The 223425-nt window shown below is 67.1% G+C and carries 215 protein-coding genes, 4 tRNA genes and 3 pseudogenes (2 of these 222 only partly in view); 120 read left to right on the top strand and 102 right to left on the bottom strand.

From position 1 onward, the window contains the following. The 16 genes from AC3WSN_RS17070 to AC3WSN_RS16995 form a co-directional block, all read left to right on the top strand. Window positions 1-31: the end of a PhnA-like protein gene (locus AC3WSN_RS17070; RefSeq protein WP_492539525.1), read on the top strand. 956 nt of this gene lie to the left of the window's left edge; only the last 31 of its 987 coding nucleotides appear in the window; its start codon lies beyond the left edge, outside the window; the stop codon is at window positions 29-31. Then, the gene (locus AC3WSN_RS17065; protein WP_492539524.1) at window positions 28-534 is read left to right on the top strand and encodes a YsnF/AvaK domain-containing protein; all 507 of its coding nucleotides are present in this window, start codon (window positions 28-30) and stop codon (window positions 532-534) included. Before AC3WSN_RS17070 ends, AC3WSN_RS17065 begins: the two co-directional genes overlap by 4 nt. Then, on the top strand, window positions 531-1463 hold the full coding sequence (locus AC3WSN_RS17060; protein WP_492539522.1) for a YsnF/AvaK domain-containing protein: 933 nt from the start codon (window positions 531-533) through the stop codon (window positions 1461-1463). Before AC3WSN_RS17065 ends, AC3WSN_RS17060 begins: the two co-directional genes overlap by 4 nt. A 51-nt stretch (window positions 1464-1514) precedes the next feature. Beyond that, a complete protein-coding gene (locus AC3WSN_RS17055; RefSeq protein ID WP_492539520.1) occupies window positions 1515-1817 on the top strand; it encodes a hypothetical protein in 303 nt (100 codons plus the stop codon). A gap of 51 nt (window positions 1818-1868) precedes the next feature. Further along, window positions 1869-2168, top strand: coding sequence for a hypothetical protein (locus AC3WSN_RS17050; protein WP_492539518.1), 300 nt, complete (start codon window positions 1869-1871; stop codon window positions 2166-2168). 62 nt (window positions 2169-2230) lie between these two features. Beyond that, window positions 2231-2710: a YidB family protein gene (locus AC3WSN_RS17045; RefSeq protein ID WP_492539517.1), complete on the top strand. Its 480-nt coding sequence runs from the start codon at window positions 2231-2233 to the stop codon at window positions 2708-2710. Between the two features lie 97 nt (window positions 2711-2807). After that, window positions 2808-3005 carry a hypothetical protein gene (locus AC3WSN_RS17040; RefSeq protein WP_492539515.1) on the top strand — a complete coding sequence of 66 codons (198 nt, stop codon included), beginning with the start codon at window positions 2808-2810 and terminating at the stop codon, window positions 3003-3005. Window positions 3006-3079: 74 nt separating this feature from the next. Then, the gene (locus tag AC3WSN_RS17035; RefSeq protein ID WP_492539513.1) at window positions 3080-3442 is read left to right on the top strand and encodes a CsbD family protein; all 363 of its coding nucleotides are present in this window, start codon (window positions 3080-3082) and stop codon (window positions 3440-3442) included. A gap of 82 nt (window positions 3443-3524) precedes the next feature. Beyond that, complete coding sequence (locus tag AC3WSN_RS17030; RefSeq protein WP_243987712.1) at window positions 3525-3827, top strand: hypothetical protein; 303 nt, start codon at window positions 3525-3527, stop codon at window positions 3825-3827. Window positions 3828-3857: 30 nt separating this feature from the next. Further along, the gene (locus AC3WSN_RS17025; RefSeq protein ID WP_492539511.1) at window positions 3858-5030 is read left to right on the top strand and encodes a chromosome partitioning protein ParA; all 1173 of its coding nucleotides are present in this window, start codon (window positions 3858-3860) and stop codon (window positions 5028-5030) included. A gap of 370 nt (window positions 5031-5400) precedes the next feature. After that, the gene (locus tag AC3WSN_RS17020; protein ID WP_492539509.1) at window positions 5401-5700 is read left to right on the top strand and encodes a hypothetical protein; all 300 of its coding nucleotides are present in this window, start codon (window positions 5401-5403) and stop codon (window positions 5698-5700) included. A 97-nt stretch (window positions 5701-5797) separates the two neighbouring features. After that, complete coding sequence (gene tal, locus AC3WSN_RS17015) at window positions 5798-7012, top strand: transaldolase (RefSeq protein WP_492539508.1); 1215 nt, start codon at window positions 5798-5800, stop codon at window positions 7010-7012. 61 nt (window positions 7013-7073) lie between these two features. Continuing rightward, on the top strand, window positions 7074-7451 hold the full coding sequence (locus AC3WSN_RS17010; protein ID WP_243907806.1) for an acyl-CoA thioesterase: 378 nt from the start codon (window positions 7074-7076) through the stop codon (window positions 7449-7451). A gap of 153 nt (window positions 7452-7604) precedes the next feature. Continuing rightward, a complete protein-coding gene (locus AC3WSN_RS17005) occupies window positions 7605-8888 on the top strand; it encodes a cation:proton antiporter (protein ID WP_492539505.1) in 1284 nt (427 codons plus the stop codon). A 300-nt stretch (window positions 8889-9188) separates the two neighbouring features. Next, window positions 9189-9542 carry a hypothetical protein gene (locus AC3WSN_RS17000; RefSeq protein WP_492539503.1) on the top strand — a complete coding sequence of 118 codons (354 nt, stop codon included), beginning with the start codon at window positions 9189-9191 and terminating at the stop codon, window positions 9540-9542. Window positions 9543-9594: 52 nt separating this feature from the next. Further along, a complete protein-coding gene (locus tag AC3WSN_RS16995; protein WP_192710956.1) occupies window positions 9595-9879 on the top strand; it encodes a hypothetical protein in 285 nt (94 codons plus the stop codon). 485 nt (window positions 9880-10364) lie between these two features. Here AC3WSN_RS16995 and AC3WSN_RS16990 read toward each other — a convergent pair whose 3' ends face one another. After that, entirely contained in the window at window positions 10365-10835 is a 471-nt protein-coding gene (locus tag AC3WSN_RS16990; protein ID WP_492539501.1) for a cupin domain-containing protein, read from the bottom strand. A gap of 76 nt (window positions 10836-10911) precedes the next feature. Next, window positions 10912-12090 (bottom strand): annotated as a pseudogene (locus AC3WSN_RS16985) (zinc-dependent alcohol dehydrogenase). Between the two features lie 813 nt (window positions 12091-12903). Between AC3WSN_RS16985 and AC3WSN_RS16980 the strand changes: the two are divergent. Next, window positions 12904-13716 carry an alpha/beta hydrolase gene (locus tag AC3WSN_RS16980; RefSeq protein ID WP_492539499.1) on the top strand — a complete coding sequence of 271 codons (813 nt, stop codon included), beginning with the start codon at window positions 12904-12906 and terminating at the stop codon, window positions 13714-13716. Between the two features lie 386 nt (window positions 13717-14102). Here the strand turns inward: AC3WSN_RS16980 and AC3WSN_RS16975 are convergent, their stop codons facing one another. After that, window positions 14103-15293, bottom strand: coding sequence for an IS701 family transposase (locus AC3WSN_RS16975; RefSeq protein WP_492539497.1), 1191 nt, complete (start codon window positions 15291-15293; stop codon window positions 14103-14105). A gap of 324 nt (window positions 15294-15617) precedes the next feature. Continuing rightward, window positions 15618-16514, bottom strand: coding sequence for a LysR family transcriptional regulator (locus AC3WSN_RS16970; RefSeq protein ID WP_492539495.1), 897 nt, complete (start codon window positions 16512-16514; stop codon window positions 15618-15620). 98 nt (window positions 16515-16612) lie between these two features. Between AC3WSN_RS16970 and AC3WSN_RS16965 the strand changes: the two genes are divergently transcribed. The 3 genes from AC3WSN_RS16965 (at window position 16613) to AC3WSN_RS16955 (ending at window position 19411) form a co-directional block, all read left to right on the top strand. Continuing rightward, a complete protein-coding gene (locus AC3WSN_RS16965) occupies window positions 16613-17377 on the top strand; it encodes an SDR family oxidoreductase (RefSeq protein WP_492539493.1) in 765 nt (254 codons plus the stop codon). A 47-nt stretch (window positions 17378-17424) separates the two neighbouring features. Continuing rightward, window positions 17425-18465 (top strand): SDR family oxidoreductase, encoded by a 1041-nt coding sequence (locus tag AC3WSN_RS16960; RefSeq protein ID WP_492539491.1) that lies wholly within the window; start codon window positions 17425-17427, stop codon window positions 18463-18465. A 541-nt stretch (window positions 18466-19006) separates the two neighbouring features. Beyond that, window positions 19007-19411 (top strand): helix-turn-helix domain-containing protein, encoded by a 405-nt coding sequence (locus AC3WSN_RS16955; protein ID WP_492539489.1) that lies wholly within the window; start codon window positions 19007-19009, stop codon window positions 19409-19411. Window positions 19412-19457: 46 nt separating this feature from the next. Here the strand turns inward: AC3WSN_RS16955 and AC3WSN_RS16950 are convergent, their stop codons facing one another. After that, entirely contained in the window at window positions 19458-19697 is a 240-nt protein-coding gene (locus tag AC3WSN_RS16950) for a DUF6894 family protein (RefSeq protein WP_492539487.1), read from the bottom strand. A 264-nt stretch (window positions 19698-19961) separates the two neighbouring features. On the opposite strand from AC3WSN_RS16950, the gene AC3WSN_RS16945 reads away from it, so the two are divergent. Continuing rightward, window positions 19962-20144 carry a hypothetical protein gene (locus tag AC3WSN_RS16945; RefSeq protein WP_492539486.1) on the top strand — a complete coding sequence of 61 codons (183 nt, stop codon included), beginning with the start codon at window positions 19962-19964 and terminating at the stop codon, window positions 20142-20144. Window positions 20145-20667: 523 nt separating this feature from the next. Here the strand turns inward: AC3WSN_RS16945 and AC3WSN_RS16940 are convergent. Next, window positions 20668-20868 (bottom strand): hypothetical protein, encoded by a 201-nt coding sequence (locus tag AC3WSN_RS16940; protein ID WP_192711645.1) that lies wholly within the window; start codon window positions 20866-20868, stop codon window positions 20668-20670. A 451-nt stretch (window positions 20869-21319) separates the two neighbouring features. Beyond that, window positions 21320-21580 carry a DUF6894 family protein gene (locus tag AC3WSN_RS16935; protein ID WP_192711646.1) on the bottom strand — a complete coding sequence of 87 codons (261 nt, stop codon included), beginning with the start codon at window positions 21578-21580 and terminating at the stop codon, window positions 21320-21322. Window positions 21581-21926: 346 nt separating this feature from the next. Between AC3WSN_RS16935 and AC3WSN_RS16930 the strand changes: the two genes are divergently transcribed. Further along, window positions 21927-22673 (top strand): Crp/Fnr family transcriptional regulator, encoded by a 747-nt coding sequence (locus AC3WSN_RS16930; RefSeq protein WP_492539483.1) that lies wholly within the window; start codon window positions 21927-21929, stop codon window positions 22671-22673. A 551-nt stretch (window positions 22674-23224) separates the two neighbouring features. After that, complete coding sequence (locus AC3WSN_RS16925) at window positions 23225-23470, top strand: DUF6894 family protein (RefSeq protein ID WP_492539481.1); 246 nt, start codon at window positions 23225-23227, stop codon at window positions 23468-23470. Between the two features lie 149 nt (window positions 23471-23619). Here the strand turns inward: AC3WSN_RS16925 and AC3WSN_RS16920 are convergent, their stop codons facing one another. The 4 genes from AC3WSN_RS16920 to AC3WSN_RS16905 form a co-directional block, all read right to left on the bottom strand. Continuing rightward, window positions 23620-23877 (bottom strand): DUF6894 family protein, encoded by a 258-nt coding sequence (locus tag AC3WSN_RS16920; protein WP_492539479.1) that lies wholly within the window; start codon window positions 23875-23877, stop codon window positions 23620-23622. Window positions 23878-24345: 468 nt separating this feature from the next. Next, entirely contained in the window at window positions 24346-24909 is a 564-nt protein-coding gene (locus AC3WSN_RS16915; RefSeq protein ID WP_492539478.1) for a Ros/MucR family transcriptional regulator, read from the bottom strand. Between the two features lie 141 nt (window positions 24910-25050). Further along, the gene (locus AC3WSN_RS16910) at window positions 25051-25215 is read right to left on the bottom strand and encodes a hypothetical protein (protein ID WP_492539476.1); all 165 of its coding nucleotides are present in this window, start codon (window positions 25213-25215) and stop codon (window positions 25051-25053) included. A 206-nt stretch (window positions 25216-25421) separates the two neighbouring features. Beyond that, a complete protein-coding gene (locus AC3WSN_RS16905) occupies window positions 25422-25760 on the bottom strand; it encodes a hypothetical protein (protein WP_492539474.1) in 339 nt (112 codons plus the stop codon). A 375-nt stretch (window positions 25761-26135) separates the two neighbouring features. On the opposite strand from AC3WSN_RS16905, the gene AC3WSN_RS16900 reads away from it, so the two are divergent. Further along, window positions 26136-26693 carry a YqaJ viral recombinase family protein gene (locus AC3WSN_RS16900; protein WP_492539472.1) on the top strand — a complete coding sequence of 186 codons (558 nt, stop codon included), beginning with the start codon at window positions 26136-26138 and terminating at the stop codon, window positions 26691-26693. Between the two features lie 5 nt (window positions 26694-26698). On the opposite strand, the gene AC3WSN_RS16895 is transcribed toward AC3WSN_RS16900, so the two are convergent. The 3 genes from AC3WSN_RS16895 to AC3WSN_RS16885 all read right to left on the bottom strand — a co-directional run bounded on the left by AC3WSN_RS16895 (window position 26699) and on the right by AC3WSN_RS16885 (window position 27631). Next, entirely contained in the window at window positions 26699-26866 is a 168-nt protein-coding gene (locus AC3WSN_RS16895; protein ID WP_492538546.1) for a hypothetical protein, read from the bottom strand. A 135-nt stretch (window positions 26867-27001) separates the two neighbouring features. Continuing rightward, window positions 27002-27289, bottom strand: a complete 288-nt coding sequence (locus AC3WSN_RS16890; RefSeq protein WP_492539470.1) for a hypothetical protein — start codon at window positions 27287-27289, stop codon at window positions 27002-27004. A 120-nt stretch (window positions 27290-27409) separates the two neighbouring features. Continuing rightward, a complete protein-coding gene (locus tag AC3WSN_RS16885) occupies window positions 27410-27631 on the bottom strand; it encodes a hypothetical protein (protein WP_492539468.1) in 222 nt (73 codons plus the stop codon). 467 nt (window positions 27632-28098) lie between these two features. Between AC3WSN_RS16885 and AC3WSN_RS16880 the strand changes: the two genes are divergently transcribed. Continuing rightward, window positions 28099-28491 carry a hypothetical protein gene (locus AC3WSN_RS16880; RefSeq protein WP_492539466.1) on the top strand — a complete coding sequence of 131 codons (393 nt, stop codon included), beginning with the start codon at window positions 28099-28101 and terminating at the stop codon, window positions 28489-28491. 844 nt (window positions 28492-29335) lie between these two features. Here the strand turns inward: AC3WSN_RS16880 and AC3WSN_RS16875 are convergent. Continuing rightward, window positions 29336-29605 (bottom strand): DUF1488 family protein, encoded by a 270-nt coding sequence (locus tag AC3WSN_RS16875; RefSeq protein ID WP_492539464.1) that lies wholly within the window; start codon window positions 29603-29605, stop codon window positions 29336-29338. 828 nt (window positions 29606-30433) lie between these two features. Here AC3WSN_RS16875 and AC3WSN_RS16870 point away from each other — a divergent pair. The 3 genes from AC3WSN_RS16870 (at window position 30434) to AC3WSN_RS16860 (ending at window position 32604) form a co-directional block, all read left to right on the top strand. Then, the gene (locus AC3WSN_RS16870) at window positions 30434-31027 is read left to right on the top strand and encodes a hypothetical protein (RefSeq protein ID WP_492539462.1); all 594 of its coding nucleotides are present in this window, start codon (window positions 30434-30436) and stop codon (window positions 31025-31027) included. Between the two features lie 374 nt (window positions 31028-31401). Beyond that, the gene (locus AC3WSN_RS16865; protein WP_492539460.1) at window positions 31402-31728 is read left to right on the top strand and encodes a hypothetical protein; all 327 of its coding nucleotides are present in this window, start codon (window positions 31402-31404) and stop codon (window positions 31726-31728) included. Between the two features lie 174 nt (window positions 31729-31902). Further along, window positions 31903-32604: a site-specific integrase gene (locus AC3WSN_RS16860; protein WP_492539458.1), complete on the top strand. Its 702-nt coding sequence runs from the start codon at window positions 31903-31905 to the stop codon at window positions 32602-32604. Window positions 32605-33793: 1189 nt separating this feature from the next. Here the strand turns inward: AC3WSN_RS16860 and AC3WSN_RS16855 are convergent. Continuing rightward, window positions 33794-34585: a GntR family transcriptional regulator gene (locus AC3WSN_RS16855; RefSeq protein WP_492539456.1), complete on the bottom strand. Its 792-nt coding sequence runs from the start codon at window positions 34583-34585 to the stop codon at window positions 33794-33796. A gap of 71 nt (window positions 34586-34656) precedes the next feature. Here AC3WSN_RS16855 and AC3WSN_RS16850 point away from each other — a divergent pair, with 71 nt between their 5' ends. Continuing rightward, window positions 34657-35592: a ribokinase gene (locus tag AC3WSN_RS16850; protein WP_492539454.1), complete on the top strand. Its 936-nt coding sequence runs from the start codon at window positions 34657-34659 to the stop codon at window positions 35590-35592. Window positions 35593-35614: 22 nt separating this feature from the next. Here the strand turns inward: AC3WSN_RS16850 and AC3WSN_RS16845 are convergent, their stop codons facing one another. The 6 genes from AC3WSN_RS16845 to bcsA all read right to left on the bottom strand — a co-directional run bounded on the left by AC3WSN_RS16845 (window position 35615) and on the right by bcsA (window position 46310). Beyond that, complete coding sequence (locus AC3WSN_RS16845) at window positions 35615-36694, bottom strand: helix-turn-helix transcriptional regulator (RefSeq protein ID WP_492539453.1); 1080 nt, start codon at window positions 36692-36694, stop codon at window positions 35615-35617. A 542-nt stretch (window positions 36695-37236) separates the two neighbouring features. Then, a complete protein-coding gene (bcsN, locus tag AC3WSN_RS16840; protein ID WP_492539452.1) occupies window positions 37237-38196 on the bottom strand; it encodes a cellulose biosynthesis protein BcsN in 960 nt (319 codons plus the stop codon). Beyond that, window positions 38193-40196 carry a hypothetical protein gene (locus AC3WSN_RS16835; protein WP_492539450.1) on the bottom strand — a complete coding sequence of 668 codons (2004 nt, stop codon included), beginning with the start codon at window positions 40194-40196 and terminating at the stop codon, window positions 38193-38195. The genes bcsN and AC3WSN_RS16835 overlap by 4 nt, the downstream gene beginning before the upstream one ends. Then, window positions 40181-41332, bottom strand: coding sequence for a family 8 glycosyl hydrolase (locus AC3WSN_RS16830; RefSeq protein WP_492539448.1), 1152 nt, complete (start codon window positions 41330-41332; stop codon window positions 40181-40183). The genes AC3WSN_RS16835 and AC3WSN_RS16830 overlap by 16 nt, the downstream gene beginning before the upstream one ends. Next, the gene (locus tag AC3WSN_RS16825) at window positions 41329-43920 is read right to left on the bottom strand and encodes a cellulose biosynthesis cyclic di-GMP-binding regulatory protein BcsB (protein WP_492543139.1); all 2592 of its coding nucleotides are present in this window, start codon (window positions 43918-43920) and stop codon (window positions 41329-41331) included. The genes AC3WSN_RS16830 and AC3WSN_RS16825 overlap by 4 nt, the downstream gene beginning before the upstream one ends. Window positions 43921-43925: 5 nt before the next feature. Continuing rightward, window positions 43926-46310 (bottom strand): UDP-forming cellulose synthase catalytic subunit, encoded by a 2385-nt coding sequence (gene bcsA / locus AC3WSN_RS16820; RefSeq protein ID WP_492539446.1) that lies wholly within the window; start codon window positions 46308-46310, stop codon window positions 43926-43928. 436 nt (window positions 46311-46746) lie between these two features. On the opposite strand from bcsA, the gene AC3WSN_RS16815 reads away from it, so the two are divergent. The 5 genes from AC3WSN_RS16815 to AC3WSN_RS16795 all read left to right on the top strand — a co-directional run bounded on the left by AC3WSN_RS16815 (window position 46747) and on the right by AC3WSN_RS16795 (window position 54186). Further along, window positions 46747-49161 (top strand): response regulator, encoded by a 2415-nt coding sequence (locus AC3WSN_RS16815; RefSeq protein WP_492539445.1) that lies wholly within the window; start codon window positions 46747-46749, stop codon window positions 49159-49161. Window positions 49162-49324: 163 nt separating this feature from the next. Next, window positions 49325-50140: a cellulose biosynthesis protein BcsS gene (gene bcsS, locus AC3WSN_RS16810; RefSeq protein ID WP_492539443.1), complete on the top strand. Its 816-nt coding sequence runs from the start codon at window positions 49325-49327 to the stop codon at window positions 50138-50140. Window positions 50141-50376: 236 nt separating this feature from the next. After that, window positions 50377-51030, top strand: coding sequence for a DUF938 domain-containing protein (locus AC3WSN_RS16805; RefSeq protein ID WP_492539441.1), 654 nt, complete (start codon window positions 50377-50379; stop codon window positions 51028-51030). Window positions 51031-51374: 344 nt separating this feature from the next. Continuing rightward, window positions 51375-53168: an adenylate/guanylate cyclase domain-containing protein gene (locus AC3WSN_RS16800; protein ID WP_492539439.1), complete on the top strand. Its 1794-nt coding sequence runs from the start codon at window positions 51375-51377 to the stop codon at window positions 53166-53168. Window positions 53169-53196: 28 nt separating this feature from the next. Beyond that, window positions 53197-54186, top strand: a complete 990-nt coding sequence (locus tag AC3WSN_RS16795) for an ABC transporter substrate-binding protein (protein ID WP_492539437.1) — start codon at window positions 53197-53199, stop codon at window positions 54184-54186. Window positions 54187-54222: 36 nt separating this feature from the next. On the opposite strand, the gene mddA is transcribed toward AC3WSN_RS16795, so the two are convergent. After that, a complete protein-coding gene (gene mddA / locus AC3WSN_RS16790) occupies window positions 54223-54957 on the bottom strand; it encodes a methanethiol S-methyltransferase (protein WP_492539435.1) in 735 nt (244 codons plus the stop codon). A 143-nt stretch (window positions 54958-55100) separates the two neighbouring features. Here mddA and AC3WSN_RS16785 point away from each other — a divergent pair, with 143 nt between their 5' ends. Next, on the top strand, window positions 55101-55280 hold the full coding sequence (locus AC3WSN_RS16785) for a DUF1127 domain-containing protein (RefSeq protein WP_192707413.1): 180 nt from the start codon (window positions 55101-55103) through the stop codon (window positions 55278-55280). A 152-nt stretch (window positions 55281-55432) separates the two neighbouring features. Beyond that, entirely contained in the window at window positions 55433-56104 is a 672-nt protein-coding gene (locus tag AC3WSN_RS16780) for a Crp/Fnr family transcriptional regulator (RefSeq protein ID WP_192707414.1), read from the top strand. Window positions 56105-56480: 376 nt separating this feature from the next. Here AC3WSN_RS16780 and AC3WSN_RS16775 read toward each other — a convergent pair whose 3' ends face one another. From AC3WSN_RS16775 to AC3WSN_RS16735, 9 genes are all read right to left on the bottom strand, one after another. Further along, complete coding sequence (locus tag AC3WSN_RS16775; RefSeq protein WP_492539433.1) at window positions 56481-56654, bottom strand: hypothetical protein; 174 nt, start codon at window positions 56652-56654, stop codon at window positions 56481-56483. Between the two features lie 98 nt (window positions 56655-56752). Next, window positions 56753-57658, bottom strand: a complete 906-nt coding sequence (locus AC3WSN_RS16770; protein WP_492539431.1) for a sigma-70 family RNA polymerase sigma factor — start codon at window positions 57656-57658, stop codon at window positions 56753-56755. 94 nt (window positions 57659-57752) lie between these two features. Further along, complete coding sequence (locus AC3WSN_RS16765; RefSeq protein WP_492539429.1) at window positions 57753-58169, bottom strand: cupin domain-containing protein; 417 nt, start codon at window positions 58167-58169, stop codon at window positions 57753-57755. A gap of 40 nt (window positions 58170-58209) precedes the next feature. Beyond that, window positions 58210-58959, bottom strand: coding sequence for an SDR family oxidoreductase (locus tag AC3WSN_RS16760; RefSeq protein ID WP_492539427.1), 750 nt, complete (start codon window positions 58957-58959; stop codon window positions 58210-58212). A 209-nt stretch (window positions 58960-59168) separates the two neighbouring features. Continuing rightward, window positions 59169-59624, bottom strand: a complete 456-nt coding sequence (locus AC3WSN_RS16755; protein WP_492539425.1) for a carboxymuconolactone decarboxylase family protein — start codon at window positions 59622-59624, stop codon at window positions 59169-59171. A gap of 304 nt (window positions 59625-59928) precedes the next feature. After that, complete coding sequence (locus AC3WSN_RS16750; protein WP_492539423.1) at window positions 59929-60531, bottom strand: hypothetical protein; 603 nt, start codon at window positions 60529-60531, stop codon at window positions 59929-59931. A 367-nt stretch (window positions 60532-60898) separates the two neighbouring features. Beyond that, window positions 60899-61237 (bottom strand): hypothetical protein, encoded by a 339-nt coding sequence (locus AC3WSN_RS16745; RefSeq protein ID WP_492539421.1) that lies wholly within the window; start codon window positions 61235-61237, stop codon window positions 60899-60901. Between the two features lie 198 nt (window positions 61238-61435). Then, on the bottom strand, window positions 61436-62932 hold the full coding sequence (locus AC3WSN_RS16740; RefSeq protein ID WP_492539419.1) for an arylsulfatase: 1497 nt from the start codon (window positions 62930-62932) through the stop codon (window positions 61436-61438). A 69-nt stretch (window positions 62933-63001) separates the two neighbouring features. Beyond that, window positions 63002-63445: a YidH family protein gene (locus AC3WSN_RS16735; protein ID WP_192707422.1), complete on the bottom strand. Its 444-nt coding sequence runs from the start codon at window positions 63443-63445 to the stop codon at window positions 63002-63004. Between the two features lie 605 nt (window positions 63446-64050). Here AC3WSN_RS16735 and AC3WSN_RS16730 point away from each other — a divergent pair. After that, window positions 64051-64386 carry a hypothetical protein gene (locus AC3WSN_RS16730; RefSeq protein ID WP_492539417.1) on the top strand — a complete coding sequence of 112 codons (336 nt, stop codon included), beginning with the start codon at window positions 64051-64053 and terminating at the stop codon, window positions 64384-64386. A gap of 140 nt (window positions 64387-64526) precedes the next feature. Here the strand turns inward: AC3WSN_RS16730 and AC3WSN_RS16725 are convergent. The 3 genes and pseudogenes from AC3WSN_RS16725 to AC3WSN_RS16715 all read right to left on the bottom strand — a co-directional run. Then, window positions 64527-65555 (bottom strand): annotated as a pseudogene (locus AC3WSN_RS16725) (IS3 family transposase); the annotation flags it as partial. 32 nt (window positions 65556-65587) lie between these two features. Continuing rightward, a protein-coding gene (locus tag AC3WSN_RS16720) for an IS3 family transposase (RefSeq protein ID WP_492539415.1) occupies window positions 65588-66771 on the bottom strand; the annotation gives its coding sequence in 2 pieces (ribosomal slippage) (window positions 65588-66474 and window positions 66474-66771; 1185 coding nt in all). Between the two features lie 61 nt (window positions 66772-66832). After that, window positions 66833-67084 (bottom strand): annotated as a pseudogene (locus AC3WSN_RS16715) (transposase); the annotation flags it as partial. Window positions 67085-67543: 459 nt separating this feature from the next. Between AC3WSN_RS16715 and AC3WSN_RS16710 the strand changes: the two are divergent. Further along, window positions 67544-68875: a hypothetical protein gene (locus tag AC3WSN_RS16710; RefSeq protein ID WP_492539413.1), complete on the top strand. Its 1332-nt coding sequence runs from the start codon at window positions 67544-67546 to the stop codon at window positions 68873-68875. Window positions 68876-69159: 284 nt separating this feature from the next. Here the strand turns inward: AC3WSN_RS16710 and AC3WSN_RS16705 are convergent, their stop codons facing one another. Beyond that, window positions 69160-69453: a hypothetical protein gene (locus tag AC3WSN_RS16705; protein ID WP_492539411.1), complete on the bottom strand. Its 294-nt coding sequence runs from the start codon at window positions 69451-69453 to the stop codon at window positions 69160-69162. 1093 nt (window positions 69454-70546) lie between these two features. After that, window positions 70547-71365 carry a Crp/Fnr family transcriptional regulator gene (locus tag AC3WSN_RS16700; RefSeq protein WP_373622737.1) on the bottom strand — a complete coding sequence of 273 codons (819 nt, stop codon included), beginning with the start codon at window positions 71363-71365 and terminating at the stop codon, window positions 70547-70549. Between the two features lie 974 nt (window positions 71366-72339). Between AC3WSN_RS16700 and rnhA the strand changes: the two genes are divergently transcribed. Both rnhA and AC3WSN_RS16690 read left to right on the top strand, forming a co-directional pair. Continuing rightward, window positions 72340-73002, top strand: coding sequence for a ribonuclease HI (gene rnhA, locus AC3WSN_RS16695; RefSeq protein ID WP_492539409.1), 663 nt, complete (start codon window positions 72340-72342; stop codon window positions 73000-73002). 335 nt (window positions 73003-73337) lie between these two features. Further along, window positions 73338-73628, top strand: a complete 291-nt coding sequence (locus tag AC3WSN_RS16690) for a hypothetical protein (RefSeq protein ID WP_192707428.1) — start codon at window positions 73338-73340, stop codon at window positions 73626-73628. Window positions 73629-73730: 102 nt separating this feature from the next. On the opposite strand, the gene AC3WSN_RS16685 is transcribed toward AC3WSN_RS16690, so the two are convergent. Continuing rightward, a complete protein-coding gene (locus AC3WSN_RS16685; protein ID WP_192707429.1) occupies window positions 73731-74687 on the bottom strand; it encodes an alginate O-acetyltransferase AlgX-related protein in 957 nt (318 codons plus the stop codon). A 231-nt stretch (window positions 74688-74918) separates the two neighbouring features. Between AC3WSN_RS16685 and AC3WSN_RS16680 the strand changes: the two genes are divergently transcribed. Next, window positions 74919-75098, top strand: coding sequence for a hypothetical protein (locus tag AC3WSN_RS16680; protein ID WP_238199212.1), 180 nt, complete (start codon window positions 74919-74921; stop codon window positions 75096-75098). Window positions 75099-75131: 33 nt separating this feature from the next. Here AC3WSN_RS16680 and AC3WSN_RS16675 read toward each other — a convergent pair whose 3' ends face one another. Continuing rightward, window positions 75132-75407, bottom strand: coding sequence for a PilZ domain-containing protein (locus tag AC3WSN_RS16675; protein WP_492539406.1), 276 nt, complete (start codon window positions 75405-75407; stop codon window positions 75132-75134). A gap of 273 nt (window positions 75408-75680) precedes the next feature. On the opposite strand from AC3WSN_RS16675, the gene AC3WSN_RS16670 reads away from it, so the two are divergent. Then, window positions 75681-76715 carry a hypothetical protein gene (locus AC3WSN_RS16670; RefSeq protein ID WP_492539404.1) on the top strand — a complete coding sequence of 345 codons (1035 nt, stop codon included), beginning with the start codon at window positions 75681-75683 and terminating at the stop codon, window positions 76713-76715. A gap of 13 nt (window positions 76716-76728) precedes the next feature. Here the strand turns inward: AC3WSN_RS16670 and AC3WSN_RS16665 are convergent, their stop codons facing one another. After that, window positions 76729-77070: a hypothetical protein gene (locus AC3WSN_RS16665; RefSeq protein ID WP_192707433.1), complete on the bottom strand. Its 342-nt coding sequence runs from the start codon at window positions 77068-77070 to the stop codon at window positions 76729-76731. A 71-nt stretch (window positions 77071-77141) separates the two neighbouring features. Further along, the gene (locus AC3WSN_RS16660) at window positions 77142-78005 is read right to left on the bottom strand and encodes a formyltransferase family protein (RefSeq protein ID WP_492539402.1); all 864 of its coding nucleotides are present in this window, start codon (window positions 78003-78005) and stop codon (window positions 77142-77144) included. A 111-nt stretch (window positions 78006-78116) separates the two neighbouring features. On the opposite strand from AC3WSN_RS16660, the gene AC3WSN_RS16655 reads away from it, so the two are divergent. Both AC3WSN_RS16655 and AC3WSN_RS16650 read left to right on the top strand, forming a co-directional pair. Further along, a complete protein-coding gene (locus AC3WSN_RS16655; protein WP_492539400.1) occupies window positions 78117-78278 on the top strand; it encodes a hypothetical protein in 162 nt (53 codons plus the stop codon). Between the two features lie 4 nt (window positions 78279-78282). After that, a complete protein-coding gene (locus AC3WSN_RS16650) occupies window positions 78283-79887 on the top strand; it encodes a cryptochrome/photolyase family protein (protein ID WP_492539398.1) in 1605 nt (534 codons plus the stop codon). Here AC3WSN_RS16650 and bcsS (AC3WSN_RS16645) read toward each other — a convergent pair. Beyond that, window positions 79854-80573, bottom strand: a complete 720-nt coding sequence (gene bcsS / locus AC3WSN_RS16645) for a cellulose biosynthesis protein BcsS (RefSeq protein ID WP_492539396.1) — start codon at window positions 80571-80573, stop codon at window positions 79854-79856. The genes AC3WSN_RS16650 and bcsS (AC3WSN_RS16645) overlap by 34 nt on opposite strands. A gap of 302 nt (window positions 80574-80875) precedes the next feature. Between bcsS (AC3WSN_RS16645) and AC3WSN_RS16640 the strand changes: the two genes are divergently transcribed. Next, window positions 80876-81478 (top strand): exopolysaccharide biosynthesis protein, encoded by a 603-nt coding sequence (locus AC3WSN_RS16640; protein WP_210331655.1) that lies wholly within the window; start codon window positions 80876-80878, stop codon window positions 81476-81478. A gap of 7 nt (window positions 81479-81485) precedes the next feature. On the opposite strand, the gene ldtR is transcribed toward AC3WSN_RS16640, so the two are convergent. After that, window positions 81486-81998 (bottom strand): transcriptional regulator LdtR, encoded by a 513-nt coding sequence (gene ldtR / locus AC3WSN_RS16635; RefSeq protein WP_192707437.1) that lies wholly within the window; start codon window positions 81996-81998, stop codon window positions 81486-81488. A gap of 160 nt (window positions 81999-82158) precedes the next feature. Beyond that, window positions 82159-82617, bottom strand: coding sequence for a DUF6163 family protein (locus tag AC3WSN_RS16630; protein ID WP_192707438.1), 459 nt, complete (start codon window positions 82615-82617; stop codon window positions 82159-82161). 210 nt (window positions 82618-82827) lie between these two features. Between AC3WSN_RS16630 and hemB the strand changes: the two genes are divergently transcribed. The 9 genes from hemB (at window position 82828) to AC3WSN_RS16585 (ending at window position 91628) form a co-directional block, all read left to right on the top strand. Next, a complete protein-coding gene (gene hemB, locus AC3WSN_RS16625; protein ID WP_192707439.1) occupies window positions 82828-83886 on the top strand; it encodes a porphobilinogen synthase in 1059 nt (352 codons plus the stop codon). Then, window positions 83883-84251, top strand: a complete 369-nt coding sequence (locus AC3WSN_RS16620) for a hypothetical protein (RefSeq protein WP_492539393.1) — start codon at window positions 83883-83885, stop codon at window positions 84249-84251. The genes hemB and AC3WSN_RS16620 overlap by 4 nt, the downstream gene beginning before the upstream one ends. Window positions 84252-84331: 80 nt before the next feature. Then, window positions 84332-84820, top strand: a complete 489-nt coding sequence (locus AC3WSN_RS16615; protein ID WP_492539391.1) for an RDD family protein — start codon at window positions 84332-84334, stop codon at window positions 84818-84820. 125 nt (window positions 84821-84945) lie between these two features. Further along, a complete protein-coding gene (locus AC3WSN_RS16610) occupies window positions 84946-85692 on the top strand; it encodes an arginyltransferase (RefSeq protein WP_492539389.1) in 747 nt (248 codons plus the stop codon). 107 nt (window positions 85693-85799) lie between these two features. Further along, complete coding sequence (gene purB / locus AC3WSN_RS16605; protein ID WP_492539387.1) at window positions 85800-87107, top strand: adenylosuccinate lyase; 1308 nt, start codon at window positions 85800-85802, stop codon at window positions 87105-87107. 50 nt (window positions 87108-87157) lie between these two features. Next, window positions 87158-88015: a D-amino-acid transaminase gene (locus AC3WSN_RS16600; RefSeq protein WP_192707444.1), complete on the top strand. Its 858-nt coding sequence runs from the start codon at window positions 87158-87160 to the stop codon at window positions 88013-88015. A 134-nt stretch (window positions 88016-88149) separates the two neighbouring features. Next, window positions 88150-88482, top strand: a complete 333-nt coding sequence (locus AC3WSN_RS16595) for a hypothetical protein (protein WP_492539385.1) — start codon at window positions 88150-88152, stop codon at window positions 88480-88482. Between the two features lie 143 nt (window positions 88483-88625). Further along, window positions 88626-89918 (top strand): adenylosuccinate synthase, encoded by a 1293-nt coding sequence (locus AC3WSN_RS16590; RefSeq protein WP_192707446.1) that lies wholly within the window; start codon window positions 88626-88628, stop codon window positions 89916-89918. Window positions 89919-90200: 282 nt separating this feature from the next. Next, window positions 90201-91628 (top strand): histidine kinase, encoded by a 1428-nt coding sequence (locus AC3WSN_RS16585; protein ID WP_492539382.1) that lies wholly within the window; start codon window positions 90201-90203, stop codon window positions 91626-91628. Between the two features lie 50 nt (window positions 91629-91678). On the opposite strand, the gene rpoH is transcribed toward AC3WSN_RS16585, so the two are convergent. After that, entirely contained in the window at window positions 91679-92572 is an 894-nt protein-coding gene (gene rpoH, locus AC3WSN_RS16580; protein ID WP_192707448.1) for an RNA polymerase sigma factor RpoH, read from the bottom strand. Between the two features lie 236 nt (window positions 92573-92808). Then, window positions 92809-93780: an RluA family pseudouridine synthase gene (locus AC3WSN_RS16575; RefSeq protein ID WP_492543137.1), complete on the bottom strand. Its 972-nt coding sequence runs from the start codon at window positions 93778-93780 to the stop codon at window positions 92809-92811. Window positions 93781-93914: 134 nt separating this feature from the next. On the opposite strand from AC3WSN_RS16575, the gene AC3WSN_RS16570 reads away from it, so the two are divergent. The 3 genes from AC3WSN_RS16570 to AC3WSN_RS16560 all read left to right on the top strand — a co-directional run bounded on the left by AC3WSN_RS16570 (window position 93915) and on the right by AC3WSN_RS16560 (window position 95842). Next, a tRNA-Glu gene (locus tag AC3WSN_RS16570) sits at window positions 93915-93990 on the top strand. Between the two features lie 70 nt (window positions 93991-94060). Further along, on the top strand, window positions 94061-95281 hold the full coding sequence (locus AC3WSN_RS16565) for a dienelactone hydrolase family protein (protein ID WP_492539380.1): 1221 nt from the start codon (window positions 94061-94063) through the stop codon (window positions 95279-95281). 195 nt (window positions 95282-95476) lie between these two features. Beyond that, window positions 95477-95842, top strand: coding sequence for a c-type cytochrome (locus AC3WSN_RS16560; RefSeq protein WP_492539378.1), 366 nt, complete (start codon window positions 95477-95479; stop codon window positions 95840-95842). A gap of 256 nt (window positions 95843-96098) precedes the next feature. Here AC3WSN_RS16560 and AC3WSN_RS16555 read toward each other — a convergent pair whose 3' ends face one another. Then, on the bottom strand, window positions 96099-96773 hold the full coding sequence (locus tag AC3WSN_RS16555; protein WP_492539376.1) for a sigma-70 family RNA polymerase sigma factor: 675 nt from the start codon (window positions 96771-96773) through the stop codon (window positions 96099-96101). 212 nt (window positions 96774-96985) lie between these two features. Between AC3WSN_RS16555 and AC3WSN_RS16550 the strand changes: the two genes are divergently transcribed. The 7 genes from AC3WSN_RS16550 (at window position 96986) to AC3WSN_RS16520 (ending at window position 103171) form a co-directional block, all read left to right on the top strand. Then, window positions 96986-98545, top strand: a complete 1560-nt coding sequence (locus AC3WSN_RS16550; protein ID WP_492539374.1) for a PAS domain S-box protein — start codon at window positions 96986-96988, stop codon at window positions 98543-98545. A gap of 252 nt (window positions 98546-98797) precedes the next feature. Beyond that, window positions 98798-99304 (top strand): CsbD family protein, encoded by a 507-nt coding sequence (locus tag AC3WSN_RS16545; RefSeq protein ID WP_492539372.1) that lies wholly within the window; start codon window positions 98798-98800, stop codon window positions 99302-99304. Window positions 99305-99353: 49 nt separating this feature from the next. After that, window positions 99354-100277 carry a PhnA-like protein gene (locus AC3WSN_RS16540; protein ID WP_492539370.1) on the top strand — a complete coding sequence of 308 codons (924 nt, stop codon included), beginning with the start codon at window positions 99354-99356 and terminating at the stop codon, window positions 100275-100277. Window positions 100278-100357: 80 nt separating this feature from the next. Beyond that, entirely contained in the window at window positions 100358-100561 is a 204-nt protein-coding gene (locus AC3WSN_RS16535; protein WP_192707486.1) for a CsbD family protein, read from the top strand. Between the two features lie 91 nt (window positions 100562-100652). Next, window positions 100653-101048 (top strand): CsbD family protein, encoded by a 396-nt coding sequence (locus AC3WSN_RS16530; RefSeq protein WP_492539368.1) that lies wholly within the window; start codon window positions 100653-100655, stop codon window positions 101046-101048. Window positions 101049-101205: 157 nt separating this feature from the next. Continuing rightward, on the top strand, window positions 101206-102618 hold the full coding sequence (locus AC3WSN_RS16525; protein ID WP_492543136.1) for a TAXI family TRAP transporter solute-binding subunit: 1413 nt from the start codon (window positions 101206-101208) through the stop codon (window positions 102616-102618). A 67-nt stretch (window positions 102619-102685) separates the two neighbouring features. After that, complete coding sequence (locus AC3WSN_RS16520) at window positions 102686-103171, top strand: YidB family protein (RefSeq protein ID WP_492539366.1); 486 nt, start codon at window positions 102686-102688, stop codon at window positions 103169-103171. Between the two features lie 105 nt (window positions 103172-103276). Here AC3WSN_RS16520 and AC3WSN_RS16515 read toward each other — a convergent pair whose 3' ends face one another. The 9 genes from AC3WSN_RS16515 to AC3WSN_RS16475 all read right to left on the bottom strand — a co-directional run bounded on the left by AC3WSN_RS16515 (window position 103277) and on the right by AC3WSN_RS16475 (window position 113555). Continuing rightward, window positions 103277-104263, bottom strand: a complete 987-nt coding sequence (locus AC3WSN_RS16515) for an ABC transporter substrate-binding protein (RefSeq protein ID WP_492539364.1) — start codon at window positions 104261-104263, stop codon at window positions 103277-103279. Between the two features lie 48 nt (window positions 104264-104311). Then, window positions 104312-105577, bottom strand: a complete 1266-nt coding sequence (locus AC3WSN_RS16510) for an adenylate/guanylate cyclase domain-containing protein (RefSeq protein ID WP_492539362.1) — start codon at window positions 105575-105577, stop codon at window positions 104312-104314. Then, window positions 105574-105972, bottom strand: a complete 399-nt coding sequence (locus tag AC3WSN_RS16505; RefSeq protein WP_492539360.1) for a response regulator — start codon at window positions 105970-105972, stop codon at window positions 105574-105576. Before AC3WSN_RS16505 ends, AC3WSN_RS16510 begins: the two co-directional genes overlap by 4 nt. Next, a complete protein-coding gene (locus AC3WSN_RS16500) occupies window positions 105969-108011 on the bottom strand; it encodes a sensor histidine kinase (RefSeq protein ID WP_492539358.1) in 2043 nt (680 codons plus the stop codon). The genes AC3WSN_RS16505 and AC3WSN_RS16500 overlap by 4 nt, the downstream gene beginning before the upstream one ends. Then, a complete protein-coding gene (locus tag AC3WSN_RS16495; protein WP_492539356.1) occupies window positions 108008-109051 on the bottom strand; it encodes an ABC transporter substrate-binding protein in 1044 nt (347 codons plus the stop codon). Before AC3WSN_RS16495 ends, AC3WSN_RS16500 begins: the two co-directional genes overlap by 4 nt. 78 nt (window positions 109052-109129) lie before the next feature. Continuing rightward, window positions 109130-111436 carry a TonB-dependent receptor family protein gene (locus AC3WSN_RS16490; RefSeq protein WP_492539354.1) on the bottom strand — a complete coding sequence of 769 codons (2307 nt, stop codon included), beginning with the start codon at window positions 111434-111436 and terminating at the stop codon, window positions 109130-109132. Between the two features lie 56 nt (window positions 111437-111492). Continuing rightward, window positions 111493-112872 (bottom strand): PepSY-associated TM helix domain-containing protein, encoded by a 1380-nt coding sequence (locus tag AC3WSN_RS16485; RefSeq protein ID WP_492539352.1) that lies wholly within the window; start codon window positions 112870-112872, stop codon window positions 111493-111495. Window positions 112873-112914: 42 nt separating this feature from the next. Then, on the bottom strand, window positions 112915-113280 hold the full coding sequence (locus tag AC3WSN_RS16480) for a hypothetical protein (RefSeq protein WP_192707496.1): 366 nt from the start codon (window positions 113278-113280) through the stop codon (window positions 112915-112917). 201 nt (window positions 113281-113481) lie between these two features. Beyond that, window positions 113482-113555: transfer RNA gene (locus AC3WSN_RS16475), tRNA-Gln, on the bottom strand. Window positions 113556-113732: 177 nt separating this feature from the next. Between AC3WSN_RS16475 and AC3WSN_RS16470 the strand changes: the two genes are divergently transcribed. Next, window positions 113733-113822: transfer RNA gene (locus tag AC3WSN_RS16470), tRNA-Ser, on the top strand. 98 nt (window positions 113823-113920) lie between these two features. Next, window positions 113921-115672 carry a DUF6538 domain-containing protein gene (locus AC3WSN_RS16465; RefSeq protein ID WP_492539350.1) on the top strand — a complete coding sequence of 584 codons (1752 nt, stop codon included), beginning with the start codon at window positions 113921-113923 and terminating at the stop codon, window positions 115670-115672. Between the two features lie 680 nt (window positions 115673-116352). Here the strand turns inward: AC3WSN_RS16465 and AC3WSN_RS16460 are convergent. The 3 genes from AC3WSN_RS16460 to AC3WSN_RS16450 all read right to left on the bottom strand — a co-directional run bounded on the left by AC3WSN_RS16460 (window position 116353) and on the right by AC3WSN_RS16450 (window position 118771). Next, on the bottom strand, window positions 116353-117177 hold the full coding sequence (locus AC3WSN_RS16460; protein ID WP_492539349.1) for a hypothetical protein: 825 nt from the start codon (window positions 117175-117177) through the stop codon (window positions 116353-116355). Between the two features lie 4 nt (window positions 117178-117181). Next, on the bottom strand, window positions 117182-117490 hold the full coding sequence (locus AC3WSN_RS16455) for a hypothetical protein (RefSeq protein WP_492539347.1): 309 nt from the start codon (window positions 117488-117490) through the stop codon (window positions 117182-117184). Between the two features lie 576 nt (window positions 117491-118066). Continuing rightward, window positions 118067-118771, bottom strand: a complete 705-nt coding sequence (locus AC3WSN_RS16450) for a recombinase family protein (protein WP_492539345.1) — start codon at window positions 118769-118771, stop codon at window positions 118067-118069. Window positions 118772-119564: 793 nt separating this feature from the next. Here AC3WSN_RS16450 and AC3WSN_RS16445 point away from each other — a divergent pair. From AC3WSN_RS16445 to AC3WSN_RS16425, 5 genes are all read left to right on the top strand, one after another. After that, window positions 119565-119774, top strand: coding sequence for a hypothetical protein (locus AC3WSN_RS16445; protein WP_492539343.1), 210 nt, complete (start codon window positions 119565-119567; stop codon window positions 119772-119774). A gap of 71 nt (window positions 119775-119845) precedes the next feature. After that, window positions 119846-120235: a hypothetical protein gene (locus AC3WSN_RS16440; RefSeq protein WP_492539341.1), complete on the top strand. Its 390-nt coding sequence runs from the start codon at window positions 119846-119848 to the stop codon at window positions 120233-120235. A 102-nt stretch (window positions 120236-120337) separates the two neighbouring features. Further along, complete coding sequence (locus AC3WSN_RS16435; protein ID WP_492539339.1) at window positions 120338-121891, top strand: HNH endonuclease family protein; 1554 nt, start codon at window positions 120338-120340, stop codon at window positions 121889-121891. Between the two features lie 445 nt (window positions 121892-122336). Further along, window positions 122337-122825 carry an NUDIX domain-containing protein gene (locus AC3WSN_RS16430; protein WP_492539337.1) on the top strand — a complete coding sequence of 163 codons (489 nt, stop codon included), beginning with the start codon at window positions 122337-122339 and terminating at the stop codon, window positions 122823-122825. 158 nt (window positions 122826-122983) lie between these two features. After that, window positions 122984-124147, top strand: a complete 1164-nt coding sequence (locus AC3WSN_RS16425; protein ID WP_492539335.1) for an acyltransferase family protein — start codon at window positions 122984-122986, stop codon at window positions 124145-124147. A 142-nt stretch (window positions 124148-124289) separates the two neighbouring features. Here AC3WSN_RS16425 and AC3WSN_RS16420 read toward each other — a convergent pair whose 3' ends face one another. Next, the gene (locus tag AC3WSN_RS16420) at window positions 124290-125627 is read right to left on the bottom strand and encodes an MFS transporter (RefSeq protein WP_492543134.1); all 1338 of its coding nucleotides are present in this window, start codon (window positions 125625-125627) and stop codon (window positions 124290-124292) included. A 305-nt stretch (window positions 125628-125932) separates the two neighbouring features. Then, complete coding sequence (locus AC3WSN_RS16415; RefSeq protein WP_492539333.1) at window positions 125933-126850, bottom strand: LysR family transcriptional regulator; 918 nt, start codon at window positions 126848-126850, stop codon at window positions 125933-125935. A gap of 114 nt (window positions 126851-126964) precedes the next feature. Between AC3WSN_RS16415 and kdgD the strand changes: the two genes are divergently transcribed. The 4 genes from kdgD (at window position 126965) to AC3WSN_RS16395 (ending at window position 132529) form a co-directional block, all read left to right on the top strand. Then, entirely contained in the window at window positions 126965-127879 is a 915-nt protein-coding gene (gene kdgD, locus AC3WSN_RS16410) for a 5-dehydro-4-deoxyglucarate dehydratase (RefSeq protein ID WP_192707500.1), read from the top strand. Window positions 127880-127974: 95 nt separating this feature from the next. After that, entirely contained in the window at window positions 127975-129315 is a 1341-nt protein-coding gene (locus tag AC3WSN_RS16405) for an MFS transporter (RefSeq protein ID WP_492539331.1), read from the top strand. Between the two features lie 95 nt (window positions 129316-129410). Further along, window positions 129411-130769, top strand: a complete 1359-nt coding sequence (gudD, locus tag AC3WSN_RS16400) for a glucarate dehydratase (protein ID WP_492539329.1) — start codon at window positions 129411-129413, stop codon at window positions 130767-130769. Window positions 130770-131062: 293 nt separating this feature from the next. Next, window positions 131063-132529 carry a short-chain fatty acid transporter gene (locus tag AC3WSN_RS16395; RefSeq protein ID WP_492539327.1) on the top strand — a complete coding sequence of 489 codons (1467 nt, stop codon included), beginning with the start codon at window positions 131063-131065 and terminating at the stop codon, window positions 132527-132529. 13 nt (window positions 132530-132542) lie between these two features. Here AC3WSN_RS16395 and AC3WSN_RS16390 read toward each other — a convergent pair whose 3' ends face one another. Further along, window positions 132543-133958, bottom strand: a complete 1416-nt coding sequence (locus AC3WSN_RS16390; protein WP_492539325.1) for a hypothetical protein — start codon at window positions 133956-133958, stop codon at window positions 132543-132545. 478 nt (window positions 133959-134436) lie between these two features. Between AC3WSN_RS16390 and AC3WSN_RS16385 the strand changes: the two genes are divergently transcribed. After that, a complete protein-coding gene (locus AC3WSN_RS16385) occupies window positions 134437-134724 on the top strand; it encodes a hypothetical protein (RefSeq protein ID WP_192707504.1) in 288 nt (95 codons plus the stop codon). Window positions 134725-134830: 106 nt separating this feature from the next. On the opposite strand, the gene AC3WSN_RS16380 is transcribed toward AC3WSN_RS16385, so the two are convergent. Next, complete coding sequence (locus AC3WSN_RS16380) at window positions 134831-135076, bottom strand: hypothetical protein (RefSeq protein ID WP_492539323.1); 246 nt, start codon at window positions 135074-135076, stop codon at window positions 134831-134833. A gap of 523 nt (window positions 135077-135599) precedes the next feature. Here AC3WSN_RS16380 and AC3WSN_RS16375 point away from each other — a divergent pair. The 3 genes from AC3WSN_RS16375 (at window position 135600) to AC3WSN_RS16365 (ending at window position 139814) form a co-directional block, all read left to right on the top strand. Beyond that, window positions 135600-135827, top strand: a complete 228-nt coding sequence (locus tag AC3WSN_RS16375; RefSeq protein WP_492539321.1) for a hypothetical protein — start codon at window positions 135600-135602, stop codon at window positions 135825-135827. A 303-nt stretch (window positions 135828-136130) separates the two neighbouring features. Further along, window positions 136131-138272, top strand: a complete 2142-nt coding sequence (locus AC3WSN_RS16370) for a tetratricopeptide repeat protein (protein ID WP_492539319.1) — start codon at window positions 136131-136133, stop codon at window positions 138270-138272. 357 nt (window positions 138273-138629) lie between these two features. Then, window positions 138630-139814, top strand: coding sequence for a flagellin N-terminal helical domain-containing protein (locus AC3WSN_RS16365; protein WP_492539317.1), 1185 nt, complete (start codon window positions 138630-138632; stop codon window positions 139812-139814). Between the two features lie 75 nt (window positions 139815-139889). Here the strand turns inward: AC3WSN_RS16365 and AC3WSN_RS16360 are convergent, their stop codons facing one another. Next, on the bottom strand, window positions 139890-142211 hold the full coding sequence (locus AC3WSN_RS16360) for a Tex family protein (RefSeq protein ID WP_492539315.1): 2322 nt from the start codon (window positions 142209-142211) through the stop codon (window positions 139890-139892). 402 nt (window positions 142212-142613) lie between these two features. Between AC3WSN_RS16360 and AC3WSN_RS16355 the strand changes: the two genes are divergently transcribed. Then, window positions 142614-142814 carry a hypothetical protein gene (locus AC3WSN_RS16355; RefSeq protein ID WP_238195092.1) on the top strand — a complete coding sequence of 67 codons (201 nt, stop codon included), beginning with the start codon at window positions 142614-142616 and terminating at the stop codon, window positions 142812-142814. A gap of 29 nt (window positions 142815-142843) precedes the next feature. On the opposite strand, the gene AC3WSN_RS16350 is transcribed toward AC3WSN_RS16355, so the two are convergent. From AC3WSN_RS16350 to AC3WSN_RS16340, 3 genes are all read right to left on the bottom strand, one after another. Beyond that, window positions 142844-143002 (bottom strand): hypothetical protein, encoded by a 159-nt coding sequence (locus AC3WSN_RS16350; RefSeq protein WP_492539313.1) that lies wholly within the window; start codon window positions 143000-143002, stop codon window positions 142844-142846. Window positions 143003-143288: 286 nt separating this feature from the next. After that, window positions 143289-145457 (bottom strand): glucans biosynthesis glucosyltransferase MdoH, encoded by a 2169-nt coding sequence (gene mdoH / locus AC3WSN_RS16345; protein ID WP_492539311.1) that lies wholly within the window; start codon window positions 145455-145457, stop codon window positions 143289-143291. Window positions 145458-145494: 37 nt separating this feature from the next. Further along, window positions 145495-147063, bottom strand: coding sequence for a glucan biosynthesis protein D (locus AC3WSN_RS16340; RefSeq protein ID WP_492539309.1), 1569 nt, complete (start codon window positions 147061-147063; stop codon window positions 145495-145497). A 153-nt stretch (window positions 147064-147216) separates the two neighbouring features. On the opposite strand from AC3WSN_RS16340, the gene AC3WSN_RS16335 reads away from it, so the two are divergent. The 3 genes from AC3WSN_RS16335 to AC3WSN_RS16325 all read left to right on the top strand — a co-directional run bounded on the left by AC3WSN_RS16335 (window position 147217) and on the right by AC3WSN_RS16325 (window position 148746). Then, window positions 147217-147810: a ribosome hibernation promotion factor gene (locus AC3WSN_RS16335; RefSeq protein ID WP_192707513.1), complete on the top strand. Its 594-nt coding sequence runs from the start codon at window positions 147217-147219 to the stop codon at window positions 147808-147810. A gap of 142 nt (window positions 147811-147952) precedes the next feature. Further along, complete coding sequence (gene ptsN / locus AC3WSN_RS16330; RefSeq protein WP_192707514.1) at window positions 147953-148420, top strand: PTS IIA-like nitrogen regulatory protein PtsN; 468 nt, start codon at window positions 147953-147955, stop codon at window positions 148418-148420. Continuing rightward, on the top strand, window positions 148420-148746 hold the full coding sequence (locus AC3WSN_RS16325) for a hypothetical protein (RefSeq protein WP_192707515.1): 327 nt from the start codon (window positions 148420-148422) through the stop codon (window positions 148744-148746). Before ptsN ends, AC3WSN_RS16325 begins: the two co-directional genes overlap by 1 nt. Window positions 148747-148893: 147 nt before the next feature. Here AC3WSN_RS16325 and AC3WSN_RS16320 read toward each other — a convergent pair whose 3' ends face one another. The 3 genes from AC3WSN_RS16320 to ftsE form a co-directional block, all read right to left on the bottom strand. Next, window positions 148894-149676, bottom strand: coding sequence for a YdcF family protein (locus tag AC3WSN_RS16320; RefSeq protein ID WP_192707516.1), 783 nt, complete (start codon window positions 149674-149676; stop codon window positions 148894-148896). A gap of 151 nt (window positions 149677-149827) precedes the next feature. Next, window positions 149828-150793: a cell division protein FtsX gene (locus AC3WSN_RS16315; RefSeq protein WP_492539307.1), complete on the bottom strand. Its 966-nt coding sequence runs from the start codon at window positions 150791-150793 to the stop codon at window positions 149828-149830. Beyond that, entirely contained in the window at window positions 150790-151482 is a 693-nt protein-coding gene (gene ftsE / locus AC3WSN_RS16310; RefSeq protein WP_192707518.1) for a cell division ATP-binding protein FtsE, read from the bottom strand. Before ftsE ends, AC3WSN_RS16315 begins: the two co-directional genes overlap by 4 nt. Window positions 151483-151662: 180 nt before the next feature. On the opposite strand from ftsE, the gene AC3WSN_RS16305 reads away from it, so the two are divergent. Next, the gene (locus tag AC3WSN_RS16305) at window positions 151663-152436 is read left to right on the top strand and encodes a zinc-ribbon domain-containing protein (protein ID WP_192707519.1); all 774 of its coding nucleotides are present in this window, start codon (window positions 151663-151665) and stop codon (window positions 152434-152436) included. Window positions 152437-152658: 222 nt separating this feature from the next. Here the strand turns inward: AC3WSN_RS16305 and AC3WSN_RS16300 are convergent, their stop codons facing one another. The 3 genes from AC3WSN_RS16300 to AC3WSN_RS16290 all read right to left on the bottom strand — a co-directional run bounded on the left by AC3WSN_RS16300 (window position 152659) and on the right by AC3WSN_RS16290 (window position 154738). Beyond that, complete coding sequence (locus AC3WSN_RS16300) at window positions 152659-153831, bottom strand: glycosyltransferase family 2 protein (RefSeq protein ID WP_492539304.1); 1173 nt, start codon at window positions 153829-153831, stop codon at window positions 152659-152661. 91 nt (window positions 153832-153922) lie between these two features. Further along, window positions 153923-154315 carry a thioredoxin family protein gene (locus AC3WSN_RS16295; RefSeq protein WP_192707521.1) on the bottom strand — a complete coding sequence of 131 codons (393 nt, stop codon included), beginning with the start codon at window positions 154313-154315 and terminating at the stop codon, window positions 153923-153925. Between the two features lie 126 nt (window positions 154316-154441). Then, on the bottom strand, window positions 154442-154738 hold the full coding sequence (locus tag AC3WSN_RS16290; RefSeq protein ID WP_492539301.1) for a hypothetical protein: 297 nt from the start codon (window positions 154736-154738) through the stop codon (window positions 154442-154444). A gap of 260 nt (window positions 154739-154998) precedes the next feature. On the opposite strand from AC3WSN_RS16290, the gene AC3WSN_RS16285 reads away from it, so the two are divergent. Next, window positions 154999-155667, top strand: coding sequence for a TetR/AcrR family transcriptional regulator (locus tag AC3WSN_RS16285; protein WP_492539299.1), 669 nt, complete (start codon window positions 154999-155001; stop codon window positions 155665-155667). A 66-nt stretch (window positions 155668-155733) separates the two neighbouring features. Then, window positions 155734-156198, top strand: coding sequence for a DUF2852 domain-containing protein (locus tag AC3WSN_RS16280; RefSeq protein ID WP_192707524.1), 465 nt, complete (start codon window positions 155734-155736; stop codon window positions 156196-156198). A gap of 156 nt (window positions 156199-156354) precedes the next feature. On the opposite strand, the gene AC3WSN_RS16275 is transcribed toward AC3WSN_RS16280, so the two are convergent. After that, window positions 156355-158046, bottom strand: a complete 1692-nt coding sequence (locus AC3WSN_RS16275; RefSeq protein WP_492539297.1) for a methyl-accepting chemotaxis protein — start codon at window positions 158044-158046, stop codon at window positions 156355-156357. A gap of 577 nt (window positions 158047-158623) precedes the next feature. Here AC3WSN_RS16275 and upp point away from each other — a divergent pair. Then, entirely contained in the window at window positions 158624-159259 is a 636-nt protein-coding gene (gene upp, locus AC3WSN_RS16270; RefSeq protein WP_192707526.1) for a uracil phosphoribosyltransferase, read from the top strand. A 46-nt stretch (window positions 159260-159305) separates the two neighbouring features. Here upp and AC3WSN_RS16265 read toward each other — a convergent pair whose 3' ends face one another. The 4 genes from AC3WSN_RS16265 to kaiC are packed head-to-tail and all read right to left on the bottom strand — an operon-like array spanning window position 159306 to window position 163388. Then, a complete protein-coding gene (locus AC3WSN_RS16265; protein WP_492539295.1) occupies window positions 159306-161063 on the bottom strand; it encodes an ATP-binding protein in 1758 nt (585 codons plus the stop codon). Further along, window positions 161063-161380 (bottom strand): circadian clock KaiB family protein, encoded by a 318-nt coding sequence (locus tag AC3WSN_RS16260; protein ID WP_373622714.1) that lies wholly within the window; start codon window positions 161378-161380, stop codon window positions 161063-161065. The genes AC3WSN_RS16265 and AC3WSN_RS16260 overlap by 1 nt, the downstream gene beginning before the upstream one ends. Next, window positions 161377-161718: a circadian clock KaiB family protein gene (locus tag AC3WSN_RS16255; RefSeq protein WP_192707528.1), complete on the bottom strand. Its 342-nt coding sequence runs from the start codon at window positions 161716-161718 to the stop codon at window positions 161377-161379. Before AC3WSN_RS16255 ends, AC3WSN_RS16260 begins: the two co-directional genes overlap by 4 nt. After that, window positions 161715-163388, bottom strand: coding sequence for a circadian clock protein KaiC (gene kaiC, locus AC3WSN_RS16250; protein WP_492543131.1), 1674 nt, complete (start codon window positions 163386-163388; stop codon window positions 161715-161717). The genes AC3WSN_RS16255 and kaiC overlap by 4 nt, the downstream gene beginning before the upstream one ends. A 529-nt stretch (window positions 163389-163917) precedes the next feature. On the opposite strand from kaiC, the gene AC3WSN_RS16245 reads away from it, so the two are divergent. From AC3WSN_RS16245 to AC3WSN_RS16235, 3 genes are all read left to right on the top strand, one after another. Continuing rightward, window positions 163918-165159 carry an ABC transporter substrate-binding protein gene (locus tag AC3WSN_RS16245; RefSeq protein ID WP_492539292.1) on the top strand — a complete coding sequence of 414 codons (1242 nt, stop codon included), beginning with the start codon at window positions 163918-163920 and terminating at the stop codon, window positions 165157-165159. A gap of 141 nt (window positions 165160-165300) precedes the next feature. Continuing rightward, the gene (locus AC3WSN_RS16240; RefSeq protein WP_192707530.1) at window positions 165301-166314 is read left to right on the top strand and encodes an NAD(P)H-quinone oxidoreductase; all 1014 of its coding nucleotides are present in this window, start codon (window positions 165301-165303) and stop codon (window positions 166312-166314) included. Between the two features lie 110 nt (window positions 166315-166424). Continuing rightward, window positions 166425-166730 carry a flagellar basal body-associated FliL family protein gene (locus AC3WSN_RS16235; protein ID WP_192707531.1) on the top strand — a complete coding sequence of 102 codons (306 nt, stop codon included), beginning with the start codon at window positions 166425-166427 and terminating at the stop codon, window positions 166728-166730. Between the two features lie 43 nt (window positions 166731-166773). Here AC3WSN_RS16235 and AC3WSN_RS16230 read toward each other — a convergent pair whose 3' ends face one another. The 10 genes from AC3WSN_RS16230 to AC3WSN_RS16185 all read right to left on the bottom strand — a co-directional run bounded on the left by AC3WSN_RS16230 (window position 166774) and on the right by AC3WSN_RS16185 (window position 176772). Further along, window positions 166774-167655: a 3-hydroxybutyryl-CoA dehydrogenase gene (locus tag AC3WSN_RS16230; protein WP_192707532.1), complete on the bottom strand. Its 882-nt coding sequence runs from the start codon at window positions 167653-167655 to the stop codon at window positions 166774-166776. Between the two features lie 183 nt (window positions 167656-167838). Then, entirely contained in the window at window positions 167839-168792 is a 954-nt protein-coding gene (locus tag AC3WSN_RS16225; protein WP_492539289.1) for an electron transfer flavoprotein subunit alpha/FixB family protein, read from the bottom strand. 69 nt (window positions 168793-168861) lie between these two features. Beyond that, window positions 168862-169611, bottom strand: coding sequence for an electron transfer flavoprotein subunit beta/FixA family protein (locus AC3WSN_RS16220; RefSeq protein ID WP_192707810.1), 750 nt, complete (start codon window positions 169609-169611; stop codon window positions 168862-168864). A 605-nt stretch (window positions 169612-170216) separates the two neighbouring features. After that, complete coding sequence (locus AC3WSN_RS16215; RefSeq protein ID WP_492539287.1) at window positions 170217-170789, bottom strand: cob(I)yrinic acid a,c-diamide adenosyltransferase; 573 nt, start codon at window positions 170787-170789, stop codon at window positions 170217-170219. A gap of 13 nt (window positions 170790-170802) precedes the next feature. Next, a complete protein-coding gene (locus AC3WSN_RS16210) occupies window positions 170803-171432 on the bottom strand; it encodes an acyloxyacyl hydrolase (RefSeq protein WP_192707535.1) in 630 nt (209 codons plus the stop codon). 227 nt (window positions 171433-171659) lie between these two features. Then, the gene (locus AC3WSN_RS16205; RefSeq protein ID WP_192707536.1) at window positions 171660-171845 is read right to left on the bottom strand and encodes a twin transmembrane helix small protein; all 186 of its coding nucleotides are present in this window, start codon (window positions 171843-171845) and stop codon (window positions 171660-171662) included. A gap of 68 nt (window positions 171846-171913) precedes the next feature. Continuing rightward, the gene (locus tag AC3WSN_RS16200) at window positions 171914-174544 is read right to left on the bottom strand and encodes a TIGR02302 family protein (RefSeq protein WP_492539284.1); all 2631 of its coding nucleotides are present in this window, start codon (window positions 174542-174544) and stop codon (window positions 171914-171916) included. 134 nt (window positions 174545-174678) lie between these two features. Next, on the bottom strand, window positions 174679-175887 hold the full coding sequence (locus AC3WSN_RS16195; protein WP_492543130.1) for a polyhydroxyalkanoate depolymerase: 1209 nt from the start codon (window positions 175885-175887) through the stop codon (window positions 174679-174681). Window positions 175888-176174: 287 nt separating this feature from the next. Next, window positions 176175-176420: a hypothetical protein gene (locus tag AC3WSN_RS16190; RefSeq protein WP_192707538.1), complete on the bottom strand. Its 246-nt coding sequence runs from the start codon at window positions 176418-176420 to the stop codon at window positions 176175-176177. A 142-nt stretch (window positions 176421-176562) separates the two neighbouring features. Further along, window positions 176563-176772: a hypothetical protein gene (locus AC3WSN_RS16185; protein ID WP_492539282.1), complete on the bottom strand. Its 210-nt coding sequence runs from the start codon at window positions 176770-176772 to the stop codon at window positions 176563-176565. 367 nt (window positions 176773-177139) lie between these two features. On the opposite strand from AC3WSN_RS16185, the gene AC3WSN_RS16180 reads away from it, so the two are divergent. The 4 genes from AC3WSN_RS16180 to AC3WSN_RS16165 all read left to right on the top strand — a co-directional run bounded on the left by AC3WSN_RS16180 (window position 177140) and on the right by AC3WSN_RS16165 (window position 179367). Then, complete coding sequence (locus AC3WSN_RS16180) at window positions 177140-177793, top strand: Maf-like protein (RefSeq protein WP_492539280.1); 654 nt, start codon at window positions 177140-177142, stop codon at window positions 177791-177793. Beyond that, on the top strand, window positions 177790-177972 hold the full coding sequence (locus tag AC3WSN_RS16175) for a DNA gyrase inhibitor YacG (RefSeq protein WP_192707541.1): 183 nt from the start codon (window positions 177790-177792) through the stop codon (window positions 177970-177972). Before AC3WSN_RS16180 ends, AC3WSN_RS16175 begins: the two co-directional genes overlap by 4 nt. A 107-nt stretch (window positions 177973-178079) precedes the next feature. After that, window positions 178080-178155 (top strand) — tRNA-Phe (locus AC3WSN_RS16170). 645 nt (window positions 178156-178800) lie between these two features. Continuing rightward, window positions 178801-179367, top strand: a complete 567-nt coding sequence (locus AC3WSN_RS16165; protein ID WP_492539277.1) for a PAS domain-containing protein — start codon at window positions 178801-178803, stop codon at window positions 179365-179367. Window positions 179368-179403: 36 nt separating this feature from the next. Here AC3WSN_RS16165 and AC3WSN_RS16160 read toward each other — a convergent pair whose 3' ends face one another. Then, entirely contained in the window at window positions 179404-180144 is a 741-nt protein-coding gene (locus AC3WSN_RS16160; protein ID WP_492539275.1) for a Crp/Fnr family transcriptional regulator, read from the bottom strand. A gap of 371 nt (window positions 180145-180515) precedes the next feature. Between AC3WSN_RS16160 and AC3WSN_RS16155 the strand changes: the two genes are divergently transcribed. Beyond that, window positions 180516-181499, top strand: a complete 984-nt coding sequence (locus AC3WSN_RS16155; RefSeq protein WP_492539273.1) for a phosphoribosylaminoimidazolesuccinocarboxamide synthase — start codon at window positions 180516-180518, stop codon at window positions 181497-181499. Window positions 181500-181545: 46 nt separating this feature from the next. On the opposite strand, the gene AC3WSN_RS16150 is transcribed toward AC3WSN_RS16155, so the two are convergent. The 3 genes from AC3WSN_RS16150 to AC3WSN_RS16140 all read right to left on the bottom strand — a co-directional run bounded on the left by AC3WSN_RS16150 (window position 181546) and on the right by AC3WSN_RS16140 (window position 184507). Beyond that, window positions 181546-181827: a DUF2312 domain-containing protein gene (locus AC3WSN_RS16150; protein ID WP_010681866.1), complete on the bottom strand. Its 282-nt coding sequence runs from the start codon at window positions 181825-181827 to the stop codon at window positions 181546-181548. Window positions 181828-181882: 55 nt separating this feature from the next. Further along, on the bottom strand, window positions 181883-183055 hold the full coding sequence (locus AC3WSN_RS16145; protein WP_492539271.1) for an alpha/beta hydrolase: 1173 nt from the start codon (window positions 183053-183055) through the stop codon (window positions 181883-181885). 87 nt (window positions 183056-183142) lie between these two features. After that, window positions 183143-184507 (bottom strand): MFS family transporter, encoded by a 1365-nt coding sequence (locus tag AC3WSN_RS16140; RefSeq protein ID WP_192707546.1) that lies wholly within the window; start codon window positions 184505-184507, stop codon window positions 183143-183145. 365 nt (window positions 184508-184872) lie between these two features. Here AC3WSN_RS16140 and AC3WSN_RS16135 point away from each other — a divergent pair, with 365 nt between their 5' ends. After that, window positions 184873-185694, top strand: coding sequence for a DUF1236 domain-containing protein (locus AC3WSN_RS16135; RefSeq protein WP_492539269.1), 822 nt, complete (start codon window positions 184873-184875; stop codon window positions 185692-185694). Between the two features lie 57 nt (window positions 185695-185751). Here the strand turns inward: AC3WSN_RS16135 and hrcA are convergent, their stop codons facing one another. Next, window positions 185752-186807, bottom strand: a complete 1056-nt coding sequence (gene hrcA / locus AC3WSN_RS16130; protein ID WP_192707812.1) for a heat-inducible transcriptional repressor HrcA — start codon at window positions 186805-186807, stop codon at window positions 185752-185754. 168 nt (window positions 186808-186975) lie between these two features. On the opposite strand from hrcA, the gene rph reads away from it, so the two are divergent. Genes rph through hemW form a run of 3 tightly spaced genes read left to right on the top strand, consistent with a single transcriptional unit; the run spans window position 186976 to window position 189529 of the window. Then, on the top strand, window positions 186976-187689 hold the full coding sequence (gene rph, locus AC3WSN_RS16125; RefSeq protein WP_192707548.1) for a ribonuclease PH: 714 nt from the start codon (window positions 186976-186978) through the stop codon (window positions 187687-187689). Then, window positions 187686-188315 carry an RdgB/HAM1 family non-canonical purine NTP pyrophosphatase gene (rdgB, locus tag AC3WSN_RS16120; RefSeq protein WP_192707549.1) on the top strand — a complete coding sequence of 210 codons (630 nt, stop codon included), beginning with the start codon at window positions 187686-187688 and terminating at the stop codon, window positions 188313-188315. Before rph ends, rdgB begins: the two co-directional genes overlap by 4 nt. Window positions 188316-188353: 38 nt before the next feature. Beyond that, the gene (gene hemW, locus AC3WSN_RS16115) at window positions 188354-189529 is read left to right on the top strand and encodes a radical SAM family heme chaperone HemW (RefSeq protein WP_492539266.1); all 1176 of its coding nucleotides are present in this window, start codon (window positions 188354-188356) and stop codon (window positions 189527-189529) included. Here the strand turns inward: hemW and AC3WSN_RS16110 are convergent, their stop codons facing one another. Further along, entirely contained in the window at window positions 189530-190789 is a 1260-nt protein-coding gene (locus tag AC3WSN_RS16110; RefSeq protein ID WP_492539263.1) for a penicillin-binding protein activator, read from the bottom strand. 135 nt (window positions 190790-190924) lie between these two features. Between AC3WSN_RS16110 and rsmI the strand changes: the two genes are divergently transcribed. Together rsmI and AC3WSN_RS16100 are read left to right on the top strand one after the other, a co-directional pair. Then, window positions 190925-191896 carry a 16S rRNA (cytidine(1402)-2'-O)-methyltransferase gene (gene rsmI / locus AC3WSN_RS16105; protein WP_492543128.1) on the top strand — a complete coding sequence of 324 codons (972 nt, stop codon included), beginning with the start codon at window positions 190925-190927 and terminating at the stop codon, window positions 191894-191896. Further along, window positions 191893-192282 carry a YraN family protein gene (locus AC3WSN_RS16100; protein WP_492539261.1) on the top strand — a complete coding sequence of 130 codons (390 nt, stop codon included), beginning with the start codon at window positions 191893-191895 and terminating at the stop codon, window positions 192280-192282. The genes rsmI and AC3WSN_RS16100 overlap by 4 nt, the downstream gene beginning before the upstream one ends. Before the next feature lie 133 nt (window positions 192283-192415). Here the strand turns inward: AC3WSN_RS16100 and AC3WSN_RS16095 are convergent, their stop codons facing one another. The 3 genes from AC3WSN_RS16095 to AC3WSN_RS16085 form a co-directional block, all read right to left on the bottom strand. Further along, on the bottom strand, window positions 192416-192805 hold the full coding sequence (locus AC3WSN_RS16095; protein ID WP_238195057.1) for a response regulator: 390 nt from the start codon (window positions 192803-192805) through the stop codon (window positions 192416-192418). 271 nt (window positions 192806-193076) lie between these two features. Beyond that, a complete protein-coding gene (locus AC3WSN_RS16090) occupies window positions 193077-194198 on the bottom strand; it encodes a L,D-transpeptidase family protein (RefSeq protein ID WP_492539259.1) in 1122 nt (373 codons plus the stop codon). Window positions 194199-194273: 75 nt separating this feature from the next. Next, window positions 194274-195224, bottom strand: coding sequence for an extensin family protein (locus AC3WSN_RS16085; RefSeq protein ID WP_492539257.1), 951 nt, complete (start codon window positions 195222-195224; stop codon window positions 194274-194276). A 177-nt stretch (window positions 195225-195401) separates the two neighbouring features. Between AC3WSN_RS16085 and AC3WSN_RS16080 the strand changes: the two genes are divergently transcribed. Further along, entirely contained in the window at window positions 195402-197471 is a 2070-nt protein-coding gene (locus AC3WSN_RS16080; RefSeq protein WP_492539255.1) for a M3 family metallopeptidase, read from the top strand. 84 nt (window positions 197472-197555) lie between these two features. Continuing rightward, the gene (locus AC3WSN_RS16075) at window positions 197556-198473 is read left to right on the top strand and encodes a hypothetical protein (RefSeq protein ID WP_192707558.1); all 918 of its coding nucleotides are present in this window, start codon (window positions 197556-197558) and stop codon (window positions 198471-198473) included. Window positions 198474-198498: 25 nt separating this feature from the next. On the opposite strand, the gene AC3WSN_RS16070 is transcribed toward AC3WSN_RS16075, so the two are convergent. Both AC3WSN_RS16070 and AC3WSN_RS16065 read right to left on the bottom strand, forming a co-directional pair. Further along, window positions 198499-198717 carry a hypothetical protein gene (locus AC3WSN_RS16070; RefSeq protein ID WP_192707559.1) on the bottom strand — a complete coding sequence of 73 codons (219 nt, stop codon included), beginning with the start codon at window positions 198715-198717 and terminating at the stop codon, window positions 198499-198501. Window positions 198718-198892: 175 nt separating this feature from the next. Then, window positions 198893-199285 (bottom strand): DUF2267 domain-containing protein, encoded by a 393-nt coding sequence (locus AC3WSN_RS16065; protein ID WP_192707560.1) that lies wholly within the window; start codon window positions 199283-199285, stop codon window positions 198893-198895. A gap of 146 nt (window positions 199286-199431) precedes the next feature. Here AC3WSN_RS16065 and AC3WSN_RS16060 point away from each other — a divergent pair, with 146 nt between their 5' ends. From AC3WSN_RS16060 to AC3WSN_RS16015, 10 genes are all read left to right on the top strand, one after another. After that, a complete protein-coding gene (locus AC3WSN_RS16060) occupies window positions 199432-200958 on the top strand; it encodes a helicase HerA-like domain-containing protein (RefSeq protein WP_492539253.1) in 1527 nt (508 codons plus the stop codon). A 196-nt stretch (window positions 200959-201154) separates the two neighbouring features. Further along, window positions 201155-202885 carry a ubiquinone-dependent pyruvate dehydrogenase gene (gene poxB / locus AC3WSN_RS16055; RefSeq protein WP_492539251.1) on the top strand — a complete coding sequence of 577 codons (1731 nt, stop codon included), beginning with the start codon at window positions 201155-201157 and terminating at the stop codon, window positions 202883-202885. Window positions 202886-202950: 65 nt separating this feature from the next. After that, window positions 202951-203694: a (Fe-S)-binding protein gene (locus AC3WSN_RS16050; RefSeq protein WP_492539249.1), complete on the top strand. Its 744-nt coding sequence runs from the start codon at window positions 202951-202953 to the stop codon at window positions 203692-203694. Next, a complete protein-coding gene (locus tag AC3WSN_RS16045) occupies window positions 203691-205262 on the top strand; it encodes a lactate utilization protein B (RefSeq protein WP_192707564.1) in 1572 nt (523 codons plus the stop codon). The genes AC3WSN_RS16050 and AC3WSN_RS16045 overlap by 4 nt, the downstream gene beginning before the upstream one ends. Continuing rightward, entirely contained in the window at window positions 205259-205864 is a 606-nt protein-coding gene (locus tag AC3WSN_RS16040) for a LutC/YkgG family protein (protein ID WP_492539247.1), read from the top strand. The genes AC3WSN_RS16045 and AC3WSN_RS16040 overlap by 4 nt, the downstream gene beginning before the upstream one ends. A gap of 250 nt (window positions 205865-206114) precedes the next feature. Beyond that, complete coding sequence (locus AC3WSN_RS16035) at window positions 206115-206975, top strand: transglutaminase-like domain-containing protein (RefSeq protein ID WP_192707566.1); 861 nt, start codon at window positions 206115-206117, stop codon at window positions 206973-206975. A gap of 62 nt (window positions 206976-207037) precedes the next feature. Further along, the gene (locus AC3WSN_RS16030) at window positions 207038-208417 is read left to right on the top strand and encodes an ethanolamine ammonia-lyase subunit EutB (RefSeq protein ID WP_492539245.1); all 1380 of its coding nucleotides are present in this window, start codon (window positions 207038-207040) and stop codon (window positions 208415-208417) included. Further along, window positions 208414-209199 carry an ethanolamine ammonia-lyase subunit EutC gene (gene eutC / locus AC3WSN_RS16025; protein WP_492539243.1) on the top strand — a complete coding sequence of 262 codons (786 nt, stop codon included), beginning with the start codon at window positions 208414-208416 and terminating at the stop codon, window positions 209197-209199. Before AC3WSN_RS16030 ends, eutC begins: the two co-directional genes overlap by 4 nt. Window positions 209200-210018: 819 nt before the next feature. After that, on the top strand, window positions 210019-211749 hold the full coding sequence (gene ilvD, locus AC3WSN_RS16020) for a dihydroxy-acid dehydratase (RefSeq protein ID WP_492539241.1): 1731 nt from the start codon (window positions 210019-210021) through the stop codon (window positions 211747-211749). After that, window positions 211736-212638, top strand: a complete 903-nt coding sequence (locus tag AC3WSN_RS16015) for a tetratricopeptide repeat protein (RefSeq protein ID WP_492539239.1) — start codon at window positions 211736-211738, stop codon at window positions 212636-212638. Before ilvD ends, AC3WSN_RS16015 begins: the two co-directional genes overlap by 14 nt. A 23-nt stretch (window positions 212639-212661) precedes the next feature. On the opposite strand, the gene AC3WSN_RS16010 is transcribed toward AC3WSN_RS16015, so the two are convergent. Continuing rightward, window positions 212662-213285 (bottom strand): glutathione S-transferase family protein, encoded by a 624-nt coding sequence (locus tag AC3WSN_RS16010; protein ID WP_492539237.1) that lies wholly within the window; start codon window positions 213283-213285, stop codon window positions 212662-212664. Window positions 213286-213354: 69 nt separating this feature from the next. Further along, window positions 213355-214155, bottom strand: coding sequence for an exodeoxyribonuclease III (gene xth / locus AC3WSN_RS16005; RefSeq protein WP_492539235.1), 801 nt, complete (start codon window positions 214153-214155; stop codon window positions 213355-213357). A gap of 95 nt (window positions 214156-214250) precedes the next feature. Between xth and AC3WSN_RS16000 the strand changes: the two genes are divergently transcribed. The 3 genes from AC3WSN_RS16000 (at window position 214251) to glpX (ending at window position 217505) form a co-directional block, all read left to right on the top strand. Beyond that, window positions 214251-214937, top strand: coding sequence for a ceramidase domain-containing protein (locus AC3WSN_RS16000; protein WP_492539233.1), 687 nt, complete (start codon window positions 214251-214253; stop codon window positions 214935-214937). A 109-nt stretch (window positions 214938-215046) separates the two neighbouring features. Beyond that, window positions 215047-216363, top strand: a complete 1317-nt coding sequence (locus tag AC3WSN_RS15995) for a homoserine dehydrogenase (RefSeq protein WP_492539231.1) — start codon at window positions 215047-215049, stop codon at window positions 216361-216363. A 158-nt stretch (window positions 216364-216521) separates the two neighbouring features. Further along, on the top strand, window positions 216522-217505 hold the full coding sequence (gene glpX / locus AC3WSN_RS15990; RefSeq protein ID WP_492539229.1) for a class II fructose-bisphosphatase: 984 nt from the start codon (window positions 216522-216524) through the stop codon (window positions 217503-217505). A 34-nt stretch (window positions 217506-217539) separates the two neighbouring features. On the opposite strand, the gene AC3WSN_RS15985 is transcribed toward glpX, so the two are convergent. Next, window positions 217540-218496, bottom strand: a complete 957-nt coding sequence (locus tag AC3WSN_RS15985; protein WP_192707575.1) for a L,D-transpeptidase — start codon at window positions 218494-218496, stop codon at window positions 217540-217542. A 499-nt stretch (window positions 218497-218995) separates the two neighbouring features. Between AC3WSN_RS15985 and AC3WSN_RS15980 the strand changes: the two genes are divergently transcribed. From AC3WSN_RS15980 to AC3WSN_RS15965, 4 genes are all read left to right on the top strand, one after another. After that, window positions 218996-220246 (top strand): nitrate/nitrite transporter, encoded by a 1251-nt coding sequence (locus tag AC3WSN_RS15980; protein ID WP_192707576.1) that lies wholly within the window; start codon window positions 218996-218998, stop codon window positions 220244-220246. Window positions 220247-220471: 225 nt separating this feature from the next. Beyond that, window positions 220472-221764, top strand: a complete 1293-nt coding sequence (locus tag AC3WSN_RS15975; protein WP_492539227.1) for an MFS transporter — start codon at window positions 220472-220474, stop codon at window positions 221762-221764. 6 nt (window positions 221765-221770) lie between these two features. Continuing rightward, a complete protein-coding gene (locus AC3WSN_RS15970; protein ID WP_492539225.1) occupies window positions 221771-222991 on the top strand; it encodes a CaiB/BaiF CoA transferase family protein in 1221 nt (406 codons plus the stop codon). A 23-nt stretch (window positions 222992-223014) separates the two neighbouring features. After that, on the top strand, window positions 223015-223425 hold the 5' portion of the coding sequence (locus AC3WSN_RS15965) for an enoyl-CoA hydratase/isomerase family protein (RefSeq protein WP_492539223.1). 402 nt of this gene lie beyond the right edge of the window; the window shows 411 of its 813 coding nt (coding positions 1-411); its start codon is at window positions 223015-223017; its stop codon lies beyond the right edge, outside the window.

Here is a 223425-nt window from a genome sequence, read left to right as displayed (position 1 = left end):
CCCGAACACCCTGACGCCGCGCCGGGCATGAGCTTCGGCGACCGCGCCGCGACCGAGCCCCACGGGCTCGGGACGCCCTTCGGTACCGCGGCGGAGGTCGCCATCGGCGAGGAGGCGGTCCTCTCGCTGATCGAGGAGACCGCGCGCATCGAGAAGTGTGCGGTGGAGACCGAACGGGTCCGTGTCAGCACGCGAACCGACGCCGTCGACCAGGTCCTGCGCGAGACCCTGCGCAGCGACATGGTCGGGGTGACCCGGGTGCCCATCAACCGGACCCTCGCCGAGGGCGAGGCACCCCCGGTGGTCAGGACGGAGGCTGGGGTGACCATCATCCCGGTGCTGGAAGAGATCCTCGTCGTCGAGAAGCGCCTCGTCCTGAAGGAGGAGGTGCACATCCGCCGGACCACGGCGGGCGAGGACGTCGAGATGCCGGTGACGCTGCGCAGGCAGCACGCCGTGATCGAACGCGTGTCCCCCGAGGGGCACGTCACGGAACAGGCCGCCACGCACCCATCACAGGAGCCGACAACATGACCCAGACCATCACCGCCATGTACGACACTCATCCCGAGGCGGTCGCCGCCCAGGGCAAGCTCGTCGGCCTCGGCATTCCCGCCGTTGCCATCAAGCTCATCTCCGGCACCCAGGCCGGCGCGGCCGGAACCGCGACCAAGGCCGACGAAGGCATGTGGGGCTCGATCAAGGACTTCTTCATGCCGGAGGAGGACCGTCACGCCTACGGCGAGGGCCTGCACCGCGGCGGCACGATGCTGAGCGCCGAGGTTGAAGACGCGCACGTCCACGCCGCCTCCGATATCCTGGAGGAGCAGGGTTCGGTCGATCTCGACGAGCGCGAGGCCGCCTGGCGCAAGGAAGGCTGGGACGGTCGTGCGACCGGTTCCACCACCGGGACCGCGCCGGTTGCCGCCGCAGCGCTAGGTGAGGGTGCGATGTCGTCCGACCACGCCGCCACGACCCGCGACACCGGCCTGCACGCCGCCGCACCGTCCGAGGCCGTCGCCGCCCACGGTACCGCCACGAGCACCGATTACATCCCCGTGGTCGAGGAGCGCCTCAACGTCGGCAAGCGCATGGTCGATGCCGGCCGGGTCCGGGTTCGGTCCTACGCCGTCGAGAAGGATGTCAGCGAGAACGTCACCCTCCACGACGAGACGGTGAACGTCGACCGTCGCGTCGTCGACCGCGCCGTCACCCCGGGCGACATGGCGCTGTTCGAGGACAAGGTCATCGAGGCGACGGAGATGCGCGAGCAGGCGGTGGTGTCGAAGAACGCCCGCGTCGTTGGTGAGGTCGGCATCCGCAAGGATGCGGCCCAGCGGGTGGAGACCGTGACCGACAAGGTCCGCCACACCGAGGTCGAGGTCGAGGACGGTCGCGGGACGGTCAGCCGTACCGGCACCACCGGCACCTCCACGGAAACCACCCCGCGCAAGCCGCTCTGAAGCGCTCAAGTCCGGGACCGGTTCGAGCCGGTCCCGGCTCCGTACGATTCCATGTCCACCTATCGCGAAAGCTCCGTCGCCGTGACCAAGCTCCGCCACCTCGTCGTATTCGCGGCCCTCGCATCGTCATGCGTCCCGCTCGGCGCGCAGGCTCTTGAGAAGACCGGTTCAAGGGCATCGCTGAAGCCGTTCTGTTCGGCCGACTACGCCCGTTTCTGCAACGGCCTCGACCTGAACGGACCCGAGGTCGTCGCCTGCTTCCGCAAGAACGCCCGGGAGGTCTCGCCTGGCTGCCGGGCGGCCATTGCCGACTACGTCGTGACGGCCTCCGAACAGTCCGCCCCCTCGCGGTAGCGGTCGCTCGCCTGCCCGGTCCGCATCCCATCCCGACCCGAAGGAAACCCCATGAAGATCCTCAACACCATGTCCGTAGCGGCGGCGATAACGCTCCTTGCCGCCGGCATCGCCTCGGCCAAGCCATGTGCGGTCGGAACGACCACGAACAGCACCGGCCAGGTGGGCTCGGCCGACGCTTCCTCGAAGGTCGACGGTGACACGACCGCGAAGGTCTCGCCCGGTGCCAAGGCAGAATCCCCCGGGACGGTCGGCGCGATGAACAACGTCGGCTCGAACGCGACGCCCGCCACCAACGAGGCCAAGCCGCCCAAGGGCAAGGTCGTGAAGCCCGGCGACGACGATTGCTGATCGGCCCAAAGGCTTCATCGAAACGGAACGGAGACACCCAATGAGTGACGGCTTTCCCCTCGATGACTGCGCTGCTCGGCCTGTTGGCCGTGGCGGGCTTCCAGAACCGGGACAAGATCCAAGAGATGCTCGGCGGATCTGGCCACGGTGGTCCCGCAACCGCAGGTACGCCCGCCGGACAGGGCGGGATCGCGGGACAGGATGGTCTCGGCGGCCTGCTCGGTAATCTCGGAGGCGCCCTTGGGGGTGCTGGTGCCGGTGGCCTGCTCAGCGGCGGCCTTGGCCAACTCGTTGACCGCTTTCGCGAGAACGGCCACGGCGAGGCGGCCGACTCCTGGGTCAACCACGGGCCGAACGCCGAGATGAAGCCCGATCACTTGAGATCGGCCATTGGTCCTGACGTCCTCGATACGCTGTCGAGGCAGACCGGCCTCTCGCACGACGACCTTCTGTCCAGGCTCTCGCGCGAACTGCCGTCCGCGGTGGACCGCTACACCCCCGACGGCAGGCTTCCGTCCGCGGTCGCTGGCATGCCCGCCTGAGAAGCCACCCGGTCGATCCCGCTGGTATCGAAGCCGCAGAACCGACCGGCCACACGTTTGCACCGGGGCACGTAAATCCCCGTCACGGGAGGGACAGATGTCCGGAAGCGCGCACGCCAAGGCTGCCGAACACCACGAGGCAGCGGCCAAGTCACACCAGAAGGCCGCTCGCCACCTCGACGACGGCAACGAGAAGAAGGCCGTCAAGCACGCTTCGAAGGCCGACGTCCGGGCGAAGAAGGCCAACCAAAGCTCGATCAAGGCGCGACCCAGGAAGGCCGCGTCGAAGAATTAGTCAGCGCCTCGCATCGGCTCGAAGCGTGTTTTGCTTCGGGCCGGTTCAACTTTGAACCAAACGGAGATTGACCAGTGGACGAGAACCGCATCACCGGCGCCGAGAAGGAACTCGGCGGCAAGGTTCAAGGCGCCGTCGGCGACGTCACGGGCGACCGGGAGACCCAGGCCAAGGGTACGGCTAACGAGGTCAAGGGTGCCGCCGAGAACCTCGTCGGACAGGCCAAGGACGCCGTGCGCGACGTTGTCGGACAGGCGAGCGACCTCGCCGACAAGGCGATCAACCGGAGCCGCGACGCCTTCCCCGAGGCCGAGCGTGCCTACCGGCAGGGTGGCGATGCCGTCGCACAGTATGCGAAGGAGTCCCCGCTGGTGCTGGCGGCCATGGCCGGAGCCATCGGATACCTGCTCGCGATGGTCGTTCACGGCCGTCGCTGAACGGTCGTCGCCCACGGCTACGCTTCCGACGAGAGCGGTCCTCGGACGGGGACGAGACATGGCGGACCCTCCGATGCCACCCATGCGCACGCTGATCCATGACGGGTCGAACGACGACCGCTGGTACCTATGCCGCGGCGGCGACCCTGCCGACGTGTACGTCTTCCATGAACCGAACGGGCCATCCGGCGGGAGGCCGTCACGCATCGAGATCGCGGATTTCCTCGCCTCGGCGAACGGATCCCCCGAGCACCGCGCTCTCCTCGTCATGATCGGCTCCCTGGTCGGGGCGGGTCATGGCGGTCTCGCATCGAGTGTTTCCACCCCCGAGCCGGGGGCCGCCGGTGCCGAACCGACGCCTGGCGAGGCTGCCTCGTCGATCTGATCCGTTCCCTCCAACGCCCGCGAGAACGCCATGGCCATCGACTACCGTTCCGAACTTCGCAGGCCCCTTCCGTTCAGCCTCGCCGTCGTGGCGGTGGTGCTCCTGGTCTGGCTCGTCGTTGCCTCCATTGCGGGCGCACGGCAGAGGACCGCCCGGGACCATCGCATCCAGGACCTGGAGACGCGGCAGGTCTCCCTGCAATCGGACCTCGATCAGCAGCGGGCGGCGGCGGGTACCCTCGACGGGCTCCAGGCGAAGATCGCATCGGCCCAGCAGCAGGAGCGGGATATCACTCAGGCCGGCGAACAGGCCAAGACGAAGGCGGCGAGCCTGGCGACGGAACAGCAGGAGGCCGAGCGCAAGGCCGGCGAGGCCAAGGCCACCGCCGAGGCCGAGACGACCAAGCTCACCGGGCTGCAGGCCCAGGTCACCCAGGCTGAGCAGAAGCTCGCCCCTATGAAGGAGGCCACCACGGCAGCCGAGCAGGCGGCGACCGCCAGGACCAAGGAACTGTCCGACGTCGGGCGCCGGCTGGAGGAGACGCGCCAGCAGGAGGCAAAGCTGCGGTCCGATATCGCCGCCATGTCCCAGGAGGCGACCGCCAAGACTGCCGACCTCGCCAAGGCCGAGGAGAGCCAGCAGAAGGCGCGCGAAGGCTCGGCTGCCGCTCAGAAGGAGCTGGCCGATGCCCGCGCCGCGACTGAGCAGGCGACGAGGCAGAAGGCCGAACTGGAGCGGGCCGTCGACGGTCTGACCGCCAATCGTGAAAAGCTGGCGAGCGACGTCTCGCAGGCTGGCCAGCAGGTGCAGCAAGCCAAGGATGGGTTGGCTTCGACGCAGAAGGAACTCGCCAAGGCGCAGTCCGAGCGGGACAGTGTGATCTCGGAACGGAGCCAGGCTGAGCAGGCTGTCCAGAAGCTGGCTTCCGACCGCGACGGCGCGGCCTCGGCGGTGGAGGCGCTGCAGAAGCGGCAGGCCGACGCCCAGGCGCAGTTGGCGACCCTGACCGAGACGCTGGCCTCCCGCAACAAGGAGCTGGCTGCCCTTGAGGACCGACTAGGAACGACCCGTCAGGAGCTTGCCGCGACCCAGGCTAAGCTCGCCGAGGCACGTCAGCAGCTATCGGACCAGCCTCCTGCCATGACGGTGCATCCCGGCCCATCCCAGCCGCCAGCGCCTGCCATCGCTCCCAAGTCCGAATGAATCCCGCGGGACGGGGGTCGAAGGGGGCTGAACCAGGATGAGCCCAGCCTCATCTGAGGCTGGGACCGTTTTTTCACCGGGCAGGGAACGGACAGGGGGCTGCAGATCGGCGGGATAGGGAGGAAGCGCTCTGACCGGCGGACTTCCGGACGGGGCGTCACAGACGCCCAGGGTGGGTGCTTGCTGCGATCTGAACCGCGGTGGTCAATGCAGCTTCGGATTGCATTGTGAATTCCACCCTCGCGTCCGTATTCACGGTTCGCCACCGGAACGGTCCCGCGCGCCGGCCCTTTGCCCAAGACGATGGAAGTCGATCCCGAATGTTCTTTCGAGGTCCTTCCGGACCCATCGGCAATAAACCGGAGGCGACATGTCCAAGACGATCTCAGCTGATTTCAAATCCCGCCGGGATGCGGAGATGGCCGTCGAGCACATCGTGCAGGATCACGGCCTTGATCGGAATGCGGTCCAGGTCGGCCCTGCCTCGGACGAGAACACGGCTGGGACCGAGGTGGCGCGGGCGGATGTCGAGGACGGGCACCTGAAGGCCGGGAATGAGGGCGAACCCGCGCTGGCCGGCAAGGTCAGGGTTTCCGTCGTGCTCGACGACGCCATCGCCGAGAAGGTGCTGTCGTCCTTCGCGACCTTCCACGGTGACGTCGGCGGCTGAACCGGCACCCGACGGTCACCCACGGAGGTTCGTCGGCACGGCCGACGCCGGCCCACGGGGGACGGCTCCCACCCATCCGCCCTGACGGATAGAACTGATGACCGATCCCCTCCATGACCTCGCAGCGGCCGGCGTCGCCATTTGGTTGGATGACCTCAGCCGGCCGATGATCGAGTCCGGCGCCCTTGCGGAAGCGGTCGAGCGCGATGGTGTCATCGGCATCACCACCAACCCGACCATTTTCGCCAAGGCCATCGGGGCCGGCGAGGGCTACGACGGCCACGTGCGCGACCTGGCGCTGCGTGGGACCGCCATCGGCGAGACGGTTCGGCTGCTGACCGCCTGGGACGTCCGGACCGCCTGCGACGTCCTCCGTCCGGTCTACGACCGTACCGGCGGCCGCGACGGCCGGGTATCCATCGAGGTCGATCCGCTCATCTCGGGCGATACCGAGCGCACTGTGGCTGAGGCGCGCGGCCTGTGGTGGCTGGTCGACAGACCGAACCTCTACATCAAGATCCCCGCGACAGATGCCGGGCTGCCCGCCATCTCGACCTGCCTGGCGGAGGGCATCTCGGTCAACGTGACCCTGATTTTCTCGGTGGCCCGCTACGAGGCGGTGCTCGACGCGTTCCTCACTGGACTCGAACGTCGGGCTGCCGCCGGCGAAAGCCTCGCTGGGGTGGAGAGCGTCGCCTCGTTCTTCCTCAGCCGCGTCGACATCGAGGTGGACCGCCGGCTGGCGGAGGGGGCAGGCAATGCGGTCGAACGCGACCGCGTCCGTGGCCAGGCGGCCACCGCCAACGCCCGCCTCGCGTACGGGGTGTGGGAGGAAAGCGTCGCCTCCGCGCGCTGGCACGCCCTGAAGGGAGCACTGCCCCAACGCCTTTTGTGGGCATCCACCGGGGTGAAGGACAAGGCCCTCGACGACACCCGTTACGTCGTCGAGCTCGCCGGGCCCGAGACGGTCAACACCATGGCGCAGCCGACGCTTCGTGCTGTGGCGGACCATGGCCGTATCCGGCTGGACACGATCCATGCGCCCGCCGGCGCGGCCCAGGCCATCCTCGACGAACTGGAGCGGCTCGGCATCGACATGGCGGACGTCGCCACCACCCTGGAGGCCAAGGCCGTAGCCTCGTTCGAGGCGAGCTCGGACGAGCTCATCGCCTCGGTCACCGGACAACTCGAACGGGCCGGCGCCTGCGTCATGCCGGCGGGGGCGGTCTGCCCCCCATCCGGCCAGGACGCTCCGAAGGGTGCCCCGGCCGCGGCGGCCCCGGTGCGATCAGGGAACGGCGCTCGGACATGAACTTTTCCACGCCGATTGTCCGTTTTTCGACCCGACCGAAACTAGGGGCGAGGCATACGATATGAGCGACACGGTCCCGAACGTCTCCGATGGCCCACACCTGCGCACCATCGCCATGCCACGCGACACCAACGCGGCCGGCGCCATCTTCGGCGGCTGGACGGTTTCCCAGATGGACCTGGCGGGCGGAACCTTCGCCGCCCAGCGCACCAGGGGACGCGTCGCGACCGTCAGCATCGACGCGATGCGCTTCCTACGGCCGATTGCGGTCGGCGACGAGGTGAGTTGCTACTGCGCCCTGCAGCAGGTCGGCGAGACGTCGTTGGGCGTGAAGGTCGAGGTCTGGGTCAGGGATAGGACAGGCGGCGATCCTGAGAAGGTCACCGAAGGGGTCTTCACCTACGTCGCCCTGGACGACGATGGAAAGCCACGGAAGTAGGAGGGGGACCGGTGGAACTGGACATGGCGACATCCACGGTCCGTGGGCATTCCATCGGACTTGTCCGACCGGCTCGGCCGGCACGGACCCGTCGCCATCGTCGCGGATGTTTCGATTCATTGAACCGAGGTTTCCGAAATCGCTTGAGTCCACATGGAAACCTATGTCGTCGTCGTCGCCGGGTTCGGTGTCCTGGTGCTTCTGACGGCTTGGTTGCCGATGGTGCTTCGGGCTCTGCCCCTGTCGCTTCCCATCTGTTGCGTCGGGATCGGCGCAGCCCTGTCGGTCATCCCCGCCATCGGTGAGCTCACGCCCCATCCCGGCTCCCATGCCAAGCTCATCGAGCATGCCACCGAGGCCGTGGTCGTGATCTCGCTGATGGGGGCCGGCCTCAAGATCGACCGCCTCTTTGGTTGGCGGAGCTGGTCGGTGACGTGGCGCCTCCTCGGCATCGGCATGCCCCTGACCATTCTCGCGCTGACCGCGCTGGGGTCGGCCCTTCTCGGGCTCGGTCTTGCCTCGGCCCTTCTCCTAGGGTCGTCCCTGGCCCCGACGGACCCGGTTCTGGCATCCGATGTCCAGGTCGGCCACCCCGACGAGGACCACGAGGACGAGCCGCGGTTCGCCCTGACCTCCGAGGCGGGTCTCAATGACGGTCTCGCCTTCCCGTTCGTGAACTTCGCCATCGCTCTGGCTGGTACCGGCGGCCTGACCGGTCTTTCGTGGTCTCACTGGCTTGCCGTCGACGTGGTCTGGAAGATCGCCGTCGGCGCCATCCTCGGGGCGGCGATAGGGCGGGCGCTGGGATGGCTGATGTTCCACCTGCCCAACCTGTCGAAGCTCTCCCGCACCGGCGACGGCTTCGTGGCGCTCGGCGTGACCTGCATCGCCTACGGATGCGTCCAGGTCGTCGACGGCTACGGCTTCGTTGGCGTGTTCGCGTCGGCCGTCGCGCTGCGCTCTTCCAGCCGCGGGCATGACTACCATCGCAAGATGCATGACTACGCCGAGGAGCTCGAACGTCTCCTGATGATGGTTCTGCTCGTCGGGTTCGGGGCGGTGCTCATCGGCGGAGGACTGCTATACGACCTGACTTGGCCCGCCGTCGCCTTCGCGCTGGTCGCCCTCCTGATCGTCCGGCCCCTTAGCTGCTGGATCGGCCTGATCGGTAGCGGTCGGTCCTCGGAGGACCGTGCCGTCGTCAGCTTCTTCGGCATCCGCGGGCTGGGGACGGTCTACTACTTGGCGTTCGCGACGGGTCACGCGTCCTTCGAGGGAACGGATCTTCTGTGGTCGACGGCCGGCCTCACCGTCCTGATCTCCATCCTCCTACACGGCGTCACGGTTACGCCGGTGCTGCGCGCCCTCGACCGCAGGATGGGACGGGACACGGAAAGCGCCCAGCTGGACCTGACCCTTCCCCGTCCCACGGCCTGACCGCGCGTGGCAAAAGGCCGTTTCCTCGTGCCCCCCTCATTAATGGTCGATCAACGGCATACTGCCGAATGCCGATGGACCGGGTGAACCAGTCGACAGCGAACCGGGCTCGCCGACGGGTCGTCCGGCTCGGCGCCACGCCAAAACGCAATCTAGTCCCGCGTCTGATATTGCAGTGCAACAACACGCGTTCTTCGCCGTTGTACCGACGCTACCCTCGCAGTGCCGCGTGAGGGACGGCATCGAGTTAATCGCTCGTCGAGCGCAACTGCGATGCTGCCACCCACCGAAAGCACCCCGATGCGCTTCGCACCCCTCCTGGCAACCCTCGGCCTCACAATCTCGCCGCTTCCGGCCCTGGCGTCCTCCTGCGCCGAGCAGATCGGCACCATCGAGCGCCGCCTCGACAGTGCAGGTGCGGTGCAGGTCGCTGGCCTGCAGGCCGGGCACTCGTTGCGGACGGGCTCGCCGCGCGGGGTGACCGCCGCCCGCAAAGACACGCCCAGCGACCCCGCTACGGTCTCGACGGCCGACCATGTCGTCGGCGCGCGGACCCTGATCCTGCGGGCGGGCGAGAAGGACCGGCGTGGAGACCAGCGCGCCTGCGAGAACACGATGACCGAGGCCAAGGGCATGATCGGCGCCCTGCCATAGGCACGCGTTCAGACGCATGGACCTGCCGACACCAGCATAGGGAAGCCCGGACATGATCGGACCTGCCGAGATCGATGACATGCGGCTGGATCTTCTAGCCATGAACGAGCGGGCACGGCTTTACGATGCCGCCCTGATCCCCCTGAACCGGCACTGGGCCGAGCGCGGCGCCGCCTCGGTCGGCAGCGTCAGCCAGATCTGCGAGCGCGTCTTCGCCCGGGCGGAAGACCGCCCGCTCTCGGACTGGAAGGCGGTCGCCACCGAGGCCGTCGCGGATGCCGGGTTCGGCATCGTCTGGAACGGCGACGCGGTGGCCTCGCTTGAAGCCCACAGGTGATCCGCCAGGCTTCCGTGGCGGTCTTGATCCCGACGCACCGCCGTCAAGCCGGCGCCGTGCACTCTGAACCGGACGGGCAGATCCAGCCAGGTCCGACATCGGGATCTCGGCGACGGCGGACCTACGACCTGAGGGCCTCCAGGCGTAACGGCCGCCGGGGGTCGGCAGGAAGCCTCGGGAGCATCCGTATGGCCGCAGGCACCGGAAGATCCGAGGCTGACCTCCGACGCTCTCGGACACCATCGCGCGAGGAGCGCGTTGAACACGCTCTTACTTTGGAAATCGGTGCGACAGGGCAGCCCTAAGACCGACGCCTCCGATCCGCGTCTCAGGATGCAGACCCCGTCCACGCAGTACGTGCAGCCGCCGTTCAACGACCAACGCAGGCAGGCGTAGGGCCTCGCCTGCAGTTGGCCTTCCTATAAGCTCAGCGCGATAGGAGTCTCGCACGTGCGATCCAGCGCCCGGAGAGCGGTTTTAGTCGCTCAGGCCGGTCTTCCCTCGACCCTGGCATAGGTCCCGGAGGATACCTGCTCGGCGAGCTGTGCCTTGAAGTCCACGATGCCGAGGACCTGCACCGGGTTTCCGCTGTCGTCGAGGAACTCGTAGAGCGCGTCCTCGATGTTGCGGTTGCTAAAAAACACGATGGCGTCCTCATCGCCGCCGCCCTCCATGTGAGGCTCGCCGTTGGCAGCACCGGAGACGTAGCTTCCGGTCGGACGGACCTCCTTCATCTCCCCGTTCTCGCAGTAGAACCGAAGCTCGCCCTGCATCACCAGGGTGACGTAGGGGCACTTGTGCCGATGGAGCATCACCTTCTGGTTGGCCGCGAACTTGAACACGACGTCGACGATGCGGTTCTCCTCGTCGACCTTGTAGACGAAGAACGCGATGTGCGGGAGCCAGTCCAGCGTCCGCCAGGTGATGTTTCCCTCATCGAAAGCATAGTTCGGCATCGGCTGTCTCCCATTTATTATTGTTGTCTGGGGCCGGATGTGCTTGGCGCACGTGCTCCGGCCCCGTCGGGGGTGTTCAGCCGTGCGGCTTGAACACGACCTTGGTGCAGTTGTCCTTCTTGTCCCGGAACATGTCGTACAGCGCCGGGCCATCCTCCAGGTTGGTGGAGCGGTGGCTGATGATGAAGGACGGGTCGATGTCGCCGTTCTGGATGCGCTCCATCAGCGGCTTCATGTGTCGGACCATGTGGGTCTGGCCGGTCTTCAGGGTCAGGCCCTTGTTCATCAGGACGCCGAGGGCGACGGGACCGACCGGCCCCGCGAAGACGCCCGGCATCGAGACGTTTCCGCCCGGACGGCAGGCCAGGATTGCCTGGTTCAGGGCGAAGGGACGCTCCAGGCTGACGGTGTGCTCCATGATGGCGGAGGACACCTTCTGGAGGGTGGTGTCGGCCCCGTGCGACTCCATGCCGACCGCCTCGATGACCGAATCCGGACCCAGGCCATGGGTCATCTCCATCAGCGTGTCTTGGACGTTCTCGGTCGACAGGTCGATGGTCTCGGCGCCGGCCTCGCGGGCCAGGGCGAGGCGCTCGGGGACGCTGTCGATGGCGATGACGCGCTTTGCGCCCAGCATCAGGCAGCACTTCACCGCTAGCACGCCGACCGGGCCGCAACCTCAGATGGCGACGGTGTCCTCCGGGCCGATGTCGCAGTGCTCGGCGGCCTGGTAGGCCGTCGGGAAGATGTCGCTGAGGAACAGAACCTGCTCGTCACTGAGACCCTCGGGGACCACGATGGGGCCGACGTCGGCGTAGGGCACCCGCAGGTACTCGGCCTGGCCGCCGGCGAACCCCCCGGTGATGTGCGAGAAGCCGAACAGGCCGGCCAGGGGGTAGCCGTAGGTCTCGGCCTGGAGCTTGCCGTTCGGGTTGGTGCGCTCGCAGCAACTCCAGTTGCCCCACTTGCACTGCCGGCACTCGCCGCAGCAGATGGTGAAGGGCACCACGATGCGGTCGCCGACCTTGAGCTTCCGGTTGTCGCGCCCGACCTCGATGACCTCGCCCATCGTCTCGTGCCCAAGGACGTCGCCACACTCCATCGTCGGCATGAACCCGCCCATGAGGTGGAGGTCGGATCCGCAGATCGCGCAGGCAGTCACCTTGATGATGACGTCACGGCCATGTTCGACCTTCGGGTCGGGAACGGTCTCGCAGGAGATCTTGCCCCTGCTTTGCCAAGTCAGCGCCTTCATGCGTGTCATTTTCTCCAGTGGCGCCGAACCACTGGATGGAAGAGCCTTCCACCGGTCGACGCCAGTCCAGGATCAATCGCTTCGGAAGCGCGGATGATCCTCCGCCCCCGGAATTAGGTTGCCTCGAACGGGGAGTGATGCCGCAGCAAGTAGGCCGGCGTGGAGGCTTTGCTCGGTCCACGCCCGGTCACCCACCAGCCACCACTACGACGAGTAGCAGTGGGGCGATGATGTTGGTGATCTTGATCGCCGGGTTCACGGCGAGTTCGGCGTTGCCATAAGCAAGGTAGCTTGACCGATCGGAGAGGTGCCGTTTGCGTCTAACCGAACGCTCAAAGCCGCGGGGTCGAGGTCCGGTTACCTACCGCCTAAACTCCGAAGCAGCCATTCCGCTTACGGCCAGCATCTGCCGCGACGCCCCGCTCGTCCGAATGTCCCAGATGGGTGGTTTTGTGACGGTCTGCTTCTGAGCGCGAAATGTAAAAAGCAGACGCCGCCCTTGAGGCCACTTGCCACTCATTTTGAACTTCGAAAGCTTGCGAGTTGGTGGTTGGGCTACCCGCCACGTACTGCAGTCGAGCGAGAGTGCTTGAAGATTGGCAAGACGGAGAAGCCCGATGGCGCGAGCGACGGTCCGAGACCGATCCGCAAAACAGCGAGGAGGCCCCTCTCTCGAACGACGAATGTTGTAGTTGGTAACATCACTGTAAATTGATGCCCTCAACCATTCTGTTCAGACAACTTGCAGGAATGCAGGTGCAGTCTTTATGCATCGATCAGGGCATTCCTGTCGGTCTGTCTAGGGGATCTGTGATGCTGGGTAGATTCATCCTCTCGCTCCTCGCCATCAACCTGCTCGGCGCCCCAGCCATCGCCCAGACCGGACCGGCTAGGCAGGCCCTCGTTGCGGGCGAACGTGTGGTGGATCTCCCGTTCGGGGACGGCGTGGACCAGCGCGTCCTCTACGACGCGCCGCCTCACCCTCGGGCAACGCTCGTCATGCTGCCAGGCGGCTCCGGCGACATCGGCGTTCGGCGCGACGGCGACCTGCGCCGCGAGGACAATTTCGTCGTCCGCACGCGAGCGAACTGGGTAGCGAGGGGTTACGCCGTACTCATCCCCGACACGGTCGATCAGGCGAACCTGCGGGGCGTGCGAAGCTCCCCGGCCTACGGTCGGCTAGTGAACGATCTGGCGGCCTACGCCCGAGATCAGGCCCCTGCGCCCGTCTTCTTGGTTGGCACTAGCCAGGGGACCATAGCGGCAATGAACGGGGCTGCGCACGCCCGGTCGGGCCTCATCGCGGGCTTGGTGTTGACCGAGTCCGTGTCCGTGCCCGGACGACGGAGCGCCGAGACGATCTTCGACGCTGATCCGGGGGGCGTGCGCGTTCCGGTGTTGGTCGTGGTCAACCGCGACGATGCCTGCGACGTGGCTCCGCCCGAGATGGCCCCACGCATCGCCGCGACCATGACGCGTTCGCCGAGCGTTCGCGTTCTCGCTGTCAGCGGCGGCATGCAGCGTTCGGACAGAGCCTGCGGTTCACTCTCGCCTCACGGCTACTACGGCATTGAACAGGAGGTGGTGGGCGAGATCGCAGGGTGGCTCCAAACGCACGGTGGCTGACCCCGGCTGAGCGCCGAAGAGGGCGCTGAGTGGCTGCGCGGGTACTGGCTCCTACCGCGTGGGCTGGCCACGCGCGTGGTGGACACGAAGACAACGGACAGGTGAGCAGCGGGTGACGAGGGCTGCGGGTCGTTTTAATGACGCGTTTCGGGGATGCGCACCGACTGAATAAGCGCCTATCGTGGGTCGGTTGCGGAATGGCCGCTTAGCTCGACTTTGGCCACTCATGCGGCTTGGCAGAGGGCATAGGCCCAGGGCGCTGGCAAACGGAAGCGGGGTTTTGTTCGGGCGCGTCGGCGCGGTGATGTTGCCAAAGTCCGCTCGCGCCAGATCGCATAGCGCACGGCGGCCAGTGCGTCGGCGAAGGTCGGGCGCGGTTTGGGGTACTACGCGGCGGCCGCGACGCGTCGCTGTTGGCGGGCCGAGAGGCGTGCGGCCAGCAGCGTGACGATCGAGAACAGGGCGAGCAGGCAGGGCGTGGTGCGGGCGATGGCCTTGTCCGACCACTGCCGCTGTGTCTCGACACCGAGATGGGCGCGCGCTTCCTGGAAGGTGACCTCGACGGTCCAGCGCCGCACGAACCACCCCACGATCTGCGCGGGCTCGCGCATCGGTTCGGTGCAGAGCAGGGCCTGCGGTGCAAAGCGGCTCTCGGGATCGCGCACCAGCACCCATCGGATCGGCACGACCGGCAGACCGCCGTGCCGCCACACGGCGGTCCCGGAGGCGATCTCAAGGGTGCGCTCGCCCGCCCCGTACCAGCCGGGCACCACGACCGCGTGCCAGCGCGTGTCCTTGGCCGCGAGGATCGCGGCGAGCGTCGGTAGTCGAGCGCCCTTGGTCCGCGGGCGTCCGATCGTGCCCGGCGGCTGTGGCGGGGCCGGCTCGTAGAGAGCAGCATCCAGCCGCAGGCGGGTGATCGCCGTGATGCGGGCGCGGCGCATCGCGTCGAGAAACAGCAAGGCCGAGAAGCCGCTGTCGCCCACCACCACGAGGTCGCGCCCCGGCAGCCAGCGTCGGGTCTGAAGGGCGAGTTGGCGCCCGACGTCGAGCAACGGCTTGTGCCGACGACCTCGTTCGCGGCAGGCGCGCTCGGACGGCACCAGCGCGGTCAGAAACGGCAGCGCCCAGACGCGCCCCGCCCAGGGGATCGGGGCGAGCACCATCAGGCTCATCCAGCGCAGCCCGCTCGCCTTGACGAAATGGCTGTCGGAGGAGCGGACCGGGTCGCGGTAGATGCCCTTGGCCGCGATCCGCTTGCCGCGGCGGCGCTCGATCGTATCGTCCAGTCCCAGGACCACCGGGCCACGTTGCGCGAACGCATCGACGAGGAGCCCGAGCAGGATACGGCTGCCGAAGCGCGGGCACCACGCAGCCCGGTTGAGGATGCAGTGGACGTTCACGAACCGCCGCTCCTGCGCGCGGCCGATGATGCGCCGGACGCTCGTCACCGTGCGCCGCCCCGGCGTGAGGATCGCGCCGATCAGCAACAGCTGAGCATGGCGCCAGGAGCGGTGGACGAACAGCGGCGCGAACGCCAGGATGATCCCGGCGAAGCGGGCAGGCAGGGGCAGCATGGCGGTGTCTCTTGGCGGGGACGCCACCAGCCTATCCGTCACGCCCGCTTCGTCACCTCCGCCCACCCAACCCGCCGCAAATGCCCAAAGTCGAGCTAAGGGTGGATTTCCGCCGGCCCGCTTCGGGGCGCCGAAGCATGGAAGCGGACGTCATTTTCGCTCCCGCTCATGACCTGACGCAGCCATTCTTGAACGCCTCCCGAAGTGACGGCTCCGCTTTTACAGATGCCGAGAGGTAGCGTAGCGAGATCGGCAACCCTGGCGGATCGTCTACCTGCATAGAATTAGAGTACGGATTTAGTCAGAACCGCGACGACATTATCTTCAGCTATGTCTTCGGTTTTTAAGGCGACTTGCCAGGAAATCGATCAGCGCAGCGACACGACGCGAAGGGCGGCGGCCGGCAGGGTGTACCGCATAGAGGTTCACGTCGCCGTGTCTGAAGCCGTCGAGCACGGTTTCTAGCCGGCCGGCTGCCAGATCCCCTTCGATGTCCAGGTCGGATTTCAGGACGACGCCTGCACCTGCAATGGCCCAGTGGCGCAGCGTACTGCCATCGTTCGCCGTGCGGTCGCCCTGGACGCGGACACCGAATACGCGGCCATCCTGCTGGAATTGCCAAGTGCTCTGCGGCGCACCCGGTCGAGCGAGGACCATGCAGTTGTGATCCGCAAGGTCGCGCGGGTGTCCGGGATTGCCATGCCGGCGCCAATAGGAAGGGGCGGCACAAACTCTGCGGGAGCCGCGCATCAGGAGCCGAGCGGTCAGACCCGAGTCGGGGAGCTGCCCCATTCTCAGCGCGAGGTCATAGCTGTCGTCCACGAGGTCGATGACCCCGTCGCTCAGCATCAACGTGACCTGCACGCCCGAGTTTGCCTCCATGAAGTCGTGGAGGAGGGGTGCGAGGGTGTTGCGACCCAGATCGTTGGTCGCGGTCACGCGGATGTCGCCCCGTAGCGGTCCCTGGTCGGCAACGGCGGCCATCGCCTCGTCCAGGTCGGCAAGGATGCGGCGGCAGTCCAAGAGAAAGCGTTCCCCTTCCGGTGTGAGCGACAGCCGCCGCGTCGTCCGCGTGACGAGGCGGGCGCCTACCCGTTCCTCAAGCCGCTGTAGGGAAAGCGTCACAGTCGAGGGCGAGAGCGTCTGCGCGCGCGCAACCGCCGACAGGCTGCCGGACTCGGCGACGGCCACATAGAGGCGGAGCGCATTGAACTGATCCATCATTCGATCCAGTCGAAAGATGCCTTATCGCATGTACTAATTATTCAAGCCCTAGCAATGGCTATGTTCCGATCAGAGCGAAGGTTGGAGCAGGACCCATGGCGAACACGACTTCTCAGGCTACCCGCGGCGGCGACGGGCTCGGGGCCCTCATCAACGCGAAGGTTTTCATCGTCGGCGGGGGATCGGGTGTCGGGCGGGCGATAGCGACGATGGCAGCCGCACGCGGCGCCAAGATCGCGCTCGCCGGACGCAGCCAGGGAAAGCTGAACGCGACCGCCGCGACGTTGGGCGGTGCGGTGCTAGGCTGCTACGTCCTCGACGTCACGGACAGGGCACAGGTCGAGGCGGCGCTCGCGGAGCATGGCCCATATGACCACATCGTGACGACGGCGGCGGACCTCGCCTTCGGTCCGTTCAACGGCCTGACCGATGCGCAGATCGAGGGGATGCTGGCCTCGAAGTTCTGGGGGCCGATCAACCTGGGCCGGGCCGCGGAGACCCATCTCGCCCCGCAAGGCAGCCTTCTCTTCTTCTCGGGCCTCGCGGCCTACCGCCAGGGTCCGGGCTCGTCCATCGTCGGCGCGGTGAACATGGCGCTGGAAAGCCTCGCAGCCGCGCTCGCCATCGAGATGAAGCCCAAGCGCGTGAACGTCATCTCACCCGGCGTCGTGAACTCGGCAACTTGGTCGGGCATGAGCGAGGACGACCGCGCCGGCTTCTTCGAACAGATCGCCGCCGGCCTTCCGGTCGGCCGCGTCGGCGAAGTGGAAGACGAGGCCCATGCCGCGCTCGCCGTCCTGGAGAACGGCTTCATCAACGGCACGGTGGTGAACGTCGACGGCGGCGGCCGGGTCGCCTGATCATCCGTTCTCGCGAAAATCTTCGATCATCACAGGAGTGAAACTTCATGGCCGATAAGCATGTCTTGGTCGCGGGCGGCGCCGGCGTCGTAGGACGTACCGCCATCGACGCGTTCGAGGGGGCGGGCTGGAACGTCACCACGCTCAACCGCGACGGTACCGCGCTGGCGAAGGGGCGCCACATTCAGGCGGACCTGCTCGATCCGGCGAGCCTCGAATCCGCAGCGGACGCGCTCAGAGGCGTCACGCACCTGTTCTACGCGGCGCTCAAGCCTAACGCCGATCCCGGCGTGGAGGCCGACGAGAACGCCGCGATGCTGGAGAACCTCGTTGCCGCGCTGCGCGGCTCGGGGGCGCCCCTGGAGCGGATCACCTTCATCCAGGGCGGCAAGGTCTACGGCGCGCAGCTCGGGGTCTACAGGACGCCGGCGCGGGAGGACGACAGCCGCCATTTCCCGCCCAACCTCTATTTCCGGCACGAAGACTTCGCCCGGTCCCTGGAGAAGGACGGCATCCGCTGGACGGCGCTGCGCCCGGACATCGTCATCGGCCACTCGCTCGGATCGGCGATGAACCTCGGCAACCTCATCGGCGTCTACGGCACGCTTTGCCGTGCGACGGGGACGGCGTTCCAGTTCCCCGGGACCGAAACCGCCTATCGCGACACGCTGGTAAACGTCACCGGCGCGGACGTGCTGCGCCGCGCAGCGCTCTGGTCGGTCGAGACGGAAGCGGACGGCGCCTTCAACATCACCAACGGCGACATCTTCCGCTGGTCGCATGTCTGGCCGAGGCTCGCGGCATGGTTCGGGATGGAGGTGGGCGAGCCACAGCCGATCTCGCTGGAACAGCGGCTGCACGCGATGCGGCCGGTGTGGCGCGATCTCGCCGAGAAGAACAATCTGGCGGAAGCGGACATCGACCGCCTCGCCCCGGGCGCGTTCGGCGACTTCATCTTCAACGTCGAGGCGGACGCGATCTTCGACGTGACCAAGGCCCGACGCGCGGGTCTCGCGATGGACGAACGGTCGGACGACGTGCTGCTGGCGCATTTGGACGACATGCGCCGGCGCAAGCTGATCCTCTGACGCCCGGCACCGCGTGACGGTCAGCGGGAAGATCTGGCGGAGGCGGCGCTCGCGCTGATGACGAACCCGTAAATCACTGGGACCGTACTGCGCGGCGACGGCGGCGACCATCTTTCCTGAGTCATCCAGCCGGCCCCGCGCTGGTCGCATCCCCTTCCCATCGAGCTGAGGACGGCCCCGTGACATACGTCCGCTTTCGGGAGCCGCACGGCCGCGCGTGAACGACTGCTGTGGGTCGGAAGCGGCCGCTCGCTGCGGGTACCAAGCCTCTGATTTGAACCACTAGATCAAGGTGCCAGCCGGTCAACCGGTGACCGACCGAACAGCGCGGCTGACAAGCCTCGCGAACCCTTCGGCGTGGCCGAGATCAGACTGCGTAGGTGCGAAGTCGTCTGTGATGCTGTCGAACCGGTCGATTGACACACGTCAAAATTGCACGTCTGTGCGCAACTAAATTGCGCATCATCGTGTTTGAAGAGCGCCGACGCTTCGAACGCCCCAGCCATACCGATCTGAAAGCCAACGTCGAGTGACCGCACCCGTGACCGCCCAAATTGCGCCCAAACTCGCGACCGACGCCGATCGAACGGTCGGCAGCCGTATCGCCGCGCTTCGAGCAGCCCAGGGCTTGAGCCAGACCGCTCTCGGAAACGCCCTAGGCATTAGCTTTCAGCAGGTTCAGAAATATGAGAAGGGCCGCAACCGCGTCGGTGCCGGCCGACTCCAGGCGATAGCCGACGTCCTGAAAGTCCCGGTCGAAACGTTCTTCGCCCGTCAGCCGCAGTCGGACGGGCCCGGCTCTGGAGCGACACCCTTCCTCGACGATCCGGAGGTGATGGAACTCGTGATGGCCTTCACGAGCATCACGGACAGTACCACCCGGACCGGAATCCTGGCTGTCGTGAAGGCAACAGCTAGCCTCCAGCCGAAGTTGGACCAGGCCTAGCCGCGCCCCTTCGCCGCGATGGCCCTCGACGGGCGGCTCCCTGATCTCAACCGACCGCGATTGGAACGCTGACGCTCACATCGACCCGGCAAACGACCCCGTCTGCGCCATCCAGAACATCTAGATGCCACGTATCACCGAGCATCTGGCGATGCCCCTCGTCCTTCAGGATCTCGCCAGCGAGCTGGACACCCATAAGTCGCGCGGCGTTCTGATCGGCCAGTTCTGTGCCCTCGGTGTCAATCTCGCAGCGACCATCGTGGACGTTGAAGAAGTAACGCGGCACCCGCGCCTCCATCCTGGCTCCATCATCGGCAAACCCACGCCCAAGACGATAGTTCGGTCCAGTTTCAGACAGAGTTAAGCGTCGCCGAGCGAAACACGTGCCACCGGCGCCTCAGCGCGCTCGGGCTGCGAACTCCCAGACCGGCGGCCCGCAGGTCTGACCCGGCTTCGTCCGGTAGCCGCTGAGCGGTCTCAAGCGCTATGCGACGAGCCCATGCCTCTATACGACAGTGAACAAGCATCCGCAGGCGTGGGACTGCCAGAGATGAGCAATCCAGAATCCGACGCCTGCTTCCGAGAGCGGCTACTGCGGGTCGTGGCCGACAAGGATCGCGCCGCCGCTAAGGTAATGGCGGGCGCCTACCTCGATGCCCTTGGCCGCAAGTACAATCGTTTCAGGACCGGCGTTCCGCTGAAGGGCTTTGATGCCGGGCGGACCCGTTCGTGATGTTCCGCGCCAGGGCCGGAGGTGTCTAACGGCATCGCTCGCTAGGCGATGGCTCATCTCGCCGCCTCAACGATCGCACGGTGCATCGCTGCGTCCTGCTTGGCCCTCGCCAGGATAATCCGCGCCGCTGTCCGAGCGTTAGCTGCTCGCTTCTTGGCTCCGGGCTTCCCGTCCCGCAGGGCTCGATTGGACATATTCCGAAACCAGTGCGCGTCGGCGATCGCTATCGAGCAGCGTTCGGCTAGCGTGCTGTACTCGGCCGGGTCCCGGCTCGTAGTGGCTGGCACAGCGGCATCCTCTTCGAGAGGCGATCGAGCCGCAGTGGCAACAACCATACCATCGGCGTCCGGAATGCGAGCGAAGCCGCCGGTTGCGGCCACGGGGACGGATTGGGGTCACCCCCAGATGCCAAGACCCCCAGGGTGTGCAGGAGAGCCGCTGCAGGCGACAGCACCGAGGAGCGGACAGCATCATTATGGCCGCTCGGCCCCGCCCCGATCTGCTCACGGGGCGGGGGAAGGCGTCACCGATCCGAGCCGCTCAGCAGCTTCTCGACCGTGGTCATGCCGGCGGCCCGAGCCTTCTCCGCGGTCGGGTAGCTGCGGTCCGAACGCTGGGCGAGCTTGTCGTGCTTGCGGATCGCCCAGTTGTAGGCCCCGCCTTCTTCCTTCGGAGGGATGACCTCCACCGAGTAGGGATGGATGTTCGTCTCGCTCTGGCTCATGGCCGCGTCATGCCACGGGTGCTCAATGGCGCCAAGGCCGAGCCGCCTCCTTGCTCTGCTCACAGGGCGGGCGAGCGTCCGACGTCGCCGAGTTAATCATCATTTCATGCCGACACCGACGGCGAATTTTGGTCGTGAGACCGCGTTGTCGCCGCCCGCCACGCTTATGGATCAGCTCGTTCGCGCTCGTACCAACCGCGCCCGCAAGAAGCATCATCTGGCCCGTGTCATAGCGTCCGTGATCCTGGCTGTGGGGCTCTGGCTCGTCATCTACGCGGTGTCCGGTCGCGTCATCTGGATCTGGTAAGCCGCACAAGGAAGCCCACCGTGGTTAGGTCAGGCGGGGGAGCGTCCGATCTCACCAGCGAGTGAGCCGAGCCGATACGCAACTCGGCTCGGCGGCTGCTTGCGACCCATTGCGGAGGTCGGAAACCTTCGCTGAGAAACGGTGCTACTCGATCGCCTCGTTGGCTTTCCTCTCCGGCGCCTTCTCAATGACGATGAGCACAGAGCCGCTCAGGATGCTCTTACCGGCTGCGTCGCGAACTTCAGCCCGGTACTGGGCAGCGGGCCGCCCCTTGTGCTCGAACCTGAGCATGTCGGCCAAAGTCTTGCGGACAACCGCCCACACGGCAGCCTCGTCCGGCAATTCGTGGCCGACGTCATCTATGGCGACGATGCTGTCGAACGTGTCGATGAAAAAGCGAGGCATTAGGCCCTCCGCGCCGCAGGCGGGAGCACGCGCCTCTCCCAGCCGCCAGCGCCTACGATCAATCGGCCGACAGTTCCTTCCTGTGCCACATGCAACCGAAGAGCGCTATAACGCACGTTTAAATTGCACGTTACGTGGCTGCGAGAGCTGAAGTAATTGAAGCCGCGCGCCACAACTGCTGATAGAAGCTTAAACGCCTCACATATGTAACAAAGCGGAACTTGTTTTGGATTGGGGTTTTGCCCCGCGCGCACAGAAGAGCGGTATCGGAGCGACGATCGGCTGATGGCGGGAGGAAGCCTCACGGTTCCTCGGTTTCAGCATGGCCGAGCCGCGAGGGGAGCGAATGTCCAATCCGCTGATCATGAAGCTGGAATACGGGGCGCGTCTGACAGACAACGACCGTGCCGTCCTCCAGGACCTCACCAGAAAGACCCGCCGTGTCCCACGGCGTTCGGACATCAGCACCGAAGGCGAGCGGCCCGAGAACGTGCACCTCGTCATGGAAGGCTTCGCCTGCCGCTACAAGACCCTTGCCGATGGACGGCGCCAGATCATGGCTTTCCTGGTGCCGGGCGATTTCTGCGACCTGCACGTCGCCATCCTCGGCGAGATGGACCACAGCATCGGCACCGGTTGGGGCTGCACCATCGTGGACCTCCCGCGCTCCGCGATCGAGGATCTCACAGCCCACCATCCCCGAATCACGCGCGCGCTGTGGTGGGCCACCCTGGTCGACGAGGGCACGTTGCGTGCGTGGCTCGTCAACATGGGGCAACGCGATGCCGACCGGCAGATGGCGCATCTCGTCTGCGAGTTGCTCGTGCGCCTGCGAATGGTTGGCCTCGTAAGCGACGGTCGCTTCGCATTCCCGATCACCCAGGATGATCTCGCAGACACACTGGGTATAAGCGGCGTGCACGTGAACCGGGTTCTCCAAGACCTGCGTTCCCAGGGACTGTTGGAATGGAAGAGCAGGCGCCTTTACATCCCGAACGTAGAGCGGCTGATGGCCTTTGCGGAGTTCAATCCGAAGTACCTCCACCTCAAGCGACGCAAGACTGACGAACATTCGCTCTCGGGCACGTCGTAGACCGGCTTCTGCGGGAACGTCCGCGTTGAGAATGCCACGGCCTGTTCGCCCATTTTTCCAGGCCGAGCGCGAAAGTACCAAGCGACAGATCTGATGGGCCGACATGAACCGACCCGAGACGCAATGCGGCTCGGGAGCAGGATAGTCGGCGACGGCTATCTGAGGCCACGCGAGCGATGCGTGCGACCTTCTCCGGACATTTCATCGATGCGCCAGAAGGATCTCCGAAGCGCCCAGTCAGGCGGCTAATCGGAAGAAGCTCGAGCGCTCACTCGTTCGTCCTTAGTCTTCAAAAACTCATTTTGTGCTCGCAATAGCATGACGCGGATATGCGCTCGTATCTTGAGCCTATTCGAAAGTTCGTAATTAACTTTTCCTTCATCTTCAGCGACGACCGTCATTACGGAATCCTTCGGAAACTAGGGATGATCTGCAATACTTATGATCGCAATCTATGGACGTTCGTAGCTCTATTTCCATCCCCATCCCTATGCGGCTTCCCACGATTGATCTATGTTTGCCAGAGGGGAGAGCGCTAGTCGGGGGCAGAAATGCTCAGACGGTTCTATTTCGACGTTGGCAACGGCCAGGAGGCAATCCGCGACGAGGAAGGCGTCCAGGCCGAGGACCTGAAGCAAGCGCTGGCCGACGCATATGACGTCATCAGCGAGATGGCGGACGATCTGGGCGCCGCCGATCTCAATAACTCGTGGACGCCGATCGTGCGGGATGAGACGGGATTGACGGTCGCGCACGTGCCAATCGGACTGTTCTCCATCTCGCACCGGATGCCCTAGCGAGGCTGAGCAGCTGTTTGCATTAATTCAGACCGCCGCAAAGAAATGCCCGGGCCGGCAAACCGGTTGGGCTTTCTAGATCCAGGCATCGACTATCGCAGAGGTGGGATCCCTACGGATCATGCGGTGCAGCGAACGGTTGAATTTGGCTACGTCGGCCTGTCCAGCGAGCTAACAGCTGGAGAGAGCGTCACGAAGAAATCGAGCCTGAACAGTATCAGTTCTGTCCCATCTGTGACTTCCATTCGCCATTCCTGGCCAAGGCTCTCCAGTCTCGCACCTTCTTCAAGAAGCACGCCCGCATACCGGATAGCTTCTCGTCGCGCGAATATGGTGTCCGGCAACTCGACGCCCTTTTTGTCCAGAAGGACGACGCCGTCATAGACATTGAAGTGGTAGCGCGGCACGTGGTTCTCCCGCCGTTGAAAGGCGGGGGCGGCGCCCTCACTCGTGCACATGCCTAGGTTAGGGTGCGCGATTGCCAGCAGGTTGGCATGGCAAGGCAGGACGCGATACTAACAATGTTAGAAAGGGTCGAAACCTCGGGCTTGGCGCCCTTCGTAGGTCGGCGACCGTAAGCACTGAACTGACCGCGAGGCGGGCGCACGAAAAAGGCCGCCTGGCGGACCGGGCGGGCTGAGGTTGTGAGATAGCCCGCCTCGCCAAAGCACGAGCAACCCGGAGAAGGTCCTAGCAGAACGTCCGACAAAAAGAAGCCCGCCGCGGCGCTATGCCGAGCGGGCTCCCGCAGATCCAGCCCCGAGGGGGGTATAGAGGCTGGATCCGAATAGCTCGTACTGCACGACACCAGAACGGAAAAGCCCCGCGCGGCGGTGCCGGCGGGGCTGGTGGGGCTGGTGGGTTTCAGCAGCTTACTAAGCCGCGGCCTTCTTCGACTTACGAGCCCTAGCGGGCTTCTCAGCCGGCGCAGCTGCGGGTTCAGCAGCCTTCTTCCGGCCGCGGGCCTTCGGAGCCTCAGCGATAGTCTCGTCGGCAGCTGTAGCTTTCGCCGAAGCTTTTCTATTCTGGTTACCGAGGCCGAGCGCCAGCGCAAGCTTGGAGCGCTGCTCGGAGTAGCTAGCCGCTACAGTCGGGTAGTCGCGCGGCAGGCCGTAGCGCTGGCGGTACTCCTCGATTGTCAGCCCGTTGCCGCTGAGGTGCCGCTTCAGCGTCTTGTACGGCTTGCCGTCGATGAAGCTGATCAGCGCGTCCGGCGTGATCGACTTCCGGATCTGCGCAGCCGTCAGCTTCTCCGCTTTCGGCTCGGCGGAAGCAGGGGCGCTATTGAGCCCAGCGACCGCAGCGTGAACTTCGGTCAGAAGAGCCGGGAGGTCGGCAGGCCGCACCGAGTTGTTCGAGACATAGGCGGCGGCGATGTCGGCGGTGAGTTGGACGAAATCGAGCTGATCCGGTCCTGAAACTTGCGTGTTCTCGTCCATTTGCATCTCCTTGGGTGCGCGCAAAACGAACGAAGCCGATTCGAGCGTTAGTCAAGTGATGTCTGCGAATTTTCGGCCGAACGCGCCAGATATCGATCTTTACTAGGCTAACTTCTGGTTTTCAAAACCCGCAATGGCCCTTCAACTCCAGTCGGAAAGATCCTCCTCCACTCCGGGCTCAGTCACGCCCTGTTCGGCGATCCCGCCGTGGCCGCGGATCTTCAGCGACGTGGCCCGTAGTCCAGCCCTGCGGAGCCCCATCACCTCGATCTGTCCGTACAAGCCCATGTCGGCGAGCCGGCCCACGTCGAGATCGAACTCCTCGGCGTGCTGGCCGCTCGGTCCCGCCCCGATCTGCGCCGGACTATCCGAGCTGATTCGACTTTGGGAATATCGAGATCCGAATTTTGCCGCAGACGGCTCCGCGATTCCGTTCAGCCAAACAATGCAACGGGGCGCGGCCGAGCCGGTTGCAGGGTACCCTCTGACTTATCTCGGCTTCGAACACCCGCTCACCGTCCCGCCAGCCCGACCTTCGCCAGCACGATCGCTCCGAAGGCCAGCAGCGCCGCCGAGGCCAGTCCCCAGCCGATCTTGCGTAGGTCCAGCACCTGTCCGGCCACTTCGGCGAGCCCCTTCGCGGCTTCCGCCTTCGCGCCGTCCACCGCCTTGTCGATCCGGCGCTCGATCTCGTTGCGGGCCACGAACAGCTCGATGTCGCGCCGGTAGGCCACGCCCTCGAGCTTCTCGTCCATCCGGTCGAGCTTGCCGCTCAGCGCATCCATCTGACGGCCGGTCGCCTCGACCCGCTCGATCAGGCGCCCGATCCATTCGGGCAGATGGTTCGCCATGGCTCCGGTCTTTCGCTCGCCGTGGCCCGGACGCGCTGTTGGGGCCCGCGACGGTGTCGAGCGGCGTCCGCGCCAGGGTGGCGTTTCGGCGCTCGATGACCTCCAGCTGCTTCTCCAGCGCCTCGGTGACCCGGTTCGCCTCGTCCACCTGCCCGCGCAGGCGCGAGGCGAACAGGCCTGCTGCGGTTCTTCGGTGTCGAGAGCGTGCCGGATCTACCGGCGGCCCGATTCAACGAGGTGCTCGCCTCGATAAAGACCACAGTGGCCAACCGCGCTCGCCAGCAGGAGGGCCGCTGACATGGCCGATATGGTCCAGGGCACCCCGAATGGCTGGACGCGCGCTGCGGCAAGGCCACGGCCTCGCGCATCGCCGACGTGCTGGCGGTGAAGCGCGACGGCAAGCCGACCGCGGAGCGCGAGCGATACCTGATGGAGCTCGTGGGCGAGCGCCTGACAGGCCGCACGACGCAGCACTACCTCACCGCCACGATGCTGGAGGGTTCGGAACGGGAGCCGCAGGCCTGCGACGCCTACGAGTTCCTGTACGGCCTCGACACCGTGAAGGTCGGGTTCGTCGAGCACCCGAGCATCGCCATGGCCGGGGCCAGTCCGGACCGACTCGTCGGCGCGGATGGCATGGTCGAGATCAAGTGCCCGACGTTGCGCACGCACCTCGACACGCTGCTCTCGGGCGAGATCCCGGAGGATCACCGGCCGCAGATGCGATGGCAGCTCGCCTGCACCGGCCGGGCGTGGTGCGACTTCGCCACCTGGCACCCGGGCGTCCCGGCCCACCTCCGCTTGTGGGTGAAGCGCCTGCACCGGGATGACGCGCAGATCGCGCGGGACGAGGCCGCGGTAAGCGCCTTCCTCGACGAGATCGAGGCGCGCGTGTCGCGCCTTCTGACGGTCGGCACGGCAGAGGCGGCATGAACGCCTCAGCCCCTATCGATAACGCCGATTGGCAGATCCTCGCCGGACGTCTTCCCATCCGGAAGCTGCTGCTGAGGGCCACCATCCTCGATGAACTTCTCCCTGCTGGCTTTTTCAGCTGCCGTAACGTCTTCGAGGGACGGAGCAACGCCGTTCTTTTCGCCGTCAGTCATCGCGCTCTCCCATTTTCTCCTGGGGGCGGACGATCGAAACCTTGTCGTGGCGACCGGCCGTCAGCGGACGGCTGCAGCGCCGCCCGATCCATTGAGAATCAAGCGATTGATAGTGCTGCTCGTTCCCTGAACACTTCACTGAGCTGTGCCGCCACCCGTCTTTCGCACGGGCCGCGCAGGATCAGCACGCTCCACAAGCGAACGTGCCTCGATCCGGTGGGGCATCCTGCTGACGCCCATCATGGATCGCAGCTTCGCGGTCACGCCGATCAGCACCAGCAGCCCGATCACCAGAGCGAAGACGGTCAGCGTGTGCCGGATCGCGTCGTCATACTGCCGTCCGGCATGGAAAATCAGCCAACCGACGCCGACGAACGTGGCGGCCGAGATCAGCGGCAGCGTCGGGTCCGACATCACCATCATCGGCTGCACTCGACACGGACGACGAATCTCCGCGCCGATGAGGTCGACGGAACGCCTTTCAGCGGTCTGCGGGCGTCGATCATGCCTCGATGCGCCAGCGCTCGCTCACCGCGCACGATTTCAGGCCGAGACGCTGCCCGCCGTCAACTGGATGATCTCGCTCGCGGCGCTGCTGGGGCAGAGCGTCACCAACCCGACGCCAGCCGACACGACGGCGAGTATCAGCAGCAGGAGCAAGGCTTCGCGCAGTTCCGCAGCGTGCCCCTCAGTATGACGGAGTGTGAATGCCCCCAACGCGAGCACCGCGAGCAGCGCGACCGGGACGACGAGAATGACGGGCATCGGGCGCTCCTGGCGAGCACACAACGCCCACATCCACCACAAGTTGCCGCGGAGGCCCGCAGCAAGCAGGAGCAGCCCGCCGTGGATCAGGCGGTCAGACCTTCCTCGGCCAGCATCTGTTCGAGCGCACGACGAACCGCAGCGAGCCCGACAGCCGCTGCAATCTCGCTAGGCGGAAGCCTAGGGAGCCGAAGCGCAGGCTCGGCAAAAGTCGCCGGACTCACTCCATTCTGCCGCTTCACGCGGACCGCCACGGCAAATGGAAGCCCATTGACGCTGCCGCTCATTACCGCTCGTCTCCCTCTTAGGTACCAAGTACTGGCTCCCGATAGGTCGCAGGATGTTCTGCTGACCTGCGGAAAGAATACGGCGTGTCGAGCCTTCAGTTTTGATCTTTGTCAGATCGATGATCATGCGCTCTTGAGGTGGCGAGCTGACCTCGAAAGCGGCATGACGGAGGTGCGGTCATGAGCCCCGTCAACCAGAACACCGCGCGCACAAACCGCGAAGGGTGTCCAATACAGGTTACCTCCGCTCCGGATGCGCCGAACGGAGGCAGAACGGCACCGTTCCGCACCGGCGACGGTATCTTGCACAGGCCGTCCGGCGAGACCTGGGCCTGCGCCTTGACCGCCCCGGAGACCGGCTACCTGTCCTGGCTCGGCTGGCCGCCGGTCGGGCAAGCCCTCATCGCCGACTGCGAGTTGGTGGCAGCGGCAAGGGACGAGACACACCGCGAGTGGCTGCGCGAGCTGAAGAAATCCCGGCGACGCGACGCTGCTCGGGCGCTGCGCCTCTGCGGCGATCCGAAGGAAGCCACCGTGCTGCGGGAGCCGGGATCTGATGAGGTGCGCCGATGATCGGCCGCACCTACCTCGAAACAGGCTCGCCTGTCCGCATCCTGATCCGCTGAGGCCGGACCGGCGCCGCACCCAACGCGCCGATCGGCAAGCTAGCCGGCTTTTACTGAGGCCGTCGCCACGCGCCGCATAACGTCCTGATCGAGCGCGAGAACGGGAGCCGGGTCGTCCGGCCGTTCCGCGAACGGCGCAAGCTGCCGGAGGTGCGCCATGGGTGAGTACATCCAAGCTGACACAACCGCCGTCGAGCCTCGCTCGGCCCGCAATCGCTCACGGGCCATCCGGCCACGTCATCATGGAGCCTATGACTGTGATACACAGCGTTACAGCAGTGATGACCAGGGCTACTGTGACGGTATTTTGATGCTTGCGCGTTGCGAACAGCACATAACAACCCGCAAGAAACAAAATTGTCAGAGCAGCAGGCGAGGCGAAGATCTGCATAGGTTGGTAAACCGTCGGGTAAACACCCGCTCCTGTCTCCGTTTGTTTCAGCGTGTCATTGATGGCGGCGGAATGATCCGAGCGCGACGGAGCTTCCTGTACGTCTCAGAAAGGCTCCTTCGGTGCTACGGCTGCGGGCGGCGTCCCCGGCTTGTCTGCGAGGTCGCTGCGCACGCGAACGCCATCCCAAGATTTGGCATCCGGCGTTCTAACGCGGTCAGGGATCGTAGCAGTCGCTTTCGGCATATTCGACGTACCATCCTGCGAGCCGATCGGCGGATCAGCTACAGTTTGGGCGGCTGCAGGCATGCTTATGGCCAGGGCAGCCAAAGTTGTGAATCTATAAAGAGAGTACATTTGGAGTTCCTCCGCGAGGGGGGGGCGACGACGATCTCATCGATCAGGCAAAGTCCTGATCACCAAGATTTATAACTCCGTTAGCGATGCCATCTCGGGCATACCTTCGACCGGCCGCATCCTCGATTTCACCCTGGTAATCTTCAAAGAGATCGATCGGATCGGAGTCTTCTTCTCCAAACCAGTCCCGCAGGGTATTAATCGGAATTCGACACGGGAGAAGCCGACGACCGTCCGACATCGCAAAACGAACATGCTCTCGCGTGTTCGCATCGATGACTGGCGGCCAGCCTGGGTAACCGACGATCGACATGGCAATCCTCAGCGAGTTCTAGCCCCATCCCAAAACAATCCGTTTCCTAGACAACGAGTGTGCGAGGCAGAACGAACCCCAAATTGTAAAATTTATTTTGCTGGCACCGATATTCGCCAAAGAAAAATATGGACCTCTGCGCGCCATATCGAACCTATGCGAGCGGCCGACGCCTCAATCCGCGAATTCTGCAACCTCATTCGTTGGCAACCGCTCGCCCCGGCCGACGCGCTCGACATCGCGGGGGCGGCATGAGCGCGGTCAGCCGCAGGGCCTTTCTCTCGGCTGCCAGTGCAGTCGCTGTCGTTGCTGGGCTGCCGGCGGGAGCAAGCGCTCCCGCCGCGCCCGTGCCGGCAATCCCGCGTCGGTTGCCGACGCTGGCTGATCTGAAGGCCTGGTCGGAGCGTGCGTTGGCCGTCCTGCAGAAGCACTGGCCCGAGAACATCTACGGTGAGGTGTTCCTGTCCGAGGGCGACAGCCCACATGGCCTGCGGATTTGGTGCGACTGCCCGGGTCGGTCAGAGGAGTGGTGCTTGCGCTGCTCAAGCGTTCTGCCCGGCACACCGATGATCGGCGCCATGTCTGGCTATTACGAGCCCGAGTGGGACGAGCGGACCACCGCCGGCATCCTTCAGGACGTCGTGTGGTGGAGCGAGAGGCCGGTCGGAATCAGCGACTCTGAGTGGGTCGAAGCGCTGGCCGTCGTCGGCATGACGCCGGAGGCGCACGTCGAGCGAATGGCGGATCTTGCCCGGCAGATAGGCGAGGACGGCGCCGTCTGGGACCGCATGGCTGCGGAGTGGAACCGGGAGCATGAGGAGGCTGCGCATGGCCGAAGGCCCCGATCCCGGCCGCACGGCCTACGAAGCCCGCTTCGCCGACCATGGCCCGCGCGAGTTCGACCCGTGGAACAGCCTGACGCCGGTGGTGAAGGCGATCTGGGCGCGGGTGGAAGCGGCGAGCCGCGTCGGCGGCGCGGTCTACACTGGCGACACCCGGCAGTTGCACGCCGACCTGCTGATGGTCGCCGACGAGTTCGCCCGCATGGCGGCCCACGCCAAGACGCTCGGGCCGAAGGGCGCCGTCTGGGTCGAGAGCGCGGATCTGCTCATTGCCCTCTACCGGAACGCCGCGGTCGCGCTGGCCACGGCCGAAAGGGACAGCAGCGAATACGCCGATGCCATGGACGCGCGCATGGCCGACGCGATCACCATGGAGCGCATCGGCTCAGCCCTGGCCGCCTTCGCCCGCATGCACGCGATGGCTCCGCCGGAAGGCGTGCGGCTGAGCGGATGGCACCCGGCCATCACAGCCGCCCGGACGGCGCTGAAGGATGCTGGGCTTCAGCGGCTGCTTGACCGATCACCCGGGAGTGCCCGCGACGCCGGGCTGAAGGAGCAGGGAGGGGGCAGTGCCGCGTAGTGTACCTCGCGCGCCCACCGTGCGGTTCTCAATCGACCCTGCCGACATCCCGGCAGAGAAGGTGGGCCGCCGTCTGCATCTCACGCTCTCACAATTCGAGGCCTGCAAGACGCGCCTTTTCATGCGCGGCTTTCCGCGGCCGGATCCCGACACCGGCATGTACTGCCTGGAGGCGATCGACCGCTGGCGCCTGCACCGGCATCCAAGCCAGTTTCCAGAATTGGCGGGCGCCGATTCGGCGGTGTCATCTCCGGCTCCGGAGAAGGATCTCGGAGCGATGGCCCGTGAAGCCTACAGGCGGCAGGCCCCGGAGTGGCGCCGGAATGGTCGATCTACCGCGCCACGTGCGCGGCCGGCCGAACCCGTCGGGCCGGATGTACTTCAGCTTCGAGCGTTATCGCGGCACGCCGCGCGCATGGCCGGTCGTGCCGCTTCTCGACGCGCCGCAGGACGATGCTTTCTGGCGCCGTTGCCGGCAGTGCGAAGCCTTGATCGCCGAGCCGACCGGCGCAGACTGGGCCTGGGCTTGGACGGGCTCTTCGGAGCGGGCATATCCGCTGCCGCAGCCGCGAGGGGAGGGTGGTCCGGTGGCCTTCTGGGCGGCCGTGGACGCCGCCGAGATCCGCGACCGAACCGATGACGGCCAGACCCGGAAGACGTTCGACGCACTGATCAACGCCTACAAGTCGCATCCCGCCTAGAAGAAGCACGCCGCGCTCACCAAGCGCGACTACGACCGGCACCTGAAGGCCATCAGCGAGGCCTGGGACAGCGAGCCTGTGGCCGCGCTCACATCGCCGGCTGCCCAAGCGGCGATCGACCTCCGGTCCGGTACGCCGTCGGGCGCCCGCTACTTCCGGGCCGTCCTATCCAAATTGCTCTCGGTCGGCGGGGCGCGTGGCTCCTGCACAGCTAACGTCGCGCGCATAACCGAGAAGGTCGAGCACGAGGTCGAGCCACATAAGCCGTGGTCAGACCGGGCCTTTAAGGCGTTCTTCGAGCACGCGCGGCCTGGGCTGCATTTGCCCGTCTACTCCACCCTCTACACCGGCCAGCGCTCGGTCGACGTGGTGCCGATGCTGCGGCCGGCACCTGGCGCCAATGCCATCGAGCTGATCGCGAGGAAGACCGGCGCTCAGGTCTTTGTGCCGATCCACTCGGAGTACCGCGAGATCCTCACCCGCACGCACATCGACCATCCCGCGCTGCATTTGCGGGAAGATGGCCAGCCCTGGACGCTCGCCGCCTACCGGACCGCGTGGCAGCGCGAGGTCACGTCGAAGACCAGCAAGGGCACGGCGGCGCCCGTGACGGCGGCGAAGGCCGCGGCGATGAAGACGCTGCGCGACGGCGCCTTCGTGTTCCACGGCCCGCGCGAGAACGCCGTGAACATGCTTCTGGAGGCCGGAAACACGGAGGCCGAGGTGTCGGCCATCGTCGAGATGTCGGAGCAGATGGTGCGCCACTACAGCCGTGACGTGAACAAGCGCCGGCTCGCGATCAACGGAATGCGCAAGCTCGAGGAATGCTGGAAGGAGACGCGGGCCAACTTGTTTGGAGGTGGGGGTGCGCACTGATAAGCGGCCGCTGAGGTGTGTCCAAACTTATCCGAGTCAGTCCGCGATTTCGCTCATTGTGACCTTGAGGCTTGGACACAGCACTCGCTGACATAACTGGGTTTTTCGAGCCGAACAAATAACTTTTAATCTGTAGGTCCTGGGTTCGAGTCCCAGCGCGCTCACCATAACCTACAGGTACTTATCCGGCGCGGCCGCGGCGAGCGTGGCCGCTCAGGGTAACAATAGCTTCGCCTCCGACCCAGAAGACAGCTGCTGTGATGGTGCGCTCCTGTTGCCACCGTCGACCCTCGAAGCAAATTATCTCCGTTCCCGACCGCTGATTGACGAGAGCGCTTAGGTCCGAACTGCCAAGCCATATCCGTAGGTGATGGGAGACGAAGGCGGAGTGAGACGCCGCGCCCCAAAAACTGCGGATAAACTTCGGGCGCAGTTCGGGCCGGACCGGCGCGGCTTTGTCGAACTGATGCGCCGATATTACACCTCCAGGTAATCCTTCATCTCACCAGGGGTCGCTGCTGCGGCGCCGAGGCGCTCGTCGGCTCGGGTGATCAGATCCTCGTTCTCGATGGGTTCGCGTGCAGGCGCGCTATGACCTGCGCGCTGAGGTTTTTGGGGCGTCGAAGGCGACATGGATGCTGCCGATGCCGCAGGCGAGAAAGCCGCGGATCAGAATGTGTCCTCATCTGCGGAAACCATAAGGGCCAGCGGCCGATGGCCACGCATTCAGACCGAACACAAGACTTCGCCCGATCGAAACGCCCGCCCATCGCAACTCCCCTTGCAACGCGGGAGCCATCTACACAGGACGTTTTGTCTCCGAATCTTGTCGGGCATGCCGAAGATCGCCGTTGCCTCCCAAAATCGGTCACATATCGCACGCCGTTAAAGATGAGATGGGGTAATAAGCTACATTGAGCAGTCGCCGGAAGCCGACATTTTGCTTTGCGTCCTCCTCGGTCATTCAACGCCGCTGGATAAAGTTCCCAAAGACGACGTCTACCATTCTTCGTCGGCTGTAACCCTTTCTCGTGAGGCTGCGAACTACCAGAGCTCTGCCGGATTTTATTGTGTCCTTAGCTCCCGATGATTTAATTGTTTGATGAATGCTATTGTTTTTGAATGAATAACATTCAATAATTATTTATTATATAAAGAGGCTGGATCGTTGACGAGGCTGTAGGAAAACCTAAACAGCCAGATTCAGTCTATATCGATAGACATCACCTCGAAATAGACCTTCAACATATTCAATCATCACCGAATGCTGATTGTAGCTGTGCCGCTTTATCAACAAGCACGGCATCGGCGAGCCGAAGCCAAAAATCTCGCATTCCTCAGCCGTCGGCATTGTTGCCTCAACCGTCTGCTCGCAGCGCAGGAGGCGGCCCCCCTCATGTTGCGCGAGAAACGCGTACACTGAACCGGACAAGTCGCCGCTCTCAAGGTCAGGCACCGCCCTGATGTTGTACCAAGCAATCTCGCGTGACATCGGTACTCCGTCGCCAGAACGCACCCGGATGAGTCGCAAAAACGGCGATGTCGAAGGCAGCCCAAAAATCGAAGCGATCGACCGATCTTCAGTGACCACTCGCTCAAGGATGCGGGAGGACGGGATTTTTCCCAGCTCGCGCATTTCCTCTGTGAAGCCCTTGAGACGATCCATCCCGGGACGGACGGGCTCCGGCCGACGCCGGACGAGAAAGCCCGAGCGTCCACGTGGGACGAGAAGCTCGTCGTCGCGCAGTTCGGCATAGGCGCGCTGAACCGTGACCCGGCTGACGCCGAGGCTATCGGCAAACTGACGCTCGGCCGGCAAGATGACGCCGGGCGGCAACGAGCCCGACAGGATCAAATCACGCAGCTGCTCTTCGATCTGCCGATAAAGCGGCATGGCCGTGTCATCGCGCAGTCGCACGAGGGACAGCACCGAGGGGCGATCACCGATTGCGGCTTGAGGCCTCACATCGCCATCTGTCATCTGATTTCCGAATCGCACTTCCTGCCGCGCTCCGGTACTATAACCTACGCTGACCTGGATCCGAGCGCGACATGAAGATCTTCGTCGTTGGTAGCGTCGTCGTCGCCTGCTCCGTCAAAGTAACACGGCTGCCGCTCGCAGGTGAGTCTCTCAGTGGATCAACCTTCTTGGCGGAGCCCGGCGGCAAGGGGTTCAACCTCGCGCTCGCGGTGGGCCGGCTCGGCATCGGAGTCGACGGCATCTTCTCCGTGGGAGAAGATATGTTTTCATCCGTTATATCGTCCACCTTCGCGCAACTCGGTTTTTCATCTGAGATGCTCGTGTGTCGCGAGGGCTCGACAGGCGCAGGCGTCGCCTTCGTTGATCCGGCCGGAGAAAATTGTCTCGCCGTGTGCCTCGGAGCCAATCTCGCGCTTACGGCCGACGATATCCGCAGCTTCGCTCCGCGCCTGCTTCGATCGAACCTCGTCGCTGCAACGTTCGAAACGCCCGACGCGCCCATCGATGAAGCGTTCGCGCTCGCCCGAGCGCGTGGTATAACAACACTGCTTAATCCATCGCCCTTTCGCCCGATCGCGCCATCCATTCTGGCCAATACATCAATTCTCGTCGTCAACGCGGTGGAAGCGGCGGCACTTGGCATCAGCATTCCTGGCCTCAGCGCTGAGGCATTACAGCTAACACCCGCAATCGACAGGCTCCTCGCTGACGGCGTGGATCTTCTCATCGTCACCCTGGGGCATCGCGGTGCGGTCGCGTTCCGATCGCATGGTCCACCCCTTCATCAACCGGCCTTCGAAGTGGCAGCGGTCGACACCGTCGGAGCAGGTGACGCGTTCGCAGCCGGCCTGATCTCAGGACTGCTCGCAGGCAAGCCGCTCAACGAGGCGCTACGCAGCGCTGCAGCGTGCGGCGCACTCACCACGCTACAATTCGGCGCTTTCAACAGTTTCCCGACAGAGCTCTCGCTCGCAGCATTCATTGACCAGAATACCTCTGAGCAATGACGCGACATGTTTCGGCCGTCTGTCAACGGCTCGCCGAAGAGCCAGCGAACGTCGAGATCGATGCAACGATGCTCAACAGTTCTGACTGGCGATTGGTCCCCGTCTTGACGAAAATCGATCTGAGCTGGCTTCGCACGGTGCTGGCCTGAACGCCGGTATTCTCAGCATAGATCTGCAACCGTAATCCACCGGCGAGTGCTCGGAGCAGCCGCGCTTCAGCGGGGGTCAGATCGAACAGGACATGCAGCAGATCGTTATCCGGCGCCGGCGGTGCGCCGATCTTTTTCAAGATCAACTGCATCGCGGATGCATCAAAGACGTCGTCATCCGGCTTGGCGATGCGATGGACGTGGGCGACGAAGGCGCGATGATCGGAGATCGCGCGCACCGGTAACGTACATGCGACGCTGCGGCCATCGGCGACCCCGCTAATCGCTTCGTGCAGCAATTTGCTGTTTGAGAAATCCCTGAATAGCGATTCGGTGTTCTGACCAGACGCAATCCTTCCGTGGCTCGCCTGCAGGCATTCGTTGGTGATCAGGATTCGGCCAGATGCCGTCAAAATGGCGGCTGGAAGTCCGATATGGTCCAGCGTCGTCGTGGCGACCCGCGCGCGCTCGTAGCCATATTGTGCGCTCAGGTGACAGGCGCGAACCAGATGCGGCCTTAGGGCGTCCAGTCGGGAGAGAAGGCCTGTTCCGTAGGGGCCGCGTTCAGCTCGGCGTTCCGCGGTGACGATCGCGAGATCGCCATTGGGAACTTGAATGGCCGTGCCGGCCCGCCACGGGTGTTCGTTGCTGCTGCACATATCGCTGCCGCAGCAAATGAACGCGCTATCGACGTCTTGTATGAATTTCGTATGCGCGAGCATATGCAAGCGCGGATTGCGCCCTGAATTACGAAGGGCAGGCGAAGCAAGAGCGAAGTTGGGATGGCATGTTGGGGCCGTTGAAGCGACCCAACGAGCCGTGCCGACTTGCGGGAGCACGATCAGTGAGCTTCGATCGGACTCGGCATAATTGCAGAGCCATTGAATGGCATCGACCCAGAGCCTTGGTGAGCCCGCAGCCTCATAGATTCGGTCGATGAGCGATTCGAGCACCGTTCTGCCTCGTCTTTAAAGTGGTGGCTTCTCCCGATTAGGACCAATATCAGTCCAAAATTTGTAACGGCATCATCCGAATGAGGGATATGGATCCTCGGGCGAGCCATGCCGACCCGATCGGTCGGCTTCGAACCGCCCTGAAGCGAAGGATCAGCCAGGGCAAAAGGATCTGGTGATGAGGAGAGAAAAGGGGCCGAGTACAGGGCAGGTGACGCTAACGCCGCGTCAATCTAAGCCCTGAACCAGTCGGAGCCACGCGCGTGCAAATTGGCCGTCATGAGGCTTCGCAATGCCATGATCTTCTATGACCAGAATGCGTCCCAGGCATTCGTCCAGCTGCCTGTGACGACACCCCTAAGCTGCCGCGACTGGCTGAAGCCGACCGGTCGTCTGATGTGTTCTTAGATTCGCGCCACCGAAGAGGCCGCATGACCGGCCCGATAAAGGGCACGCTGGCCTTTAACCTGCTCGTGTCCCGATCAGCGGCACATATTGGAGGCAGCGCGCGATAGGTCCGAAGAGGCGGCCGCTGCCGCGCATCAATTGGGTGGCCGATAGGCTTCGGGAGGCAAGTCGCGGAAGAAGGTTTCGCCGGGCGCCTGACCTGGGGCCGGCTTGGGCGCGGTCCCGCTACCGCTCCCTTCCGTGATGTAGCGTTGGCTCCCCGGCTCTGGCAGGACGGGCGCAGGGGCCTGCGGGGTCGGCGTTACGATGTAGCGCTTCTGATCGGTCGCCACGCTCGGGGCACTTGGCGGAGGCGCGACAGGCGGCGCGACAGGCGTCTGCGGTCGTTCCACGACGGGCGTCTGTGGCGGCGGATTCTTGGCTTTCTGCGCCTCGGCGGCAGCCGGCCGGCTCGGGCGGCGGGCGGCCGTCTTGGGCGTGGTCCGAGGCGGTCGCCCGCGCACGACAGCCGGCGGGGGGCGAGTGCCTGGCAGGGTGATCCGGAGGCCCTCCACGGCGCGCATGAGGTCACCGAGGCTCGCCTCGGCGGTGCGGCACAGCCTGATCCGCAGGGAGATCGCACGACGCGCCAGCGGCTGCGCCTGGAACAGCGCGGGTGGCTGCGCGCCGGCGACGTCGCTGCGGCCGCCCTCAATCCATTGCCAGGCGTAGAGGCAGTCGGCACCCAGCGCGATTCCCACCGGACCGTAGGCGTTTCGAAGCGGTGGCCGCACGGTCATCGCCTGTCCCGGAAACCGGACGGCAATCTCCCCCGAGATCCCGAACGCGCTGGGCTTGGCCAGTCGCGGCGGGAAGGCGAGGAGCAGGTCGGCGGTCTCCTGGCGCAAGGCGATCTCGGCATGGTTGCGACCGTCGCCGCCGGCATAGCGCAGCCGCTGGTCGAAACCGTCGCGCTCCCGCGTCTCGATCACCGCGGTTAGGGCCCCGGCGCCCGGCATCGACAAGACCGGGACCGTCTGCGCATGCACTGCGGCGGGCAGGAGGAGCCCCGCCAGGGCGCAGTACCGGGCCACGTAGGTCGCCGCGCGCCTCACGGCGTGGTCCGCTCGGTCGAGGCGGAGGTGTCGTAGGCCGAGCGCGCCGGCAACTGGAACCGCTTGGCCTCCGAATTCTCGGGCCGTTGACGCTCCGCCTGCTGGTCCTGCCATAGGGTTCCGACAGCGGGCGGCGTCAGGAGTTCCGGCTTATCCACGCCGCGATAATCCGGCAGCAGGGCGTAGCCGAACCGCTCGTAGGGCATCGGACCCGCGCCGGGCACGCGTCGCGCCACCAGGGGCGGCGCCTGGGTCGCGGGCTCCTTGGTATAGGTCCCCGTGGGAACGGGCTCGGCCAGCGCCCGCGCGAGCCCCGGCGGGGGGTAGCGCAGCGCGTTCTCCATGGAAACCGCCAGAGGGAACTCGTTGCGCTGGACGGCGAGGGGTTTCGCATCCGCGGCGGCCGGCGGCAGGTCCGGCCGGGGCACCCGGTTGGCCGGAGGAGTCTCGGCCCGCGCCGCGGGAGCCCCAGGGCGCCCGGGCCCAGGCGTGGGGGGCGCGGGGTCGCAGGGCAGCGGCGATCCGACGGTCGTCTCGCGGAACACCAGGTCGACCACCTTGGGGAAGAGTCCGTCGTAACGGTTCACAACCTCCAGGAACGGCCGCTGCCGCTTCAGCCGCTGGAGCGTGAGGGCGTAGCCGAAGACGGTGCCCTCACTCGGCATCCAGGCGACGGCCCGTTGAAACCATTCCAGGGCCGTGTCGAACTGGCAGGAATTGTAGGCGTACCACGCGAGCCCCTGGGCGCCTTCGCCCGAGGTGGAGGCCGTCACGACTTGGGCATAGCGGGCGATGCGCGCGGGCTCGATCGCGGGCGGACGGGGCAGCGTCAACTTCTGCTCGAGGATGTCGATGTAGAGCAACTCGTTGCCGACGAACCGGTCGCGCCACGCGTAGGCGACCTCCTCGGCCTCGCGCGCCATGTCGAGCTGGCGCAGGGTCAGGGCGAGCCCGTGGGCGACCATGGCGTCACCGTTCCGGGCGATTGCCTGCTTGAACCATTCGAGCGCTTCGCGGAATTGGCGGCGCTTGTAGGCGTACCAGCCGAGCAGGCTGGTCTGGCTGGGATCGCCGCTCTTGCGGGCAACGGTCTGGAACGCCGCGAAATCGGCGGGGGTCGGGGTCTCGGCGCTCTCCTCATGCAGGAACGCGGCGATCCGCGCGCGCGTGATGTCGAGGCGGATCGCGTCGAACTCCGAGGTCCCGTTCGCGCTGCGGTGACCCATCTCGATCAGGCGCTCCGCCTGTGCCATGCGCAGATGCGCCATTGCCTTCTGGATGGTGGCGAGGCGCACGCCGGCATCGGCGCTGCCGTCGAGGATCGACTTGTAGAGCTCGAACGCCTCGTCGCCCGAACCGGAATCGCCCAGGGCGTCGGCGACCGTCCAGATGCTCTGCACGTCGAGCGGATCGAGGGCGCCGGGGTCGGTCCGGTAGAGATCGATGACTGCGGCGGCATCCTTGCCGGTGAGCGCCGTGATCCGGGACCTGAACTCGGCTCGGCGGAGCTTGCGGGCCAACTCCTCGGAGGGCTGCCACGCAGGATCGATCGAACGCCGCGCGGCGATCGCCGCGCGCAGGTCGTCGAAGCGTCCCGCGGTGAAGAGGTCCCAGAGGGGCGCCTCCTCGGGCGGGCTCGGCTGCAGCGCGTCAAGATCCGGCGGCTCGTTCCAGCCCGGATAGAGCCGCTTGAGACGGGCGATCTCGGCCTTCATCCGCGCCGTCTGCTTCTGGGCCGCGTAGTAGCGCAGAGCGCTCTCGTCGACCATGTCGTTCGTGCGGGACGTGGCCGGGTCGGCCAGGATCGCCGGCGCGCGCGGGCCGTCGCCGTAGACGATGCGCGGCTCGGCCCGCGTCGGCGCAGCGGAACTCTGCGGCGGGAGGCCGGATCGCGCGTCGACCTGCGCGGCGGCGGGCGAGGCGGCGAGCGCCAGCACCAGGAGACAGGGGGCGGCCGGTCGGAGTCGAGCCGGCGGAAGACCAGTCAGGACTTCAGGCATGACGGGTAGCGCATGCGGGCCGCAGTCAGGGCAAGGAGGCTCAGGGTCGCCGGATAATAGTTCTGGTTGCCGATATCGCCCCGCGCATCTTCCGGAAAGGGCGTGCCGTCGAGGGCACAGGCCACCAGGGCCGAAAGCCCCAAGTAGCCGGCCTCGGTGAGCCATTCGACCTTCCGCCCGTCGCCGGTGTCGACGATCGGCAGCCGTTCCCGGTCGGCGCCCGACCAAAGGGCCTGGAACGGTGCGAGGTCGTCGGGACGCACCAGTCCCGCCCAGACGAGGTAGAGCGGGATGCGGATGGCATTGTAGGAGAACAGAGGCGGGAAGCCGGTCGCAGGATGCGGAGCGTCCTTCGCGGAGATCCACTCGGTGGGCAGGTTGCTCGGACCGAAGCGGGACTGCCGCAGCAGGGCGAGGCCGCTGCGCGTCAGGGCCGCCCAGTCGTATTCCGGCGCCACGAGGGCGAGGCGCGGGAAGGCGGGGAAGATCCAGTAGGAGAGATTGATCAGCGGACCGTCCGGGCGCTCCCGGGCCGAGAAGCCCGAGACCGCGGGGAGCAACAGTGCCCCGTGCGGATCCCGGAACAGGATGGTCTTGCGCCCGAACTCGATGGCGATCCGGCGGGCTGCGGTGCGGTAGCTCGGCTCGTTCCAAGCCTCGGCCGCCTCGGTGAGCGCCCAGGCGACGAGGATGTCGCCGTCGGTGGCGTTGTTCATGTCGCCCACCGCCGGCCGCTTGTCGGGAGACCAGCGCCACGCCAGCAATTCGTCGCCGCGGACCATCAGGTTGGCCCGGGTCCAGCCCCAGATCCGCTCGAAGCTGATTCTGTCGCCCGCCGCCACGGCGAGCAGCATACCGTATCCTTGGCCTTCGCTGTGGCTGATCTGACCGTTGGCCGTGTCCACCACACGGCCCTGATCGGTGATGAACCGGGAGCGGTAGGCCCGCCACGCGGTATCGTTGCCGAGCTTGCCGACGAGGCCAGGGCTAGCCGCCTTGCCGGCCTGAGCGGGCTGCGTGCCGGGTTGCGCCGTGCTCGGTGGTACGACGGGCTCGTCCTGGGCGGAGGCCGCCGCGGGCAGCATCGTCGCGACAACGAGGGCGGCGGCGAGGGAAGCGCGGTCGCGGCGGCTCATGAGTTCCTCCTGCCGACGTTGCGCACGAGGCTCGTGGTGGCGAGGCCGAGGCAGAGGGCCATCGCGAGGGTCATGCCGACGTAGTACTCCGTGTTGACCGACAGCCACGCCGCGGACACGAGGCGCAGGTTCGCCAGGGATCGCGGCTGCGTCTCGACGATCTCGATCCGCTCGGGCCGGGACGTCATGAGCGTCCCGTTCGACGCGTCGAGGAAGGCGGCGCTGCCGCCGAGCTTCGCCCAGACCACGGGATCGACGAGGCAGGAGACGGACGCCTTCAGCAGCGACGTGTTCGGCGCGGTGACGATCACGGTGTTGCTCGACTGAACCGGCTGCCCCTCGGCGATCAGCAGCGAGGCCGTGGCGGGGACCTCGACCGTCGCGTCCGACTTCACCTGCGCCGACACTGTCTGGCGCAGGGATCGCATCGTGTTGGTAATCTCGTTCCAGACGGAGTCCAGGGCGGCCCAGATCTGGCGTGAGCCGCGAGTCGATGCCTCCCAGCGGTCGATGAGCTCACGGTCCGACGAGGAACCCGGAGCGGTGGCCGGGGCCGATGGCGGGGAGGGCGCGGCGCTCGCCTCGTTCTGGGACGCCTGCGCCTGCTGGGGCTGGACGGGCTGCGCCGGGCGCACCTGCGGGACCAGGGTCGGCAGGGCGCAGCGCATCGGCAGGTTGCGTCTCAGGCGATCGAGGGTGAGCACGCCCTCGGGGCCGAACTGGCCCGGGGTGGCGACCATGTCGGCGCGGCCCTCCCAGACCCGCTGGATCTGCTGCGGATCGAAGCCGACCGATTCCAGGAGCGCCGGATCGAGGGCGCGGGCGGGCGCGACCACGAGTTGGCTCGTATCGGAAGCCACCTGTTGCTGGGTCACCACCTCGAAATCTATGACCCGCTCGGATGCCATCGCCAGACGGGCAGCCAGGGTCGCGGCAGCATCGGCGCTGTCGCGGTCCGGAGTCGGCAGCACGAGACGCGGACGCTGCGCCGGGACGACAAACGGGACGGCGCCGCCTTTGATCGCCGCGAGGTCGGGACTGCGCGCCGCCCGAGCGAAATGCGGGATCTCGATCCGCGAGCGGTCGAGGAACAGGAAGCGCGCCTGCTTGGCCGCCGGGCTCAGCGTGTCGCAGGTCTGGTCGGCGGCGTTCGGCAACTGCGCCGAGATCTCGACGTGATTCACCCCCGGGCGCCACAGGCTGAAGGGCAGGGGGATCGCGCTGTCGTCGAACACCTCACCGCGCCCGTCTGGGAGCGGGACGCTCGCCGCATTGCGTCCGTTGATATCGATGACGATGCGGGCGTCCGGCGAGAGTCCGGCGACGTAAGCCCCGGCCAGGTGCAGCATGACCTTGCCGTAATCGGCCGGGACGAAATCCCCGGGGAAGCGGAGGTCGAAGCCGACATGGAGCAGGCGGCCCGAGAATTCGCGGGACGCCGCGCCGAGGCGGTCGAGCGTCAGGCTCTCGCCGCCATGCACCATGTAACCGCGGAAGAGCTGAACAGCCTTGAGTCCGTCCGGCGTCCCCGTGTCGGCCGGAACGGCGAGGTTGATGATCGCCTGACGGACGTCCTCATCGCGGGCTCCCGTGACCACCAGGGTCGGCGGCGTGTTCGGCCGCGTCGGCAGCATGGCGAGGCGGGGCCCAGTGGTCGGGCCGAGCTCGGAGACCCCTTCGAAACCTGCGATCTCGGAGGCGGTGCCGACGACGAGGTTGATGCCGTTGCGGCCCTGCAGGAGGGGCCCGAACGTCACGGTCGGCCGGGCGACCCGCCCCACGAGTGAGAGGGCCTGCACGGCTCCGATCATCCGTTCCAGCCGCGCCAGGTTCGGGCGCTCGTTCAGGATGACCTGGATCGGCAGGGCGCCGCTCTCGTCGGGCTCCGCGGCAGCGAGGGACCGGACGTCCATGTCGGTGGCCGTTCCGACCACGAGACCGGATCGCGACGGGTCGATCTGCGTCCACAATTCGTAGGTCGCGCTGACCGAGCAGTCGACGCGGTGGCGTTGGCTGGCGGTGAAGGTCACGGCATTGTAGCCGGGCTTCAGCACACCGTCGGCAATGGCGAACTCCACCACCTTCACGGCGCCGGGCGCCTGGATACGGGTCCAGCCGACCTTCGTGCCGTTCACGAAGGCGTCGAGTTCGGAAGTCTCCGGCGCCACCGAGATTGCCGACAGATACGAGAGGCGCAGCCGTGCCGGTCCCCGCGTCTGCGCCTCGGTGAGGTAGACCGGGTAGCGCAGGGAATCCTCTTCCCCGGTCAGGCGGAAGCCGCGCGGGCCGGACGGAAGCCGGCGCGCCGGCGCGATGGTCGACTGGATCACCGCGCGTGGCACCGTCTGCGGCGCGGCGGCCCGCGGCGGCTCGGGCGGTCGCGGCGTCGATCTCTGCTCCGCCGCCGCCGCGTCCGGCCGGCGCGCGGGTCTTGCCCCATCCTCGGACGGCGCACGCAGGGCATTGCCGCTGGGCGGGACCGTCAGCCGCTCCGCCGGGCCCGAGCCCAGGAAGCTCTGGGCCAGCGCCGGGACGCTCGCGAGACCGAGCAACAGCCCCAGCACGGGGAGGTGCAGCCGGGCGCCCATCGCCGTCACGCCGCGCTCGTGCGCCGGCCGCGAAGCTCGGCCAGGGTGCGCTCGTTTTCGTAGTCCATCATCAGGCGGACCCAGTCGTCCCCGCTCTCCGCGTCGGAGGGTTTGGATGCCATGGAAAGGGATGGCACCGCACCGGTCGTCGCCGGGCCCGGGACAGACGGCGCCGGGGCGAACACCCCGATCGGCGCGTCGTAGACCGGTGCCTCCTCGATCTCGACGGGCCGCGGCTGTCGGCTGGCGAGGAGGTAGCGCAGGGCGCGGAACGGCTCGACCAGGCCCCACCACGCGAATTGCAGCGTGCCGGTTGGGATGTCCTTGTGCCGCCGCCGCCGCAGCTGGAATCGCCGCATCGCCTCGGCGTCGCCGTACATGAGGCCTGCGAGCGCCGTGTAGTCGTGGATGGCCAGCGTGCCGAAGTTCACCCGCATGACGAGTTCCCGGCCGTCGCGCGTCGCCTGGTCCAGATGGACCGGCAGCGGCGCGGTCCGGCGTGCGCCGGCCGTCGGCTCGACGCTGAGCGTTCCCTGCAGGGACGGGCGGGTGAGTCCCTGATCGAGGGCGCCGCTGAGGAGGCGCAGGGTGCAGCCCTCGGCGGAGACACGCTCGATCGAGACGTCGACGCTGTGCCCGGAGAGAGTGAGGACGCCGCGGCGGTCGATCACCAGCGATGGCGTGCGTTCGAGCTGGCGCCGCTCGGCGCAGACCCCGAGGGAGGCGCCTGCGGTCAGCAGATTGAAGAAGTTCCACAGCCCGACGACCAGCATCAGGTTGGTCACGCCGGGCTCATACAGGTAGCGCCACGCCGCGACGGCACAGCCGAGCATCAGGAGCAGATAAATCAGGAAGAACGGCAGGGCGAGCGACGAGATATGATCGTGGTCGAGAGTCGCGCCCTTGTTGGTGACGTTGAAGGTCGGCTTGCGCGGCGAAGCGATGACGGAGACGATCGCCTTAACCAAGTAGACGCCCTGGATGTACTCGTAGAGTTCCGACACGAACGGCCAGCGGAACTTGCCGTAGACGTAGTTCTGGATCATCAGATTGATGATGATGTAGGTCAGCGTATAGGCGATCGACTCATCCACGCTGGCCACGAAGATCTTCAGGTCGAAGAAGATGTGCAGCAGCGGCGCGAACATGAAGATCAGCCGCGGAACCGGGAAGAACCAGAAGGCCATGCTGGAGAGGTAGGCGATCTTCTGGATCGGCTTGAGGCCCCTCTGGAAGATCGGGTTCTTCAGGAGCAGGATCTGGAACATCCCCTGGCACCAGCGGGAACGCTGGCCGATGAAGTCCGTCAGCGTGTCCGGCTGCAGGCCGGCGATCAGCGGCTTGTCGACGTAGGCGCTGGTCCAGTTGCGCGAGTGCAGCTCGAAGGCGGTCTCGCAATCCTCCGTGATGGTGATGCCCGAGAAGCCGCCGGCCTCGTCGAGGGCGGTGCGGCGCAGCAGGGCCGCCGAGCCGCAGAAGAACGAGCCGTTCCACTTGTCGAGGCCGCGCTGCGTCACCGCATAGAACATCTCGTTCTCGGAGGGCATGCGCTCGAAGGTTCGCAGGTTGCGCTCGACCGGGTCTGGGTTGAGGAACGCGTGCGGCGTCTGCACGAGGAACAGGCGCGGGTCCTGCGCGAAATAGCCGACGGTCTCGGTCAGGAACGAGCGGAACGGGACGTGGTCGGCGTCGAGCACCGCCACGAGGTCGCCCCGGGCATGGGCGAGGCCGTTGTTCAGGTTGCCTGCCTTCGCGTGCTCGTTGCGGGCGCGGGTGAGATAGCGGGCGCCGAGCTCGTCGCACAGCGCCTTCAGCTCGCTCCGGCGGGCGCGCGCCGCCGCGGCCTTGGCGGAGTCGGCATCGCTGCATTTCTGGTCGGTGCCGCCGTCGTCGAGCAACCACACAGTGAGCTTGTCGGGCGGGTAGTTCAGCTGCCGCGCCGCCGCCAGGGTCATGGCGAGGATCGTGGCGTCCTCGTTGTAGCTCGGCACGAACACGTCGACTGCGGGCAGGTCGGCGGCCGGGGCGGCCGGTGGCGGGTCACGCCGCAGCGGGTCCGCGTTGATGATCAGGCTGACGAACAGGATGAAGACGCAGTAGAGCTCCGCCACCAGCAGGATCAGGCCGAACCCGAAGCTGACCGGATCGCCCGGCGAGGGCAGGGTGTTGGTGAGCCGCCACAGGATGTAGCGCAGCACCACGAGGCTGCCGAGCGCCATGAAGACGAACCGCGTCCGGGGCCCGTCGAACACGGCCCACAGCACGATCATCACCGCCATGGCGGCGAGGCTCATGGCGAGCTGGGCCTGCGTCCCGACCGGCTGGCTGAGCAGGGCGAGGCTGGCAACTGTCGCCCCAACCCAGGCCAGCCAACGCAACGCCTGCCTCACGCTACAGCCTCCCGGGCCAAAAATCCCTCGGATCGAGGTGCAACGGCTCTACGACCGGGTTTGTACAGCGATGATGGTCAATGAACAAATCCCTTCGTAATATCCGAGCCGTTTCACTTGATCGGAAATTACGGTTAACTTAGGAATGTGGGCTGCCCAGACGACGGACGGCGCCGTGAAGTCGATCTGTCTGCAAGAGCAGAACTGAGACGCGCAGTCGCGTTGAATACATTAACCATTCGTTCCAGAGCGTCGTGATGATCGGCGACGGCGCGGCGGATGCGACGAAGAGCGCCACGGATAGTCATGATGAAATGCGCGGCGCACCCGGCGGACCGCGTCCGGAACAGGTGCCGCCGCCTGGATGCGCCGCGGGCCTTAATCGACCCTTAACGAAAATCGAGCCTCGCTCGGTACCGACCCCTCGGGCGTACGGATGACCGCGAAGCCGCTGCAGATATCCCTCGGATTGCTGAACGCACTGCAGGTGGCGATCGCCGCCGCGGCGGGGTTCGCGGCCGCCGTGCTGATCGTCGCTCCGGCCGCTCAGCGCGGCACTGCGTCGTCCCCGCAGGAGATGGTCGGCTCGGCCTCGCGCGCCTACGTCGCCGCCATCGCGGCGCGGCTGCGGCAGACCGTTGGTGATGCGCGCAACGCCGCCCTGACGCTCCGCGACGATGAGCGCCTGCTCTCTCCCGACCAGCGCGCCGCACGCCTGCGCGCGTGGCTCGACCTGAACCCGGTCTACCGGGACGCCGCGCTCATCGCGCCGGACGGCACCGTGCTGGCAGCCCAGGACGAGCGCCGCATCGGCAGCAGCGTCGCGCGGCAGTCCTGGTTCCTGCGCAGCCGTGCGGCCGGCGTGATCGTCGTCACCGACGGGGCGGAGGCCGACTCGCCGTTCGGGGCCGCCGTCGCGCTGGGTGAGCGTGGGCAGGACGGCCTGCTGCGCCTCGACGCCAACCCAAGCTACTTCACCAAGGTCGAGGAGGACGTGCGCCGCGCCGCGGCGCTGCCCGAGACACTTGGGTTCCTCGTCGCCACCCCGGACAGCCGGGTCCTCGCCGGGACCCCGGACGCCTTCCGGACGATAAGCGTCTCGGCCACGACGCCGATGCGTGTCGCGGCCGAGATCGGTTCCCCGGGATGGCTGGTGACGGCGCAGGCCGTTCCCACCGGCGAGTCGCTCGCTGCGGCGCCGGACTGGCGGATGCTCGGCATCGGCCTCGCCCTCGTGGCCTGCGCGGCCGCCCTCGGCTTCGTCGCGGGAGAGCGGCTGACGCGACCGCTGCGCCGCCTCCTGAAGGGGGAGGGCGAGACCAATGCCGAATCCACTGCGCCCCACATGTGGATCGGCGAGTTCGCGGCGCTCTCGGACGTCTTCGCGGGCCATCGCCGCAGCGCCGGGCTGATGATGGCCGGCGCCGGGTCCGATTTCGCGCGGCTCAAGGCGCGACTGACCACTTACGAGTCGATTTCCGGCTGGGCCTGTTGCGAAATCGATCCCGACACCGGCCGCACCTTACTGGATTCCCGAACTGCGGGCGGAACCGACGGCGCCCCGTTCGCCGCCTGCTTCGTCGCCGACGACCGGCCCGTTCTCGACCGGGCACGCTCCGCCGCCCTCGCGGCCGACGGTCCGACCGACGTGGTCCTGCACCTGCACGACTGGCCGGAGCAGCAGGTTCAGGTGAGGCTGCATTGCCTCGCCGACGCCAGTGGCGACCGGCGGCTCTTCGCCCTGATGCGGAAGCTGCCGGGCGGCGAGGCCGCGACCCTGCCGCCGCAGGTCGAGCCGCGCCGCAACCTCGTCCTGCGACGGGTGACCGACGGCATCGTCCACGAGTTCAACGACGTCCTCACCGTCGTGCTGACAAATCTCACGCTGCTCACGCGTCGGCACGCCCTCGGGGACGACCAGGAACGGTTGGTCGGGCGGGCCACGGCCGGCGCGCGCCGGGGGGCGGCGCTCACGCGCCGGATGCTGCACCTCGTGCGCGGCGACGAGACCGGCATCACCCTGGCCGAGACCGACCTTGCCACCACCTTCGAGGGTTACCTGCCGTTCCTGGCCGCGAATGCCCTTGGAGAGATGCCGGTCCTCAATCGCATCCCCGCGGGGTTGCCGCCCATCCTGTGCAGCGAGCGCGTGCTGGAACTGCTGCTCCTCAACCTGGCCTTCCATATCCGCGACGCCGGCCTCGCCGGCTTCGCCATCGCGGCCGTCGAGGGGATTCCCGAGGATGCGCTCACCGCGGCAGCGTCGTCGGCCTACGTCCGGGTGCTTGTCAGCAGCGGTCGCCGCCCCGCGGCCGCGCCGCTGCCGGCCGGTACTGGACCGACCCTGGCGACGGTCGCCGCGCTGGTCACCGAGAGCGGCGGCTTCTGGCGCCTCATCCGCGACGGGATCGGCGCCGAGCCCTTCCTGGCCGAATTCTGGCTGCCCGCCGCACCCCGGATCACCGCCAAGCTGCCGCCAGCCCGCTTGGCTGGCCTGAAGATCCTACTCGTGGAGAGCGACGGCCTCGTCCGAGCGAGTGTCGCCGAGGTGCTTGCGGATCTCGGCCACGCCGTGGTGCAGGCCGCCTCCGGGGCACACGCCCTCGAGGTTCTTGCCCGCGACGCTGACTTCGACGCGATGATCGTCGATCAATCCATGCCGGTGATGGCCGGCCTCCAACTCGCCGCCACGGTGGTCGAGCGGTATCCGGAGATTCGGATCATCCTCGCCAGCCCGCACGGCCAGTTGCCGCAATCCGCCGACGCCTTCCTGCGCATCGACAAGCCCTTCCGCAACGAGGACCTGCAGGTCGTTCTCGACATCGCGGTGAAGCGCGCCCGCGCCGCCTGATTGGGTCTTGTTCCGACCCCCCGTGCAGCCGCCATGAGCGCCCAGCGGCCCGATCTTGGCGCCTACATCCTGGTCGAACGCCAGTCCATACAAAATCGAATGTTAATCATTGTCGTTGAGTGTTGATTAAAGCGTAAATCGTACCTTAACGGAGCCGTTGAATATGGGCGGGACCGCAGAACCGACTGCCCGACGTCCTTTCGCTCCGTTCACGACTGCTCTGGCCCTCTCGTGCGCCTGCGCCGCGGCGTCCGCCACAAGCGCTGCAGCCGCCGACCTTTCGACCAGGGCCGCGGGCGTGGACTGGTACACCGGCGCCTCGCAGCAGGCGGTCGATGACAGCTGGGCCGTGGCCGTCGACGGCTCGACCAGTGTCACGTCGAACAGCTCGGCCTTCGGCGCCGTGACGGTGACGGCCGCGCCCAACGGTTCGCCCACGCAGGACGGACTGCGCGTGCGCGTCGACGCCATCGGTGGAACCTACTCGTATCCCGGCCGGTCCGTTGCGACGCGGGTGACCGGCTACCAGCAAGAGGGCGCCTTGCAGGCGGGTTATGAGTGGGTCTGGAAGGACGCCGCCCTCGCCGGTTTCATCGGATTCAATGTCCGCAGCAATCAGCTGTCCGTCCCCGATCCAGGTAACCCGGTGGTGGGCACGGGCGTCGGACTGAAGGTCGCGGGCAACTTCTACGCGACGCCGACCGACCGGACCATGGTCTCCGCCTACGGCTCATACTCGACCAAATTCAATGCTTACTATTCCCGCCTGCGGGTCGGCTACATGCTCGCTGACGGCGTCTATGTCGGGCCGGAAGTGTTGTTCCTGGGCGACGATTTCTTCCGGCAATATCGCATCGGTGCGCATCTGACCGGCGTGCGGTTCGGACCAGTCCAGATGTCCGTCGCCGCCGGCTACGTCCAAGATCGGGTTCAGGGTTCCGGCTACTACTCCAGCATCGAGGCCCGCTCGACGTTCTAACACCACCTGGGCGTGAGATCGGACGGCAACGGGAAGCAGCATCCGCCGCGCGGGCATCGCACGGGCAGGATGACCCCACGAGCAATCCGCCGATGACGGCCCGACGTACGGCGGGCAGGCTTGCAGACGGTGGCGGTCCCGGTAGGCCGACCGGGCTTCCATGCTGCCGGTCGGCGCAGGCCACGGTTCGGGGACGCTTCACCTCGTGAGAGCTCATGCTCATCGTGAGGTCAGTCATGCTGAAATGGGACGCAGTCTTGAGCCAAGGCATCTCAGCGGGCGACGCCTTGTTTGCGCCAGCCGTCCTCAGGAACAGAGAGGCGATCCTCGCTGTCCTGCGCCACCTGCTCCCGGCCTCCGGCTTGGTCTTGGAGGTGGCCAGTGGGTCGGGCGAGCACATCATTCATTTCGCGTCCGCGTTGCCCAGCTTGTCCTGGCAACCCAGTGATGCCGATCCAAAAGCCCTGAGAAGCATCGCGGCGCATACGCAAAGCGCTGGCTTGGCCAATATCCTCGCCCCCCGGCCGCTTGATGTGCGGGCACAGCCCTGGTCCGTGCCGCGCGCCGATGCGGTGCTTGCGATCAACATGATCCACATCGCACCGTGGTCGGCGACGGAGGGATTGATGGCAGGCGCTGGCCGCCTCCTTCCTGACGGCGGCCTGCTCTACCTGTACGGACCGTTCACGGTAGCCGGTGCGCACACGGCTGAGAGCAACGCGAGCTTCGATGTGAACTTGCGTGCGCGGGACCCCGCTTGGGGCGTCCGGGATGTCGAGGCGATTTCCGAAGTTGGCTTGGTTCAGGGTTTGAGCCTTGTCGAGCGCATTCCGATGCCGGCCAACAACTTCAGCTTGGTTTATCGAAAGGGACGTCATAGCAGTCCATGAGCGAGACATACCGGATCCGGTTTGCTCCACTCGGTGACGCGCGACCAGAGACGCTGCTGTCCGCCATTTCCAGGCTTCGGCTCGACGGCCGGTAGGGACTTTCGGTTTCGCGCGCATTTCGGTTGCTCAGCCGATTCGGGCTGCCTCTCCGAAGCAGACGTCGCCGCAACGCGGCTTCTCTCGATCTGTGTCCGAACCCCGCCCCGGTCGGCGACGCGCCCGGAAGACTGGCGTTGAAGTCAGGTCCGGAACATAATCGCGCGCTGATCGGCGAGCTCGGGCAATCCCCGGTGCGTTTCGAGGGCACTTCAGGGGGTATGTCCGGGTAATCCCGGAGCAGATCGATGCGCCTTGGAATAAATCCGGCGATGGCTCGCTTCCCGATCCCCGCGCGGGGATCGCTGTTCCGGCAATATTTCTTTGTCCTGTTCGCCGCCGTGGTCGTTCCGTTGCTCGCCGCCGGCATCAGTCAGGCATGGTTCGGGTACAAGGACCAGAGGGCGCACCTGAACGACCTTCTCGGGGCCGAGGCCCGGACTGCGGCTGCGCGGATCGCAATTTTCACTGAAGGGATCGGAAACCAGCTCGCCTGGATGGTCCACTTGCCCTGGACGGAGGGAGCCGACGAGCGGCGGCGCATCGATGCCCTGCGGCTCCTGCGCCACGCCCCCGCCGTGACGACTCTCAGGCTGATCGACGGCGCCGCGAAGGAGCGGCTCTCTATATCGCGAATCGGCCTCAACCGCATCGAGAGCGGCGAGGACGCGTCGGGGGATCCAGCAGTGTTGGGGGCCCGGACCGGGCAAGCTTGGTTCGGCCCCGTCACCTATTACCGCAACTCCGAACCGTACATGACCGTGGCCGTGGCGGGAAATCGAGCCGCAGCGGGCATTGCGATCGCCGAGATCAATCTCAAGCTGATCCTCGACGTCATCGTGGGGATCCGGATCGGCGAGACCGGTCAAGCCTTCGTGCTCGACCGGCCGGGCCGGCTCATCGCGCATCCCGACATCAGCCTCGTCCTACGCGGCGCCGCGGACCGGACGGCCGAGAACCTCCAAGCGCTGCGGGCTGCAATCCTCGCGCAAGATGGTCGCGCGGTCGCCGGTTCGGACCCGGCGGGACGCGCCGTCGTCGCCGCCCTGGCGCCGGTCCAGGGACCGGATTGGAGCGTGATCGTCCACCAGCCGGCCGCCGAAGCGTTCGGACCGATCCGCGCCGCCTTCTGGCGCCTGCTCGGTCTGCTGCTCGCCGGCACAGGCTTCGCCGCCGCGCTCGCCTATTGGCTCGCCGGCCGAATGACCGGGCCGATCCGCTTGCTCGAGGACGGCGCGGCTCGGATCGGGGCCGGCCAGTTCGATCACCGCATCGACATCGCGCGGAGCGACGAGCTCGGACGGCTCGCGACCCGCTTCAATCAGATGGCACGCGAGGTCGCGATCTCACGGGAGCGCTCGGAGCGCATCGACCGGCTCAAACGCTTCCTCGCACCGCAGGTCGCCGAGCTCGTGGACCGGGCCGGCGATGGCAGCGTCCTCGATGGACAGCGCGTTGAAGTCGTCGTCGTCTTCGGCGACCTGCGCGGCTTCACACCGTTCTCCGCCCGATCCGAGCCGACCGTGATCATGGATGTCCTGAGCGAATACCATGCAGTGATCGGTGCGACTGTGGACCGGCACGGCGCGACACTCGTGAGCCTCGCCGGCGACGGCGTCATGATCCTGGTGAACGCGCCCGTGGCCTGCCCCGAGCCGGCGTTGCGGGCCGCTCGCATGGTCATCGAGATGCAGGCGACGGTGCAGGCCCTGGCCGCGACCTGGCGGGCGCGCGGCCATGCGCTCGGCTTCGGGATCGGCCTGGCGATGGGACCCGCCACGGTCGGGCGCATCGGCTCCGACAGCCGGATGGACTACACGGCCATCGGCACGGTGACGAACCTCGCATCGCGCCTGTGCGCCTCGGCCCAGAACGGCCAGATCCTCGTCGATCGCACGGCGGCCGAGGCGATCGGGAGCGGCGTTCCCCTCGTTTCGCTCGGGACGCGGCGCCTGAAGGGCTTCGACGATCCGGTTGCCGTCTTTGCCATGGCCGCTTGTCAGGCGACCGACGCCCGGCCAACGCCGGGTGCGGCGGCGTGAGGCTTTGCGCTTGGCGAGGGGCGACGGGATGAGGCGACGCGCCATTCTCATCGGGCCGGTCACTGCTCTGATCGGCGGCGTCTTACCCCGCGCGGTGCGGGCGCGAGCGCCGACGCTTCCGGTGATCGGATATCTCGGCTCTGAGACGCCCGAGCGTGCTGCCAGCCGGCTGGAGGCTTTTCGCGGGGGGCTCGCCGATGCTGGTTTTGTCGAGGGTCGCGACGTCGCGATCGCCTTTCGCTGGGCAGACGGTCGCTATGAGCGGCTGCCCGCGCTCGCGAAGGAGCTGGTCGGTAGCGGGATCACAGTCCTGGTTGCCCCCGGTGGAGCGCCCGTGGTGCTTGCGGCGCGGGCGGCGACCGAGACGATCCCGATCGTCTTCGAGATGGGCGGCGATCCGGTCGTCCTCGGCGTGGTGGACGATCTCGCGCGGCCGCGCGGCAATCTGACGGGCGTGTCGAGCCTGAGCGTCGAGGTCTCGAACAAGCGGCTCGAGTTGATGCGGGAGCTGTTTCCGACAACCGCTGCCCTCGCCGTCGCGGTCAATCCGACCAGTCCCACGGCCAGCTCGCAGGTGGCCGGACTCGAGGCGACGGCAGGCAGCCTTGGCCTGCAACTCCATGTGCTCAAGGCCAGCCGCGAGGATGAGTTCGAGACGCTTTCCACGGCGCCGCGCCGGCTCGGGGTGCCCGGCCTCGTCTTCACCTCCGACCCCTTCTTCGCCTATCGCAGTGCGCTTCTTGCGATCCTCGCAAGCCGCCACGGCCTTCCCGCGATCACCCAATCCCGCGACTTTCCCGAGGCCGGCGGGCTGCTGAGCTACGGAGGCGACTTCACGCAGACGCATCGCCAAGCCGGCCTCTATGCCGGCCGCCTTCTCCGGGGCGAGAAGCCCCGCGACCTGCCGGTACAGCTCGTCACGAAGGTTGAACTGTTCGCCAATGTCGGGGCGGCCACACGTCTTGGCGTGATCTTGCCGCCCTCGATCTTGAGCAGCGCGGACGTGGTGATCGAGTAGCGATCCGACATCCGTGGGCAGTTGGCGACAACGCCATCAGCGTGCACCGCGAAGGCGCGGCAGGAGCATGCCTACCTCGCGCCGATAGCGACGATAGCGATCACCGAAGAAAGCAACGAGGTCGCGCTCCTCCAATTGGATGCCGACGAGGATGTAGGCGGTCGCGACTGCCGCGAACAGCAGGTGGCCGGCCGTCATCGTCGGCGTCGCCCAGAACGCGATGACGAAGCCGAGATAAATCGGGTGCCGGACGTACCTGTAGAGGAGGGGTGTCGTGAACGCGGCCTCACCCTGCTTGGTCGAGCGCCAGCCCTGGATGGCCTGTTTGAGCCCGAAGAGGTCGAGATGGCTGATCATGAAGGTGCTGGCGAGAACCACGAGCCAGCCGATCCAAAAGAGGCCCATCAGAAGGCCCGCCGCGACCGGTTCCGAGACCGACCAAACGATCGCCGGGAGTGGACGCCATTGCCAGAACAGCAGCAGCAGCGCGAGGCTCGCCAGGAGGACGTAGGTGCTGCGCTCGATGGGCTGCGGGACGACGCGGGTCCACCAGACTTTGAAGCGCGGGCGTGCCATCACGCTGTGCTGGAGCGCGAAGAGGGTGAGCAGGGAGACGTCAACGGCGACGGCGAGTCCCGGATCGACGATCAACCCGTCGTCGACAGTCTTCGGAACGACAACGTGTCCGAGGAAGCCGACTGCGTAGAGGAAGGTCAGCAGGAAGACCGCGTAGCAGCTCAACGCGTAGGTCAAGCGGGCAGCGTGCGACATGGAAGATCTCCAGTGGCAAGAGCGTGATCGGCCGTGCTCCGAGGTTCGGTCACGACCCGGTCCCTCGCGGCCCGAACCTTCATCGGCCAACCGCCCACCTGCGTCCGTGATCGCCGTCACGGACGCGGAGCGGCGCCCGGGGCATGCCGGCCTCCTCAGCCGAGGAGGATCAGGTGGCCGCTGCGTTCTCTGTTTTCAGACTGTGGCTCGACTGCCGCCGTACACAGCGCGAACTCGCCTTGTTCAGCGAGCGCGACCTCGCTGATCTCGGCCTCGTCAGGTCCGATGTGACGCGTGCCGCCGCCTTCAGGGCCGCACGATAGCCGCCGCGGCCGGCCGCGGTGCAGCCAGCACGTCTCCGGCACTGCGCCGCCCTTCCGGGCGGATGGCGGGTTCGCGAGCACTCTGGTATGAATAGACCGCCGTCCGGCCTCATGGTCCGCTCGGGTCCGCAGCTCCAACAGGAGCCATTTCTGTGGGCGATCCGGCGCAGTTCGAGCGTTTGCTGTCCGCCAGCCCTTTCTTCGGCCGCCTTGAATCCGACACGCGGCGGGCCGTCGCCGACCTCTGCGTCACACACAGCCTCGCCCGCGGCGAGACCCTGTTCCTGAAGGACGACCCAGCGGACGCGTTCTACGCGATCCGCCGCGGCGAGATCCGGATCACGGCCGGCACCGGCGCGGGCCGGCGCATGACGCTCAACGTGCTCGGTCCGGGCGACATTTTCGGCGAGGTCGCGCTCTTCGATGGTCGGTCGCGGAGCGCGGACGCCGTCGCGGCCGAGCCGTCGGAGTTGTTCGCGGTCCGCCGCCGCGACATGCTGAACCTCGTCGGCCGGCACGCCGACTTGTCGATGCGGGTCATCGAACTCCTGTGCGAGCGCCTGCGCTTCGCCACCGCGCGACTCGAAGAGACGGTGCTGATGCCTTTGCCCGCGCGGATCGCGCGACGCCTGCTAGGCTTGGCGGAGGATTTCGGCAGCGAAATCCATATCTCGCAGGACGACATCGCTGACTTCGCGGGCACGACCCGCGAGACGGTCAACAGGCAACTCCAGTGTTGGCGTCGCCAAGGCATGATCGACCTCCACCGCAATCGCGTTGTCGTACGCGATCCTGCCGCCCTTGCCTCGGCTGCCTTGTCATGAACTCGCACGATGATTGGCGCTGATATTCCGCATCCTTCATTCTTGCGGTGCCCATCAGCATCATTCCTATAATCGTGCAGAAAGCGGACTATAGATGAAGCTGATAAGATGCAGATTTTGCTAGTAATATCGAGACATTCTTAAATTATCTGGAAGTTGCCGGCAGCGTTTGCTGAGTTTTGAGACTGGATTTCCGATATGTTGATCTCTCCGGGGCCTGTTTGGAGTACCTTCCAGGCCCTCAGCTCAGCCGCGGCGAATGTCCGCTTGTCCGCTCCCCCAACCTCAAAGCAGACGGGCCGCAAGCGGCCCACCCGGGTCACCGCTCAGCGCCCACGTGAACGTCTCAGATGGGTGAAAAGGAGATCGTCCGCTTTCACGAGGCGCAGACATGAAGGCGGTCATCCACGGTCATGACATGACTAAACACGTAGTTGTTTTCTTCCGCGGGAGTGATGGCGAGCTTTCGCGAGAGATCGATCCCGGAGACGACCTCCAAAGCGGTGCTGGCAGCGCCGAAGCCGGGGCCGATGGGCGTTTGCTGTGTCATGCTGATGAGCTCCGTGAGCCGGCGCGCCGTGTGGAAGCATCAAGCGCTTTGCGAGGCTCAACGTCGGGTGAAGCGATTCAGGGATGCGCGCTGCCTGATCACTGCGTTTGCGAAGTTGGGTTCGGTCCCAGCGCGAGAGCCTGCGCGACATGGCGGAGCTTGTCGGGATTGCGGGTGATGTAGATCGCAGTGATCCGGCCGTCCTCAATGGCGAGCGCAGTGGTTTGGAGAACGTCGCCGCGTTCGCGGCTGACATAGCCGGGCAAGCCGTCGATCCAGACGAGTTCAAGCATCTGCGCCCAGCCTTGCCCCCATTTGCGCCGCACACCCTCAAACATGCGCAGGAGGCGGTCCAATCCGGTGATCGGATTGATGAAGGCCAGAACCTTGCCGCCGCCATCCGAGTGCAGCACCGCGTTTCTGGCGAGAATGGTTCGCAGCGCTACGGTGTCGCCGCTGTTGGACGCCGCGAAGAAGGCCCGTGCGATCCGCTCGCCCTCTTCGCGCTCTACGGGGAAGCGAGGACGCGCAGCCTGCACGTTCCGCCGTGCCCGGACGGCGAGTTGGCGCACGGCCGCCGCCTTCCGGTCGAGCGTGTCCGCTACCTCGCCGAGCGGCATGCCGAAGACGTCGTGGAGGAGGAATGCCGCCCGCTCAAGCGGCGACAGGCGCTCCAGCGCCATCATCAGCGTGAGCGTCAGGTCATCTTCGTCCACCCCATCATCCTCGTCTTCGACGCGTGGCTCGGGCAGCCAAGCGCCGACGTAGGTCTCCCGGCGAGCACGGGCCGACTTCATCTCGTCGAGGCAGAGGCGCGTGACGATGCGCGCGAGAAACGGATAGGGCGCAGCGACCTTCGTCTGGTCAACCGCCACCCAGCGCAGCCAGGCATTCTGCACGACATCCTCCGCTTCGCTGCGCGAGCCAAGCATGCGGTAGGCGATGCGCAGAAGTCGCGCGCGATGGGTCTCGAAGGTCGCCGTGGCGATTTCGGCCTGCGACATGGGCCTCTCCTCGAAAACAATGTCGCTTGAGCGAATGTGGACGACCATGGGTATCCGTGCCGCCTTGAACAGATGCGTTCCCGCGCCGCCGCTGCTACGGCCGGTCCGGCGTCGTCAATATTCGGTCGGCCGTGTCCACGACGAAGATGGCGAGGAGCTTCGAGGGCTCGACGTCGCTGGCATTGGCGCTGACTCTGTGGTGGTCACCGGGCATTTCGACGAAGCTCTCGCCGACGCGGAAGACCTTCTCCGGACCATCGTTGATCCGACTCCGCACCGCGCCCTCGATCACGGTTGCCGTGATGAAGGCAGATGCGGCGTGGGTGTGGGACGGTGAGGAGCCGCTCGGACCGTACTCGACGAGGACTCCGCGCAGGCTCTTGCCGGGAACTGAAGGCAGCGGATGGTCGAAGATCGTCGTGACGCGGGCCTCGCCCCTCGCAACATCGGCCGCCACCGCAGGGACGGCGAAGACGGCAAAGAGGGCTCCCAGCAAGAATGTTCTGAACATGGAAGGGGTCTTTCTTGGTGGATGGGAGGAGCGCAGCGGTTCAGGCGGCAGCGAGCCAGCTCTCGAACCGCGTCGGTCCGAGCCGCGCCGCTTCCGCATGCTCGGGAACAAGCGACCCGGTTTCGAGCTCGGCGCCGAAGTAGCGCGCCGCCTTGTCGATCCGCACCTCCCGACGGTCGCCGATGGCTGCGATCCAGCGGGCGACGACGTCGCGGAACGGAAGGCGGTCTGGCCCGGCGATCTCGATCGTCCCGTTGCGCGGCGGAGCGAGCGCGACATCGGCGAGCGCTGCGGCGACATCGGCGGCGGCGATGGGCTGAAAGTCCGCGTCAGGCACGACGAGGCGGGCGCCGTCGACCGATCCTTCGGCGATGGTGGCGACGAACTCGAAGAATTGGGTCGCCCGCACGATGGTGAAGGGGATGTCGGAGGCTTTGACGAGCCGTTCCTGCACCACCTTAGCCCGAAAGTAGCCGTTCCCCTCCAGGCGGTCCGTGCCGACGATGGATAGGGCGACGTGATGCTTCACACCCGCCTCGCGCTCTGCGGCGAGAAGGTTGCGGCCGGAGCGCTCGAAGAAGTCGAGCACCGCCGCGTCATCGAAGGACGGAGAGTTCGAAACGTCGACGACGATGTCGGCTCCGACAAGAACCCCGGCCAAGCCTTCGCCCGTCAGCGCGTTCACTCCGCTCCTCGGCGAGGCAGCGATAGCCTCATGTCCCTGTCGCGACAGTCCGGCCGTCAGGTGACGCCCGATGAGGCCGCTTCCGCCAATCACCACGATCTTCATGGTAGCCGTTTCCTTGTTCGAGAACGGACGGGGCAGCTCCTTGCCGCTTTCAGGCGCCCGTCGAACAAGGGACGAGACGCGTGGGCTCGATGTGACATGCCCCAGGAAAAATCAGCGCGGTGAGACGCGGAACTGCGGTCAGGGATCGATCGGACATCGGCGATAATGGGACGGCGCTGGTGCCGCCCCGGACGGAGCGGCAGAGCCGACTAGGCCTTCGCCTGGACCGGGAGGCGGAAGGGTGCGCCGAGGCGGTTGAACGCGTTCATCGCCGCGATGGCGATCGTCAGGTCGACGAGATCCTTGGCTGTAAAGACAGCGCTCGCGGCGGCATAGGCCCCATCGGAGGCGCGCGTCTCGCTGATCAGCGTGACTTCCTCCGCCCAGGCGAGAGCGGCGCGGTACTGTTCGGAAAACAGGTGGGGCACCTCGGCCCAGACAGAAACCAGGACGACCTTCTCGAGTGGCATCGTCTTGAGGAGGTCTCTGGTGTGTAGGTCGATGCAGTGCGCGCAGCCATTGATCTGAGACACCCGCAGGAAGATGAGGTGGATCAGCTCAGGAGGTAGATCGGTGCCAGTGTTGATGTAGTGGTGGATGCCATAAAGCGCCTTGGCACCCTGCGGGGCCACCTCGTTCCAGACCAGTCGCTTGTTCTCGCTCATGTCTTTTCCTTGTGCTCGGAGCGCCAGAAATCGACGTTCAAAGCCATGACGAGCCGAGCGATCCGGGTGTGACATGCGATGCTGCGTTCTCGCTCGAAGCGGATCATCTTTCAGCCGAGCGCATCGACGTCCGCTTCCAAGCGGGCTGAGCAGGTCGATTGACGACCGACATGGGTCAGTAGAAGGCCGTCCGCTTTTGTGGCAGATCTACTCCAAAGCGGCCATCGTGAGAGGCAGCGGAAGAGCCGCTTATCCATCGACTTTCGACCTCTATGGTCAATGCTGCGCATCAGCGCCCAGGCGCTTAGGTCTCCACAGGCGTGCCTAGCAGCAGAGCCCGCAATTTCGCCTCGCCCAGAGCGCGCTCGATCGCGCGGAGCGAGAAATAGGGGATCAGTGCTACGACCATCACCCATGCGAAGGTGACCAATCCGCGAGGGCCACCGGCAACGTCGGGCAAGACTTCGCCTACGCTTCGCCCATGCCAGACGCCCACCAGCACCTCTTCCGACACGTACGCCGCCGTCAGAACGGCTGCGAACAGCACGGCGCGGTACAGGATCTCGTACACGAGCGGCCCCTGTTGCAGACGACGGCCGAAGGAGAGGGAGCCCAATCTGGTTGCCTCGATAACCAGCATGAATTTGGCCAGCACGAGGGCGTTGATGAGGCCCAGCGCATAGAAATGGTAGCTTGAGTAGTGCTGCGTCTCTTGGTCCAGGCGGGTGTAGATATTGAGGCTGAACAATATGAGCGTCCCGAAGACGACCACGAGATAGGCAGCGAAGGCGAGATAGCGCCGCGCTTCATCGACCACACGGTGTGCGAGCGGACGCTTCGGTGCACCGGGACCTTTCTGCGCCGGTGCTGACTGGGACGTGGTGTGTGAGGCTGCTGCATCGGACATGGTGATCCTCACAGTTTAACCCGCCCCCCGGGACGGGTACGGACACTATCCGCCTACGCCAGCGCTGTCTTGCACTCCCTCTCGAGCGACTCAGGTCGGGGCGGCGTTCGCGCTTCAAGTCCATCCTGTCTTTGGCCTGAAGATGTGGCGGACGCTGAGTGTTATCGGCGGGCTGTGAGCAAGGCGCTCGCTATCGAACCTTGGACCGCAACGTAAATTCAGCCGCGCAACCTCATAGCAACGTCATACAGATGCTGTGACTTTCGACTCCGCGTCCAAAACATTCAGTCTATCCGGACGGTCAGCTGCAGTCCGTACCTACGAATGGTTTCCGCCGTTTCGTCGCCCCGCCGTGCGGCCCCAAACATCATCGTCGTGACAGGCAGTAAACATTCGTCGAGGTAATCTCGTTGCCGCCGTGCTCCTGTGAATTCCAAATGCCGGGAGATATCATGGAGTACCGCGGGATAGAAAAGAAGTAGTTTTTCAGATCGAAGCCCTGCGAGCCATCCCGCTTGTAGTAGGTCCGGAAGAGCTGAAGCGCGCATCTGTGGTGCGGCTTGTCATCCGGATTTATCACGAGAAGCGGGAAGAGCGGCGTCGGCGACGGCAGATACCAAGCAAAGTAGGGTGCCGCCTGCGCCGTCACGCAAAACGCAGACAGCTGGAGAGTCGCCACGAAGGAGCGCACGAACCTGAGCAGCATACGGCTCTCCTGTTCCACTGAAAGTGCAGATACCTGCGACATGTTTGCAGGAAGCAGGTCGTAAATGTTCAGGCCATCCTGACTTGAGGCCGTGGGGTTCCCGCTGATGTCGGACCTTCTGCGAGGCTACGGCTGTGCCGAGCTGAGGGTGTTGGTTGTGACAGCGCCCGCCTATCATCTGGACTGTACGACAGCGAGTTAATGATGGCTGCTACTGGACGCTTCTTCCAGCTGACGAAGTACAGCGTCGAGGTTGAAGGCTGCCGGTTTCTGACGCGGTGGAAATCGCTCGAATGCAGCGAGCTGTTGCGCCACAACAGCCTGCATCCCATAAATCAGATAAGCGTGAGATATTACCCAGTCCCAATAAGTGTTCGAATTTTCATCGGCGCGTTCGAACGGATCACGGCGCAAGTTGAAAATCTTCGGTGCCCTCAATTTCACGAACGGCTCGAACCAGCACATAAGCTGTTTGGCGCGCTGTTCCATCAGGACCAACTTCCAATCCTTTAGGCGGATCGCTAATATGTCACCATCGTCGCTGATATAAAAAAAGAAATTTCGAGGACTTTCGTTTGCCTCGCCTGTCAAGTACGGCAGCAGATTGTAGCCGTCGATGTGGACTTTGTACGTCCGCGCACCAACCTTGTAACCTTCAAGGAGTTTTTCATTGATATTGGTCTCTCCGGCGGCAGCGAGAAACGTCGAAAGCCAGTCCTGATGACTCACAATGTCATTCAAAACCGAGCCCGCCTTTATCTTGCCGGGCCAGCGTACGAAGACAGGTACACGCCAGCCGCCGTCCCAATTGGTATTCTTCTCGCTGCGGAACGGAGTGATCCCGGCATCAGGCCAGCTGTTGTAATGTGGACCGTTGTCCGTCGAGTACATGACGATAGTGTGGTCGGCGATGCCCAGTTCATCGAGCTTGGCGAGCATGAGGCCAATGTTTTCGTCATGGGCCACCATCACATCGTTGTAGTCGCCCTGGCCTCCGCTCTTGCCCTTATGCTTCTCGGCGCAGTGGGTCCGAAAATGCATGGCGGTCGTGTTGTACCAAACAAAGAAGGGCTTGCCTTCCTTGTGGCATTCATCAATGAACCTGAGCGCATGCGAGGTGGTCTCCTCATCGATCGTTTCCATGCGCTTCTTGTTGAGCGGGCCCGTGTCCTCGATCTTCTGTCCACCACGACCGTCTGACCAGCAGTGCAGGACTCCTCTGGGCCCAAATCGCTGCTTGAATGCTGGATCTTTCGGATAGTCCGAGTCTTCCGGTTCCTCTTCGGCATTGAGATGGTAGAGATTGCCGAAGAACTCGTCGAAACCATGCATCGTTGGGAGGCACTCGTCCTTGTCCCCAAGATGGTTCTTGCCGAACTGGCCAGTGGCATATCCCAACGGTTTCAGCAGGGCTGCGATGGTAGGATCTTCCGCCCTGATACCAACATCCGCTCCTGGCATGCCGACCTTGGTCAAGCCGGTGCGGATTGGATTTTGGCCCGTGATGAAAGCTGCACGGCCGGCTGTGCAGCTCTGCTGGCCGTAATAATCGGTAAAAGCGACGCCTTCGTTGCCGATCCGATCAATATTGGGGGTTCGGTAACCCATCTGTCCTCGGCTGTTATAGCTGATGTTCCACCAGCCGATGTCGTCGCCCCAGAGGATGAGGATGTTCGGCTTGCCTGCTTTGGCCATCGCGATCTCCTTGTATTGGTCCGGCGACTTGGGAGCGTCACGTCATTTCCTGCCGCGCGACACGAGGGCTTAGGCGAGGCGCAGCAGCACGGCAAAGAACGCGAACACGCCGATGCAGATCAGGAGGGCGGCAATCGCGAGAACTGGCGATCGCATACCGTCTCGGGTCATCCCAGCGAGTTTGGTGAATGCTCCGTCCCACAGGTAGTGGACGGTCCACCAATATTGCCACATAGAGACAACAAGGGCCAGTACGCCGCATATGATTAGCGCAAGACCCAAATATAGCGCTTCTTCTGGTCGATTAGCGGGTCGAACTCCCGGCATCTGCTGCAGATGCTCGAAAAACTGAACGATTGCGAAGCCGAAGCCGATCAGCGAAACTGCCGTTCGGAGCCATGACATCATCGTGCGTTCAAGGCTTAGGCGGGTGCGGAGCCAAGCAAAATGGCTGTCCGCCGTGACTTTCACCTCGAACCTGTCCGCACTCGGGATTTTGCCTGAATTTGCCATGCTGCGGTCGCCGTCCGATAGCGGTTCATCTCGGCTGGGTCGCGAGTTTCCATTCGGGCGCGCGTCAGACCAAAGGCAGGGGACGCGTGCAGACTGCGCGCTGGCGATCACGTGCAGAAAGGATCCCGAGAGCACCGCGGTGATTGCCGGCCAGAAAGATGGACCGACGACTTTGACGATGCCGAATCAACATTCGGTCGCAGAATGTCCGCTTGCGGACAAGAATGCTTGACTGAATGGGACATATCGTTCGCTGAGCGCGACTGGCCTACATAGATGTCAAGATACCTCTCGGCGCGAGATCAGATTGCGATCGCGTCTTCACAATTTAGCTTTTCAGCTCCTTGCGGCGTCGTTCTTATTAAGAATTCTAAGTGCATAGTTCTGGATGGCGCTGGAACATTAAATCATCGCCAAACATGGATGAGCCGGGTGGGCGGCAAATGTTTCCTGCAACACTCAACTAAGAGCAGCTCAATAAGCTCCTTCTTTGCCGTCCCATGCAAAGGGAGAATGCCGTGAGCGGAGGCATTCCATGGAAGGCTCTGTTCTGAGACCTCCCGCTCTTGTCCCATCCGATCAAGCCGAGCAGCCGAGCCTGGTTCATGCTGGCAACGGCGTTGGTGCGTATCGTTCGGGAGCCGTCGATGAAGATCCCACGCATGCTGCTCGTCACGATGACACTCGCGCTGTCGTTCGGGACTTTCGGAGGACCCGTCCTGGCAGACCCGCCCGCCCGTATCGCGCAGAGCGAGGTCACCATCCCCACAAACGCCGAGATCAACCGCCTGGAACAGCAGGCGATCACGACGCCTCCGCTCGACGTAAGCGAGGGCGCACTCCCGGGAAATCAGGCCGCCCAGATCGGACAGATGGATCTGCGTGCCCACCGCATCGACGAGAAGCTGCTGAACGATGACGGGGTCTGTAACGGGTGCTGAGCGCGGGCGGCGAGGTCCGATACTCACCTGGCGCTGGATTGGACAGGGTCCGACTACGTCATGGCACGCAGCCATTGGACTTAACCGGGTCATGGACGTTGGTAGATCTTCGGACACGCTCGGGAGCCGACAATGCCCTCTTATGATCGGGGTCGTGGATACACGCACGCGAGCGGTGCAAGGATCGGTGAAGCGCACGCGCAGCCGCGAGACATCCTGACCTGACCGGTATCTTGGACCGGGCTGAGTGAGAGGCTACTGCATGGCCGCTGCCAGGGTAGCCGGAAGGCCAGATCCGGGTCGCTGACGGGCCCGGGCGGTCGATAGCCCAGCGACGAATGCGGTCGGACGCGGTTGTATGTGTTCTGCCATAGACCGATCACGATCGGCGCCTCTTTGAGCGAGTAGAAGATCTCCTGGCGCAGGCACTCGTTGCGCAGTTTTCCGTTGAAGCTCTCACAGTACCCGTTCTCCCACGGAGAGCCGGGTGCGATGGACTGGATCTGCGCCCCCGTCTTGGCGACCCATTGGCGCAGTGCCTTCGAGACCATCTCGCTGCGCGGTCCTTCGGTTCAGGGCCGTTGTCGCAGCGGATGTGCGCCGGGATACCGTGCAGGCACATCGCGTCGGCCAGCGCTTCGATCACGCCGACGCTGTTGATGCGCCGCGCCACCTTCAAGGAGAGGCAGGCCCGGCTGTGCTCGTCGATCAGCGTCAGGATGCGCAGGCTCCGACTATCGTGGGTCTGGGCCTGCACGAAGTCGAAGCTCCAGACGTGATTGCGGTAGACTGGGCGCAGCCGAACGCACGAACCGTCGTTCAGCCAAAGCCGGCTGCGTGGTCGATGCCTTTGCGGGACCTTGAGCCCCTCGCGACGCCAGATGGGCTGAACCCGGTCCTTGCCCACCTGCCAGCCGTCTGCCTGCAGCAGCGCGGTGACGCGGCGGTAGCCATAACGCCCGTACTCGGACGCCAGGGCGATGATGGCCTGGGTCAGTGCATCCTCATCGGCCGGCACGGTCGGCACGGTGCGTTGCGTGCCGCGGTGCTGACCGACGATCCGGCAGGCGTGACGTTCCGAGAGACCGTACGTCCCCCGGATGCCGACCACTGCCTGCCGGCGTCGCTCGGGGGCTATAAGGTTCCCGAGCGACGTCCGCCAACACCTTGATCCTCCCCTGATTTCGCAGACACGGGGAGATTAGCTCGCGGTCCTCTCGGCTTGCTCGGGCGTGAGATAGCCGAGTGCCGAATGGATGCGTTGCCGATTGTAGTAGCCCTCGATGTAAGCGAACAGGTCGCGTCGGGCGTCGTCCCGGGTTGCCCATCGTCGCTGATGGACGAGTTCGACCTTGAGCGTGTGGAAGAAGCTCTCCATCGGGGCGTTATCGTAGCAGCAAGCCGTGCGGCTCATCGACGGCCTCGCCCCCATGGCGGCGAGCTGCTTCCGGTAGGCCTCGGCTGCGTACTGGCTGCCGCGATCCGAGTGGCAGATGAGCCCGGCGGCCGGTCGCTGCCGCTGGGCGGCCATCATCAGTGCAGCCACGCTCAGCTCGGTGCGCATATGATCGCGCATCGACCAGCCGACGATCTTGCGCGTGGCCAGATCGAGGACGGCGGCCAGGTACAGCCAGCCCTCGCCGGTTGGCAGGTAGGTGATGTCGGCTAGCCAGACCTTGTTTGGCCGCGCGGCCGAGAAGTTCTGCTTCAGGAGGTTCGGGGCGATCGGGAGATCGTGACGGCTGTCGGTCGTGCAGGGCCGGAACCGACGCTCCGCCAGAGCGCGGATGCCGTGCTGGCGCATCAGGCGCTCCACCCGCCCGCGGCTGACGGACCGGCCCTCGGCCCGTAGGGCGGCATGCACGCGCGGCGCACCATAGCGCCGATGATGGGCGGCATGGATACGCCGGACGTCGTCCAGGAGCTGGCGGTTGGAGGCCGAGCGGGCGCTCTCTGGCCGTGTCCGCCAACCGTAAAAGCCGCTGGGTGAGACTCCGAGCACGCGGCACATGAGACGCACCGGCCAGGTCCGCGCATGCTGCTCGATGAAGGCGAAGGTCACTTGGGCATCTCCGCGAAGATGCCGATGGCTTTTTTTAGCACGTCGCGCTCCATGCGCGTGCGGTCGAGCTCTCGCCGCAGCCGGGCGATCTCGGCGGCCTGATCGGACGGCGATGCGATCGGGCTTGGTGGCGAGGCGCCCGTCGATCCTGCCGGCCGCGGCGGGGGTGAGGCCCCGTTCAGCATGGCCCGCCAGTGCCGCAACATCGAGGGCTGGATCCCGAGCTCGGCCGCGACCTGCATCTGCGGCCGGCCGCTGCTCTCCAGAAGGGCGACCGCTTCGCGTTTGAACTCGGGCGTGAACTCTCGTCTCGTCTTTGCCATCCGACACCTTCCCCGCTCAGCATGAGCGTATCAGAGGTGTCCGCGAAGCCGAGGGAGGATCAACCTGACCCACCAAGGACAGGTCAGCTACGAGCCGGCGTAGCCGCGCGTTCTCGCGCTCCAGGTCTTCCATCCTACGCGCCTGATTGACCTGCCGGCCGCCGTACTCCCTGCGCCAGCGTGAGTCACTCTGCTCGGAGATCTCCGCCTCATTGCACGCCAGTGCTAAGCGGCTGCCCTGGGCCGTCGGCACCTCGATCCGGCGCAGCTTCAGCACGACCTGCTCCGCGCTCGTCTTCTGACCTCGCCGCATGTCCGACGCCTCTGGTCCTGGCTGATCCGCTCAATCAGCCCGGTCCAAAGCCAGCCGGTCAGGTCAGTCCTGACGGGCGACACGGTGGGCGCAACTTCACCCTATGCAACTTCTCGCCTTGGTCGGCGTTGAAACAGGCTCAGACGAAATTTTAATCTGTAAGTCCTCGGTTCGAGCCTAGCGCGCTGTCGATCGACGTCACCCGCCCGGTCGAGGACTCGGCGGGTTTTTCCATTGTCCAGATCCGTCCCAACGAGCTTCTCGCCGGATCATCAGCCAGCCTTTGGGGGCACGCAGCGCGCCATGCCCACGCCGCCCGCCGATGCGAACGGGCTGACCCTGCCCTCGTCGCCCTGGTGTCGGAGTACCCGCGCTTTGGCGACCGCCGCGTCACCCCGCTGCTGGAAGCAGCCGGGTCGCAGGTTGGCATGGCGGCGGACGACCGCGATACAACGGCCTATGAGTACCGATTCGACACGCCGGCAATTGCTCCTCGCGTCAGCTTGCGCCGCTGGGGGTATGCTCGGCGGCGCGTTCGCGAGCCGGATCGTTGCAAGCGGCAGCGGTGCCGCGCTGGGGGCGCCCGCGATCGCAACGCTTCCCGAGCAGATCCGCCTGGGCGGCTATCACGCCCACATGTTCGGCGTTGTCGGCGACGGGCAGAAGGACGATACCGTCGCGCTTCAGAACGCCTGCTCGACGATCAAGGCGCTGGCGCAGGCGCCGGATGGATCGAGCCGGTCATGGCTGTTTCCCGCCCTGCAGTTGAGCGGCAACATCAAAGTCACGGCGCCGATCCTGCCGACCCACTGCATGCGCGGAGCCGGGCGCGCTCGGATCTGGACCCCGGATAAGGCAATCGTGCTGCTCGACGGCCGCCCGTCCAGCGATCCCGGGCGCTTCGGCTTCACGCGCTTGATCCTCGAAGATCTGACCTTGCAAGGTGGCCTTCACGCGCTTGCCGTCGGAAACGCCAACATCGACGACGGCCTGATCGAGCTCAATCGTCTCTCGATCGGCGACACCGCCGACTACGCCGTCGATGTCACCGGTGCCTACTCCACGGTCCTCGACGTGGTCCGCTGCCACTTCGTCCGCTGCAACGGCGACATCCGCACCGAGACCGACGTTACCAATGTTATGGGTGGATGGTCCGAACCACACTTCGATAATTTCTCACCCGACCGCGCCGTGTTCTGCATGAACCACGCTGTGCGCTACTTCCAGATACTCAATCTCGGAGCCGGCTGGTGTGGCGTACCCGTGCTTTGGCGGGAATCAGGCGGCCCGAACGCTTTCGTGGCCGGCTCGCGCTGGGCCGATGTCCGCGGCACGTTCAGTGCCCAGAGCGTGCGCTTCGGCGGGGAGGGTGGCGGCATCCCGATTGCCTATCACTTCACTGCCGCAAACTCGAACACGACCGGGCAGGTCGATACGGGCGGCTACGCCCGTGGCGGCGGCATCACCATCCGGGACTCGTGGTGTTACGCCGGCCCGACCGCGCGCCCCGATTCCGGAGTTGTTGTGCTGCGGGGTCAGGCGCCCGCCAGCCTTGTCTACGACGGCAACCTCGGCCCTCTGGCCACCCCCATTGTGGTGAACCCGGCGAGTGGCGGCATACCCGACCCTGCGGCCTATTTCGCGGCTTGGCGGGCCGCGACCGGCAAGCCGGACGAGCGCCCGTACTTTGACTGGCGCATCATGGATAGCAGTATCCGCACCTCTGCCGTGGTGCCGCCAGGCTTTGCGCATCTGGTGCGGTCGACGCCGGTCGTGCCTCGACGGAACTGAGGCCGCGGCGAGCAATGCGTCGCCACACGCGCTTTTCCGAGCCAGGGAACCTCCACCGATGACGCGAGTGCCATGTCGGCGCCAATCGTCTGGGCAATCGAAGCGCTGCGGTTGCTTACCAATTCCTCTTGCGTGAGCGCTTTTATCTAAGTGCCGCTCACCTTGTTGCAGACCGGACAGCTTCGACGCTCGGTCGCGATCGGTCTCAAGCGCGCATGCCCTGTAAGCCTCGTTGTCCACACTGCAAGCCGCGCCGAAGCGCTCGGTCAAGCTGATTTGATGCGCTAGCGCTCAAATACGGTTCGAATGACCGATCTTGCCACCAGATTTTCCAAATCATCTCCGCTGTTGACCGTAGATTTCGCTGGCGGAAGCGAGCGAAGCGCCCAAAATTTGATTTGATTGATTATCTTAGACTCCTCTATGGCAGTTTCAGGCTCATAGATGGCGATCACAGATGAGAGAAGAGCCTTTAGTATGGCTTCATTTCCGAGCTGAACGCCTTCGACGTAACTTCGGTGTTCCTTCGCGTGCTTGCGGTCGGCGCGCTCGTTGATCTCATCTGCCGATCTCGTCATGCAACGACCCCCAGAACATCTTGGTGACGACTCGATCGCCGCCCGCGGTCCACTGAGCCGATTTTTTCCGATTTCGGCAACCATTCAGCCCTAGCTCGCTGGGCGTGCCGTCGGCGCAACCTGCGATGTCCTTCCTGCCGCTGTCACCACTTGGCGCGATCAGATCGAACGCCTTTCGGAGCACGCCTCGCCCTGCCAGCGAAATGGTCGGCGCGGCGGGCGAGCGCGCTCGCCTTCATCAACCCGTCCGGCGCCGAGGCGCGCCGGCTCGACCGGACGGTGCCACAGCCGTTCTGGACTCACTCGCAGCGCGGCTTCCTGCGTGTGGACTATGCCGGCGCTCTGAGGATGATCGCCGTCGAGCTGCGCCGGATCGAGTTGGACTGCTTCTCCGGTTGCCGGACGAAGCTAGATCCAATCCGGTGCGTGCCGAGATGGGCGTCCGCCGCCACGGCCCGCGGACGCTCGGCCGCGTGCTGCTTCCTCGTCGCGATGGGATGGTCGAGGTCGGCGATGGGCGTCTTGTGGATCTCCCGCGTGTGGACGCCCCCGCTCTGCCAGAGTTGCCAGGAGCAGAGGTTTAGGCGCGCCCGCAGGGGGCGCCCGTCTGCCGAACGGCTCCGAGGGAGCTTCAAAAGGACGCTCCATCATCTTTCATCGCTAACAATGCCGACATTCTGCTGTAACTAGGATGAAGAATGGTTTGCAAATTGCAGGACGCGGCCTAGCTGCTGGGCCAGGCGTCGTCCGGAACAGTGATCCGGCTCGCGCAATATCGGTGCTGAAGGCCCGTCGGGTATCCAATGCTTATTGCGATATTGCTGTTTATCTCTGGATTATATATCGCTTATACGCTGCGGGCAAAGCACCTCGTGGTTTCTTCGGTTTCTATCTTGATGTTATGTGTTGTAATATTCTCGTTGACGCATGGCATGGGTGTGGAGCAAGCTCTGATTACGGTGGCGTACTTGTCAGCTCACCAATCCGGATATCTTGTGGGCTCGTATTTGACCAATCCTGACAACTGAGATTGCGCCGGCACTCTACAATGTCCTCGGATGGTATCGGAGATGGTCGCCGCGCTTTATCGGGTTCATCGCCTGACCTGGCCCGTCATGTCCGGCAGTTTTCCAACCGGTGCGGGGTTTTCATCCGGGCCAGAAAGAAGAAGGTAGCTGGCATCAAACCTAGCGAAGTTCTCCAATCGCTTGACGTCCGGAACGCTTATATATCGTCGGCCGCTCTCGATTAAGCCGTCTTTCCGAAGGTCCGCGAGAACGCGGTAGATGTGAACGTTCGAGAGCCCGGCTGTATCCGCCAGTTCAGGCTGTGTCAGAGGCAGATGATAATTCGGCTCGAAACCGAGCCCTACCGCACGCAACCGGGCGAGAAGTTCGCAGATGATGTGGGCAACCTGCTTGTCGGCGGACCGGCGCCCAATCCCAACAAGCCATTCTTGTAAAACCGCTTCATCGACAAGGATCGAACGCCACAGGGCGCGATAGATATTCGGCCGCGTGGCGGCAAGTTCTTTGATCTTCTGGTAAGGCAGTGTGGCGATCGAGCAGGGAGTCAGCGTAGCGACCGAGTGGATCGCACGATTGAGAATCGAAGCGTGCAGATCGCAGCCGTCCCCGGGTACCAGGTAAGCCACGATCGAACGGCCGCCGTCAGGCACGAGTTTGTAGCGGCAGGCGAACCCGTCGAGAATGACGTAGGCGGCGTCCGGACACTCGCCTTCCAGGATTAGATCCTGACCGGCTTCCACCTGAGAGACGCTGCATAAGGCCTGTCGCAGAGCCGACACGTCGTCGACATCGAGATGCGCTCGCGATGCCAATTTCCGGATGAAAGGATTTGACATCTGCCTGTTGCGCACCCGGGCTTCGCGCGTGCCGATGGAGCAATCCATGCACGACGATTGGTCGTTGCCCGTGCGTGTAGCAGATTTTCAGCGCAGGCCTGAAACGGCGCGGTAGCCGGCAATCGGTGCCAGGCCGAAGGCAAAAGGTGCTCCAACAAATGGTACGCCGCCGACGCTGCACTCGTTTCACCTTCCGAGGGCTGTCCGATCCAGACCGAAGCGAGCCTCGCACATGATCGCGGCTCTTCTTTTCGCTACCAGAGCCAAATCACTCGGCCGCTAATCTTATAAATGACAAACCAAATCCCTACCGCAACGACAATCGATCCTAAGACAATGGCCAAGTGCGGCCGCTTGCGGATCTCCAGGTGACTGCTGGAGACAAGTTGATCCATCCCGATCCTCTTTCCATCCTGCCGGTACGCCCCGGCTCAGACGCGCACTGACTGAGGCCGCCGACTCCTGAGAGCTGCGGATTGGCGCTGGCGAGGCGACTTAACAACAGCCCGCTTGGCCGCTGTCCTCATCAAATGGAGGGTTGGCTCAGGGGTATTCGGCGCCGAGGCGCGCTGAGGAGTGCTACCGCTTACCAAAGACTCCGGACTCGGCATGCCGCGCGCTGGTGCGAAGATCCGCGCTCGAAGCGCCCTTCGGAAAACTCCCTGACCCACCGTCGCAAAATCATCCGCACCGGGCATCCGCTGTCACTTGATCGACCGAGCTGAAAGCGGACACCTCCACGGTCCGGGGGGAGGGGAGACAGCGCCACGCATTGCCTCGCCGTCCGGGTTTCGACCCAAGCCCTGCGGGGAGCCGCACGGTCAGGAGCAGCAGATTGGCGACACCCGCGATTTCGCCGACCCGCCCCATGCCTGCTGCGTGTCATCGGCGATCGATAGGCTGCGCGGCGCGCCGCCCTCCAGCGGCACCGCGCCGCGGTTAGGGATACCATCTGTCAGCCAATTTCGGGCATCGATGGCGGCCTCCCATCGACCACCCCACACGGAAGGGCCGACGCCACGATGCGAACGATCGTTTATGCCGATGGAGGTTGCGACCCGAACCCCGGTCCAGGCGGTTGGGGGGTCGTCATTGCGGCCCCGGATGGCACGGTCGAACTGTGCGGCGGGGAGCCCGGCACCACGACCAACAACCGCATGGAGCTGACGGCCGCGATCAAGGGCCTCGAGCATTTCCCGGCCGGGGCCGCCATCGAGATGCGGTGCGACAGCCAGTACGTCGTCAAATCGGTGACCGAATGGATGCGCGGCTGGAAGGCGAAAGGCTGGCGCACGACGACGGGTGAGGTGAAGAACATCGACCTCATGAAGCGCCTCGACGAACTCAATGCTGCGCGCGACGTGAAATGGACCTGGGTCCGGGGGCATGCCGGCGACCGTCTGAATGAGCGCGCCGACGCTCTCGTCCACCGTGGCCGTCGCGAGGCCAAGCTCGGCAAGTTCGAGTCGCGCAACAGTGCCGCGCCCCTCCCTGCGCCTGTCCCGGCGCCAGCGTCGCCGAGCCAGAAAGCCGACCTGCGCATCGATCTTGCGCTCGGCCTTCAGGTCGCGCGGGCCGCGAAGGCGGCGGGTGTCACTCCCGACGCCCTCGTCGAGGATGCGATCCGCCTCTACCTGGAGATCGGGCCGAGCGAGGTTGCACGCCTGCGGTCGAGCCGAGGATAGTGGACGCGGTCGGGTGCGGTGACGCCTGGTCGCCGGCTCGAGCCCAATCTTGCGCCATGCGTTCGCCGCGCGGACACCGGACGGTCCGCCCTTTTGGCAAGCCGCGGCCAATTCGGGCGGTTTCCCTGACGAGCTGCTCCGGATGGGAAGCGGTCGTCCCGTATGTGGTCGCAAGCGGACCGTGGCGACCACATACGGCCGGCGGATGCAGCCCTGATCGGATCCGTTGACGCGAGCGCGCCAATTGGCGCAGGCGCCGGAGCCATCCCCGAAAGATCGGAACCCATCAACACGTTTGGCATTGGTCGTCCAACGCAACAGCGAAGGAGACATCGATGCGGAAGCTCGCTCTCATCTCCGCCCTGGCTCTGTCGGTCGGAGCGATCGGCGCCACCGGCGCCCAGGCGCAGGGTTATGGATACGGCGGCTACGGCGGCCATCATGGTGGATACGGCCGGGGCTACGACCGCGGCTATGGCGGCCATCGCGACTACGGCTACCGGCGTCACCGCGGCCTTTCGACGGGTGCCGCGATCGGCCTCGGTATCGCGGGCGCGGCGGCTGGTGCGGCCGCCGCAGGAGCCTACGACCGCGGCGGTCCGGGCTATTACGGCCGGGGCTACTGAGGAGCCTCACGGCTGCGGAATTTCCGGACCCCTGCCGCGCCTGCGCGGCGGGGGTCCTTCGTTTCGCGGGCAGCCCCACGCGGTCTCGACGGGACGGATGGCCTAGCGCAACCAGCCTCGGATCCGCGCGCGCAGGGTCGGCCGCACCGCCCGGCGCGCGCGTGCCGCCGCGAAGGCATCGATGCGGATCCGATCCGTCGGGACCTGCCGCAGGAACCGCTCCGCGATCTCGAAGATCAGCACGTCCGGCCGGACCGCCTCGACATAGGCCCAGTCGATATTGGCCGACCAGATCGCGTGGACCTCCGCGAAGGTCTCCGCCAGCATCGCGGTCAGGCGCGCGCCCGGGCTGTAGATGTACGAGTCGCCGAACAGGACGACGCGACGCGGATCGGGCGCTTGAGGGTTGGTCAGCACCACGCGTGATCCGACGAACAAGCCGCGCAGCCGGACAGCCTGACCCGTCTCGCGGACCCGGACCAGTGCGTTCGCTTCGGTCCGTTCCGCGCGGCGCGGGAAGTCGTAGGCGACGTAATCCTCGGCGACCGGCGGCGTCAGCTTCTCGCCGAGATCGAACGTGAAGCGCTCCTGCTGGCTCGAACCCGCGAACACGTGCTCGGCGACCGGTGCGTCGAGCGCCTCGCAGAGAGCGCGATAGGCGGTGAGATAGCCGCGGTAGGTCCAGTGCGTATCCGTCCGAAGATAGACCGGCTCCTCGGCGCGCGCCGCGGACAAGGGGGTCAGCAGGTCTACCATCGTGGCCGCACTGTCTCGCGCAACTAGGCGGCCGAGGCGGACGCTCGGTGGATCGCCGAGACCGGGAAACGGGCGGCCGAGCCGGTCGGGATAGACGGCGAGCTTGTCAGGCACGACCGTGTGCACGTGGCGGATGCCGAGCTCGTCCAGACGGCGTGCGCGCCGGGCGATGAGGCGTGCCCAGCGCCCGAGGATCCGACGCGACGCCGCTGTGTCGCCGTAGAAGGTCTCGACCTCACGAGCGCGCCCGACCCAGTACAGCCAGCCCTCATGCCCGACGGCGACGCCGTTGCCGCTCTTCATGAAAGGTCCGCCCCTCCTGTCGTGCCGGCAATGCCCCCGCCGGACAATTCGCGCACCCGCCTCGACGGAACCGGGCCGGATTGCAAGCCCGCCGGTGCCGGAGGCCGGGCAGAGACTGCCCGCGATGTTTTTCGCCCGCGCCGCCGCCGTTCGGTGAAACCTTATGGGCTGCTTCGGGGTACTTCGATCAGGCGCAACGTTCTGCGCGGCGTTTGGAAGAGGCGGCGGCCGATGTCCGCGCTTGTGACCTTTGTCGGCTGCAGCCTCGTGCTCGCGGGTTTCGCGGCGGAGAAATTCGCCGAGCATCGCTGGCTCGCCGCCAGCCATCCCGCGCCCCTCGACACCTTCGCGGTTCTCGCCCTTACGCTGCCTGCCGCCGGGCTCACGCTGATGGCCGCCTTGGCAGCCTGAGGTCGGCTGCATCGTCCGTCAGACCTGTCCGAGTCAGAACCGGACGCCCGCGCTCTGTCCTTCGCGCCAGACCAACGTGACCGCGTAGCGCATCTCGGCGACAGTCAGCACGAGATCGAAGGTGGGCGCCAGCACGACGGCCTGCGCGCCCAGGAACTCAAGCATCGCGCCGTCGTCCGAGATGTTCTTGACCTGGCAGGCGGATCGCGAACCGTCGGGATGCTGGACGAAGGCCAGCAGGGCGGTCGGCTTCCGCTCGGTCGCGCGCCGCTCCACGTAATTTTGGCTCGGCTTTGCAGTCCGGTACATCGGCGATGTCCCTGCGCAGGTGGGCCGAGATGGCAATATCCGGAATATTCTTCTGATTTCGCTAAGAAATCATTGACGATCAATCTGGATCGAGATCCGCAGACCTTCCGGACTTCGTTCCGCGCGGATGACCGGGCACCAACGGGACAGGCTTCGAGATCCGGCGATGTCCCTGGCCTTGGCCATGGCCGAGGGCAGGACGCTGCCTATCTGGACGCGGGCACCTTCGCCGGTTCGATCCAGAGGGGCGCCAAACGAAGATCGGATCCGATCATGCGCAATTGCTCCGGTGCTGCTCTCCTGTCGCTGGTTCTGGCCGGCACCCTGATGGCTCCGCAGGGCTCGGCGGTCGCCGAGATGCCCGGTCAGCCGCTGACACCGGCTGCAGCGCCGGCGTGGCCGCCGAACTTCTCCCGCAACGTCCAGGGGACCGGTCTGCCCGGGATCGACGGTGGCCACGTCTTCCTGTGGAATCGGCCGCAGGGCTTCGATCCGGTCTCCACCCTGCGGGTCGACCGGCACGTGCCGGAGGGCTCCGGTGAGGCAACCCACACCTACAAGGCGGTCTGGGCGCTCGGCTCGTCAGGTCCCAACAATGCCGGCTACGAGTGGACGATCACAGGAGAGCTGCACAATCGCGCCCTCGCCAGTACGGGCGCGCAGAACGTCGCGGTGAACGGGACGATCTTCAAGGAGGCGAACGGGCTGGGGCCGGTGGGGCCATCCTGGGCCGGCAACTTCAACTGCGTGGACATGACCGACGAGCCTGATCCGGTTGCCTCCTGCATCGGCGCCGAGGTCGACGTCTCGGCACAGTCGCCGACCACCGACCGCAATCGCCAGCGCGTCGGTCTGCAGATCTCGACCGGCGGGGTGCCGGGTGCCCATACCGGGTACGGGATCTTGATGGGCAATCTCACCGGCTCGGTGACCGACCGGGGCTTCTCGTTCCAGGGCGAGGGCACCTACGGCATCGGCATCGACGCCGCCGCGGGTCGTTTCACCGGCCCGGCGATTCTGCTCGGCTCCGGCCAGTCGATCGGCCTCGACGGGAACCGTGACGGTGGCTTCTCGCGCAGCCTCGGCTTCGACGGCCGCGATCTCGTCTACGGCCTGGGCGGCGCGCCGGTGTTCCGGGTCAGCGACACCGGACAGGTCGAGGCGGCCAACGTCCGCGAGGCGATGCCGCGGCCGCCGCAGAGCAGCAGCGCGCCCTGCAACCCCGGCGAACACGCCTGGGACGCGGCCTACGAATATCGCTGCGTCGCCCCGAACCGCTGGAAGCGGGCGACGCTCAGCGACTGGTAGGGGCGCGGGGACGTCAGCGGTCGAGGATGCGCACCACGGCGCGGGTGGCGGGATCGACCACCACGATCTTGTCGCCCGGCGCCACGAAGTAGCCGAAGCGGCGCAGGCGCGGATTCGGAGCGTCCGTGAAGGGTGCGAGTTCGACATCGGCCGGCACGATGCTACCGGGTCGCAGCGGAATCGAGCCGACGATCGGCCCGGGCCCGACCGGGCGGCGCACGATGTAATCGCGGACGATGACGTCGTCGTCCGGCCCGAAATCGTCGGGTGCCACGATCACGGCCTGGGCGAAGGCCGAGCCGGTGAACAGGGCGGCGAAGCCGAGGGACGCGGCGAGGCTTGCACGTGTGGACATGGCGGTCTCCGTGACCTTCGAGGCAGCCGGAAACCCGCGCGGCCACCGATCGGTTCCCGGAACTGTCCCGGTCAGCGGCCGATCTGGCCGGCCTCCGCCAGGGGGACCGGCGACCAGCGGGTGATCTGCACGTAGCCGTCGAGTGCCGCCACAACCACGTGCCGGCGATGGCGGTGGACGACCGAGCCGGGCGTATGCCCGTGACGCTCGCGCCAGCCATGGGCTTCGGCGACGAACACGCGCGCATCGCCGAGGCGCGCTATGGTCTCGACGGTGCCGAACGCGCGCACGCGCCGAAGGACGGCATCCACCTCCTGGCGGAAATCGAGCGTGCGGTCGGCATCCGTGGCACGGGGCCAGTAGGAACCATCGCCCTGCGGCTCGGCCCGGCGCCAGCGATTGGGGAGATCGCGTCCGAGAGGTCCGGCGGCGAGGCGCCGGGCCGCCATCTGGCATTTCGCCAGCAAGGTCTCGTGGTTCTCCTGCCGGCTCAACGGGAAGATCTCCTGAGCCAGGATATCGCCGGTGTCGAAACCGTCGGCGAGCACATGCGCCGTGACGCCCCAGGTCTCGTACTGGTCGAGCACGGCCCGGAAGAGCGGGTAGGGACCGCGCCCGGTCGGCAAGGGCGAGGGATGGAAGTTTAGGCCGTAGCCGAGGCGGCCGCGCCAACCCCGCACCAGCCAGGGATAGCCGGCGACGACGAGCGCGCAATCCTTGCCGTGCTCGGCCTGAAGCGCCGCGATGTCGGTCTCGCGGATGCGCGAGAGCTGGATCGGCAGGCGCAGCGATCGGGCGCGGGCGACGATCACCTCGTTGTGGTCGTAGATTCCGTCGCAGGGCCGCGTGAACAGCTTCACGGGCGTCCAGCCGGCATCCAGGAAGCCCTCGAAGACGCCGCCCAGGAAGTCGATACCGGCAAACGCGAACTTCATGCTTCCCGCCTGCGACCTTGTGCACGTGGAGGGCGCGGTCCCGGCCGCCTGCCCGAGGGCGCCATCGGCCTTACCTTGATCGCGACGGAATGGGTAGCAGGAGGGCTCCGCGTGCGGCGGGTGATGATCTACGGCGGGACGGGCGGTACCGGCCTCGCCGCAGGGCGGGTTCTGCGGGCTCGCGGGTACGCCCTGCATCTGATCGCCCGAGATCCCGGCCGCCAGTCCAACGCCGCTGAACGCGGCGACACGCCGTTCAGCGCGAAGGTCTGAGGCGATGCCGGTAAGAGCGGCCCCGCCGCGCCTGGCCCGGTCGACGCTGCGCCTCGTCCTCGGCGACCAGCTCACCCGGCGCGTGTCCAGTCTCGTGGATATCGACCCCGAGCACGACGTCGTCCTGATGGTCGAGGTGCGGGACGAGGCGACCTACGTCCGCCATCACAAGCAGAAGATCGCCTTCCTGTTCGCCGCCATGCGCCACTTCGCGGCCGAACTCGAGGCCGAGGGGATCACGGTCGATTACGTGCGGCTGACCGAGGCCGGCAATTCCGGCAGCTTCACCGGCGAGCTCGAGCGCGCCGTCCCGCGGCATCGCCCGCAGCGGGTCGTGGTCACCGAGCCCGGCGAGTGGCGCGTCTGGGAGATGATGCAGGACTGGCGCGAAACCCTGCCGGTGCCGCTGGAGATCCGGCCCGACAACCGCTTCCTGTGCCCGCGCGAGGATTTCGCCCGCTGGGCCGAGGACCGGCACCACCTGCGCATGGAGACCTTCTACCGCGGCATGCGGCGCCGGACCGGCCTGCTCATGGATGGTGCCGAACCCGCCGGCGGCCGCTGGAACTTCGATCCCGACAACCGGAAGCGCCTGCCGAAGACGCATCGTCCGCCGGACCGGATCGGCTTTCAGCCGGATTCGCTGACGCGCGACGTCATCGCTCTCGTGGAGCAGGAGTTCGGCGACCATTTCGGCGACCTGGACGGCTTCTCCTGGCCGGTCACGCGAACCGACGCGCTCGCCGCGCTCAGGCATTTCATCGCCGCGTGCCTGCCGACCTTCGGCGACTACCAGGACGCGATGAAGACCGGCGCACCCTTCCTCTATCACGCGCTGCTGTCGCCGGCCCTCAATGCCGGTCTGCTCACCGCGGAGGAGATCTGCTGGGCCGCCGAGCGGGCCTATCGCGAGGGGGTCGCACCGTTGAACTGCGTCGAGGGCTTCATCCGGCAGATCCTCGGCTGGCGCGAATATGTGCGCGGCGTCTACTGGGCGCGGATGCCCGGTTACCGTGAGACCAACGCGCTTCGGGCCGGCCGCGCCCTGCCGTGGTTCTACTGGTCGGGCGAGACCAAGCTCAACTGCATCGCGCAGGTCGTCTCGGACACCCGCGCCCACGCCTACGCTCACCATATCCAGCGCCTCATGGTCACCGGCAACTTCGCCCTGATCGCCGGGCTTGATCCGGCGCAGGTTGAGGCGTGGTACCTGATCGTCTTCGCCGACGCCTATGAATGGGTCGAGCTTCCCAACGTGCACGGCATGGTGCTCTGGGCCGACGGCGGCGTGATGGGCTCGAAGCCCTACGCGGCTTCGGGCGCCTATATCGACCGGATGTCGGACTATTGTGCGGCCTGCGCGTACGACGTGAAGGTCAAGTCCGGGCCGGACGCCTGCCCGTTCAACTATCTGTACTGGAACTTCCTGATCGAGAACGAGGAGCGGTTGGCCGGCAATCAGCGGATGACCATGCCGTATCGAACCCTGCGCGGTCTGGGCGACAAGCGCCGCGCGGAGATCCGGCGCGACGCGGCCTCTTTCCTGAAGGCCTTGAGCAGCGAGCCCGCCGCGCTTCACCAGGGCGACCACACGGCGAGTGCCACATAAGGACCGGGTCCGCGCCGGCCGGTCTCGGATTGCAGGCCCGCCGAAACCCGGAAGCTGTAGCGGCCCAGCGTGAAATCCGTGCCGTGCAGGCCGAGATTCCATTTGCGATAGCCCGTGGCGTCCGTATAGGCGGCCACCTCCGGGCCAAGATACGTGTCCCAGAGCCGGTAGCCCCAGGCGAGGCGGGCCCACACGCTGTCGCGTGCCGAGCCAACCACCGCATTCGCCTGCACGAGCGTGGCCGCCGTCGGCCGTGCCCAGATCTCGCCCTGCAGGCGAAGACCAAGATGCGGTTCCAGCGCGGAGAGGCCGCGACCATCGAGCAGCATCTCCCGAATGCCCTCAGGACCGGCGTAGGCAGCAACGACGCCCCAATCGAAGAACCACTGGTAGCCGACGACCAAGGCGGCGCTCGCCGTATAGCGCTGGCGTGCCTCGGTGGATCCGCGCTCGTCGCGATGCCCGCCGCCGAGACTTGCGAGCGCGACGAAACCGTCCTGATCGCGCGCGCCCCACGCCGCCTTTGCCCCGAGGGTCAGGAAGGTCGCCGCGCTCGCATCGAGGCTGCCGAACAGGAGGGTGTCGATCTCCCCAGCGGAAGTCGCGCGTGGATGCGCAGCAAAACCCAGAGCAACCATGACGGTAATGCCGGCAAACTTACGTCCTATGGTCGGATTGCGCGGCATCGAACGATTCTGCCCCAGGCTTCGAGGCAGAAAGCTAAGATGATGCCACGATCATCTGCAGGCCTTGTTTCGAGAGATCCCCTGCAAACATCGCGCGTCTGCACGGGATCTGAGGCAAACGTTGCAGATGCCGGACGCGGTGCTTGAGATTACTTGTGATTTACATAGAGGTATATCGGCATCCTGAGGTGGGTCGTCGCCGTCCAGGCGAGAGCCGGCGCGCTGTCGCGAATCTGCCGTGCTTGGCGTGCCAGATGTTCTCGGCTAGAGCCCCCGGCTGGAAAGCGAAGGTTGGCGGATCCTTGACCTCCGGTGCACGCACGTCGGACGTTCTCACGGTGCTGGCAAGCCAGGAGGGCGAGCGCCTCACCGTGGGCGACATCGTTGCGGTCCTGCGGGATCGCGCCTTCGCGCTGCTGGTCGTGCTGCTCGGCCTGCCGAACTGCCTGCCGATGCCGCCGCCGATCCCGCTGATCTGCGGCCTGCTTCTGCTACTCGTGGCGATTCAGATCGCGGCCGGCATGTCGGCGCCCTGGCTGCCGCGCATGCTGCTCGGCCGCTCCATCGCCCTCGCCGACGTGCGGCGCGCGGTCACCCGGGCGGTGCCGATCCTGCGGCGGCTGGAGCGCTGGTCGCGGCCGCGCGTGAGCGTCTTCGAGACCGCGCTCGGCATGCGCGGCATGGGGATCGTCCTGCTGGCCCTGGCGCTGGCGCTGATCGTGGCCGCGCCCATCGTGGGACAGATCCCGCTGGGTCTCGCCGTCTGCCTCGTGGGTCTCGGCCTCGTCGAGCGCGACGGGGTCGTGGTCATGGGCGGCCTCGTGATCGGCCTGTTCGGAGTCGCCATCAACGCCGGGTTCGCCTACGCGGTGATCGCAGGGATCCTCGGTCTCCTCAACCTCTGACGGTCCGTCAGAGGCGGTAGCGGATCTGGTCGGTCCAGAAGCGCTCGAGGCGGCCCAGCGCCTGGTTCAGCCGGCCGAAATCGTCGTCCGAGATGCCGCCGATCGGCGCGATCGTGCGGGCATGCTTGTCGTAGAGCCCCTGGATGATTTCGTGGACCTGACGACCCTTGTCGGTCAGGCTGATCCGGACCGAGCGGCGATCGGTCTTCGAGCGGGCGTGGTGCAGGTAGCCCGCCTCGACGAGCTTCTTGACGTTGTAGGAGACGTTGGAGCCCAGATAGTAGCCCTTGGTCCGCAGCTCGCTCGCGGTCAGCTCCTTGTCGCCGATGTTGTAGAGGAGCAGCGCCTGGACGCTGTTGACGTCCTCGCGGCCACGGCGCTCGAACTCGTCCTTGATCACGTCGAGCAGCCGACGGTGAAGCCGCTCCACGAGGTGGAGTGCCTCCAGGTAGGAGCCTTTCGCGGACGACGCCTCTTCGGGGGCCTCGATCTTCGCGACTCGGGCGCTCTGGGTCTTCATCTCTGCCTCGCCATCTGATGCTGCCACTCCGTACAATGCGGGGCGGCTGATGTTGGTGAAGCTAGGGCCCGGGAATGAAAGGCGATTTAAGCGACAGGATGAATTCGCGATTTACTCTTCGAGGTAAAGACAAACTGAAGCGAAGATCAGAACATTTCGTTCACCGTGCTTCCTGGGCGGCGAGCCAGGAGAGCAGGAAGTACAACGTCACCACGCTGGCCCCGAATACGAGCAGGGGAACCGGTAGCGGCAGAAGTTGCGGTGTTAGAACCGCCAGCGTCATGGCCGACGTCACGGCGAGCAGCCAGATCACGCCGCCCCAGGCGCTGGTGAGCCACAGCCCGATCGCCGCCGCGGCGTCGACCACCGCGAAATAGACGATCGCCGCCTGCCGGCCGAAGGGCTCGACCTCGAACGGCCGCGCGCCGGGAAGCACGTCGAGGATCGTTGCCCAGGCCAGGATGCTTTTCAGAAGCCATGCGAGAGCCGTGATGCGCATGAACCAGATGAGCACGGTGTCCCACGTGCCGGGCGCCGGCCCCTGAGCGCGCTCGATCCGGTCGGTCGGGATCTCGCCGGGCCGGGGCGCCTTGCGCCGGATCGGAAGGTAGCCGGGCACTAGGACGCGCTCGCGGGTGCGGAGAGCCGGTTCATGTTCTGGGACAAGATCCTGGTCGGTCGGTGAGGGATGCGCCGGGTTGAAGCGGTTCCGTCGCGCTGCGTCAACGGTCGGGTTTCGCCCTGTCCGCCCCCTATGCTAGTCCCACGCCTTCGGCGCCGGTGCGCCGGCCGTCCGCGGCATTGCCCGCGCGAACCGTAGCGAAGCCGCATGTCAGACACATTGCCAGAGCCGCGTCCCATCGCCGTGGAGGCCGCCCGCGAGGGTGCCCGTGTCGAGGGCCTGAAGATCACCCAGCGGCCACGCCGCAACCGCAAGGCGGATTGGTCGCGCCGTCTGGTCCGCGAGCACACGCTCACGGTCGATGACCTGATCTGGCCGATGTTCGTCATCGAGGGCGAGGGGCGGCGCGAGCCGATCGCCTCCATGCCGGGTGTCGAGCGGCTCTCGGTGGATGAGATCGTCCGTGAAGCGGAACGCGCGGCGCGGCTCGGCATCCCGGCGGTGGCCTTCTTCCCGTTCACCGAGGTCGAACTGCGTGATCCGACGGGCTCGGAGGCGCTCAACGCCAATAACCTCGTCTGCCGGGCGGTGCGCGCCGTGAAGCGCGCCGTCCCGGAAGTCGGGATCATGACCGACGTCGCCCTGGACCCCTACACCAGCCACGGTCACGACGGGTTGATGAAGGACGGCGCGATCCTGAACGACGAAACCGTGGCGATCTTGGTGGAACAGAGCCTGATCCAGGCCGAGGCCGGTACCGACATCATCGCGCCCTCCGACATGATGGACGGGCGCGTCGGCGCGATCCGGGCCGGCCTCGACAAGGCCGGGTTCCTCGACGTGCAGATCATGGCCTACGCGGCCAAGTATGCCAGCGCCTTCTACGGACCGTTCCGCGACGCGATCGGCACTAAGGCGGCGCTGATTGGCGACAAGCGCACCTACCAGATGGATCCGGGCAACTCGGCCGAGGCCCTGCGCGAGGTCCGGCTGGACCTCGACGAAGGGGCCGACTCGGTGATGGTGAAGCCGGGCCTGCCCTACCTCGACATCATCCGCCGCGTCCGGGACGAGTTCCAGGTGCCCACCTTCGCCTATCAGGTATCCGGCGAGTACGCGATGATCGAGGCCGCCGCCCGGAACGGCTGGCTCGACGGCGATCGCGCGATGGTCGAGGCGCTGCTCGCCTTCAAGCGGGCCGGGGCCGACGGGGTCCTCACCTATCACGCCCCCCGCGTCGCCGAACGTCTGCGCAGCCAGCCGTGAGGCGCCTGCACCGCTGGCTCCTCGGGGCCGCGGTGGTGGCGGGCTTTCTCGGAGGGCTCGCCGCCTGTCAGGACACCCTGCGGCGCGAGCGGGTCGCCACCTGCCGCCGCGCCCTTCCGGCGATCGCGCCCCAGGCCGGGATCCGCCTGCTGCGGGCCGCCACCGGCCCGGCCGCCAACACGGTGCGGGTCGATTACGCCGACGGCAACCGGCAGCACTGGCTCACCTGCCGCTTCGACGCCGGGTCGACCCTCGTGGCTGTCGCCACCGAGAGCACGAGCCTGTCGGGCCCCTCGCTCTACATGCTCAAGCGCTTCTATCTCGACACGCCCGACGCCGAGGCCGGCGACCCGGCCGAACGGTGACGCAGAAACCTGTGCCCTTGCGGCTTCTGCGGAGCGCACCCACCTCTCCGGCTGCAGCCTCGTTTGCAGGACGCGACACCATGCAGAACCCTCAACCCGGCTACGCGCAGCGTTTCGATGCACCCGGCTACGCGACCTCGCTGCCCGTGCCCTTCGTGCGGGCCAGCCTCGGCGGTCGGACGGTGGCGTATCTCCTCGATATCCTGTTCATCTTCGGGTTCACGGTCCTGCTGACGCTGCTGATCACCGTCGTCGGTGTCGTGACCTTCGGCCTGGGCTGGACGCTCTTTGCCGTCCTGCCGGCGAGCGGGATCATCTACAGCGCGATCACGGTGGGCGGCGCGAAGCAGAGCACGATCGGCCAGCGGCTGATGGGTTTGCGGACGATCGCGCCCGAGAGCGGAGCGCGGGTCGACATCATCACGGCGGCCGTCCACGCGCTGCTCTTCTACGTGGCGATCTCGACCTTCCTGCTGTGGTGCGTCGACATCGCCTTCGGTTTGATGCGGTCCGACCGGCGGCTCGCCCACGATCTGCTGCTCGGCCTCGCGGTCGTCCACGCGCGCTGAGGACGTTCTGACGCGACGAAAAACCCGCGGGCCGGCTGGCCGGGGGCATTGAGCCCGGCCACGCCACCTGTAAACTGGTATGCCGGCGCCGAGAGGATGCATCCGGCGCAGGGTCCAGAAGAAGCGTGACCAGCCATCCCCGCGATACGCCGCAATTTTATCTCACCGCGCCTTCGCCGTGCCCCTACCTGCCGGGCCAGGAGGAGCGGAAGGTGTTCACCCATTTGGTCGGGCGCCGAGCCCGCGACCTCAACGAGATCCTGACCCAGGGCGGGTTTCGCCGCTCGCAGACAATCGCCTATCGCCCGGCCTGCGAGACCTGCCGTGCCTGCGTCTCCGTGCGCGTCGTCGTGGACGAGTTCGTGCCGAGCGCCAGCCAGCGACGCATCCTGGCCCGCAACACCGATTGGGTCGGCACCCCGGAGCCGAACCGGCCGGCCTCGGAGCAGTACGCCCTGTTCCGCCGCTACCTCGACGCGCGCCACGGCGATGGCGGCATGGTCGACATGACCGTCCTCGACTACGCCATGATGGTCGAGGACAGCCACGTCGACACGCACTTGGTGTCATACCGACGGCGCGTCCCCGACACGGCGATCACCGGCCGCAGCTCGGGCCCGCCGCTGGCGTTCTGCCTGACGGATGTCCTCGCCGACGGGCTGTCGATGGTCTACTCGTTCTACGATCCCACGGAGGCCGGGCGCTCGCCGGGGACCTTCATGATCCTCGACCACATCCGCCGGGCCCGCCAGCTCGGCCTGCCGTATCTGTATCTCGGTTACTGGGTCGAGGGCTCGCGCAAGATGGACTACAAGTCGCGCTTCCGGCCCCAGGAGCGGCTGATGGGACAGGGCTGGGTGCGGACCGAGTGAGGTCTCTCCACATCCCGTGTCCCACGGGCATGATCCGTATGCATTGAGCGGCCGGCCCGCCGCATGCTACCGGCCTCGCACGCAATCCGGACCGTGCCGAGGCCTCCATGATCCCCCGCTATAGCCGCCCCGCGATGACCGCGATCTGGTCGCCCGAGAGCCGGTTCCGGATCTGGTTCGAGATCGAGGCTCACGCCACGACGGCGCTGGCCGAGATCGGCGTGGTGCCGAAGGAGGCTGCCGAGACCGTCTGGGCGAAGGGCAAGGACGCCGTCTTCGACGTGGCCCGGATCGACGCGATCGAGGCGGTGACGAAGCACGACGTGATCGCGTTCCTCACGCATCTCGCCGAGATCGTCGGTCCCGAGGCACGCTTCGTCCACCAGGGCATGACCTCCTCGGACGTGCTCGACACCTGCCTCAACGTGCAGCTCGTGCGCGCGGCCGACATCCTCATCGCCGACGTGGACGCGCTGCTGTCCGCCCTGAAGGCGCGGGCCGTCGAGCACAAGCTCACGCCGACCATCGGGCGCTCGCACGGCATCCATGCCGAGCCGGTGACCTTCGGGCTGAAGCTCGCCCAGGCCTATGCCGAGTTCGAGCGCAACCGGAGCCGGCTCGTGGCGGCCCGCGAGGAGGTCGCCACCTGCGCGATCTCCGGAGCGGTCGGCACCTTCGCCAACATCGATCCGCGCGTTGAGCAGTACGTCGCCGAGAAGATGGGCCTGACTGCCGAACCGGTCTCGACCCAGGTCATCCCGCGCGACCGGCACGCGATGTTCTTCGCCACGCTGGGCGTCGTCGCCTCGTCGCTGGAGCGCCTGGCCATCGAGATCCGCCACCTCCAGCGCACCGAGGTACTGGAGGCCGAGGAGTTCTTTTCCGAGGGTCAGAAAGGATCCTCGGCCATGCCGCACAAGCGCAACCCGGTGCTCACCGAGAACATCACCGGCCTCGCCCGCATGGTCCGCGGCTACGTCACGCCCGCGCTCGAGAACGTGGCGCTCTGGCACGAGCGCGACATCTCGCACTCGTCGGTCGAGCGGATGATCGGCCCCGACGCGACCGTGACCTTGGACTTCGCGCTCGCCCGCATGACCGGCGTGATCGAGAAGCTGCTGATCTACCCGGCCAACATGCAGAAGAACCTCGACCGGCTCGGCGGCCTCGTCCACTCGCAGCGGGTCCTGCTGGCGCTCACGCAGGCCGGCGTGTCGCGCGAGGATGCCTACCGCTTGGTCCAGCGCAATGCGATGCCGGTCTGGCGCGGGGAGGGCGACTTCCTGGCGCTCCTCAAGGCCGATCCCGAAGTCACCGCGGCGCTCTCGCCGGAGCAGATCGAGGAGTGCTTCGATCTCGGCTACCACTTCAAGCACGTGGACACGATCTTTGCGCGGGTGTTCGGCGCGGCCTGAGCGCCGCACGATTCCTGCTTGGGCCCGTGACGAACACAGGAAGGCAATCCGTGACCTCACCCCGCATCGTCTACCTCAACGGCGCATTCCTCCCCTTCGAGGAGGCCCGTGTGCCGATCATGGACCGCGGCTTCCTGTTCGCGGACGGCATCTACGAGGTCTCCGCGATCATCGACGGCAAGCTCGTCGACAACGCCGCGCATCTCGCGCGCCTCGATCGCTCCCTGGGTGAGATCGGCATCCGCAACCCGCACGACGCCGCGGGCTGGGAGCGCCTGCAGACCGAGCTGGTCGCCCGCAACGGCGTCACCGAAGGGCTGGTCTACATGCAGGTGACGCGCGGCGTCGCCGAGCGCGACTTCGCCTTCCCGAAAGGCGATGTCGCGCCGACCGTGATGATGTTCACGCAGGCCAAGACCGTGCTGGCCAACCCGCTCGCCGAAAGCGGCGCCCGGGTCATCACCGTCGAGGACCTGCGCTGGAAGCGTCGGGACATCAAGTCCGTGGCCCTGCTGGCGCAGGTGCTCGCCAAGCAGCAGGCGGCCGAGGCCGGCGTCGCCGAGGCCTGGATGGTCGAGGACGGGGCGGTAACGGAGGGCTCGTCCTCCACAGCCTTCATCGTCAGCCGCGATCGGGTTCTCGTGACACGGCCGCTGTCCACGGCCCTGCTGCCCGGCATCACACGGGCTTCGGTGCTGCGGCTCGCTCAGGAGGCCGACCTGCGGATCGAGGAGCGCCTGATCCCGGTCGCCGAGGCCTACGAGGCTCAGGAGGCGTTTTACACCAGCGCCTCGGCTTTCGTGATGCCGGTGGTCGAGATCGACGGGAAGCGGATCGGCGAGGGTCGGCCCGGCCCGCTGACCCGGCGCCTGCGCGAGCTGTACATCGAGACGGCGCGCCAGGGCTGAGCCGGAGCGTCCACTCACGGGCGGCGCCGGTCCGGATCCGGGCCGCGAGGCGATCCGCTTCGGCAGGGGGCAGGAACGGATGCCGCCCCCGACTGTTCCTCCCCGAATTCGTGTCCTGAGAGGGGAGGCCGATCGTGCCGAAGACGTTCCTGCTCGCAGCGATGGCGGCGACCCTGGTCGCGCTGCCTGCCTATGCCCAGAACCCCGATGCGCCGCTGAAGGGGCGCGATTCGGATCCGGCCGTCCCGTCCGGGACGCAGACGCCGCCGGATCGCGTCCGTCCGAGCGCGGACGCGCCGCCCAAGGACCAGTCGCTCAGCGACAAGCTTCAGCAGAACGACGGCGTCATCAAGCCGCCGGAGGCGGGGACGACCGGAACCGTGGTCAAGCCCGACCAGTCCGGCTCGATGCCGGTGATCAAGCCCAATGAACTGCCCGGCCGCGCTCCCGGGACCGAGGCGAAGTAGGCATCCGCACGGCAGCTATACCGGCTGCCATGCGGCGACTTGCTTGATTTCGCTGCCCGGATCGCGGAAACGGCTCACGACGTACGGCGCCCGCACCCGCGGGCGGCGGCGTCCCGGTTTCCGTCGCGGGTAAGCAGGCAGGCATGGCCAACGTCGTCGTTGTGGGCGCCCAGTGGGGCGACGAGGGCAAGGGCAAGATCGTCGACTGGCTCTCCGAGCAGGCCGACATCGTCGTCCGGTTCCAGGGCGGGCATAATGCCGGCCATACGCTCGTCATTGACGGCGTGACGTACAAGCTGGCGCTGCTGCCCTCGGGCGTGGTCCGCGGCGGCAAGCTTTCGGTGATCGGCAACGGCGTCGTGGTCGATCCCTGGCACCTCGTCGACGAAATCGAGCGGATCAAGGCGCAAGGGGTGGAGGTCTCGCCTACCTCCCTGCGGATCGCTGACAACGCCACGCTGATCCTGCCGCTCCACCGCGAGCTGGACCATTTCCGCGAGACCGCGAATGCCGGTTTGAAGATCGGCACAACCAAGCGCGGCATCGGGCCGGCCTACGAGGACAAGGTCGGGCGCCGGGCGATCCGCGTCGTCGACCTCGCCGACCCCGACGCGCTCCCGGCCAAGATCGAGCGCGTGCTGACCCATCACAACGCCCTGCGACGCGGCCTCGGCATTGACGAGGTCAATGCCGAGGCGCTGCTCGCCGAACTGAAGGCCATCGCCCCAAAGATTCTGCCCTTCGCCGACACTGTCTGGGCGCTGCTCGACGAGGAGCGCCGGGCCGGCAAGCGCATCCTGTTCGAGGGCGCGCAGGGCGCTTTGCTCGACGTCGATCACGGCACCTATCCCTTCGTCACCTCCTCCAACATCGTGGCCGCGCAGGCGGCGACGGGTTCGGGCCTCGGCCCAGGCGCGATCGGTTACGTGCTGGGCATCGCCAAGGCCTACACCACCCGCGTGGGCGAGGGGCCTTTCCCGACCGAGCTGTTCGACGAGATCGGCGAAACCATCGGCAGCCGTGGCCGCGAGTTCGGCGTAAATACCGGGCGCAAGCGCCGCTGCGGCTGGTTCGATGCCGTGCTGGTTCGCCAGACGGTGCGGACCTCCGGAATCCACGGCATCGCGCTGACCAAGCTCGACATCCTCGACGGCTTCGAGGAGATCCGCGTCTGCACCGGCTACATGCTGGACGGTCAGCCGATCGACCACCTGCCCGCGAGCCAGGCTGCGCAAGCGCGGGTCGAGCCGGTCTACGAGGTGATCCCCGGCTGGTCCGAGACCACGGCAGGTGCCCGCTCCTGGGCGGATCTGCCGGCGCAGGCGATCAAGTATGTCCGCCGCATCGAGGAACTGATCGGCGCGCCGGTGGCCCTGCTGTCGACCTCGCCGGAGCGCGACGACACGATCCTGATGCACAACCCGTTCGAGGATTGACGCATCGCGCGCTATCCCGTTGACGACGCAAGTTTTTGAACACCCCGACTGTATCCAGCCCGTGCCCGCTTGATCTAGAACGGGCGCGCGGGCGGGCGGCCTTCCTGATGGCCGCCCTGCCACCATCTCGGTAACCGAGGCGCGGACGCGGTTCCGCGCGGCGGATCACGACATAACCGGCCGACGGGCCGTGACCGACCCTGACGGGCGGGAGCGGCCCTCGGTCCCCGGCCCTCGACCGGTGCTGCCGGACGGTGGCCGAAGGGGGCGGACCAGGGCACCATGGCCGATTACTATCCGCTTCTGGCGCGCGCCCTCGACGCGCTGCCGGATCGAACACCCGCCTTGCGTAAGGCGGTCTACGACCGCGCGCGCAACGCCCTGATCAGTCAGCTCCGCTCGCTCGATCCGCCCCTGTCCGAGAGCGACATCGACCTCGAGCGCCGGGCCCTCGATGCCGCGATCGAGCGGCTCGAGATCGACCACGGTGGTCTGCCCGCTCCGGCCAACGACGCCGCGCAGGTATCGGGACAGGCTCAGCCGGCCATCGCGGAGCCGGCTGACCGGAAGCCCGACATCCCGGAGCCGTCGCCGCCGCCACTGGCGATCACGCCGTCGGAGCCCGCTCTGCCGCCGGCCGCGCCGGTCGCCTTCGCGGCGCCGGTACTCGCCCCTGAGCCCAAGACGGAGCCCGAGCAGCCCCGCGAAGCTCCGATCCCGATCGCGCCGCCACGCCCCGGCTCCGTCCAACCCGCCGCGCCCGAGACGCCGCAGCCGCCGGAGCCGCCGGCTTCAGCGATCCCGACGGGCGCGGAGGAACCCGACCTGTCCACCGCTGGCGATGGCGGAAGCGGGCGTCAGCGGCCGCGTATCGAGGTGGTGCCGCCGCGCGCCGGTCGTTCCCGGGTGCTGCGCAACGTCTTCGTCGGCTCCGTGCTGGCGGTGGTGATCGGGCTCATCGCCGTGGCGGCGTTCCTCCTGCGCGACCGTCCGCAGACACTCCGGCCGAACGGCGCCGAGACGGCGGATACGCAGCAGCCCGAGGGCGAGACCAAGTTCGGCGATCGTGTCGGCGGCGACGCGGCGCCAGCGCCGAAGATCGCTGCCCGCCCGGAGGGCGGCGCGGCGCCGCGCCCGGCCACGGCTCCGACCGAGGCGACCGTCGCGGTGGCGCAGCGGGCCGAGCTGATCGAGGAAGCGTCCGGAGCCGAGAACGCGCAGCCGACATCCACATCCGGCCGGGTGACGTGGCGGCTCGACACGGTCAACGGTGAGCAGGGGCAGCCGCTTCAGAATGCGGTCGTGGCCACGGTCACGATCCCCGATGCGGGGCTGACCTTGGTGATGACGATCCAGCGCAATCTCGATACGACCTTGCCGGCCTCGCACACGGTCAGCTTGTCCTTCAGCCAGTCCGGGAACGGGCCGGCCCGCACCGTGCAGGATGTCGGCCTCCTGCAGGCCAAGGACGAGCAGAATGCCCGCGGATCGCCGGTCTCCGGCCTGCCGGTGCGTGTCCGTGACAACCTGTTCCTGATCGGCCTGTCGTCGCTGCCGAACGACGTCGAGCGCAACACCGATCTGCTGCTTCACCGCAACTGGTTCGATTTGGCTCTGCGCTACACCTCCGGCAAGCGCGCGGTCCTGACATTCGAGAAGGGATCGGCCGGCGCGCAGGTGATGCAGAGCGCCTTCGAGTCCTGGCAGTGAATCACTGGTAGCAGATGCCGGCGCGCGCAGCCGCGCGCCGGGCCGGTCGGTCAGTGCGCCTCGATGCCGGCCCGGGGCGATTCGCGGCTAGCGATGTTGCGCTTGACCGCTTCCTGAACCTTCTCGAAGGCGCGCACCTCGATCTGACGGACCCGCTCGCGCGACACGCCGAACTCGCCCGAGAGATCCTCCAGGGTGATCGGGTCCTCGGCGAGCCGCCGGGCCTCGAAGATGCGGCGCTCGCGCGGGTTGAGGACGCTGAGCGCATCGCGCAGAGCCGAGAGGCGGTTTTGCCCCTCCTGCTCGCGGGCCAGGACGGTCTCCTGGCTGGGCGCGTTGTCGACGAGCCAGTCCTGCCACTCGCCCTCGCCCTCCTCGCGCAGGGGTGCGTTGAGCGACGTGTCACCGGACAGGCGCCGGTTCATGTCGATCACGTCCTGCTCGGGAACGCCGAGGCGGGTGGCGATCTGCTTCACCTGGTCGGGCTTGAGGTCGCCCTCGTCCAGCGCCGAGATCTTGCCCTTCGCCTTGCGCAGGTTGAAGAACAGCTTCTTCTGGTTCGCCGTGGTGCCCATCTTCACGAGCGACCAGGACCGAAGGATGTATTCCTGGATCGCCGCCTTGATCCACCACATGGCGTAGGTGGCCAGCCGGAAGCCCTTGTCGGGGTCGAACCGCTTGACGGCCTGCATGAGACCGACATTCCCCTCGGAGACCACCTCGCCGATCGGCAGCCCATAGCCGCGATAGCCCATGGCGATCTTCGCGACGAGACGCAGATGCGAGGTCACGAGCCTGTGCGCAGCCTCACGGTCGCCGGCATCGCGCCAGCTCTTGGCCAGCGTGAACTCCTCCGTCGGCTCCAGCATCGGGAACTTGCGGATCTCATCGAGGTAGCGCGACAGGCCACCTTCGTTGGCGAGCACGGGTAGCGTACCGGCCATGGCATTCTCCTGAACCTATGTCCCCCTTGAGGGCGGACGCGACGGGCAACAGTGCCGTCTACTCGGGCCGCTCTTGAGCCGACCCTGCCGGCCACCCATCTCATACGGGCTGCCGGGGAGCCGGTCGCGGTTGAAGACACTCACGTCGTCATCAACGCGCCATCGGCCGAATGGGTCGTACCATGTCACGAAGTGACGCGGTACGGGGTGACCTTTCGCACGTTGCCCGGCTCCGGTTACAGGCGCGCAGGACCCTCGGATTCCGCCCGCAGCGCCGTCACGAGCGCGGTGAGATCCGGCGGCAGCCGGCTCTCGAAACGGAGGGTCTGACCCGTGCGCGGATGGCTGAATCCGAGCAACTCCGCGTGAAGTGCCTGCCGACCCAGGGCCGCAAGGGCGTCGCGCGCGTCCGGCCGCAGACGCGCGGCCTTCGTGCGGAAGGCGCCGCCGTAGACACCGTCCCCGAGGAGCGGGTGGCCGCGATGGGCGAGGTGCACGCGGATCTGATGCGTCCGCCCGGTCTCGAGCTGGCAGCGGACGAGGGCGGCCTCCGCGTAGGCTTCGGCCACCGTGTAATGCGTCACCGCGTGGCGGCCGGCCTCATCGGAGACGACCGCGATCTTCTCGCGCTGGTAGCGGGAGCGCGCCAGACTCGCCCGGATGGTGCCGGTGCGCGGTTGCGGAAGCCCCCAGACCACGGCCGCGTAGGCCCGTTCCAGGGGGCCGGTCCGGCCATGATCGGCAAATTGGCTGGTCAGCCCCTGGTGGGCGGCATCGTTCTTCGCGACCACGATCAGGCCGCTCGTATCCTTGTCGAGCCGATGGACGATGCCGGGCCGGCGCACGCCGCCGATTCCCGAGAGGCTCGCGCCGCAATGGGCGATCAGGGCGTTGACCAGTGTCCCGCTTTCGTGACCCGGTGCCGGATGAACGACGAGCCCGGCTGGCTTGTCGATCACGATCAGGTCGTCGTCCTCGTACACGATCGGCAGGTCGACGGCCTCGGCCACCGGCTCGGCGGCCTTGGGCTTCGGCACCGTCAGCGCGAGCTGCGCGCCGGCACCGACTTTCGCGGCGGGATCGCGCACCGGGGTGCCATCCCGACGCACCTGACCCTCCCGGATGAGGTCCTGCAACCGGGCCCGCGACAAGTCCGGGAACAGGGCCACCAATGCCCGGTCGAGCCGTACACCGCCCTCCGCAACCATGCCGACCCGTTCTTCAACGACGTTGTCCACCACGATCCGTCCGCACCCGATTCGATCCGCCGACGCGGATTTCCTGAGGAAGGCTCTTGCTCCCTCGGCGGGTCGTGGCTATAGCACCCCCGCGCCGCCGGAAAGCTCCCATCGTCTAGCGGTCTAGGACGTCGCCCTCTCACGGCGAAAACAGGGGTTCGATTCCCCTTGGGAGCGCCACCGGCGCAGTTCTGCAAATCCGACAACGACATCGCGGAAGTGCGATCAATATCGCTTCTGCGGTGGGGCCATGCTGCCCCTTTGCGAAGCGTTCCCGGGCGCGGTCGTTCCCCGCGCGCTGCGCTTCCCGAATGTCGTGTTCGACTTTCTCCGGCATCGGATAATCCGTCACGGCCGTGAGCGCGCGGCATCTGGCGGCGCGCTTGTCGAGACGGACCCGGCTGACTTGCGCAGGTCAGGGCTTGAGCGATGCGGCGGCCGGGGGCAGGCCACGCCCCAGATCGATTTCGAAGCCGACCCTCGACAAGGCTTGCCGTCTCCAGCGATCCGGGAGACCAGATGCTCCGCAAGGAAGCCGCTGGCGTATGGACGGCCGGTTGCCGGCCTGAAGGTCATGTCCGGGACCGGTGGGGCTCTGGTCTCGGGCGCAGAGAGGGGCAGGGCGACCATGAGAGCGGCGACGAGCCTGTTGCGTTGGTTGGCCAGCTTCCTTGGGATGTGGGCGCTGCTGTCCAGCAGCGCCTGGGCGCAGACCACCGACGTCACATTTCATGGGACGCAGGGCGTGGAGCTGCACGGCGTCCAATACCGGCCCGGTGGCGCAGGACCATTCCCTGCCGTCGTCGCCCTGCATGGCTGCGGCGGGCTCTACGATCGCAGCGGCGTTTTCAACGCCCGGCACGCGGATTGGGGCGAACGTCTCGCCGCACAGGGATTTCTCGTCCTCTTCCCCGACAGCTTCGGGTCACGGGGGCTCGGCTCCCAGTGCAGCACGATCGGGCGGGCGATCCGGCCCGGCCGCGAGCGCGCCGCGGATGCCGAGGCAGCCAAGGCCTATCTGCAGGCTCGGCCCGACGTGAGGCCCACGGCCGTTTCGCTGCTCGGATGGTCGAACGGAGGGTCGACCGTGCTCTATGCCGCCGGTGCACGTGTTGCCGACGGTCGGCCGCCGTTCGCCCGGGCTGTGGCGTTCTATCCTGGATGTCGCGCACTGGCCGAGCGCGGCTGGCACGATCGCGTGCCGTTGCAGATCCTGGTTGGCGGTGCGGATGACTGGACGGGCGCCGCCGCCTGTCAGAATCTTGCCGCAGCCGCCCAAGCCCGCGGAGAGCCGGTCGCGATCACGGTGTACCCCGGCGCCTACCACGACTTCGATCATCCGGCCCTGCCGATCCGCGAGCGGCGGGGCTTGGCCCACACGGTGGCCGGCGACGGGGTGGCACATGTCGGCACCGATCCGGCCGCGCGCGAGGATGCCCTGATCCGCGTGCCCGCGTTCTTGGCGCGTTAGGATTCCTTGAAGCCTTTCGGATGCGCTTCGGCGAAGCGTGCTCGTCGCTTCGCTTCTGCCGGTCCCGCCGGCCCCGCGCGAAAAAAGGCCGTCGCGCCGGCAGCGGGCCGGATTAAGCCGGAACAACGGACGTCTACCTCTCGCAACGCCAGGGTTCTCATCGCGATCGGACCCGCTTGGCTCAAGAGGAAGTTCATGCGTTCACTCGTTTTCGGCGCCGTCCTTGCCGCCCTGATCCCGCTTTCGGCTCAGGCCCAGGAGGCCGGCGACGCGGCCGCCGGCGAGAAGGCGTTTGCCCCGTGCAAGGCGTGCCACAACTTCCAGAAGAACGGCGTAGGTCCGGATCTGAAGGGCGTCGTTGGCCGCAAGGCGGGCACCTATGAGGGCTACAACTACTCCGCCGCGCTGAAGAATTCCGGCCTGACCTGGGACGAGGCCACGCTTCACGAGTGGCTGAAGAACCCGAAGGCGAAGGTGCCGGGTAACAAGATGATCTTCCAGGGTTACCCCGACGACAAGAAGATCAACGACGTGATCGCCTACCTCAAGACGCAGTCCTGAGCCAAGCGCAGGCGAAATATCGGCACGGGCGGATGTGCTCGTGTCGGCTATCGCATCGCGCAAACTGCTCGATCTCGATTTCGGAAGTACTGAGCGCGAACGAATTTACGCTGACGTAATAGATTCGAGAGTTTGTCACCGCGGGCGCTTCTCATGGCGCGCGGCTTTGTTAGACTTCCGGGAGGTGCTCGGCGTAACGCACCGAGCGCCCTCTTCCTTCAGCCCCGCCGGCCTCGCCGCGCGGGGCCTTTTTGGGTCAGGCCTCGCCCAGTGCGCGGGTCAGCCGATCGCGCGCCCGGCTCACGCGGCTCTTGACGGTGCCGGGCGGGCAGCCGAGCACGGCCGCGGCGGCCTCGTAGGGTAGGCCCTCGATCGCGACCAGCATCAGCGCCTCGCGATGCGGCGGCTCGAGGCCGTCGAGAGCGGCCTGCACCTCCTGCAGGCGCAGCGCGTGATCCTGTCCGGCTGGCTCCGTCATGGCCGCGGCGTGAAGGCCGTTGGGATCCGGCACCTCATACCGACGCTTGCGCCGCCCGTTGATGAAGCCGTTGCGCAGGATCGTGAACAGCCAGGCAACGAGGCTGGTGCCCGCCTGGAACCGCTCGCGATGCTCCCAGGCCTTGAGCAGGGTGAGCTGCACGAGGTCGTCGGCCTCGCTGCTGTCGGAGGCCAGCGACATGGCATACCGGCGCAGGCGCGGCACCATGCCGATCAGGTCGTCCTTGAAGGCGCTCGGAACCTGCCGGTCGGACTCGGCGGCGTCGAGCGCCGCCGAGAGGCGTTCCAGGACCCCACCCAGGCGAGAGCCTGGATCGATCTCTACAACTTCTGAATAGTATTGCCGCAGCCGGTCGCCGAGCTGGGCAGGCAGTTGGGAAATGACGGAGCCGGACGCATCGGCCGGTTCCCGCTGTTCGTCGGCGGGCTGCACGGGGAGCACTCGTGTCGATTGGGAGAGGTCGCCTGGTCGGCGGGTGATGAGGCCCGCATGAGGGCCTCTTATTTATCCCTAACTGAAATCGTCCACGTCAATGATGCGTGTATACCAAGAAAATAACATGGGTGACGGAACCGGCTTGCGCACAACCCGTTTGTGCCCCGCTGCCAACTGGGCAGTGGCAGACATGACGGGTGAAACGAGCTGTGACGGTTGGTGTCGACAGGCATGAACTCCGGCAGATCATCGCCGGCCTCAGCGAGGGCGTGATCCTGGTCGAGCCCGACCAGACCATCGCGTACGCCAACGAGGCCGCGCTCGCGATGCACGGCGCCGAGAGCCTCGATGAGCTCGGATCGACCATCGACGCATACCGGCAGCGCTTCGCCCTGCGCTACCGCAACAATCTCACGCCGAACCATTACCCGATCGAGCGCGTGGTCGCGGGGGAGCGCTTCCACGATGTGATCGTCGAGGTGAAGCGCGCGGACAAGCCCGACATGGACTTCGTCCATTCACTGCGCAGCCTTGTCGCCACCGACCGCGACGGCAATCCGAGCTGCCTGGCGCTGATTCTGAAGGACGTGTCGGACCAGTTCGAGGCCGAGGCGCGCTTCGAGGCGGCCTTCAACGCCAATCCGGCGCCCGCGGTGATCACGCGCTTGTCGGACCTGCGCCACGTCAAGGTCAATCACGGCTTCCTCGAGATGACCGGCCACACCCGCGACGCCGTGATCGGCCGCAGCGTCTACGAGGTCGACGTGTTGGCGGGCTCGCGGAACCGGGACCTCGCCGTCGCGCGCCTGAACGAGGGCGCCACCATCCCGCAGATGGAGGCCTGCCTGGACTTGCCCGACGGCGGCTCGCGCTTCGTCATCGTCGCGGGTCAGCCGATCGAAATGGGCGACGAGCCCTGCATGCTGTTCACCTTCGCGGATCTCGATCTGCGCCGGAAGGCCGAGGCCGCCCTGCGGCAGAGCGAAGAGCGCTTCGCCAAGGCATTCCGGCTGACCCCCGTACCTACGGTCCTTGCGCGCGCTGAGGATTTCCAGGTCACCGGCGTCAACGAAGCCTTCGGGCGCGTCTTCGGCTTGGGCGAGGACCGGATCGTCGGCCGCAGCCTGACCGAGGCCGGTCTGTGGGTGAGCGAGGCTCAGCGCCTACAGGTTGAGGCGTCGCTGGATCGTCACGGCTCCGTGCGCGGCGCCGAGGTGTGCCTGAAGCACGAGAGCGGCACCAATCTCGACTGTCTCGTCTCCGCCGAGCGCGTCGCCATCAACGAGGCCGGATTCGTGCTCCTGGTCGTCCAGGACATCACGGAGCGCAAGCACACCGAGCGTGAGCTGTTCGACGCGATCGAGACCGTGATGGCCGATACCTCGTGGTTCAGCCGAGGGCTGATCGAGAAGCTGGCCAACCTGCGCCGGCCCGACCGTGAAGGCGCGGATGGCTCGGCTCCTAACCTCACGGTGCGGGAACGCCAGATCCTGAACCTGATCTGTTCCGGGCTCGACGACGACGCGATCGCCCGAAAGCTCAGCCTGTCGCGCAACACCGTCCGCAATCACGGCGCTGCGCTGTACCGCAAGCTCGGGATCCACAAGCGCAGCGAAGCGGTCGTCTGGGGACGAGAGAACGGTTTTCCGCTGAGCATACCGGCAGATGAAGATCACGCTACCGGTACATCTGCATCATTGATCGATACGGGTAGGCGCACATCTTCCGGTCGAGCCCCGGTAGTCTCGCGGACGACGAAGCGCCCATGACCCAAGACAGGAATTCGACTTCCGCCGATCACCTCAAGGCGTCCGTCACGGAAGCCATTGGCAAGCTGACCGACGAGAGCCGGGTCGAAGCCGACGGTCGGCGCAGGAAGCGCGGCGTTCGCACGGCCGACGCCGACGGAGCCGCGCCCGGACGATCTAAGCCCACCGGCTCGGATCAACGCTAGGGCGAAGCCATCCGGCGCCCCGTGGCAGGGCGCCGCCCAACCGAACACCACCAGAGAAGAGAACGACATGGTCGACACGGATCGAATCACAGGCGCAGCCCGGGAGCTTGGCGGCAAAGTACAGGGCGCCGTCGGCGACCTGACCGGCTCGAAGCGGGACTCCCTTGAGGGCCGCTCCCGCGAGGCAGCGGGCCAAGCCGAGGGGGTCTACGGTCAGGCGAAGGACACGATCCGCGGCGCTGCCGAGCACGTCGCCGACACCGCCCGCGACCTCGGTGGCAAGCTTCGCGATGCCGTCGATGACCGCCTGGGATCGGACGATGTTGAGACCCGCGTTCGCCGTGCCCAGGGCGCCGTCGAGGATCAGTACGTTCGGGCCGAGCGGGGCGTGCGCAGCGCCGCCGACGAGGCCTACGACTATGCCGAGGACGCTTATGAGCGCGGCGGCCATTACCTGCGCCGCGGCAGCCGTGAGGTCAGCCATGAGGTGGCTGAGTACCCGCTGGCCTCCCTGTTGATCGCCGGCTTGGCCGGTTTCGGCCTCGGCCTCCTCGTCAGCGCATCCCGCGACTGAGCCGCCAGCTTCTCTCAACCTTCAACGACCCAAGACCCGGAGTAAGAGCGTGACCACCATACAGACCGTTGCAACGCCCCTCGGCACCGAGGCACACGCTGATACGCGTGCCGTCCTGCTGAACCAGGTCTCCTGGGGCGCCATTTTCGCCGGCGCCGTGACCGCGCTGGTGACCCAGGTCGTCGTCAATCTCGTCGGCGTCGGCGTCGGGCTGGCCTCGGTAGGCACCAACAGCGCCGACAACCCGGCTGCCTCCAGCGTCTCGCTGGGCGCGGGCATCTGGTTCGTCGCCTCCGGCATCGTCGCCTCGCTGGCCGGCGGCGCCATTGCGGGCCGGCTCTCGGGCAAGCCGCTGCCGGGCGCGGCCGCTCTGCACGGTCTGGTGTCCTGGGCGGTGACGACCCTGGTGGTGCTCTATTTGCTGACTTCGGCGGCCAGCGGCCTGATCGGCGGCACGCTCAGCACGGTGTCTGGCGCGCTGGGCGGTGCGGGCAACCTCGTGGGCGGCACCGTGCAGACCGCCGCGCAGGCTGCGGCCCCGTCGCTGTCCAAGATCTCGAACCCGCTGGACGGCATCGAGCAGAAGGTCCGCGAGCAGGCCTCCGGTCAGGATCCTCAGGCGGCCCGCGACGCGGCGGTCGCAGCCATCAAGGCGCTGTTCACCGGCGACGCGAACCAGAAGCAGCAGGCTGAGACCCGCGCGGCCGACGCCCTGGCGAAGGCGCAGAACATCCCGGTCGATCAGGCCCGCCAGCAGGTGCAGGATTACGAGAAGCAGTACGACCAGGCGGTGGCCACGGCCAAGGAGAAGGCCGAAGCGGCGGCCGTGACGGCGAAGTCGGCGGCCACGCAGGGCGCGTTCTACGCCGCGCTGGCGCTGGTCCTCGGGGCGCTCGCCGCCTTCTTCGGCGGCCGCCTTGGCGTCCCGAAGCCCGCGACCCTGCTCGGCGGCTACGAGACCCGCCGCCTCTGATCCCCATCGGCTCCCGCAGGAGCGCGGGAGCCGCTCATACCGGCGCGAGGCCGGCCAACCTACCTGAAGGAGAGCACGCGATGAGCAGCACCACCGACAAGATCAAGGGCCTGGCCAACGAGGCCGTCGGCAACGTCAAGCAGGCGGCCGGCAAGGCCACCGGCAACGACAAGCTCGTGGCCGAGGGCAAGGCTCAAGAGCTGAAGGGCGAGGCGCAGAAGACGGTCGGCGACGTCAAGGACGGCGCCAAGAACCTCGCCGACAAGGTCACCGGCAAGCGGTGATCTCAAGGATGGCGCCGGCAGGTCCGGCGTCATCCATACCGGCGAGGCAGACGACTTAATTCGACACTCGGTCCAGAGACAGGAGTTCCGCATGAACCGCGACCAGATCCGTGGCGCGTCCCGTCACCTCAAGGGTCGCGCCCAGACGGCCATCGGCGGCATCACCGGCGATCCGGCCCGGCAGGTCCGCGGCGCCGTGAACCAAGTTGCCGGCGGCGCGCAGTATGCCTACGGGCGTGCTCGAGACCGGGCTGAGGATCTCGCCGAAGACGGGCGCCACCTTGCCGAGGTCGCGCGCGCGCGGGCCGATCGCCTGATCGACGACGGTCGCCAGCGGGCTCGGGAGACCGCGCGGGACCTCAGCCGTCGCGGCGAGATCTACGGCCGCCGCGCCGTGGACACGATCGGCCGGAACCGCACCAACACGCTTCTTGGGCTGGGCGCGCTGGCCTTCGCGGCCGGCTGGCTCGCTCGCCGCACCCGCTGATCAAGGAGTCCTGAACCATGCTGCGCAAAATCCTGACCGCGTTCATCGTGCCGAAGATCATCGCCTATCTCGGCCGTCGCTACGGTGGCCGCGCCGGGCGCCGCGGCGGACCCGGACGGACCTTCTAGCGACATCCCGGAGACGGCATTTGCCGCGGATGAGAGGGCTCGCGACGATCTTCCTGCGCCGGGAATTCATCTTCCTGGCGCTGGCGGTCCTTCTGGGCGCGGCCGCGGTCGCAGCCTACTGGGCGTCGCGCGCCACGGTGCTGACCGTGGCAGTCGCGCCCAGCGACGGAACCGAGCCGGCCCTGATCCAGGCCTACGCGGATGCCTTGGCCAAGCAGCGTAAGGAGATTCGCCTCAGAATCTTGGCTTTTGATGATGTGCGTGACAGCGCCGAGGCTCTGCGTGACGGCCGCGCCGACCTGGCGGTCGTCCGGCCGGACGTCGATCTGCCCGACAACGGCCTAACCATCGCGACCCTGCGGGATCAGGCCATGATCATCGCGGCGCCGGAGGGCTCCGGGATCTCCCGGTTTCCCGATCTCGACCGCAAGCGTCTCGCCATCCTGGCCCACCGCGACGCCGACGAGGCGCTGATCCGCGCTCTGCTCGGCCATTACGGCCTGACGCTGATCACGACCGAACCGCAGGGCGCCGTGCCGCCGCGCCATGTCGCCCTGGTGGAAATTGCCGAGGCGGACCTGGCCGACGCCATCGCCCGCAAGCGCGCCGATGCGGTCATCTCGGTGATCGCGCCGACCGCGCCGACCGCGCAGCGCATCGTCGACATCGTTCAGAGGGCGAGCCGGACACAGAAGGTGTCGTTCGTCGATGTCGAGAACGCCGATGCGCTCGTCGCGCGCATGCCGCGACTTCAGGTCGTGACAATGCCGGCCGAGACCTTCGGCGGTAGCCCCAAGGTGCCGGCCGAAGACGTCCACACGGTCGGAGCTTCCTACCGCCTCATGGCCCGGTCGAGCCTCCCGCGCTCGGTGGCGGCGGACGTGACCCAGCACCTCTTCGAGCTGCGCAGCGGCATGGCGAATGTCACGCCGGCTGCCGATTACGTCCAGGCGCCCGCCTACGACAGCACGGTGGGCGCGACGAGCGCGCGTCTGCCGATCCATCCGGGGGCGGTCGATTATTTCGAGCGCGAGCAGCAGAGCTTCATCGAGCGCTACGAGACCTGGATCTACCTGATCGCGTTCCTGAGCGGCGGCATCGGCTCTGCCGCCGCCTGGGTCGGGCAACGCTTGTCTCGGTTGCGCCGCGAGCGCGTCGAGGAGGCGACCGATCGCCTCCTCGAGATCCGGCGGGAGGCACAGGACACCTCCGACGCGGCGCGTCTCCAGGCCCTTGCGCGGGAGATCGACGACCTCGCCGGCGAGATCGCCAAGCATGCTCTCGAGCGTCCGACCGAGGCCAGAACCCTTTCCGCCGCGTTGATCGCGATCGACGCGGCCCGCTCCACGATCAAGCGCGCGATCGCGACGGGTCGGACAGGAAACGCGACCGCTGCTCTGTCCGAGGACATGGCTGGGCCAACCTCCGCCGCGGCGGAGTGAACCAATTGCAGCGGCTGACCGCTGCAACATCCGGGCCGATGAGCCTGATCGAAGGAAGGACGACGCGATGAGCAAGGGATACCCCTCCATGACCGCGCTGCTGGGTCTTCTGGCGGTGGCCGGCTTTCAGAACCGAGACAAGATTTCCGAATGGCTCGGCGGCCACGGCAAGGAAACCGGCCGCTCCCCGGTCCCGCCGGTTCCGGGCTCGACCGCCGGGTCCAGCTCGACGATCCCGGCGAACCTGGAGCGCGTGCTTGGCGGCGTCGGCTCCGCCGGTGTCGGCGGCCTGATCGCGAGCGGCCTGGGCGAACTGATCGAGCACTTCACCAAGGGTGGTCACGCGGACACCGCACAATCCTGGATCAATCAAGGACCCAACCGCGACATCCCGGCCGCCGACCTCGAGCGCGCCATCGGCCCGGAGACCCTGGCGGCCCTGGAGCAGCAGACCGGCCTCAGCAAGAGCGAGGTGCTGGCCCGTCTCTCGCGGGACCTGCCCTCGGCGATTGACCGCTACTCGCCGGACGGGCGCCTGCCGGCGCTCGGCTGAGCCGCACCGCAGCGGCCGTCGTGGTGACGAATGTTGCCGCGACGGCTCCGGCTGCGCGCCTCGTTCTCACGCCGGGACGGCGCACGGCTTCGTCTGGAGACGCCGCTACTCGATCAGCTCGTCGGCCTTCGCCATCAGCGAGGGCGCGATCGTCAGACCGAGGGCGGCGGCCGTCCGGAGATTGATCACGGTCAGGAAGCGCTCGCTGGCCTGAACGGGCAGGTCGCCGACGACGGCGCCGCGCAGGATCCGGTCGATGTAGCCGGCCGCCCGCTGCACGTCTTGCACGACGCTGGTCGTATAGGCCGCGAGACCGCCCATCCGCACCTGCGCCGCGTAGGCGTAGACCGCGGGGAGGCGATAGGCTGCCGCCAGATCGATGATCCGCTGACCGTAGACCCCGGTCACCGCGTCGGGCAGCGCGATCAGCCCACCCCCGGGCTCCCCGGCGAAGGGGGGGATCGCCTGTGCGATCTCTTCGGCATTGTGGATGCCGGCAATCCGCGCCTCGATGCCCAGCCCGGGGCCGACCCGCGCGAGTTCGGCCGTATAGGCCGCCAGGCGGGCGGGATAATCGGGGTTGACCAGAGCGAGCGCGCGGGTGACGTCCGGGTCGAGTTCCTTAAGGAGCTGCAGCCACTTGCCCACCAGGGTGAAGTCGAAGTTCGTGAAGCCCGTGAGATTTCCGCCGGGCCGCGACAGGCTGGTCACGAAGCCGGCTCCGATCGGATCCTGCAGCATCATGAACACGACCGGGACGGTCGTCGTCGCCCGCTGTAGCGCGGTCGCCCCGACGACGCCCTGCGCCAGGACGACATCGGGTTTCTGCGTGAGGATCTCGTTCGTCTGCCGGCGCAGCGTCTCGGCATCGCCGTTGCCATAGCGGAGATCGACCGCGAGGTTCTGGCCCCAGATCCATCCGGCCCGCTGCAGGGATTCCTTCAGCGTACCGACGATCACCGGACTGTCGGGATGGGTCTCTCCGTAGACGAGGAGGATCCCCAGCCGGCGCTGCCCTCCGGACTGGGCCAGGCCGGATGCGGGCCAGGCCGCAGCACTGCCCAGGCCCAGGATCAGGTCACGCCGTCTCATGCCGGCACTCCGGCCGGCACCGGTTCGCGGGCGCGCCCCGCCGCGCCGTCAGCGGATCTCGATGCGGGTTCCATTCGATCCGTTGAGCAGGCGCTTCAGGTGGTAGGCGGCCACGCCGTCGTCGGGGCGCAGCCCGACCAGGGCCGCGAAAGCGGGGAGCGCCGCGGCTTCGCCGGCCTCCAGCTTGGCGAAGGCTTCCTGGTAGCGGGTCAACGAGGCCGCGTCGTAGACGATTTCGGTGAGGGGTTCGAAGGCACGCAGAGCCTCCTGCTTGCCGCGCAGGAGCAGGTCGCCGAGCGGACGGCCGCGGAACTGGCCGGCGCGGATGACCACGCTCTCGCTCACGCAGATCCGCGTCCCGAACGCCTTGTTGGCATTCTCCAGGCGGGCCGCCGTGTTGATGGTGTCGCCGTAGGCCGTGTAGTCGAAATAGCGGCCGCCACCGAAATTCCCCACGATGGCCGGCCCGGCATGGACGCCGATCCGCGTCACGCCGATCTCGATGCCGCGCTCGCGCCAGCGGGCCCGGAAGCCTTCGGCGGCCTCATCGAGGGCCAGCGCGCAGCCGACCGCGCGGGCCGCGTGGTCCGGCTGGTCTCCCGGCGCCCCGAACAGGACGTGGAGCGCGTCGCCGACGATCTTGGCCACGGTCCCCTCGTGGGCGAAGACGAGGTCGGTCAGCTCGGCGAAGTAGCCGTTGAGGATCTCGGCCAGCTGGGTCGGGTCGAGACTCTCGACCAGGCTGGTGAAGCCCGCGATGTCCGTGAACAGCGACGCCACGTCCCGACGGTGGCCGCCAAGTTCCAGGCCCGACGCGTCCCCGGCGAGCTGCTCGGCGAGATTCGGCGAGAAGTAGCGCGCGAGCGACGCGTGCGCGCGCTCGGCGAGCGATTGCCGCCGCCGTCCCTCGCGCAAAGCCTCGACGTGTCGCAGCGTCCGCTCGATCGTTGTCTCCAGATCCGTGAAGTCGATCGGCTTCGTCAGGAAGTCGAAGGCGCCCCGGTTCATCGCGGTGCGGATATTCGCCATATCCCCATAGGCCGAGACGATGATGGTCGTCGGCCGGTCGGCGAGCTCCTCTAGCTTGGCGAGCAGCGTCAGCCCGTCCATGCGCGGCATGTTGATGTCCGACACCACGAGGTCGATGTCGCGGTTCTCGGACAGGCTCTCCAGCGCCTCCTGCCCATCGTGTGCGAACAGGAACGTGACCAAACCCTGCCGGATCTGACGGCGGAACTTCTGGGTGATCAGCGCCTCGAGGTCCGGCTCGTCGTCGACCACCAGGATCTTGGCGCTGGGCAGGCCCGAACTCATTCCGTCTCCCCGATCGTGGCGAGCCTGCGGTCGACCTCCGCCTTCAGCAGCGCGAAGTCGATGGGCTTGGTGATCAGCCCGACCGCGCCGGCGGCCTCGACGGCCTCGCGCGTCGCGGCGTCGCCGTAGGCGGTGATCATGATCACCGGCACGTCGGGCCGCGCGGCCCGCACCAGCGGGAGGAGTTCCAGCCCGGTCATTCCCGGCATGTTGATGTCGGAGAACATCAGGATCAGGCTCGGGCCGTCCGAGGCGGTGATGCGCGACAGCGCCTCCGGTGCCGAATGGGCGAACGCCATCTCGAAACGCCCGGCCCGGAGCTCGCGGCGAAACTGCTGGCGGAACAGGTCGGTCACGTCGGGTTCGTCATCGACCACGAGGATCAGGACGTTCATGGCTGGCTCTTGGGCTCGACCGCGAAGGCGGGTGTGGGTGCGGTCACGGGCTCAGCCACATCCGCCCCCTGCCGGGGCAGCACGATCGTGAACTCGGTGAATGCGCCGGGCTCCGTCGCGACGTCGACCGTGCCACCATGCTGCTTCACCACGATGTCGTGGCTCAAGGACAGGCCGAGCCCGGTGCCCTCACCGGCCGGCTTGGTGGTGAAGAACGGGTCGAACATCTTGGCCTTGACGCTCTCGGGTATCCCGGTGCCGTTGTCGCGCACACGGATCTCGACGCTGTCGCCGCGATCCCGTGTGACGACCGACAGGGTCGGCGCATAGCCCGGCACGACACCCTCGGCTCTCTTTTCGGTGGCGTAGAAGCCGTTCGACATCAGGTTCAACAGGACGCGCGTGATCTCCTGCGGATAGATGTCGGCAATACCGGCCGCCGGGTCGTAATCGCGGGCGAGGGTCACGTTGAAGCTGGGTTTGGCTGCGCGGGCGCCGTGATAGGCCAAGTTCAGGCTTTCCTCCACGAGGGCGTTGATCTCGACCGGGCGGTGCTCGCCGGAACCCGTGCGCGAGTGCAGCAGCATGTTCTTGACGATCGAGTCGGCGCGCCGGCCGTGCTGGACCACCTTATCGAGGTTGCCCTTCAGAAGTCCGGCGATCTCGTCGACCTCGTCTCGGATGTCGGGGTCGAGTGCTGCGGGCTTGAGCGCGTCCCGAAGCTCGTCCACCAGCTCTTTCGAGAGCGACGCGAAGTTGTTCACGAAGTTCAAAGGGTTCTTGATCTCGTGGGCGATTCCCGCGGTGAGCTGCCCTAGCGAAGCGAGCTTCTCGGACTGCACGAGGCGGCTCTGCGCCCTCTGCAGGTCGTCGAGGGATTGGTTCAGGTCGCGGGTCCGCTCCTCGACCTTGGCTTCCAGGGTCTCGTAGGATTCCTGGACGCGGCGGGCCATGGAGTTGAACCGGTGGGCGAGGGTCTCGATCTCGTCGCCGGTGCGGATCACGATGCGCTCGGACAGGTCACCGGCGCCGAAGCGCTCCGCACCGTCCTCGAGCTGACGGATCGGGATCACCATGCGTCGGGCCAGGAAGGTTCCGGCCACACCCGCCATGAGGACGCCCAGCCCCATCAGCGACACGGTCTGGATGATCGATTCGGTGAGTGGTTCCATCGCCTCCCGCAGCGACAGCTGTACGAACACGATCCAGTCGACGCGCGGGACCACGGCGTGCGCGGCGAGCACGAGCCCGCCGCCGAGCCCGCTGGTGATCTCGTAATCCTTCGCGCCCGCCTTTCCGGACAACGCTCCGGCGACCTCCGGCAGGCCGGACAGGTCGGTGTCGCGCAGGACGAGGCTCAGGTCCGGATGGGCGATCAGGCGTCCGGTCGCGGTGGTCACGAAGGCGTAGCCGCTCGTGCCATTGCGGATCGCGCTGACCACGTCCCAGATCAGCTTCAGGTTGACCTCCGCGACGGTCACGCCCGGATCGCGCCCAGCATGCGCGACCGAAACCGTCATGTACGGCTCGGATCCGCGCCGAAAGTAGACCGGCCCGAACCAGGTCTTGTCCTTGAGCGCCTGGGTGAAGCGCGGCGCGGTGGAGAAATCCTTGCCGCTGGCGACGACGTCCGGCTCAAGGCGCGAGACCCGCAGCTGTTCCTTGCCGCTGGGATCGAGATAGGCGACCTCGGTGATGGCGGGAGCCTGACGCAGCAGCCGGATGAAGTCGTAGCGCTGTTGCTCCAGGGGAACCCGGCGCCACTCCGCCCGTGTCGTCCAGCCGATCTGGCTCTCGATCTCGGAGAGGAAGGCTTCGACGCGTTCCGCAGCTCCGCGCGCCTTCTCGCGCTGCACCTCGATCGCCGTCCGCTTGGCATCCTCGAAGTTCAGGGACAGGTCGACGACGCCGTTGATGAGCAGCACGAGGGTCACGAGGCCGACGAAGGCCACCGCGAACTTTCCGGAAAGCGGGAGGCGGAACCGCTTCGGTGCGCCGAGTAGATCGGGAGCCGCGCCGAGCGCGCGAAGGCTCGTCATTCGACGATCTCATCAGCCTGAGCGAGCAGCGCCGACGAGACATCCAGACCGAGGCTGCGCGCGGTCTTCAGGTTCACCACGAGATCGAACTTCGTGGGGGCCTGAACCGGCAGGGTCGCGGGATTGTCGCCGTGCAGGATACGGTCGACATAGGCGGCCGCGCGCCGGACCGCCTCGGTGGTGTCGGGACCGTATGACATCAGCCCGCCGCGGTTGGCGAAACGCCGGATGGCGAACACGGTCGGGATCCGGTGATCCGCCGTCAGCGCGACGATGCGGTCGCCGTTCGCTTCGCTGAAGGTGCCGGGAGCCACGATGAGCCCGGCATCGCCCTGCCGTCCGAGGTCGGCGATAACGGGGTCGATGTCGGTGCTTCTCTGGACCATCACAACGTCGGGTTCGATCCCCAGGGCGGTGGCCGCGCTTCTGAAGGGATCCGCGTAGAAGTTGTTGCCCCGTATCTCGCTGCTCGGGTTTGCCAGGAGCGTGACGCGCCGGAGCGTTGGAGCCGCCTCCTTGAGGGCGGCCAGCCATTTCCCGCCGAGCGACGACTCGTACAGGGTGAAGCCCGTGATGTTGCCCCCCGGACGCTGCAGGCTCGCGACGTAGCCGAAGCCGACCGGGTCGGACGCCCCTACGAACACAATCGGGATCTTGCGGGTCAGCGCGGACACGGCCGTGAGCTGGGCGCTCAGATACGTGAAGATGACCTGCGGTTCTTTGGCGACCAGATCGGCTGCGAGCAGGCGCGTGCGCTCGCGGTCGGCCCCGCCCCACTGGTCCTCAACCCGCAAGGTGCCTCGGCCGTGGTCACGAAGGGCCGCGTGAAATGCCGCCGAGAGGGCCAGACCTTCGGCATCGTCGGCTGCGAACGGCCAGAGCGCCGTCACGTGCGCCGGTTGCGATTGCGCGCGCGCGCCGAGGGGCCACGCTGCCAGCGCTAAGGGCAATCCAGCGATTACGCTCCGCCGCCTCATCCGCACACCGCGCCAGCCCCACCAGCATCGGCCCGCGCCGCGCGGGCTCGGCCGCGCGGCCACGGGAGCCGCCCTGGCGATCCAGCGCGGACCTTAGTGCAAGCCCGGACCGCGCACCACGCGCAGGCCCAAGTGCGGTTATCAAAATGCCAGCCGCATGCCGCCCACGATGTTCCGCGGCGCACCCGCGAAGACTGATCCCGTGGTCGTCGCCAGAGTAGCCGCATTGTTCTGCAGACCGGTCGTTCCGCTGATCGTGTTGGCCAGATTCTGGGCCGAGGCGACATAGGTGGTGTCGAAGACGTTGCGGACCTCGAGATAGACGCTCAGCCGCTTTGCGTACCCGCCGGTCAGCTCGGTCGCGTAATGCACGTTGGCGTTGACGACCGCATATCCGGGCGCCTTCAGCAGGTTGGCGTTGTCGAGATAGAAGTCGCCCTGCACCACGGTCTCGACAAAGCCGCCCAACCCGGCGAGCGGGCCGCTCGGCACGTCGTAGCCGAGACGCGCGAGGAGCTGGTGGGCCGGAACGCCGGGGATCTGGTTGCCGGCCCGGTCGAAGCGGCGCGTCAGGCTGCCGGCGCTCAGCTGCTCCGTGTAGCGCGTGTAGATCTGGTCGTCGAAGGTGTAGGCCAGAACCCCACGCCAGCCCGGCGCGAAGGCCCATTCCGCGCCGACCTCCAGCCCCCGATGTTCGGAAGCCGGCGCGTTGAACGTGTAGGCGAGGAGGCCGGCCCCCGGTGACTGAGAGACCAACTCGTTGCGGAAGAACTCGTAGAATCCGGTCACGCTGAGCCGCAGGGTCTCGACGGGGCTCCACTCCGCGCCGAGATCGAAGCCCACGTTCTGCTGCGTCTGGAGCTGCGTGTTGTTGCCGGGAAGGCCGGCCGGCGTGATGAACAGGTTGCTCGCCGCCGGCGTGGTGTAGCCGGTGGCGACCCGGCCGCGCAGGGCCCAGGCTTCGTCCGGCCGGTAGACCAGCGCCAGCTCCGGGGCCACGTTGAGGAAGCTCCGATCGACGTCCGCGAAGCTCCGCGCCGTGCCGCTCGCCGCGTAGCTGAAGGCGAGATTGCGGCCCGTGATCGCCGTGCCCTCGGCGCTGAGGCCGACGATCCCGGTCCACTGGTCCGACAGGGCGAGTTCGAGCCGAGCCCGGCCGCCGAGATTGGACTGCACGGCGCCCTGATCGCCGATCAGCGCCCCGAGGCGGGGCCCGCTATAGGGGGCGCGGTTGAAGGTAGTGATGTGATTGTCGATCGTGTTGTAGGCGAGGGCCACGTAGCCCGTCGCCGGCAGCCCGAAGAGGTCGCCGCGCCGTGTCACATCCGTGAGGAAGTTCCAGGACGGATACGAGCCGCGCGAGGAGGTCGTGTAGAACGGTTGGTTGAAGTTGCGCTCGTCGAAGCCGAGCTGCGTGCGCCACGTGGTGAAGGCGTCGAGATCGTGCTCCCAGCGCGCCGCCACGATGGTCCGGCGGTCGTTGCGCCCAAAGCCGCCCTCGTCAGCGGTGACCGGGACGGTGGCGCCGAAGGCGCCGTTGCTGAGGAGGTTGAAGGTCGCGCAGCCCGGCGCCGCGCTCGCTGTCGCGGCGCAGCCCCGCTGGTAGGGGTTGATCCGGTACTGGGCCAGGGACGCGCGTGCCGGAAGATTGGTGTCGAGGGTGCTGTTGATCACCTTCAGGGTGAAGCGGTTGTCCGGCGTCGGGGTGTAGCTCGCCAGAAGGTTGATGGTCTGCGTGTCGTAGCTCGCGTGGTCCTGATAGCCGTTGGCCCGCACGTCGCTGGCGAACAGGCTGATCTCGAACGGCCCGCTGACGCCGCCGACGATGAAGTAATTGCTCAGATAGCCGAAGCTGCCGGCATCGACGCCGATCTCGTAGCCGTCGATCTCGCGCCCGGTGCGGGTCCGGAACGCGATCGCGCCCCCGGTCGCGTAATTGCCGAAGAGCGGCGATTGCGGCCCACGGAACACGTCGATGCGGCTGTAGGCGCGGGGATCCGTCAGGTCGAACCGGGCCGCGCCGTCCGGCTGCGTGAGAATGAAGCCGTCCTCCAGCACGACGGTGTTCTTGATCACCCCGGTCGAGCGGGCATTGTTGCCCCGGATCGAGATGATCACGTCGCGGCCGCCATTGCCCTGCCGCACCGTGACGCCCGGGCTGTTCGCCAGCACCGCGCCGATGCTGGTCGCCGGGCGGTCCGCGATGGTGTTGGTCTGACCGATGCTGGTGACGATCTCGCCGACCGGATGCTCGATCACCGAGGGCGCCGAGCCCGGAGGCGCGGCCACGCCGAAAGGAGCGGTCGCGTCCCGGCCCTTGGCCGGCGATGCCTCACCCTCGACGGAGAGTTCGTCCAGCGTGATCGAGGTCTGCGCCAGGGCCGCCGGGGTGCCGGCGAGCAGCAGCGCGAGGGGGCCGCCGCACAGGGCAGCGTGTCGGGTGGACATGATTTGGTCTCGTCTGATCGATGGCGCGGCTCTGACGCCGCGGAAGGGCGTCGCGATCAGGCGCGGAGCCGGTTGCGGACCCGCTGCGCGGCGAGGTCGAGTCCGAGCATGGCGAGGATTGCCAGGCCGGTGAGCGGGAACAGGGCTCCGAGAACGGCGACCAGGGCGGTCACGGTAATGGCGACGCGCCGGTCCCGCGGCCAGGGCGGCACGCCGAGGCCGCCGGCAGGGCGGCGCTTCCACCACATCGTCCCGGCGGTCACGGCGAGCAGGATCGTGGCGAGGCAGAACGCCAGCATGGCGAGCTGGTTCGCGCGGCCCCAGTGTTCGCCTTTGTGGATGCCGATCCCGTACTGGATGGCCCGGCCGACCGGGCCCAGATCGGCGAAATGGACGTCGAGCAGCGGTGTGCCGGTATACTGATCGAGCGCGATCACCCGCTGGCGGGTGACGTCGTGTGGATAGACCGACGCCGCGTAGACCCCATCCGCTCCGACCGGCAGCGCCAATTCGTAGCCGCGGGCCATGCCGAGCCGGATGAGGGTCGCGGCGGCTTCATCGATCCCGATGGTGGCGGCCGCCGCGGGCGCGGCTCCCGAGCGCGGCACTGGCGCGTCCTGCAGCGTCCAGCCGGGTTCCGACAGGCGATCGCGCAGCGGCACCGTCGAGACCGGCCGATTCGACCAGAGCGCGGCGGGTTGGCCGAGCCCGGCGGCGTTCGACCACGTGCGCAGCTGCTGGCCCCACCAGATTGACCACGGCAATCCGGTGAGCGCCAGGAACAGCAGGCCCGCGCCGGCCACGAGGCCGGTCACCGCGTGGAGGTCGCGCCACCACACGCGGTGCCGCGGCGTGCCGCGCACGCTGACCATGCCGCCCCCGCCGCGCGGCCACCACAGGTAGGCCCCGGTCACCACCAGGATGACGGCGAAGCCCGCGACCACCTCGATCACGGCGTTCGCGGACGCTCCGAGATAGGCGAGGCTGTGCAGCCCGCGCACCACCGTCATGAACTCCGCATCGCGTGCGACGCGGTCGAGCACGGCGCCGGTATAGGGATCCAAGTAGACCAGGATCCGGCGCGCGCCCGAGGCCAGCGTCACCACCGCGCTGCCATCGGGCGTCGCGGGGTCGCTGTAGGAGACGGGCGCCGCATCCGGCACGGCCTGCAGGGCGTTGAAGATCAGCCGGTCCGGCCCGAGAGCGGGCACCGCCTGCGGGACGACCCGGGTGCGGTAGGCGAACAGGCTGCCGTTAATCTCGTTCTTGAACAGGTAGAGCGCGCCGGTCGCCGACAGGCTGATCAGGAACGGCAGGCACAGCAGGCCGGCATAGAAGTGCCAGCGCCAGACCGCCCGATAGACGGCGTCGCGCGAGAATCGCAATGCGGCGCGCGCCCCGTATGCGGGGGCGCTGCCGTGCAGAAGGATCGACATGGAAAGGGCTATCCGAGCTTGAGCGATCAGCGAACGGGATCGTCAAGCTTCGGGGGGACCTCGTGCGGTGCCGTCGCACTGCGGTGGTCCGGTTTTCGGAAGCTCGGCTTCGGGACGCCAGGCGAGGCGGACCATCGGTGCGGAAGGCCATGCCGACGCGGCCGGTTCGAGGCTCGGCAACGCCAAGGCCCCAGCCTGGACCACGGTGCAACAGGGATGGATGTGTTTGTTAACCGTTCCGCCGCCCGAAGCGTCGGCCGGGTGTTCGGCGCAGATAACCGCACCCGTCCCCACGATGGCTTCGGCGGGCGTGGCGTAACCGAGGAACGCCTGAAGCAGCAGCGCGTAGAGCGCGAGCAATCCTATGGCCGCGCGGCTCCGAACAGTCTGGTGCAGGCGCCAGCGCATGGCTTGATCTAGGCGGCGTCGGCGAGGTGCGTCAACGTGAGGATGGGGTGTTTCCTGCGCGAAATGGGAAGACTCGGCCTCGGCCGGCGGCCCGGGCGCAGACTTGAGCCCGCTTGATCCCTGCAGGGATGCCGAACGGGATCTGGTGAGCCCGGGACAAGAAAAAACCCGCCGGATCGCTGATCGGGCGGGCTGACGTGGTGGCTGGGGGACCTGGATTCGAACCAGGACTAGAGGAGTCAGAGTCCACCGTTCTACCGTTAAACTATCCCCCAATCGGCTTTAGGCCCGGCCCGTCTGGCACGCGGACGGCTGGGCGCCGCCCGTGCTGCATTCAGCGGCTTCAGGCGTGGGCGGTGAGATAGGCGGAATGTTCCGGGAGGTCAACCGCTTGTTCTCCGGTTGACGCACCCTCTGCCGGGGCCGTAACCGTGCAGTTGCGGAAGCCGCCAGGAAGGGTGGCCGAGTGGTTTAAGGCAGCGGTCTTGAAAACCGCCGTGGGGGCAACTCCACCGTGGGTTCGAATCCCACCCCTTCCGCCAGTTCCTCCCTAAGTGGCTGGGGCGCAAAGAAGCGTTGACTTACAGCGGGTTGAGCGGCACGACTGCTACAGCTTATCGCTACAGTCAGCCTCCATCTGATGGCCCTTGATAGCCGCATCGTCCGCCGTCCGAATGGGACCTACGCGTTCCGCGCCTGGGTGCCTGCTGACCTCCGTGAGGTGATTCCCGGGGGCGCCAGCGGTCAGAAATGGATTGCCCTGGGCACCTCTGATCCTGCGGAAGCCAAGCGCCGTGCCCGTCTGAAGTCCGTGGAGTTTGACCGCCAGCTTCAGGAGGCACGGAGGTTCCTGCGCGGCGAAGAAGACACACTCAGCGACGCGGAGATTGCGCGGCTTGGTGCCCTATGGCTGTCTCAGGTTTTGACGGACGATGAGGGTTACCGGCGCTACGGGCGTGACCGCCAGGCTCATGAAGAGAGCGAAATTGAGCTTGAGAGCGCTGACTACTACCTGCGGCAGGCTTTGGCCCTGAACTCAGCCGATGGTCCGTACGGGGATTTTGGGTTCAAGTTCCGTCTGGAGGAGCAGGGCATCAAGCTCAAGCCTGGCTCCGAGGCATGGCGTCGTCTGTTCTTTGAGTACCTAAAGGCAGAGAAGCGTGCCAACGAAATCATGAGGTCTCGCAACGCCGGCGATGTGGTTGAGACGCCTCCGGCCCCCTCAGCGGTATCTAATGCCCGTTCCTACACCATCGAAGAACTAATCACAGACTACCTTGCGGACCCGACTCGGAAGCGTACCCCAGGCACGTTGAAGACCTACCAGACGGTCTTCCGGGCCATGCGTGAGTTGCTAGGTGCTAAAACGCCTGTGGACTCAATCCACCGGACGGACTGCGAGCGCATTCGAAGCGTCATCATGCGGCTCCCGAAGAACGCATCTCAGCGGTTCCGGGGATTGTCGCTGGAAGAGGCTGCCAAGATTGCGGATGCTGAGAAACTCGAGCGCCTGGGTGTGTCCGCAGTCAACAATTACCTCCACAACCTCTCGGCCCTGTTCAAGTGGGGCGTGAAGAACTGGCGGGTCATCCGCAACCCTGCCGAAGGGCTCGCAATCCCTGATGACCGCAACCAGAGGGACCTTAAGGCGCCGTTCTCGGTGGACCAGCTGAAGGCCATCTTCTCGGCTCCGCTCTACACGGGCTGCAAGAACGATGAAGAGGGCTACGGAGTCCCCGGACCCAATGTCATCCGCAGGGGACGCTTCTGGGTGCCTCTGATTGCCCTGTGGACGGGCATGAGGCTCGGAGAGGTATGTCAGCTTCGGACCAAGGACATCACAGCCTACGAGGGCGTTCCGGTCATCCTGATTGATGACGCTGGCGAGCCTGGAGAGGATGAAGGGGACCGGAAGCGGATCAAGACAGCCGCAGGTAAGCGGTTTGTGCCCGTCCATCCTGAATTGGAGCGGATTGGCCTCTTGGTGTTCGCTGAGCACATGAGGAGCAAGGGGGAGGCTCGGCTGTTCCCTGAGCTTGAACCCGACTCGCTGGGCTACCTCTCAGGACCATTCTCGAAATGGTTCAACGACAAGCGCCGCTTCCTGGGTAAAGTCGGGGTGGCCTCGCCTGGGGTGTCATTCCACAGCTTCCGACACAACTACCGCGACGCTCTCCGAGAAGCACAGATCAGCTTGGAGCGGGTCAGGGCACTTGGTGGTTGGAGAAGAGACAGCGAAGGCGAAGAGTCGATCTATGGGCGCGGTCTACAAGCAGCCACGCTCTATGCGGAAATCAAGAAGGTTCGGTATCCTGGGCTCGACCTATCGCACCTCCATATCGGCCCGCCAGTACCAGGTTCGATGACAGGTGATGCCGCTGCTAGAGCCTGACGATTTCCCACCGACGCTCCAGGATCGACTGAAGGCCGCTGGGGCTGGTGTCCTCCTGTTGGCAGTGGGTTCGCTGATGCTTTGGCGTGCTCCAGTCTACGCAGACCCTTCCTGGACGCCATCATTCCACAGAATGCGATACCTGCTGGATTGGCCCCCGTTCTGGCGTGGGGCTCACATGGCAATCCTGGGCTCTTGGTTCGCGGCCTTCTCCCTGGTGGCCTTCTGGAAGGCTCTGAGGCCCTTCACACCACGATCCAAACCGTAGCGATGGAACAGCACCTGCAAGCTTTGATCGCCCTCATGTCGCCTTTGGATGCACTGTGAGGACGGCCACCAGTGACCGCATGGTTCCGCTGGTAGACGAAGCTCGCTGGGCGGCCCGCTTGGCTCTGGAAGCCATTACAAGCGACCCGAAGGCCAGCGGCTGACTATTCCCAGGCTACGTAGCTGACAGGGATGCTCTGAAGGGTCGGTCTGCCGTGTGACGCCGGCCACCCCTGAACCCAATAGTACCCCGTTTGGGGATTGACCCCGGTGCCGCAGACGCATAGCTCGCATTGTATCTGTGCTTCAGAATGCACTGATCGCATAAGCTCTTGGCGCCTGACTTCGTAATTACGAGCCTTAGAGAGTACGAAGGGAGGCCCCGTAGAACCTCCCAGCGTCTCCTCAGATCATCAGAGGTCCAAGGCTTCCTCCTGGCCCATCTCAGTCACCAGCTGCTTGAACGTCTCCCGGTGCTCGTGCGCCCACTGTTCCAATAGGCCTCCAATCATCTGCGGGTTCACCATCTCGATCATTCGAGCGAAGACCTCGGGCTGCTGTAGGACCTTCTTGTTCGGGACCTTGCAGACACGCTCAGCCATCTCCCCAGCTTCACGCTCGATCCACGCACTGAAGTCAAAATCCTCCTGGGTCATGTCGCCTCGCTTGGCCTGCTTCCAGGTGTAGTTCGCAGCGTCATCACCCAAGTCTCTCATGCGCCGCCGCATGTTGCTCACGGTCTTGCCACTGATGGTGGTACTGGCAACGATGACAGCGATGGTGTGCGTCTTCCGAAGAGTGAGCGCCCAGGCCTTCTCCAGCTTGGAGTCTCTGGACATCGGAAGCTTGTCTTTGCTGTTCTCGCCTACGGCCTTGGCCTCAGCCGCATCCACATCCCCTTCAAAGATGTCCACCGGGATTGGCTTGTCCAAACCGTGAGCGATGTACGCCGCAAGGCGGTGGTGTCCGTCGATGACGAACCAGCGGTCCCCGATGGGTGTGACCCAGAGCCGGCCAAGCGGCTGGCCGTGGTCCCTGAGGGGCGTCAGGAGCGTACGGACATGCTCCACATCCACACATTCGCTACCGGTCAAGATACGGGGCTGGAAGACCTCCTCGGCAGTGTGGAGTTCGCCCAGCGGAATGGTCGAGGGCCTGTCCTGACGCCTCTCCGTGGTCCGCTCGATGTCCTTCAGTTCCTCATACGAGTGTCCACTGGACGGGAGCGTGATCGTCAACTTATCAGCCACGCTTAGGCCCCCGACCCAGCCGCAGGTATCCTCCGGGCCTTGGTGTCGTCCTCCGGCTCCTCTGGCTCGTTAAGGCCTGGAACTCGGCCTCTGATTGCTGAGCGGCGTAAGCCGACCTGGCAGACACCTCCTGGTCCCAAGCGGCGTCCTTCCGGGCCTTGGTCTTCCCGAACTCCTCGATCATGGCATCCGTCTCATCCGACTGTGCCTGTCGCTGAGCGTCCTCCCCAGCCGCCTGACGTGCCTTGAAGGCCTTTGCCATGGGGTTCGTCATCAGGAGCCCGTCAGCATTCTCGATCATGTCCGGTGGCCTCGAACCGCCTCCACTGCGGAAGGTAATCAGACCATCGTCCCCCGAAGCCTGACCAGAGAGCCCGGTGTATCCCGGCTGGAACGGGAGGCGCCCCAAGAAGTCCGGTGAGCTTGGTGGTCGCCACGGGGCCTCTGCGGTCTGTGATGGTGGTAATAACGAAGCGGTGGTCTCGGAAGTCTTCCGTCCGATCCCGAGTGTATCGAGGAGCGGCCCGAGGCCTACGCCTTGTAACTTAGCGACCGCCGAAGCGAGGTTGAATGGTGATGATAATAACGGGGGCATTCAGATCCAATGCAAATGGCTTGTGTGTGACCGCAAGTCTGCCCTCCGGCGCATCCGGATGAGCCCGCAGCCACACCCAAGTTTCACACTGGTCCTCCGCTCGCAATGGGGTGAGAGGACTATGTAGACCGCACCAAATCCGCGTCTATCAATGGCTTACGGTCTGTTTCCAGCGTTGCGGGGTGGTTTTGAGGAGTAGAGATATTCTGAAAAAGACAGCCTTGACTTACTACCGGAACCGGCGGATCACCCCACCGCCTCCAATGTAGGCCGCCGAGTCGCCTACGAAGCCCGCACAGCGCCCCCAGGAACCTCCAGCACGCCCAGCACCCTGCTGACCGCCATGGCCGTCCACGCCGCACCTCTGGCTGTTGTGATACCCCGCCCGTTGAGCCCAGCCGCCACATCCCGCAAGGACACCGCGCCCTCCCCACGGATGGCAGCAATGATCGGCCTGAGGTCTTGCGCCCGCTCCGCAGCCTTCTCCTGGCGCACCACAGCCGACTTCGCAGCCCCGAGAGCACTCACTGACCCGATGTGTCCCCGGTCGCCTCCGAGCTTCGTCCCGCGTGCCTTTGCAGCAGCCAAAGCGGCCTTGGTCCGCGCCGAGATGAGCTTCCGTTCCGCCTGGGCCATCACTGCCATCAGGTGGACCACCATCTCGTTCGCCTCAGGCATGTCAGCAGCCACGAACCGTATCCCAGCCCGCTCCAGGCCAGTCAGGAAGTGAACATCACGAGACAGGCGGTCGAGCTTGGCAATAACCAGCGTGGCCTTGTGGATGCGGCACAGCGCCAACGCCTCAGCGAGCTTCGGACGATCATTCCGACTCCCGCTCTCAACCTCCACGAACTCAGCGAGCATCGTGCGTCGCCCACCGTTGAGGAAGTCCGTCACCGCCTTGCGCTGAGCTTCAAGCCCCAGCCCCGAGCGTCCCTGCCGATCCGTGGAGACCCGCAGGTATGTGACCACCTTGCCCTCGATCATCGCTCAACCGCCCTGTGTCAGAAGCCACTACGACCGTTGATGCAAACGATACAGCATCTGGACGAACCGACAAGAGATATTCGACGCAACCACTCAAATAAACCTAACCATACGACTTGCCGATATGCAATCGACTATGGAGCTTCGGAAACCAGAGTGGTAATGTGCTGATGACTAAACCGGGATCGAGACCTATCGCATGCTTTGGTTCTTTGGACTGGCGGCCATCTACATCCTCATGGCCCTAAGTGACAGCAAGGCGGGCAACCCTCTGGCCTTCATAGGCCTTACCTTCGCAGGTTTCTGCTGTGTGCTGTTGGGTGGAGTGATCCTGAAAGCAGTTGGCCTCAGTTAGTACAGAGCCAATGTCCCCCAATGTTCTGCCCAATCCTATGGGATGCAAGGGATAGACGTTGCTCGCCTCGCTGATACGCTGGGGCTGGCATAGCTGGTTGACTGAGTAGGCCGGGGCGATCCGGCTCACGGACAGACAAGGAAGCGGATCCCTCGCTGGCGGGTCCCTCTGCGCTCTGCAAGTCCAGCGTGAGGGCCTACCACCCAGTTTCAAATTCCCGGTAAAGGGTCGAGTTGTTGTTGGGCCTTGCCGTGCAGTGATCCTCTGGGACTTCGGTGGGTCCCATGATGAGCCTCCGGTCCTTACATACCAATACCTATGCAAAATCTGGAAACTACTGCTTCCATATGATCAAGCCTCATGATAGACACCCCTCGCTGACCGGGGAAACTGGCGGCCATGTGGGGACTAGAAGCAATGGCGTGGATGATCGACGTAATGTTCTACACGTTCCGGGAGGGTGATCCGGACGGGATGCTGGGTGTTGAGGGTGAGACCTACGGCTTCGTAGGCGCGACTTCCCGTGGTCGTGCTGAGTTGGCGGCTTGTCCTACAGGCACACAAATCGGTGACATCTTCTACGCTGCCGATGAGACGACCGTGGGCGCCATCTACGACCATCTGAGCGACAACATCGTTTGCGCTTGAGCCACACTCGGAGGGCCATGCGGCCTTCCTTTGCCATGAAGCAATCGTGTTGGCATGAAGGAGTAACTACGTTGGATTTCCCGGAGATGGTCTCGAACGACGGCCTGCCGCTCCAATCTCTGGGGCGCCTCCGGATCGCAGTGGAAGAGTTCCGCCGTCTCTATCCAGCGATGCCCACGGCCTATTTCGATACCTTCCTGGCGGTAGCTCTCAAGCCAGGTCTCGGGCCCACAGAATACGCGAAAATGCTGGGATCTACACAGCCCATTATGTCTCGACTGCTACTCGAAATCGGAGAGCAAAGCCGAGAACGGGAAGAGCCGCTTCATCTGGTTGTATCCCGTAGGCACCCAGAGAACCGGCGACAGATTTGCTACTTCCTGACCAGCAAGGGTTACGCACTCGCCCTGCGGATCGGCCTCATGATCGAAGGCCGCTGGAACGCCCCCGGTGAACCGTAGGCTGTTGTTGGCCCGAACTATGGGCAAGGCCTGGTCACCTTGCTGCCTAGCTTGTACAACCTTGCGTAAGCGAATTATCGGGCTGCAAGCTGAGCAAATCGAATGGTCAAGCGCGTCAACCTCGATGCAATGATACCGAGAGAAGATTTCAGCCGCGAAGGCAATGAGTTCGACCTTGATCTGTTTCGCGACTTTCCCATTGCCAATTTACAGAGCAGCTCGCAAATTCTTAGACTTCTTCGCAAGCCTGATTTCCAGAGAGAGACTAATCACTGGACCCCAGATCAAATTGCAACTTTTGTAGCAAGTTTTCTGGACAACGAGGTAATTCCTTCGCTGATCCTATGGAAGTCGAACACATTCATTTTTGTTATCGACGGCGGTCACAGACTGAGTGCTCTGCGCGCATGGATGCTAAATGACTACGGCGATGGGGTTCAGTCGACCCGGCTATATAACAACAACATAACCGCCGATCAGAAAAGGGTCGCTGGTCGTGCGCGGACGCTCATTGAAAGTCGAGTGGGGCGATTTCAAGATATAAGCAGCGTCAACGTAGAGAGTGCAGAGGACACTCTCGTTGCCCGGCGAGCCAGAAGGTTATTCACGCGAACAATCTCGGTGCAGTGGATTCAAGGAAACGCCTCGGCAGCGGAGACCTCATTCTACAAAATCAACAGTCAGGGAACTCCTCTTGACGATACCGAGGAACGCCTCATAAGGCATCGGAGAAAAGCAATAGCTATCGCTGCGAGGGCAATCCTCCGTTCCGGATCGGGGCATAAGTACTGGTCTTCTTTCGATGGCCTAGTTCAGGAACAGATCGAAGGCCTGGCTGGGCAATTCTTCAAGACCCTATTTGAACCAGAGGTCGATACGCCACTGAAGACTCTTGACGTGCCTTTTGGGGGCTCGACTTCTCCACTGGACGCACTCTCATTGCTGATCGATTTTATGGAGATAGCTGGATCCAGCAACAATCAGCCCATCAACCTAGACAAGCAGTCCGAGGATCTGACTGGCTCGGAAACGATCCTGGTTTTGGAAAGGTCGCTTAAGGTCCTGAACAGGATCACCGGCAATTCAGCGGCTAGTTTGGGCCTTCACCCTGCCGTCTATTTCTACAATGAGCGTGGAAAATACAGTCGGTTTCTATTCCTGGGCATGAGCCTGCTGATAAAGGAAAAATTGTCAAACAATGATCCCACCTTCTTCCGTAAATTCACTCTGGCTCGCAGGGGGGTCGAAGACTTTTTGATAGCAAATAAATCTTTGCTGGGTATCATTCTGCAAAATTTAGCCAAGGGACAACGCGTCCCGAAGATGCGCGATATGTTCGGTCTTTTAATCGAGCGCCTTTCTCCGGGCGGCACTCTAACTTTAGAAGAAGTTATTGCTTTCCTTGGTCTTCGCGGGCGTATCTTAGATGTAACGATCAAGCCGACCTCGCCGTCATTTTCCGAAGACGCGAAGTCAATGGTATTCTTAAGGAGCGCTTTAGGAAGCGCACTTCGTTGTCCAATTTGTAGCGGCTTACTCGATCCACGGAAATCTGTGTCTTATGATCATGTCCAGCGGGTGCGAGAGGGTGGCGTTGGCGAAGCTGAAAATGGGCAGTTGGTCCACCCTTATTGCAACACAGGATTCAAAAACTGACGCAGATGAACCGTGCAAGTTGTGGCGACAGCGATGGCCCTCATTGCTACAGCGTGTTGCTACAGCGCCATCTCCATTGGTGACTTAAGTGATTGAAGTGATTGAACCCTGGGGGTTGGGTCGGAAGCTCCCACCCCTTCCGCCAGCGGGCATCGCATGCAAACGAACCAGTCCCGCCGGTCGGCGACCTGCCCCACCATCCACGGGAATCGCGGGCGATCAGAGGGATCACCTTCAGTCTTGTTCGCGGCGGGGGAGACGGTGTGGACCGACCGCGCGGCCGGACTGCGTGGGCTCGCGCAGAGGCGAATTCTCGATCTCGCCGCGACCATCGTTGTGCACGAACGGGCGGCTTTGGGCTCGGAGGACCGGCGTAATGGCCTGGATCCGTAACGAAATCGGGATCACGACCGTCCAATGAACAAGGTAAAGGGCTGAACGCCACGTGAGCGACTTCGCCACCTCCTATCTCGGCCGCTTACGCGCATCCGTCGGTTCGCGGCTGCTGCTCGTGCCGGGCGCGCGCGTCGTTGTCGCCGACACTCAGGGTCGCGTGCTCTTGGAACTGCGCGCGGATTTCAATCTCTGGGGGCTGCCGGGCGGCGTGCCGGACGAGCGCGAGGATATCGTCGCCTGCGCGGTGCGCGAGACCTTCGAGGAAACCGGGCTCCGGATTTCAGATCTCGTCCCGTTCGGATTCGCGTCCGGCCCCGAGACCGAGGTGTGGACGTATCCGAACGGACACGTCTGCCACTACTTCAGCATGATGTTCACGACGCAGACGTTCTCGGGCGCCGCGGGGAGCGACGGTGGTGAGAACCTGAGGGTCGCTTGGTTCAGGCCCGACGCGCTGCCGGACGTCTTGCCCAGCGTGGCGCTCACGATCGACGCTTTTCTGCGCTGGAAAGCGACGGGCGCATTCCAGATGATCTAGCGCGGTTTGCCGTTCCTCGATCGAGGCGGCACCGTCGCGTCGGCGGCCAGTCCCGCGGTCAGCCTCGTGCCCGACGCCGCATCGGGGTCGGCAGCGCATTTTGGCAAGGTCTCGCGTGCTAGGGCTGCGCGGCAACAGCACAGGGGCCGGACGCGCGGATGCAAACCGTCGGATCTGTTCTCGACCGCCGCGGCGGCCTTGCCCCCGGCTTCGACTTGTTGCGGATCGTCTTGGCTGTATCCGTCGTGGTCTGGCATGGACGCGCGATCGTGAACAACGAGATCACCCGCGTCGACGGCTTCTTCGAACTCGGCAGCTACGGCATCATCGCAGCCTTCTTCGGGCTCTCGGGCTTCCTGATTACCGGAAGCGCCCTGCGCCTCCGGCTACGCGACTTCCTGCTCAACAGAGCGCTCAGGATCATTCCCGCCCTTGCCGTCGAGATCGTGCTCAGCGCGGTGGTTCTCGGCCCGCTGTTCACCGACCTGCCCTTGTCGCACTACGCCACCGATCCGCAGACCTACCGCTATCTCGCCAATATCCTCGGCCTGATCATCTACACCCTGCCGGGCGTGTTCGCGCACAACCCCACCGATGTCGTCAACGGCTCGCTTTGGACCATCCCGCACGAGATCGTCTGCTACGGGCTGATGTCGGCCTGCGTCTTGACCGGCCTGCTGCGGCGTCCGGGTCTCGTCCTCGGCGCGGCCGGCGCTTTGATCGGGCTCGGCTTCGTCTTTGGTCTCGGCGCCCTGGGTGACCCCGTCACCCTCACGGCTCGACTGGCCGACAAGTTGTTCGTCGATAAGGCGTCGCGCCTCTACGTGGCGTTCCTGCTGGGCATTGCAGCCTACCTGTATCGCTACAGGCTCCCTTACGACCTGCGCTTGATCGGGCTTGCGGCAGCCATCGTGTTCGCCGCCGGCGCCTTCGATTTGACGGCCGTCACCGCGGTGCCGGTCCACCCGTTCCTGAACCTCGTGGTCCTGCCGCCGCTGATCTATCTCACCGTCTGCTTGGGCGTGACGGATCTCTGGGTTCCGGCCCTGCTCAAGCGCGGCGACTATTCCTACGGGATCTACCTGTACGGCTGGCCGATCCAGCAGGCCCTGGTTGCCCTGGTGCCAGTGCGGAATACGGCTCAGCAAGTCCTGTTGGCGCTGCCCTGCATCGTCCTGTTCGCGATGGTGTCCTGGCACCTGATCGAACGGCCGATCCTCGGCTTGCGGCGCCGCTTCTCGTTCGTTGCCGCGCATCGTCTGCAGAGTGAAGCGGACCGGCCGACGGACGCCGCCGCGACGGGGCTGGGCGGCGTCCGATAGAAGCGGCGCACGATCGTGCGGAGCATGGCTGAGGCCTCGAAGCCGGTGCCGGATAGCCGGCAGGCCTCAATCGGACGTACCGCGGCGCCCCACGGTTCTCTCATCCGTGATGCATCGCCTCGGCTCGCGCCCGCGCTCTTCCTCAGCGCGGGACCGCGCCGCGACGAACCGGCAATACGCCAGGACTGACCAGCAGCATCGCGGCCATGCCGATCCCGGTCGCAACCGCCGTCGCGATGAACATCGCCTGATAGCCGTAGGTGCTCGCCAGGATCCCCGCCAGCGTCGGCGCGAGCACCGAGCCGATATTGGCGAAGAAGTGCATGAAGCCGCTCCAGGTCCCGAGGTGCTCGCGGGGGGCGGTGTCGATGACCACAGTCCAGTACACGGTGTTCACGAGCGCGTTGAGGCTGTTGCCCAGGGTCATCAGGGCGATCACCGCGGCAGGGCTCGTAGCTTGTGAGACTCCGAGAAAGACGAGCGTCGTCAGAAGCAGCGTGAGCGCGGCAAACCAGCTGCGCGCAATGCGCAGGTTTCCGGTCCGCTTGAGAAGCCAATCGGAGAAGCGGCCACCCAACAGGACCGTCAGGCAGGGGCCGGTCCACGGGATCATGCCGAGATACCAGAGCGAAGCCAGGTTGAAGTGGAATTGATCCTGCAGGTACTTCGGCGTCCAGGTGAGAAGCATGAAGTTGACGTAGATGAATGCGAAATAGCCAATCGTGTTGAAGACCATCGTGCGACTGGTGAAGAACAGCCACCACGGGACATCAGAATCTTGCCGCCCTGTCGATGTCGACGAGGCATCCGAGGCAGAGGTGCCGCGGCGGATCTCGGCGAGTTCCGCCGCGCTGACCCGCGGGTTTTCCTCCGGCCGATTGGTGAAGATCCGCATGAACGCGAGCAGCGCGACCAGCCCGGTGATGCCGAGGATCCAGAACATGGCGCGCCAGCTGCCGGTCAGCAGGAGCAGGCCGACCGACATCGGTGCCGTCAGCAGCGCGCCGAGGGGCGTGCTGAGCAGCCCGATCGAGACCGCGAAGCCGCGCTCGCGTGGCGTGGCCCAGTTCCCGACCGTCTTGTTGATGATGGAATAGGCGGGTCCTTCCGAGAACCCGAACAGGACGCGCACGACCGCGAAGCCCGCGAGGGCCGAACCACCCAAAGCGGCCACCCCGAAATCGCCCGCGTAAGCCGTCGCGATTTCGAACACCGACCAGGCGACGCCTGCGATCAGCCAGACCAGCTTGGCGCCGAAGCGATCGCCCAGGGCGCCGCCGATCAGGGCGCCGAACATGTAGCCGTATCCGAAATAGCCGAGCACGGCGCCCCAGGCCGCACGATCCAGGTTGTACTCGGCCGTGATGTCGGCCGCCGCGTAGGAGATCGCACCGCGGTCAATGTAGTTGATCATCGCGATCACGACAATCGATGAGAATACGACGAATCGGAACTTAGTTTGTTCTTTTGTGCGATCCATGACGTCTTCGTTTCCAGAAACTCGATTCGGTGGTGAATGAAAATCGATCGCACCGGAAGGTGCGGTTACGCTCCTCTCGGATGCCGCTGTGTTCATGGCAAAGCACCCGGCATTCGTGATGTCCGGACCGAGATCGTGTTTTGCCGGACCGAGAGGTGGTTGCTTGCGCTGCACACCGGCGAGACGCCGGAAAGGATGCCGAGCCGATGCAACCCTCGGTGTAGGCCTGCCTGTCTCTGAGCATGGACGCAAGCGCCGCTTGGCCGATCGGCGTCGGATCGATCCTGCCCGAGAGGCGCAGCCGATCACGGAGTCGCGACGGATGATCGAGCATGGCCGAAGGCCGCGTTGCGGACCGTCGGAAGGCAGGGATTCTCGTTGTCGCGGCGCCACGCGAGCATCAGCTCTGGCTGCGCGGAGGTCGGCAGCCGGATCGGGCGCAGGACCACGCCGGTCATGCGGATGCTGCGGACGCTCTCCGGCAGCAGCGCGACGCCGAGCCCGGCGCCGACCAGCGCCAGCATGGTATGCGCTTGGTTGACCCGCTGCACGATCCGCGGGCGCACCTTCGCCGCCTCGAACAGGCGGTCGAGCAGCTCGACGAAGTAGCGGCCGCCCCGCGGCGACCACGTGACCAGCGCCTGACCGTCGAGGGCCTGGATGCCGAGCTGCCGGGCCGATGCCAGCGGCCGGCCGCTCGGCACCGCCAGGACGAGGCGTTCGCGCAGCAGGAGGGCCGTTGCGATCGGACCGTCCTCACTCAGCAATGCGGGGGAGGGGCGCAGCAATGCGAAGTCGATCCGCTTGCCGTTGAGCGCCTGCATCTGCTCCTCCGAGACCATCTCCTCCAGGACGAGGTCGATGTCCGGCAGGGTCGCGCGGACCTGCGCCACCAGGCGGGGCAGGGCGCGGAAGGCCGAAGCCGCGGTGAAGCCGAGGCGGACCAGCCCGCTCTCGCCCTGGGCGGCCCGACGGGTGATCTGGGCGGCCCCCTCGGCCGCCGCCAGGACTCGATAGGCCTCGGCCAGGAAGGTGCGCCCGACGGGCGTCAGGCGGACGGCGCGCGTCGTCCGCTCCAGAAGGGTGACCCCGAGAGATTGCTCCAGGGCCTGGATTTGCCGGGATAGCGGCGATTGCGAGAGGTTCAGCCGCGCGGCGGCACGGCCGAAATGCATCTCTTCGGCGACGGCGACGAAGCTGCGGACGTGGCCCAGATCGAACATTGTTGCAGGATCCGGGATAAATCAGCCAAAATCAACATTGGACGCACAAATCGGAGGGCCATAGAGACGCCGCCAGCATCAGCAAGGCGCACGCCTGCTCGGGAGGACCGCGCAATGTCCAAGATGACGCCCGCCGAGATGGCGCAGGCCCTGGGTTCCGGCCTTCTGTCCTTTCCCGTCACGCATTTCCGCGACGATCTCGCCTTCGATGAGGGGGGGTATCGCCGGAATCTCGCGCGGCTCGCCGAACACAAGGTCGCCGGCCTGTTCGCCGCGGGCGGCACCGGCGAGTTCTTCTCGCTTACGCCCGCCGAGGTCGACCGCGTGCTCCGCGCTGCAGTCGAGGAGACCGCCGGCCGGGTGCCGGTCATCGCGCCGGCCGGCCACGGCACGGCCATCGCGGTCGAGCTGGCCAAGGCCGCCGAGAGCGCCGGAGCCGACGGCCTGCTGCTGCTGCCACCTTATCTGGTGGGATCGGAACAGGATGGCCTGGCCGCCCATGTCGAGGCCGTCTGCCGCGCCACGAAGCTCGGAATCATCGTCTACAATCGCGCCAATGCGCAGCTCAACGAACAGACCCTGGCACGTCTGTGCGAGCGCTGCCCGAACCTCGTCGGCTTCAAGGACGGTGTCGGCGACGTCGAGCTGATGACGCGGGTCTATGCCGGCCTCGGCGACCGCCTCACCTATATCGGCGGCCTGCCCACCGCCGAGACCTTCGCGCTGCCCTACCTGGAGATGGGTGTCACCACCTACTCCTCGGCGATCTTCAACTTCCTGCCGGACTGGGCACTGTCGTTCTACGAGGCCGTGCGCCGGCGCGACCGCGACGCGGTCTATGCCGAGCTGCGCGCCTTCGTCCTGCCCTACATCGCCCTCCGCAACCGCAAGCGCGGCTACGCGGTCTCGATCGTCAAGGCCGGCATGAATGCGGTCGGCCGGCCGGCCGGCCCGGTCCGGCCGCCGCTCACCGATCTCGACGCCACCGAGCTGGCTGAGCTGACGGCGCTCATCGGCGACCGGCGCTAAGCCCCGCGCCAAAGGTCCCAGACAACAAGCCGAACCAACGGCGGGACCAGCAGCCGTCCGGGCGGACCGGGCGGCGCCTCTCAGGGAGAACGTTCATGACCGGTGCTACGAGCCCTGCGCTCGGCGTCATCGCCGAGAAACGCAGCCGCGTCCGCCTCCTCATCGTCCTGATGCTGTTCATCGCGACGACCATCAACTACGCCGACCGCGCGACCATCTCGATCGCCGGTCCGGACATGGCCAAGGATCTCGGCCTGACGCCGGTCCAGATGGGCTACGTCTTCTCGGCGCTGTCCTGGTCCTACGTGCTGGCGCAGATCCCGGGCGGCTGGCTTCTCGACCGCTTCAGCGTGAAGTGGGTCTATGCCGCGGCGATCTTCCTCTGGTCCGCCTTTACGCTGGTTCAGGGCGGCATCGGCTTCTTCACCGGCCTCACCGCGGTGATCCTGCTGTTCGCCCTGCGCCTCGCGGTCGGCATCACGGAGGCCCCGATCTTCCCGGCCAATGCCCGCATCGTCGCGGCGTGGTTCCCGGCCGCGGAGCGCGGGCTCGCCTCCGCGTTCTTCAACTCGGCGCAGTACTTCGCCACCGTGCTGTTCACGCCGCTGATGGCGTGGATTGTCCACACCTTCGGTTGGCACCACGTGTTCACCGTGATGGGCGCCCTCGGGATCGCCTTCGCGTTCGTCTGGGTGAAGACCATCTACGGCCCGAAGGACCACCCGTCCGTGAACCGGGCCGAGCGCGACTACATCGAGGCCGGGGGGGCGCTCGTCGACATGGACGGCGGCAGCCTGAACGCGACGTCCCACGCGGGCCGCACCATCAGGCAGCTCCTGTCGAACCGCATGCTGGTCGGCATCTACATCGCGCAGTACTGCATCACTGTGCTGACGTACTTCTTCCTCACGTGGTTTCCGGTCTACCTCGTCAAGGAGCGCGGCCTGTCGATCCTCCAGGCCGGCTTCGCCGCCGTGCTTCCAGCGCTCTGCGGCTTCGCCGGCGGTCTCCTCGGCGGCTTCATCTCCGACATGCTCCTGAAGCGCGGCTTCTCCCTGACCGCCGCCCGGAAGATCCCGATCGTCGGCGGCATGCTGCTGTCCATGTCGATCATCGGCTGCAACTACGTCCAGGCCGACGCCGTGGTGGTCGGGCTGATGGCGCTCGCCTTCTTCGGGAAGGGCATCGGCGCCCTCGGCTGGGCGGTGGTGGCCGACACCTCGCCGCGGGAGAGCGGCGGTTTGTCGGGCGGCCTGTTCAACACCTTCGGCAACACAGCCGGCATCACCACGCCGATCGCCATCGGCTACATCGTCCAGCAGACCGGTTCGTTCTCGGGCGCCCTGGTGTTCGTCGGCGCCAACGCGTTGATCGCGGTGCTCTGCTACCTCGTCGTGGTCGGCGAAATTCGCCGGGTCCATCTGGACCCGCATTGACGTTCGGCGGGCCGGCCGCGTCCGGGTCCCGGAACCACCTATCCGGCGCGGCCCGCGCGCGAAGACGGGCCCGCCTCAGACACGCAGGAGGAACCATGCAGACGGATCACGCCGCGACCCCTCACGCCAAGCGGCAGACCCCCGTGGTCACCGAGATGAAGGTGGTCCCGGTCGCCGGGCGCGACAGCATGCTGTTGAACCTCAGCGGCGCGCACGGGCCGTTCTTCACCCGCAACCTCGTCATCCTGACCGACTCGACCGGCGCCACCGGTCTCGGCGAAGTGCCCGGCGGCGAGGGCATCCGCGGGGTGCTCGAGGAGGCGCGCGCCCTCGTGGTCGGCCAGCCGCTCGGCGCCTGGAACGCGGTCCTGAACACGATGCGCGCGACCTTCTCCGACCGCGACGCCGCGGGGCGCGGCCTCCAGACCTTTGACTTGCGCATCACGATCCACGCGGTGACGGCCGTCGAATCGGCGCTGCTCGACCTGCTCGGACAGTTCCTCGACGTGCCGGTTGCGGCGCTGCTCGGCGAAGGCCAGCAGCGGGATGCGGTCGAGATGCTCGGCTACCTGTTCTACGTCGGCGACCGCCGCCGCACCGATCTGCCGTACCGCACGCCGGAGGCCGGCGACGGCTGGCTGCGCCTGCGCGACGAGGAGGCCCTGACCCCGGAGGCAGTGGTCCGGCTCGCCGAGGCGGCCCATGACCGCTACGGCTTCAACGACTTCAAGCTGAAGGGCGGCGTGCTGGCCGGCGAGCAGGAAATCGAGGCCGTCACGGCGATCGCCAAGCGCTTCCCGCAGGCCCGCGTGACCCTCGACCCGAACGGCGCTTGGCGCTTGGCCGAGGCGATCCGTTTGTGCAAGGGCAAGGGCGACGTCCTCGCCTATGCCGAGGACCCGTGCGGTGCCGAGGAGGGCTTCTCCGGCCGCGAGATCATGGCCGAGTTCCGGCGGGCCACGGGTCTGCCGACCGCCACCAACATGATCGCCACCGACTGGCGGCAGATGCGGCACGCGATCCAGTTGGGATCGGTCGACATCCCGCTGGCCGACCCGCATTTCTGGACCCTGGCGGGTGCGGTCCGCGTGGCGCAGCTGTGCCGCGACCACGACCTGACCTGGGGCTCGCACTCGAACAACCACTTCGACGTGTCGCTCGCCATGTTCACTCACGCCGCCGCCGCCGCGCCCGGCCGCGTGACGGCGATCGATACGCACTGGATCTGGCAGGACGGCCAGCGCCTGACCAAGGAGCCGCTCGCGATCCGGGGCGGGCTCGTCCGGGTGCCCGAGCGTCCGGGGCTCGGCATCGAGATCGACTGGCCGCAGGTCGAGGCCGCTCACGCGCTCTACCAGAAGCACGGCCTCGGCGCCCGCGACGACGCGCAGGCCATGCAGGCCCTGATTCCGGGCTGGACCTTCGACAACAAGCGCCCCTGCCTCGTGCGCTAGATGCGGGAGCGCCCGGGTCACCTCCGGAGGCTGAGGAGGGCCTGCAGACGCGCTGTTCGAGGCGTGATGATGTCACCGTCATTCCGGGGCGCCGCTGCGCGGCCCCGGGATGACGACGGTGCGGTGGCGTTCGCCGCATGCACCCCGAGGAACGGCTCGCGCAGCGGTTGTGCTCCTGCCGCCACGCTTCATGTCCTTTGTCATGCTCCGGATGATCCGCCGCCGTGGAGCGACGGAGCCGTGTGCTAACCGGACGGGTCTGCGGCCGAGAGAGCCGAACCCGGAGGATGCCCATGGCCGTCACGCCGATCGATCGAACACGAGCCGCGCGGCCGGCCGGTCCGGACACCGCCCCGGAGACCGGTGCCCTGGAACGGCTCGGCGTCCGTTTCACCAACTGGGCCGAACGGTGGTTCCCGGACGCGTTCATCTTCGTGGCGATCGCCGTGGTGATCGTGGCGCTCGGGGCGCTGGCGAACGGCGCCTCCGCGCCGGCCGTCGCCAAGAGCTTCGGGGACGGTTTCTGGAGCCTGATCCCGTTCACGATGCAGATGGCCTTCGTCACGATCGGCGGCTACGTCGTGGCCGTGTCGCCGCCCGTGCAGGCGCTGATCGAGCGCATGGCCCAAATCCCGCGCACCGGGCGCGGCGCGGTCGGCTTCGTGGCCGGCGCGACCATGATCTCGTCGTTCCTCAGCTGGGGCCTCAGCCTGATCTTCGGCGGATTGCTGGTCCGGGCACTGGCGCGCCGCACCGATCTGCGCATGGATTACCGGGCCGCGGGCGCGGCGGCCTATCTCGGCCTCGGCGCGACCTGGGCGCTGGGTCTCAGCTCCTCGGCGGCGCAGCTCCAGGCCAATCCGGCGAGCCTGACCAAGAACCTGCTCGCCATCTCGGGCGTCATCCCGTTCAGCGAGACGATCTTCCTGTGGCAGTCGATGCTGGTCGCCGCGGTGCTGTTCGTCGTCTCGGTGTTGATCGCCTACGCCTCGGCGCCCCGCCGCGAGACGGCGGTCACCGCCGAGAGCCTCGGCGTCGACGTGGCCCGCGAGACGAACGACCTTCCCCCGGCCCGCCAGCCCGGCGAGTGGCTCGAACATTCGCCGATCCTGACCCTCCTGCTCGTGCTGATCGCCGGCGGCTGGATCGTGCAGGAATTCGCGCGCCAGTCCTGGATCGTCGCGATCTCGAACCTCAACACGTACAACCTCCTGTTCATCACGCTCGGCCTGCTGCTCCATTGGCGGCCGAAGCGCTTCCTCCTGGCGGTCGCGAAGTCGGTGCCCGCCACGGCCGGCATCCTGATCCAGTACCCGCTCTACGCGGCGATCAGCGGCATGCTCACCGGGCCGAAGAACGCCGCCGGAACCTCTGCCTCGGATGCCATCACCCACGCCTTCGTCAGCCTCAACACCACCGGCAGCTTCCCGCTGACCATGGGCGTCTACTCGGCGATCCTCGGCTTCTTCGTGCCCTCGGGCGGCGGCAAGTGGCTCCTGGAGGCGCCCTATGTCCTGCAGGCGGCCAACGAGTTGAAGGTCCATCTCGGCTGGGCGGTGATGATCTACAACGCCGCCGAGGCGCTGCCGAACCTGATCAACCCGTTCTGGATGCTGCCGCTGGTCGGCATCCTCGGCCTGAAGGCGCGCGACATCGTCGGCTTCAGCTTCCTGCAGCTTCTCGTGCACCTGCCGCTGGTGCTATTCCTGCTCTGGGCGCTCGCCTTCACACTGACCTATCACCCGCCGGTGATGCCGTGAGGCGGTCGATGGCCTAGTCGAGGGCGTAGCCCAGCAGGCCCTCATTCGTCTGGCCCTCGCAGCTCTTGTCGCGCGACACGAAGTGATCGTGCGCGCCCGCCCTGCAGCGGAACAGCGCGTGACTGCCCGGCTGCGGCGCCTCGGAGATGTAGCCGGTCTGGCCGAGGGGCGTCTGCCCCTCGCATTGTGCGTCCCGGCTGAGGAAATGATCGGTCCCGGCGACGCAGCTCATGAGCTTGGCGGTCCCGGGCCTCGGGAGGAGGAACAGCGATCCAAGAACGGATTCCAGCGCGAAATCCGGTGCCGCATAGCCGGTGGTGACCCAATGCCCGCCTGGCCCGAGATACCGCTTTAGCGGCGCGCGATCGTTCGCGACCGATTGCGTCGCCGTCGCGATCCGCCACGTGCCGGGATAGGGATCGCCGCCCGCGTAGAAGACCGTGATCGCCGGCAGGAACGGCGTGAGGCTGCCGTGCGGATCGCGCTGAAAACCGGGGCTGTGATTGAGGTAGAAGCCGGTGACGTCCGAGTTCAGGTAGCCGGACGGCGTCCAACGTACGGGCTTCCCGCTCAGCAGCGCCTTGAGCGGCATCTTGAAGAGGCCGAGCTGATAGGTCTCGCGGTCAGGGTTGCGCGCCGGATCCTTGCAGGCCACCTGCGCGCACACCCGCCCCGGCAGGCCGGTGATCACGTAAACCTCGCCCGACGACGCGTCGTATCCGAAATCGGAATTCGGATTGATCGACGCGCCATCGGTGGCGAGGTTCGGCACCCGGGCGGGCGCATCGAAATGCACGCCGTCGGCCGTGTGCCGCACATAGAGGTCGCCGAAGCCCGGCACGCCCTGCGGCCCGGTCAGGTCCGTGACGAAGACATAATGGCCCGGCTGGCCGCCGACGGCGAAGCTCGCCGGCTGCCCGGCCCCGTAATTGGTCTGGGCAACGACCGGGTTGAGAGGCGCGATCACCGGCGACGGGTAGTCGATCCAGGTCACCTTGTCGTTGGAGAACGCCAGGCCCGTCTGGTTGTTGTTGCCCGGCAGATTGTCAGCGCCCGAATAGTACATCGCGTAGGCGTAATGCTGCCCGTCGGCCGGGTTGGTGAAACTCCCCTTGATCACGCTGGGGTCGCAGACGTACTGGCGGTTCCATGAGCCCGGGGTCGGCTGGAACACGACCTGAGCCGGCGAGAAGCCTGTCTGCGCATTGTAGGACCGGTGGTAGATCACGTCGGTCTTGCCCTGGCCGCACCACCAGATGTCGGTGGTCCCGTTCTCCGTGATCAGGCTCGGGGCATAGTTGTAGCCGCGCGAATTCGCCTCGTTGGTGAAGAGCGGACGGCCCTCGGACGCCGTCCAGGCGGCGCGCGCCGACAGGGGACCTGCGAGCGCAAGGGCGGTGCCGAGTGCAACGACGGGTCTGAGCTTCACGGTGCGCCTTCTCGGCTCGCGGTCTCGGGTGCGTTATGCGCGCGATCGTTGGTCGACGGCGCGAGGCCCGGAGGGGCCATCCCTCCGCCGGCCGTCTGTGCCGGTCCGAAGCCTCACCTGCAACCCTCGGAGGTCGACTGAACGGAACCGGGATTCGGTGCTACATCGTGGTGCCGCAACCGAACGGGGCTTCGGCGTGCAGCGCGTTCTCGCGCGCTGCACGGGCCGGCGGACGGTCAATCCGGCGTGTTCCGCAAATGCGCCCGGATCAAGCGTGAGGATGTCCGTCGATGGGTCGTTCACCGGCCATGAGCGAGCAGGAATCGATGGACGCCGCCCGCACAGTCTTTGGTCTTCGCCAGCGGCCGCGGCCTCGGGCGCGTCCTGATGCCGGCAAGCCCTGTCCAGGCCGGCGGGAGGGCCGGAGATGCGACGTGGGGCTCAGCGTCCCGTTCACGATCATGGGACCGGGCAAACCGTGAGCCCCCGCGCCGTCATAGCGGCCGAGCGCCGCCACTGGTTTTACGACAGCAAGGTGTTGGTCTGCGCGTTCTGTCTCTTGGCCTTCGTCGCCATCTTCTGGCAGGTAAGCCAGTTCGAAGGTTTCCAGCCGATCTTCACCTGCGAGTCGAAGCGGGACATCGACCGCCTGTTGCTGACCTCCGGGATGGATGTCTGCATGAAGAGCGCGCGCTCGCAGGGTGATCAGGAGCGCTGCATGCGCACCGTCTATCTACTGGCCTGCACGAAGGAGCGATGGCGGTAGCCGATCGGTCCTGCCGTGTCCGTGAGGAGGCGGATCTCGAGCGTGCGCACCGTCCCGGTGTCTCAGGGGATCGCGTTGTCCGACGCGTTCCAGCACACCACCAGTTTCACCCCGCCTTGACGGCGCTGCGGCGGCTCGATCCGACCCGCGGTGCGGGTGACACGGCCGTCGCTTTCTGGGCGACGTCGCGGAGCGCGAAAACCATCGCGTCGGTCTGCGCATCGAGCTGTAAACGTGTCCCGGTCTCCGCGGTGTTGCGCCACGCGATCAGGAAACAGGCGAGGATTGCAGCGGCACTCGAGACAAGCGGGGCGATGATCAGCGCAGCCAGGAAACTGACGGGCGCCAGCACGGCCGCCGCAAGGAGGCCGCTGCTGATCCCAACGGCTATCAAAACGAACATCGGAGGTGCACCCGACCTGTGCAGCCCATTCGATCGATGGCTGCCCGACTCTCGCTAGGGCGCAGGCGTTAACGAGCGGTTAACAGCCAAATTTGGCGCCAGCTTCAGTGTTAAGATCCGGGCCGAAATAAGACTCCGCTGTGAGTCATTACCTTCGTTCACGCATCACGTGCGCCAGCGGCCAGTCCGGGTGACGTTTCCGTGTGCCGCGATGCTGATCGGCCTCCGCGGCGGGCTGGTGTGATGAGCCACGCCTGCCGCGTTGCGGATCAGGCGATCTTCTGTCGCTCGACGAGATGCGGTGAGTGGACCGAAGCAAGCTAGGAAATGCTTCAATTTCAGCTTCCGACAGCTGGGACGCGTTTGGATTATGATATAAAATGATCATATTTGGTATAAAACGATCACTTGTTTGTGGTGGCCGCCGGATGTTAGTGCCGGCGCCAGCCGTCGAACAGGATTTGATCTGCCTATGGCTGTCGATGATCGCGCTGTCAGACGTCTGAGCGAGATCGCGGCCGTGATGGGCTGCCGCGTCGAAGTGTTCTACTTGCCCGACAGCGAGGCTCACGAAGCCGGCATGACGTGTGAGCTGCTTCGCCTATGGAACACCATCACCGAGCCTCAGGCCCGGCAGCGGATCCTGGCCAGCGCGCGGCTGGAGGCGCGCGGCGCCGCCCGCGTTGAGGCCGTGGAGTAACATTGGTCCGGGTCTGGCAACGGATGTGTCCGCGCTTCTGGTTGGGAAAATGGCGAGGCTCGGGTCATGCGGGCAGTAGATCGCCGCCTTCAATGCCGCGCAGCATCTGCGCGCGACCGCGCGGACGATGGACTGCGTCTCGACCGTCCGACATCACGGATCGACCCCATCGCGGCAATTACAAGCGCTTCGAATGCACGATGGCGGGATCCAAATCGCTCCCTTGGAATGAGAGTTACGGCCATTTTTACGCGGCTTTAACCCTGGTTTTGCGACGGTCCTGTGCACTGGAGGGCTCAGGTCATGCTCGATCATCACAATGGGCGGGCGGTCCGGTCGGCCTCATCCGGTCTAGCCCAGCGTTGTCTCGCGAAAGCCCGCGATCACCGGGCGGCCGGTCGCTCCGAGCGGGCCCAGGCCAGCCTGAGCCGCGTGCTGGGCGCAGAGCCGAACCATCCCGAGGCGCATTACGAGTTGGGCCAGCTCCTCGCCGCCACCGCGCCCGAGAAGGCCATCACGCACTTCGTCACGGCGCTTCGGGGTGCGCCCGAGAAGCCGACTCACTGGATCGCGCTGGCCTCCGCCTTGCTCGCCGCCGAGCGGCTGCCCGACGCGCGCGCAATCCTTGAGCGCTACAAGGCGCAGAAGTTCGGCCCCGAGGCGCGAGCGCTCACGAAGGCCTTCATCGACCGTACGCTCACGGCGGCGCAGGGACGCTACGACCTAAGCAAATGGAAGGAGGCGGATGCGCTGCTCGATCTCATCATCCTCCTCGATGATCAGCACAGCCACGCCACCTACCTCGCGGGTGCTGTCGCCGCCCGGACGAACAGGCTCGAACTCGCCTTCGATCTGATCAGCATCGCGCTCCTGCGCGAGCCGCGGAACGCGCTTTTCTTCACCGGCCTCAGCACCGTGCTGACCCATCGCGGGGATCACGACGGCGCCATCTCCGCTCTGGAGAAAGCGCTGGAGATCGACGGCGATCTGGCGATGGCCCATGCCAACATCTCGGGGGTCTACCAGCGCCGTTTCCGCTTCGGCGAAGCGCTGCGGCACGCCGACCGGGCCATTGCCCTCGATGCGAACAATGCCGGGGCGTACAGCAACCGTGGCAGCGCACTTCTCGCACTCGGCCGTCTGGGTGAGGCCGTGGACGCCTTCGACCGGGCGCTCGCCCTCGACCCGTCGAAGCTGTTCGTTGCCTCGAATCGCTTGTTCGCCAAGCTCTACTCCGCTGACACCCCGCCAGAGGATTATACCGCGGACGCGCTGGCCTATGGCCGCCGCTTCGCGGACCCGCTCCTGCGCCGCCGGCCCTTCGCCAACGATCGCGACCCGGATCGTCCCCTGCGCGTCGGCTTCGTCTCGGGGGATCTCTGCAATCACGCACTGGTCCGATTCTTCGAGCCCTACCTGCGTGCGGTCGACCAGGAACACTTCACGGCCTTCGCCTACATGACGCATGCGAGCGAGGATTCCGTGTCGGACCGACTGCGTCCGTTGTTCCACGCTTGGCACAACATCTCCGGGCTCGATGATGATGAGGCCGCCGACCTGATCGAGCGTGACCGAATCGACATCCTCGTCGATCTGTCGGGTCACAGCGCGGGCAACCGCCTTTTCGTCTTCGCGAGGAAACCGGCACCGATTCAAGTGTCCTGGATCGGGCACCCCGCCACGACCGGTCTCACCGCCATCGACTACCGCTTTTCCGATCCCATCACCGATCCGCCGGGTCTCACCGAGGCGCTGCATTCGGAGCGCCTTTGGCGGTTGCCGAAGGTTTGGGTGACCTACGAGGGTCCCGATGATCTTCCGCCGGTGCGCGGCCGGGCGCCGTTCGAGGACGCCGGATACGTGACGTTCGGCTGCTTCAATCGGCTGACCAAAATCAGCGATGAGGCGCTGCAGACCTGGGCACGCATCATGTCGGCCGTGCCCGATGCGCGGCTGTTCATGGTTGTCGGCGATATCGACAATCCCGATGTCCGCCGAGCCGTCGATGACCGCCTTGCGGCGGCAGGTATGCCGCTGGATCGGATTATCTATCAGGGGCGCGTGAACAGCGGCTACTACGATCTCTATCACCGCGTAGACGTCGCGCTGGATCCATACCCGTACAACGGAGGCACCACGAGCTTCGACACGTTGTCGATGGGTGTGCCCATCGTGGCCTTGCGCGGTCGGCACGCCGTCGCGCGCCACGGTGTGCTGGTTCTGACGGCGATCGGCCTTCCGGACCTCATTGCCGACGATGCCGATTCCTATGTGGCGATCGCGCAGGATCTGTGCCGCGACCTCGACCGCCTGAGATCGATCCGGCACGGTCTGCGCGAGCGTATGCGCTCGAGCCCGCTGATGGATCATCGCGGCCTTGCCCGGGACGTCGGCGACGCTTTCCGGGGCATGTGGCGGACTTGGCTCGCGGAGAGCGGCGTCTGAGGGGCGGAGCCGCGGGCTCGCCCGGAGACCGCAGCGCCACGCAACGTGCATCCGGTGCGTTGGAAGATGTCGGTCTCGGTGTTGCCTCCCGCACTGTGCGGGCTTGGCCGGAAGTGCCTGACCACACGGTGTTCGCGTGCGGAGGCCGCGCGAGGCAGTCGCATGAGCGCGACGATCCGTTTCCGGCCTGACCTCGTCAACACCTGAGCAGCATCTGAGTATTTCCTGAAGGCATTTGTTAATTTTGTTCTTCGGCGGTTGAATGTTCGAGCATCGCATTAAGATCTCGGCAAGCCGCGCTGGATAAACCACATGGGCCGCCAATAAGACGGCTCCCCGATCAAAAGGATCGCTTCCATGTCTGGTGTTACCCTCACTGCTGCCACCCGTCAGAACCTGCTCTCCCTGCAGGATACGGCGTCGTTGACCGCGACCACCCAGAACCGGCTCTCCACCGGCCTGAAGGTCTCCTCGGCCCTCGACAACCCGGTCAGCTTCTTCACCTCCCAGTCGCTGAGCCAGCGCTCCGGCGACCTGGGCAACCTGCTCGACGGCATCTCCAACGGCGTCCAGGCGATCCAGGCGGCCAACCAAGGCATCACGTCGATCCAGAAGCTGGTCGATCAGGCCAAGTCGGTCGCCAACCAGGCGCTGTCGACGCAGATCACCACCACCGGCACTGCCTCGACAAAGTTCACCGCCAGTAACACCACCGTCAATCTTTTCGTAAACGGTGCCTCGACGTCCGCCACGCTCACCACCGCTAATACGATTGACGATGCGATCAGCGCTCTTAATGGGGCTGTCGGCGCCGGCAGCTTCTCGAAGAGCACAGACGGCACCAAGATCGTCATGAACGCGTCCGCCGACGTCGAGTTCGCGGCTCCGGGCGACCAAACGGCGCTCGGTTTTAAGGTGGGTACGGCCGCAAGTGGACCGGCCTATGGTTCCACCTCGGCGGCCGGCCTGAGTTCGGACCTGACCGTCTCCGGCGTGTCCGCCCGTGCGACACTTGCCTCGCAGTACAACAGCCTGTTGACCCAGATCGATCAGCTGGCCAGTGACTCGAGCTTCAACGGCACGAACCTCATTTCGGGCAAGGGCAGCAACAAGGACCTGACGATCAACTTCAACCCGAAGGGCAACTCGAACCTGACGGTTTCCGCGACCGACGAGACCTCAGCCGGCCTCAAGCTCAACGCGGTCACCAACAAGTCGGCAGGCACGACCACCGCTGGACAGGGCAACTTCCTGCTGAACGACGACATCAACACGACCCTGAACAGCTTGACCTCTGCCTCCAGCCAGCTGCGCACCGATGCCTCGACCTTCGGTTCGAACCTCTCGGTGGTGCAGAACCGTCAGGACTTCAGCAAGAACCTGATCAACATCCTGGATACCGGATCGTCCAACCTCACCGCGGCCGATCTCAACCAGGAGGCGGCCAACTCGCAGGCCCTGACGACCCGGCAGTCGCTGGGCATCTCGGCCCTGTCGCTGGCCAACCAGGCGCAGCAGGGCATCCTGCAGCTGCTCCGCTAAGAGCGGCATCGCCGACAACAAAAACGGCCGGGGCATCGCCCCGGCCGTTTCCTTTTGCGCTCTGTCTTACCGCCTTCACCGGCGGCGCTGCGGCGCGGTGGCGGCCCGTCGCAGCGCGTCGGCGAGCGGTCCATTCGGCGCCGCGTTCGCACGCCCGTCCGGCCGATCCCGCCGCGGATCGGGGCGGTCCTCCCTCGGGCGGGGGGCTCCCGCAGCCGGCTCGATGGGATCGTCGAGCCGCATCGACAGCGCGATGCGCTTGCGCGGGACATCGACGCCGAGCACGAGGACCCGGATGACATCACCGACCCGGACGACCTCGGATGGCGATGCGATCCGGCGGCGCGCCATGGCCGAGATGTGGACCAGACCGTCCTGGTGGACTCCGACATCCACGAAGGCGCCGAACGCCGCCACGTTGGTGACCACGCCTTCGAGCTGCATGCCCGGCTTAAGATCGCCGATCGTCTCGACGCCCTCGTGGAAACTGGCCGTACGGAACGCGGGGCGCGGATCGCGCCCGGGCTTCTCCAACTCGGCGAAGATGTCGCGCACGGTGGGAAGGCCGAAGCGCGCGTCCACGAAGGTCTCGGGGTTGAGGCTGCCGAGCGCCGCCGTGTTGCCGAGCAGGACACGGATGTCGCTCTTCGTCGCCTGCAGGATGCGGCGCACGATCGGATAGGCCTCGGGGTGGACGCCGGACGCGTCGAGCGGGTCGTCGCCGCCCTGGATCCGCAGGAAGCCCGCCGCCAGCTCGAAGGTCTTCGGGCCCAAGCCTGGTACGGATTTCAGCGCCGCTCGGGTCCGGAACGGGCCGTTGGCGTCGCGGTGCGTGATGATCCGCGCGGCCAGAGTCGAGCCGAGGCCCGACACCTGGGTCAGCAGGGCAGGGGAGGCCGTGTTCACGTCGACGCCGACCGCGTTCACGGCATCTTCCACGACCGCCGAGAGGGAGCGCGACAGCTTCGTCTCGCTCACATCGTGCTGATACTGGCCGACGCCGATCGATTTCGGATCGATCTTCACCAACTCGGCGAGGGGATCCTGAAGGCGTCGGGCGATCGATGCGGCGCCACGATGGGACACGTCGAGACCGGGCAATTCGCGGGCGGCGATCTCGGAGGCCGAGTAGACGGAGGCGCCGGCCTCGGAAACCGAGACCTTGGCCAGCTTGAGATCGGGATTCTCGGCGATGATCTCCGCGGCGAGCCGCTCGGTCTCGCGGGAGGCCGTGCCGTTCCCGATGGCGAGCAGCTCGACCTTGTGGAGGCGGCACAGCCGCCCGAGCGTCGTGACGGCTTCGCGCCAGCGGCGCTGCGGCTCGTGCGGGTAGGTGGTCTCGACGGCGACGATCCGGCCCGTCGGGTCCGCCACCGCGACCTTCACGCCGTTCCGATAGCCCGGATCCAGCCCCAGCGTGGCGCGGCCGCCGGCTGGCGCAGCCAGGAGCAGATCCCGCAGATTGCTGGCGAATACCGTCACGGCTTCGTCCTCGGCGCGTTCGAACAGGCGGGCGCGCAGGTCCTGCTTGATCCCTGTCCGGATCTTGGTCCGCCACGCGGTCCGCACCGTTTCGAGGAGCCAAGCGTCGCCGGGACGGCCCCGTGCGGCGATGCCGAAGCGGTGGCAGATCGCCCTCTCGAAGGGGCCGGGTGCGCCCTGCGGCGAATCCTCGCCCTCGGCCGCGAATGCGATATCGAGCACCTCCTCGCGCTCGCCGCGAAAGAGCGCCAGGATCCGGTGCGAGGGCATCCGCTCGATCCGCTCGCTCCAGTCGAAATAATCCGCGAATTTCGCGCCGTCCGCCGCCTTGCCCTTGCGCACCTTCGAGACGAGCTGGCCGCCGCGCCAGTAATCCGTCCGCAGGCGGCCGATCAGGTCGGCATCCTCGGCGAAGCGTTCCACGAGGATCGCGCGGGCGCCCTCCAGCGCCGCTTCGACTTCCGGTACGCCGCGCTCGGGCGAGACGAACGGCCGGGCCTCCTGCTCGGGTGCCCTGTCGGACCGTGTCAGCAGGGTCTGCGCCAGCGGCTCCAGCCCGGCCTCCCGGGCCGTCTGAGCCTTCGATCGGCGTTTCGGGCGGAAGGGCAGATAGAGATCTTCCAGCCGCGCCTTCGTATCGGCGGCCTCGAGGGCTGCGGCAAGCGCCGGGTTCATCTTGCCCTGAGCCGTGATGCTCTCGACGATCACCCGGCGCCGGTCGGTAAGGTCGCGCAGATAGGACAGCCGCTCCTCAAGGCCGCGCAGCTGCGTGTCGTCGAGGCCGCCCGTATTCTCCTTGCGATAGCGCGCGATGAACGGGACGGTTGCTCCGCCATCGAGAAGCGCCACTGCGGCGGCGACCTGCGCTTCCCGGACGCCGAGTTCCTCGGCGATGCGCGCGTTCACGGGCTTCATGCGGTCTCCGGAATAGGCTGCGGCGGCTGGATCGAGGCTCTGCCTGTGCCGGCAAGCCGTCGGAAACAAGGCGGTCGCGTCAACCAGGCTCCCGACCTTCGCGCAGAACCTCGGCCGCCTTCACGATCATCTCGCATGCCCAGGGATCTTGTGGACAGTCAGCCCATGCCGCTGCCGGTCCAGCCCGCGTTTTCGCAGCGGCGGGGCCTACCAAACGCGGTTCAGATCCGTCGCCGCAGTCGTCAATAAGATGACTGTGTGTATTTCGGAGAAGATCCCAGTTTTTTCCTCTAGATCTCCGGCGATCAGGCTAAGCCTTGACCGTCCTTCGATCATGTCATCGTGATGTCACCAACTGACGCAAAGTTCGCATCTTGCATGTCGCGTCAAGGCAGGCGTCCCGTGCAGTTTGAAATTCGCGAGAGCGGCCGGTCGGTATGGTCCTGGGTTCTCGTGAACGAGACCGCGGAAACCGTACTCGTCTCGCGGCGGAGCTTTCCATCGCGTGCGCAGGCGACGGCGGCCGCGCTGGCCTTTTCCCAACTCGTCGCCCGGGCCGGGCGCACGCTGGCGGGCGGAACGCGCCAAGTCGGATTCCTCTGACCGCAGGCGCAATCTGCGGACAGTGCCGTTCAGGCCCGCTGGCGGATCAGGCTCATCACGCTCCAGCAAGCGATCACGCAGCCGACACCCATCGCACCGAGGCAGCTGATGGTGCGGATCGGCTCGCCGCGGGCCAAAACGATCGCGGCCGCGAGCGGCACGAGCAAAATTGCGAGCAGCAGGGTCATGGCGGGGGTCCGATCGGCGGGGGCCGGCTAGGCGGGCCGAGCCTAGGATGCGAATGGTTAATCGCTTCTGACGGCCTTCGCGGCGGCTTGTCCGAGGGCCTCCGCGCGTCTCGCCTTGATCCGGGCGTCATTCCAGCCGGATGCCGGGAAGAGGGTTGGCGGCAGCAGAAGCCGACCGTCAAGAACCGGCGCGTGGCGGACGCTCACGCCGCCGGTCGCGGGCCTGTGGGCGACCGCCGAGCCTTTCGCCCGATGCCAGCCGATAGGATCGAACGAGGACCGCCCGCTACGTCAGGCGGATCAGCCGGTCGACGAGCGCGCGGTCGTGCAGCAGCGCCATGCGCTCCTTCGGCGACAACCAAGCCTGCGCCTCGCCCACCGTCTCCGCCTCGCAGATCTTCGCGGTGGCCAGCGTCTGGTCCGGATCGATCGCGCCGCGCGGTCGCGGTCGGCCGACCGGCAGCATCCGGGCATGCGCGGTCGCGAGATCGGGATCGGCATGGATGGCCGCCAACGCGTCGGCCTCGTCGTACCCCCGCGCGGCGTTGCGCGCGGTCAGCGCGCCGGCACGCACGGCGATCTCCGGAGGCGTCGCCTCTTCAGGGGTCGCAAGAAGGCGTCGATCCTTGAGTGCGAGGCCGAGGCCCACTTGGCCGCTTGCCCAGGAGATCGGAATCGCCAGCACGAGGCCCAGGATCGTGGGGCTCATCCAGAGGAACAGCGAGGTGGCGATCGCGAACGCCGCGATCCCCGCCACCAGGCCGAGCGCCATGTGCCAGCGGTGCCGGGCGATGATGTCGCGCAGGGGGATCGAGCCGTCGTCACGGCGCTGCGGGTTCCAGCCCGTGTCGCGCCCGAGCAGGATGCTCACGACCGAGCCGGACTGGATCACCATCGCCACGGGCGCGACGAGCGCCGAGAGCAGGATTTCCACGAGGCTGGACAGCACCAGTCGACCGGCGCCCCCGCAGGCGCGCCGCACCGGCCCGTCGAGGAGCGCCAGGATCAGGCCCAGAAACTTCGGCGCGAGCAGGACCGCCATGGTCAGCCCGAACAGCTGGAGCGCGCGGACGGGGTCGAACCGTGGGAAGACCGGCGAAAATCCGGCGCCGGCGAAATAGTCCGGCCGCTCGGTGGCGGTCTGGAGGACCAGCAGGATACCGACGAGCAGTTGCAGGAGCCACAGCGGCGAGGCGAGGTACCCGGCGATCCCGGTGGCGAAATGCTGCCGCGTCGCCGGATGCAGCCCGGCGGCGCCGATCACGCGTGCGTGCTGGAGATTGCCCTGTGCCCAGCGACGGTCGCGGATCGCGACGTCGATCAGCGACGGCGGGCTCTCCTCGTAGGAGCCGGGCAACCGGTGAAGCATGTAGACCGCCCAGCCGGCCCGGCGGATCAGCGCCGCCTCGACGAAGTCGTGGGACAGGATATGGCCGCCGAAGGGGGGCGTGCCAGCCAGGTCCGGCAAGCCGCAGGATTCCGCGAAGGCGCGGGTGCGGATGATGGCGTTGTGGCCCCAGTAATTCCCGTCGCGGCCCGACCAGGCACTGAGCCCGGCCGCGATCACCGGCCCGTAGATGCGGGCGGCGAACTGCTGAAGCCGGGCGAACAGCGTATTGCGGTTGATGATCAGCGGCAGCGTCTGGATGATGCCGGCATCGGGATCGGCCTCCATCGCAGCGGCGAGCGCCACGACCGCGGAGCCGCTCATCAGGCTGTCGGCGTCGAGAACGAGCATGTGGTCGTAATGCCCGCCCCAGCGGGTGACGAAGTCGCCGATGTTGCCGGCCTTGCGGTGGTGGTTCTTCGGGCGATGCCGGTAGTAGAGGCGGGCCTCCGGCCCGAGGCGTTCGCGCAGGTCGAGGAAGGCGCGTTCCTCGGCGATCCAGGCGTCGGCCTGCGTCGAATCGGAGAGCACGAACCAATCGAAATGCCGGCCGAGTCCTGTCGCCTCGACGGCCTCCCGCATCGCCTCGATACCCGCGAAGGTTCGGGCTGTCGCTTCGTTGTAGATTGGCATCAGGACGGCGGTCCGGGTCCGCAGCGCGGTCGGACGATCGAGGGTCCGCTCGCGCCGCATGAGCATCGCGAAGCCGAGCAGCCCGCTGGTGAAAGCGAGCGCAATCCACGAGAAGGTCAGGCAAAACAGGACCACGAGGACGAGCTGCAGGCCGGTCGGGCTGCCCGAGACCGACACCGTCTCCAGCATCTGCCATCCACCGTAGGCCGTCAGAGCCAGCGCGCCGCCGAAGACCGCGAGACGCGCCAGCCACGGCGCCCGCACGCGGCGCGACGCCCTCCGGGCGGATCCGGGATCCCAACGCGCCAGATCCTGGATCGGCATGGCCAGGGGCGCCTCCGGCGGCAGGCCGAACCCGGCTGAGGCTGCGGCCGAGCCGGGCTCTGCTGCCGCAGCCGGGCGCTCGGTCGGAATGAGTGTCTCGTCCAGTGGCACGGTGGAGGCTGATCCTCGAGTTGGAGAAGACGGACGGTTACGGGGTCCAGCGGTAGAGCCACGTTTCGCTGATCCGATCCTGTCCGCGGCGGAGCGCCAGGCGCAGCTCGCTGGCCCGCTCGCTGCCGGGATCGAGCTCGAACAGGATCCGCAGGGTCTTGCGCTCCGGATAGCGGAAGCGTTCCTGCCGCGTGATCGCACCGGCCGAGGCACCGAGATCGACGTCGATGTCCCCGGGCTCGAACAGCGCGGCGCCCTCGAAATCCACGGCGAACAGGCGACGGGTTCCGGAGGCGCCGTGGCCGCAGCGGCTGTCGCGGACCCGCGCGATCTCAGGCGGCAGCGGGTCAGGCCAGCCCTTCGACCAGTGCTGGCGGCACAGGAAGCGCATCTCGGCGCCCTTGGCCAGCTTCGCCTTCGGCCGCCAGTAGGCGAAGACATTCTCGTTCAGCTCGGAATCGCTCGGGATCTCGAGCAGCGTCACGGCGCCCTCGTTCCAGTTGTCCTGCGGCTCCAGCCACAGGGAGGGGCGCTGCTCCCAGTGTCGCGCATCGTCCTGGAAGTCATCGTAGGCGCGGGCGCGCTGCATCAGCCCGAAACCCTTCGGCCCCCGGTCGAGGAAGGCTGAGACCTGGAGCGCTTCGGGGTTGTGCACCGGCCGCCAGATCGGCTCGCCGTAGCCGTTGTGGATCGCCAGGCCCTCCACCGAGAAGGCCGCCGCGCGCAGGTCATCGACGCGGTTCCGGTCGAGCGATCCGAACAGGTAGCTGCCCTGCATGCCCCCGAGCCCGATATGATCGAGTTCGGCCCGGGCGAACACGGTGCCATCGATCGCGGCCGTCGAGACCTCGCGGCCGGGCGTCAGGCTCAGTTTGAACGCCGCTGTCGCCGATTCCGATTCCGCCAGGGCGTGAACCACGACCGGTTGCCCAGGCGTCGGTGTCTCGATGAACAGGGCGCGGAACAGCGGGAATTCCTCGCCACGGGCATCGGCGGGCCGCAGGGCGAGCGCCCGCGCATTGATGCCGAAATCCTGTCCCTGCGCGACCAGGCGGAAGAAGGAGGCCCCCTGGAACAGCGCGAAATCCGAAAGTGGGTCGCTGTCGCCGAAGCGTGCGCGCAGGCGGAAGCCCGAGAAGGCGGTGTCGGCCGTGAGGTCCGGCAGGGCCAGCCCCGGGGCCACGAACGCCGTCTTGTCGTAGGCGATCGGCTGCACGAGCCCATTCTGCACGACATACAGCGAGACCGGCGTCTCGAAGATCGCGCCGCGCAGGAGCGGCTCCAGCGTGTAGCCGAGGTCTCGATCGGCCCAGACCGTGCGACCCTCGGCGGGATGGATCGCCGCATAGGCTTCCCGCGACAAGCTTTTCAGGACGGCCGGCACATCGCCGCTCTTCGGACCGACGTAAGGCGCAGCGGCGCGGGCGCGCGCCAGATCAACGAGTGTATTCGCCTCGAAGGCTTCTCCGGCTCCCGGGAGAGCCGGTGCCTTGTCCGGGTCCGCCGCGTGCGCGACAGCCGGCAGCGAGCCCGCGGCAGCAGCCAGCGCACCGGCTAGCACGGAGCGGCGGGACGGTGCGGCGGGCGGTCCGTCGGCTAGTGTCATGCGGGGTTCGGTCTCATGTGTCTGCTTGTGTCTCTATACAGGCTGCCCGGCTGAACCCAGGCTTAAACGGAGGGCCGAACCGATCCGGCTCCGTTGACTTCACGCGAGCCGGCTCTCTAATTCGAGGGAACGGTTCGAAACGGGGGAGGCAGCATGGGGTCGTTGCGAGTCACGGGCCACGGCGTGGATCTCGGCGAGAGTCTGCGCGGCCGCGTCGAGGAACGGATGTCCGCGATCCAATCCAAATATCTCGACTCGCACATGAATGGCTCCTGCTCCGGTCACGTCACGCTTCGACGGGACGGAACGGCGTTCCGGACCGACTGCGTGCTGCATCTCGTATCCGGACTGACGATCGAGGCGAACGGCTTCGCCCACGATGCTCGATCGAGCTTCGAGCAGACCGCCGAGCGTTTGGAAACGCGGCTGCGCCGCTACAAGCACCGACTGAAGCAGCATGCTGCGGGGCGGGGCGACGACGCGGCGGTCGAGGCCGCTTACGCGGTGCTCGCCGCTCCGGATGACGAGGATGACGATGCCGGGGAGGGCGACACCCACCCGCCCATCGTCGCCGAGAGCACCCGGACCTTGCAGCGCCGCACCATCGGCGAGGCGGTCACCGCCCTCGACATGACAGGGTCCCCAGTCGTTGTCTTCGTCCATGCTGGTACCGGCCGCGTCAACGTCGTATATCGGCGCAGCGACGGCGCGATCGGTTGGGTGGACCCGCCGAACACCGTCGACTGACGCCGCGGGTCGAGAGGAACGGAGCCGGAACCGGCTCGTTCCCCGGCCGATTGACTGGCAGGGGCGCGACCGGGTTGATTGGCGGCGCACCTGCGACGAGGCCCGGTCCGATGCGGACGGGTGACGGGGCAACGGTCGTTCGATGCCAGTTCTGGAATTTCTCGACCCCGAGTCGGTCGTCCCGTCCCTGCGCGCGCGGGCCAAAAAGCAGGTGCTTCAGGACCTCGCCGCTCAGGCTGCGCGGCGCCTGCCGGCCTTGGGTGAGCGCCCCGTCTTCGATACGCTTCTTCAGCGGGAGCGGCTCGGTTCGACCGGGATCGGAGAGGGTGTGGCGATCCCGCATGGAAAGCTTCCAGGCCTCGATCGGCTGTTCGGTCTCTTTGCCCGGTTCGACAGGCCGGTGGATTTCGAGGCGCTCGACGGCCAGCCGGTGGATATCGCCTTCCTGCTGCTCGCCCCCGAAGGCGCGGGGGCCGATCACCTGAAAGCCTTGGCCCAGGTTGCCCGCGTCCTGCGCGAGCCCGGCATGCTCGCGCACATTCGCGCGGCCCGCGATGCCGGCGCCCTCTACGCGCTCCTGACACGCTCCACGGCACCGCAGGCCGCCTGATGACGCGGATCCGAGCTGCCGCTCTGTTCGTCCTGGCCGCCGGCTGGACCGGACCCGCACCGGCCCAGAGCGAGACCACCTGCGCGCGCGATCTCCTGGTCGCGCAATCGATGCAGCGGCAGGCCATCGATCAGCTGGAGCAGGCGGACGGCGAAGACGCCAAGAACTGCCGGATCTGGCGTCGCCACGTCGAGACCATGCGTCGGGTTGCGAGCGTCTACGGGCGTTGCCTCTCCGGTTCGGACCGGTCCGAGCGTCTCGCCCAGGTCCAAGGCTCGGACCGCGAGTTCTCGGAAGCCATCAAGGCACGGTGCAACGGGCGCTGATCGCACCGGAGACGCTGCCGCTCCAGCTTTGAGGCTTCGATACGCCGCAGCCGATCAGGGCAGCGTGGTCCGCTCCGCACGACCCGCGCGGAATGTCCGGAAAGGCCGCACGTTCACCGTTTCGGGACGGGCGTGGGCCAATCGCCCCTAATCCACCCCGCGCAGCATCAGCGGCTCCGCCACCATCTTCACCGGCTTGCCGCGGCCGATCAGGATCGCCGCCCGGGAGCGCTCGGGATCCGCTTCGAACCGGGTGCGCACCCAGCTCGCCAGGAACTTCACGTATTCGGAGGCGACGAGCTTGGCGGCTGGCGGGCTCTGCCACCAGCGGTCGGCATCGAATCCTTCGGTGACCACCGGATGCGGCAGGACGCGGTCGCTGTCCTGCAGGGCATGGTCGAGTTCGATCAAGGTCCGCGGCATGTGGTAGTTGGAGGTCACCACCGCGACGGTGCTGAACCGGTGCGCCCGCATCCAGCGCCGGGTCTCGATGGCGTTGCCGATCGTGTTCCGCGCCCGGTAGTCGAGATCGACGCAACAGGCGATCAGCGCACGCTGGGTCGGATTCAGCCGGGCGATCTCGTCGCGGCTGGTGCGTTCGTTGACGCCGGTGATCAGCAGGCGACGACCGTAGCCGCTGGCGAGCAGGTCGATCGCATCGCCGATCCGCTGTGCGCCGCCGGTCAGCGCCACGATCCCGTCCGCCCGGTCCGCGGGAATGCGCTCATGCCGCGCCAGCGCGTTCACGAAGACCAGGAAACCGGCCAGCAGGGCCAGCGCGGACAGGCCGGCGCCTACGCCGCAGCTCCAGAGCGCGACCGCGCGCCGATTGTGCGGCTTGGCGGGCATCACCGGACGACGCGGGCGAGCCCACTCGTGCCATGCCCAGCCGACGACGTCAGTCGAGGGCGGATCCGATGCGCGCAGCATACGCGTGGTCATCCTCCGGAGGATCTGCGCCGATTGCGGCGGCCCGGAGGCACCGCCATCGGCCCCGTCCACACCGCGTCGATAAGGTTTCCCATTCGTTAACGTATGACGGGGCTGCGCCTTCTCATCTGCTCCGCAGCGCGATCCCGGTTCAGGCGAGGAAGCGACGCACCGTGATGCGCGAGACGATTCCCGTCACGAGCGAGGCGATCACGCCGATCAGGATGACGCTCGCGTAGCCCCGCAGGCCCACGTGGAAGGCTCCGAAGAGGGCCTCGACCTCCTGGCCGGCCGGACCGGAACGGGCGGCCCGGGCAAGGAGCCCGGTGATGACGAAGGCGAGGATGGCCAGCCCGGCGCCGATCGCGCCGCCGCGCAGGCCCAGACCGAAGAAGCGCCGCTGGAACGCCTTGGCGATGTAATCGTCGTCGGCCCCGACGAAGTGCAGCACCTCGACGACCTCGCGGTTGCCCGCCATGGCGCCGCGCGTGGCGAAGGTCACGGCGAGACCGGTCGCGATCAGGACGAGCAGGACCATCCCGATCCCGATCCCCACGAAGGCGTTGGCGGCCGTCGAGAGCCGCTGCAGCCAGAGGGCGTGGTCGTCGAGGCTGGCCACGCCCGGGAGCGCTTCGAGAAGCCGCGACCGGAGGCGTTTCAGGTCGGCGCCCTGGCCACCGGCGAGCCTCAAGGCGATCAGCCGCGGCACCGGGAGGTCGGAGAGATCGAGGCCGCTGCCGAGCCACGGCTCCAACAGGCGCTCGGCCTCGGCCTTGGAGAAGATCCGCGTCTCGGCGATGCCGGGCTCCGCCTTGGCGATTCCGGCGGCGCGGGCGACATCGGCATCGACGTCGCGGCCAGGCCCGGGCCGTATCTGGATCGTGACCTCCTGGGCCACGTCGCCCTGCCACTGGGACGCGTTCGCCGCGACCATCTCGGCCGCGCCCGCGCAGAGTCCCGCCAGGAAGGTCAGGATCGCGATCACCGCCGCCAGCGAGCGCCCGGCCGCCGTGTCGGTGGGAACCAGCGGCGCGTTGCGGCGCAGGTTGGCCGGTACCGCCGGGTCCGCGAGACCGGACGCATCGGGCCGCGCCCGCGAGATGGCCTGTGTGCTCATTCCTCGATCCGAAGCCGGCCTTCGCCGAGCACCATCCGGCGGGCGTCGACGGCGTCCATGATGCCGAAATCGTGGGTGGCGATGATGACCGAAGTCCCCAGCTTGTTGAGCTCGAGGAAGAGGCGCAGCAGCCGGCGGCCGAGCCCCGGATCGACGTTGCCGGTGGGCTCGTCGGCCAGCAGCAGGTCCGGTCGGGCGATCAAGGCGCGGGCGATGGCGGCGCGCTGCTTCTCCCCACCCGACAGAAGCGGTGGCAGGGCGTGCATGCGCTCGCCGAGACCCACCCAGCGCAGCAGCTCCACCACCTCGGCCCGGTAGCTCGTCTCGGCCCGCCCCTGGACGCGAAGCGGCAGCGCGACGTTCTCGTAGGTTGTGAGATGGTCGAGAAGGCGAAAATCCTGGAACACCACGCCCATGCGGCGCCGCAGCCCGGTGAGCGCCTTGGCGGAGATGCCGCTGACCTCGTCGCCGAAGATCGACACGAGGCCGCGGGTTGGGCGCACCGACAGCAGGATCAGGCGCAGCAGCGTCGTTTTGCCGGCGCCCGAAGGTCCGGTCAGAAACTGGAAGGAGCGCGGCGCGATGCGAAAGCTCACGTCCGACAGCACCTCCGGCCCGAGGCCGTAGCGCATGCCGACGTTCTCAAACTGCACCACCGGACGCTCCGCACCGGGCAGCAGGCTCTTCATGTTCGCCTGTAGGTTCAAGGCCGTGCCGTATTCCGTCCACGCATCGCCTGGGAATCGCCTTATGGGCGGGCGTTTTCAAGGCCTGCGTAATTTCACGCGCGCTTAACCCTGTTCAGCCACACTTTCTCAGCGAATCTGTAATCCGGCCCACTGCGGCCGCGCGTTGCGAGTCCGACACGTATGTTGATCGCCTGCCCGAGCTGCGCGAGCGAGTACCGGATCGATGCCGACAGGGTCGGCATGGAGGGCCGTTCCGTCCGCTGCGCGGCCTGCCGCGAGACCTGGTTTCTCACCCCGGCCGATGTCCTCGCGGGCCACGAGGCCGAGCTCGCCGACAGTGCCGAGGCAAGCGATGATCCAATCGCGGCTGAGGCCTGGGAGGAGGCGACCGCCTCGGTCCGGGCGGCCACCAACATCCCGACCCCGGTGGTGAAACCGGCCGCCCGGCCTGCGTCTTGGGGCGGGAGGGCCCGTCGCGGCATGTCCGGGATGTCGTTCTCCCTCGCCTTCGGCCTGACGCTTCTGGCGGCGCTACCCCTGGTCTGCCTTGCTCGCACGAGCGTCGTCCGGGTTGTCCCGCAGACCGCCGCGCTGTTTGCGCGGGTCGGGCTTCCGGTGAACCTGCGCGGCATCGAGATCCGCGACGTCGTGGCGTTCAGCAACCCCGGCGAGGACGGCCGGCCGCCGGAACTGGTGGTTGAGGGCGACCTCGTGGGCGTCGCGCGGTCCGACTCGCCGGTCGCGCCGCTTGCCGTCGAGATTCGGGATGCCGGCGGGCGCCCGATCCGAACCTTCTCGGTCCCGGCACCACGGACGGTCCTCGGCTCGGCCGAGACGGCGCGGTTCCGCGCGAGTCTCCCGATGCCGCCGACGGAAGGGCGAGCGGTCGTTCTGCGCTTCGCCGACGCCCGCGTGGCGGGCGCCGAGCCGCGGGTTGCGGCGGCCGACCACTGAGGCGTTCCAAGTGGTGCGGATCCCAGGTCAGGGCCGCGCGTCTGTCGTCTCGAAAGGTTGAGACGATCGCGGACCGCTACAAGCGAGCGGCCTCGTGCCCGATCGTGCCGATTGAGACCTGTCGGCGAACGATCCGGGTGGCGGCACGATTGAACGGCGCCGGCCTCTGCGGTCAGTCCGGCCGTCGGCCTGACGCGTCCCGCCGCGCTGTGTCTGACCGGGTCAGATCCGGCTGCCGCGCGCGTCGGTGATCCCGCGTCCGGGAGCAACGGCCCGCCACGTTCTTTGGACGAGGCTCAAGACCGCCAAGCCAAGACGGATTGCCGCCACGCCGACCCGCGCGAGCCGGATCTGACCGGGCAATTGGCGCGGACCGATGGGACGGTAGACGAGGCGCGGGCTCGCGCGCTCGGCCTCGGCGATGGCTTGGCCGAGGGGGAGGGCGGCGATCCGTTCCGCCGCGGCCGGACCGATCCCGATGGCCTGCGCCCAGGCCAGGTTGCGGCCGAGCAGGCCGCGATCGTGCAGCCGCCGGAACCGCCGCCGCCAGACATACCGAAGGACCGCTCTCGGGAAAGCCTCCATCCGGGCGTCGCACAGCGCGTCCGGCTCCTCGCAGCGGGAGCGGATCGTATCGGCGACGCCGCCGGGGGCGCGGCCGGCGAGCCGGGCCGAGATGGTCACGCACACGTCGGTGGCGTGCCGAACCCGCAGGCCGTGCTCCAGGAGTTTGGCGATGAAGGCGCCATCCTCCCCGAGCGGTATCTCCGGCATGCCGCCGACCTGGAGATAGGCCGCGCGCGTCACCGCCAGAGTGGCACCGATCGCCGTGCGGTGGCACGGCCACGGATCGTGCGGATCGGGGTCGAGACGTGCCTCCGCTTCGGTGATCAGGGCGTCGTAGCGATCCTCCAGCTTGCCGCGGGCGGGCAGGGACGGCGGCAGCAAGGCCGCTTCGGCGGGATCGAGTTCGACCCGGCCTGCGACGGCATCCGCGCCCGCCCGGATCGCCGCGACATTGCGGGCGACCCAGTTCGCCGGCACCCGGCTGTCCGCGTCGGTGGACAGGATGATCCCCGCATTCCCCGATTCCCCGAGCCAGGCCGCGGCGGCGTCCATCGCCCGGCGCCGGGCCCAGCCGGCATGCGCCCCCGAGAACGTCTCGACCAGAACCCGGACCGGGATCGACAAGGTCGGCACCAGATCGGCGACGATGGCCTCCGTGCGATCCGTGCAATTGTTCAGGAACAACACCAAGCCGAGACCGCCCGGGGCGAGACCGGTCTGAGCGTCGATGGCGCGCAGGCAGGCCGCGATGCGCTCCTCCTCGTTGCGCACGGGCACGGCCACGATCGCGTCGGGGCTCTGGTCCGCAAGGGGTCGGGCGCGTGTCACCGGATCTCTCCATCGGCCCCGTCATATCGCGGGGTCCGGGAGGGATATGCCGGGCGGTGAATGAACGGAACCGGAAGGGCGCCCCTGCCGATCAGAGCGCCTTCTCCAGAAGGCCCTCGATCCATTCCGGCTGGGTCTCGCCGACGGATCGGCCGACCTCCGTCGCGCCCTTGTAGGCGATCAGCGTGCTTTGCATGCGCACGTTCAGCCGCCGGAGCAGCTCCTTCTGGCTGTCGAAGTCGATGTCGAAGATCTGCAGATCCTTGAAGCGCGGCTCGGACGCGAGCTTCGCGAGGATCGGCTTCTGCGTCTTGCAGATCGGGCACCACGGGGCGCTGACTTCGACCAGGATCGGCTTGCCGCTCTTCTGCGCGGCCTCGAATGCGGGATCCGAGAACGGCCTCGTCTCCCCGGCCGCGGCGGGCGCGAGACTGGCGGCCAATAGGAGACCGGCCAGCGTGAGGACGGCGCGACGGCTCTGCATGATGCGTTTCCCCCGACCAGCATCTGTTCCAGGGTGCCGGCTCCGCCAACAGGGTACACGACGCCCACGCGAAGGATGCAGCGTTTGATGCCGCCGCGCATGAAAGTTGACGCCGGGCGCGTCACATCATCGAGATGGCTCACCGAGCCGGTCCTCGGCGACGAGCGCGGCGATGTCGTCTCCGTCCACGGCATCCATGGTGCGCCGGATGCGCAAGGCGCGGGTCGGGGCGCCCGCACGCATCACCAGCACGATCGTCTCCAGGTCGGGGCAGCCGGGATCGGCGCAGGCGATCTCGTTGACCGCGAGCGCGTCGCCCTGGCCGAGCCCCAGCGCGGCGATCAGGTCCTGCTTCAACCGCGCGGCGATCTCGGCACGCTCTGCCGAGCGGGCTCGCCACGCCTTGAGGCTCACGAACGCCATGCCGAATGCACTTCCCTCAGAGAGGTCACCATGCCTCATCGACCCCCGCGCAGCGGTCGGTCGCACGCAAGAATGTAATAGTGTTGCGGCCCTGCCAGCCGGTCAAGCGCGGCTGCGGTGACGCGGCGCGAAACAAACCCGGCCCTCGACCGTAATGCCAACGGACGCTTCACGAATCTCCGATCTCCGCTTGTGTCTCGACTCGACAGCGCGGTGGACCTTCTGTGAGGTGTCCTGGCGTGCGCAGAGGATGTGTGATCTTGCGACCCTGGCGGGACGGACCGAGCGACCGACGGAGTTACCATCACGGTAATCTGAAGGAGGCGCTCATCGAGGCCGCGCGTCGGTTCATCGCGGAGCGGGGGATCGGCGGCTTCACCTTGGTGGACGCCGCACGCCTCGTCGGCGTGACGCCGGCTGCGCTGTATCGCCATTTTCGCGGCCGTGAGGCTCTGCTGGAGGAACTCGCAGGACGCGGCTTCGCGGAACTCGCCGAGCGTCTGGCACGAGCGCTGACCTCGCGCGGTACGCCGCTGGAGCGGTTCACCCGTATGGGCGAAACCTATCTGACCTTCGCCGAGGAGGAGCCGGCCTACTACGCGGCGATCTTCGAGACCCGGGGGCTTCCGGCCGGCGCGACGGATCCCGACGCTGGGCCGAATCCGAGCGATGCCGCCGCGCGTCCGAGTCCGTTCGATCTGCTGGTCGAAGCGCTTCAGGCAACATTCGCGGACGGATTCGGAGGCGTCGCGCCGCGCTTCATCGCCCTGGAGGTCTGGGCGCTGGCCCACGGGTTGGCGACCCTCTCGGCTGCCGGGCACCTTCCGCGCGGCCCCGGATTTCCGGACAAATACGAGCTGCTGCGGGCCGGAGTCCTCGCTCTCGTCCACGGGGCCGCACGGAGCAGAGGACCCGAACCCCGCGCCTGACGCCCTTGAAAGGTGTTCTCGGCACCCGCATGTTAACCGCGTTCACATGAACAGCGGAGCACAGCCGTGACCTCTCAATCTTCCTCACCCTGGGCAACCGGCCGGCTCTGCCGGTCCGGCCCGTTCCCGCGCCGTTCCCTGGAGATCGGTGCCATCGTCGTCGGCTTCATCTACTGGTGGCCTGTGGGTCTCGCGTTGGTCGCCTGGAAGCTGGCCGGCTATCCGGCCTTCACGGAACTCCGCGACAGCGCGCGCCGGACGTTCTCGGATTTCGAGGGCGCGCGCCCCGCCTCTCGGTTCGCCCGTGCATTCGAGGCCGCGAGCCGGCGCGACAGCACCGGCAATGCGGCGTTCGACGATTACCGCCGCGCCGAGCTGGACCGACTGGAAGCGCAGCGCCGCGCCCTCGCCGAGGAGAGCCGGGCCTTCGCCGAGTTCGTCGAGGAACTGAAGCGGGCCAAGGATCGCGAGCAGTTCGACGCTTTCATGGCTAAGCGCCGCAGCGAGGGCGGCGAGCCGCGCTCAGTCTGATCAAGACGGTTCACCGGGCCCGGGCCGATCGGCCCGAGTTCGGTGCGACCATAGCCTCAGAAACGCCGGAGCGCGTCGGCGAAGAGGGCGGCTCCGGTCGCGGAAGCCGCGCCACGCGGCGCCTCTCGCGCGACAGCGCAACGTCCGGCGGGCCGGTCAGGCAGCGCGGACCGTTTCGAGGAACCGGTCGACTTCGGCTGTCAGGTGCTCGGATTGCTCCGAGAGCCGGGACGCTTCGGCCAGCACCTGGGTGGCTGCGAGCCCGGTCTCCTCGGCCGCGCCCGCGACGCTCACGATGTTGTTCGTGACCTCACCGGTTCCCGCTGCCGCTTGCCCGACATTCCGGACAATCTCCTGCGTGGCCGCACCCTGCTGCTCCACCGCGGCCGCGATGGAGCTGGCAACCCCGTTGATCTCACGAATCCGAGCCGTGGTCGCACCGATCGCCGTGACCGCCTGTCCGGTCGAAGTCTGAACCTGCGCGATCTGGGCCGAGATCTCATCCGTCGCCCGCGCGGTCTGTTCGGCCAGAGCCTTCACCTCCGAGGCCACCACCGCGAAGCCTCGGCCCGCCGCCCCGGCGCGGGCCGCCTCGATCGTCGCGTTCAGGGCCAGCAGGTTGGTCTGGCTGGCAATCGAGGCGATCAAACCCGCGACGTCGCCGATGCGCGCGACGGCCGCGCTGAGTTCCTGAACGAGCGTGCCGGTCTGGTCGGCCTCCCGGACCGCGACTTGCGCGAGCTTGGCGGAGCCATCGACCTGCCGGCCGATCTCCTGCACGGACGAGCCCAGCTCCTCGGCGGCGGCTGCGACCGTGCTGACGTTGCTCGCCGCCTGCTCGGCCGCCGCTGCAACGGTCGTGGATTGGTCGGCAGTCTGGCGCGCCGTCGCCGTCATGACCTGTGCAGTCGCCTGCAACTCGCTCGCTGAGGCGGAGACCTGACCGATAATGCCGCCGACTGCCCTGGCGAATTGGTCGGCCATCTGACGGATCCCGGCCTTGCGTTGCGCCTCGGCGGCGAGCCGGGCCTCGGCCGCCTGCTCCTCCAATTGCCGGTTACGGATCAGGTTATCCTTGAACACCTGAACGGCCGCAGCCATCGCGCCGATCTCGTTGCGGCGGGACTGGTAGGGCACCTCCGCGTCCGTATCGCCGGCTGCCAGGACCGACATGATGCGGGTCATCACCTGGATCGGTCGGGAGATCCGTGCCAAGCCGAAGATCGCCGCAGCCAGGGCTGAGGCCACAGCGAGCCCGATTCCCACATAGGCGGTGGCGGTGGCTGTGTTGGCCCGCGTCATCGCGATGTCGGCATCGTGGGCGGCCTCACGCTCGTTCAAGGAGACGAGCTGCGCAAGGGTCGCACGCGCCCCATCGTACAGAGCGACGACGTCGGGATGCGTCAGAAGCGCAATGGCCTCAGCTTGTTGACCGCCCGCAACGAGGCGGCGCACCTCGCTGTCCGCCCGTTCGAACTTGGCCCAGGACGCCGCGAAGCTCTCGTAGAGGCTACGTTCTTCCGAGCTGCTGATCAGCGGCTCGTAGCTGTTCCTGGCTTCGCGCAGTTTGGCAAAGGTCGCCGCGAGATTGTTCTCGTTGGCTGCGCGTCGCTCCGCGGTGACCGACAGCATGAGGAGCCGGTATTGCTTGATCCGCACTTCCGAGGCGGCGACCTCCACGGCGCTTATCGTTTCGACGGAGGGCAGCAAATTGGTGGCGAGAGCCGTCGCGGATTCGCGGATAACGGCCAGTTCCCGGACCGAGAGACCGCCCTGGATGGCCGAAATGAGGGCTAGAAATCCGAAGAGGATGGCGAGTAACGATTTGAGTGATAGGTTCAAGCGCATGAAACGTTTCGCATGTCGTTGCACCTGAGTTTCGACTCAGGCAAGAAGTTTGACTCTCTCTAATGTAGATCGAAAATCGACGTCGGCAAGACTCTGCAGTAAGTCGTCGAGCTATCGAATGAGCATTATCTGTCACTATAAATGCCAGTATCTAAAGTGTGGATATATTTAACTTGTCGAGTATATTGATTTTCAGATGTAAGTTTTGACTCAGTGATTGTTGAACTTCTTTCATTGTGTTAAGCATTTGTTCATCTCGATCACAGGTGGAGCGACGAACGGCACGGATCCAGGATGGGCTGTCCGACGGCCTCGTGCCCGCCCGTGCCAAGTTCCAGCGGCCATGGGGCGCAAGCCTTCGGATACGCCGCCTCGTCCGCGCCCGGCGCGGGCCCGCACATCGGCGCTCGGGGTCGGATTTGGTTAGAGGGCTACGAGTGGCGGGCTCCTCGTTTCGAGGGGCGCCCGCGAGCGATCGCCAAGCGGGTTGCCGACGGCTCGCGTCCCCGCTCCGGAAGTTGCGCCCCGGCCGAGGGTCCGGCATTGCTCCGGCAGCCGAAGCGGAGGGGTTCAGGCGATGCCGACAGCTCGGGTCACGGTGGTTGATCACCCGCTCGTGCAGCACAAGCTGACGTACCTGCGGGACAAGAACCGCTCGACCAAAGGATTCCGCCAGCTTCTCAACGAGATCGGCATGCTCCTCGCCTACGAGGTCACGCGGGATCTTCCGCTCGAGGCGGTGACCATCGAGACGCCGCTTCAGCCGATGGAGGGCCGACAGATCCAGGGCAAGAAGCTGGTCCTGGCGCCGATCCTGCGGGCAGGGGTCGGCTTCCTCGACGGCATGCTGTCGCTCGTCCCATCGGCGCGGGTTGCCCATGTCGGACTCTACCGGGATCCGGACACGCTCGAGGCGGTGGAGTATTACTTCAAGGCGCCCTCGGATCTCGCCGACCGGACTGTCCTGGTCCTCGACCCGATGCTGGCCACAGCGAATTCGGCCATCGCGGCCCTGGATCGGTTGAAGGCGCGGGGCGCGTCGGACCTGCGGTTCGTCTGCCTGCTGGCGGCGCCGGAGGGCCTCGCCAAGTTCCAGGCCGCGCATCCCGACGTGCCGGTCTGGACCGCCGCCATCGACAGCCACCTGAACGATCACGGCTACATCGTGCCGGGCCTCGGCGACGCCGGCGACCGAATGTACGGGACGCGCTGAACGCCCGCGGCCCTGCGCCGAAGCATCGAGCGTTGGCTTTGAACCGCTACGGCCGCGAACTGAAGGAGCGGGCACGGCCCTTGCCGACGACCTTGCGCAGCACGCGGGAGAGTTCCTCCACCGAATAGGGCTTCTGGATCAGGTCGAAGCCGTGGACCCCTTCCTGCGCGAGCACGTGGCTGTAGCCGGAGGTGAGGACGACAGGCAGGTCGGGCAGACGCCGTTCCAGCTCCCGGGCGAGGGCGATCCCGCCCATTCCGGGCATCACCACGTCCGAGAACACGGCGTCGAAGCGGAACGGGATCCGCTCGATTTCCTGAAGCGCCTCCTCGGCGTTCGTCGCCCAGACCGTCCGGTGGCCGAGATCTTCAAGGATCTGCGTGGCGAAGCGGCCGACCTCGACGTTGTCCTCAACCACGAGGATGCACAGGCTCGCGCCCTCGATGCTGCGCTCGTCGACCGGGCCCTCATCGGCCTTCTCGGGCGCCCCTTCGACCTGCGGTAGGTACAGGGTGAAGGTCGTGCCTTCCCCGGGCCGGCTCGCGACGTCGACGTCGCCCCCGGACTGCTTCGCGAAGCCGAAGACCTGGGAGAGCCCGAGGCCGGTGCCCTTCCCGATGTCCTTGGTGGTGAAGAACGGCTCGAAGATCCGCGGCAGCACGTCGGGGGCGATCCCGAGGCCGGTATCGGAGAGCGACACGGCCGCGAAGGTGCTCCGCGATCCGGCGTGGCCGCGGATCGCCGGCATCGGCCGCCCGCCGACCAACCGGAGGGTCAGCGTGCCTTCGCCGCTCATCGCATCGCGGGCGTTGACCGCCATGTTGATCAGCGCGGTCTCGAATTGGCTGAGATCCGCTCGGATGTAGCAGGGTTCGTCGGGGATCCGGGCCTCGACGGTGATCCGCGCGCCCGTGACGGAATCGAGCATCTCGGCGACGGCGCGCAGCGAGGCGCCGACCTCGAAGACCTCGGGGCGGAGGGCCTGCCGGCGCGCGAAGGCGAGGAGCTGACCGGTGAGCTTGGCGGCCCGGTCCACCGTGTCGGAGATCGCCTCGACGTAGCGGCGCCGCCGCTCCTCCGGCAGGTCCGGCCGCTTGAGCAGGTCGGTGGACGACTTGATCACGGTCAGCAGGTTGTTGAAATCGTGGGCGACGCCGCCGGTGAGCTGGCCCACCGCCTCCAGCTTCTGCGACTGCCGCAGGGCTTCCTCGACGCGCTCGCGCTCCACGCTCTCGGATTGCAGGCGGTCATGCGCCTCCGCCAGGGCACGCATGTGCCGCCGCTGCTCGGTCAGGTCGGTCAGAATCCCGCACAGGAGGGGCTTGTCGCCCTGGCGCTCGAAGCGGCTCAACGACAGGAACGTCGCGCTCTCCGCGCCCGCCGACGCCTTGAGCGCGATCTCCTCGCGAACCGGGCTCGCAACGGCCCGCTGGACCAGTTGATCGAGGTCGGTATCGGGGCGCACGAAATCGCGCAACGACCGACCGATCAGCCGCTCCTGCGGCTCGGCAAGCATGTCGGCCAATCGGCGGTTGCAATAGAGCACGGTGCCGTCCAGCCCGAGGGTGAAGGCACCCTCCTGAATCTGCTCGATCAGCACGCGGTACGGGCGGTCGGCATTCTCTAGGGTGTAGACCAGACGCTCGTGGTTCGGTCCCTCGACCACCACCGCGTCGAAATCGCCCCGGCGGATCGCCGCGAGCGTCTCCTCGCTCTCCTCGAGCCGCGCTTCGAGCTCGCGGATATGGGTTCGATAAGCTTCCGGGCCCGGCTCGTCTCCGGGCAGCAGCGCGTCGACGCCCATCAACGCGCCTCCATAGCGGGATCGATCTCGAGCACGCGCAGAAGGCGGTCCTCGTCCAGGAGATCCCCCGAGATGCGGCGCTCGGGCAACGGAGCGACCTTCAGCAGCGTCGGGGCAGCGAGAATCCCGTCGCGCTCGGCCAGATCGGGCTGCTGGTAAATGTCGACGATCTCCAGCTCATACCGGTTCGGGATGTGGGTCTCGCAAACCCGGCGCAGGAACTCGACGGCGCGCAGGGATCGCGGCGCGGTCCCGGCCACGAACAGCCTCAGGCTGTAGCGGTCCTGGGCGCCTGAAGGCGCGATGCCGCCGATCAAGGCTGGTCCGCCCTCGGACGGATGTCCAGACCGACCAGAACCTTCTCGGTGTTCGACAGGTCGCCGATGATCCGCTTCAGCGGAGAGGGCAGCCGGCGCACCAAGGTCGGGATCGCGAGAATCTGATCGCCCGCGGCGAGCTGCGGATTCTTCATGAGGTCGACGACCTCGATGTCGTAGCGGCCCGCCAGATGCTCCTCGCAGAAGCGTTTGAGATTGGTCATCGCGGCAAGCGACTTCGTCGTCTGCCCGGCGACGTAGAGGCGCAGATGATAATGGTTCGGATCGCGGTCGGGATCGGTCTCCGGAACCGGATCTTCCGAGGTCGTGTCGTTCATTCCGCGGCACTCCGTCGTGCGGTCAGTTCCTGCCGTTCCCTCGCGCGGTCCGCCTCGCGCAACCCGTCCTCCACACGAAGACGTTCCTCCTCATCCTCAGTGGCTTCCAGACTGGCGCGGAGTTCCTCCATCTGCCGCTCGATCGCTGATCGTCGACGCGCGACCTCGCGGATCCTTCGCTCGGTCTCATGCAGGCGCCGCTGCGTCTCCGCCATCTCACGCGCCTCTTGCACCATCCGGGCCGTGCCGGTCAGGACGCCCGCCGGGCCGATATAGGCATCGACCAGCCGGATCCCGTTCGATGACATGAGGAACTCCCGAACTTGGTTCGAGTGGCTCATGCCGCGCGCTTTTATGACATAGAGCGTGCGTGTCCGTTCGCCGTTGGCTTCCATGTTCTGGAGCTTGACCCAGGCATCCATCAGCGAGGACACGCCGAGATCGTCCTCCTTCACGAGGGAACCGTCGCCGCGCAGGGTGGTGAACACCGCCGTGATGCCCCGGGTCTTGATCAGGTCGATCATCCGGAGGAGCGTCGCCTGTAATTCGCTCGTCGAGCCGCGCAGGGCGGAGATCGGATCGATCACGACCACGTCCGGGCGGAACTGGTCGAGGTCGCGATGCATCCGGGCGAGGTGCGTCTCGAGTCCGAACAGGCTCGGGCGTGCGGCCTCGAAGCGCAGGAGCCCGCTCGCGATGTGCCCGGCGAGATCGAGCCCGATCGAGCGCGCGTTGCGCACGATCTGCGCGCTGCTCTCCTCGAACGCGAAGGCCATGCAGCGCTCGCCACGCCGGCAGGCCGCATCGATGACCGAGGCCGTCAGCATGGTCTTGCCCGTGCCGGCCTCACCCGAGATCAGGATACTGGAGCCGCGATAGAATCCGCCCGGGCCGAGCATGGCATCCAATCCGGCGATTCCCGACGAGATGATCCCGCCCGGCACCTCGTAGTCGAGCTCGGCCGACGTGACCGGCAGGACGCTGATGCCCGCGTGGTCGATCAGGAACGGGTATTCGTTGGTGCCATGCGCCGAACCGCGATATTTGACCACCCGGAGACGGCGTGTGGTGATCTGGTCCTCGATGCGGTTGTCGAGCAGCACCACACAATCCGAGACGTACTCTTCCAGCCCCTGCCGGGTGAGCTGCCCTTCGCCCCGCTCGCCGGTGATAATCGCCGTCAGGCCGCGATCCTTGATCCAGCCGAACAGGCGTCGCAGCTCCGCGCGCAGCAGCGATGGGTCGGTGAAACCCGCAAACAGGGTCTCGATCGTGTCGAGCACGACGCGCTTGGCGCCGATGCTGTCCACCGCGAAGCCGAGGCGGATGAACAGGCCTTCCAGGTCGTACTCGCCGGTCTCCTCGATCTCGCTGCGCTCGACGCGCACGTGGTCGATGGCGAGCTTGCTTGCGGCGACGAGCCCGTCGAGATCGTAGCCGAGGGAGGCGACGTTGGCGGCCAGATCCTCCGCCCGCTCCTCGAAGCTCATGAACACGCCCGGCTCGTCGAACAGGGTCGCGCCGTTGACCAGGAACGTGGTGGCGAACAGGGTCTTGCCGCAGCCCGCGGCGCCGCAGATCAGGGACGGGCGGCCCGCCGGAAGGCCGCCAAAGGTCAGATCGTCGAAACCCGCGATGCCGGTGGGCGACTTGGCGAGGGCCGTCAGCATCTTCGGGGCAGCTATCTGGTCAGTCACGATGATCGGTGTCCCGAACGTCTCTGTCGAAGGCAGAGGCTCGAAAGGGCCCTGCGGCGCCGTCCCCCCCAGGCGGCAGGTTACAATCCGCTGCGGGGCGGCTCGGAGAGCTGGCAAGACGGGCCGAGATCACCCCGGATGCGGTATGGCAACGGCATCCCAAGCGCAATACGCGGCCGCTACGATCCCACCGCTTCGATCTTGGCCGGCGACCGCCGGTGATCCGTGCCGGCGCGACCGGCTGAGAGTGCGACCCACGTCGTCCCGGGCATGCGGAGCGGAATGCGGGCCTGCGGGTCCGTCGACATGCCAGGTCTGGGCGCCGGCGCCGCTTCTGAATTCCGGCTCGTCCGCGGCTACACCCCGCCGAGCCCGGCAATTGACCAACATTCGCCGTCCATTGATCACAGCTGCACATTGTATTCATCCGGCGAGGTGTTGCACACTCCGATCGTCAGGCCGATGCGGCGGCAAAAGCCGCACGGTGCGCAGGAGGAAATCCATGGCGATCGATCGGAGCGTATCCCGCCGGGCGCTGGCCCTGCTTGCAGTGGCCGGGCTGGTGACAACGGAGCCGGCCCAGGCCGCCGATCCGATCCGGATCGGGGTGATCGCCGAGGCGCAATCCGTGGTCGGGGCCTCGATCCCGCAGGCGGTGCAACTCGCCGCCGACGAGATCAACGCCAAGGGCGGCATCGACGGTCGTCAGATCCAGGTCGTCACCTACGACGACAAGTCCTCCGCCTCCGACGCGGTCCGCGCCTTCCAGCGAGCGGTCTCCGAGGACAAGGTCAACCTCGTCATCGCCAGCTACATCTCGGAGGTCGTGCTGGCCCTGATGCCCTGGGCGGCCCGGCTCAAGACGCCGATGATCACGCCCGGCGCGGCCTCGAACGAGATCAGCCTTGCGGTCCATAAGGACTACGCCCGCAACAAGTACACCTTCCACGGCTACCTGACTTCGGCAGCCCTGGCGCAGTCAATCTGCGACTCCACCAAGGACATGTTGATTGATCTGATGAAGGTGAAGACCGCCGCGATCATGAGCGAGGATGCGGCCTGGACCCGGCCGCTCGATGTCGGCTACGAGAAATGCCTGCCCGAGATCGGCGTGAAGGTCGTCGACCACATTCGCTTCTCGCCGGACACGGGCGACTTCACGCCGATCTACAACAAGATCGAGGCGGCCAAGCCCGACCTGATCGTCACCGGCATCTCGCATGTCGGGGTCCAGCCGACCGTGCAGTGGCAGAACCAGCAGGTGCCGCTGGCCATGACCGGCATGAACTCGCAGGCGACTTCCTCGACCTTCTGGGCCAACACCAACGGCGCCACCCAGGGCGTGATCTTCCAGAGCATTGCGGTGCCGGGGGCGGCGATCACCGACAAGTCGCTGGCGTTCAGCGACGCGTTCAAGAAGCGTTTCGGAAGCGATCCGTCCTACGCCGGCTACATGGCCTACGATCAGGTCTACTACGCGGCCGACGCCGTGAAGCGCGCGGGCACCACGGAGGCCGACAAGCTCGTCGAGGCCCTGGAGACGACCGACTGGGTCGGCACTGTCGGGCGCACGCAGTTCTACGGCAAGGACGACCCGTTCACCCACTCGATCCGGTACGGCCAGGGCTTCATCACCGGTTTGATCGCGCAGTGGCAGGACGGCAAGCAGGTGGCGATCTGGCCGAAGAGCCTCGCGCAGGGACAGATCGTGATCCCGGCCGCCGTGAAGGCTGCCGCGCGGTAGGAACCCGGTCTCGCGGCGGAGCCGGTTGGCGCCGCCGCTTGCCAAGCGCAGTCCTTGCAAAGCGCGGTCGTTGCCGCAACTAGAGCCCGAGCGCGGTGCCGTGGACCCGGCCCGAGATTCCGCGCCGGAGAGGATCCATCGATGGCCAGCCCCGACCTGCCCGAGACCATGCGCCAGATCCGTTTCACGGGTTCCGGCGGGCCGGAGGTGATCGCCGTTGAGACCGCCCCGGTGCCGCGCCCGGGCGCGGGCCAGGTGCTGATCGAGGTCGTCGCCGCCGGAGTGAACCGGCCCGACGTTGCCCAGCGGTCCGGGGTCTACCCACCGCCTCCGGGCGCAACCGAGACCCCCGGCCTGGAAGTCGCCGGCCGCGTGATCGCGCTCGGGGAAGGCGTCACCGGCCTGGCACCGGGCGACGAAGTCTGCGCCCTCGTCATCAGCGGCGGCTACGCGGAATTCGCGGTGGCGGAAGCGAGCCACTGCCTGCCGCGGCCGAAGGCGGTCTCGCTGGTCGATTCCGGCGGCCTGCCGGAGACCTTCTTCACGGTGTACTCGAACGTCGTGCAGCGCGGTCGCCTCGCCCGGGGCGAGAGCTTCCTGGTCCATGGCGGCTCGAGCGGCATCGGTGCCACCGCGATTCAGATCGCCAAGCATGTCGGGGCCCGGGTCTTCGCCACCGCGGGCTCGGCGGAGAAGTGTCGGTTCTGCGAGGAACTCGGGGCGGATGCCGCCATCGACTACAAGCAGGCGGACTTCGCCGAGGAGGTGAAGCGCCTGACCGACGGGCGCGGCGTCGACGTCATCCTCGATATGATCGGGGCGAGCTATCTGCCCCGGAACCTGAAATCCCTCGCGCCGGATGGCCGCTTGGTGATGATCGCTCTCATGGGCGGCTACAAGGTCGATGGCTTGAACATCACGCCGATCATGCGCAACCGCCTGACCTTCACCGGCTCGACCCTGCGCCCGCGCCCCAAGGCCGACAAGGCCGCCATCGCCGAAGGCCTGCGCAAGGACGTCTGGCCGGAGCTCGATGCTGGCCGCATCCGCTCCGTCACGCACGCGACCTTCCCGCTGGAACAGGCCCGGCAGGCGCATGAGCTGATGGAATCGAGCGCGCATCTCGGCAAGATCCTGCTGACGACAGGTCGCTGACGGCCGACCACAGGAACCCGCCTCGTCGGCACCGCGTTGGCGGCCGGTAACGGAAACGTGTCGCAGACCGCCGTCCGGCGTGTTGCGTCCTGCCGACGAGGATTGTGCAGATGGTCGAGAAATTGAACCAGCAGGAGAGCCGGCAGGGTGAGCGCGGCAAGCCCGTGCTTTGGGTGCTGGTGGCGAGCCTCGTCCTCCTGGCGATCGCCACGGTCGGGCTGCTGACCTGGAACGGGTCGAATTCTCCCAAGGACTACGCCAGCCAGAGCCAGGATGCGTCGCGGCGCGAGGTGACCGGCTCGGTCAACGGTCAGTCGAACGGCGCGTCGCCGTCGAACAGCACCGGGGTTCCGGGCGGAAACCCGTCGTACCCGCAGCCGGCTCAGCCGGGCGCGAATGGCGGCGCTGCGAAGTAAGGCGTGAATCCGAGGCGGCGCGCGCGCCGCCTCAACGCGGGTTTCAGCGGGTCGGGATCGGCGTCGGGCCGCGGTAATCGTAGAAGCCGCGCTTGGCCTTGCGTCCGAGCCAGCCGGCCTCGACGTACTTCACGAGGAGCGGGCAGGGGCGGTACTTCGAATCCGCCAGGCCCTCGTAGAGCACCTGCATCACAGACAGGCAGGTATCGAGGCCGATGAAATCCGCGAGCTGCAGCGGGCCCATCGGGTGGTTCGCACCGAGCTTCATGGCCGTGTCGATCGACTCGACCGACCCGACGCCCTCGTAGAGCGTGTAGATCGCCTCGTTGATCATCGGCAGCAGGATGCGGTTGACGATGAAGGCCGGAAAATCCTCCGACATGGTCGAGGTCTTGCCGAGCTTGGCGATGAAGACCTTGGCCGCCTCGTAGGTCGTATCCTCGGTGGCGATGCCGCGGATCAGCTCGACGAGCTGCATCACCGGCACCGGGTTCATGAAGTGGATCCCAATGAACTTCTCGGGCCGGTCGGTGGCTGCGGCCAGCCGGGTGATCGAGATGGACGAGGTGTTGGTCGCGACCAGCGTCTCCGGCCGCAGCGACGAACACAGCGTGCTGAAGATCTCGCGCTTCGTCGCCTCGTTCTCGGTCGCGGCCTCGATCACCAGATCGCACGGCCCCAGCGCATCGAAATCCCGCGCCGGTTGAATGCGGGCGCGGGCCTCGCGGCTGTCGCCTTCCGTCAGGCTACCCTTGGAGACGAGGCGGGCGAGGCTGCCCTCGATCACGCCGAGGCCGTTCTCAAGGCGGTTCGGATCGCGGTCGTTCAGCAGGACGTCGAGACCGGCCGCGGCGCAGACCTGCGCGATGCCACTGCCCATCTGGCCCGCGCCGATGATGCCGACCCGCTTGATCTCCATGTCCATCTGCCGACCTGTGCCCCTAATGCGGATGCCGATGCACGGCCGCCCGTTCAACGAACTGCGCCGACGCGACGGCGAGGTCCCGCGCTCGCCGTCTTCTAGACCAATCACCGGCGCGGAAGAAACCCGCGACGTCGCACGCGGCAACAATGCCCATGCCGCGTCGACGACGCGAAAACCCCGCCGCTACTGGCCCTTGGCCTTGCCGATCTCGGATTGCAGCTCCGGAACAACCTGGAAAAGGTCGCCGACAAGGCCGTAATCCGCCACCTGGAAGATTGGCGCGTCCTCGTCCTTGTTGATCGCGACGATGACCTTGGAATCCTTCATCCCGGCGAGATGCTGGATCGCCCCGGAGATGCCGACCGCCACGTAGAGGTCCGGCGCCACCACCTTGCCGGTCTGGCCCACTTGCCAGTCGTTCGGCGCGTAGCCCGCATCGACCGCGGCACGCGAGGCGCCCACCGCCGCCCCGAGCGTATCCGCCAGCGGCTCGATCAGCTCGTGGAACTTCTCCGACGAGCCGAGCGAGCGTCCGCCCGACACGATGATCCGGGCCGAGGCCAGCTCCGGCCGGTCCGACTTGGCGATCTCCTCGCCCTTGAAGGTCGAGCCGCCGGCCTCGGGCGCGGCCGCCGAGACGGCCTCGACGGGAGCGGCGGCGCCGCCCTCTTCCGCGACCTTGAACGCCGCCGTGCGCACGGTGATCACGGTCTTGTCGCCGGGCGTCTGCACGGTCTGGATGGCGTTGCCGGCGTAGATCGGCCGCTCGAACGTGTCGGGCGAGACCACCTTGATGATGTCGGAGATCTGCGCGACGTCGAGCAGGGCGGCCACGCGCGGCAGCACGTTCTTGCCGGTCGTGGAGGCCGACGCGATGATCACGTCGTACGGGCCGGCGATCGACGCGATCAGCGCCCCGACGGGCTCGGCGAGGTCGTGGTCGTAGGCGCCGTCCTCGGCAACCAGCACCTTCTCGACGCCGTCGAGCTTGGCCGTCGCCTCGGCCACGGCCTTGGCGCCGCTGCCGAGCACGAGGGCGTGGATCGGTGCGCCGATCTGCTTGGCGGCGGTGAGCGCCTTCAGCGTCCCGTCCTTGATCTGTCCGTTGCCGTGCTCAACGAAGAGGAGTGTCGTCATGACCGTCCGAGAGCCTTCGAGTGGGGTGACGCGAGGCTCGACCGGCGGCCGGGAGCCCCGCGATGCGAATCAGATAACGCCGGCTTCGACCTTGAGCTTCTGAACGAGCTCGGCCGCGGAGCCGACCTTGACGCCCGCGGAGCGGCCCGGCGGCTCGGCGGTCTTCAGCACCTTGAGCTTCGGGGTCACGTCGACGCCCAGCGCGTCGGGCGCCAACTCCTCGAGGGGCTTCTTCTTGGCCTTCATGATGTTCGGCAGCGACGCGTAGCGCGGTTCGTTGAGGCGCAGGTCCGTGGTGACGATCGCAGGCAGCTTCAGGCTCACCGTCTGCAGGCCGCCATCGACCTCGCGGGTCACGTCCAGGCTGCCGTCGCCGGCCTCGATCTTGTAGGCAAAGGTGCCCTGCGGCCATCCGAGCAGCGCGCCGAGCATCTGGCCGGTCTGGTTCGAGTCGTCATCGATCGCCTGCTTGCCCAGGATCACCAGTTCCGGGCTCTCCTTCTCGACCACGGCCTTCAGGAGCTTGGCGACCGCGAGCGGCTCGCAGTTGACGTCGGTCTTCACCAGGATGGCGCGGTCGGCGCCCATGGCCAGCGCGGTGCGGAGCGTCTCCTGGGCCTGTTGCGGACCGATCGAGACGGCCACGATCTCGGTGACCTTGCCCTTCTCCTTCAGGCGGATCGCCTCCTCGACGGCGATCTCGTCGAAGGGGTTCATCGACATCTTGACGTTAGCGAGTTCGACCCCGGAGCCGTCGGCTTTCACGCGGATCTTGACGTTGTAGTCCACCACCCGCTTGACGGGCACCAGCACCTTCATGGCGGTCACGATCCTTCCCCGGAGGATTCTTTTCGTCGTGCAAGACTCGCCGACCGGCGCCAGAGGGCGCGGCGTGGCGAGGGCACGCAAAGCGCGCGGACCGTAACGGCCACATTTCCGCCTTGTCAACGCGGCGCGGCGGCGGCCCTCAGGTGCCGGGCGTAAGTAAACGGAAGCGTCGGGCGCCCGGGGTCAATGACCGCGTCATTCCAGCTGTGAGGAGGAGGCCGCGAATTCGATCAGGGCCCGAGGGCCGGCAGAGGGCCACGGCGGCCCTGGATTTCGGTCTCGCTTACGACGCATTGGAAGGACGGCGGTTCGGCTTCACGGCCGATCCGGATCCGGTGGTCTGCCTAGAGCTGTGCCAGAGCGCGTTGCGCCAAGCAGCAGGCCCCCCCGCAGAGAACGGTCGTCCAATCCTTCCTCTCATCCTGAGGTGACCGCGAAGCGGGCCTCGAAGGAGGGCTCCAGCCAGCCGCGCGACTACTGGAGCCCTCCTTCGAGGCCTCCGCTACGCTCCGGCACCTCAGGATGAGAGGCCGCAATGCGCTCGGGCGCCGATCGAGATCAGCCCGAGGTCGGCTCTTCGAATCGCGAACCCGCGATCAGCGGTTGGCTCCGGGCACCCACAGGACGTCGTCCGCGCCGTCCGAATTGGCCGCGCGGCTCGCCACGAACAGGAAGTCCGAGAGCCGGTTCAGGTAGCGCAAAGCCTCGGGCGAGACGGTCTCGTCCTCGCGGGCCGCAAGGCTTACGGCGAGGCGCTCGGCCCGCCGGCATACGGTGCGGGCGAGGTGCAGCGCGGCGGCGGCCGGCGAGCCGCCCGGCAGGACGAAGGATTTCAGCGGCGGGATCGCGGCGTTGAGCGCGTCGATGTCGCGCTCCAGGCGCTCGACCTGGCTCGCGACGATCCGCAGCGGCTCGTAGGGGAGGGGCTCCGGGGTCGGCGGCGTCGCGAGGTCGGCGCCGAGGTCGAACAGGTCGTTCTGGATCGCCCCCAGCATGGCGTCGAGCGGCCCCTGGCTGTGCAGGCGCGCCATCCCGATGCAGGCGTTGGTCTCGTCGACCGTGCCGTAGGTCTCCACCCGCAGGTCCGCCTTCGAGCGGCGCTGCCCATCCGCCAGGGCCGTAGTGCCCTTGTCGCCGGTGCGCGTGTAGATGCGGTTGAGCTTGACCAAGGAGTAGGGCGCCTCAGAACGTGTAGCCGATCTTGCCGCCGAAATTGGTCAGCCCGCGGTTATTCGCGCAGAGGCCGGCGTTCGACATGTGCTCGACGGTCGCCATGATGCTCCAGTGCTCGGTCAGGCGATAGCCCAGGGCCGCGGCCTCGCGGAACATGGGCGAGCAGCCGAGCGTGTTGAAGCCGTAGGGCGTCTGCGCCTTCGGGCCGGTGTAGCCGTTATGGGCGACGCCGCCGAAGAAGCCGTCGAGGAAGATGCGGCGGTTGAATGTCTCGGGGAAGATCTCGAGCGTCCAAGTGGCACCGAGATAGGCGTAGCTGGTCCGTCCGCCGGTGTTGTAGCTGCCGCCCACCGTCGGGCGCGGCACGAAGGCCTGCCAGAACGGATCGGCGCTGATCTGCGGCTTGGCGAACAGGATCTCGCCGTTGACGTTCGCCTTGCTGAATCCCGGGAGCTTGCCCTCGGCGCTGCCCGGATCCTGCACTGAGCCGCCGATCCGGACCTCCGACACGATGCTCAGCGGCTGGGCCGGCGCCGCGTAGGCCGCCGGGAGCGCCGGCGGCAGGTCGGCGGCCGAGACGGGCAGGATCGCCGCGCCGGTCATGAGGCCGATCAAACAGAGACGGGAAGGGGCGGTCATGCGGTCTCGGCCGGGTAGGCTTGGCGGGTAGCTCGGCCGAACCTAGCAGAGGCCTGCGCGCTCAGGCGCCGAATTCATCCGCCGCCTGCGCGAAACCCGCGATGTGCGGCGGCGTGGTCACACCCCTGCGTTGCCGGGCTCACGTGCGCCCTGCGGGTCCGGGCTCACCTGCGACGGCCGGAGCGACGGTGCGGGCCGGACGGACGCGATGAAGCGATCAGGGCTCCTCAGGCCGAGCGCCACCAGACCACGCCCATGATGACCAGGATGGCCACGAACTGCAGCAGCACGCGCAGGCGCATCAGCTTCTGCGAGACATTGGCGCTGCCGCCCCGCATCATGTTGGCCAGGCCGAGGAACAGCACCACCGCAACGGCGAGGCACGCGAGAAGGACGAGGGTGTTCGACGACATGCTGACGGGATCCGTGCCGGACGCAGGGCCCCTATCGGCCCCGCGACGCTGCGTGAGATGAGGGAGGTTCAGTTGCGGCGGAGCAGACGCTCGAAATAGTCGAGTTCTTCGCGCGGCCGAGTCGGGTCGCCAAGCTTGCGCCGCAGCTCTTCCATGATGCGCCGCGCCCGCTGGACGGCCGATTCATCGGCTGTCGGCACGCGCACCCGGCCGTCGCTCATGTCGCGTCCGCGGGTTGGGCGGCCGAGCGGATCGTCGTCGCGGGCGCCGGCCTGACCCTGCTGCCCGGGCTGCTGACCGCCATCCTGCTGACCCTCGCCCTGGCCCTCGGCCATCTCCTGCATCTGCTGCGCCATGCCCTCGGCACCGCGCTTCAGGCCGTCGAGGGCGCGGCCCTGGGCATCGACCGCCTCGCCGGAATCACCCTGCTTCAGGGCGTTCTCGGCCTCGCGCATGGCATCCTCGGCATCGGAGAGCCCCTGCTCGCCGCGCATGCCGTTCTCCTTCATGCGCTTCTCCAGCTCCTCGAGGCGCTGGCGGAGGGCCTGCTGACGCTCGCCGACATTGCCCTGCTGGCCCTGTCCCTGCTGTCCCTGCTGGCTTTGCCCCTGCTGGCCTTGTTGGCCCTGTTGCCGCTGGCCTTGCTGGCCCTGGCTGCCCTGCTGCCCGCGCTGGCCCTGCTGCTGCCCGCGATCCTGCTGCCGCTGGCCGCTGCGCGGCTGCTGACCATCCTTGAAGGTCTCGTCGCGCAGGCCCTGCTGCTCCTTGGCCATGTCGTCGAGGTCGCGCATCTGCTTCTGCATCTCGCGCGAGGCCTGATCCGAGCGGCTGCCGCGCTCGGCGGTCTGGAGGTTCTCCAGGATGTTCCGCAGCTGCTCCATGAGCCGCTGAGCCTCGGCGGTGTCCCCGCGCTTCATGGCCTCGGCCATGTCCTGGATCATCTTGTCGAGATCCTGGGGCGTCACGGTCTTGGATTGGGGGTTGTTCTGCCCCCGGTCGCTCTGGTCGCGGTTCTCGCGGCCCTGCTTCTGAGCCATCTCGGACAGGAACTTGTCGAGCGCCTGCTTCAGGTCCTGGGTCAGGCGCTTGATCTCGTCGTCGGGCGCATTTCGCTCGATCGCCTCCTTGAGGCGATCCTGGGCCTGCCGCAGCTGCTTCTCGGCGTCGGACAGGTCCCCGTCCTCGATCTTGAGCGCCATCTCCCAGAGCAGGTCGGCGACATCGACCAGATCGGCATCCGAGCGCGCCCGGCGCAGGCGCTCGGTGGCCGTCCGCAGGCCGAGGAAGATCGCGGGCTGCGGCGTGAACGTGTCGGGGGCGACGAGGAGCGCGTCCAGGGCGCCCTGCACCCAGCGGCGGTCCGTGTCCGGCGCCGTGATCAGGCGACGCCGCTCCTCGGCGAGCGCCCGGGCGAGCGGGTCGCGGAACGGGCGCGCCGGCAGAGTGATCTCAGTGTCGGGCGTCTTGCCTTCCTGGCCCGCCTCATCTTTCACCACGATGTGATAGCGCACCCGGGCGCCCGACCACGGGCTGTCGGTCAGGTCGACCAGGGTCTTGGTCTCGGAATCGCCGCTGGCGTCGGCCGGCAGGGCGAGACCGATATGCGGCAGCGGGACCAGCGCGCGGCCGGATTTCAGCGGCGCGATCACCGCCTCGGCGGAGCTGATCCCGTAATCGTCCTTGGCCTTGTAGGTGAGGTTGAAGGTGCCGCGCCCGTTGACCTCCGGGCCGCCGATTGCGGTCACCTCCGGTGGCCGATCGGGGATCGCGTCCACAGTCAGGCGCTGGCGGCCGGCCGGCGTGGCGATCACCAGCTCCGCGCCGCCGACGATGCGGTAGCGCTCCTCCCGCAGGTCGGGGCGTGCCTCCTGGCCGGGGACGGGGACGAGGCCCGCATTGGGCGTCAGGGTCGTGTCTGCGGCCGCCTTGCCCTGGCCGGCGATCCGCACGATCAGCTGCGCGTTGACCGGCGCCCGCAGGTGCTGGTCCGTGCCGTCCATGGCGATCAGGAGCGGCGGCAGGCGGGTGTAGATGGGCGGATCGATCCAGCCATCGACGCGGAAGTTCGGTCCCGGCGCGGCCGGTTCATGCCAGTCGAAGGCGGCGCCGATGCGCTCGCGCCACTCGGGCCCGGCGGCAAACAGGCTGGCGATGGCCGCGACCGTCAGGCCGGCCCGGAGCGCGAAGGGATCGCGCCGGGTCATGCCCGGCCGCGGCAGGCCGACGCGCAGGGCGGCCACGGCCTGCGCGGCGCGGCGCTGGTGCAGGGCCCAGAGGACCTGACTGCCCGCATCCGCGGCGCCCACCGCCAGGGTGTCCTGAGCCGCCGAAGCCGGGCCGTGCCGCAGGGCCGGATCGCGGGCGGCCGCATCGCGGTCCAAGCGGGCGAGGGCCGCGCGCCGGCCCGGCCGGCCCAGATGGGCGAGGGGCAGGAGCGCGACGACCAGAAGCACGGCCAGGATCCCGAGGCCGATCTGGCGCCAGAGCGGCGTCACGTCGAGCCACAGGCCCGACCACGACAGGATCAGGAAGAGGAGCCCGACGCCCAGCCCGCGCCAGAGCACCGGCCAGGCCTGCTCCCACACGGCGGCCGCCCGTGCCTGCGCGACGAGCCTGTCGAGCCGCGCGTTCGCGGTCGTGCGACCCGGCTCGGGTCCGTTCCTGCCGGTCTTGCTGCCGAAGCCGTCCCTGTCGATCACGCCGACCGTTCCGCCTCACGCCAAAGGATGGGCCGGGGGCTGCCGGACGGATCCGGACCCCGATCGCCTGAGGCTATCATGGTGGGCTGCGGCGGTCGGCGGGTCAAATCCGCGCGACAGGGCGCGCCGGGTCCTCAGTTGTGCGCCTGGATGAAGTTGCGCACCTGCGGGTAGATCTGCGAGTCCCAGCGCCGGCCCGCGAAGACACCGTAATGGCCGACGCCGGCCTGGAGATGGTGGGCGCGCATATAGGGCGGCAGGTCGGTGCAGAGATCGTGCGCCGCCATGGTCTGGCCGACGGCACAGATGTCGTCCCGCTCGCCCTCGACGGTCATCAGGGCCGTCCGGCGGATCGCCCGCAAGTCGATCGGCGCGCCGCGATAGGTCGCCTCGTTCTTGGCGAGAGTGTAATCCTGGAATACCGTCTTGACCGTCTCTAGGTAGAACTCGGCCGCGAGGTCCAGCACGGCGAAATACTCGTCGTAGAAGGTCTCGATCGCCTCGGCCTTGTCGGCCTCGCCCTTGGCCATGTGCCAGAACAGGTCGGTATGGCCTTGGACGTGGCGTTTGGCGTTCATCGCCATGAAGGCGGAGACCTGTACGAAGCCCGGGTAGACCTTGCGGCCGGCGCCTTTGTGCCGCCTGGGCACCGTCGCGATCAGGTTCTGCTCGAACCACGCGATCGGCTTCGAGGTCGCGAGCTCGTTCACGCCGGTCGGGTTGATCCGGCAATCCACCGGCCCGGCCATCAAGGTCATGCTGCGCGGGGCGGCCGGGTCCTTCGCCTGCGCCATCGCGGCCGCCGCGACCAGGGCCTGGACCGCCGGCTGGCACACCGCGACCATGTGCGAGCCCTCGCCCATCGTCTGCAGGAACTGGATCAGGTGCCCGACATAATCGTCGAACCCGAACCGGCCCTCCGAGAGCGGCACGTCGCGGGCATTGTGCCAATCCGTGATGTAGACGTCGTGATCCGGCAGCATTGTGCGCACAGTGGCGCGCAGCAACGTCGCGAAATGCCCGGACATCGGCGCCACCATCAGCACCTTGGGCTGCTCGGTGTGGATGTCCTTCCTGAAGTGCAGCAGGGTCCCGAACGGCGTCACCGCGACCGGCTCCTCGGCGACCGGGACGCTGCGGTTGCCGACCATCACGCTGTCGATCCCGTAGGCCGGCCGGGCAAAGGTCAGGCCGGCACGCATCATCATCCGTGCGCCCGCGGACATCCAGGAGACCGGCTCGCCGAGACCGGCCCAGGGGGACCACAACGTGTCCAGCACCTGACCCCAAGCGCGGGTTTGCGCGGCGAGGTCGGTCTGCAGGTCGAACGCGTCGTACAGCATCGGGCGGGCACTCGCAGGAGCCCCGCCCGGCACGCGGGCGATCTGGGCGGCAACGTGGTTGATGCCGGGATTAATCTGCATCAGCATGGCCCTGCAGGATGGTTCTCGCGGCCGAGCCCGGCAACTGTCCGAAAGGGGGAGGGAGATAAGAATCATCCTGACGTGGCTTTGATGCACCAATTCGTTCTCCAGCGGCCGGGGCCGCGGAGGCAGGATCGTGCAACCGGCCGCGCACAGGTGGCCGCTACGGAGAGCGGGCGGGCCAGGAATCGTGCGCGGCGACCGCCCTACGATGCCCGGCGGATCACAGGCCCGGGCCCGTTTTCGGTGTGACGGTGCTCGCAGGCGATCTTGAGGTAGCGGTCGCTGCCGCCGGGCAGCCCGGCCTGCGCCGCCATGGTCTGCGCGTGCATCAGGCACTCCATCGGCGTGTGTGCCGGAGCCACGATGACGTCGAGTGCGGTGTCGCGGGAGCAATCCTGTGCGAGCAACGTGCCGGCACAGACCAGGGCAACGGAGAGCAATTCCGACATGACGGACCTCGGCTTCGAGCGATCGAAAGGTCCGCGGGGTGCTCTGGCGTGCGAGCCGCCGCGTTGTCGTTGCCTGGGTGCTTCCTCCGCTTGTCGCTTCCCTTAAGCACGGGATGTGCCAGTCGCCGACCCTGATCCCGGGTCAGTCGCGTGCGGGGAGCCAGTGCGTTTCCGGCTCGCCCGCCGGCAGGAGGGCCGCGACGGCGTCAAGATCGACGACGTACTGGTCGGTGAGCATCCGCCACATCTCGACGGGCGAGTTCGCGTTCGGCCGCAAGCCGTCGAGGGCGCGCGCCAGCGTGGTGAGGTTCACGAGCTTCGGGCGCTGCAGGAGCGGATCAGCGTTCAACATCGGGTCCGGCCTCTTTCCGACGCCGGCATTCTCCGGCGCTCATGGTTAATAGGCAGTTACAGCCGGCCGCGAGCATTTGGATTTGACTTAAAATTCCTGCACTAATGATTGAAATCTTGATTATCGCAGTGGATTAGACAGACAGAAAGACAGCGTGACTGTCTTCGTTTGATTCTGGCGGGTTCGTCTTGCCGAATTCCGGCGGCGCGTGTTCCGGCGGGGTTGGCCGTCTGCCTGAGCAGGCATCTCGGTTCACAAGCCCGACCCCATCCCTTATCACGCAGGCGACTGAGGCGATCCCGCGCTATGAGGACGCCACCTGGCCGACGCCGCTGTCGCTCCCGGCCGATTGTGCGAACGGAACACCATGGACGCCACACCTGAAGCGATCGGTGCGACGCAGGGGCCGACGGCCCGGCTCGTGCTGGCCTCCGCGTCGCCGCGCCGCCTCGCGCTCCTGCAGCAGATCGGCATCGAGCCGGATGCGCTGTTGCCTGCCGAGATCGATGAGACCCCGCGCAAGGCTGAGCCGCCCCGTGAGCTCGCGCGCCGCCTCGCTCGCACCAAGCTGGCCACGGCCGAGGCTGCGCTCCATCTCAAGGACACGAAGACGCCGACATGGCTTCTGTCCGCCGACACCGTCGTCGCGGTCGGTCGACGGGTTCTGCCGAAGGCTGAGGTGCCGGACGAGGCGGCCGACTGCCTGCGCCTTCTCTCCGGCCGCCAGCACCGGGTGTTCACGGCGATCTGTGTGCTCTCGCCGCGCGGACGGCGCGAGCGGATCGTTGAGAGCCGCGTGCGCTTCAAGCGCCTGTCGGGTCGGGACATTCAGGGCTACGTCGCCTCGGGCGAATGGCGCGGAAAGGCCGGCGGCTACGCGATCCAGGGTCTCGCCGGCGCTTTCGTGGTGAAGCTCGTTGGCTCCTACAGCGCCGTGGTCGGATTGCCGCTCTACGAAACGTTGAGCCTGCTCGAAGGCGAAGGCTATCCTGTCCGTGCCGGCTGGGGCAGCCTCGCGTGAGCCGGGAACCGCGGGAGGCTTGCCCGATCTGCCGACGGCCGGCGGCACCGGACTTTAGGCCGTTCTGCTCCCAGCGCTGCGCCGATGTCGACCTCGGGCGTTGGCTCAACGAGCGCTACGCGATTCCGGAGGAGCTCGACTCGGACGAGCCGCCGCCGGAGCCGGATCCGGAGCGCTGAAACTTTTTTCGGCCTTTCCGTCACGCCGGTGTCACGGCAAGGCTGGACACGCCGTCCGGCACTGACTATACCCCGCGGCGTCCGAGACCGAGACCGGCGCGGACGACGCCCAGGTAGCTCAGTTGGTAGAGCATGCGACTGAAAATCGCAGTGTCGGTGGTTCGATTCCGCCCCTGGGCACCATCAGCTTTCTGAACATACTCAGAGACTCGGCGGGATCCGCGCATTTGGGCGCGTGACCGTGATCGCGAGCTCTGCTGCCTCGAGTGTTGAGGTTTTCGGCCCAGAGATCGTGAGTACGTATGCGGGGCCTGAGTCGCTGAACTCGCCGCAGTATCCTGATCCTCGACGAACTGCGCAGCCGGACCGTCTTCAATAGGCGGCGACGTCGCCGCGACCCGGTTAACGAAAGAACGGCTTCAGCGTGTTCGCGCTGATGTTGCCGCGTTCACGAGTATTGCTGGATCATGGATGACGGACCATTAATGCCGAAGATTTGATAGCGCGACAGCATTCCGCGATAACCATAAATCTATAACGGAAGCCAGCATCCAGCTTTTCTTTGCGGGGTCGCTGTTCCGTCGTGCAGGTATATCTGCTCCAGAGGCCGCCGAACAGCCGTTTTGTGCCACGCTGCGATGGCGGACGGGCGTACTGTCAAAAACTATACATTTAGTCGTGTGCGGTTGACGGTTTCTTTTCATACAAGACTCCTTGATGTCGAATGAAAGCAGTCTAACATGGATCAGCTTTCAATCAGGGTGGCGCGATACGATGCCGAAGTGGAAGTCTCTCGACGGGTGGATTTCCGCGTCTGCAATCCAGGGCGTGACTGACGCTCTGGACGTGATCGGCAACTGGTCCTGGAATGCGGCATCGGACCGGGCACGCTCGGACAGGCTCGTGGCACGTCTATTCGATGTCGATCCGGAGGAAGCCGAGGCGGGTCTGCCGCTGTCCGCCTACGCCGCCGGGGTCCATGCTGCAGATCGGTCGCGTCTCCGGACGACCTTCCGCGAGGCAGCGCGCAACGGCTGGCCGTATGTCACCGAGTTCCGCGTCTGCTCGTCGGACGGTGTGCTGCGCTGGGTCCTCGCGCGCGGCCGATTCTCGCGCAATCACATGGGCCGGCCGGTGGGCGGGTGCGGGATCGTGGTGGACATCACCGACCTGCGGACGAACGACGGTGACCTCGCCTTCGTCCGATCCGAGGCGGTGTTCCTGACCGGAGAGCCGCCGCTCGAACGTGCCGCTGCCGCTGCGATGATGGCCTACCGTGCCATCGATGCCGTGCCCGATCCGGGTCTCAAGGCGCGCGCCGAGGCGCTCCTGTTCGACATCGGTCGCAAGCTCGCCGCCCAGGAACACGCGGCGCGGCGCAAGGAAATGAACTGATCGAATCCATCCGGCGCGGAACTGCGCGCGCCCGGATCAGGAGGCATCCTGGTCGCGCAAGTGCAAGTAGGTCGGATCGAACTCGGCGGCCGACATCAACCCGTCCCAATCATGAACGGTCAGACGGCGGCTCCGCAGCGTGATCAGGCCGGCGGTCTTCAGATCCCGGATCGTGCGGTTCACGTGAACGGGTGTGATGCCGAGGGCATCGGCGAGTTCCGGCTGGGTCATCGGCATCTCGAAGGTTCGATCCGGCGCCAGCCCGACGGCACCGAGACGCGTGATCAACTCGCAGAAGAGATGCGCCATGCGCGCGTAGGCGTCGCGCCGTCCCGTGTTGAGCATCCATTCCCGAACCAGGGCGGCATCGATCAGGGTCGCGCGCCAGAAGACCTCGTTCAGCCGCGGATGCTGGCGCAGCAGCGCCCGCACAGCTTCGTGTTGCACGAAACCGACCCGGCACGGGCTGACCGAAGCGATGCTGATATCGAGGACCTCGAGGTAGAGACTCTGAAAATCCGGCATGTCGCCTGGCACATGGTATCCCATGACCTGCCGCTTACCGGCGCGTGTCGACTTGTAGGTGCAGGCGATGCCGTCCAGCACGGCGAAGCTCCGGGCCGGCCGGTCGCCCTCACGCACGATGTCCTGGTAGGCGTCGATCTGCGCCACCTGCACCGGCATGGCCGACAATGCAGCCATCTCGGCCTCGCTCGGCTTGAACAGGGCGATGCTGTCGATCTTGCGCAGGAACGGATGCCTGTTCGCCTGCTGCATCTGTGCTGTCACTGCTCCGCGGCGGTAAGGCGTCTGCACTCGGCCGTCGACCACGAGCAGCCGCATCCAATGCCGCCCTCGGATAGGATAGGGCTCCGCCGGGACCCGGACCAGAGCACGAAGTCCCGGAGGGCGAACGGCACATCAGGATCATCCGTCCGAAATGGATGGCTGTTCCGCAGCGTGGCTGAGAGGATGACGCGTCGAGCGATGCCGCGGGAGAATCGGGGCCTGCGGCTGGCGCGGTGACGCGGTCGGCCGCTTCCTGCGCACCGCCGGCGTCGCCCGGTATTCGGGGCTGGAATTCTTCGGCTCGTCCGCGCACACAGGCACTGCGGCGCGATCGCCGTGCAGCCTCACGGACCATCCCGATGAACACGGCAGATCTCGCTCCGCACGCGCATCAAGTCCTGCGCGACGCGACCTTGCCGGATCTGCCGAACCATTACCGCGGCAAGGTCCGGGACAATTACGACCTCCCCGACGGTCGGCGCATCCTGATCACCTCTGACCGGATCAGCGCGTTCGACCGAGCCCTCGCGGCGATCCCGTTCAAGGGACAGGTTCTGACGCAGACCGCCCGCTACTGGTTCGAGCACACGGCCGACATCTGCCCGAACCACGTGCTGGCCTATCCCGATCCGAACGTCGTGGTCGGCCGCCGGCTGGAGATCCTGCCTGTCGAGGTCGTCGTGCGCGGCTACCTCGCCGGCACGACCTCGACCTCGATCCTGACGCGCTACCGGGCCGGCGAGCGCGACATGTACGGCCACAACTTCCCCGACGGTATGCGGCCCAACGAGCGTTTGCCGGAAGCGATCATCACGCCGACCACGAAGGCCTTCGACGGCGGACACGACGAGCCCCTGACCGAAGGTGAGATCCTGGAGCGGAAGCTCCTGACGCCGGAGCAGTGGCGGACGGTATCGGAGGCGGCGCTGGCGCTGTTCGCGCGGGGCCAGGCTCTGGCGGCCGAGCGCGGCCTGATCCTGGCCGACACGAAGTACGAGTTCGGCACCGATCGGGAGGGCCGCATCGTCCTGGCCGACGAGATCCACACGCCGGACAGCAGCCGCTACTGGTTCGCTGCCAGCTACCCGGAGCGCTTCGCCGCGGGTACGGCGCCCGAGAGCTTCGACAAGGATTTTGTCCGCAACTGGGTCGTGGCCCGCTGCGACCCGTACAAGGACCCGATCCCCGAGATCCCCGCCGAAGTCGTGCTGGAGACCGCCGCGGTCTACATTCGGGCCTACGAGACGATCACGGGCGTGCGCTTCGTGCTGCCCGACCCGGCCGAGGAGCCGCTGGCGCGCATCCGCGGCAATCTCGCCGCCTATCTCGGCACGGCCGCGTAGCTTCGAGGGGGAGCGGCGCCCCGGGCGCCGCTCCCTGCCGCAGGCCTCAGGCGGCCTGCGCGATCGGCGCCGGGGAGGGCGCGTCCATGGCGCGAAGATACACGTCGAGCAGGGTCTCCTGCTCGTCGCGCTCATCCTTGTCCTGCTTGCGGATCTTCAGGATCTCCTTGAGCACCTTCACGTCCAGGCCCTCACCCTTGGCCTCGGCGAAGACTTCCTTCTTGGCCTCCATCAGGTCCTTGATCTCTTCCTCCAGCCGTTCCACGCGCTCGATGATCGAGCGGATGCGGTCGCCCGCGACGCCCACGGTGTCGGTCATGTCGGTCATGCGTTCCCTCATCGGATGACCGGGCCACCCTCGCCGCCACAGGGTAAGCGGCGGGTTAAGGGCGGGACTTTCCGTCCGGGGCGTCGGTCCGGGACGTGATCCAGCCGATGATCGCGTCGGCCACCGCGTCGCTGTTCGATTCCAGCATCATCATGTGGCCGTTGCCGTGGATCCCCTGCTCGGCGAGCCGCAGCCGGTCGGGTTTCGCGCCGGCCTGTTCCAGGAAGGCGCCGGTGCAATCGTCCATGGTGGCGCGGAACGAGGCTTCCGAGGTCACGATCACCGCCGGCACCTTGGCGAGGTTCGGCAGTGTCCGCGCCGGCTCGGCCTGGAGCCAGCACCGGATCTTGTCGGGCGCGGCGGCAGTCTCGGCCTGGACTACGGTGAGATCGGCCGGACCGCTCACCGGCGGCTCGAAATGGAGCGGCACCCGCGTGATGCCGTAGGGCCGGGCCCGCGAGTCGCCCACGCGCTCGTACCAGCTGTCGCCGCCCTTGAAGCGGATGTCGTAGAAGGTCGGCCCGTTCGGCTCCACGGCGACGTGGGCCTTCACGAGGTCGGGCCGCTGATCGGAGACCGCCCAGCCGAACACGCCGGCCTGCGAGTGCGTCAGGAGGATCGCGGGTCCGATCTTCTCCAGCAGCGCGATCAGCGCCGGATCGACCAGCTCCTCGCTCTTGAGGGCGCTGGCGATGTAGGGCACCTGCGACAGGTAGAATTGATCGAAGGCCGCGTTGCCGCGCACGCCCGGACCGCCCGGCCATTGCGTGTGCAGCTTGGCCTGCGGGTAGAGCGCGAACCGCTCCTGCCCGGTGAACACCGTCTCCAGGTCCTCGACCGGCAGGCGGACATATGGGCCGTAGGTCTCCGGGTCGCCGCCCGAGCGTCCGCGCCCGACCTGATCGACCACGTAGACGGCAAAGCCCTGGGCGGCGAAGTGGTCGGCCCAACCCGGCCGGCCGTCGGGCGTGCCGAGAAAGTTGGTCCCGGTCTGAGCGGTACCGTGCACCATCACGATCGGATAGCGCTGCGTGATCCGCTCCGGCACGCGGTAGGTCACGAACATCTGGCCGGAGGCGGTGGTCTTGTCCTTGGCGGTCTCATAGTGGCCGCCGACGAAGAAGTAGCCGGCGCCCGGCGCAGGCTTGAACGGCTCGGCTGCTTGAGCCGGCGCGCCTGAAGCGAGGCACATGAGGATCAGGGCGCCGGCAAGGGCGGTCTTGCGCATGGTTTCCTCCCGCGGGCGTCTGGTGCGCCCGGCGGGGGGCATATCAGCGGGAAAGATCCGGCTGGTCCAGCCGGATCCTGCACGCGGTCAGGCGTGGGCGAAGCGCGGCTTCTTGCCGAGGGCCTCCTCGACGGTGCCGGCGCCGTCGAGATAGCCGTGCACCTTCGGGTTCGGCATGATCAGCGAGGCCACGAAGGCGATCGCCATCAGCACGGTCACGTACCAGAAGAACGTGCTCTCCATGCCGTTGTCCTTGAACCACAGCGCCACGAACTCGGCGGTGCCGCCGAAGGTGGCGTTGGCCACCGCGTAGGACAGGCCGACGCCGAGCGCGCGCACGTTGGTCGGGAACAGCTCCGCTTTCACGATGCCGCTGATGCCCGTGTAGAACGACACCACCGCGAGCCCGAGGGTGATGAGCGCGAAGGCGAGGTAGGGATCCTTGTTGGTCCCAAGAGCGGTCATCAGCGGCACGACCATCAGCGTGCCGAGTCCACTGTACAGCAGCATGTTCGCCTTGCGGCCGATCCTGTCAGACAGCGCACCGAAGATCGGCTGGATCGCCATGTAGACGAACAGAACCACGGTCATCACCTGCGAGGCCGAGGTCTTCGGCATGCCGGCCGTGTTGACCAGGTACTTCTGCATGTAGGTCGTGAAGGTGTAGAAGCTCAGCGAGCCGCCGGCCGTGTAGGCCACGACGACCAGGAACGCCCGCCAATGCTTGAAGAGCTCGGCGAAGGTGCCGGCCGTCTCCTTGTCGCTGCTGTCCTTGGTCTCCGCCAGCGAGCGCCGCAGATAGAGCGCCACGACCGCGAGGCCCGCGCCGATGAAGAACGGGATGCGCCAGCCCCATGCGGTGAGTTCGGGCCCGGTCATGACCGTCTGGAGGAGGACCAGCACCAGCGAGGCGAGGAGCTGGCCGCCGATCAGCGTCACGTACTGGAACGAGGCGAAGAATCCGCGTTGTCCCTTGATGGCGACCTCGCTCATGTAGGTCGCCGACGTGCCGTACTCGCCGCCGACCGACAGGCCCTGCAGCATGCGGGCGAGCAGCAGCAGCACGGGCGCGAGGGTGCCGACGTGCTCGTAGGTCGGCAGGATGCCGATCAGGAGCGAGCCGAAGCACATCATCAGAACCGAGATGACCATCGAGGTCCGGCGCCCGACCCGGTCGGCGATGCGGCCGAACAGCCAGCCGCCGATCGGCCGCATGAAGAAGCCGACCGCGAAGATGCCGGCGGTCTGGAGCAGCTGGCTCGTGGAGTCGCCCTTCGGGAAGAAGGCCGGCGCGAAGTAGAGGGCGAAGAACGCGTAGCAGTAGAAGTCGTACCACTCGACGAGGTTGCCCGACGACGAGCCGACGATCGCCCAGATGCGACGCTTCCGGTCGGCTGCGTCGTCGTGGGCGCCCGGTGCGATACCGATCGTATCGTCTCTCGAGGCGGACATGGCGTCTCCGTCGATCACTTTTTCAGCCGGCAACAAGCCGCGCTCTTCTTCGCAGGACGCGACGTTACAGGTGATGACCGTGATCGCAAGTCCGTGAGGGGACTTAGCCACGACCCGTTGCAGGCAGTGTCATCGTCTTGCGGCTGTCCCAGAGAAAGGCGCCTGCATCTTCCGAGATTCACGTGCGGCGCCCAACGGATGGGATTTCGGGCTCCGCTGCTCGGCTCCGGGATGACGGGACGGACGCGATCGCCGCCGGCGGCGGTCTCGGCGTCGAGGACGCGGCGGAACGGTTTGGCCTGGGGGCTCGTTGCGGGCCGGCGCGGCGCGTCGAGGGCGCTCCGTCATCGCCAGGAGGAGAGGCCATGAAGCAGATTCTGAGAGACACGGTAGCGGCCGTGATCGTCGTCGCCGGAGCGGCCACCGCGTTCGCACAGGGTGGTCCCGGGGGCGGCGGCGCGGGCGGCGGTCCCGGCGGTGGCGGAGCCGGTGGCGCGGCTGGCGGCCCCGCGGCGGGCGGTGGCGGTGCGGGCGGCGCCGGACCAGGCGGCGGTGCCGGCGGTGCGGGCGGCGGGGGCGTTCGCGGCGGCGCCGGCGGGGCCGAGAGCGGCCCGCGCGGTGGAGCCGAAGGCGGGGCGCGCGGTGGAGCCGAGAGCGGACCGCGCAGTGCTGAGCCGGGTGGCCGCGGTGCCGAGGGGCCGGGGCGTCAAGGCGGCGCGGCCGAGCGTAACGGGGCCGGGGACCGCACCGGGCCCGGCGGTGCCCCGGGCGCCGCGGAGCGCGGCGGTCGCGACACCGGTCCCGCGGGTGAGCGCGGCAATCGCGATGCCGCCGGTCCCAACCAGGGCGGTCGGGGCGCGGCCGGCGAGCGCGGCGGCCGCGAGGGCGCCCGTGAGGGTGTCCGCGGCGGTGGGTCGGCCCGCGGCGCGGTGGGCCGCCTCGACACGCGGCAGCGCACGGAGTTCCGGAGCTCGATCACCCGCCTCGGTGTCTCGCCGCTGCGCGACGTCGCGTTCGGCCTCGCGGTGGGCACTGCTATCCCGCGGTCGGTCACCCTTCACCGGCTTCCGCCGGCGATCGTCTCGCTCGTCCCGGAATACGAGGGCTACGAGTTCATCCTCGTGCGCGACGACATCGTCATCATTGATCCCGACACCTACGAGATCGTGGACGTGATCCCGGCCTGAACGTCGGCACCGTTCGCGTGATGGGCGCCGGGCGGGTCTTAGCCTGCCCGGTGCGTCTCACCGCCCCCCGTCGAGCAGCTTGGAAACGACCCGCGCGGTGTAGTCGACCATCGGCACGATGCGCGCGTAGTTCAGCCGCGTCGGGCCGATGACGCCGACGACTCCGACGATCTGCTGCGACCCGTCGCGGAATGGCGCCGCGATCAGCGACGACCCGGAGAGCGAGAACAGCTTGTTCTCGGAGCCGATGAAGATGCGCACGCCCTCGCCGCCCTCGGCCCGGGCCAGAAGATCGATGACGTCCTTCTGGGTCTCCAGATCGTTGAACAGCAGGCGGATACGCTCGAGATCCTCAGCCGCGCGCAGGTCGTCGAGCAGGTTGGCCTGTCCGCGCACGATGAGCTGACGCGCCTCCGTCGGGCCGACCGGCGTGGCGAGCCCGGCATCGACCAGGCGCTCCGTCAGCGCGTCGAGCTCCCGCTTCATCGCCTTCCGTCCGGTCTCGATCTCGGCGCGCAGCGATCCGAGGGTCCGGCCCTGCAGCCGCGCGTTGAGGTAGTTGGTAGCCTCCTGGAGCGCGCCCGCCGGCAGTCCGGGGGGCAGATCCACCAGCCGGTTCTCCACCGAGCCGTCATCCGAGACCAGGATGACGAGGGCGCGGGCCGGATCGAGGCGGACGAATTCGATATGCTTCAGGTTGACGTTGGCCTTTGTGGTCAGCACCACGCCGGCCCCGCGCGAAACGCCTGACAGCATGGTCGAGGCTTCGGCCAGTGCCGACTCGAAGGTGTGGCCCGAGGCGGCAGCCCGCATCTGCGCCTCGATGCGCCGCTGCTCGTCCTGACTGACATCGCCGAGTTCGAGCATCGCGTCGACGAAGAACCGCAAGCCCAACTCGGTCGGCAGGCGCCCGGCCGAGGTGTGAGGCGCGAAGATCAGGCCGGAATGCTCCAGATCCGCCATCACGTTGCGAATTGAAGCCGGCGACAGGGCCATCGGCAGGATACGGGCGAGATTGCGCGATCCCACCGGCTCGCCCGTCGTGAGATAGCTCTCGACGATCTGCCGGAAGATCTCGCGCGCCCGCTCGTTGAGTGCGGCAAGCGCCTGCATGGGCTGGCTGTTCGGAAATCGGGGGTGGGGGTCTGTCACGCGGTCATCCTGTAATCCGATCATGTCCGTCCAACACGCGCGGATCAATCCACACGGCGATGCTTGCTCGCGGTGGCGCGGCGGCCTAAGAGCCCGGCCCTCGACTTCTCACCATAGAAGGGGCCTGCGATGCGGCCTTCCAAGCGTGCCGCCGACGAATTGCGGCCCGTGAGCCTGGAGCGCGCTGTGTCGCGCTACGCCGAGGGCTCCTGCCTCGTCAGCTTCGGCAACACCCGGGTGCTCTGCACCGCCTCTCTGGAGGAGCGTGGGCCCCCGTGGCTGCGCGGCTCGGGCAAGGGCTGGGTCACGGCCGAATACGCCATGCTCCCGCGTGCGACGCACGAACGCACCCGCCGTGAGGTCGGTTCCGGCAAGCCGTCGGGCCGGACGCAGGAGATCCAGCGCCTGATCGGCCGGTCGCTGCGCGCCGTGACCAACCTGCCGGCGCTCGGCGAGCGCCAAGTCACGGTCGATTGCGACGTGATCCAGGCCGATGGCGGCACCCGGACCGCCGCCATCACCGGCGCCTGGGTGGCGCTGCACGATTGCTTCGCCTGGATGCGGGCGCGCTCGATCATCTCGGTCGATCCGCTGCGCGACCACGTCGCCGCCGTATCGTGCGGCCTGTACAAGGGCACGCCGGTCCTCGACCTCGACTACGCCGAGGATTCGGCGGCCGAGACCGACGCCAACTTCGTGCTCACCGGCCGGGGCGGCATCGTCGAGGTGCAGGGCACCGCCGAGATGGAGCCGTTCTCGCAGGATCAGCTTCTCGAGCTGCTGCGGCTCGCCCGCGCCGGCACCGACCGGCTGGTCGCGCTTCAGAAGGAGGCGATCGCGTGAGCCGGCGACTGACCGGAAAGGTGGTGATCGCCACCCACAATGCCGGCAAGCTCGCCGAGATGCGCGAGCTGCTGGCGCCGTTCGGAATCGAGGCCGTCTCGGCCGGTGAGCTCGGCCTGCCGGAGCCGGAAGAGACCGGCACGATGTTCGCCGAGAACGCCGCTATCAAGGCGAAGGCTGCCGCCGACGCCACCGGGCTGCCGGCCTTCGCGGACGATTCCGGCCTGTGTGTGGATGCCCTCGACGGGGCGCCGGGCATCTTCTCGGCCCGCTGGGCCGGACCGACCAAGGACTTCACCGGCGCCATGGCGCGGATCTTCGCCGAGCTGGACCGGCGCGGCGCGGCGGAGCGCCGGGCGCATTTCGTCTCGGCGCTGGTGCTCGCCTGGCCGGATGGCCACGCGGAGCTGTTCGAGGGCCGGGTGTTCGGCGAGCTCGTCGCGGCGCGAGGCTCGGCCGGGTTCGGCTACGACCCGATCTTCCGGCCCGACGGGCATGAGCGCACGTTCGGCGAGATGACCGCGGACGAGAAGCACGGCGTCGATTGGCAGAAGGGCGCGGGGCTCTCGCACCGGGCGCGGGCTTTCGTCGATCTCAGCCGGGCGTGCCTCGCGCCCGCGTCCTGATTGCCAAACGGGCCGCGCGCGCTCACATCCCGGCGATCATGACACCGACCGGCCCGGACCACCCGACCCGCGACGCGGGCTTCGGGATCTACCTGCACTGGCCCTTCTGCGCGGCGAAGTGCCCGTATTGCGACTTCAACAGCCATGTCCGCCACGCGGGCGTGGACGAGCCGCGCTTTCTCGACGCGTTCCGGGCCGAGATCGCCCACAACGCCGCCAGCACGCCGGGGCGCAAAGTCACCAGCATCTTCCTGGGCGGCGGGACGCCCTCGCTGATGCAGCCCGCGACGGTCGCCGGCCTGCTCGAGGCCGTGGCGGGCCACTGGAGCTTGGCGCCCGACGCGGAGATCACCCTGGAGGCGAACCCGTCGAGCGTCGAGGCCAGCCGCTTCCGCGGCTACCGCGCGGCCGGCATCAACCGCGTCTCGCTCGGCGTGCAGGCCCTGAACGACGCGTCCCTGCGGACGCTCGGCCGCCTCCACGACGTGGCGCAGGCGCTGGCGGCGATCGAGGTCGCCCAGGCGGTCTTCACGCGCATGTCCTTCGACCTGATCTACGCCCGCCCCGACCAGACGCCGGCCGCGTGGCGGTCCGAGTTGGGCGAAGCTCTGGCGCGGGCGGCCGAGCATCTGAGCCTCTATCAGCTGACGATCGAGCCGGGCACGCCGTTCCACGGTCTCGCGGCCGCCGGCAAGCTGGTGACCCCGGACGACGAGACCGGCCGCGCCCTCTACGACGTGACGCAGGATCTCTGCGCCAAAGCCGGCCTGCCGGCTTACGAGATCTCGAACCATGCCCGGCCGGGCGCGGAATCGCGCCACAACCTGCTCTACTGGCGCTACGGCGAATATGCCGGCATCGGACCGGGCGCCCACGGGCGGCTGGTCACGGAGCACGGGCGGATCGGCACCGTCACCGAGCGGTCGCCGGAGGCGTGGCGCGCGAAGGTGGAGCGCGACGGCCACGGTGTCGTCGAAACCGAGACGCTCTCGCCGGGCGATCAGGCCGACGAGTTCCTGGTGATGGGCCTGCGGCTCGCCGAGGGGATCGACCCCGCCCGCTACGCCGCGCTGAAGGGCCGTCCGCTCAACGGCAACCGGATCGGGATGCTGATGGGCGACGGGTTGCTGGAATGGCGGCCCGGCGGCCGCATTGCCGCGACCGCCCGCGGTGCGCCCGTGCTCAACGCCCTGGTGGCGGAACTCGCGACCTGATCAGATCCCCGGCTTGGCCAGCACGCGCGGCGCCGGGCTCACGACGGGCGCGGCGTTGTTGCGGATCTCGTAGACCGCCAGCGCGCGCTCGCTCTGACCGTCAGGGCGGAAGCGGAACGTGCCGTCGACCCCGGCGAAGCCGGATCCGCTGGTGAGCGTCGCCTCGGCGAAGCGCTGCGAGCCGTACTGGCGCGCCAGGGCGGTGGCGAGCGTCACCGCGTCGTAGGCGAGCGAGGCAACGCGGGGCGGAACGCTGCCGAAGCGCGCCTGATAGCGGCCGCTGAAACTCGAAAACCCACTGCGGTCCGGCGAGGCGAAGCGCCCGCCCTGGAGAGCCGGCAGGGCGAACAGGCCCGGCTCGTTCCAGAGGGCCGTTCCGATCGGACGGACCCGACCCGGCGAGAAGCCCGCCTTCGTGAGGGCGGCCGCGACGGCCGGCATGGCCTCGGCGGTTTCGGGAATGAACAGCGCGTCCGCGGTGGCGGCGGGGCCCGTGATCACCCGCGCCAGCCGCTCGACTGCGGGGCCGGGCGCTCCGGCCGGATAGCGTTCGACCGCGGCGACACGGGCGCCCCGGCGGGCGACGACCTCCCGGAACTCGGCCTCGACGGCGTTGCCGTAGGCGGTTTCGGGGATCAGGGCCGCGAAGGAGCGTTTTCCGCCCGCGACCGAGTCCTCGACGACGCGATCGACCTCCGGCTGCGGGAGGAAGCTCAGGAGGTAGACGCCCCGGGTCGCCACCGTCGCGTCCGTTGAGAAGCCAATCACCGGCTTGCCGGCCGTCTTCGCCACGTTGGCGGCGGCCTGCACGCTGCCGGCGAAGAGCGGGCCCAGCACGATCTCGGCGCCCTGCCGCAGCGCGTCCTGCGTCGCGTCGCGGGCGCCGTCCGGCGTGCTCCGGTCGTCCTCGACCAGGATGGTCAGGTCCGGCTGCTGCGCCTCGTTGTAGGCGAGCTGCGCCGCGTTGCGCAGGGCGTTGCCCACAGAAGCGCCCTGACCGTTGAGCGGCAGGACCAGCGCGACCTTGACGGTGCCGGTGCCGATCCGCTGTCCCGCGAAGGCGGCCGGCGTGGCCGACGCGACCGCAGAAGGCGCCTGAGGCAGATCGGCGGGCGGCGACAAGTCGGCCTGCGGAATCGGCTGGCGACGGACCGTGTCGGTCCCGAGACAACCGCCGAGCGGCAGCAGGGCGGCGCACAGCGCAGCGGTCAGAGCGGTGACACGCACGAGACGGTCCCGCGCGCGTGTCGGACGCGCCATGGCGCGGACTCCTCAGGGCAGGCGTCGGAAATCTGAAGGCCGGCCCTGAAAATGTAAACGCACGGACGAAGACTTGCCCCCGATCCTGTCGTCCTGCCGCGACGAGAAGCAGGCAGTGTGACAAGATCGCCGATGATGACCCGCCGATTCGATGCCCCGGGGCCCGCCGCCCCGACGAGAACCCCTTTGCAGAAGCCCGGGACCGATCGTCCACGCACCAACACCTTCACGGCGTTCGGGCTGGCGAGCGAGGCCGAACAGCTGTCGCCGGGCCTGCACATCGTGGCGACCCCGATCGGCAACCTGCGCGACATCACGATCCGCGCCCTGGCCACCCTTGCGGCCGCGGATGCCGTGCTCGCCGAGGACACGCGCGTGACCCGTACGCTGCTTGCCCATTACGGCATCACCACGCCGCTCCTGGCCTACCACGAGCATTCGAACGACGCGGTGCGCGAGCGGATGGTCGCCCGCCTCAAGGCGGGGGAAGCGCTCGCCCTCGTGTCCGATGCGGGCACGCCCCTGGTCTCGGATCCCGGCTACAAGCTGGTTCAGGCCGCGATCGAGGCCAGCATCCCGATCACGCCCGTGCCGGGGCCGTCGGCGGTGATGACGGCCCTCGTGGCGGCGGGCCTGCCGACCGACCGCTTCTTCTTCGAGGGCTTCCTGCCCCAGAAGGCCGGGGCACGTCGCAACCGGTTGGAGGCGCTGGTCCAGGTGCCGGGGACGCTGGTCCTGTTCGAGTCGCCGCACCGCCTGCCCGAGATGCTGGCCGATGCCGCTGCGGTCCTCGGGCCGGACCGCCCGGCGGCGGTCACCCGCGAGTTGACGAAGCTCTACGAGACCGTCCGGCGCGACACGCTCGGCTCATTGAGCGACCGCTTCGCGCAGGATGGTCCTCCGAAGGGTGAGATCGTCGTCATCATCGGCGCCGCGACCACGCCGGAGCGGACGGTCGAGGGCGATGCCGCGTTGGATGCGCTGCTGAGGACGGCACTCGAGCGCCACTCGATCAAGGATGCGGCGAGCTTGGTGGCCGACGAAACCGGGCAGCCGCGGCGGCAGATCTATAACCGGGCGCTCGCGCTCGCACGAGGCGAGGGATGAACGGGGTTCCGCCCGACCACGCCGACCGGCGCCGCGCCGCGTACCGGCGCGGCCATCGCGCCGAATGGATCGCGCTGGCGGCCCTGATGCTCAAAGGGTACCGGCCGATCGGCCGGCGCGTCAGCTTCGCAGGGGGCGAGATCGATCTGATCGTCCAGCGCTGGAACACCATCGCGTTCGTGGAGGTGAAGGCGCGGTGTCGGCGCGACGACGCCCGAGAAGCGATCGATGCGGCCAAGCGGCGCCGCTTCTCGGGCGCTGTCCGCGCCTGGATCGGCCGGAACACGTGGTGTGCGGGGATGACCTTCCGGGCCGATGCCGTGTTCGTCGGCGCGCGGGAATGGCCGGCGCATGTCGCCGACGCTTTCGCGATCGAGGGCCTGTGACGCAGGGGCGCGGAAGCGGACGCTTCAGCAGGCGACGGCCGGGGCGAGATCCTGGCGCGTTTGCGCCTCTCGCTTCCGACCTTCGCTTCGGCGGCTCAGGAAAGACGAACCGAAACGGATGATGGCCGACCCGTCAGGCGCGCGCAGCTCGGATCGCGCCGATCAGCGTGCGCTTCAGGTCGGCCTGGCTGAAGGGCTTCTGTACGACCGGCCGGTCGCGGAACGGCTCGCGGATACCGGCGCCGCCATAGCCCGTGGAGAAGACGAGCGGGAGATCGCGCTTCGCGATCGCCTCGGCCACCGGGTAGATCGGCTCACCCGCCACGTTCACGTCGAGGATGGCGACCTCGAAGGTCTCCTGGGACGCCATCTCCAGCGCGGACGACAGTCGTGCCGCAGGGCCGACGACGGCGCAGCCGAAATCGAGCAGCATGTCCTCGAGCAGCATCGAGATCGCCGCTTCATCCTCGACGACGAGGACGCGAATGCCGTTCAGAACGTCGTCGTTGGAGTCAGCAGTCACGCCGGGCCGTCTTCCCATCGAACGCCCCCGTCGCCGGAGGTCTTACCATGCGGTTGAACTCGACGGCGCACCGCCTGTGCTGCGCCGGATGAGACCGTTGCAGCTTCGACGAGGCGATCCACGAGGTAGCCTGTGGCGTCGCCCGTAATGCGTAATGTGTCAAGCGCCCGTAGGCCCGACCGAGGCCTTTCGGGGAACCTATGTTAACCGATGATACATTTTTGACTGCATCGACCTGAAACGATCCCGTTCCACGGATGAAGACCGATGCTCAATCGTCCTTGAATGTCACCTTTGCGCCCCGTGCGACGTGCGCTGCGAGGTCGTGGGCGTTCCAGTTCGTGAGCCGGATGCAGCCGTGGGATTCGGTCTTGCCGACCTTCTCGGGCTCCGGCGTCCCGTGAATGCCGTAGCTCGGAATTGCGAGATCGATCCACACGACCCCAACCGGGTTGTTCGGCCCCGATTGGATCGTGAATTTGTGCTGCGCTTTCACACCCTTGAACGCGTATTTCGGGTTGTAGGTGTAATCGGGATCGAACGCGACGCCCTTCACCTTGGTGTCGCCGCTCGGGGCAGGCTTTTCCGTGCTGCCGATCGAGGCGGGATAGTAGGCGAGCAGCTTACCGTCCGCCCCAAGCGCGCGGACATCCCGATTGGTCTTGTCCACCTCGATCCGCTCGACCTTGGGCTCCTGCGGAAGGTCCTTGCCCTTGGGCTTATCCAGGCTCATCGGGTCGACCGCTGCCACCACGATGCTCGTTCCGGCCTTGTCGAGGGGCTTGCCGGGGTTGAGCGCGCTGACGAGGTCACGGCTCATGTGGAAGCGCTCCGCCAGCATCTCGCGCGGATTGGTGTAGCCGAGTTCCTTGAGATCGGCCTGCTCTTCCATCTTCGGCGGGATCTTGTCGACGTAGGGTCCCGCGGCGTCGGCATCGGTCAGCGTGTAATCGGTCGCCGCCGGCTTGTCGCTTGTGGCCTGGAGCTTGTCCCAGACCTCCGGCGTCAGATCCTGAGTGGCGGGAAGACCCTGCGCCACGGCGAAGGCCGAGAGCGCGTGCTGGTAATTCTCGCCCTTCCGGCCGTCGATCGCGCCGGGATAGAAACGGGCCCGGTCCAACAGCACCTGTGCCTTCACGATCAGGGGGTCGGCCTTGTCGTCGGTCGCCTTGGACTTGCGCGTTGTGCCGGACTTCTTCGCCGCGGCTTTGCCCCCGTCGGCCTGGCTGCCGCCTTGCGGCGCCAGGGTCGCGGTGTTGATCGCATCCGCGGTCAGGGCAGGGGCCTGATCCTCCTTGGGGGCTTTCTTGCCCGGCCGGGCGTCCGCCACCTGCACGACGAGGCAGCTCGCCAGGAGAGCCGCGCAGACCGGTCGCCAAGGTGTCGGGATCATCGACGTCGCATTCTCCGGGAGCGGGTGCGCTCCGGTCGCAAAAGCGCTGAGCCGGCGGGAACGTTCCACGAATCCTTACTCACAGAGCCGGTGGCCCCCGTTCCGCTCGCGCTCGTCGAGGTGGAAGTGGTTGGCGTGGGCCGCGTTCGTGCCGGGTCCCAGGACCGTCCGGAAGAACCCGCAGGCCTTGCCGCGAACGGCGGCGAGGAACTGCGCGTCGTCCGAACCCTCCGCCATCGTCTTGACCGGGATGCTGGCGCGCCCTGCGAAGGTGAAGCCCATGATGTCGGCCGCGTTCGCGAAGGCGTGCTCGCTGAGCTTGGCGTCCAGATCGTGGTTCTGGCCCCGGCACACATACGATCCGCCAAGCTCGAGACCGGTCAGCGGATGCTTGAGAATCCGGTCGGCCTCCGCCTGAACCTCCGTGGCCCAGCGCGCCAGCGCCTCGGCCGTCCGGCAGGTCAGCGTCGCGCCCTGTGGCAAGGCCACGCCGTCAGCGAAGCGGGTGACCTTCAGCGGCAGCGGGGCGGTACACTGGCCCTCGGCGATCGGCGGCAATGGTTCGAAATCGACGCCGAGACGCTTGAGGCGTGTCCGGCAGGCGGTGTCGTCAGGCGGTGACACCTTGAGCGCTAGGGCCGCCTGGCCGGACAGCTCCGGCGGCCGGCCGGGCGGTGTGGGTGGTGGCGTCGGGATCTCGGGCTTGGCGCTGTCCGTGCCACTCACGGGCTTGGCTGCGTCCTTGGCTGCGTCCTTGGCGACGTCCTTGGGCGGGGCCGCGGCAGAGGGCGTCAGCTCCGCGGGACGGGGCGGCGGCACGGGAGGCATCGCCTCTGCGGGCGCAGGCGCGGGCGGCTTCAGCGTATCCGGCCGCTCGGGCGGCATCGGCGGCGGCACCGGCACGGCGGCCGTCGGAGCCTCGGCAGCGCGCCCCGCTGAGATCGGCATCGCGGCGAGCCCGAGAGCGAGGAGGCCACGGGCGAGCGGGCTCGCGGAATGGCGGATCGGCGGCGGACGTCCTGGCATGAGGCCTCGAAGCTTAGGCATGGCCCGGTGGTAACGAGCGAGACGCCATTCGGATCGCTCGGCCTGTTGACGCGCGCGCCGAACCGGCCACTGTCTTCCGGATCGCGGCAGCGGACCCCACCTCGTCGGATTGACGCGGCTGATCCGTCGGTCGCCAGGACGCACCTTGAGGAATGCATGCCGCATCCAGCTGACGCCGGGCTCTCGAGCCTGCCGCAGGACAACCCGTTCCGGGAGGCGCAGTGGACGACGCCGCACGGCCTGCCGCCGTTCGAGCGGATCCGGCCGGAGCACTACGTCCCGGCGTTCGAGGCTTCGCTCGCTGCTCACGCCGCCGAGATCGAGGCGATCGCGGCCGATCCGGCGGCGGCGACCTTCGACAACACGGTCGGCGCCATGGAGCGGGCAGGGCAGGCCCTCGAGCGGGTCGCCGGCGTCTTCTACAATCTGACCGGCAGTCACACGAATCCGGAATTGCAGGCGATCGAGCGGGTGATCGGCCCGAAGCTCGCCCGGCACGGGAGCGCGATCTACCTCAACGCCAAGCTCTGGGCGCGCATCTCGGCGGTCGAGGCCGAGGGGCTGGGGCCTGAGGAGCGCCGTGTCCTCGATCGCTACCGTATCCGCTTCCGGCGCGCCGGGGCCGATCTCGGACCGGACGACAAGGTTCGCATCGCGGAGATTGCCGCGCGCATGTCGGAGCTGGGGACGCAGTTCAGCCAGAACCTGCTCGCCGACGAGAGCAGCTTCACCCTGCCGCTGACGGGTGAGGACGATCTGGCCGGCCTGCCGCCGTTCCTGCGCGCGGCGGCCGAGAGCGCCGCCAAGGAGCGGGGGCTCGACGGGCATATCATCACCCTGTCCCGCTCGCTGATCGAGCCGTTCCTGGTCTTCTCGACCCGCCGCGACCTGCGCGAGCGCGCCTACGCAGCCTGGACGCACCGCGGCGAGAATGGCGGCACGACCGACAACCGCGCGATCATCGCGGAAATCATCCGCCTGCGCGCCGAGCGGGCGCGGCTCCTCGGCTTCGAGAGCTTCGCGCATTTCGCCCTCGACGACACGATGGCGGCGAGCCCCGATGCCGCCACGGGCCTGCTCCGCGACGTCTGGACGCCGGCTCGGACCCGGGCGACCGCCGAGCGCGACCGCCTCCAGGCGACGATCCAGGAGGAGGGCCACAACTTCGCCCTCCAGGCGCACGATTGGCGTCACTACGCGGAGAAGGTGCGGCGTGCCGAGCACGACCTCGACGAGAGCGAGATCAAGGCGTACCTGCCGCTGGAGCGGATGATCCAGGCCGCCTTCGACACGGCCTCACGCCTGTTCGGCCTGACCTTCGCGGAGCTGTCCGACGTTCCGCGCTACCACCCGGATGTTCGCGTCTGGCGTGTCGGCAATCCCGACGGCTCCGAGGTGGGCCTATTCCTGGGCGACTACTTCGCCCGCGCGTCGAAGCGGTCGGGTGCCTGGATGAGCGCCTTCCGCTCGCAGGAGCGCCTGAACGGCACGATCACCCCGATCATCGTCAACGTAATGAACTTTGCGAAGGCGCCTGACGGCGAGAGCACGCTCCTGTCCTTCGACGATGCGCGGACGCTGTTCCACGAATTCGGCCATGCCCTGCACGGCCTCCTGTCTGACGTCACCTACCCGTTGCTCTCCGGCACCGCCGTCTCGCGCGATTTCGTCGAGCTGCCCTCGCAGCTCTACGAGCACTGGCTGGAGCAGCCGCAGGTTCTGCGGGCCCATGCCCGTCACCACCGGACCGGCGAACCGATACCGGACGCCCTGTTGCAGAAGCTGCTCGCCGCGCGGACCTTCAACCAGGGCTTCGCCACCGTCGAGTACACGGCCTCGGCCATCGTCGACATGACGCTGCATCTCTCGGCCGAGGGCGAGGCCGGTCTGGACGTGCCGGCCTTCGAGGCCGAGGCGCTGCGCCGGATCAGCATGCCGGACGAGATCAGCATGCGGCATCGGACGCCGCATTTCGCCCATATCTTCTCGGGCGACGGCTACGCGGCCGGCTACTACAGCTATCTCTGGTCCGAGGTGCTCGACGCCGACGCGTTCGACGCCTTCCGCGAGGCGGGCGACATCTTCGACCCGGAAACGGCGAAGCGTCTGCGCACCTTCGTGTACGGCGCCGGTAACCTGCGGGACCCGCGCGAGGCGTATACGGCCTTCCGTGGGCGGATGCCGAGCATCGAGCCGCTGCTGAAGAAGCGGGGACTCGCGGCCTGAGCCGCGCGGCCGTGGTAAGGGTTTCGTAAACAAACGTCCTTAACGAACGCTTGCAGCGATTTCCTGCGCGCGGAGTTCGGGGCGATGACGAAGATCGAAGCCAAGCGGGCCGTGTCGCCGGCCGACCTGCTTAAGGCCGTGGTGACCGGCAAGCCCGAGGCGCAGCCGGCCTCGCCCCCGAAGGACGAGGCCGCAGCGCCGAAGGTGGCTCTGGCAAAGCGCCTGACGTTTCCATCCCTGCCGCAGCTCGATCCGCGCCGCCTCGCCGTGCCGGGCGCGGCGCTGGCGGTCGGTGCTCTTCTGGGCGGCGGCGTCATCGCCATGACCCGGTCTCCCGGCGTGCCCAACGACACCGTGATGGCGCTCAGCACCACGCTGGATGCCGGCCGGACTGAGACGGCGCGTCTCGCCAGCGACATCGCGCAGCTCCACGCTGTCCTGGCCGACCTGCGAGCCTCAACCGACACGTCCCGCAAGGAAGCGGCTAACCGCAGCGGCGTCCTCGGCGAGCGCCTGGCGCAGCTCGACAAAAGCCTCAACGCCAAGACGACCGCGCTCGGCGAACGCTTCGAGCAGATCGAGCGCGAGCAGAACGCGCGGATCGCCAGCCTCACCGCACAGCTGGACCGCCGCGCAGCCGCGCCCGCGGCAGCCGCGGCGAAAGCCGAGCCGACCCAGACGGGCAGCATCGCGGAAGCGCCGCGCAGCGCGGACGCCAAGCCCGCGGAGCCCAAAGTGACCGAAGCGAAGCTCGCCGACGCCAAGCCGGTCGAGCCGAAGATGAAGACCGCTGCACCGGAGAAGCCGCCGGTGATCGACGGCTGGGCGCTGCGCGATGTCTACGACGGAACCGCTATTCTGGAGAACCGCCGTCGGCGCCTCGTCGAGGTCGCGCCGGGCGACATACTGCCGGGCGTCGGCCGCGTCGAAGGGGTCGAGCGCCACGGCCGCGAATGGGTGGTGGTAACCCGTCAGGGGCTAGTCACGCCGCAGCCGTGGTAGAGGCTGTGCTGGGAGCCTGACCGGTTCAGCGCGTCGAGCAGTCGGACGGCGCAAGATCGCCGTTCACGATCGGAAAGCGCGGTTCGAGCGTCATCGGATCGGCGAGGGCCGCAGCGCGCTCGGCCCGGCGTCGACCGTGCCGCAAGGCGCGGGTCTGAGCCGCCCGGGTCGGATGCAGAATGGCAGCGAGGAGCGCCTGCCCCTCGAATGCGCTGTCCAGATGTTTGGCTTCGAAGACGGGCATCGCCGGCCTGCTTGGATGCTGTCGCGGATACTGCCGAGGGCAGTCTTCCGGAGCGCACCTCTAACAACGAGGATCGCGTGGACAGGTTCCGTCAAGCTTTCGCCCCGTAACCTGTTTTTCACGTTCCTCGATGTGCGGCCCCAACGCGGTGCGGTGCCGCACGCTGGTCGCGGCGTCAGACGAACTGATTGAGCCCTGGGATCGAGCCGATGATCGGGCCCATCGCGTCCTCGCCGACTTTCTCGCGACCGAAGGCGAACAGCTCCTGGCCGAGCGGCTGCATCTGACCCATCGGCACGCCGGCCGCCATCAGCTTCTGGCCGAGCGCCATCACGCCGCCGCCGCCCATCATGCCGCCGAGCATGCCCATCAAGCCGCCACCGCCGCCCTCTCCGGCATTCGATTCCGCGACCAGCGCTTCGGAGCCCGGAAGGGCTCCCATCAGCTGGCCGACCTCCGCCTCCGGCCCCTCCTTCTGCAGGAAGGCGAGGATGTGACCGATGGCCGTCTGTGCCGTCGCGGCGTCGAGCCCGGTGCGGGCGGTGACGCGGGCGAGCAATTCTTCCATGGCGATGATCTCTTCGATCTCTTCGGAACGTTTCCAGACGTCCTTCGACTCTGAGGCGCCGGAAATCAAGCGCGGGACGGAGCTTCACTGGAAAACTCCCGGCGCCTTGTCCATAACCACACGGAGGCGGTCCGGGGGCAGGAACGATGGGCGACGGCACGATCCTGGTCGGCAGGAGCGTCCGGGCGGACGGGCCGGGCAAGCCGGAAGCTCTGGCCCTTCGGCTCGCCAACCGGCACGGTCTGGTGGCCGGCGCCACGGGTACCGGCAAGACCGTAACCCTGCAGGTGCTGGCCGAAGGGTTCTCCAACGCCGGCGTCCCGGTCTTCGCCGCCGATATCAAGGGGGATCTCTCCGGCATCGCGGCCTCCGGAGAGGCCAAGCCGGCTTTCGTGAAGCGTGCCGAGGAACTCGGCGTGACCTACGAGCCGGACCGGTTTCCCACGGTGTTCTGGGACCTGTTCGGCGATCAGGGGCATCCGATCCGCTGCACCGTCACCGAGATGGGGCCGCTGCTGCTCGGTCGCCTCCTCGAACTCAACGACACGCAGGAGGGCGTGCTCAACATCGCCTTCCGCGTCGCGGACGAGAACCAGTGGCCGGTCATCGACCTGAAGGACCTACGCGCCCTCCTGACCTTCTGCTCGGAGAACCTGAAGGCGATCTCCGGCCAGTACGGGAACGTCTCTTCGGCCTCGGTGGGCGCGATCCAGCGCCAGCTGCTGGTGCTGGAAAACCAGGGCGCGGACAAGTTCTTCGGTGAGCCCGCGCTGGACCTGACCGATTTCATGCGCACGGATCGCGACGGGCGCGGCTTCGTCAACATCCTGGCCGCCGACAAGCTGATGCAGCGGCCGAAGCTCTACGCCTCGTTCCTGCTCTGGATGCTGTCCGAGCTGTTCGAGCAGCTTCCCGAGGTTGGCGACCTCGACAAGCCGAAGCTGGTATTCTTCTTCGACGAGGCGCATCTGCTGTTCAACGATGCGCCCAAGTCGCTCCTGGACGCGGTGGAGCAGGTGGTGCGCCTGATCCGCTCCAAGGGCGTCGGCGTCTACTTCGTGACGCAGAACCCGCTCGACGTGCCCGAGACCGTGCTCGGGCAGCTCGGCAACCGCGTTCAGCACGCGCTACGGGCCTTCACGCCGCGCGATCAGCGTGCCGTGCGGGCCGCCGCCGAGACGTTCCGGCAGAACCCCGCCTTCGACGTGGCGACGGCGATCACCGAACTCGGCGTCGGCGAGGCGCTGGTGAGCTTTCTGGAGCTGAAGGGCACGCCCTCTCTGGTGGAGCGGGCCCTGATCGCGCCGCCTCAGGGACGCGTCGGCCCGCTCACCTCGCAGGAGCGGGCGGCGCTGATCGCGCAGAGCCCGCTGCGGGGCAGATACGAGTCGAGCGTCGACAACGAGAGCGCCTACGAGATGCTGGCCAAGCGCAAGAATCTCGATGCGGCGCCGGAGGCAGCCGCCTCCGAGGGCGGGCTCGGGGGCATGCTCGGCGAGATCTTCGGCAGCGTCTTCGGCACGCCCGCAAAAGGGAAGGGTGGTCGGCGACCGCCGCAGAGCCTCGCCGAACAGGTCGTATCCAACGCTGCCCGCTCCATGGCGCGCAGCGTCGGGCGCGAGGTCGGCAACGCGATCCTGCGCAACGTTCTCGGCGGCCTAACCAAGCGCTAGGCCTAGCCGGTTTCACTGCCGATCGGCGCGAAGCCCGCTGGCCGTTGGAACATCGGCGTGAACTAAGCGGTTCGGCTCGCGGGGCGTGCTGCCGCGACGCTCAACCAGGCGGCCTGCCCCGTTCTCGGTGGCGCATGATGATCTCGGGACAGGAGATTCCGCGTCCCTGCATCGTGCCCGATTGCGGAGCCGGACCATGCGTATCAACAACGTTGCCGATGTCGTCGCCGAGACCCTTCAGGAGGCCGGTGTCGCCCGCGTCTACGGGGTGGTCGGCGACAGCCTGAACGGCATCACCGAGGCCCTCCGGGCGCGGGGCCGGATCGCATGGATCCACACGCGCCACGAGGAGGCTGCGGCCTTCGCGGCCGCCGGCGAGGCGCAGGTCACGAACCAGCTCGCGGTCTGCGCCGGCTCCTGCGGGCCGGGAAACCTCCACCTGATCAACGGCCTGTACGACGCACACCGGAGCCGGACGCCGGTCCTCGCGATCGCCGCCCATATCCCGTCCCCGGAGATCGGCTCGGGCTATTTTCAGGAGACGAAGCCCACGGAGCTGTTCCGCGACTGCAGCCACTATTGCGAGCTGATCTCCGACCCGGCCCAGATGCCCTTCGTCCTGGAGAACGCGATTCGCGCCGCAGTGGGGGAGCGGGGCGTCGCGGTGATCGTCCTGCCGGGTGACGTCGCCCTCCGCGAGGCCCCCAAGCGCCCGCTGGCGCCACGGGCCGGGCTGATCCCCGCCAAGCCGGTGGTGCGGCCGGCCGATGCCGAGCTCGATGCCCTGGCGGCCATGCTCAACGCCGGCAAGCGGGTGACGCTCCTCTGCGGGCGCGGCTGCGCCGGCGCCCATGCCGATCTGCTGCAGCTCGCTGAGGCGCTGAAGAGCCCGATCGTGCACGCGCTGGGCGGCAAGGAGTTCGTCGAGTTCGACAATCCCTACGACGTCGGCATGACCGGCCTGATCGGCTTCTCGTCAGGCTACGCGGCCATGATGGCGTGCGACACGCTGCTGATGCTCGGCACCGGATTCCCGTACAAGCAATTCTACCCGCAGGACGCCACGGTGGCGCAGGTCGACCTGCGCCCGTCCGAGCTCGGCCGGCGCTGCCGCATCAAGCTAGGCTTGGTGGGCGATGTCGGCGCCACGATCCGGGCGCTCCTGCCGCGGCTGAAGCCGAAGGCCGACCGGTCCTTCCTCGATGCCAGCCTGAAGCACTACGCCAAGGCGCGCGCAGGCCTCGACGATCTCGCCACCGGCAAGCCAGGCGGCCCTCTGCATCCGCAGTACCTCGCCCGCGCGCTCAGCGAAGCAGCCTCCGATGACGCCATCTTCACGGCCGATGTCGGCACGCCGACGATCTGGGCGGCACGCTACCTTCAGATGAACGGCCGGCGGCGGCTCCTCGGCTCCTGGGTCCACGGCTCCATGGCCAACGCCCTGTCGCAGGGCATCGGCGCCCAGGCGAGCCAGCCGGATCGGCAGGTGATCGCGCTCTGCGGCGACGGCGGGTTCGCCATGCTGATGGGCGACTTCCTGACCCTGCGGCAGCACCGCCTGCCGCTGAAGGTCGTGGTCTTCAACAACGGGACGCTCGGCTTCGTCGAGCTGGAGATGAAGGCCGCCGGCTATCTTGAGACCGGCGTCGCTCTCGACAATCCGGACTTCGCCGCGATGTCGCGGGCGGCCGGCATCTTCGCCATCCGGGTCGAGGATCCCGCCGAGTTGCCCGGTGCCATCCGCGAAGTCCTGGCTTTCGATGGTCCCGCGCTCCTCGACGTGCGCACCGCCCGCAACGAGCTCTCGATGCCGCCCAAGATCGACGGCCAGCAGATGAAGGGCTTCAGCCTCTATGTTCTGCGCGCAGTGATGGATGGACGCGGTGACGCGGTTCTCGACCTCGCCAAGACCAACCTCATCCGGTAGATCCTCTCTATCAATCTCGAACCGTTCCAGACCAGCGGGGCGGCGATCCAGGGAGTTGCCGGACCATGCGGGTCGGCCTGTTCGTGCCGTGCTACGTCGATGCCTTCGAGCCCGAGGTCGGGATCGCCACCCTCGAGCTGCTGGAGCGGTTCGGCTGTACGGTGGAGTATCCGTTCGATCAGACCTGCTGCGGCCAGCCGATGACCAACACCGGCTGCCATGCTGAGGCCGCCGCGACCGAGGCTTTGTTCGTCAAGAACTTCTCCGGGTTCGACTACGTGGTCGCTCCGTCGGGCTCCTGCGTGCATCAGGTCCGCGAGCACCTGACGGCGATCCCGCAGACCGACGAGGTCCGCCACGTCCGCGCCAGCACCTACGAGCTGGTGGAGTTCCTGCACGACGTGCTCAAGGTCGAGGCGCTGCCCTGGGCGAACTTCCCCCACAAGGTCGCCTATCATGGCAATTGCAACGCGCTGCGCGGCATCCACCATGCGCGGCCCTCGGAGCTGGTGAAGCCGTACTTCTCGAAGCCCCTCGACCTGCTGCGCCTCGTCAACGGGGTCGAGCTGGTCGATCTCGCCCGGCCGGACGAATGCTGCGGCTTCGGCGGGACCTTCTCGGTGTTCGAACCGGCCGTCTCGGCCAAGATGGGCTACGACAAGGTCGCCGATCAGAACCGGGCCGGGGCCGCCTACGTCGTCTCGGCGGATTCCTCCTGCCTGATGCACCAGAAGGGTTGCGCCGAGCGTCTCGGCCTGCCGCTCAAGTACATCCACATCGCGCAGGTGCTGAACGGAGCTGCCGCATGAGCGTCGAGGATCTCAATCCCCGCGAACGCGAGGGCGTCATCCACCCGGAGGTCCGTGCCCGGAGCGACGAGAGCGAGCGCAGCCAGGATGGCGGCCGTCTTCAGCATGCCGAGGCCGCCTCGAAGCCGATCCGCGCCCCGCAGGTCCGCGAGCCGCAGCCCCGCGGCGCGAAGATCCGCGGCGACCGGCCGATCGACCAGGCCGAGGCCGCCGAGCGCTTCCTCGCCGCGCCGCTGCACCAGGCGGCCCACGACGAGCGTCTCTGGGACCTGCGCAAGAAGCGCGACGCCTCCGCGCACGGCATCCCGGAATGGGAGGAGCTGCGCGAGCTCGCCTCGCAGATCAAGACCCATACGCTGAGCCACCTCGACCGCTACCTCGAACAGTTCGAGGCGGCCGCCAAGGCCAACGGCGTCCACGTTCACTGGGCGAAGGACGGGGCCGACCACAACCGGATCGTGCTGGAGATCTTGCGCAGCCACGGCGCAAAGACCCTGGTGAAATCGAAGTCGATGCTCACCGAGGAATGCGGCTTCCGCCACCACATGGCGGCGAACGGCATCGAGATCATCGAGACCGATCTCGGCGAGCGGATCCAGCAGCTCGACAACGAGGAGCCGAGCCACGTCGTGGCGCCGGCGGTCCACAAGACCCGTATGGACGTGGCCGAGGTCTTCGCCAAGACGCTTGGCACCGACCCGGACAACGACGACGCGCATTACCTCGCCGAGAGCCAGCGCGAGACCACGCGGCCCTACATCCTCAAGGCCGATGCCGGCATGACCGGCTGCAACTTCGCCATCGCGGAGACCGGCTCGGTCGTCACATGCACCAATGAGGGCAACGCCGATCTCTCCGGGAACGTCCCGCCGCTGCAGATCCATTCCATCGGCATCGAGAAGATCGTCCCGAAGGTCGAGCATCTCGGCGTCTTCATCCGCCTGCTCTCGCGCTCGGCTCTGGGCTCGCCGATCACCCAATACACCTCGCATTTCCGCGCGCCCCGCAAGGGCACCGAGATGCACATGGTGCTGGTCGATAACGGCCGCTCGGAGCGCCTCGGCATGGAGGAGTTCTGGACGTCCCTGAAATGCATCCGCTGCGGCGCCTGCATGAACACCTGCCCGGTCTACCGCCGCTCAGGCGGCCTCTCCTACGGGGCGACCTATTCCGGGCCGATCGGGCTGATCATCGATCCGACCTTCAACAAGCGGAAGTACTCGACGCTGCCGTTCTCCTCGACGATGAACGGCTCCTGCACCAACGTCTGCCCGGTGAAGATCAACATCCACGAGCAGATCTTCGCGTGGCGCAAGGTGCTGGTCGAGGAACACCAGATCCCGGCGCTCAAGCAGGGCATGATGAAGGCCGCCGGCGCGGTCCTGTCGCGCCCGGCGGCCTATCGGGCGGCGATCGGCGCGGCGGATTCTGCCTTGAAGGTCCTGCCGCGCTTCGCGGTCTACAACCCGCTCAACACTTGGGGGAAGAAGCGCGAGATGCCGGACGCGCCGCGCCAGACCTTCCACGCTTGGTATAAGCAGAACCGGATGAAGGACACGCAGCGGTGAGCGCGCGCGACAGCATCCTGGCCGACATCCGAAGGAACCGGCCGGCCGGCGACTTCCCGCTGCCGGAAGTGCCGCTGTTCACGCCGCTCATCGGCGACGACCTCGTGGCGGAGTTCGGCGAGCGGCTGAAGCGCATGGGCGGCCGGGTCGCCGAACCCGGCCCGGCCGACGTTTTCGCGGGCGTGCGCGAGCGTCTCGACGTCGCGAAGGTCATCGCCTCGGCGGTTCCGGAACTCACCGGCAACCGCGACCTGCGGAGCGTGCGCTATCCGCAGGAGGTCGAGGATGTCGACGTGGCGGTGGTCCGCGCGGTGTTCGGCATCGCCGAGACCGGCTCGGTGCTGTTCACGCAGGACCAGCTGATCGTCAATGCGGTCGCCTATCTCGCGCAGCACCTCGTCGTGCTGCTCGACCCGGCCGACATCCTGCCCAATGTCCAGGCGGCCTATCGGCGCCCGGAATTCGGCCGCTCGGCCTATGCGGTGCTCCACACCGGCCCGTCCGCTACCGCCGACATCGAGGGCGTCCTGATCCACGGCGCGCAGGGCGTGCGCTCGCTGACGGTGGTGATGCTCCCGAGGGGCGCTGCAGAGCGCGGCTGAGACCCGCCCGTCGCCTCGACCGCCGTCCGTGCGGGCGCAGCGAAGCAATCCAGGGATGCGCCACGCCCGGCGCGTCGCGCTACGCTGGGTCGCTTCGCTGCGCTCGCGATGACGGTGGATCCGCCCGCTCAACCCGGCACCAACGTGTCGTCTGCGTCTCCCCAGTCGAACGACGATTGAGCTGGAACCGGCGGTCGGGCGCGACCCTTGCTTCGGCGACAGAGAGGCCGTCTTCCGGCAAGGAGATCCGATGCGCTACACGCTTGGTTGCAGCCTGTCCTACAACATCCTCTCGGACACCACCTTCATCTTCAACCTGGAGGTGGCGAAGCTGAAGAGCGTCGAGATCCTCAGCGAAAGCTTGGTTCTGACGCCGAACCTAAAGCGCGACCTCTACACCACCCCCGACCTCCTCAACCGCTACCTTGCGGTCAACGTGCCGACCGGCCAATTCGCGCTGGAATACAATGCCGAGGTGGACCTGACGGTGCATCGGGCCGATCCCGCCACCATCAATGAGACGCCGATCGGGCAGCTGCCCCTCGACATCCTGCCGTTCCTGCTGCCCAGCCGGTTCGTGTCCTCGGACCGCCTGACGCCCTTCGCGCTGGCCGAGTTCGGCGCGCTGCCCAAGGGCCACGCCCGCGTGAATCAGATCTGCAACTGGATCCACGACCACATCGCCTATCAGCCCGGCACGAGCGACGGCGAGACGACCGCCGATGAATCTCTGCTCAAGCGAGCCGGGGTTTGCCGCGACTTCGCGCATATCGGCGCTGCCTTCTGCCGGGCGCTTGGCATTCCGGCCCGGTTCGTGAGCTGCTACGCCCACGGCCTCGTGCCGAGCGACTTTCACGCGGTGTTCGAGGCCTATCTCGACGGACGCTGGTGGCTGTTCGACGCCACCCGGCAAGCCGACCTCGACGGGCTGGTGCGCATCGGTGTCGGCCGGGACGCCGCCGAGATCGCGTTCTCGACGCCCTTCGGCAACATGCAGCCCGTCAACCAGCAGGTGCGTATCCAGCGCTCGGACGGGCAGGGCAGCCCGATGCCGCGCACGATCGACGCGATCTCGACCGAGATCCCCGCGCCCCATGCCGGTGCGGCCTGAGCGGACATCCGCGCCGGATCACCCTATCGTGTGATCCGGTAATTGTCCCCGGGGGAGTCCGCATGGCCTACCGTCACGTCGTCGGCCCACGCACCCACGTCTTCGCCGACCTCGCGACCCTGATGGCGAAGGCGACGCCGGTCCGCTCGGGCGACCGGCTCGCCGGCATCGCCGCCGAATCCGCGGAGGAGAATGCCGCCGCCCGATGGTGCCTCGCCGAGGTGCCGCTCGCCGACATCCTGGCGAGGCCGCTGATCCCCTATGAGCGGGACGACGTCACCCGGCTGATCCTCGACACGCACAATGCGGCGGCCTTCGCCGAGATCGGCCACCTGACGGTCGGCGATTTCCGGGAGTTCCTGCTCACCGCGCCGCCGGAGACGCTGACCCGCATCGCCCCCGCGGTCACGCCCGAGATCGCTGCCGCGGTCTCGAAAATCATGCGCAACCAGGATCTGATCTCGGTGGCCCGGAAGGCGCGGGTGGTCACGCGCTTTCGCAACACGATCGGCCTGCCGGGCACTCTGGCCGTCCGCCTCCAGCCGAACCATCCGACGGACGACGCGAAGGGCATCACGGCCGCGATCCTCGACGGGCTGGCCCTCGGCTGCGGCGACGCGGTGATCGGCATCAACCCCGCCTCCGATTCCGTCCAGGCGCTCGGCGACCTGCTCCAACTCCTCGACGCCCTGATCCGCCGCCACGGCATCCCCACGCAGGCCTGCGTGCTCACGCACGTGACCACGACGCTCGCCGCCATGGAACGCGGCCTTCCGGTGGATCTCGTCTTTCAGTCGATCGCCGGCACCGAGAGGGCCAATGCCAGCTTCGGCGTGACGCTGTCGCTCCTCACGGAGGCCCACGAGGCCGCACTGGCGCTGAAGCGCGGCACCGTCGGCGACAATTGCATGTACTTCGAGACCGGCCAGGGCTCGGCGCTCTCGGCGGACGCGCATCACGGGATCGACCAGCAGACCCTGGAGGCGCGCGCCTACGCCGTGGCGCGGGTGTTTCGGCCGCTCCTAGTCAACACCGTGGTCGGCTTCATCGGCCCCGAATATCTGTATGACGGCAAGGAGATCATCCGGGCCGGTCTGGAAGACCACTTCTGCGGCAAGCTGATGGGCGTGCCGCTCGGCGTCGACGTCTGCTACACCAATCACGCCGAGGCCGATCAGGACGACATGGACACGCTGCTGACGCTCCTCGGGGCGGCCGGCTGCACCTACATCATGGGCGTGCCGGGAGCCGACGACGTGATGCTGAACTACCAATCCACGTCGTTCCACGATTCCCTCTACCTGCGCGAGGTTCTGGGCCTCAAGCGCGCCCCGGAATTCGAGGCTTGGCTGCACGGGATCGGGATGACCGACGCGGCGGGTGTCCTGATCCCGGGTGCGGAGACGCCGCTTCTGACCGCGGCATTGGATCTCGCCGCATGAGCGATCCGTCCGAGATCTGGAGGCGCCTCGCCGGCCTGACCCCGGCCCGGATCGGTCTCGGCCGCGCGGGCAGCGGTTTGCCCACCCGGGAGGTGCTGCGCTTCGGCCTCGATCACGCCCAGGCCCGCGATGCCGTTCACGCGCCGCTGGACGCGGAGACGGTGGCGCGCGGCATTGAAGATCTCGGCTTCGCCACGCGCGCGGTCAGCTCCCGGGCGCCCGACCGGGCGACGTACCTGCGCCGGCCGGATCTCGGCCGCCGGCTCGCACCGGAGGACCGCACCGCGCTCCAGGCCGAGGCTATGCAGGCTGACCTCGCGGTCGTCATCGCCGACGGGCTGTCGGCCCGGGCGGTGCACGAGAATGCCGTCCCGTTCCTCGCGGCGTTCAAGCCTCATGCTGAGAAGGCGGGATGGACTCTCGCACCGATCGTCCTCGCCCGGCAGGCCCGCGTGGCACTGGGCGATGAGATCGGCGGTGCCCTGGCGGCCCGCGCCGTCGCCGTGCTGATCGGCGAGCGGCCCGGCCTCTCATCTCCCGACAGCCTCGGGATCTACCTGACCTTCGGCCCTCGGCTCGGCCGCTCGGATGCCGAGCGGAACTGCATCTCCAACGTGCGGTCAGCGGGTCTCACCCACGACCTCGCCGCGTTCAAGCTCGACTGGCTGCTGACGCGGGCGCTCAAGCTGGGTCTCACCGGCGTGGCGCTGAAAGACGAGAGCGATCAGATCCTGGTCGGTGCGGCACAGGCCGCTGCCCTGCCAAGCCAGCCTGACTCTTGAGGTCAAGAGTCAGCCCCAAAGACGTTCGGAGGACCGACGGCAGATCACAAGCCGTTGCCTCGGCTTGGATCATCCGCTCCGCGACCTCATCCTGAGGTGCGGACGCGGAGCGACCGCCTCGAAGGAGGGCTCCAGTCCGCCGCGCAATTCTGGAGGCCTCCTTCGAGGCCCGCTGGCGCGGTCACCTCAGGATGGGGCGACGGGGCGCCGCCCTCGCAGTGGCCGCTGCGTGCCCGCACCTGACTTGGAGGATGGGAAAGAGGGATCACTCAGTCGGCGGAGCGTCCGACCGACCCGATAACGCCGACTAGCCGTCAAGCAGCGGCCCGGATCTGTGCCGCACACGTGAATGCAGCGCGGGTTCCGCCCAAGTCTTCAACGTGCCTGCAACCGGCGTTGCGACGCCGTGCTCAAGATCTCCCATACGACAACACAGGCCGTCCGCCGAGGCCACCGGCCCTCCGCGTGGACGCCAGGGACGGTAAGTCTTCAGACGATGTCGGTTATCGCGATCCAGGAAGGATTATCCTTAATTCTGCGTCGATTTGCGCGCGGCGGGCAAGCGTAGCTGTGGCGAGGTCGCAACACCGTAAAACGATCCCGGCTCCGCCCCGAGACCTGCCTGTAAACGCCGCGATCCCGCCATAGTCCGGGCCCACCTCAGGATCGGCGGTAAACGGCAATTTCGACAACGATTTACCGTTCAGAAACGAGGACTTCCCGAGCACGCGGACGGCCCCTCCGGCACATCGCGAACGGCGATGCGCCGCGGTGGCTCGCACCCTCGGGAACGGCTGTGCGAAGGCTTGGTCTGAAGTCATGGTGACGGTGTTGAACGACAAGTCGAAGCTGCCGAGCCGCCACGTCACGGAGGGGCCCGACCGCGCGCCGCATCGCTCCTACCTCTACGCCATGGGTCTGACCCGCGAGCAGATCCATCAGCCGCTGGTCGGCGTCGCGTCCTGCTGGAACGAGGCCGCGCCCTGCAACATCTCGCTGATGCGTCAGGCCCAGGCGGTGAAGAAGGGTGTCGCCGCGGCGAGCGGCACGCCGCGCGAGTTCTGCACCATCACGGTCACCGACGGCATCGCCATGGGCCATGGCGGCATGCGCGCTTCGCTGCCGTCGCGCGAGGTCATCGCCGATTCGGTCGAGCTGACCATGCGCGGCCACGCCTACGACGCTCTGGTGGGCCTGGCCGGCTGCGACAAGTCGCTGCCCGGCATGATGATGGCGATGGTCCGCCTCAACGTACCGTCGATCTTCATCTACGGCGGCTCGATCCTGCCGGGCTCGTTCCGCGGCAAGCCCGTGACCGTGCAGGACCTATTCGAGGCGGTCGGCAAGGTCGCGGTCGGCGACATGAGCCTCGAGGATCTCGACGAGCTGGAGCAGGTCGCCTGCCCGTCGGCCGGCGCCTGTGGTGCGCAATTTACCGCCAACACGATGGCGACCGTCTCCGAGGCGATCGGCCTTGCGCTGCCGTACTCGGCCGGCGCCCCGGCCCCTTACGAGATCCGCGACAAGTTCTGCGCCACGGCGGGCGAGAAGGTCATGGAGCTGCTGGCGAAGCAGATTCGCCCGCGTGACATCGTCACCCGCAAGGCGCTGGAGAATGCCGCGACCGTGGTCGCCGCCTCCGGTGGCTCGACCAATGCGGCCCTGCACCTACCGGCGATCGCGCATGAATGCGGCATCGAGTTCACGCTGTTCGACGTCGCCGAGATTTTCCGGCGCACGCCCTACATCGCCGACCTGAAGCCGGGCGGGCGCTACGTCGCCAAGGACATGTTCGAGGTCGGCGGCATCCCGCTCCTCATGAAGACCCTCCTCGACCATGGCTTCATGCACGGCGACTGCATGACGGTCACCGGCCGCACCATCGCGGAGAACATGGACCGGGTGACCTGGAACCCGGATCAGGACGTGGTCTACCCGGCCAACAAGCCGATTACCCCCACCGGCGGCGTGGTCGGCCTTAAGGGCAATCTCGCGCCCGAGGGCGCGATCGTGAAGGTCGCCGGCATGCCGGCGGACAAGCAGGTCTTCACCGGCCCGGCCCGCGTATTCGACGGCGAGGAGGCCTGCTTCGAGGCCGTGCAAACGCGCACCTACAAGGAGGGCGAGGTTCTGGTCATCCGCTACGAGGGCCCGCGCGGCGGCCCCGGGATGCGCGAGATGCTGTCTACCACCGCAGCCCTCTACGGCCAGGGCATGGGCGACAAGGTCGCGCTGATCACGGACGGGCGGTTCTCGGGCGCGACCCGCGGCTTCTGCGTCGGCCATGTCGGCCCGGAGGCGGCGGTGGGCGGCCCGATCGGCCTGATCCGCGACGGCGACATGATCACCCTCGACGCGATCCAGGGCACGCTGAGCGTCGCCCTGTCGGACGAAGAGCTGGCCGAGCGCCGCAAGTCCTGGACGCCGCGGGCCAACACCGCGACCTCCGGCTACCTCTGGAAATACGCGCAGGGCGTCGGCCCGGCGCTCTACGGCGCGGTCACGCACCCGGGGGGTGCCAAGGAGACGCAGAGCTATGCGGACGTCTAGGACTGACCTCAGCCGGCGCAGGGCGCCGGCCGGGGCCGATCCCGGTCGGTTCCGGTCTGCCGGCAGGATCGCCGTCGCGGCCTGGGCTCTCGTCCTGCTGGCCTTGCCGACGGACGCGCCGCGCGCCCTCGACGCCAATGTGCGCACGCCCGTTCAGGTCCCGGTCGCCGACCGAAGCTACCGGTCGGCCAAGGATGCGCTGCGCGCCGGCATGCGCGAGTACAATGCCGGCGACAAGCAGGGCGCCGCCCGGGCGCTGGAATACGCGGCCGGCCAGGGTCATGCCCTGGCCCTGTGGAAGCTCGGCCGCATGTACGCCGACGGGGACGGCGTGCCGCACGACGACCTGAAGGCGTTCGAGTTCTTCTCCCGGATCGCCGATGCCAGCACCGATGACGGGCCTGACCCGCAGAACTCGGCTGTGCTGGGGAGCGCCTTCACGGCGCTCGGCACCTACTTCCTGGAGGGGATCAAGGGCACCTACGTGCGCCCGAACCCCGAGCGCGCCTACGACATGTTCAACTACGCGGCGTCGTATTACGGCGACCCCAACGCCCAGTACAATCTCGCCCGGCTCTACCTCGACGGTACCGGCGTCGAGGCCGATCCACGGCAGGCGGCGCGCTGGTTCAACCTCGCGGCCGAGAAGGGACACCATCCGGCCCAGGCGCTGCTCGGCGACATGCTGATCAACGGCCTCGGCGGCGTGCCGATCCAGCGGGTGAAGGGCTTGATGTGGCTGTCCCTCGCGCGGGAAGGCGCTGAGAACCGCAAGGACGACTGGATCGTCGCGCTCTACGACAAGAACTGGGCGGCCGCGAACGAGGACGACCGGGCCGAGGCGCAGTCGCAGCTTCAGACGGTCGGCTCGATCCGGCGGCGGCGCTGACCGCCGCCGGGCCACGCCTCGCTTCAGCCCTTCCGCGAGTCCTGCGCGGCCACGAAGGAGGGTCGCGCCAGCGTCGCGGCGACATAGCCGGCCAGCCTCGGCCAGCGCTCGGCGTCGATCTGGGCCTTCGCCAGCTTGAAGTTGAAGAAGCCGGTCGCGATGGAGATGTCGGCGATGCTGAAGGCATCGCCCGCCAAGTACGGGCCCGAGATCTCCCGTTCCAGATAGTCGAAGAGCGGCGGCAGATCCTTGTCGAGCGCCTTGGCCACCGCGGCCTCGTCGGTGGGCTGCCCCATCATGTTCGGCTTCAGCACGCGTTCGACGAACGGGACGATGAGCTTGGAGAAGAGTTCGGTGTCGCCGAACTTGTCGAACCAGACGGCGCGACCTAATGCCTCCGGCTCCGAAGGGACCAGGGCCGGCGTCGGATGCTTGCGCTCGACATACCAGAGGATTGCCGACGAATCGGCGAGCCGGAACGCGCCATCCTCGATGGCGGGGATCTTCCCGAGTGGGCTGGCGGCCCGGAAATCCGGAACCGGCGCGTGGAACATCACGGGCCTGTGCTCGAAGGTCACACCCTTCGCGGTGAGCGCAACCAGGACCTTGCGGACATAGGGCGAATAGCCGGTGCCGTAGACGATCAAAGAGGGCTCCTGTTTTGGGAAACGAGTCTGGGCCTGCCGAGCCGGCCCACTCGCCAGGAGCATAATTTCTCAACCCGGCGATAGCTCCACCGTCACGGGCACGTGATCCGACGGCTTGTCGAGGCCGCGCAGGTGCTTCTGCACCGAGGCCGAGACCAGCCGGTCGCAGGCCTGCGGCGAGAGCAGCAGGTGATCGATGCGGATGCCGAAATTCCGCTGCCAGCTTCCTGCCTGATAGTCCCAGAACGTGTAGAGCCCGTCCCGCGGGTCGCAGGCGCGCAGGCCGTCGGTGTAGCCCTCGGCCAAGATGGCACGGAATGCCGCCCGGCTCGCCGGAAGGAACAGCGCATCGGAGCGCCAAGCCTCCGGATCGGCCGCATCGGCGAGCTCGGGAATGACGTTGTAATCGCCGGCGAGCACCACGGGGATCTCGTCGTCCATCAGGGCACGGGCGTGCTGCCGCAGCCGCTCCATGAAGGCGAGCTTGTAGGGGTATTTCGGGCTGTCCACCGGGTTGCCGTTTGGCAGGTAGATCGACGCAACCCGCACGGGTTGTTCCGTCTCACCCGAGATCAGGGCCTCGATGTAGCGGGCCTGCTCATCGGCCGGGTCGCCCGGAAGGCCGCGCCGGACCGAGTCCGGCGCGATCGCCAGCGGCTTCCGGACCAGCAGGGCGACGCCGTTATAGGCCTTCTGCCCGAGCGTCTCGACCGCGTAGCCCGCGTCCTCGATCTCCGCGCGCGGAAACGCCTCGTCCTGGCATTTCAGCTCCTGCAGGCAGACGACGTCGGGCCGGGCCTCGTCCAGGAAGGCGAGCAGGTGCGGCAGCCGCTGCTTGATCGAGTTCACGTTCCAGGTCGTTATCCGCATTGCCTCGCATCCGATCGCCGCCAGCCCGTCATCCGCACTTCGTGTCGCGCTGACAAGGCCATCCTCGCGCAAGGTCGAGGATCTAGGATCGACGGATGGATTGGTTCGAGCCGGTCAGGGCCTATTGCGAGCGCAGCGGGCCGGGATGCTGGGGCGAGCCCGCCAACGCTCTCTCCAATGGCGCCTTTCTGCTCGCGGCCGCAGCCGCAGCCTACCGCGCCCGTGCAGCGGAGCCGCCGGACCGCGCCGGTCTCGGCCTGGCTGCGGTGATCGCCGTGGTCGGAATCGGCTCGTTCCTGTTCCACACCTTGGCGGTCTACTGGGCGATGCTCGCCGACGTGATCCCGATCGCGGTCTTCATCTACGCCTATCTGGCGCTGGCGCTGCACCGATACCTGCGCCTTGCTCCGGCGCGCGTCACCGCCGCCGCGGCCGGGTTCGCCCTGTTCAACTTCGCCCTCACACCGATGCTGGACGGCCTGACCGGCGCGGGAATGTCGAGCCTGACCAACGGGTCCATCGATTACCTGCCGGCGCTGCTCGCCCTGTTCGGCGTCGCCTGGGCCACCATGGGATCGGCCCAGGAACGGTTCATCGGCACCGGGCGCCGGCTTGCCGGCATCGGCGTGCTGTTCCTCATCTCCCTTGCGGCGCGCACCGCTGACCAAGCGGCCTGCGCGGTGCTGCCGTTCGGCACGCATCCGCTCTGGCATGTCCTGAACGCCGCCGTGCTCTACGCCCTTGTCGCGACAGCCGTGCGGCACCGCGAGGCGACCGGCTGACGGGCCCGCGGCCGTCTGGCGGTTTCCTTGCGGCTCAAGCGGAATTCTTGCAGAAGTGCGCGGCGTCGGGCGCCCGACCGGTTGCGGTCGCTCGGGCACAGAAGGGATCATGACAGTGAGCTTTCGCCTCGGGATCGCCGGTCTCGGCACCGTCGGTGCGTCCGTGGTCCGGATGGTCGAGCGCCGACGGGCGGCGCTGACGGCCGCGGGTCTCGATATCCGCGTCACGGCGGTCTCGTCGCGCGACCGGAGCCGCGACCGCGGTCTCGACCTCTCCGAAATCGCGTGGTTCGATGATCCCGTCGTGCTGGCGCGCTCGGGCGATGTCGACTGCGTGGTCGAACTGATCGGTGGCGCGGAAGGCGCCGCCAAGGCCGTCGTCGAAGCGGCGCTCGGGGGTGGGAAGCCGGTCGTCACGGCCAACAAGGCGCTTCTCGCCCGCCACGGTGCCGCCCTCGCCACCCTCGCCGAGCAGAACGGCGTGGCGCTCGCCTTCGAGGCCGCGGTGGCCGGCGGGATCCCGGTGATCAAGACCCTGCGCGAGGGTCTGCCGGGCAACGCGATCTCCCGCGTCTACGGGATCCTCAACGGCACCTGCAACTACATCCTCAGCCGCATGGAGCGGGAGGGCCTAACCTTCGAGGCCTGCCTGAAGGACGCCCAGGCGCTCGGCTACGCCGAGGCGGACCCGACCTTCGATGTCGAGGGCTTCGACACGGCCCACAAGCTCGCCATCCTGACCAGCCTCGCCTTCGGCACCGTGATCGACGCGGAGGGCGTGTCGGTCGAGGGTATCTCGCGGGTGCAGCCCCTCGATCTGCGGATGGCGGACGAGCTGGGCTACCGGATCAAGCTGCTCGGCGTCGCGCAGGCCGCCGAGGCCGGCATCGAGCAGCGGGTTCACCCGACGATGGTGCCGAAATCCTCGGCGATCGCGCAGGTGATGGGCGTGACGAACGCCGTCACCATCGACGCGGACGCGGTTGGCGAACTCACCCTGATCGGTCCCGGCGCCGGCGGCGAGGCCACGGCCTCCGCAGTCCTGTCCGACATCGCCGACCTCGCCCGCGGGATCGTCCGTCCGACCTTCGGCGTGCCGGCCAGCGCGATGCGGCCGAGCGAGCGGGTCGAGATGCAGCGCCATGAGGGCGGCTACTACATCCGGCTGACGGTCCATGATCGCCCGGGCGTCGCGGCGGGCGTCGCCCAGCGCATGGCCGAGCGCGAGATCTCCCTCGAGAGCATCCTCCAGCGCCGCATCGAGAGCGCCGACACGGATCCGCGCGGGCGGTCGGGCCGGCCCGTGCCACTGGTGCTGATCACCTACGCGGCGACGGAGGGGAGCATCCGGGCGGCGCTGGACGCGATCGGCAACGACGGCCTGCTCGCCGAACCCCCACAGGTCATCCGGATCGAGCGCGAGTAACCGCCTGTGCACAAGAATCCATCTTGGGCACCGGACGGCCACGCCTTAATGCAGGATATTGGGCAGCGCTGCTGACGGCGTAGGCTGAACGACCGCCCTTCGACGGCGTTCAACCGAGATCCGACTTCAAGATCGGGCTCGGATAAAGGCAGGAAACGATGGCTGACGCTTCCAACCCCGCTCCCCGCGGCGTCCCGCGCACGCTCGCCCTCGAGCTGGCCCGCGTGACGGAGCGCGCCGCCATCGCGGCCGCGCGCTTGCGCGGCAAGGGCGACGAGAAGGCGGCCGATCAGGCGGCCGTCGACGCCATGCGGGACGAGCTCAACGCCCTCCCGATCCGCGGCACGGTGGTGATCGGCGAGGGCGAGCGCGATCAGGCGCCGATGCTGTTCATCGGCGAGCAACTCGGCCGCGGCGACGGGCCGGAGGTCGACATCGCGGTCGATCCGCTGGAGGGCACGACGCTCTGTGCGAAGGACATGCCCGGCGCCATCGCGGTGATGGCAATGGCGGAGCGCGGCTCGCTGCTCGCCGCGCCGGACGTCTACATGCAGAAGATCGCGGTCGGTCCCGGCTATCCGAGCGGCCTCGTCGATCTGGACGCGAGCCCGACCGAGAACATCGCGGCCTTGGCGCGGGCCAAGGGCGTCGAGCCGCACCAGATCACCGCGCTGATCCTGGACCGTCCCCGCCACGCGGCGCTGATCGCCGAGGTCCGGGCGGCCGGTGCGGCCGTCCGCCTGATCTCGGATGGCGACATCGCCGGCATCATCTTCACCGCCAGTCCGGAGGAGACGGGCATCGACCTGTATCTTGGGACCGGCGCGGCTCCCGAGGGCGTGCTCGCCGCCGCGGCCATGCGGTGCATCGGCGGCCAGATGCAGGGGCGCCTGATCCTCGATACGCCGGAGCGACGCCGGCGAGCGGCCGAGATGGGGATCGAAGATCTCGACCGAAAGTACGATCTCACGGATCTCGTGAGCGGCGACGTGATCGTCGCCGCCACCGGGGTGACCGACGGCGCGCTCCTGCGCGGCGTCCGGTTCAAGCCGGATCGGATCCAGACCGAGACGCTGGTCTATCGCTCCGAGGCGGGCACGGTGCGCCGCATCCTCGGCGAGCACCGCCGCGGCCTGACCTGATCCGCCGCCGCGGCGCCGCTAGAGCCCGGCCGGGTCAGTTCAGGACGACGACCTTGGTGCCGACATTGACGCGGCTGAACAGGTCGATCGCATCCTGGTTGATCATCCGGATGCAGCCCGACGACACGCTCTTGCCGATCGAGAACGGCTCCAGCGTGCCGTGGATGCGGAACAGCGTGTCCTTGTTGCCCTGCCAGAGGTACATCGCCCGGGCGCCGAGAGGATTGCGCAGGCCGCCCGCCACGCCGAGGCCGCTCTGGAGCTTATCGACCTCGCTGGCGAGCTTCGGGCTGCGGGCGATCATCTCCTTGGGCGGGTACCAGTCCGGCCAGGCCTGCTTGGAATTGACCGTCGCGCTGCCCGACCACGAGAAGCCCTGCTTGCCGACGCCCACGCCGTAGCGGCGTGCCCGTCCGTTGGACTCGACCAGGGTGAGCTGATGCGCCCGCGGATCGACGATGATCGTTCCGGGCTCGTAGGGGCCGTTATAGGCGATCTCCTGGCGGAGGAACGCCGGGTTCATCTTCTTGTAGTTGAAGGCCTGGATCGGGAACACGTCGTCGGTGACCGGCCCGTAGGCCTTGGCGTAGTCAATCGGCTCGTTGTCGGGGGCCCGGAGCACGGCCTTGGCCTTGGCGGCCTCCAGAGGCGAGAGCCCCTCTGCCGGCGGCACGGCGCCCGGACGAGCGGGGACGGTCGGATCCGTGTCCAGAGCGGCGGCCGGCGCGGGCGGTGCGGCTTGTACCGGCGCAGCCGCTGCGGGCGCCGACGGAGCGCGGCGGATGAAGTCGGTGCGGCCGGTGTAGGGCAGGTAGCGGCCGCCGCGGCGCACGTAGTAAGCGCCGTTCTGGTCCTGATAGAGCTGGCCGTCGTCCCCGAATCCATCAATGCCGGACTCGCCGACCGGCCCGCGGCTCTGGGCGTGCGCAGCTGAGGCGAGAGCGAGGACGGTGAAGCCGGCCAGGAAGAGGCGACGGATCGGGGCGGACATGGTTCGAATTTCCTCGGGGGGCGACACCCGGGCTCGCCGCGGTGCGCATTCGAGCAGGCCTGCACGAGCGCGCGGCTCAGCTCAGTCCGGGGCTTAGCAAAGATTGCGCTTTATCGCCAAGTTGCCGGCCGTACGTGCGAGCAACTTACAGGGTGTCCGAGCGCCTTTCTGCGGTCCTGTGTTGCCTTCGTGCAGCAATGACCATGTCACCACCCCTCACGGATGCGTGAGAGCCGCGCCAGCCCGCCCGTTTGCTCGGCAGGCCTGCCCGGATCGACGGCAGCGCGCCCGTCGAAACCGGTCGCGCACGGCTGCCTTGACCTGAGCTTCTGTCGGTCCATCCGCGGTGCCGCGGGCGTGGCACGCTTGCTGCTTGATACGAGGGCCGCGCTCGCCGCGGCATTGGAGCAACGGCGCTCCAAACAGCGGACGGTGTGAGTCCGGATCCCCGGCATGAGCGACCGCGTGACGGTTCGCCCACTACAGACGAGCACCAGCTATGGCCAGCTTCAAGACGGTGATGAAGTCGGGTCACCCCCCGACGCTGTTCGCGGCGTTCCTCTACTTCGATTTCTGTTTCGCGATCTGGGTTCTGAACGGCGCAATGGGCCCGTTCATCACCGAGACCTACAAGCTAACGCCGGCCCAGACCGGATTCATGATCTCGCTTCCGATCCTCGCCGGCGCGCTGATGCGCTTCCCGCTCGGGATCCTGGCGCAGTATATCGGCCGCAAGAACGCCGCGATCACCGAGATGAGCGTGATCATGCTGGCGATGGCCTACGGCTACCTGTTCGTCTCGTCCTACAACGACGTGCTCGCCATGGGCGTCCTGCTCGGCATCGCCGGCGCGTCCTTCGGCGTGGCCCTGTCGCTGGGTTCGGGCTGGTTCCCGCCGGAGCACAAGGGCCTGGCGATGGGCATCGCTGGCGCCGGCAATTCCGGAACCGTGCTGGCCGTGCTGTTCGCGCCGCCGCTGGCGCAGGCCTACGGCTGGCAGACCACCTACGCCTTCGCGGGCGTGGTCATGCTCCTGCCGCTCGTGGTCATGATCGTGCTGGCCAAGGAGCCGCCGGATTGCGAGCACCAGTCGTTCAAGGAGCACATCTCCTGCCTGTTCACGAAGGACGGCTGGGCCTTCTCGCTGATCTACGTGATCACCTTCGGCGGGTTCGTGGGCCTGTCCAACTTCCTGCCGACCTTCTTCTACGAGCAGTTCGCTGTGACGAAGGTCGAGGCCGGCCGGCTGACCATGCTGGCGGCCTTCATGGGCTCGGGCATCCGGATCGTCGGCGGCTATTTCGCCGACCGGATGGGCGGCATTGCGGTCCTGTCGGTGGTCCTCCTGGCGGCGATCGCCACCTTCCTGTCGCTGACCGCCACGCCGTCGCTGGCGCTGACCACGCTCCTGTTCATGCTGTGCTTCGCGGCGCTCGGGGCCGGCAACGGCGCGCTCTTCCAGCTCGTGCCCCTGCGCTGGCCGAACAACACGGCGGTGGCCGGGTCGATGATCGGCGAGATCGGTGCTCTCGGCGGCGCGATCCTGCCGAACGTCATGGGCCTGTCGAAGCAGTATACCGGCTCGTTCTCGATGGGGTTCATCGGCTACGCGGCCTTCACCGCGATCGTGCTGGGCTGCCTCGCCCTCTGGCAGCGCAAATGGGTCGGCAGCTGGGTCGGCCCGCGCGGCAAGGCCCTTGGGACGGCCGCCGAGGCCGAGGCGCAGGCACTCCGGCCGGTGACCGCCTGACCGGCTGCGCAAGGCTGCAGATCCGGTGTATCTTGAGACGGAGGCCCTCGCGGCCTCCGTTTCTCGTTGAAGCCCACGGATGCGATTCGCGTGTAGGACGTACTTCCGCGGTTGCGTTCCGGCGCGCGAAGCGTTTGAATAATGCATTACGAGAGAGTGCCCGATCCAAGGATCGAGGCGCCCGGCGACCGCGAGAGGCGGCGCCCCTGAGTGGAGGAATGGTCGATGGCGAAGCGCTTGAGCGCCACGAACGGCGTGCTCGGCCTGCTCTGCGTGATGTACTTCATCACCTATCTGGACCGGGTGAACATCGCGACCGCCGGCGCCGAGATCATGCGCGAATTCGGCATGTCGAAGACGGATTTCGGCCTGATCCTCTCGGCGTTCGCCTATCCCTACGCGATCTTCCAGGTGATCGGCGGCTCGGTCGGCGACAAATTCGGCGCCCGCCGCACGCTGCTGGCCTGCGGCATGATCTGGGCGATGGCCACGATCCTGACCGGGATGGTCGGGGGCTTGGTCAGCCTGTTCCTCGCCCGGGTCCTGCTCGGCTTCGGTGAGGGCGCGACCTTCCCGACCGCGACGCGGGCGATGCAAAACTGGACGGCGCCGGGCAAGCGCGGCTTCGCGCAGGGCATCACCCACGCCTTCGCGCGGCTCGGCAATGCGGTCGCGCCGCCGATCGTCGCCTTCCTGATGTACCATTTCGGCTGGCGCACCAGCTTCGTGATCCTCGGCGCGGTCAGCTTCGTCTGGGTCGCGATCTGGTATCTCTACTTCCGTGACGATCCGTCGGACCATCCGGCGATCACGAAGGCCGAGCTCGAGACGCTGCCTGCGCCCCGCAAAGTCGGCGCGAAGCAGACGGTGCCGTGGGGCGCCCTGACCCGGCGCATGCTGCCGGTGTCCATCACGTATTTCTGCTACGGCTGGACCCTGTGGCTGTTCCTCGGCTGGCTGCCGAGCTTCTTCAAGGAGAATTACAGCCTCGATCTCAAGAACTCGGCGCTGTTCGCCTCGGGCGTGTTCTTTGCCGGCGTCGTCGGCGACACGGTCGGCGGCATGCTGAGCGACTCGATCCTGCACCGCACCGGCAACGTGAAGCTCGCCCGGCTCTCGGTCATCGTGGTCGGCTTCCTGGGCGCCGCGGCAAGCCTCGCGGGCGTGTTCATGACGCGCGACCTGACCCTCGTCGCCCTGCTCCTGTCCTCCGGCTTCTTCTTCGCCGAGCTGGTGATCGGGCCGATCTGGTCCGTGCCGATGGACATCGCGCCGAAATATGCGGGCACGGCCAGCGGACTGATGAACACCGGCTCGGCCCTCGCGGCCATCGTCTCGCCGATCGTATTCGGGCTGATCGTCGACCTGACGGGCAGCTGGACCCTGCCGTTTGTCGGCTCGATCGGGCTGTGCTTGCTGGGCGCCGGCCTGGCCTTCACCATGCATCCCGAGCGGGAATTCGTGGAGCCCGCCGTGCCATCGGTCGGTCCGGCGGCCACGGTCCCGGCCGGGGAGTAGCGGTTGATGGTGGGAGCCACAGGACGATCCGGTCCGCTCGCCGGCATGCGGGTGATCGAGCTCGCACACATCATGGCCGGGCCGGTCTGCGGGCTGATGCTCGCCGACATGGGCGCGGAGGTGATCAAGGTCGAGAAGATGGACGGCGACGACACGCGTCGCACGGTTCCGCCCGCGCTCGAGGGTGAGAGCGCCGCCTACATGATGATGAACCGCGGCAAGCGCGGCATCAGCCTCGACCTCAAGGACCCGGACGGCATCGCGGTGCTGCGCCGGCTGCTGAAAGGCGCCGACGCCCTGATCGAGAATTACCGCGGCGGCACCATGGAGCGCCTCGGGATCGGCTACGAGACCTTACGCGAGGAGTTTCCCGAACTCGTCTACTGCTCGCTCTCGGGATTCGGCCGCACCGGGCCTTACGCCGACCGGGCGGGGTTCGACCTCGTCGCACAGGGCATGAGCGGGCTCATGTCGGTCACCGGGGAGGGCCCCGGACGGCCCCCGATGAAGTGCGGACCGCCCGTGACCGACATCACCGCCGGCATCCTGGCGGCGATGGGCGTCCTTGCGGCCTACAGCAACCGGCTCAGGACCGGCAGGGGACAGGCCGTCGACACCTCGCTGTTCGAGGCCGGGATCACCCACACCTACTGGCAGTCGGCCATCGCCATGGCGACCGGCGTCGCGCCCGGGCCGATGGGCTCGGCGCACCCGCTGAACGCGCCCTACGAGGCCTTCGAGACCGCCGACGGCTGGATCACCATCGGGGCGGCCAACCAGACCAACTGGCTCCGGCTGCTGAAGACGATCGGCGCGGAGGCCCTCGCCGAGGATCAGCGCTTCGCCCACAACCGCGACCGGATGGCGAACCGGCACGAACTCGCCGCCACCCTGGCGCCGATCTTCCGCGCGCAGACCTCGGCCGAGTGGCTCGCGCGTCTGGAGGCCGGCGGCGTGCCGGCCGGGCCTGTGCTCGACGTCAACGCGATGCACCGGGATCCGCAGACGCTCGCCCGCGAGATGGTGGTGGAGGTCGATCACCCGCGGGTCGGGCCGATGAAGACGCTGGGTCTGCCGGTGAAGTTCTCGGAGACGCCCGGCCGGGTCCACGGGCCCGCACCGTTGCTCGGCGAGCATTCCCGCGCGATCCTGGCGGAGGCCGGCTATTCGGCTGCCGAGATCGACGCTCTGATCGCGCGAGGCGTGGTCCGCGAGACTTTGGCCTGAGCCTGACATCCGGAGACGCTGCGATGAGTGCCCAGCCCGCCACCGACGAGCTGCTGTTCACCACCGACGAGGCCGGCATCGCCCGCATCGTCCTGAACCGGCCCCAGGCCCGCAACGCGATGACTTTCGCGATGTACCAGGGCCTGATCACCTGCTGTGAGGCGATCACCGACAATCCCGCCGTCAAGGCTCTGATCATCACCGGGGCCGGCGACAAGGCCTTCGCGGCCGGCACCGACATCGCGCAGTTCCGCAGCTTCAACACGGCCGAGGACGCCCTCGGCTACGAGCGTTTCATGGACCGGGTGCTCGGATCGCTGGAACGGCTGCGGGTGCCGACCATCGCGGCGATCGCCGGGGCCTGCACGGGCGGCGGCGCGGCCATCGCGGCGGCCTGCGACCTGCGGGTCGCGACGCAGGACGCGCGCTTCGGC

It is taken from the genome of Methylobacterium sp. FW102-HT35C08 (assembly GCF_058790235.1).
This window is presented reverse-complemented; position numbering and strand designations above follow the sequence as displayed.

Bases quoted from the DNA above. Each gene is read 5' to 3' on its own strand.
- AC3WSN_RS17065 (WP_492539524.1), top strand. From the start codon at position 28: ATGAGCTTCGGCGACCGCGCCGCGACCGAGCCCCACGGGCTCGGGACG.
- AC3WSN_RS17060 (WP_492539522.1), top strand. From the start codon at position 531: ATGACCCAGACCATCACCGCCATGTACGACACTCATCCCGAGGCGGTC.
- AC3WSN_RS17055 (WP_492539520.1), top strand. From the start codon at position 1,515: ATGTCCACCTATCGCGAAAGCTCCGTCGCCGTGACCAAGCTCCGCCAC.
- AC3WSN_RS17050 (WP_492539518.1), top strand. From the start codon at position 1,869: ATGAAGATCCTCAACACCATGTCCGTAGCGGCGGCGATAACGCTCCTT.
- AC3WSN_RS17045 (WP_492539517.1), top strand. From the start codon at position 2,231: ATGACTGCGCTGCTCGGCCTGTTGGCCGTGGCGGGCTTCCAGAACCGG.
- AC3WSN_RS17040 (WP_492539515.1), top strand. From the start codon at position 2,808: ATGTCCGGAAGCGCGCACGCCAAGGCTGCCGAACACCACGAGGCAGCG.
- AC3WSN_RS17030 (WP_243987712.1), top strand. From the start codon at position 3,525: ATGCGCACGCTGATCCATGACGGGTCGAACGACGACCGCTGGTACCTA.
- AC3WSN_RS17025 (WP_492539511.1), top strand. From the start codon at position 3,858: ATGGCCATCGACTACCGTTCCGAACTTCGCAGGCCCCTTCCGTTCAGC.
- AC3WSN_RS17020 (WP_492539509.1), top strand. From the start codon at position 5,401: ATGTCCAAGACGATCTCAGCTGATTTCAAATCCCGCCGGGATGCGGAG.
- tal (WP_492539508.1), top strand. From the start codon at position 5,798: ATGACCGATCCCCTCCATGACCTCGCAGCGGCCGGCGTCGCCATTTGG.
- AC3WSN_RS17010 (WP_243907806.1), top strand. From the start codon at position 7,074: ATGAGCGACACGGTCCCGAACGTCTCCGATGGCCCACACCTGCGCACC.
- AC3WSN_RS17005 (WP_492539505.1), top strand. From the start codon at position 7,605: ATGGAAACCTATGTCGTCGTCGTCGCCGGGTTCGGTGTCCTGGTGCTT.
- AC3WSN_RS17000 (WP_492539503.1), top strand. From the start codon at position 9,189: ATGCGCTTCGCACCCCTCCTGGCAACCCTCGGCCTCACAATCTCGCCG.
- AC3WSN_RS16995 (WP_192710956.1), top strand. From the start codon at position 9,595: ATGATCGGACCTGCCGAGATCGATGACATGCGGCTGGATCTTCTAGCC.
- AC3WSN_RS16990 (WP_492539501.1), bottom strand. From the start codon at position 10,835: ATGCCGAACTATGCTTTCGATGAGGGAAACATCACCTGGCGGACGCTG.
- AC3WSN_RS16980 (WP_492539499.1), top strand. From the start codon at position 12,904: ATGCTGGGTAGATTCATCCTCTCGCTCCTCGCCATCAACCTGCTCGGC.
- AC3WSN_RS16975 (WP_492539497.1), bottom strand. From the start codon at position 15,293: ATGCTGCCCCTGCCTGCCCGCTTCGCCGGGATCATCCTGGCGTTCGCG.
- AC3WSN_RS16970 (WP_492539495.1), bottom strand. From the start codon at position 16,514: ATGGATCAGTTCAATGCGCTCCGCCTCTATGTGGCCGTCGCCGAGTCC.
- AC3WSN_RS16965 (WP_492539493.1), top strand. From the start codon at position 16,613: ATGGCGAACACGACTTCTCAGGCTACCCGCGGCGGCGACGGGCTCGGG.
- AC3WSN_RS16960 (WP_492539491.1), top strand. From the start codon at position 17,425: ATGGCCGATAAGCATGTCTTGGTCGCGGGCGGCGCCGGCGTCGTAGGA.
- AC3WSN_RS16945 (WP_492539486.1), top strand. From the start codon at position 19,962: ATGAGCAATCCAGAATCCGACGCCTGCTTCCGAGAGCGGCTACTGCGG.
- AC3WSN_RS16940 (WP_192711645.1), bottom strand. From the start codon at position 20,868: ATGAGCCAGAGCGAGACGAACATCCATCCCTACTCGGTGGAGGTCATC.
- AC3WSN_RS16935 (WP_192711646.1), bottom strand. From the start codon at position 21,580: ATGCCTCGCTTTTTCATCGACACGTTCGACAGCATCGTCGCCATAGAT.
- AC3WSN_RS16930 (WP_492539483.1), top strand. From the start codon at position 21,927: ATGTCCAATCCGCTGATCATGAAGCTGGAATACGGGGCGCGTCTGACA.
- AC3WSN_RS16925 (WP_492539481.1), top strand. From the start codon at position 23,225: ATGCTCAGACGGTTCTATTTCGACGTTGGCAACGGCCAGGAGGCAATC.
- AC3WSN_RS16915 (WP_492539478.1), bottom strand. From the start codon at position 24,909: ATGGACGAGAACACGCAAGTTTCAGGACCGGATCAGCTCGATTTCGTC.
- AC3WSN_RS16905 (WP_492539474.1), bottom strand. From the start codon at position 25,760: ATGGCGAACCATCTGCCCGAATGGATCGGGCGCCTGATCGAGCGGGTC.
- AC3WSN_RS16895 (WP_492538546.1), bottom strand. From the start codon at position 26,866: ATGACTGACGGCGAAAAGAACGGCGTTGCTCCGTCCCTCGAAGACGTT.
- AC3WSN_RS16890 (WP_492539470.1), bottom strand. From the start codon at position 27,289: ATGATGGTGATGTCGGACCCGACGCTGCCGCTGATCTCGGCCGCCACG.
- AC3WSN_RS16885 (WP_492539468.1), bottom strand. From the start codon at position 27,631: ATGCCCGTCATTCTCGTCGTCCCGGTCGCGCTGCTCGCGGTGCTCGCG.
- AC3WSN_RS16880 (WP_492539466.1), top strand. From the start codon at position 28,099: ATGAGCCCCGTCAACCAGAACACCGCGCGCACAAACCGCGAAGGGTGT.
- AC3WSN_RS16875 (WP_492539464.1), bottom strand. From the start codon at position 29,605: ATGTCGATCGTCGGTTACCCAGGCTGGCCGCCAGTCATCGATGCGAAC.
- AC3WSN_RS16870 (WP_492539462.1), top strand. From the start codon at position 30,434: ATGGCCGAAGGCCCCGATCCCGGCCGCACGGCCTACGAAGCCCGCTTC.
- AC3WSN_RS16865 (WP_492539460.1), top strand. From the start codon at position 31,402: ATGTACTTCAGCTTCGAGCGTTATCGCGGCACGCCGCGCGCATGGCCG.
- AC3WSN_RS16855 (WP_492539456.1), bottom strand. From the start codon at position 34,585: ATGACAGATGGCGATGTGAGGCCTCAAGCCGCAATCGGTGATCGCCCC.
- AC3WSN_RS16850 (WP_492539454.1), top strand. From the start codon at position 34,657: ATGAAGATCTTCGTCGTTGGTAGCGTCGTCGTCGCCTGCTCCGTCAAA.
- AC3WSN_RS16835 (WP_492539450.1), bottom strand. From the start codon at position 40,196: ATGCCTGAAGTCCTGACTGGTCTTCCGCCGGCTCGACTCCGACCGGCC.
- AC3WSN_RS16830 (WP_492539448.1), bottom strand. From the start codon at position 41,332: ATGAGCCGCCGCGACCGCGCTTCCCTCGCCGCCGCCCTCGTTGTCGCG.
- AC3WSN_RS16825 (WP_492543139.1), bottom strand. From the start codon at position 43,920: ATGGGCGCCCGGCTGCACCTCCCCGTGCTGGGGCTGTTGCTCGGTCTC.
- AC3WSN_RS16815 (WP_492539445.1), top strand. From the start codon at position 46,747: ATGACCGCGAAGCCGCTGCAGATATCCCTCGGATTGCTGAACGCACTG.
- bcsS (WP_492539443.1), top strand. From the start codon at position 49,325: ATGGGCGGGACCGCAGAACCGACTGCCCGACGTCCTTTCGCTCCGTTC.
- AC3WSN_RS16805 (WP_492539441.1), top strand. From the start codon at position 50,377: ATGCTGAAATGGGACGCAGTCTTGAGCCAAGGCATCTCAGCGGGCGAC.
- AC3WSN_RS16800 (WP_492539439.1), top strand. From the start codon at position 51,375: ATGCGCCTTGGAATAAATCCGGCGATGGCTCGCTTCCCGATCCCCGCG.
- AC3WSN_RS16795 (WP_492539437.1), top strand. From the start codon at position 53,197: ATGAGGCGACGCGCCATTCTCATCGGGCCGGTCACTGCTCTGATCGGC.
- mddA (WP_492539435.1), bottom strand. From the start codon at position 54,957: ATGTCGCACGCTGCCCGCTTGACCTACGCGTTGAGCTGCTACGCGGTC.
- AC3WSN_RS16785 (WP_192707413.1), top strand. From the start codon at position 55,101: ATGCCGGCCTCCTCAGCCGAGGAGGATCAGGTGGCCGCTGCGTTCTCT.
- AC3WSN_RS16775 (WP_492539433.1), bottom strand. From the start codon at position 56,654: ATGACACAGCAAACGCCCATCGGCCCCGGCTTCGGCGCTGCCAGCACC.
- AC3WSN_RS16770 (WP_492539431.1), bottom strand. From the start codon at position 57,658: ATGTCGCAGGCCGAAATCGCCACGGCGACCTTCGAGACCCATCGCGCG.
- AC3WSN_RS16765 (WP_492539429.1), bottom strand. From the start codon at position 58,169: ATGTTCAGAACATTCTTGCTGGGAGCCCTCTTTGCCGTCTTCGCCGTC.
- AC3WSN_RS16760 (WP_492539427.1), bottom strand. From the start codon at position 58,959: ATGAAGATCGTGGTGATTGGCGGAAGCGGCCTCATCGGGCGTCACCTG.
- AC3WSN_RS16755 (WP_492539425.1), bottom strand. From the start codon at position 59,624: ATGAGCGAGAACAAGCGACTGGTCTGGAACGAGGTGGCCCCGCAGGGT.
- AC3WSN_RS16750 (WP_492539423.1), bottom strand. From the start codon at position 60,531: ATGTCCGATGCAGCAGCCTCACACACCACGTCCCAGTCAGCACCGGCG.
- AC3WSN_RS16745 (WP_492539421.1), bottom strand. From the start codon at position 61,237: ATGCTGCTCAGGTTCGTGCGCTCCTTCGTGGCGACTCTCCAGCTGTCT.
- AC3WSN_RS16740 (WP_492539419.1), bottom strand. From the start codon at position 62,932: ATGGCCAAAGCAGGCAAGCCGAACATCCTCATCCTCTGGGGCGACGAC.
- AC3WSN_RS16735 (WP_192707422.1), bottom strand. From the start codon at position 63,445: ATGGCAAATTCAGGCAAAATCCCGAGTGCGGACAGGTTCGAGGTGAAA.
- AC3WSN_RS16730 (WP_492539417.1), top strand. From the start codon at position 64,051: ATGCTGGCAACGGCGTTGGTGCGTATCGTTCGGGAGCCGTCGATGAAG.
- AC3WSN_RS16710 (WP_492539413.1), top strand. From the start codon at position 67,544: ATGAGTACCGATTCGACACGCCGGCAATTGCTCCTCGCGTCAGCTTGC.
- AC3WSN_RS16705 (WP_492539411.1), bottom strand. From the start codon at position 69,453: ATGACGAGATCGGCAGATGAGATCAACGAGCGCGCCGACCGCAAGCAC.
- AC3WSN_RS16700 (WP_373622737.1), bottom strand. From the start codon at position 71,365: ATGGATTGCTCCATCGGCACGCGCGAAGCCCGGGTGCGCAACAGGCAG.
- rnhA (WP_492539409.1), top strand. From the start codon at position 72,340: ATGCGAACGATCGTTTATGCCGATGGAGGTTGCGACCCGAACCCCGGT.
- AC3WSN_RS16690 (WP_192707428.1), top strand. From the start codon at position 73,338: ATGCGGAAGCTCGCTCTCATCTCCGCCCTGGCTCTGTCGGTCGGAGCG.
- AC3WSN_RS16685 (WP_192707429.1), bottom strand. From the start codon at position 74,687: ATGAAGAGCGGCAACGGCGTCGCCGTCGGGCATGAGGGCTGGCTGTAC.
- AC3WSN_RS16680 (WP_238199212.1), top strand. From the start codon at position 74,919: ATGTCCGCGCTTGTGACCTTTGTCGGCTGCAGCCTCGTGCTCGCGGGT.
- AC3WSN_RS16675 (WP_492539406.1), bottom strand. From the start codon at position 75,407: ATGTACCGGACTGCAAAGCCGAGCCAAAATTACGTGGAGCGGCGCGCG.
- AC3WSN_RS16670 (WP_492539404.1), top strand. From the start codon at position 75,681: ATGCGCAATTGCTCCGGTGCTGCTCTCCTGTCGCTGGTTCTGGCCGGC.
- AC3WSN_RS16665 (WP_192707433.1), bottom strand. From the start codon at position 77,070: ATGTCCACACGTGCAAGCCTCGCCGCGTCCCTCGGCTTCGCCGCCCTG.
- AC3WSN_RS16660 (WP_492539402.1), bottom strand. From the start codon at position 78,005: ATGAAGTTCGCGTTTGCCGGTATCGACTTCCTGGGCGGCGTCTTCGAG.
- AC3WSN_RS16650 (WP_492539398.1), top strand. From the start codon at position 78,283: ATGCCGGTAAGAGCGGCCCCGCCGCGCCTGGCCCGGTCGACGCTGCGC.
- bcsS (WP_492539396.1), bottom strand. From the start codon at position 80,573: ATGCCGCGCAATCCGACCATAGGACGTAAGTTTGCCGGCATTACCGTC.
- ldtR (WP_192707437.1), bottom strand. From the start codon at position 81,998: ATGAAGACCCAGAGCGCCCGAGTCGCGAAGATCGAGGCCCCCGAAGAG.
- hemB (WP_192707439.1), top strand. From the start codon at position 82,828: ATGTCAGACACATTGCCAGAGCCGCGTCCCATCGCCGTGGAGGCCGCC.
- AC3WSN_RS16615 (WP_492539391.1), top strand. From the start codon at position 84,332: ATGCAGAACCCTCAACCCGGCTACGCGCAGCGTTTCGATGCACCCGGC.
- purB (WP_492539387.1), top strand. From the start codon at position 85,800: ATGATCCCCCGCTATAGCCGCCCCGCGATGACCGCGATCTGGTCGCCC.
- AC3WSN_RS16590 (WP_192707446.1), top strand. From the start codon at position 88,626: ATGGCCAACGTCGTCGTTGTGGGCGCCCAGTGGGGCGACGAGGGCAAG.
- AC3WSN_RS16585 (WP_492539382.1), top strand. From the start codon at position 90,201: ATGGCCGATTACTATCCGCTTCTGGCGCGCGCCCTCGACGCGCTGCCG.
- rpoH (WP_192707448.1), bottom strand. From the start codon at position 92,572: ATGGCCGGTACGCTACCCGTGCTCGCCAACGAAGGTGGCCTGTCGCGC.
- AC3WSN_RS16575 (WP_492543137.1), bottom strand. From the start codon at position 93,780: ATGGTTGCGGAGGGCGGTGTACGGCTCGACCGGGCATTGGTGGCCCTG.
- AC3WSN_RS16565 (WP_492539380.1), top strand. From the start codon at position 94,061: ATGCTGCCCCTTTGCGAAGCGTTCCCGGGCGCGGTCGTTCCCCGCGCG.
- AC3WSN_RS16560 (WP_492539378.1), top strand. From the start codon at position 95,477: ATGCGTTCACTCGTTTTCGGCGCCGTCCTTGCCGCCCTGATCCCGCTT.
- AC3WSN_RS16545 (WP_492539372.1), top strand. From the start codon at position 98,798: ATGGTCGACACGGATCGAATCACAGGCGCAGCCCGGGAGCTTGGCGGC.
- AC3WSN_RS16535 (WP_192707486.1), top strand. From the start codon at position 100,358: ATGAGCAGCACCACCGACAAGATCAAGGGCCTGGCCAACGAGGCCGTC.
- AC3WSN_RS16530 (WP_492539368.1), top strand. From the start codon at position 100,653: ATGAACCGCGACCAGATCCGTGGCGCGTCCCGTCACCTCAAGGGTCGC.
- AC3WSN_RS16525 (WP_492543136.1), top strand. From the start codon at position 101,206: ATGAGAGGGCTCGCGACGATCTTCCTGCGCCGGGAATTCATCTTCCTG.
- AC3WSN_RS16520 (WP_492539366.1), top strand. From the start codon at position 102,686: ATGAGCAAGGGATACCCCTCCATGACCGCGCTGCTGGGTCTTCTGGCG.
- AC3WSN_RS16515 (WP_492539364.1), bottom strand. From the start codon at position 104,263: ATGAGACGGCGTGACCTGATCCTGGGCCTGGGCAGTGCTGCGGCCTGG.
- AC3WSN_RS16510 (WP_492539362.1), bottom strand. From the start codon at position 105,577: ATGAGTTCGGGCCTGCCCAGCGCCAAGATCCTGGTGGTCGACGACGAG.
- AC3WSN_RS16505 (WP_492539360.1), bottom strand. From the start codon at position 105,972: ATGAACGTCCTGATCCTCGTGGTCGATGACGAACCCGACGTGACCGAC.
- AC3WSN_RS16500 (WP_492539358.1), bottom strand. From the start codon at position 108,011: ATGACGAGCCTTCGCGCGCTCGGCGCGGCTCCCGATCTACTCGGCGCA.
- AC3WSN_RS16490 (WP_492539354.1), bottom strand. From the start codon at position 111,436: ATGTCCACCCGACACGCTGCCCTGTGCGGCGGCCCCCTCGCGCTGCTG.
- AC3WSN_RS16485 (WP_492539352.1), bottom strand. From the start codon at position 112,872: ATGTCGATCCTTCTGCACGGCAGCGCCCCCGCATACGGGGCGCGCGCC.
- AC3WSN_RS16480 (WP_192707496.1), bottom strand. From the start codon at position 113,280: ATGCGCTGGCGCCTGCACCAGACTGTTCGGAGCCGCGCGGCCATAGGA.
- AC3WSN_RS16465 (WP_492539350.1), top strand. From the start codon at position 113,921: ATGGCCCTTGATAGCCGCATCGTCCGCCGTCCGAATGGGACCTACGCG.
- AC3WSN_RS16455 (WP_492539347.1), bottom strand. From the start codon at position 117,490: ATGATCGAGAATGCTGACGGGCTCCTGATGACGAACCCCATGGCAAAG.
- AC3WSN_RS16450 (WP_492539345.1), bottom strand. From the start codon at position 118,771: ATGATCGAGGGCAAGGTGGTCACATACCTGCGGGTCTCCACGGATCGG.
- AC3WSN_RS16445 (WP_492539343.1), top strand. From the start codon at position 119,565: ATGTTCTACACGTTCCGGGAGGGTGATCCGGACGGGATGCTGGGTGTT.
- AC3WSN_RS16435 (WP_492539339.1), top strand. From the start codon at position 120,338: ATGGTCAAGCGCGTCAACCTCGATGCAATGATACCGAGAGAAGATTTC.
- AC3WSN_RS16425 (WP_492539335.1), top strand. From the start codon at position 122,984: ATGCAAACCGTCGGATCTGTTCTCGACCGCCGCGGCGGCCTTGCCCCC.
- AC3WSN_RS16420 (WP_492543134.1), bottom strand. From the start codon at position 125,627: ATGGATCGCACAAAAGAACAAACTAAGTTCCGATTCGTCGTATTCTCA.
- AC3WSN_RS16415 (WP_492539333.1), bottom strand. From the start codon at position 126,850: ATGTTCGATCTGGGCCACGTCCGCAGCTTCGTCGCCGTCGCCGAAGAG.
- kdgD (WP_192707500.1), top strand. From the start codon at position 126,965: ATGTCCAAGATGACGCCCGCCGAGATGGCGCAGGCCCTGGGTTCCGGC.
- AC3WSN_RS16405 (WP_492539331.1), top strand. From the start codon at position 127,975: ATGACCGGTGCTACGAGCCCTGCGCTCGGCGTCATCGCCGAGAAACGC.
- gudD (WP_492539329.1), top strand. From the start codon at position 129,411: ATGCAGACGGATCACGCCGCGACCCCTCACGCCAAGCGGCAGACCCCC.
- AC3WSN_RS16395 (WP_492539327.1), top strand. From the start codon at position 131,063: ATGGCCGTCACGCCGATCGATCGAACACGAGCCGCGCGGCCGGCCGGT.
- AC3WSN_RS16375 (WP_492539321.1), top strand. From the start codon at position 135,600: ATGGCTGTCGATGATCGCGCTGTCAGACGTCTGAGCGAGATCGCGGCC.
- AC3WSN_RS16370 (WP_492539319.1), top strand. From the start codon at position 136,131: ATGCTCGATCATCACAATGGGCGGGCGGTCCGGTCGGCCTCATCCGGT.
- AC3WSN_RS16365 (WP_492539317.1), top strand. From the start codon at position 138,630: ATGTCTGGTGTTACCCTCACTGCTGCCACCCGTCAGAACCTGCTCTCC.
- AC3WSN_RS16360 (WP_492539315.1), bottom strand. From the start codon at position 142,211: ATGAAGCCCGTGAACGCGCGCATCGCCGAGGAACTCGGCGTCCGGGAA.
- AC3WSN_RS16350 (WP_492539313.1), bottom strand. From the start codon at position 143,002: ATGACCCTGCTGCTCGCAATTTTGCTCGTGCCGCTCGCGGCCGCGATC.
- AC3WSN_RS16340 (WP_492539309.1), bottom strand. From the start codon at position 147,063: ATGACACTAGCCGACGGACCGCCCGCCGCACCGTCCCGCCGCTCCGTG.
- AC3WSN_RS16335 (WP_192707513.1), top strand. From the start codon at position 147,217: ATGGGGTCGTTGCGAGTCACGGGCCACGGCGTGGATCTCGGCGAGAGT.
- ptsN (WP_192707514.1), top strand. From the start codon at position 147,953: ATGCCAGTTCTGGAATTTCTCGACCCCGAGTCGGTCGTCCCGTCCCTG.
- AC3WSN_RS16325 (WP_192707515.1), top strand. From the start codon at position 148,420: ATGACGCGGATCCGAGCTGCCGCTCTGTTCGTCCTGGCCGCCGGCTGG.
- AC3WSN_RS16320 (WP_192707516.1), bottom strand. From the start codon at position 149,676: ATGCTGCGCGCATCGGATCCGCCCTCGACTGACGTCGTCGGCTGGGCA.
- AC3WSN_RS16315 (WP_492539307.1), bottom strand. From the start codon at position 150,793: ATGAGCACACAGGCCATCTCGCGGGCGCGGCCCGATGCGTCCGGTCTC.
- ftsE (WP_192707518.1), bottom strand. From the start codon at position 151,482: ATGAAGAGCCTGCTGCCCGGTGCGGAGCGTCCGGTGGTGCAGTTTGAG.
- AC3WSN_RS16305 (WP_192707519.1), top strand. From the start codon at position 151,663: ATGTTGATCGCCTGCCCGAGCTGCGCGAGCGAGTACCGGATCGATGCC.
- AC3WSN_RS16295 (WP_192707521.1), bottom strand. From the start codon at position 154,315: ATGCAGAGCCGTCGCGCCGTCCTCACGCTGGCCGGTCTCCTATTGGCC.
- AC3WSN_RS16290 (WP_492539301.1), bottom strand. From the start codon at position 154,738: ATGGCGTTCGTGAGCCTCAAGGCGTGGCGAGCCCGCTCGGCAGAGCGT.
- AC3WSN_RS16275 (WP_492539297.1), bottom strand. From the start codon at position 158,046: ATGCGCTTGAACCTATCACTCAAATCGTTACTCGCCATCCTCTTCGGA.
- upp (WP_192707526.1), top strand. From the start codon at position 158,624: ATGCCGACAGCTCGGGTCACGGTGGTTGATCACCCGCTCGTGCAGCAC.
- AC3WSN_RS16265 (WP_492539295.1), bottom strand. From the start codon at position 161,063: ATGGGCGTCGACGCGCTGCTGCCCGGAGACGAGCCGGGCCCGGAAGCT.
- AC3WSN_RS16255 (WP_192707528.1), bottom strand. From the start codon at position 161,718: ATGAACGACACGACCTCGGAAGATCCGGTTCCGGAGACCGATCCCGAC.
- kaiC (WP_492543131.1), bottom strand. From the start codon at position 163,388: ATGCTGACGGCCCTCGCCAAGTCGCCCACCGGCATCGCGGGTTTCGAC.
- AC3WSN_RS16245 (WP_492539292.1), top strand. From the start codon at position 163,918: ATGGCGATCGATCGGAGCGTATCCCGCCGGGCGCTGGCCCTGCTTGCA.
- AC3WSN_RS16240 (WP_192707530.1), top strand. From the start codon at position 165,301: ATGGCCAGCCCCGACCTGCCCGAGACCATGCGCCAGATCCGTTTCACG.
- AC3WSN_RS16235 (WP_192707531.1), top strand. From the start codon at position 166,425: ATGGTCGAGAAATTGAACCAGCAGGAGAGCCGGCAGGGTGAGCGCGGC.
- AC3WSN_RS16230 (WP_192707532.1), bottom strand. From the start codon at position 167,655: ATGGACATGGAGATCAAGCGGGTCGGCATCATCGGCGCGGGCCAGATG.
- AC3WSN_RS16225 (WP_492539289.1), bottom strand. From the start codon at position 168,792: ATGACGACACTCCTCTTCGTTGAGCACGGCAACGGACAGATCAAGGAC.
- AC3WSN_RS16220 (WP_192707810.1), bottom strand. From the start codon at position 169,611: ATGAAGGTGCTGGTGCCCGTCAAGCGGGTGGTGGACTACAACGTCAAG.
- AC3WSN_RS16210 (WP_192707535.1), bottom strand. From the start codon at position 171,432: ATGACCGCCCCTTCCCGTCTCTGTTTGATCGGCCTCATGACCGGCGCG.
- AC3WSN_RS16205 (WP_192707536.1), bottom strand. From the start codon at position 171,845: ATGTCGTCGAACACCCTCGTCCTTCTCGCGTGCCTCGCCGTTGCGGTG.
- AC3WSN_RS16195 (WP_492543130.1), bottom strand. From the start codon at position 175,887: ATGCTGTACGACGCGTTCGACCTGCAGACCGACCTCGCCGCGCAAACC.
- AC3WSN_RS16190 (WP_192707538.1), bottom strand. From the start codon at position 176,420: ATGTCGGAATTGCTCTCCGTTGCCCTGGTCTGTGCCGGCACGTTGCTC.
- AC3WSN_RS16185 (WP_492539282.1), bottom strand. From the start codon at position 176,772: ATGTTGAACGCTGATCCGCTCCTGCAGCGCCCGAAGCTCGTGAACCTC.
- AC3WSN_RS16180 (WP_492539280.1), top strand. From the start codon at position 177,140: ATGGACGCCACACCTGAAGCGATCGGTGCGACGCAGGGGCCGACGGCC.
- AC3WSN_RS16160 (WP_492539275.1), bottom strand. From the start codon at position 180,144: ATGCAGCAGGCGAACAGGCATCCGTTCCTGCGCAAGATCGACAGCATC.
- AC3WSN_RS16155 (WP_492539273.1), top strand. From the start codon at position 180,516: ATGAACACGGCAGATCTCGCTCCGCACGCGCATCAAGTCCTGCGCGAC.
- AC3WSN_RS16150 (WP_010681866.1), bottom strand. From the start codon at position 181,827: ATGACCGACATGACCGACACCGTGGGCGTCGCGGGCGACCGCATCCGC.
- AC3WSN_RS16145 (WP_492539271.1), bottom strand. From the start codon at position 183,055: ATGCGCAAGACCGCCCTTGCCGGCGCCCTGATCCTCATGTGCCTCGCT.
- AC3WSN_RS16140 (WP_192707546.1), bottom strand. From the start codon at position 184,507: ATGTCCGCCTCGAGAGACGATACGATCGGTATCGCACCGGGCGCCCAC.
- AC3WSN_RS16135 (WP_492539269.1), top strand. From the start codon at position 184,873: ATGAAGCAGATTCTGAGAGACACGGTAGCGGCCGTGATCGTCGTCGCC.
- hrcA (WP_192707812.1), bottom strand. From the start codon at position 186,807: ATGCAGGCGCTTGCCGCACTCAACGAGCGGGCGCGCGAGATCTTCCGG.
- rph (WP_192707548.1), top strand. From the start codon at position 186,976: ATGCGGCCTTCCAAGCGTGCCGCCGACGAATTGCGGCCCGTGAGCCTG.
- hemW (WP_492539266.1), top strand. From the start codon at position 188,354: ATGACACCGACCGGCCCGGACCACCCGACCCGCGACGCGGGCTTCGGG.
- AC3WSN_RS16110 (WP_492539263.1), bottom strand. From the start codon at position 190,789: ATGGCGCGTCCGACACGCGCGCGGGACCGTCTCGTGCGTGTCACCGCT.
- rsmI (WP_492543128.1), top strand. From the start codon at position 190,925: ATGACCCGCCGATTCGATGCCCCGGGGCCCGCCGCCCCGACGAGAACC.
- AC3WSN_RS16100 (WP_492539261.1), top strand. From the start codon at position 191,893: ATGAACGGGGTTCCGCCCGACCACGCCGACCGGCGCCGCGCCGCGTAC.
- AC3WSN_RS16090 (WP_492539259.1), bottom strand. From the start codon at position 194,198: ATGATCCCGACACCTTGGCGACCGGTCTGCGCGGCTCTCCTGGCGAGC.
- AC3WSN_RS16085 (WP_492539257.1), bottom strand. From the start codon at position 195,224: ATGCCAGGACGTCCGCCGCCGATCCGCCATTCCGCGAGCCCGCTCGCC.
- AC3WSN_RS16080 (WP_492539255.1), top strand. From the start codon at position 195,402: ATGCCGCATCCAGCTGACGCCGGGCTCTCGAGCCTGCCGCAGGACAAC.
- AC3WSN_RS16075 (WP_192707558.1), top strand. From the start codon at position 197,556: ATGACGAAGATCGAAGCCAAGCGGGCCGTGTCGCCGGCCGACCTGCTT.
- AC3WSN_RS16070 (WP_192707559.1), bottom strand. From the start codon at position 198,717: ATGCCCGTCTTCGAAGCCAAACATCTGGACAGCGCATTCGAGGGGCAG.
- AC3WSN_RS16065 (WP_192707560.1), bottom strand. From the start codon at position 199,285: ATGGAAGAATTGCTCGCCCGCGTCACCGCCCGCACCGGGCTCGACGCC.
- AC3WSN_RS16060 (WP_492539253.1), top strand. From the start codon at position 199,432: ATGGGCGACGGCACGATCCTGGTCGGCAGGAGCGTCCGGGCGGACGGG.
- poxB (WP_492539251.1), top strand. From the start codon at position 201,155: ATGCGTATCAACAACGTTGCCGATGTCGTCGCCGAGACCCTTCAGGAG.
- AC3WSN_RS16050 (WP_492539249.1), top strand. From the start codon at position 202,951: ATGCGGGTCGGCCTGTTCGTGCCGTGCTACGTCGATGCCTTCGAGCCC.
- AC3WSN_RS16045 (WP_192707564.1), top strand. From the start codon at position 203,691: ATGAGCGTCGAGGATCTCAATCCCCGCGAACGCGAGGGCGTCATCCAC.
- AC3WSN_RS16035 (WP_192707566.1), top strand. From the start codon at position 206,115: ATGCGCTACACGCTTGGTTGCAGCCTGTCCTACAACATCCTCTCGGAC.
- AC3WSN_RS16030 (WP_492539245.1), top strand. From the start codon at position 207,038: ATGGCCTACCGTCACGTCGTCGGCCCACGCACCCACGTCTTCGCCGAC.
- eutC (WP_492539243.1), top strand. From the start codon at position 208,414: ATGAGCGATCCGTCCGAGATCTGGAGGCGCCTCGCCGGCCTGACCCCG.
- ilvD (WP_492539241.1), top strand. From the start codon at position 210,019: ATGGTGACGGTGTTGAACGACAAGTCGAAGCTGCCGAGCCGCCACGTC.
- AC3WSN_RS16015 (WP_492539239.1), top strand. From the start codon at position 211,736: ATGCGGACGTCTAGGACTGACCTCAGCCGGCGCAGGGCGCCGGCCGGG.
- xth (WP_492539235.1), bottom strand. From the start codon at position 214,155: ATGCGGATAACGACCTGGAACGTGAACTCGATCAAGCAGCGGCTGCCG.
- AC3WSN_RS16000 (WP_492539233.1), top strand. From the start codon at position 214,251: ATGGATTGGTTCGAGCCGGTCAGGGCCTATTGCGAGCGCAGCGGGCCG.
- AC3WSN_RS15995 (WP_492539231.1), top strand. From the start codon at position 215,047: ATGACAGTGAGCTTTCGCCTCGGGATCGCCGGTCTCGGCACCGTCGGT.
- glpX (WP_492539229.1), top strand. From the start codon at position 216,522: ATGGCTGACGCTTCCAACCCCGCTCCCCGCGGCGTCCCGCGCACGCTC.
- AC3WSN_RS15985 (WP_192707575.1), bottom strand. From the start codon at position 218,496: ATGTCCGCCCCGATCCGTCGCCTCTTCCTGGCCGGCTTCACCGTCCTC.
- AC3WSN_RS15980 (WP_192707576.1), top strand. From the start codon at position 218,996: ATGGCCAGCTTCAAGACGGTGATGAAGTCGGGTCACCCCCCGACGCTG.
- AC3WSN_RS15975 (WP_492539227.1), top strand. From the start codon at position 220,472: ATGGCGAAGCGCTTGAGCGCCACGAACGGCGTGCTCGGCCTGCTCTGC.
- AC3WSN_RS15970 (WP_492539225.1), top strand. From the start codon at position 221,771: ATGGTGGGAGCCACAGGACGATCCGGTCCGCTCGCCGGCATGCGGGTG.